Genomic DNA, 230,686 nt, shown 5'->3' on the forward strand with positions numbered 1-230,686 from the left:
GCATGAATCTCAAAAAACTAGACTCGAAAAATATCAGATCCTAGCTCGTTTTTTTTCTGCATATAACCTAACAACTCATGTAAAAGTTCCCAAACCAAAGATAGTCGACAGAAATAAAACCCAACAGTTCAAACGTTAGGTCTCATTTAGCCTATGAGTGTGAGGTGGAGGCATATAGATGAAATTAGATAACACAAAGGTGATTGCAGAATTAGAACTAGAGCTTGAGCTACTGCATGCACTGGCGATACTACGCAAAATAAACCTATGGGATGATGGCACACATCACCGTTACAACAAGCACATTGAGCTAATTGCAGCCCAAATAAAGTTGATGGATAGACCCATTAATAGCGTCATTGAACTGTGTTCTATTGAAAGAGAATCGCTCGTCGACCTGCTCATCAGTAGCGATATGAATATCGAAGAAATTCTTTTGTGCATCGAGTTGTTTAACGTCATTTCTGGTTTACTTCTTCCCAACCAATTACATGTTCTACGTTTACAACAAAATCACCTCGATAGGATGCAGTTGAAACTCTTGCCATTTTATCTGGGCTTGAATGATGACCACTGATGAAGCGTGAACACCTTAAATTTTGTTAGGTATATTGTGAGGCCTAACGCCAGCCCTCCGCACTTTTGGTGGGCTGTTTTTTATTATCTACTGATCCCCCTCGTAATCTTCTTTTCCTAGTCTTGCGACAACGTACCCCTGTTTTATACTCAATTTTGAAACGCACTTCTGTTTTATACCAATCAATTAAAAGGAGGCTCTATGAACTGGGTAAATAACAATATGGGATTGCTGACATTAGTTACTGCTATTGGTTCAGTTTGGCTTGGTTGGTATTGCGCCTCATAAATCAGTAGAAATCCCCATTGAGCTACACTTTATCAGCACTATCAATCCAAAGAGAGTCTGATTTTCTGGTATATCATGACATCAGTCGAGGTGGTGATTGAAACTATTGTTTTTAGATTTCAGATAATGTCGTTTTATTCTTCAAATTTAAAAAACATCAATTCATAATTAACTATCATGTTGTAATACAAGGATTACGTGCTGCCAACTGACTCGAACATCACTCACATTTGCACTTCAGAAGTCAGCACGTAATTGTAGGTAAATCGTCTTAGTAATAAGGTTGACAACTAATAGCTATTCACTTTTATTTTTTATAGCATTCAGCATAGAATCAACAGATTTCTGGTGCATTGGCTTTAGAGCATCTGTGTTTGATATAGTATAAACCCATGCTGTTGTATTTAAGTTGCGATGTCCCAATAATTGAGCGACAGCACGAATATCTTTAGACGCTAAGTATTGGTAAGTTGCTGCTGTCCTGCGAAGATCTCTTATCGTAACATGTATTTTTGAGTTCCCAGGATCATAGAATCCTGCTCTTTTTATGATCCTATCCCAAAAGCTACCAACTCCAGATTTGTTTGAAAGAGGCTTTCCTCTGTCCCTTGGGCTAGGAAACACAAACTTTGTGTCCGACGATTCTTCAGCTTGCCTCCTGCGCAATATTTGCATCAATTCTTCACACAATGGGACAACGTGCTCGCGATTACCCTTGTATCGATGAGCTGGGATATACCACAAGCAAGCATCCATATTCAGTTCTTTCCATTCCATCCCAAAGACAGACGACTTCCTTTGAGCGGTAAGTAATAATGCTATTATCACATCCTGGTAGGTTTTTGGTTCTGTTAATGCCGCGCCAAGCAACTTGGCAATTTCATCCTGAGATAGAAAGCGAGTCTTTCGGTATGGTGCTTCTTCCACTTTTTTAACTCTTTGAAAAGGATTAAAAGGCACTCCTGATTTATTAAACATCGACTTTAGTGTCGTTAAGCATAGGTTATGTATTGCGTATCCTTTCTCAGCCCCCTGATTACTAGAAAATCGTGTTGCATCCTCAAATGTAAAGCTACCTATCTTCTTTTTACCTAATATTCCTTTAATATGAATCCTGTAGTATCTTTCTGCTGCTTTTAAACTCTCTTCCCTTTTTGACCCCGTCAACACTTCGTTTTCAAACAGCTTTATGTGTTTATCAAACAGCTCGTCAAACGTCATATTGTCGTAATTTGTGTGTATTTCATATGCACTTGTGTTGCTGTATTCTAAGGCCATTTTCCTAGCGTTTTCGACCGACAAGCTGATGAAGTTCCCCAACTTTTTCTCAACAACTTTTCCATTTATCGATTTTCGAAAATAATAAATTTTTTCACCCGAAGGCAATACATGCAGCTTCAGTCCCGGAACGGATTTGGCCCCACCTTTATCAGAATACTTGACTCTTTTATCAGTAACAGGAAGCGATAATATCGCCGTTTTAGTCATGTTCATATAAGGCATTCATTTCTCCTACTCATCCCTTTTTCATCCCCAAACTCACGTTAAAAGACGTTAAAAATCGTTAAACTAAGTTAACAATCTACAGGAGCAACACTAAGCCCTGAAGCCGACTAAGTACATGTTAGTTAAGAAGAAATAAGAAAGGTTAAGAACCATTAAATTAGATAAACTAATCCTGTCGGGAGCGCCATATTAAAAGGGCTAACAAGTTAGTAACTGCTAGCCCTTTGTAGTTTTCGGCATTCTGCATAGCAAATATGTAGCAGATTATAGCTTGCTACCTAAGCGGCGTTGATCTTATAGGAACTGAATAGCCACCACATCACTAGATGCTAGTTAGCCTCTTTTTATATTGCTTTTCATACTCTACAGGCGACAGTTGATTATTGGAACCATGCCTGAACCGACTCAAGCTCTACCGCCTCTCTCACCCTATTTCAATGAGCTCCATACACTTGCCTTTGTTAGCTTGGCTTATGAACTAATTATTCTGCCAAGACAAATAAGTACCAAAGGAAACACTCATGAAATCTTTACTCATTTTCTACCATTCTCCTAGATTAATAGTCATTAGAAAACTAAGCTCAATCAGCTAGGTAAAGACATTAGGATGTCGACATTGGATGGATAAACTTTGGTAGGCTTATGAATTTAGAACTAACCACAAGGAAATATAAGAACTTTCTAATCGCTTTCAGAAAGGCAGATATTGACGCAAAAAACGGAGCAGAAATAACCGTCAACTTCGAGACTAATCAGTACCATTTTGCATCGCCTAACTTCAAACTTGTCGCCTACACACAAGGCAATACACGTTACAATCTCACGACTTACAATCATACTGACATGCCAAACTCTCTAAACCTTGGCGGCTTAGAAGGCTCTCTTAGAAAGGGCGGTAGTGGATTGACAAAAATGAATGGGGATCTAAGTACGATAGTTGCGGCAACTTCAGAAGCAGCTCGCTCTAAAGTCGTCGAGGCGGCGTTTACCAGAGTACTTTTAGGAAAGACCATAATGCTCCTTCAGTATGAAGTTCTATTCAAAGCTTACAATCAACCTGCGCGATTCAATGGACTTCTAAACCAAGATGGAAGCTATAACAGTACTTGGCGACCACTGAAGAAAGAAGATTACATCCACTTTTTCAGCGCACAAGAATATACAGGTAGTTCAAGTGACATGCTCACCAAATTGGTTGCTTTGTAGCATCGAAAGACAATGTTCATGAAATCAAAAAGAACACGCCAAAAGCGTACTTCGAAGCGTGACGTTCATCCTTTCAACAATCACCGCTGCGTTGAAATCAGTCACAACAAAACAAATCGTTGTTGCTATGGTTGCCTGTCACATGGGTTGAGGAGGTATATTGCCTAGCATTATCCAAGATTGTAACCGCGAGCTTAAAAAGGTGCTGCTCTTCTACCCCGAAGAACAGCAAAATAGTATCGATTGTATGCTGGCCCAACTAGTGTGCTGCGAGATTTTCCTCATTCAGTACCCTATTCTCAATCACTTTAGGGGAAAGAGCTCACCTTGGTATCACGTGCAGAATCTTCGTTACAAATTGCTATCACGGCAAGAAGGGCCGGATTTGATCGGCTATGACCTGCCTATTTTTCAAGGCTGGTCTATGGCAAAAATTGATGATGCGCGAGTCTATGAGAAGCCTATATCCACAAAAGTCTATCGAGCCTATTTAGACTACCAGTATTTTATTGAAGGTCGTCGCTAACGAGATACCCTAGTGACAACTAAAACTCAGCCTCTACCTGAAACGTCATGCGCTCATGGGTGATAGGGTGATCAAGAATCAATAATTCAGCATGCAAATGCAGGCGATTTGCTGTTGTGCCATACAAGTCATCCCCTACTATTGGCATGTGTAATCCAAGAGCGTGGGCACAATGCACTCTTAATTGATGAGTACGCCCGGTTTTGGGTGAAAGGTAAACCTTAGTTCGATTATCTTTGCGCTCAATGACCTGCCATGTGGTTTCAGCGGGTTTACCGTGTTCAAAACAAATCAGTTGGCGCGGTCTATCGTCTAGGTCACCACGCATTGGCAATGCGATGCGTCCTTCATTTTCTTCAAGTACGCCATCAATTAATGCCACATAGCGCTTTTCAACCGTGCGCTGAATAAACTGTTTTTGTAAGCTCTTATTTGCTCGCTTACTGATCGCTATAACCATCAAACCCGATGTCGACATATCCAAACGATGCACGATCAATGGGCCAGTGGCGTCTGGAAACGCCTGCTTCATTCGCAGATAAACAGAATCTTCAATGGTTTTTCCTGGTACCGACAAAAAATCAGCGGGCTTATGCACCACTGCCATGTCCTCATCTTGATAGATAATATCTACGCTCTTACCTTCCGCTGGATTCTTGAGTAGCGGGTTGTCGTCCACCTCTAAACCTTCAAGCATATGCGTAAGAATGGGATGGCACTTACCCTGACAAGCTGGGTAGTAGTTTTTATGCTGTCGGATGGATGACTTCGGTGGTAAGCCCCACCAAAACTCCGCTAAAGCCAATGGTGTCATACCCCACTTAAACGCATATTGTAATAGCTTAGGCGCAGCACACTCCCCTGCAGCAGCTGGTGGTACACCTGGGGTAGTCTTAGCAAAAAGTTCGCCTAAGTTTTTCACTTGACCATTTGCATTCAAAAACTGGTATTGATCAAACAACTGCTGTTGTAGCCCAGCAGACAGTGCTTTACGCGCCTGCTTCAGTGGATTTATCTTGTCATTGAGATCGTTCAATTCGCTCTGTGCCGCAGCGATGCGCGCCTCCCAATATAGCTTAAGATCACGAAGCTGTAGCTTTTCTATCACGCTTGCTTGGCTGAGCTGCTGCTTTAATGCTTGGCGCGCTTCATCCGGTAATTCGGCTGCCTCGGCGCGCTGGGCTTTTCTAACTTTACGTCCTTCAACCATCTGACTACGATGGGCTTTTAGTGCATCATCTGCCGCTTGTGTGACTTCTTGTAGTGTTAAGCGAACGCTAGCAAGTTCTGGTGCAGCTTCAAGCGCATTTATTTGACGACTATATTGATTAATTTCATCCTGCCCTGCGTGAAAGAAACTATCTGCAGCTAACATATCGAATACTGGTGGCACAAAGCCCGGCAGCAAATTCTGTTCAGCGACTTTCCCCGAAAATGCGGATAGATAACCCATTTCACCTTGGCTATTTTTAACCACCAGCACGCCAAACATTTTGCCAACGGCCCCATCAGTATTTCCCTCCAGGCCAAAGTTATGTTGCCATTCTGATTGGGTACTGAGATGTTGCTGTAGCTCTTGCGCAGCCAATAGACTTAACGGATGAGGCGTATAATAAAATGGATAAGTGAATCGCTCCGGCAATGAGAACTCAGCAATTGGCGTCTTAAAGGGCGTGAAACAGGATTCTGAAATGTGCATATGGCGCTCTATATCGAATATTAGCCCTATAGAGCGCAACGCTGCATGGGCATGAAAAGCTGGCAATTCTAACGGTTAAGTGCAGTAAGATCACTACTCAATCTTTTGAAGTGTCTAAGTCACTGATTTTATGCCGGGGCGCGCGCTCATCTCACACAAGCAGTGAACCAATCTCTCTTTTTTACTTTCTATTCCCTCCCTGCGAAACATTTCTACTTCAGTTTCCACAAAAATCGAGCTGTGTTACCCAAATCGCTTACGCCATGATATCGCGTAAGATCTTAAGATCATTTTACTATATAACTAAACCACTGTTTTTAAGATTAAAAAATGAAACAAATCTCACCAACAATTTATAATGCATTGTCACGGCAGTCGTGTATATAATTATAGAGAGTTAAAAAATCACGTTGTACTAGGTAACATTGAATGTTAATAAAGAAAATGGACGCTCCAAAAGATATGCAAGTCGGTGCGTTTTTTGAAACCAAAAAACATGGTTCCGTCATAATCGTTGAGTATTACAATACTCACACGGTTATCGTTGCGTTTGAAAATACAGGAAATATTCGAGCGACCACAGCGGCAAAACTTCGCAGCGGTCAAATAACCGATCGCTCTGTTCCTCCTCAATCCTCTATGGTAGGAAGAAAATATGAATCGTTAAAACACGGTTTATTAACCATTAAACAAGTAGAATCTGAAAACATCGTTGTTTTAGAAAATGAAAGCGGTGAAGAAGTGAGAATGTTACTCCCTGCTGTTCAAAAATTGAAAGAACAAATAGAAGAAGAGTTTGAAACTAACGAAGAACTGGAATTACCGACGTCTCTTAGTGCACTAACAAAACGAAATAAGAAAACAAAAGATGTTAACTCACTTCTGAAAAAAATGATTACAGAATATGGCAAGTAAAACCTATTACTCCATATAAGCAACTGCACACAAGACTTAGATCACACTTTATTTCCTCCCTAAAAAATTAGCATTAAAATCCCTAGTGACCACCAAATTTTATTTTTTACCATTTGGGGTTATTCGCCATTTAGTGTGACCCTGGTCACAAGAGCATTTTGACTTTGTGAGCCAGGTCGATATCAATCATAGAGATTTTAGGTAACATCCTCTCCATCAAGACGTGAAACACTTATTTTTAGATCAACGAACCCTACAGAGATATATTATGAAAAAGATTATGGTTGTATGCGGAAATGGCCTTGGCACTTCATTAATGATGGAAATGGCAGTTAAAGAAGTTGTAAAGAAAATAGGCTTAGAAGCTGAAGTTGATCACGAAGATCTGTCATCAGCGGCGTCAACTAAGGCTGATATTTGGGTTGCTGCAACCGATGTTGCCTCTCAACTTGAAGACGCTGGTAAAACAAACATTATTAGTCTAGCCAATATCTTTGACAAGGCATCAATTGAAGAGCAATTAAAAGCAATCATCTAAGGTAATATATAATGGCTAACTTTTTTGAATTTATGCTTGGCTTATTAAAAGAGCCAGCAATAATGGTTGGACTTATTGCTTTCATAGGCTTAGTTGCTCAGAAAGCAGATGTTTCAACCATTCTAAAAGGCACGATTAAAACCGTAATGGGTTTCCTAATTTTAGGGTTTGGTGCTGGCGCTCTAGTTGGCGCTTTAAATAACTTTTCCGTAGTATTTACAGAAGCGTTTGGCGTAAGTGGTGTTATTCCAAATAACGAAGCTATTGTTGCTTTAGCACAAGAAGCATTTGGCTACGAAATGGCTTTGATCATGTTCTTCGCTTTCGTTGTTAATATTCTCTTAGCTCGTTTTACACCGCTTAAGTATATATTCTTAACAGGTCACCACACGATGTTTATGTCGATGTTGGTTGCTGTGATTCTTTCTACAGCGGGCATTACTGGCACAGTATTAGTGGCTGTCGGTGCGGTGATCGTCGGTTCGCTAATGGTTATCATGCCGGCGCTGGCTCAGAAGTACACCGAGAAAGTAATGGGTACTGATCAGCTGGCGATGGGTCACTTCTCAACCCTGTCGTACTTGGTTTCTGGTTATATCGGCAGCAAATTTGGTGACACGTCTACCACTACTGAAGATATGAACGTACCAAAGAGCTTAATGTTCTTACGTGATACACCTGTAGCCGTAGCGGTAACCATGGCAATCTTCTTCCTGTTTGCCTCCATTTTTGCTGGCGGTGACTTTGTTGAAACCGTTTCTGACGGTCAAAACTGGGTCGTCTTCACTTTTCTACAATCTCTTATTTTTGCTGGTGGTGTTTACATCGTTCTTCAAGGTGTGAAAATGCTGATTGCAGAAATCGTCCCAGCATTTAAAGGCATTTCCGACAAACTGGTTCCAGGAGCAAAACCGGCTCTAGATTGTCCAATGGTATTCCCAGTTGCACCAAACGCTGTACTCATCGGCTTCTTGTCTTCATTCTCAGCAGGCCTTTTAGCTATGGGCATCCAAGGCATGTTTGATTGGACTATCATTGTTGCGGGTGTTGTTCCTCACTTCTTCGTAGGTGGTGCATCTGGCGTTTATGGTAACGCAACAGGTGGTCTACGCGGTGCTATTCTAGGTGCATTTGCACAAGGTCTATGTATCTCGTTCTTACCAATGCTGCTACTCCCAGTACTTGGCAATATTGGCTTAGAAGCTACTACCTTCGCTGACTTTGACTTTGGTGTGGTTGGTCTTATTCTTGGATGGATTGTGTCATGAGCATTATGAAGTTAATTGGCGATAACATTGTTATCTCTACAGAAACAAACTTAAGCGTTGATGCAGCACTAGACATCACTTGTTCAAAACTTCTTGAACATGGCAAAGTTGAAGCGACCTACTTAGCTGCAATTAAGCAAAAACATCAAGAGATTGGCGCGTATTATGTGCTTGCACCAAAGATTGCAATGCCACATGCTCGTCCAGAAGATGGTGTCAATGAAGCTGCATTGCAAATCACCGTCTTCAAACACGGTGTTGATCTAGAGTCAGAAGATAACGGCGCTGTATATTTTTCTGTCACCTTAGCGGCCAAGGATTCAGACAGCCATATTCAAACGATTATGGCGCTGTCAGAATTGTTCCAAAACGATGAAGACGTTGAAGCAATCATTTCTGCACAAACAACAGAACACATTGCCAACATTTTAGAAAAATACTGATTCAGTCCCCCCTACTGGCAGTATTCAAAGCCCTCAGTTTATTGAGGGCTTTTTTGTACCGACTCACATAATCCTACAAGAAAGCGTGGTTAAAACGCGTATTCTAGATAGATTTTTCAATGTCCATTTATTAGCAGCTTATTTTGCAAATATCGTCATTGAGCATGAAAGATGATAACGCCAAAATGTATGGCAACCTCCAAGCAACCAACAATTAGCAATCTCAGTGCACTGCTATATACTTTACCTTGATGATTGGTATCTGTTACTTGAAGTTGTGATTAGCTCACGTTTAGTTAACGGGGACACTATTGGTTAACGAGGAAACTATTAGTTAACGAGGAAACTATGAAAAAAACATCTATCTTTCTACTTTCGTCCATACTTTTTTCTGCTTCTGCTTTAGCTTCAGAAGAAACAATAAACAAAGAAGCCATGCAAACAACCGCAGGTGGATTTCAAGGCCCATCTGTAGATGACACATTAAGTACTGTCGAAGAAGTCATGAATGCGGGTTGGTTAACCGATGGAAACAAGGTGACTCTCGTTGGCCATATTGTTAAGTCAATGGGAAATGACATCTACACCTTCCAAGATAGTACAGGTCAGATGCCAATTGAAATTGAAGCAGACGAATGGGGAGGCCAAACTGTTACACCAAAAGATAAGGTAAAAATCTTTGGTGAAATTGAGAAAAATGACAGTGAAGCAGCGGTTGAAGCCGACTCTGTGCGTATTATTAAATAGTCGTGCGTAGTATTAAATAGTCGAGTGATGCGTTCTCACCCATAAACCCAGTGAATCTTTGAGGTTCAATGAGAGCCTCAAAATGATATTTTTAGGCCCTCCCATCAATCGACAACGTTGACCTAACAGGTATCACGATTGAATTCGCTCCACTCCTTCATCCCATTGCACTCGCACATTGGGCCATGGTATGTCTCCAGCACTCGCATCTCTCTGTTACTTGAGGTTATAATGCCCGCGCTTTCATCTGGGACATAACTATGATTTCTAAAAACCAATTAAAACTACTTCGTGCATTAGGCCAAAAGAAACAACGCAAGGCGCATGGCTTGTTTTTAGTCGAGGGCGAAAAGAACGTTCTTGAGCTAGTTGGCGCATCGCTTACCGTCAAACAAATCTTTGCCACCAGCGAGTTTCTTAGTGAGAATGCGCAAGCACTCAGCCGTTTTGATTGTATTGAAGCGTCTTTGGATGAGTTGACGAAAGCAAGCAGCTTAGTGAGTAACAACGCCGCTGTGGCAATTGTCGAAATACCAAGCCACGATATTCCTGAAGCAAAAGGATTGATGATTGCCTTAGATGGTGTCTCTGATCCCGGAAACCTTGGTACCATTATTCGCATTGCCGACTGGTATGGCATCAAGCACATTGTCGCGAGTACTGATTGCGCTGATCCTTATAACCCAAAAACTATCCGTGCCACAATGGGTAGCTTTGGTCGCGTTCAAGTTAGCCTGATCGATTTGCCAAGCTACTTGCAGCAGGCAAGCATCCCTGTTTATGGCGCATTTCTTGAAGGCGAAAGCGTCCACAGTACCCAATTCTCTGCGCAAGGTATCTTACTGATGGGCAGTGAATCTCATGGGGTACGGGCCGAAGCGGAAAAACACGTGACAGATAAAATTACCATTCCAGCCTTTGGTGGAGCCGAGTCGCTCAACGTAGCGATGGCGACAGGTATTATTTTAGATAACCTTCGCCGCCAGCATAGCTAGAAACTCTCTATTATATAGACGTCACTTGAATACAGATGTAAGTATCACTTGAATACAAAAAACGCAGTCACTGAGTCAGTGGCTGCGTTTTTTTGTCTGGCACTATATTTATGTTGTATCTAGTAATTGTTCCACAGCGTTATTAACGTGCCCTACGAGGCGAACAGAGCCTGACTATTTTTCTAGCATACCGAGCTTGTTGGGTACGCCATTCCACTTATCGGCTTCTTCCATCGCAGGCTTCACTTCAGTTATGTTTGGCCATACTTCCGCTAGCTCTTCATTCAATGCAATAAACACTTGCTGATCTTCTGACAGCTCGTCTTCTTGGAAAATAGCCTGAGCATCACATTCAGGAACGCAAAGGCCGCAGTCTATGCAGTCTATTGGGCTGATCACCATAAAGTTCGGGCCTTCATAAAATGCATCGGCCGGGCACACCGCTACACAGTCGGTAAATTTACATTGAATACAATTATCTGTTACGACAAATGCCATGGTCATCAGCTCTTGGTTAGTCAGTCAATCAATAGGCAATAAGTGAAAAACCGTACGCGCCTATTATGGAGGGGCGATGATACGGATTCATGGGTAAAATTCAACATCATACCAAGCATAAATTTATCACGTTTTGCATTGCTGCTCTGCCCCAGTGGTTTGAATTAAGTATGACAGACAAAGCAACTTCACGTAAAATGCGCGCCATTGTGAGCGTAGTATCAAATTTGGTACCCCGCTAAGACACCTACTAACACGAGACATCACCATGATACGTTTAACCGAAATTAAGCTTCCTCTTGATCACGAGGAAGACGCAATTCTTGCCGCCATCGCGAAAAAACTCAACATTCCGGCTGAGCAAGTCCTGTCATTCAATATGTTTAAGCGTGGCTATGATGCTCGTAAGAAAAGTAAGATTCTACTGATCTATACGCTCGATGTCGTGGTCGATAACGAAGCTCAGTTGCTCGAGCAATTTACCAATGACCCGCACGTTAAAGTGACGCCGGACATGGAATACAAGTTTGTTGCACAAGCGCCGACAAATTTAACCGAGCGCCCGGTTGTAATTGGCTTTGGCCCTTGTGGCTTGTTTGCTGGTCTTGTACTGGCTCAAATGGGCTTTAACCCAATTATTGTTGAGCGTGGCAAAGAAGTACGCGAGCGTACCAAAGACACCTTTGGCTTTTGGCGTAAGCGCACACTTAACCCTGAATCCAACGTACAGTTTGGTGAAGGCGGCGCGGGTACGTTCTCGGACGGTAAACTGTATAGCCAAGTGAAAGATCCGAAGCACTACGGTCGCAAGGTTATCGAAGAGTTTGTTGCCTCTGGCGCACCAGAAGAAATTCGTTACGTCAGCAAGCCGCACATCGGTACCTTTAAACTGGTTACCATGATTGAAAAAATGCGCGCTAAAATCATAGAGCTTGGCGGCGAAATTCGCTTTAGTACCCGCGTTGACGACATCCACATGGAAGATGGTCAAATTACGGGTCTAACGCTATCTGATGGTGAAAAAATTCAGTCTCGCCACGTTGTTCTTGCCGTTGGTCACAGTGCTCGTGATACCTTTGAAATGCTGCACGAACGTGGTGTTTACATGGAAGCGAAACCGTTTTCTGTGGGTTTCCGTATTGAGCACAAGCAGTCCGTCATTGATGAAGCTCGCTTTGGCAAAAACGCGGGTAACCCTATATTAGGTGCCGCAGACTACAAACTGGTCCACCACTGTAAAAATGGTCGTACTGTTTATAGCTTCTGTATGTGCCCGGGCGGAACCGTGGTTGCCGCGACATCAGAAGAAGGTCGCGTCGTAACAAATGGTATGAGCCAATACTCCCGTGCTGAGCGTAACGCAAACAGCGCGATTGTAGTGGGTATTTCACCAGAGGAAGATTTCCCAGGTCATCCGCTAGCTGGTATTCAATTACAGCGTGAGCTTGAAACTGGCGCATTCCAACTTGGCGGTGAGAACTACGACGCCCCAGCACAAAAAATTGGCGACTTCTTGAAAGGCCGCGATCCAAGTGCACTGGGTGATGTTGCCCCTTCTTTCACTCCGGGCATTAAGCTGACTGATATTTCAAAAGCACTGCCAGAGTTCGCCATTGAAGCGATTCGTGAAGCCATTCCTGCATTTGACAAAAAGATCAAAGGTTTTGCCGGCGAAGACGGCTTGCTCACAGGCGTGGAGACACGTACATCTTCTCCTGTATGTATCAAGCGTGGTAAAGATTATCAAAGCGTAAATCTGAAAGGGTTCTATCCTGCGGGTGAAGGCGCGGGTTATGCTGGTGGAATTTTATCGGCAGGTATCGATGGTATTAAAGCCGCTGAAGCCCTTGCGCTGTCGATGGTAGAGCAAGCGAATAACGCGTAAATTAAACGTCGCTATTCAGCGATGATTCAATAGAGTGACATACGACATGTTCACGAAAAAAGCGATGGTCATTACCATCGCTTTTTTGTATCCGCTCGTGTCATTAAAACTTCCAAGACACACCGAGATCCACCCCAACACCTAAGTCCGCACCGTTATTAAACTTCACTTCGGGAGTGGCAAATAAATCGACATCAAGGTTTTTCACAGGTTCCCAACGAATACCCACTGGCGCATGAATATCAATCGCTTCACTGTGCCAGTTATAACCAACACCACCTTCTACAAACCAACTAATATTGTGCTCTTGCGAAATGGGTTTTTGCATCAACGCCATACCGCCGTTTACGTAGTTGTCGTTAACACCGACGATGATATTGTCGAATTGAAACGTCACCCCTCGTTTGCTATCAACGCCAAGCTCAAATGCGTGAGTGGCTGTTGCCATCATCGCGAAAAAACTAGTAACAACAAACAAAATGGATTTAGTGATAGTGCTTTTCAATGTGGTTTCCTCAAATAGAAACATCCTGTCTATGTTCATCCTGTAATAGTGGTACACCAGGAAAAATAACGGTGCGTTTTACGTGTTCGTTTGATGGAGCAAAGTTTAGAGGAATGACAAAATCGCACTTACCATTTAGCGCCACATTGATATCAAGATCTTTAAGTGCTCTGATAAAAACGGACAGACTTATCGCATCAACCGTAGAAGACAGTAGAAGACAGTAGAAGACAGTAGAAGACCGTAGAATAGTGAATAGTGAATAGTGAATGGTGAATGGTGAATGGTGAATGGTGAATGGTGAATGGTAGCGATAATAAACAATAGTCATGAAAGCCGACCTTATCTCATGTAGGCAAGCTTTCATGCTAAAAACCAGCTTAAATTGATCGACGCGTACTTATGGTTCACAACGCCACTGGCATATTACGACAGGGTTGCGTATTCCTTTAACTCATCATGTGACGCAGTGGTGACGTACTCACCATCTAGATAGAAATCAACACTCTCCTCGCCACTCACACCCAGCAATACTCGTGATTGGCCATTATCATCAACAAAGTTCATTTGAGTGGTATTGCCATCCAGCATAGAGATCTTAACCGGTGCACTTGTTAGCTTCTTATCTATCTTATGGTTCACTTTAATGTAAGAGTTGGCCGGCATATCAGCCAATGCTCTTTTTTTACTAAGGGGGTTAGTTCCAGTCCAAAACTCTATCGAGTTAACAACGAACAGATCCGCCATTGACGTGATTGCGTAAACAGGTGACATCAAGGTATATAGTCCAGCACGAGCATAACGGTTATCAACACCCTTGATGTTCACTTCGTGCATAACAAAACCAGTCGTTGCCATTTGGCCGATACAGCCAGAAAGCATGGAAGCCATTACAGCGGCGGCAATCACGGTCTTAATTTGTTTCATGGTACATTTTCCTTCTTACCTTCATCCATCCAAACATGGCGGGTAAGTTGCGCTAAATATCATCACTAAAAATAATGTCGCCATTATTTATCATCAGCCCCTAAAATGAAGCGGCGCGGGATTATATTCATCGCTTAATAAATGGCAAGCGAATGGGTTGGGCAAGAGCAATCGAGCCATCTCAGTCCGCATCCATAGCGATCGCCCTTAAACAACTTTTCGAAGAGGAATAATATTTATTGTCGTTAATTCAATGAATTAACAATGTGTTTACGCTTTCTTTTATCGAGACTTTCGCACTAAAGCACCAACGGCTGATCTGCCAATTTTTACGTTAAGCAGGCCAAATCCTACAATACGAAGTTTTATGCTTATTGAATCGACCAGCGTTCAAAATTTAAGCAGCCGCTACGTTGGCTGCGGAATAAAAAGTCCTGTTTCGATGCTAACAATGTGTTAGGATGTGCGGCTTTTATGACTCAGCTCACACTTTGCTTGTCGAATAGTGAGAAAACAAACATTGCTGGCTATCACAGCAGCACATGAATAGTGAACTTTTAATGCCAAATTCTAATACTGTCGTAGACTCTTCGGCAGCTTCTCGCTCAGCGTATGACGCCATTCATCCGCCCGAACGACTGAAACAGTTAGCTGATAAACTGGAAATGAATAATCCAGTGTTTTGGATCAGCGGCTCTTTCCTAACGTTATTTGTTTTACTTGCTCTAACCCACCCTGTCGCCCTCTCTTCTGTTGTCGATTCTGGCTTTCAACTGGCCACGAAATATTTTGGTGCCTTCTGGCAAATACTCCTTCTCGCTAACTTTGTTATCGGTCTCGCACTGTGCTTTGGCAAAACAGGGGATGTTCGACTCGGTGCACTTTCTGCACCAAATGTCGAAAACTTCAAATGGATCTCAATCATCCTGTGTACCTTACTGGCCGGAGGTGGGGTATTTTGGGCCGCAGCAGAACCAATTGCACACTATGTTTCTGCACCGCCTTTATTTGGTTCAGCTGACCCTTACAGCAATGCGATTAACGCGCTGTCACAGTCTTTCGTGCACTGGGGATTTCTTGCTTGGGCAGTGCTAGGCTGTTTGTCTTCTGTTGTGCTCATGCACCTGCATTACGACAAAGGCTTACCTCTTAAGCCACGTACATTACTCTATCCGTTATTTGGCCAGCGAGTGATCACTGGCTGGCTTGGCAATACCGTTGATGCCCTTAGCATTATTGCTGTCGCGGCAGGCACCATTGGCCCTATCGGCTTCCTTGGCTTACAGATTAGTTACGCACTGCAAGAGCTCTTTGGCATTCCAGATACTTTTGCAACGCAAGCAACCGTCGTCGTATTTGCCATGGTGTTCTATACCCTATCGGCATTAAGTGGCGTGAATCGCGGTATCCAGCTCATCAGCCGCTACAATATTATTCTTGCGGCGGCACTTATCGGTTTTATTCTGATTGCCGGTCCAACAAGCTTTATTGTTGATAGTTATGTTCAAGGCTTGGGGCAGATGATTGACCAGTTTGTTCCGATGGCACTTTATCGTGGCGACCCTGAGTGGCTAGGTTGGTGGACCGTGTTCTTTTGGGGTTGGTTTATTGGCTATGGACCAATGATGGCGATCTTTATCGCTCGTATCTCGCGCGGCCGTACTATTCGCCAATTGATCTTGTCGATTAGTATTGCAGCACCTTTGGTGACATGTTTCTGGTTCACCATTGTCGGTGGTTCAGGGCTGGCTTTTGAGCTGGCGACACCTGGCATCATCAAGGCTGGTTTTGAAGGCTTTAACATGCCGGGTGCACTATTGGCGATTACACAACAATTGCCATTCCCGACTCTGATCTCGGTCTTGTTCCTCGTGCTTACTACGACATTTATTGTCACCACTGGCGACTCCATGACTTACACCATCACCATGGTGATCAGTGGTGATGAAGAACCTAATGCCTTAATTCGCGCCTTTTGGGGTGTGATTATGGGTGCGGTCGCGATTGTTCTCATATCAATGGGCAGTGGCGGCATTTCAGCACTGCAATCATTTATTGTAATCACAGCCGTCCCAGCTTCACTGATCATTGCACCAAGTCTTTGGTATGCACCAAAAATAGCCAATAAAATGGCAAAAGCACAAAACCTATAGTTCCGTTTATATAGTTGCATCTAAGAACCTCAACACTATGTGTTGGGGTTCTACTATATATTGGGGGTTCTACTATCTCTGATTTCTATTCCGTTATGTTCTGCTCTTCCTATTTCATTATTACTCGCGTTTTCATTCCCTCGATTTACTTATCATTTCACGTTCACCCCACCAAATTAATCACCCAGAAAATTAACAGACAGGTATGCATAAGCACCTGAAATACATTGCAATATAACACTGCAATGATGGTCAATAATGCTCAGATTCACTGTTAACATCGATGAATATCAATGGCATGATTACCCATAAAATATATGGAACTAAGATCACATTTTCTAGCAACTAGGAAAAAGTGACAGGATGGATACTTTCAGGATGATTTGCATGTGTGGACACAACGAATACTTAGTCAGGGTACGCCGAACAACGTGGCAGAGGCGAATAAAACGAATTAAAGAATTGTATCGTTGCAGAGTTTGTAAGCGGGACCTAATCGTTAAATCACCTTTCCATCACTCCCCTCTGTACACCCTGACAGGTGGGGAGTGATCAACTCTAGATAGCGCGCCATGGTTTGACTTTCTTGCCTAACGCTTGGCTTTGAACTGCTTAGCACTGCTTTTTTTATTTGTGCGTCGGTTTGCTTGCTTATCTCTTTTAGGGCGCTTGCTTTCCTCAGAGGCCGGTTTATCTGTCACTGGAAATCCAGCCAGTTGCTGCAAAGGTAGCGACTTCTCTGTAAGCGATCTAATCGCTTCCAAATACCCCGTTTCACCATGGCAAACAAGTGAAATAGCCAAACCCGATTGACCCGCTCGCGCCGTTCGACCAACTCGGTGCACATACACCGATGCATCAGCAGGTAGCTCATAGTTAATTACCACGGGTAACTGATCCACATGCACGCCTCGCGCGAGCAAATCGGTGGCAATAAGTACTTGCACCTTTTTCTCTTTAAAGGCGTTAAGTGTCTGCTCTCTTTGCGTCTGATCTTTGTTGCCATGCAAGGCGGCAGTAGCAAAGCCAGCCTTAACGAGTTTCTTACACAAAGCGTCGGCATTGTCGCGAGCACCGATAAACACTAAAACCTGCTGCCACTGGTTATCTTTTATCTGTTGAATCAATACATTGGCTTTACTTCCTTTGTTGACTAAATACAAAGATTCTTCAACATGCGTAACGACGCTATTTGTCACGTGACTTTGCACACGCTCTGGATCATTGAGTAACCGTGCGACTTGAGCTTCTAAAGACGGGGGTAAGGTTGCTGAGAACATCATCGTTTGGCGCTGACTAGGTAGTGCGCTCAAAATACTCTGAACATCCGCCCAAAACCCCATATCAAGTAAACGATCCACTTCATCTAACACGACATGTTTTATATTGCTTAGAGAGATAGCTTGCTGTTTAACCAAGTCAAGTAAGCGTCCAGGCGTAGCAATGATGATGGTGGGGTGTTGCTCTAACTGCTGCTTTTGCGCGTTAATATCCACACCACCACATAGCACTAATGACGATTGACATAAGGCCGTAGCCAATGGTGCCAACGCATCATTCACCTGTATCGCCAACTCGCGTGTCGGCACTAAAATGATGGCACCAATCGCATTTAGATTGTGCTGATGACCATCATCACCGGACGATACCATTGCCCGACTCAATTGCTCAATTAACGCTAAACCATAAGCCATCGTTTTACCGCTACCTGTTTGGGCAATCGCTAACACGTCTTTACCTAATAAAGCTGGAGGCCATGCCAAAGACTGAATGTTGGTCGGAGACGAAAATGCACTTGCCATAGCAGCAGAGAGCTTGGGATTAAAATTGAATGTTTTAAAGGACATAATTGAGTTCATCGTAGGAACAAAGTGAATGGATACTTAGGGCTAGACGATAATAAGTCTACAGCAACCTATGGGGAATAGAAAAATAGTTGGTGTCGCAGGCGTGAAAACTAAGCGCTTTTGATCAGCAAAAGACGTTGCACCTTTTGCTGATCAACATACTAGCGTGAAAACTTAATCTTGGTATTCGCTTTTGTCTTCAGGGCGCAGCTGACGCTGTATTGCCATCAAGAAGTTACGCAAGATTTGGTCTTTACATTCACGATAGTGCTTGTTGTCTGGCTTACGGAAAAATGCACTCAGCTCGTGCTTACTTAGGTTAAAGTCTACCGATTGTAGGGCATCTAAGATGTCTTCCGCTTTCATGTTCAATGCAATTCTAAGCTTCATGAAAATCATGTTATTGGTTAGGCGTTTTTCAGGCTCTGGTTGAGCACCTTCACGCTTACCACGTTTAATATTGATCAAGCCATTCAAGAAAATCGCTAAGTCTGTGTCGCTTGCTGACTTGTAGTTATCATCGCTGTCTTTTTTTAACCAATTCGACACTTGTTCACGTGTCACTTTGTGCTCTGCCGCTGCAAACACGTCAATCATTTCTGCGTCTTTAAAGTCAAAGGTATAGCGAATACGGCGTAAAATATCGTTATTAGTCAAAATAAATTCCAAACAAGAAAGTAATCAGCATAGTCAGTAACACAGGAGGTGTAGCAGAATGTACCACTGACCTTGAAAGTCGAGCGCGAAGCCTAACACAACCGTGTTTGACTACCTACCTATTTAAGCACTGATTCGACGATGAAGCCATGTCTCCACAGGATTTATTCATCGTCTTACCCACTCATCAGCGCTATCTATCAAGTAAGCAATACGTTGTTCATGCTAAGCCGTCCGCTTTACCATTCAATATTGTTACACCGTAAAACGAGCGACAAGCTGTTCTAACTCGTGAACTTTCTTATTGAGTTCATCCACTCGTTTAGCACTTGAGTTGGCACTCACCAACGTTTGATCCGAAATATCACTAATCGATGTAATATCAGTCGCGATCTCTTTCGTTACCGCCGTTTGTTCTTCCGCCGCAGTTGCAATTGAATTGATCATATTTTGAACGTTACCCGCACCTTCAACAATCTGCTCTAGCGCACTAATGGCACCTTCACTTTGCTTAACGCCAGATTCAACCAATTGACAGTTATCGACCGTTAGTACAACGGCTTGCTCAGTGCCCGATTGAATTGACTGGATCAATGCAGACACCTCCTCAGTTGCCCGAGTAGTGCGCTCAGCCAATGCACGAACTTCATCAGCGACGACAGCAAAACCACGCCCAAATTCACCCGCTCGCGCCGCTTCAATAGCAGCATTGAGCGCCAATAAATTAGTTTGCTCGGCGATGTCCTGGATGACTTTAATGACACTTCCAATTTGTTTTCCATGGTCGCCTAAGGTATTCATCTGACGAGACATATCTTGCATTTGAATCGAGACTTGTTGGACACTTCCGACCATTTCTGAAATGACTGTACGCCCTTGTACGGCACAAGATTCAGAGCGCTGCGCTTCACTGTACGTCTGATTACCTTGTTGCGCCACTTCGGAGATGGTCAAACTCAGCTCTTCTGAAGCAGTAGCAATTAATGTCGCCTTTTCAGATTGCGACGTTGCGCCTACAACCATCTGTTCGCTAATTGCACTTAGTTCAAATGTCGCTTCTTTCACATCTGCACTTACAGAGTGGATTGAACAAATTAGATCCGATAGGGACTGCTGCATTTGATTTATAGAGTGACCTAATGTTGACAGTTCATCTCCAGCGCTATCTTCAACCCGAGCATGGGACAAATCACCATTTGCTATTCGGCGAGCAATATCATTTAACAGCGATACACGACGGACAATAGAGTTTGATACTAAATAGGCAATGATTAATGAACCGGCTACAACCGAAAAAATAGAAATCAAGATAGTTAAATAGATAACTTTAAATGACTCAACCAGTCCACCTAATGAACCATACGTATCTTGTTTTTCTGATAATGATGCTTTATCTAGTGTTTTCTCTAACGGCACTAAATATTGATCAAAAAGCTGTCTTGTTCGTTCAAAGTTGATCGCGACTCGCTCAGGAGAGACATTATTCATTACTTGTGATTCAAAACCCGCTGTATACCCTCGGAGCAACTCACGGCCTTCATTCAACATGGCTGTGTCAGTTTGATTTTCCAATTCTAATTGTCTTAGCTGTTCAAATGCCTCATGGGCGCTATTTAAGTTACTTTGATATGAATTGACACCTTGAGAAGCGCCCAATACCACTTCCAGTGAGCTACGGTAAACACCTCCGACCTCATCAATTAAAATAAGGTACTGCTCGAATTCTGGCACATCATCATTCTTGATTTCAATAGCAACATGTTCTGATACGGTCACTTCATACCATATGATACTTAGTCCAGTACACATTACGAGAAATATGGCAAAGAACCCACCATACAATTTATTTTTAACCGACAATTTCACGTTACCCACCTAAAAATCGCACTACTGGAATAGAATTAAAATCCTAACAATTATTAAATGGAATATATTGAAAATAATTATAAATGCAAGCATTAATCAATCCAACTGCAACCGTTACTTTAAATATATATCCAGAACCATAATTAATAAAAACACCCGACAATAATGATATATCTATAAAATAAGTCTCGCTAATATTCTATAGATATATAACGATATTAGTGAACCTTTATCACCAGTATTTCTGTCTATTTTTAAAGCGTGCGATAGTTTTATTACGCAACCCTTTTTGTGCCTGCTTAAAGTTCTGTCCTAGCATAATCCTAACTTGACTGTATGTTTCATAGGCAAGTAATTTCCATGCGGGCTCAGTCCAATAGCGTGTATATATATGTTTAATCGCGGCGGTTACGTCCGGTGATTTAAGCGCTATCTCCTGACACAAAGCCTCAGCAGCTTGCATCGGGGCGTCATGAACCTCAGTGACCAATCCTAGCTCAAGTGATTTCGCCGCATCTAGCTGTGTAGCACACATTGAAATTCGCATGGCTTGGTCTTTGGACATAACCTCCCTAAGCCCTAGGGAACCAGCCATATCCGATGTCAAACCCATCTTCGATTCCATAATAGATAAATTCGCATTAGGTGCACATATTCTAAAATCAGCGCCTAATGCGATTTGCAACCCAGCCCCCCAGCAATAGCCTTCAATAACCGCAATAACCGGCACCGATAGTGATCGCCAGTTGGCACTGACTTGTTGAGCTCGATTGGCACTTCCCGGCCACACTTTAAAAAGTAACCGAGCAGCAAACCTTTTGTTCGCCATCATGGCACTAAAATCTAGGCCCGAACTAAAGTTGCCACCATTACCGCTCAGAATAACAGCTCGAAGCTGATGATCTCGCTTTAAGCGACGGCTGATATCAATCAACTCATCAAACATGGTCATATCAACCCCATTAAGCTTATCGGGTCGATTCAGTGCTATGATCATGACATCATCTCGTCGAGTGACCTCAATATGTCGATAGCGATAGTCATGACTGTAATCATGAGTAGATTCAGATTTCATATTCCACCTTCATTTACGTTGCGGTTACCGGCCCGTGAAGAAAGTGTAGACAGTCGCCAGTAATTGATTAGTGTATTTACTCAAACTGAGACATTAAGCAGAAGGTTCACTCTGATATAACGTTGTTATTTTGTGACTGCCTCACCTATTAAGGAGCCAGGTAAATCGCGATTCTGCGGACAGTATCCAATTAATGTGATTATCAACTTGTGTTATCACCGAGAATTGTTTGAATGGCAAGTAGTAATGGATAAAAGGGAACACTATCCAATGTCAAAAGACTCTAGCAATAAAGATATCACTCACTCACACCCTTTTTGGTTGTCTGCTCTATTTACCGTTTTTACGTTCGTACTGCTTTACTCTGTATTGCCAAGCTATGTTGGCTTAGGTAGCGTCGCCGGTTCGGCTTTAGTATCGGCTCTCCGTGAATGGTCTGCGCTCATCTCCGTGTTGTGGTTACTACCCCATGTCAAAGAACGCTTGCATCTCCGTCATCACCGCCAAACGGTATCCAACCTAAAAAAAGCACTGAGTATCGATTAACCATTTCACTTAACAGCTTATGCGCTTGGTTTATTATATATTTAACAACAAGTTATAAATAAGCGCCGAATATGGCTAAAAAATGTGATCAAGTTCAACTTGATCCATAAATATGCTAGTGGTAGTGTGGTCAGCGATGACGAAAACATGACCACAAGGAGCGTGCTTTGCCGAATATTCAAGTGAGTCGTTGGCTAGTAGAATCTTGCCCTAAAGTATTAGAGCAAAAGATCATCTCAGCTGTCGCCTACCGAGAAATGAAAGGATCTATTTCTGATATGGAACTGTGTCAGATATTCGGAGAAACCGTTTGGAAGAGCGGTGACAACTACCACACACATGCGGTCTCATTGCACATCAATGAAGAAGAAAAGCGTTGTCGAGTCATTCCTAGACTATCTATCGCTTAATTCAATAAAAAAGGTCTACCTCGCGGTAGACCTTTTTTATTATTCATATTTCGTACTAACAATCGATTTCCTACTTACAATCGACGGTAAGCGGTCGCTTACTTCAAACCGTTATTTTGATAAATCGATTCCAGTGTTTCGTCTTTACGCTTCCAAAGTGCATTTAACCAGTGATGGAAACGACGTTTAAACGCTTTGTCTTTAAAGTAATCCCCACTTAGATTTTCATCCATTGGGTAGACCTCTATCTTAACCACGACTTTGGTTAATCGGCCTTTAAGTAGGTCTTCAAATGGATTCTCACGGTTTTCTGGGTAGGCTAAGGTAATATCAACAACCCCATCTAACAGTTGATTCATCGCGTTCAGGGTAAAGGCAACACCACCGGTTTTAGGCTTAAGTAGGTGACGATAAGGCGTTTTACCTGTTTGAACCTTTTCAGGGCTATAACGTGTGCCTTCCACAAAACTGATCATCGTGGTAGGGACATGTTGAAACTTCTCACACGCTTTTTTGATCGCATTAAAGTCATCATTGCGGCGCTCTGGGTGCTTAACGAGGTAAGCTTGCGAGTGGCGCTTCATAAACGGCATGTCTAGTCCCCAACACGCTAAACCGACAAAAGGCACGTAGAGTAAGCTTTGCTTGAGAAGAAACTTGCACATTGGCATTTTATCTTTCATTACCGAGCTGATAATGACAATGTCTGTCCAGCTTAAGTGATTTGAAAGTAACATATACCATTGCTCAGGCGTGAGCTCCTCACCCCCTTCAATCTGCCAGTCGATATTGTTGTTTATATTTAACAGCCAAAGGTTGACCGTTGCCCATACCCACATTTGTTTATTTGCCAAACTCGTCATGGTCTTTTGCACTGGATGAAGTGGCAAAATCAATTTGATAATAGAAAGTGTTGAGACCACGACTGCGGTGACGGCCGTGTTCAAAATGACGAGAAGTGAGTTGATCAATAAACGCAGATTACTAAGCATACATCTTGTTACGAGTTCAATAAGGGAGGCTAATAATAACAATTTTTTCAGCCCAGTATAGTAAAGCTTTGTCCCTACTCGGCAATTATTGGAGAAAATGCCCTATGTGGTCATAGAGCACAAACTCTAACGCTGAGTTATTTTACGCTAGCCAACCCGAGAAGTGACCGACTAAGTACAGGCAAAAACCCGCCATTACGCCGGCAACAATGTCGTCAATCATGATGCCTAAACCGCCATGGACTCTTTTATCTAGCCATCCGATAGGCCATGGTTTCACCATGTCGAAAAATCTAAATAGCACAAAACCCGTGAGCAGCCACTTCCATTCATCCACTGGAATATTCAGTGCGGGCACGATCATCATAGTGATCCAAAAACCAGAAAACTCATCCCAGACAATAGAGCCATGATCATGAACCCCCATATCATCAGACGTCACCTGACAAATTTTTACGCCTATAAAGCAAGACGCCACAACCAACACGACATACAGGCTAAATGGTAACTGGACCAACAAAAGATACAATGGAATTGCGGCCAACGTCCCCATCGTGCCGGGAATGATTGGAGACAGTCCACTGCCAAATCCTGTCGCAAGAAGGTGCCAGGGGTTTTTTAAAGAAATCAGGCTCAATGGGTTGGTCATACGGTTACCTTAAAGTGGTCAAATCCACTTACATTCCAGTCTAAAGAAGTATTGTTGCGATGCAGCTCTAACTGGCGAGTGCCCGTTATTCTGCCGATACAACGAAATGGTGTGTTCGAAAGCGCCACCTCGAGTTGCCCGCGGTTTGCTTCCGGGACAGTAAAACACAATTCGTATTCTTCACCGCTAGTAAGGGCGTAGTACTGTCTCTCGTCCTCTTGCTGCAAAAATGCCGTCAAGGCGGGTGAGATAGGCAGCTGAGCTACGTCTATCCGAGCCCCAACGTCAGAGCGAGACAGAATATGACCGAGATCCGAAACCAGCCCATCCGAAATATCGATAGCGGAGGAGGCTATATCTCTTAGTGCCAACCCACTTAACACTCTAGGCGTGGACAAAAAATGTTGCTCTACTAGGTGCTGGTTAAGCGCCGCATCATCACTAGTACGCTGCTGTAAAATAACATCTAATCCGGCTTTAGCATCACCTAACGTCCCCGTTACGTAAATCCAGTCGCCAACTTTTGCGCCATTTCGGGTGAGTCCTTTACCTTCCGGCAACGTTCCCTGAACAGTTAGGGTAATGGATAGAGGCCCCTTGGTTGTATCGCCCCCTATTAATTGAATACCGTAATAATCAGCCAGTTCAAAAAAAGTATGGGTGAACGCTTCGAGCCAGTCTTCATCAACCTTAGGAAGTGCGATGCCCATTGACACCCATGCTGGAGATGCGCCCATGGCCGCTAGATCACTAATATTGGACGCTAACGCTTTATGAGCGATATATGCAGGGTTGGCATCTTCGAGAAAGTGGGTGCCGGACACTAACATATCGGTACTGATCGCAATATGGCTATTCTGTGCAGGGGCCACGATAGCGCAATCATCCCCTTGGGCAAGGATTACATCTTTGCGCTGTTGCTGCTTATGCGCAAAGTATTTATCAATTAAACTAAATTCACCGGACATACGGGCAATAGACTCTAGAATTAGGTGTTCAGAGTATATAAAAAAGGCCAGCATAATGCTGACCTTTTTAGGATAAGACGAACGTTAATTGTTACTTTTTACGTACACTTGGTGCCGCTTTATCAAGCACACCATTAACAAACTTATGGCTATCTTCCGCTGCAAATACTTTTGCTAGCTCAATAGCTTCGTTAATAACAACTTTGTAAGGAACGTCTTCACGACTTGTCATTTCGTACATAGCTAGACGAAGCAGCGCTAGTTCCATCATATCGAGATCTTGCATTGGGCGAGATACGAATGGACGCAGTTTGCTGTCTAATTCTGTGTGATTCAACGCGACACCCGTGAGCAAATCACGGAAATACACAACGTCAGTCTCTGGTGCGCTTAACGCTGGCTCTGCGGCATGATGTTCTTCTTCATCATACTTGCCACCTGACAAGAATTGTTCTTCTACATTGGCAACATTATCTTTAGTAATTTGCCAAGAATAAATTGCTTGCAGAGCAAATTGACGTGCATTACGACGTGCGGCTGGTTTCACACTGGCCCCCATTAGGAATCGATTTCAGAAAGAACGTTGATCATCTCTAGCGCGCTTAGTGCAGCCTCTGCACCTTTATTACCAGCCTTGGTTCCGGCGCGCTCAATAGCTTGATCGATAGTATCAACAGTCAAAACACCAAATGCGACTGGTAGGCTGTATTCCAGTGACACTTGAGCAAGACCTTTATTACACTCACTACAAACATAGTCAAAATGTGGCGTTCCGCCACGAATCACTGTACCTAGTGATACGATAGCGTCAAACTTGCCTGTTTTAGCAACGCGTTGAGCTACCAATGGCAGTTCAACCGCACCAGGACAACGAACAACAGTGATGTTGTCTTCGCTAACCTGACCATGACGTTTCAAAGTATCGATAGCACCAGACAATAGGCTTTCATTAATAAAGCTATTAAAACGAGCAATAACAATCGCAATTTTTGCGTTTGGTGCAGGGAAGCCACCCTCGATAACTTTCATATACTTTCCTTATAAACTATGTTCATCTCGCGAGAATCGCCGGATTCTAGCACAACTCAATTATCAATATCTAGCTCAAACTTCCTCACACCTAAATCATTTAAGACCTGAAGAAGTTTGAGTCTATGTGTTAAACGCGGTTTGTTCCATTTTCACTGGATAAAAACGTTAGCGCCTATTTAGTTACGTACTCAGTCACCGTTAGACCAAAGCCACCGAGTGCGTGGTATTTTTTATCGACCGAGGACAACAATCGCATTTCATGCACGCCAAGATCTGCCAAAATTTGCGAACCAACTCCTACACGACGTGAAGTGCCTTGTTTTTTCGCCATCGTTGGTGCTTGCCCGCTGTCTTGTTGTTCAAAGACTTTGATCTTGTGAACGATCGACTCGGTCGTTTCTTCATTACCGAGTAAGACTAAAACGCCACCCTCACTACCAATACGCTGCATGGCTTTATCCAACGTCCAGCTGCGTTCAGAGTTTCGATCTGAGCGAAGAATATCAGTAAAAGTATCTTGTAAGTGCACGCGAACCAGTGGCGTTTGTGCCGTTAGGTCACCACTACACATCGCATAATGAATTTGGTTATCAATCGTATCGCGGTAAGTCACCAATTCAAACTCACCAAATTCAGTAGGAAGATGGCAAGCGGCAACTCGCTCAATCGTCGTTTCGTTGTTATTACGATACTCAATGAGATCAGCAATGGTGCCCAGTTTGAGATCATGCTTTTCTGCGAAAACTTCCAAGTCAGGGCGACGAGCCATACTGCCGTCATCATTAAGAATTTCAACAATCACTGACGCCGGCTCAAAACCCGCGAGTTTTGCTAGATCACAACCCGCTTCAGTGTGCCCGGCACGTGTTAATACGCCACCATCTTGCGCCGCAAGTGGGAAGATATGCCCCGGTTGAACCAAATCAGCGGCTTTCGCCCCTTTCGCTACGGCTGCTTGCACCGTACGTGCACGATCCGCAGCTGAAATACCAGTGGTCACGCCCTCTGCTGCTTCAATTGAAACGGTAAAATTCGTCGTATATTGAGCGTTATTATCTTGCACCATTGGCGGTAAGCCCAGTAGCTCACAGCGCTCTTTGGTCATCGTCAAACAAATCAAACCGCGACCATGTGTTGCCATGAAGTTGATCGCTTCTGGCGTGACATGTTCCGCAGCCATAATAATGTCACCTTCGTTTTCACGATCTTCGTCATCCATTAAGATGACCATTTTACCTAATCGAATATCTTCTATAATGGCTTGGGGCGTACTAATTGGCATATCACATTCCTGTTATTAATTTTGTTTGCTTGCAGCGTTTGCCATATTGCTCAACGTTTGCTGTTTTACTAAGCGTGATACCGCTTTACTCAGTCGTTGTATCGCGATGCGATGCTGTCTCTCTAAACATGGCCTTTCGCTACACTAAGCAAAACCATTTTGTTGCAAAAATTCCATCGAGATGCGTGACTCAGGTTCGCTCTGCGTGTGACTTTGCAGTAAGCGCTCCATATAGCGAGCCATGACATCCACTTCTAAATTCACTTTGCGCCCTACCTGAAAACGATCAATTGTCGTTTCTTCTGTTGTATGCGGCACAATGGTGAGTTTAAAGGCATTTTTTCGTAATCCATTGACGGTCAGACTAATACCATCAACAGTAATCGACCCTTTTTCCGCGACATACTTATTGAGTTCATGAGGCATCTGAACCCAAAATTCTATGGCACGCCCCACGTGTTGACGATCAATAATCTCGCCAACCCCATCGACGTGACCCGAGACAATATGTCCACCGAAACGCGTTGTTGGCAGCATGGCTTTTTCCAAGTTGACCTTTTCACCCACTTGGTAATGCGCAAACCCTGTTTTATTTAAGGTTTCAACCGACAAGTCTGCGGTATATGTGGTGGCCGTATATGCCGTCACAGTTAAACAAACGCCGTTGGTGGCAATGCTATCACCTAACTTCACGTCAGCCATGTCGAGCTTCCCCGCATCAACATGAATGCTAATATCTTCTCCGCGAGGAGTGATGGCTTTTAGTGTGCCAATTGCTTCGATAATACCTGTAAACATCTGTCTCTATTTCTATTTTGTGGTTGGGGGCCGTGACAATTAATGTCGCTATTTATAACGTGCTTAGTAACCATTATAACGTGCTTACCAGCTATAACATTGCTTACTGGCTATATATACACACTAGCGATAGCATGCATACTAGCTATAATATGCACACTAACGATGCCGCGACTTAGGTGTGGCAACAATACGAATGTCTTCTCCGACCATTGTTACGTCTTTAATCACCAAATCGATAGTATCTTGCATGGATTGCAGGCCTAAAGCGCCAATCAAACCGCGACCATCCGCACCCATAAGTTTAGGCGCTAAATATACGATAAGCTCATCGACCAGTTGCTTTTGAATTAACGTGCCAGCTAATGTTGCGCCGGCTTCAACCCATACATGATTAATTTGCTGTTCTGATGCCAGTGTAGATAGTGTCTCTTCAAGACAAAGTTGCCCGTGCTCATCCAATGACACATTAACATCACTACCCGATTGAGCGACTCGTAGCACCGCCCCGTCACTTTGATAAAGCGCTAAGTCAGGGGTTAAATGATGCTGCCTATCTAAAATGGCTCGAACCGGTTGGCGCAGTTCCCCCGACGTTATCGTGTTTGTCACCTTAGTTGGCAACTCGTGCCAACGTACATTAAGTGACGCGTTATCCTCTATCACGGTTTGGCTTGTTGAGAGTATTGCACCAGCTTGTGCTCGATAGGCCTGAACATCTTGCCTTGCCGACGGTCCCGTTATCCATTGACTCTGACCATTTGCAAGGGCGGTTTGCCCATCAAGACTCGCCGCCATTTTTAGCTGAACGAACGGCAATCCTGTTTCCATTTTCTTCAAGAAACCGGGATTCAATGCTCGTGCATCCGCTTCTAACAGGCCGACTTGAACTTCAATTCCGGCATCACGCAACATGGTAAAGCCACGGCCTGCAACTTGAGGGTTGGGATCAGACATTGCACAAATCACTTTCGCGACACCGGCTTTAATCAACCCTTCTGCGCATGGAGGCGTTCTTCCATAATGTGAACATGGTTCAAGCGTGACATAAGCCGTAGCGCCCAAAGATTGCTGACCTGCCATTCTTAGCGCGTGCACTTCAGCATGAGGCTCACCTGCTTTTTGATGATACCCTTCGCCGACAATCTGTCCATTGAGTGTTAAAACACAGCCAACATTAGGGTTTGGAGCCGTTGTAAAGCGACCTTTGTACGCCAATGCTATCGCACGACTCATCATCTGATGATCGATAGCACTAAATCCTGCATCACTTGCGTTGGATTGCTTCATACAAGGTGCTCCTTTTTGTATCGATTAATCTTCTAGTCGAGCGATTTCTTCACCAAACTCTCGTATATCTTCAAAGCTGCGATAAACCGATGCAAACCGGATATAGGCCACTTTATCGAGTTCTTTAAGCTGAGTCATGACCAAGTTACCTATCATGTCACTTGGTACTTCGCGCTCACCCGTGGCTCGAAGTTGAGATTCAATATGGCTAATTGCTAGCTCAATCGCATCAGCACTTACCGGGCGTTTTTCTAATGCTCGCTGAATTCCACCCACCATTTTATCTTTATTAAATGGTTCACGGTTGCCGTTTGACTTAATAACTTTCGGCATCACGAGTTCAGCTGTTTCAAAGGTGGTAAACCGTTCACTACACGCCAAGCACTGTCGTCTACGACGAACCTGGTGACCATCCGCTACCAATCTTGAGTCGATGACTTTTGTATCATTTTCTGAGCAAAAGGGACAATGCATAACACCTCCTTGGGTTGAAGTGACGATTTATATAGGTTTTAAGGACAGTCTATCGAAATTCAACCCATTAAGAAATCTACTATTTCGGCTTCTCAGCTTGATTACTTCACGTAATCCTGAATCGCTTCACATTCTTGCCAAGCAAATTCATTAAACAGGTCGATCCATGTATCATCAAAACGAGCGTTGATCACAATTTCACTCTCTAAGATCGGGTGTGTAAACTTCAAAGACGACGCATGAAGCATCAAACGGCGAGCAGAGAAATGATCACGGAACAAGCGATTATGTTTACCATCACCATGCGTTGTGTCGCCAATAATAGGATGGCTAAGATGGTGCATATGCCTTCTTAGCTGATGCTTACGCCCTGTTTCTGGCTTCATTTCAACTAAGCCATAACGGCTCGTTGGAAATCGTCCGGTCGAGTAAGGCACTTCAACTTTGGCTAACGGCTCGTAAACCGTTACCGCCGGCTGCGCTTCTTTCTCTTGGGTCGCAAACTTGTCCGCAATTTTATCCAATTCAAGTTTAAGCGCGTAATCAAGACGATCGCCCTCTTCTATCCACCCTCGTACAATCGCGTGGTAGGTCTTTTCCATTTTGTGCTCAGCAAACATGGGCATCGCTTTCGAGGCAACATCGCTCGATAGTGCAAATAGCAGCACGCCAGACGTCGGCCTATCTAAGCGGTGCAATGGGAAAACGTGCTGACCAATTTGATCACGCAACGTCTGCATCACAAACCGTGTTTCCCCTTTATCTAACCACGAACGGTGAACAAGCATCCCTGCGGGCTTGTTCACGGCAATTAAATACTCATCACGAAAAACAATCTCCAGTGGCGCAACCGGTTCTAGGGTGGTGGTTGAATCTTTCTTGTTTTCTTCTGACTGTTCTAAATCACGGTCAGAAGAATGACTGGTGCTGCTTGAGGTAGTCACGACTTGGACGCTCCATCAATTTTTTTTAGAATACAAATAACATCACTATACGTTGGCATCGCTTGCCAAGACTGCTCGAAATACGGTGCGATTTCGAAATTAGCCGGTAGCGCTTGCCCGGCGGCAAGCATGGCTTCAATTCGAGAAACAAACACCCATTGCAACCACTCTTCTGGTGCTAATGTATCTATCGAAAACGGCTGCGTGCTGAGAAATTTCTCTTCTGCTGGAGGTTGTTTCTGCCATAGGCCATGTTGCTTCATCGCCTGTTTTAATTCATCAATATGTTGCTTCATGTTCAATATCTGAGTTGTCAGGCTAATTTAATCTAATGAAAAGCGGCCATGACCTTGAAAATTCGCGATAGAATACCATCTATTGCTCTATACCCAAACCGTACTAGGAACAACGCCATGGATACCCTTCATACTTTGACAGACATGCTGGTGAACAGTGGTTGCCAATACCACATCTACGATCTCTCACGACGTGTTCAAAAAATTGATAACCAGCAGTTTGCCAATGTTGAAAACGGCAGCCAACCTTATCCGTTTCCCATTCAACGTAAAGCGCAATTTGCGGTGGCATATTGGAATGAAGAGAAACAACCTTGGATCTGGTTCCTAACCTTCAACTTAGACGAGCGCGGTTTATTAAATCAAGGTGATATTGGGCAGTTTATCCAATTCGTTATAGAAGCAATGGGCTCTCGTTTAAGCCAGGACATGACGGAAGAGCAGCAAAAAAAGCTAGCAAATAACCCATTTACCTTCCGACCAAAAGACGACAAACTTGCCATTTTCCATAGCCTATTAAGCGCTCAGCTTACCTTACCCACGAGCCAATACTACACGCACGCTCAAGAATACTTCCAAGGGAAGCTAGGCTGGAACAATTGGCAAGGTGTTGGTTTACAGGGAATTACTGACCTCGCTGCACGGCTAGCGAATGACGAAAATGGTCGTATCGTTCGTGCCAGTTTGCGTCATATCGCCAGCGAGCCTAAATATGCTCTCTTGGGTGCTCTCGAACATGTTGCGTTGCCTGACAAACTGTCCGATGTGATATTCGAATTGGCGCAAGATGAATGCCAATCAAACGACGCTGACCTGTTTTTATTGTCCGCTTACGTGCGCGCATTGGCGGGTGGTAAACCACAGCAGCTTGAACGCTTAGTCGCGAATATTCTAAATAGCACACGACTTAGCCACCAAGAAATTCTCATTGCGATTGCTGGCAGAGCTTGGCTTCCTCTCACAACAACAACGATTGCAAATCAATACCTCATTCGTCTGGCACAGACCGGTAACCAAGCGCTGTTCAACCAGTTGTTTGCAGACCTAGTGATGATGCCAAGTTTAAGGATGGTACTGTTGCCGTTGTTGCATTCCACCCCTTCACAAGAACTCACGACTGCTCTAGTAGGCTTACAACAAGCCGCTGCGCAAGGGCGTACGCATTAAGGATAGGCTGTGATTGATAACCTTTTAATGATTTTGGCGCTTAGCCTGTTTTGCTTTTTCTTTTGGCAACAAAGGCGTCAATCTGAAATAGCAAAGTCGGCGGTAAGTCGCCGCTGCAAAGAGCTCGATTTACAAATGCTCAGTGTTTCGTTTGGCACTCATAAGATTAGAGATGCCAATGGTCGGTTTGGTTGGCATACCATTTATGAATTTGAGTTTTCCGCGCTTGGCGACGACTACTATCAAGGAAAGCTGGTGATGAAAGGATTTTATGTTATTAACTTCCATATTCCACCTTACCGCATGTAAAGGCAAAGGTGTCACTTTTGACTTAACGGCTTCATTTAACGGGCAGTCATGGTGAACGTCAAATAGGGTCCATGCTCATTGACAGCTTGACCACAGGATTGAAAGCCCAGTTTTTCTAGTAAGCGAATAGAAGAGTGATGGTCAACATCAACGTTGGCCGTCAATGACTGCACACCCAGTTCATGGCTCGCAGTCGGCAAAAAACACTGCAATACTTCTGTGGCGATTCCTTGGTTCCAATACTGCTTATCAAACAAAAAAACCAGTTCAGCTTGCTCTTCCACGTTATCAACAAACACATGACCTAAATAATCACGGCTGCGAATATCCAACACCGCCATTGCAAATATTTTTGGCTCTTCTAATAACGTTTGAAAGAGTTGACGAGCGGTTTGCAGTGAGTATGGGCCATTCATATGTTGACGATTTTTGGCGCAAACATTTAGCATTAAAAAATCCGATTCTAAATGCTTAGTATATGGGACCAAAAGCGTCCTAAGTGTCGCAATTGTCATGAGGCATTCCTTTACGTTCATTCTGGTGTTGAACAATATAAGGAGAGGAGAAAAGACTTCGTGGATATGAAAAAAAGAAAAGCCCCAACACTTGCGTATTGGGGCTATAGTCTTACTCGCAGCAGTCCGGCTACTATAGGTGCTCCATGCATCTTCCGTAATAGTGGCTGAATCCTTCAGCTATATCCTTGCATCGCCGTCCTAGCGGTGTCCATATCATCCAATGACGCTAACCATCCCAGTCAGCTCGCTTCACTTGTTCCTTGAGCGGTGTCCTTGAACATCATCCTGATGTTGTTCCTAGCACTCTCCTGAGTGTATCCCTGTCCTTTTAAATCATCTTCCTGATGATTTTTACGCATCCAGCGTTTGTCCTTACTTCCGTGCTAGTCACTCTAACCTTGAGTCACTAAATCTTCTTCCTGAAGATGACCTTCCTGTGTCTTTCCTGTTCCGTGTCAGCATCCTTCCGACAAGTTCTAATTTACGCGATTTCAGCTTTGAGACAATATACTGACAACAAAACTTTCTGCGCCAATAAAATGGAAAACAAAAACAACCTCATAAAATCAAAAATTTAAGACAAAACCAACAGACAAAAACCTGATACTTTTCTCTTTATCTTACAGCTCATGTGAGAGATCTCTCACGCAGTATTTCCACTTTGCCCGTTCCTCTGTTTATCGCAAAGGACACCGCAGGCTGTCTGCATCACAATTTGTTGGCTGTACCCTCACGCCATTCAAATGTAATATTCATTGATGACCTATTTAATGGATAAAAACGATGTTAACCAAAGACGTTTCTGCTGAGATTCACGCTGTCCTCACGAGTTTAAACGAAGAAGGAAAGGAACCAACCGTCGCTTTGGTCAAAGGCCGACTATCGACAAAAGTCCCAATGCCGGCTCTCATCACTGTCATTAAGTCATGGAAAGCTACTCAACATATTCCTAAGGTTGAAGTTGCCGCAGACAACCGTTCGCTTTCTCAAGAAGCTCGAATTGCAGCCTTGGAAGCTCAGGTAGAACAGTTAATAACAAGACTAGAAAAGTTGGAAAATACACATGGTTAAAATTTGGGTAGATGCCGATGCATGTCCAAAGGTGATTAGAGAAACTCTTTGTCGAGCCGCTGAAAGAACCGGACTTACCTGCACGTTTGTTGCAAACCACACCGTTCCAGTTCCAAAGCGCGATAATATTCATTCGATTACGGTACCCGCAGGTTTTGACATTGCAGACAATGAAATCGTTAGACGCGTTGAAGCGGGGGATTTAGTGATTACCTCAGATATCCCACTAGCGGATGAAGTGATCACCAAAAATGCTTTAGCACTGAGCCCTCGTGGTGAGCTTTATACAAAAGAAACCATTAAAGCACGGCTTAACATTCGTGATTTTATGGACACCATGCGTTCAAGTGGTATTCAAACTGGAGGACCCGCTCCATTGGGTCAAACGGAGAGACGCGAATTTGCCAATAATTTGGACCGATTTTTGGCTAAGGCGAAGCGTTAAGCCTACTTGTGATCAATTCAATTGTGATCAATTCAAAGCATCAAAAAAGGCGCAGAATTCTGCGCCTTTTTGTTCGTATTAATGTGATGACTCGCTACGGTCTCGCTAGGTAATCCGCTTTTCCTACCCACTTATAGCTAGTCAACTCCTCTAGGCCCATCGGGCCACGAGCATGAAGCTTTTGTGTCGACACGGCGACTTCCGCTCCTAGACCAAATTGCGCACCATCGGTAAAACGTGTCGACGCATTCACATAGACGGCCGCTGAACCCACTGAGTTAATAAATTTCTCTGCGCTTACCAAACTATTGGTCATGATGGCATCAGAGTGGCTAGCATTATGAATTCGCATATGGTCAATCGCTTCATCCACATTCGCAACAACCTTCACACCAAGAGTATAGCTGAGCCACTCAGTATCAAAGTCACCCTCTTTTGCTGCACGTAAATCATCTGCACCATCAAGTATGGCAAGTGCTTTAGGCTCGGCAACGAGTGCAACTTTCCCCTGGATACGCTGTGAGAACGCCGCTAAGAACTCTGTCGCTACTTTTTCATGCACTAACAAGGTATCGAGTGAGTTACACGCAGAAGGACGCTGAACCTTAGCGTTCTCTACAACGTCCATAGAGCGTGTTAGATCAGCCGACTCATCGACAAAGATATGGCTGATACCAAAGCCACCAATGATCACTGGAATATTACTGTTCTCTTTACACATTTTGTGTAAACCAGCACCACCACGCGGGATAATCATGTCAACATAATCATCAAGCTTTAACAGCTGTGAGACTAGTTCACGATCAGGTTTTTCAATATATTGCACTGACGCTGCTGGCAAACCAGCTTTCGACAATGCTGATTGAATCACCTTCACTAATTCCATATTGGAGTGAAAGGTTTCTTTACCGCCACGCAAAATACTCGCGTTGCCCGTTTTTAAACACAATGCGGCAATATCAATGGTCACGTTTGGACGAGCTTCATAGATAACACCCACAACGCCTAATGGTACGCGACGACGAGATAAGCTCATGCCATTCTCTAGGACCTTGCTGTCCATCTCACTACCAACAGGGTCATTGAGCGTGATAACGTTGCGAACGTCATCAGCAATGCCTTTTAATCGCTGCTCATTTAGCAATAAGCGGTCAAGTAACGCTTCGGTCAGTCCTGCTTCTCTTCCTAAATTAATATCGATGGCATTCGCAGCCAAGATAGCAGGCAAGTTCGCCTCAAGTTCATCAGCGATAATATGCAATGCCTGATTTTTCTGTGCCGTCGAGGCGGTAGCCAGCGCAAAACTAGCCTGTTTTGCATCGCGACCCATTTGGATCATATCCATAATTTATCCTTTTGAATTCTTAATCTTGAATGACAACCATGTCGTCACGGTGAATCACTTCTGAACCATAGTCGTAGCCAAGCAGCGCAGAGATTTCATTACTGTGCTTACCTGAGATCTTCGCAAGATCGCTATCAGAATAACCACAAATACCCCGAGCAATCAGTGCCCCATCGAGCGTTGTCACGCGGACTACATCGCCGCGACTAAAATGACCCGACACGCTCACTACGCCTTTCGCTAGGAGGCTGCTTCCCTTCCCAATCACCGCATTAACTGCGCCTTTATCAATAACAATATCACCCGTTGCCGCTGGACCGGCTAAAATCCAACGCTTACGGTTTTCTAGTGCTTCAGCTAAAGGCAAGAAACGCGTCCCTTGTGGCTGTTCAGACAAAGCGTCAAAAATTACGTTTTCCGCACTTCCTGCGGCAATAATAACTTCGATACCCGCGCGTCGAGCAATATCAGCCGCTTGCAATTTCGTTGCCATGCCGCCAGTACCCAGCGTGGTCCCGCTGCCACCGGCAATCTTACGCAGCGTTTCATCAATTGTTGTTACTTCACGTATCAACTCAGCGTTAGGATCTTTACGAGGATCGGCGGTAAATAAACCGCGCTGATCCGTCAATAGTAGTAATTTGTCAGCCCCACATAAAATACCTACTAACGCGGATAAGTTATCGTTATCGCCAACTTTAATTTCTGTTGTCGCCACCGCATCATTCTCATTCACAATCGGAATAATGTCGTGGTTAACAAGTGCATTAATAGTATCTCGCGCGTTGAGGAAACGTTCGCGATCATCAAGATCAGCACGAGTCAGGAGCATTTGTCCTATTTTAAGGCCGTAAATTGCAAATAAAGACTCCCAAACTTGAATCAATTGGCTTTGACCCACCGCAGCAAGCAACTGTTTGCTCGCCATTGAATTGGGAAGTGCGGGGTAATCAAGATGTTCACGGCCAGCCGCGATCGCGCCAGACGAAACAATCACGACAGAATGACCCAGTTTTTTTAACTCAGCACATTGTCTAACTAGCTCCACCATATGCGCCTTATTTAGCGCCAGTGAGCCACCCGTAAGAACACTTGTTCCCAACTTCACCACAACGGTTTGTGTATTGGTCGTTACAGAATTGATTTCAGTTGCCATTTCTTTGAGCTTGATATGAAAAATTTAATAGGAGTGATGTTTTAGCAATCAAACATCAATTGTACAAGTAAAAACTGGTTAGCAGGGAAAGAGGGGGGTAGATAAACGATTAAAATAGCCTCAGGGATCCCTAAGGCTACTTACTTGCAACATTAAGCCTACTTACACAAACTCAACCGAATCATCATGAATCTCTACAGAGAGCTTAAATTTATCATTTAAGGCTTTCGTCAGTTTTTCATGAAACACTTCTTGAGTGCGAGTAATCTCCGCCGTTGCTGCTTTCGGGGCAGATTCAAGTACCCACTCACCCACTTGGTTATAGCGGCCAATCTGGTAGATGGCTTCTAATTTTGCGTCGTCTATGGATAAATCTAACCACCAGCCCCAAAACTCACGGTCTTCGGGTGACTTACTATCATCTACACATACCGACAAGCAATCAAAATGGTAGGCTCCTTCTTTACACAATGGTTCTCTCAAGTAGGGACCAATGGCTTTTAGTGCCGTAATCAAACGGTAATGTGTGGGTTTTTTCGCCTCTTCTGACATCATGAAACTCCGTTTCAACGTAAAAATACTATTTAAACTGCATAAGCCTACAACTCATGATTTATTTATATTTTTACCATAGGTTTGATTACACAGTTATTTCATATTTAACTAAATACAAACAAATGTCACCTGAAAAGTTCATCATTTAACCACTTTATCGCCATTTCTAGCGATTGCTCGTATCCTTTGGCGATTCCTTTGGCTGGAATCTGCTTCGCTTTACCATAATCGCTAAACATCGCGACCAGGCGGTTGTCAGAAATTGGCGATACCATATCGCCTTCTAGGCTCATTGCCAATATAGGGACTCGTGTACGGCGAGACGTCAAAAAGCCTTGGACTTTAAGTGACCAAGCCATAAGCTGACCTGATAAGCTATTTATATCGACAACATCTTTTCCCAGACGTGATGCCAACATATCCAAATACATCTTTGGCATCTGCTTGATCTTTTCTGGCTTGGTTAACACATCGTGTATTGGAGCACCGAGAGAAACACAGCCCTTAATTTTATAGGGCTCTAAAAACGATAACCGTACCATTGCATTGCCACCAAAGCGGAAGCCAAGCAAACCCACTTTAAAGTGATCGACCCAAGGAATATTTGGCAATTCATTGAGCACGGCTTGATGCAAGCACGAGCTGTCTTCGCTCAAAGGCCAACGAGCGCTGTGACCAATAGAAGGCATATCAACCGTCAACATAGCAATGCCTGCGGGTGCGAGATAGTCTCGATACAAGCGCCACATATCCGTTTGCAACGAATCCAGTCCCGCACTAACAATGACCACAGGTTGAGGTTTATCAGTACTCGGTAAATGAAGGTTGGCAATAATACGCTTGTTCTTATACGGAATTTCAAGTTGCTTGATAATGTGACTCGTCCGTTTAGCCGCTTCATTATAAGCCGTGTTTGCAAGCACCTGCGCTTGAAGTGCCAAATTGTCATTTTTTAAGTGCGGGTAACCAGCAATACTAAAACACAACGATGCGGTAAAAAGCTGCTCAGCTGAAGCGTCACCAACGAGATCATTGGCCTGCTTTTGGTGCTGCATACCCAATTTAGTCCACTCATAGTTCCAGTTTCCGCTGTGATACCCCATCACAGTATCTAACCACTCATCCACCGTACGAGAATGATCAGACGAAGCAATACGAGCAAGAATGCGCTCTTGCTCTATGGGATCAACACCTTGCCAAACCCACTGTAGTCGCAGTAAGTTTCGATACCAGGCTCTTGGCATCTGCTCTCGCTTCTCTTCCAGAATTTTCTCACTACTCGGCATATACCTCATGAGACGAGAAGTTTCTTTCGCCTGCTTGTTCTTTTCAAACAAGGTTTCGGAGATATTTTTACTGACTTCTTCTGACATACAATGACCTTACTAATCTCATTCCTATCTATAGTAATCAAAAAACCGTTTTGGTTCAGTTCTTTTACATCGGCAGAGGACAAACCGTATCTAACTCACTATCGTTCAGGCATAAAAAAGCCCACATTGTTATGTGGGCTCTCACTCTACGAATATCGTCGTTATTTCTGCTTGCGATTCACAGGCTCTACATAAGATAGAACCATATCCCAAGGCTGCTCAATCCATGTATCTTGTGGAATATCAACAATATACTCATCAACAAGATCAATACCAGCAGGCTTAGCACAAACGGTAATTAACTTCGCTTTTGGGTACATTTCACGAATTTTACGAGCCGTATCGCCACTGTCGACTAAGTCGTCGACGATCAAGAAACCTTCACCATCGTGTTCAGGCGCTTTCAGTACCGTCATATCACGTTGATGATCGTGATCGTAGCTAGAAATACATACTGTATCAACAAAACGAATACCCAATTCACGAGCTAGAATCGCAGCAGGAACCAAACCACCACGGCTTACACCTATGATGCCTTTCCACTGTTCAGCTGGCATTTGAAGCTCAGCAAGTTGACGGCAATATGCATGCATATTGTCCCATGTAATGATGAATTTGTTAGACATAGTAAAAACCTAAATTATGTAAGATCGAATGAGCCAATTATGCTGCTTCAAGGACATACTTGATGATGAAGATCGCTGCCATTACCCAAACACTGACTGAAACGTCGCGGCCTTTGCCACTGAACAGTTTAATTGCCGCGTATGAAATAAAGCCCAAAGAGATACCTTCTGCAATAGAGAACGTAAATGGCATCATCAAGCAAGTCACCACAACTGGTGCGGCTTCGGTAAGATCACGCCAATCAATGCTCACTAATCCTGACATCATCAGAATTGCTACATATAACAGCGCGCCAGCCGTCGCGTAAGCAGGGATCATACCCGCTAAAGGCGAGAAGAATAATGCAAGTACAAACAAAATGCCAACAACTACGGCAGTTAATCCTGTTCGACCACCAACAGCCACGCCTGCTGTACTTTCTACAAACGATGTGGTGTTTGATGTACCAAGCAGAGCACCAACCGATGTAGCCGTTGAGTCAGCCAGTAACGCTTTATTTAGACGAGGGATTTTTCCATCTTTATCAATAAGGTCTGCTTTTTGAGCAACACCAACCAAGGTGCCAGCCGTATCAAATAGGTCAACAAATAAGAAAGCAAAGACCACTGAAATCATGCCAATTTCAAACATATGTGAGAAATCAAGCTGTAAGAACGTTGGTGCAATGCTTGGTGGCGCAGACATAATGCCGTGCCATTGAACATCACCAAAGATAATACCCAGCGCTGTCACTGAAAGAATAGCGATCATCACCGCGCCTTTTAGGCCGCGATGTACAAGGGCAATAGTTAGGAAGAAACCAAAGGCAGCCAAAACAGCAGGCAGTGATGTAATCGCACCCATTGAAACCAGCGTTGCCGGGTTATCAACCACAATACCGGAGTTCTTCAAGGCGATAAGCGCTAAGAATAAACCAATACCCGCTGAAATACCGGTACGCAAAGACATTGGAATAGAGTTGATGATCCACTCACGAATCTTAAAGACACTTAATAGAATGAATAGAACGCCCGAACAGAACACTGCTGCCAGCGCCACTTGCCACGTATGGCCCATTCCAAGAACAACCGCATAAGTAAAAAATGCATTCAAGCCCATTCCCGGCGCTTGTGCAATAGGATAGTTTGCTACAAAACCCATAATGAAACAGCCAATTGCAGCAGCTAAACACGTTGCCACAAAAACAGCATCACGATCCATTCCTGCATCCGCTAGGATAGCTGGGTTTACAAAGATAATGTAAGCCATTGTCAGGAAGGTAGTAAGTCCAGCAATGATCTCAGTGCGCACATTTGTGCCATTTTCACTGAGTTTAAATAGCCTTTCGAGCATATTCGAATCCCTAAAGAGTAAAAAGTAAACGGTTGCGTAAACGATTGGCGCGAATTATAAGGGGTTCAATTCGCAAATTCTACCTAGAATTTTCACTCTATTGCAGATAAATGCTCATCAATATGCAATCAATTAACTATATAATGGTAACAAATTGAAATAGTTAGTGACTAAATCATCATGAACAAACGAAATTATCTTCACACCAACTGCATACTATTTATACAGCAATTGACATTATAGAAGACAAGATAGGGAAGGCGCTGAGATAACAGACAAAAAAAACGCCACTCAAAGAGTGGCGGTAGAAAAATTTTGGTCATCAATTGGGGTAACCAGCGATAATTTCTAAATATAGGGGTATAAACTATGTTGTCTACCGATAGTAGACGCTGTAAGCGAAGTCTTGTGTGTATACATTTTTACTTGTCCAAAACATCGCGCTTGCTAAACCTTTCATAAATATCACCTTAAACAATACAACGTAAATTAAATGTTGAATCTCGGTTCCTTGGAGGCGATAACTCGGGTTCAATCCTTGAACGGGTTAGTTGAATTCATCAACTGACCAAAAGAATACCATACCGATGATAAATTACAATGTAAATCGTGATTTAAATCACAATTAGTTACCATGGACGCAAACAAACACATAAAACTGAAAGTTTATTACAAAATTTAGATCTAAAAGAGTCAAATATCAGTTAGATTAGCGATTAACCCTCAATACTGCACACTTTCTTTACATCAACTTCATACTACTTATCTACCACTACGCCCTGTTTACAACTACTCCCCGTTTACAACTAATGGTATCCTTTGCGCATCTTTAATCGCTAGAAAACCAGAGAATCACAATGAAATTTGTGCTTTATCAGGAATAAATATCTAGCAAAGTCGCTACAAAGGAGAGATCTGTGTCTGAATTCCACTCTGAGATCAGCAAGTTGTCACCAAGCCCTGTTTGGCAGTTTTTCGATAAAATTTGTTCTATTCCTCACCCTTCAAAGCATGAAGAGGCGCTCGCACAAACCATCATCCAATGGGCTCAAGAGCAAAATCTTGATGTTAAGCGCGATAAAACTGGTAACGTCTTCATTAAAAAGCCCGCAACAGCAGGTATGGAACACAAAAAAGGTGTCGTGCTGCAAGCTCACATCGATATGGTTCCCCAAAAGAATGAAGATACCAACCACGACTTTACTCAAGATCCCATTCAGCCATACATCGATGGTGAATGGGTCACAGCCAAAGGCACAACACTTGGTGCAGATAACGGTATGGGCATGGCGGCATGCTTAGCCGTACTTGCCTCAGACGAAATTAAGCACGGTCCACTTGAAGTCTTACTCACCATCGACGAAGAAGCGGGTATGACTGGCGCGTTTGGTCTAGAAGCAGGTTGGCTTGAAGGTGAGATTTTACTGAATACTGATTCTGAACAAGAAGGCGAAGTCTATATGGGCTGCGCAGGTGGTATCGACGGTTCCATTCAGTTTGACATCACACGTGAAGCCGCGCCTACCGGTTATGTGGCTCGCCAACTGATCTTAAAAGGTCTAAAAGGGGGTCACTCCGGTTGTGATATTCATACCGGTCGCGGCAATGCCAATAAACTACTTGCGCGTTTCCTTGCCGGTCACGCAAAAGAGTTAGATGCTCGATTGATCGAATTCCGTGGCGGTAGCCTTCGCAATGCCATCCCACGAGAAGGCTTTGTATCCCTAGCAGTACCAGAAGAGAATGTCGCGAAGCTTGAATCATTATTTGCTCAGTACACCACCCTACTGCAGCAAGAGCTTGCGGCTATTGAGACAGGCTTAGTGACGTTTAATGAAACGACTGAGTTGACCGAAGTGTTTGAAGCGCAATCACAAGCTCGCTTTATTGCCGCTCTTAACGCTTGCCCTAACGGTGTGATTCGCATGAGTGATGACATTGAAGGCGTTGTTGAGACATCTCTAAATGTTGGCGTGATTACCACAGAGCAAGATACAGTGACAGTATTGTGCCTCATTCGTTCATTAATTGATTCTGGTCGTTCTCAAGTAGAAAGCATGCTGACTTCTGTTGCCGAGCTGGCAGGCGCGAATATCGCATTTTCTGGCGCTTACCCTGGTTGGAAGCCAGATCCAGCTTCAGACATCATGGCGATATTCCGTGACATGTACGAAGGCATCTACGGACATAAACCGAACATCATGGTTATCCACGCAGGACTTGAGTGTGGTCTATTTAAAGAACCGTATCCAAATATGGATATGGTCTCGTTTGGGCCAACGATTAAGTTCCCGCACTCTCCTGATGAGAAAGTGAAAATTGACACAGTTGCTCTGTTCTGGGAACAAATGGTTGCACTGCTTAAAGCGATCCCTGAGAAGGCATAAGTCTTAAGCAGAGTACGTAAGCTGACTAGCTTTTAAGCCGACGTTTTCAAAACGTCGGCTTTTTTGTTTTAGGTCAATTGGGAATTTTGTTTTTTCTCAATAGCCTGTGTATATTGAGAGATATTATCATTTAGAAGAGAGTTGAACATGCAAGTATATGGTTGCTGTGAGAGAGTGAGAGAGCTTTACGCACAAATAGGCAGTGGCGATCAAGCTTACATACCAAAAGCCGTATCGTGCGCGGTGCGAGCATTGAACGATATTGCAGCAGATGATTCATTACCGCTAGAAGTAAGAGAAAAAGCCGCCTTTGCTGCCGCTAACTTATTAATCTCTGATTTCGACGATTAGAAGGTACCCAATGAATCTCGCTAACTTTGCTACCATGGACACCATCATGTTGATGAGCATCATCAATATGAAGCTGCGTGATGATTTTAACGGCAATCTTGAGGAGCTATGCGCGACTAATGAAATAGACAAACAAGCGTTGATAGACAAGTTATCACAAGCAGGTTTTGATTATCTCGCAGAGATTGGACAGTTTAGATAACGACTTGGACGTTCTAGCTCGCCATGTCGCTAACTTAGATGACAATAATCTTAGATGACAATAATGCCGACGATAATTGTCGGCATTATTGAATCAATCCGCCTCAAGCGCTGATCTTATCTTAAGTTTATCTAGCCGAATGAGGCCCATATTACCGTAGCGACCAATACCGGACACACAATCTTCACGTAGAGTGGCCATACTTTACCAAACCAACCAAGCTGAAAGTCAGGGCACCCTTGTTCTAGCTCTTTCACTTTACTCGCACGGCTCCACACCCAACCACCGAAAATACAGAACATTAGCGCAGCAATTGGCTGCAGGTACTGAGTCGCTATCATCGCCACCAATCCAAACAATTCACCAAAATTGAACACGATAAAAATACTGAATGCAGCGATCATCGCCCCCAACACCCAGCTGGTTTTCTTTCTACCTGTTTTTAATCGCTCATCAACCAACGCCACCGGACATTCCAGCATAGAAATGGAAGATGTTAATGCTGCAATGGTCAACAGCAAAAAGAAAACGACAGAGAATACCAAACCTAACAGCCCTAAAGATTCAAACATTAACGGTAATACCGTAAATACCAAAGTATCTGAACTGATAAGCGAGCCATCTTCAGCGTATATTTGCACCCCTTTTTGCATGGCAACAAACATTGCTGGCATCACGACTAAACCGGCGATAAACGCGACAGATGTGTCTACTAGGGTGACGTTCATCGCCATTTTCGGTAGGTCTTCTTTTTTTGAAAGGTAAGAGCCGTAAATCAGCATCGAACAACCGCCTATCGTCAAAGAGAAGAACCCCTGCCCCATTGCAGCTAGAATCAACTTTCTATCCCAGACTTTTTCAAAATTAGGAACGAGATAATGCTTTAACCCTTCCATCGCGCCTTGTTGCATCATGATGTAGACAAACAAGAGAGCAAATAAAACAAACAACGATGGCATGAGTCGCGTTGACCATTTCTCAATGCCCTGCTTTACACCGCCTTGTACAATTAAAATAGTCAGCAGGTAAAATGCGATCGTACCAAAAACGTTACGTCCGACGCTAAACCCTTTAAACCAATCAGCAAGCGCGGCGTAGCCAGCAATTTCTAAGACCGCGCCAATCAAAAAGCAGATTAACCAGCCGCCAACAATGGAGTAAAACGCCAGCACTGCACAAGGTACAGCAAGACCAATCCAGCCTACGCAAGCGCCCAACTTTTTAGCCATCGGATTGGAAGAAAGCGATCGCATGCTATCCACAGGGTTCGCTTGACCATGGCGCCCGATTGCCATTTCCACAACGAGCATTGGGAAAGCCACCACAATAATCATCACAAGATAAACGAGAAGGAACGCGCCTCCGCCATTACTGGCAACTTGTGTTGGAAAACCCCAGATATTGCCTAAACCGACAGCAGCGCCTGCGGCGGCAAGAATGAAACCGAGCTTTGAACCGAAATGCTCACGTGGTGTGGCGGCAGCCGAAGACGCTGCCGACGAAGAAGATGTATTATTCACTATTGCTTAGTCGTTGTGTACTAGTTGACTGGTACGATAATTCAATTGGTCTAGCAAATCAACATTAAGCAGTGTAATAAACTAAAGTAAGGGTGAATTATTTTGTACATACTCTATAGCATGCAATTAATCCCAAATAACGTAACTGGCACAATGAGAGCATGAGGGGGATAACGCCGCGATGAAAAGACCGTCCAAGCCGAGCGCTGTCAGCTTGGATGTATAACACAAACGCTCTTTACAGGCCGTTAAATAGTGAAGACTTGGTACTCTTTCAACTGAGGGATTTTATTCTGCAATTCTTGCTCTTCCGTCGCCATATCGTTGAGCGAATCACAGTAATCTTCCGCTTGTTCCTTGATCACCTCAGATTGGTTTGCCATGGTATCAGCAAGTCTCGTTTTGAGTTCATCCATTTGTTCCGAAAGTGCAGTCAGATTTAATCCGCCTTCTTGCTGCATTTTTTCTTGTAACGCAGTGAAGGCGCTACTAAAAAACTCTTTATTGAAGACTTCTTTTGCTTTTTCATAATCTTGCTGCCAGTTGTTAGTAAACGAACTGAACGCCTCAGACTTCAATACAAAGCTGCCATCTTTATGGTAGCGAGATTCAATATCTTTGAAAAACTCAGACAACGCCGTCTTGACGCTGTCAAACGCTTCAGAATTATCGAAGCTTGCAGAAACGTCATCAATAAGGTCATTCGTTAACGCTAAGCCGTTCTCAGCGAGTGCTTTGGCTTGAGGGACATACTTGTTCATATTTTCCCGGTAGCTTGCTAGCGCCTCTTGCTGGAGTCTGTCGAGTGCGACTTTTTCACCATTGATATACAAATCATTGTTATCATCAATTAGGACCTTTGAACCTTCTGCCCTTACGATTTCAACTTGGTTACCGTCAAGGTGCACTTCATTTTTGATATCAAGGTTACACTGTTCATAAGCCAAAGACGCTGCCGATAACAACGACAATCCAGCCCCAAATAATAGGTACTTCAATTTACTCTTCATTGCCAATTCCTTCGCTTGATCAAACAATATTCACAATAACATGGTGAGTCACACGCTCTCCAACTTGCAAGGCAATTTCATCATCTAGCCGCTTTCCTACTAACGCACGTCCTAGTGGTGACTCTGGTGTCACGACTCTTAGTCCTTCAGTATCGATAGAAACGCCACCACCGCAAGGTAGCAGAAAAAAACGACTTAGAACTTCTTGCTCGTCTTCCAGATCAACCATAGCGGATAAGCCAACTGGCGAGTCATGTTCAAATGTGCGAATCACCAAATGTCTTAATGATGCAATATCCTTCTTTATGGCTTCTAATCGCATTGCCTGCCCATGAGCAAGATATGCCGCTTCTAGTGCAAGCGTGTCATATTTATTGTCTGGTATCGTTTCCTCATTGGTGGCAGCATCCACCGTTTGCTCCATTGCAGACAGTAGCGTTGCGATTTTTTGTTCCAACTCAACAATAACCTGTTGGACAACAGCAGCTTTATTCATTTTATTCCTCAAACATGGATAATTGACGCGCGCTTTCTAAAGGTTCTAAGATAACGTTCAATCCCAACAGTCGTATTTCTCGTCCTTGCTGTCGCTCCAAAATTTCCTGTAATAGCGCCTTGAAATAAGGCAAATCGAGCTGATTGTGAACATGCTCAATGGTGGTTTGCTTAAAATCTGCAAACTTCACTTTAACACCTTGTTTGATCACGTTCCTCGCCGGTTTCGCTCGGTTTAGTCTTGCCTCAAGCTCTGGGTAAAGCTTCTCTTCAATCACCTGCCAACATTGCTCAAAGCTCGTGATATTTTGGCTAAACGTGCGCTCTACACCAATCGATTTACGCTCCCTTTCTACCACAACTTCTCGCTCATCAATACCATGACTTTTCTTCCATAAAGATGCACCCAAGCGACCAAAGCGTACTATCAACTCGCGGTAGTCACTGTTTCTCACATCTAAGCAGGTATACAGATCAGCCCGATTTAATTTCTCTAGGCTGACTTTTCCTACACCCGGAATTTTACCCAAGTCTAAGCCATCAATAACCCCCTGGACCTCGTCTGGTGAAATGACAAATTGTCCATTTGGCTTGTTTAGGTCCGATGCTATTTTCGCTAAAAATTTAAGCGGAGCCACGCCAGCTGATGCGGTTAAATTCAATTCTTGTTCAATATCACGCCTTATACTTTGAGCAATCAGGGTGGCAGAGTTTTGGTGCAACTGACAATCTGTGACATCCAAGTAGGCTTCATCTAAAGATAACGGTTCTATCAGTGACGTGTAACGAGAAAAGATCGCACGAATATGCTGCGATACTTGTTTGTAGACATCCATTCTCCCCGGAACAAGGAGTAAATGAGGGCACAGCTTAACAGCTTGAGCAGAGGGCATCGCTGAGCGAATACCAAATTTCCTCGCTTCATAATTGCACGTACTGATCACCCCTCTTTGCCGTTCATTCCCGCCGACAGCCAGTGGTTTACCTCGATAGTAAGGGTTATCCCTCATCTCTACCGCGGCAAAAAAGCAGTCCATATCAACATGAATAAACTTACGAATCGGGTCTGACACAAACGCACCACACTGGTTATATATACAGCCTTAGTATACGCAATTTCTTCTCAGCAAACACGTAAAAAAGCCAGAGCGATGCTCTGGCTTTGTAAAGTTCTCGATTCAAACCTTATTACGCGATACGATCTTTATTACGCGATACGATCTTTTTCCCAAGCCGCCAGTTTTTCTGCGCGAATTTTCGCTTTAGCTTCGCGTTTTTTACGCGCATCGCAAGGTTCTGGGCAATTACAAACTTTATCAATGCCTACCGCACCTAGTCCACCACAGCTACCTTTTACCACTTTCTTTTGAAATATGTAGCCGACAGACATCGCGGCAATAACCGCAAGAAACACACCAAATGTAACTAAAAACGTACTCATTTTGTCCACCTCTTACTGATTAAGGTAAGGCTTAAATGCCTCTGACGCAATTTCTTTAAATCCATCGTCGGTCTTCACCACAATGAACGCTGGGATCTGATTTTCTTCTGCAATTTTTAGTGCTTTTTCTTCACCTAGCACCATAAGTCCTGTCGCTAGGCCATCCGCCGTCATCGATGACTTATCTAAAACGGTAACGGACACAACCTTATTATGAATTGGCTTGCCTGTTGCAGGGTCAATAATATGAGAATAACGTACACCATCTTTTTCAAAATAATTGCGATAATCACCAGATGTCGCTATAGCCATGTCACCGGGCTCAATAATTTCTTGAATATTTCGCTCGTCAATTGAAGGCTTTTCAATCGCGATTCGCCATTTTACGCTTTCTCGATTGACGCCTTTTAAGCGCATTTCACCACCGACTTCGACCATGTAGTCATCAATGCCAACACTCTCAAGATACTCAGCAACCACATCGACACCCCAACCTTTTGCAATCGTAGACAGATCAACATACAGGCTTCTTAGATCTTTACGCAGTGTCTCGTCGGTCGCGGAGAGATGAATAATGCCCGTTTGCGCTTTGCGCTGAGCGAGTTCTTCATCTGTTGGCACAATTTCCGGTCTTGCCTCTGGTCCGAACCCCCATAAGTTAACCAGCGGGCCAACCGTAACATCTAATGCACCCAATGTTAATTCGTTGAGTCGAATGGCTTCATTAACCACGATCGCTGTCTGTTTTGAGACAGGAAAAGGCTCGGTCCCGTAATAGCGATTAAATCGGCTCAGCTCTGAATCTTGGCGGTAAGTCGACATCTGATCATTCACTTCTTCGAGCAGGTCATTGATCTCTGCCTGAATATTTTCCGGTTTCGGCGTGTTATCTTTCACTATGTACTTCACATTATAAAGTGTCCCCATCGTTGGGCCACTCAAGTGAATTTGTTCACGGCCGCCACCACAAGCGGACAAAACCAGTAAAGCCACAAGGCTTACGATAACCATTTTCAAGCGTTTAGCTAGATGATACATACTTTTATTCACCTACCGAATTTAAAAACATTCTTCTTATCAGTCTTTTATAAGAACGAATAACCAAGAATATTCTTACATTCTAAAAACAAAATGGCTGACTCACATGAGCCAGCCATGATTATACATTACCTAAACTTAACCACCGAAGTCATCAAGTAGGATGTTTTCATCTTCAACACCAAGATCTTTCAGCATGCCGATAACAGCAGCGTTCATCATTGGTGGACCACACATGTAGTACTCACAATCTTCAGGCGCTTCATGGTCCTTCAGGTAGTTTTCATACAATACGTTATGGATGAAGCCTGTGTAACCATCCCAGTTATCTTCTGGCATTGGATCAGACAGAGCACAGTGCCATACGAAGTTTTCATTATCTGCCGCTAGGCCGTCAAAATCATCGACGTAGAACATTTCACGCTTAGAACGTGCACCATACCAGTAAGACATCTTACGCTTCGATTGAAGACGTAGAAGTTGGTCAAAGATATGTGAACGCATTGGCGCCATACCTGCACCACCACCGATGAAGACCATTTCATTGTCCGTTTCTTTAGCGAAGAATTCACCAAATGGACCTGAAATTGTACACTTATCACCAGCTTTAAGTGACCAAATATAAGACGACATCACACCAGGTGCTACGTCTGGGTTATTTGGCGGCGGAGTCGCGATACGTACGTTAAGCTTGATGATGCCTTTCTCTTCTGGGTATGAAGCCATTGAGTAAGCACGAATCGAATGCTCTTTTACGATAGACTCGTAACGGAATAAGTTAAACTTGTCCCAATCTTCACGATACTCGTCAGGAATATCATAATCCGCGTACTTAATATGGTGAGGTTCAGCTTCAATCTGAATGTAACCACCAGCACGGAATGGCACTTCTTCCCCTTCAGGGATTGCCAGCGCCAATTCTTTGATGAAGGTTGCTTCGTTATCGTTCGAGATAACAGTACATTCCCACTTTTTAACACCAAAGATTTCTTCTGGAAGCTCGATGTCCATATCCGTTTTCACGGCAACTTGACATGCTAAACGCTCGCCTTCACGGGCTTCGCCTTTAGAAATGTGGTCAAGCTCAGTTGGTAGAATATCGCCACCGCCTGATTTTACTTTTACGCGACACTGACCACATGAGCCACCGCCACCACAAGCAGAGGAAACAAAGATGCCTTTACCTGCCATCGCGCCGAGTAATTTGTCACCTGGAGAAGTTGTGAAACTTTTCTCTGGATCACCATTAACGGAGATAGTTACGTCACCTGTTGGTACCAACTTCGATTTAGCAAATAAGATTACTAATACCAAAGCCAATACGATCAAGGTAAACATCACTACACCAAGGATAATAACTTGCATTGACTATTCCTTAAAATTTGTGTCGTTTACCCGACCTACAGTTGAACACCAGAGAACGACATGAAGCCAAGAGCCATCAGACCAACACTGATAAAGGTGATACCAAGACCACGTAAACCAGGAGGGACATCTGAATACTTCATTTTCTCTCGAATACCCGCTAACGCAACGATAGCTAGCATCCAGCCCACACCAGAACCAAATCCGTAAACTACGGACTCGGCAAAGTTATAATCACGCTGAACCATGAACGATACACCACCAAAAATCGCACAGTTAACTGTGATTAATGGTAGGAAAATCCCCAGAGCGTTATACAACGGTGGGAAGAATCGATCGAGAATCATCTCTAGAATCTGAACTAGAGCGGCGATTACACCAATAAACGTAATGAAGTTCAAAAAGCTGAGGTCAACACCAGCAACCAGAGCATTCTCTTTCAACACGTAGGTATAAACAAGGTTGTTCACTGGTACAGCAATGGTTAAAACCACAACAACCGCAACACCAAGACCAAACGACGTTTTCACTTTCTTAGACACCGCTAAGAAAGTACACATTCCCAAAAAGAATGATAACGCCATGTTTTCGATGAAGATCGATTTAACAAGTAGACTAATATAATGTTCCATTTCGACCTTACTCCTTCGCTTCTACTTGTTCAGGTTTAAGGATACGGATAGCCCAAATCATAAAACCAATTAAGAAGAATGCTGATGGTGCTAGAAGCATCAGACCATTTGGTTGATACCAGCCACCGTTAGATACCAGTGGAAGTACTTCAACACCAAACAGTTTGCCAGAACCTAATAGTTCACGGAAAAATGCAACTGTCATCAGTACAAAACCATAGCCAAGACCATTACCAATACCATCGATAAATGAAGGTAATGGTGCTGATTTCATTGCAAACGCTTCCGCTCGACCCATTACAATACAGTTAGTAATGATCAAACTTACAAATACTGAAAGCTGTTTAGATATATCGTAAAGATACGCTTTCAAAATTTGGTCAACAACGATTACCAAAGAGGCGATGATCGCCATTTGTACAATGATACGTACACTGTTTGGCATATGGTTACGAATAAGTGAAACGAACAAGTTCGACAATGCAGTAACGAAAATTACCGCGAGTGTCATTACAAATGCTGTTTCCAATTTCGTCGTTACGGCGAGTGCAGAACACACACCTAGAACTTGAAGTGCAATCGGGTTGTTATCCAACACCGGTGCAAACAGGCTCTTTTTCATTTCTTTAGCATCAGACATTAGTTCAGACCTCCGTCACGAACCTTCGCTAGGAAAGGACCAAAGCCCATATCACCTAACCAAAAGTCAAATGTGTTTTGAACGCCGTTACTTGTCAACGTGGCACCAGATAGGCCATCTACGCCATGTTCTGAACCCGCTGGAGCACCACCTTTCACCACTTTGATCGCTGGCTTATGGTTTTCATCAAATAGCTTCTTACCAACAAACTGATCACGCCAAGATGGGTTTTCAACTTCGCCACCCAGTCCTGGAGTCTCGCCTTGCTCATAGTAAGTAATACCGTTCACTGTGTTACCGTCAGTTTGTACTGCGACAAACGCGTACATCATTGACCATAGACCATTACCATGAACAGGTAGAATAAAGCTCGTTACCTTACCGTCTTGCTTAACAAGATAGATAGTACCCACATTGGCACGACGAATGATCTTCGCTTTATCTTGCTCTGCCGTTAGACGGATAGATTCTGATGGTACTTTTGACGCTTTACGTTGGTCGTAAGTTGCCGCATCACCGTCAACAAACTCACCCGTATCAAAATCAACCAAACGAGGTTCAATGTACTGGGCAAACAACTCAGGGATAGAACCCTCAGCTTGAATACCCGCAACATCTACAATTTTGCTTTGTTTATCTAGAACCGCATTAGCTTGTTGCTTATCACGTAGGCCAACAGCCGCTGTTGATACAACGATTGAGCACACTAAGCTCAATGCGATAACAACAAACAGCGTTTTTTTAATGCTATCGTTATTACTTGCCATAGCGCGCTAGTCTCCGTTTGATGTTTTTCTCAATTACCACGTGGTCAAACAGAGGTGCAAACAAGTTGGCGAATAGAATCGCTAACATCATACCTTCTGGATACGCTGGGTTAACCACACGAATCATGACACACATTGCGCCAATCAAAATACCGTATCCCCATTTACCTTTGTCGGTAAATGATGCAGATACTGGATCCGTGGCCATAAAGAACATACCAAATGCGAAGCCACCCAAGACTAGGTGCCAGTGCCAAGGCATTGCAAACATAGCGTTGGTGTCAGACCCTACAACATTGAATAAGGTTGCGACAGCAATCATACCAATCATCACACCAGCGATAATGCGCCATGACGCAATGCCCATGTAAACAATCATGGCTGCACCAATCATCAGCGCAAGTGTCGACACTTCACCGATTGAACCTGGAATGTTACCGATGAACGCGTCCATCCAAGTGATCGTTTGGCCAGTGATGTTGTTCAGTAGTGCGCCTTCGCCGCCTTGTGCCCATTGGCTTAGTGCTGTAGCACCAGAGAAGCCATCAGCCGCTACCCACACTACGTCACCCGAGATTTGCGCTGGGTAAGCAAAGAATAGGAATGCACGACCTGCCAAAGCTGGGTTTAGGAAGTTACGACCGGTACCACCAAAGATTTCTTTTGCAACAACAACACCAAAGGTAATACCAAGCGCTGCTTGCCAAAGAGGAAGTGTTGGCGGAACAATCAAAGCAAACAAGATGGATGTCACGAAGAAACCTTCGTTAACTTCATGTTTGCGCACCATACAGAACAACACTTCCCAGAAACCACCAACAATAAACACTGTTGCGTAGATAGGTAGGAAATATGTGGCTCCGAGTAGCATCTTACTCCCCCAACCAGCGTCGGCCCCTAACGTGCCGCCAATAGATTGAGTGAGCCAGTAATGCCAGTTACCATCGATGATGTTCGCAAGTTCTGCGCCAGCATACATATGGTTAAGTGCCATGATGGCTTGGTTGCCTGAGTTGTACATACCCCAGAATACTGCTGGGAATACCGCAAACCAAACCATGATCATGATACGCTTCAAGTCGACGCTATCACGAACGTGCGAGCTACGCTGTGTCACCAAGCCTGGTGTATAGAACAACGTCGCCGCTGCTTCATACAGAGCAAACCACTTCTCGTGTTTGCCACCTGGCTCAAAGTGATGCTCGATATCCTCAAGGAATTTCTTAAGCATGATTACCCTTCCTTCTCAATTTTGTCTAGGCACTCACGTAGGAGTTGACCATATTCGTACTTACCTGGACAAACAAAGGTACATAGCGCCAAATCTTCTTCATCTAGCTCTAGAGCACCAAGGCGTTGTGCACTGTCGATATCGCCAGCACATAAATCGCGAAGAAGCAGCGTTGGTTCCATATCTAAAGGCAACACTTTTTCGTAGTTGCCGATAGGTACCATTGCACGGTCACTACCATTCGTTGTCGTTGTCATGTTGAACAACTGACCTTTAAACACATGACTTAAGAATGAACGAGTGATAGAGAATTTGTTTTTACCCGGCACAGCCCAACCAAACAATTCCTTCTCACGGCCTTCGCGCAAAACGGAAACTTGTTGGTGATAACGCCCAAGATAAGCATGAGCACCTATAGCATGTGTACCGGACAGTACAGAACCAGAGATCACTCGAACTTCACCTGGCATCAATTCGTTGTCTGTGACATCTTCTAGGCTAGCACCTAGCTGAGTACGAATTAAACGAGGGTTATTTACCACAGGACCGGCAAGAGAGATAACACGGTCAGTGTAAATTTCACCTGTAGTGAACAACTTACCAAACGCAATCACGTCTTGATAATTAATGCTCCATGCTACCGTTTCCGCATTAACAGGGAAAAGGTGATGCATGTGAGTACCTACGAGACCTGCTGGATGCAGTCCGTCGAAAACGTGCTCTTCTACATTAGACTGAGTTGAACGAGGAAGGCTGGTGCCTTTTTTGCACACGTATACCTTGCCATCTGTCAATTTAGAGAGAAGGTCAAGGCCTGCAACGAATGCCTCTTTCTGTTCATTGATGATCAATTCAGGCTCAGCTGCTAACGGGTTGGTATCCATTGCAGTGACGAAAATCGCCTGAGTTGTTGAATCAATCGCGGGAACCTTGCTGAACGGTCGAGTACGTAAAGCTGTCCACATACCAGAAGCAACAAGCTGGTTCGTGATCGTCGCGCGATCAAGCCCTGCTAATTGGTCTGCTGTGTAACTATCGAACGTCACTTGGTCGTTGCCACTTACTTCAATCACAACAGATTGAAGTACGCGCTTTTCACCACGGTTAACTTCGATAACTTTACCGCTTGCTGGTGAAGTAAACATCACGCCAGGGTTCTTTTTGTCTTCAAAAATAACCTGACCTTTCTTTACTTCATCGCCTACGCGAGCATGCATTGTTGGACGCATACCCACGTACTCTTCGCCAAGCAAGGCGACTTTAGTGATGGACTTACCATCATTAATCACCTGGGATGGAGTTCCTGCGATAGGAAGGTCCAAACCCTTTTTTATTGTAATCATACGCACTTGCACTACTTTTATCGGGAAAAAGATTCTTTTTATTGCGTAACATTTAGACACGACATTGAGGTGTCTCGCCCCGGTGTTTTAAACACCAAGACAGCAACATCACATTAACAATCTCACCGTGAAATCACTGCGAGATTTGTCTGGTGCGATAGTTTAACATCTTTTGCAAAGTGGATGCCATGATGAATCCCTGCAATAGCCTTATTATTTCGAAAGTTTTGCTATTGCAACGCTTATCAATATTGATAATTTTGAACCATCGCACAAAGCGTTATTAAGTCTATTAAAATTAAACATTTAATATATTCACAAAATGAAACAATTACACTTAAACCAACATCATTCAAAAACATGTTGAAACACTGTTAAAAAAATACCCATTAAGGGCTAGATTTCAGAACTAAACGCTGGCTTTCATTAACAGACCTTATACTGCCTAAAAAAGATGTTATTCACCGCTGATAACGACAGGTTGTTCTGCCGCAATGAGTCACTATTTGCCACCACCAGCGCAGTCTGGGCTACTTGGCGATTGCTGGTTTTTGTCATTCCACTCTTGTGGGGTATAGGTGTGAATGGCAAGGGCATGAATGATACCGGCTAGCTCTTCGGCTAGGACTGTATTTATTTTACGATGACGAGCGATCAATCGATCTCCCAAAAATGCATCACTAACGACAACAACCTTAAAATGGCTCTCTGAACCCGGAGGGACGTTATGCATATAACTTTCATTGAGCACATCTAGAAAGGTAGGTTCAAACGCTAAATGAAGTTTCTGCTCGATGGTTTGTTGAATCATCAGGCTTCCTTAAGCAGGGTTATTATTATGACATTGTCGGTAAAGTATATACTTTACTTAATCAATAATCTTCCTCTAAACCGCATTCTCTTTGGCTATTGGCGCGAGTTTTTGTCAAAATGCAGCGATAATCACTAAATCTCATCATTATGAAAACTGAACTTTCTTTGCTCGACCGCACACTTGAACTGTATCGTTATCCAAAGCTTAGTCACGATAAGCTCCAGGCGTGGGACGCTGGCGATGAATATTTAATCACTCATATTGAAGAACAAAACTTCAATAATGACCAACATATTTTAGTGCTTAATGACAATTTCGGCGCGTTGAGCTGCTGGCTTTCAGCCCAACATGTCGTAACGACCGTTAGTGACTCTTTTATTTCCCAGCAAGGTATACATGCCAACCTCGCTCATAATCGCTGTGCTTCTGTGAATGTTATTTCCTCCGTTGATAGCTGGCCGAAGAGCGTCAGCTTGGTCATCATGCAAATACCGCGTAATAACCGTTACCTTACTTGGCAGCTCAATCAGATTCACGCTTTGTATGGTGATACCTGTCAGGTCATTGCGGTAAACAAGGCCAAGGAAATCCACAGTTCAACGCTGAAATTATTTGAAAAACACCTCGGTAGCACAACCACCTCTTTAGCATGGAAGAAGCACCGTTTAGTTTTTAGTAAAGGTGACCAAGCACACCCTCCTCATGTCGAGCCATACACTACATGGCAGGTTGAAGAAGAGGCGATTACGCTATCAAACTTGCCCAACGTTTATTCCGGGGAAAGTCTCGATCTTGGCGCTCGTTTTTTTCTATCACACCTTCCAAGCGACGCTAAATATCAGGATATTATCGATTTAGGCTGTGGTAATGGCGTCTTATCGGTCAAGCTTAAACAACTCAATCCAGAAGCCAGCATTACCTCTGTTGACGAGAGCTTCATGGCGGTTGAGTCAGCAAAAAACAATATGTCACTTAATCGCTTATCAACAGAGAAAGCACAATTCGTTGCCAACAATTGCTTAGACGGTTTCAGCGCACAAACTCAAGATCTCGTGGTCTGTAATCCTCCGTTTCACCAACAGCAAGCCATCACGGATCATATCGCATGGCAAATGTTCTGTGACGCAAAGCATGTTCTTCGGACTGGTGGCGAGTTATTAGTTATCGGAAACCGTCACCTAGGCTACGATAAAAAGCTAGAGAAATTGTTTGGTAAGCGGCAAGTAAAACTTATCGCCACTAACGCTAAATTTGTTATTTTACAGGCGACTAAGTAAAGTTATCGTCATAGTTAGTAAATACGCTAACGACACTATACGTTATCAGATAGAATTTCGTCAGCGCGTACACCCAGTATTACGCTGACAAACGCTGACTCATCACATTGATGGGTGTAAAAAGGAATTAGTAATGAAAAAGCTCGTTGTAGCCGCAACTATCGTCTTATTAGCTGGTTGTGCAAGCCCAAAACAAGAACAAATTAATTTTGCCCCACAAGCCGCCACTAGCGCTGCAAAAATTGTCGAAGGCAAAACCATGTCACTGTCCAGCCAAGATGTACGTACCGCGCAATACGTCGCTTTAATGGATAATGGCCGCGCCAATATCACGCCTATTCACACACGCCAGAATGTTCGTATTGGCATTGAGAACGCACTAGTGCAGCAATTCTCTTCTCAAGGCTATCAAGTCACGGTTAATAGCCCAAACACCGTCAAAGTCGAAATTCAGGAAGCCCTCGTCTCCGTCAAACATACCGTAATGGAAAATGACATGGCAGCCAACGTTGTTGTGGAAGTCACGGTTGAAAACAGCAAGGGTAAACTCGTCAAAACCTATACGGGCAAAGCCACACGTTCTGGGCTGATGAGCGCATCGAACGATGATATTGAAACCGTACTCAATGACACGGTTAACCTTGTACTGAAAGAGATCTCAAACGACGCTGAACTGGTTGATTACATGAAGGAACGTTTCTAATGATGAAAACTCTAATTGCGACACTGGCTTTAGTCTCTGCCACTGTTTTTGCGGGACCAACCGTGCAGGTTGAGACCAATATTGGCTCTTTTACGGTTGAGCTAAATGAAGAAAAAGCGCCGGTAAGTGTCGCTAACTTCCTACGTTATGTTGACGATGGAAGTTACGTAAATAGTCAATTCCATCGTGTTATCCCGGGATTCATGGCTCAAGGCGGTGGTTTTGACGAGAAATTTAATCGACTACCAGCCAATAACGCTATTCAGAATGAAGCAGCCAACGGGCTTGATAATGATATAGCAACCATTGCCATGGCTCGAACTCAAGATCCAGACTCCGCAACGCGTCAGTTTTTTATCAACTACGCCGATAATGACTTTCTCAATTACAGCGTGTCAAACCCTGGTTATGCGGTATTTGGTAAGGTCACCGAAGGATTCGATGTAGTGAAGAAAATGTCTGAGAAGCCAACTCGTACGGTGCGTGGCATGCGTGATGTACCGATGGACCCTATTGTCATTACCAAAATGGAACGCCTACCATAAACCAAACAACAGAGAGAGTTCGCTCTCTCTTTTTCTTTTAGGTGAGGAGCACCTCTGTGGATCAGAAAATGACATGGCAAGATACAATTAGAAGCTATTGGGATAAACGTCTACTTTGGGTGTTTATGCTCGGCTGTTCAAGTGGCTTTCCATGGGTACTCATCGGTTCCAATATGTCGGGGTGGCTGAAGGATGCCGGATTGACTCGTACGGCAATAGGTTACTTTGGCTCAGTCTTTGCTGTCTATGCCATTAACTTTTTATGGGCGCCTCTGGTTGACCGTGTTCGACTCCCTCTATTATACCGTACACTTGGACAACGACGCAGTTGGATCTTTTTGTGCCAGTCATTAATGTTGATCTGTACGTTATTGATTGCGGGTGTGAATCCAGCAGAAAACCTAATGCTCACGTCGCTATTGGCGTTAGGTATTGCCATCGCTTCGTCCACTCAAGACATTGCCGTCGACGCCTTTAGAATAGATACGTTCCCAAAATCTCAATCCAATAAACTGCCTCAAGCCTCTGCGATGGCCGTCATTGGTTGGTGGACGGGGTACTCTCTCCCAGGTTATCTGGCTTTCGTCAATGCCGATAGTATGGGCTGGAATGGCGTGTATTATGGCATGGCTATTATTGTCGGCGTCCTCATGATGTTTACCTTACTGGTAGGTGAGCCAAAAACCGATCGAGATGCATTGCAAGCTCAAGCTGAGCAACGCCATCAGAAGGTGGTCGACAACAAAATCCTTGCTTGGCTCAGCGTGACCGTCATCGAGCCCTTTCTTGATTTCTTCCGCAGCAATGGCGTGAGAGTAGCGGCAACCTTGTTACTATTTGTATTTCTATTCAAAATTGGCGAAGCCTTTTTGGGCAGAATGTCCATCCCGTTTTACAAGGAAATTGGCTTTAGTAACGAACAAATAGGTTATTACTCCAAGCTCATTGGCTGGGGAGCAACCATTGCTTTCACGCTATTAGGCAGCATGTTCAACGTACGATTTGGAATCGTCAAAGGGCTAATGATTGGCGGAATAGCCATGAGCGCCAGTAATCTTATGTTTGCTTGGATCGCTCAAGTAGGACCGAACGAGCACCTCTTCTTAGCGACGATCATCGTTGATAACTTTACGACCGCATTCTCCACCGTCGCGTTTGTCTCGTTCTTAACTATTTTGACTGGGCAAGCTTTCTCTGCGACTCAATATGCCCTTCTCGCCTCTCTAGGGAATTTTGGGCGAACGACACTGGCTTCGTTCAGTGGCGAACTGGTCGATATGCTCAATGATTGGAGCCTGTTCTTTATTATCACCTCACTTATGGTCATACCGAGCTTAATCATGCTCTATTCTTTAAGGCATTATTTCAATGACTTACTGAATAAAGCTCGAGAAAGAGACCGTGCAACGAAGTGATTTTTTACCTCTATATAATGTTAAAAAACAATATATAGAATGAGATAAAACAACCCCCCCTATGCTTAACACATCGGGGGATTGTTATTTACCTAGTCTAGTTTTCAAGCGAGTAGTTAACCATTTACTGGCGCTACACATCACGGTCTAAGGGTACATACCCTTGCCAAAGCGGTTGAATATCCTCGCCACACCCTGAGTGAATACCAACGGTTGAGTCAGAATAGATAGGCACAGGCAGTCCTGTCCTTCCATCGTTTTGGGGGCGTGTTTGGTCTCCTCGTTTTCTTCAAGATAATCGCCTTTGTTGTAGCAACCCGATTCGTCGCTAAAAGCACCGTGAAGCACTAACGTCGACTCTAGACCTTTGTGAGTGTGCTGGGGAACTTGCACGCCTTCAGTGATATACAACAAGCTCACCCGATATTCTTCGCCCAAATCAATATTTGAAGTAAACACTTTCCCACCGTAGCTACGCCACTCCCCCATTCTTTCAACGATAGGTTTTAAAGGTGCTGGCACCAAAATTTCTTTACCATTAACCGTGATTTTTGCTTCCTGTCTGGAACGAGGCGCAGAAAAGTCCATGTCCAACGACATAATATCGTCTAACATATTGTCAAATACACGCTGCATTTCTTGCTCGGAAATGTCATTAGATTCAGTCACTTCAAGTTTCATCTGTTGAAGAGAGTCTGCTTCAAGCTGTTCAAGCTCTCCGACTCTGTCGCGACAACGACTACAAGACTCAAGGTGAGAAGCGATAGCAACGCCTCTTGCCGTGTCTATCTCTCCACTGGCATAGAGTGTAAGTAAGGTGTCATCTGGATGGTAAGCCATATTAATGCTCCTCCAAGGAGAGTCGTAATTTTTCCACTGCGAGTCGTAAACGAGACTTCACTGTGCCAAGGGGGATGTCGTACATGTCTGCCACTTCTTGGTGAGGTAGATCTTGCAAGTACACAGCCCTGACCACGTCCCTTTGTGGCTTTGGCAAATTATCAAGGAATTGAATAATCTGTTCCTTCAGCCTGTCTGTCTCGGGTGAGTAATGATCGACAAAATCAGGCGGACAATAATCTGTAGGCCAGATATCATCAGCCCTAACATGCATTTCTTTGCCTTTTTGCTTGCGCAGCATGTCAAAGCACAGGTTTCGAGTTATCGTATAAATCCACGTCGATACCGCGCTTTTTTGATCGTCAAACAAGTGCGCTTTCTGCCATACCGCCGCCATCGCTTCCTGGACGATTTCGATAGCGACCTGCTCATTGCTGATATACCTGAAAGCAAACTGCTTCAACCTTGGTGAGTAATAGTGAAACAGGACGGCGTAGGCGTGTTTATCTCGCGACTTAACCTTAGCCATACATTCGTTCCATTCTTGCTTGCTAAGTGTTTCTGATTCGTCTGCAATCATACACAAAATCCTAAGTTAGCTGCATTACGTCATTAGTACAGTGTACGCACGGTTTAGAAAATGGATCAAAATTAACACGATTTTTCGATTGTCATCACTCAACGAGTCTTTTGAAGTTTTAGCCATTGGGCTTGGGTTCAAGTAATCCGTGCTTCGTTATCGCTTTTTCTATGTAGCTCAGCATTGCTTCGCAGTTGGGCTGCGCCACTAATTGTTCAAATTCGTGGCAGGATACTGGCAATACTTCTAACCACCTTTGACTAACCCAAGTCGCGTCGTCATAGAAACAATGTAAATACAGCGACTCTAGGGTAGGAAACGCGTTGTAGACTTCTTGTAATCGTTCCCCTATAAACGCTTGATGTTTACTTAAGGTTAGAGGTTGCCATGACGGTAACCAATCGACATCAGCGACTCTCAAACCATCGTGCTCGCTAACCACGTTATTGATTAAAAAACGCTTGATACCCGACACGGTTATCCCCAACAGGCCGCCTTCCAAAACTTCAAAGTCAACGATACTAACGAATGTCCCTATCTGCGTCACATTGCTTGGTGCACTACCTGCGCTCTCGTCAATTAAACACATGCCAAAACCAGCGCTCTCTTTTAAACACTGAGTCACCATTCGCTTGTAGCGAGGTTCGAAGATTCGTAATTTCATTTTCCCTTCGGGTAACACAATGGACCCCAGAGGAAATAACATTATTTGAGACATTCAAGCTCCTTATCGATATGCACAACGTTTTTACGCAGCAATCAGGAAATTCGATCATCGCATAAAAGTTTGTTAGCAAACCTAGCAAGCTTGTTAATAAAACGATGCCCAACATTGGTTGATTTGTATGCGATTCATAAAAGTTCCCTTTAACCTTTAATAAGTGTGATGGCAGTCTCAATATTTAGCAACCGTTTGCGATGTTGCACATTTACTTTGAGACACAAATCGCTATCATGCGTCCCCATCGGATGAGTTCGCACGGAAAGCGACCAATTTTCAGTACAACTTTAAAAAGAGTAGTTCTCATTATGCGTAAATCACTTTTAGCTCTTGGCGTTGTTGCAGCAGCGGCTTCAGTTCCAGCTTCAGCAGAATATCTATACGGTTTCGGTGGTGTTTATCTTGATCACCAAAGCTGGGATCACGGTTTTAGCCCAGTCAATGACAATGTTGGCGACCAACGTAACCAGTTTGTTCTAGGTCTTGAAGGTGGTGCTGGATTTACTTGGGGTGAGATTTACGGTTTCTACGATCGTGAAAGTGTTGAGAAGAACTCATCAGAGCAAAAGAACTCAATGAAAGGTTCTGCGCACGTTTACCTAGGCGACTCTGGCGTATCTTTGTACGGTCAGTTCTATCACCACGATAACCCAGGACAAAGCGAAACTAACCGCGTGCTAGGTGTTGGCTATACAGCACTTCAAGGCGATAACTGGTTTTTCAAACCATGGGTGGGTGTTCATGACATCACATCATGGGATTCGTACTCTGCTCAAGATGGGTATGAGAACGTAAATGGTAACAACGGCTACATGGCTGGTTGGACAGCACGTTACGGCTTTAACGCTTTTGGCCAAAACTTCTCGTTCGTAAACTGGAACGAAATCGAATTTGATCGCAACGATGAGTACGCTCATAACCAAGGCGGAAAAACTGGCTTGAACGGCGCACTACTATTCAACTGGCACGCAACTGAAAACGTTACCGCTGCGATCCAGTACCGTTACTTCCAAAATAAACTCGGTGTTTGGGGCTCTTCAGGCAACCAACAGCACTACGGTGATGCAATCATCTACCGTATGCAATACAACTTCTAATTCCTATTCAATAGAAGAAGTTCGAAAAAATGGCGCATTCGCGCCATTTTTTATGCCTGTTACTTTCGAGTATTAGTGATAATTTTGCTATTCTTCGCCTATTACTCGTAACTCAATGCCTGCTGTGAACATAACTATACTTGGCCCCGGTGCCATCGGCTCTTTGTATGCGTACAAATTAAAGCAAGCCGGACACGATGTGTCTATTTGGGGAAGAAGCCCCAATAGTACCGTCGACATCCAATTGGACCACTTGCCACCACTGCCTTTTGCGAATCAAAATCTCGTTGTACTCAAACGCACCGACCTGTTAATCGTGACACTGAAAGCCTGGCAAGTTGAAGCAGCGTTATCACCGTTACTTCCGCTGTTACACCCCGACACCATGATTTTGTTTTTGCACAATGGTATGGGCAGTGTCGACAAACTGGCCAACGCACTGGCGAACTTCCCGGTACTCCTCGGTACTAGTACACACGGTGCACTCAGAGTCAACGCTTTGCATGTCAACCACACTGGTCTAGGGGAAACCCACATCGGAGCTTGGAATGACAAAGGGCAACAATGCCAGTTTTTATCTGACGTACTTCACCATGCTCTCTCGCCAGTAAAATGGCACACATCCATCCAACATGCACTGTGGACTAAACTGATCATAAATTGCGCAATAAACCCGCTAACCGCACTGGAGAATTGCAGCAATGGGCAACTGTCCGAACCGCGCTACCGACATCAGATTGAACAAATAATCGATGAAGCGCAGTCTTGTGCAGAAAAGGTGGACGTGACTTTAGATAAGGCTTCTCTCAAAGAAACGGTCTTCAACGTCATCACTAAGACGGCTAAGAACTACTCGTCCATGCAACAAGATATCAGCCAGCAACGCACCAGTGAAATTGAGTTCATTACTGGTTATGTCGTTAGCATTGCGGAAAGATATCAACTTGATATTCCGGAAAATAATGCCCTTTTTAAACAAATAAAATGCATTGAAGCCAGTTGGAGCAAACATGACTAAACGAATATTGGTGCCGATTGCGCCTGGCACTGAAGAAATGGAAGCCATCACCATCATAGACACCATGATCAGAGCCGGCTTTCAAGTTACAACGGCAAGCGCCGCTTTCGATGGTAGCTTAACAATGAAAGGCTCACGAGGCATTACGTTAACCGCCGACTGCAAATTAGTCGACGTGGCTGATGATGAATTTGACGTCATCGCTCTACCGGGCGGCGTTGGCGGTGCTGAGGTATTCAGAGACAGTGTGGTATTGGTTGAAATGGTGCGCCAGCATAAATATGAAGGCAAATTACTCGGTGCGATCTGCGCCGCACCCGCCTTGGTGCTCGTTCACCACGACCTATACCCGGATGCGCTCATGACATGCCACCCTAGCTTTCAATCACATATCGCTGATGCGTGCTGGCGGCCTAAACGCGTCACGTTAGATGTCAATCACAACCTGATGACGAGTCAAGGACCCGGTACCGCACTTGAGTTTTCGATCGAACTCATTATTGCCCTATGTGGTAAAGAAAAAGCCTGGCAAGTGGCGGAGCCTATGGTCACGAATCCAACCTTGCACTATCACGAAATGGGGAAAAGAACATGACCGCTCTCCAAGCTATCCGTGAACAATTTCCGGCCTTATCTCAAGATATTGTCTACCTCGATAGCGCCGCGACCACTCAAAAGCCGCAAGTCGTCATCGATTGTCTAACTGACTACTACAAAAATCAAAATGCTAACGTGCATCGAGGTAGCCACTCACTCACCGCTCAAGCAACAAGCCGTTTTGAAGGTGCTCGCGACACCGTTGCACGCTTTATCAATGCTTCCTCAAGCAAAGAGATCATTTGGACGAGGGGCGCAACGGAAGCACTTAACCTCATTGCTCAGACCTATGCACGCAGTCGCCTTCAGCCCGGAGATGAGATTCTAATCTCTGAAATGGAACATCATGCCAACATCGTACCTTGGCAGATTGTGGCCGAACAAACAGGGGCATCAATCGTCAAAATTCCGATGACACCGGACTGTCAAATTGATGCTAAACAAGCCGCAGGTTTAATCAACGAACGCACCAAGATTGTTGCCATTGCTCAAGTCACCAATGTCACCGGCAGTCGCCTACCTATTGAGGCGATCATTGCTACAACGCGTGAAAAGAGTCGCGCTGTCGTCGTCATTGATGGCGCACAAGGCATTGTACATGAGCATACTGACGTCCAAGCACTCGATGTCGATTTCTATGTTTTTTCGGGTCATAAGCTGTATGCACCTGCAGGAATTGGTGTGCTGTATGGCAAACAAGCCCTGCTTGAATCCATGCCACCATGGCATGGCGGTGGGAAGATGGTCGAACACGTTAGTTTTACGCAAACCACCTTCTCGGCGCTACCGGGAAAATTTGAAGCGGGCACCCCGAATGTCGCTGGCGCATTAGCCCTAGCCTGCGCGATTCAATGGCGAGAGCAGTATGATTTATCTGAACTAGAGCAGCATGTCGCCGCACTTCAACAAAGAGCATTCGATGCACTTAGCGCGATGGATGATATTACGGTGATCGGTTATCAACCCGGTTCCAGCGTGATTACCTTCATCATGCAAGGCGTTCATCACCAAGACATCGCCACCTTGCTAGATCAGCAACACATTGCCGTTCGCTCAGGGCACCACTGCGCGCACCCACTGATGGACGCACTTGGTGTCAAAGGCACGGTGAGAGCTTCCTTTGCTATTTACAACACACTACAAGAGGTCGATCGTTTCATCGAGGCACTTGAGAAAAGCGTCGATATCCTTTGATGATATTGCAGTTAAATAGGCAAGAGAGATCGACAAGATAAAAAAACGCCATTCAACGAAAGTTTGAATGGCGTTTTTATTGAATACGAGATCTTACTGGAAGTCGGTGTCACACCTTACTTCCAATAATTTGCTTATTTGCTTATTTGCTTATTTACTGAATTACTGTCGCTTTAACCGTCTCTACGATGGCTTTCAAACCATTGCCGCGAGAAGGGCTAAGATGATTGACTAAGTTTAGCTGGTCAAAGTAACCATCAATATCAAAAGCCAAAATTTGCTGAGCCGTTTTATTATGGTAAGCCGCCAAAACAATGGCGATTAAACCACGAACGATTCGCGCGTCGGAATCTGCATCAATGTGCCAAACTCCCGCCTCTTCAGTCATGTGTAGCCAGACCGAACTTTCACAGCCCGAGACCAAGACCTGATCTTTCTTTGCTTCTGCATCCAACACAGGGAGTAATTTCCCCCACTTAACCACTTGGCGATAGCGCGCTTCCCAACCATGAAGACCAGTCATCGTACTCACAATATCGCTTGCGGTAATTTCCGTACCAAAAGGTTGGTTATCTGTCATGACGGCCTCTTTATCCTCTATATTTCTGAATCAATCTGTCGACAATTCTAGACACTGCCACAAAACCAAAGCTTGCTGTCACCACGGTTGCCGCACCAAATCCGCTGGCGCAGTCCATTCGCTTTGGACCTTCCGCTGTTGACTTAACCCCACAAACCGAGCCATCAGCTTGCGGGTATTTCAATTGTTCAGTCGAAAACACACAGTCTATACCGAACTTCCTAGCTGGGTTTTTGGGGAAATTATGATGACGGCGCAATGTATCTTTGAGCTTCTTCGCCAAGGGATCTTGAATCGTTTTAGTTAGATCGGCGATTTGGATTTGGGTCGGATCAACCTGACCGCCAGCGCCACCCGTCGTAATCACCTTAATCTTATTGCTGCGACAATACGCCAGCAACGCTGCTTTAGGCTTCATGCTATCAATCGCATCGAGAACATAATCAAACTCTTTGCTGATGTATTCCGCGATATTTTCTGGCTCGATAAAATCATCGATAAGATTGATCTTACACTCTGGATTTATCAGCTTTACACGCTCAGCCATCACTTCAATTTTACTCTGACCAACCGTGCCTGTCATCGCATGAATTTGACGGTTAATGTTCGTCACACACACGTCGTCCATATCGATGAGGGTTAATTCACCAACTCCAGTACGCGCCAGTGCTTCTACTGCCCACGAGCCAACACCACCAATACCCACTACACACACATGCGCGGCACGAAGTATTTCAACTTCACTTTGCCCATACAGACGTCGCGTACCACCGAATCGTTGATTATAATTGTCGGAGGCTGGTTGGTTTAGTTCTCGCATAACACTACCTAGCTAATGATGAGTAAAAAAGAAAGAGTGCGATTTATACGCACTCTTTCTATAAAGGTCAACTGCTGCTCTTTTTCAAACAATTATTTCTTTTTATCGACGCTTTTTTCCGGGGAGAGTGCCCAAGGATTTTGCGAAGGAGAGTTCTCTAGACCCAACTTCCAAACCCGACCAAAGTGCTTATAGTGCCCCGCTTGGGTACCCGCAAAATCGCCTAGCCCGTGGTACAGGTCAAAGTGATTCCCTTTCACCGCACCACCCGTATCTAATACGATCAATAGTCGCAGTTCATGTGCACCGCTCCACGTACCATCAGCGTTAAGTAATGGGACCTCGGCTAGAATAGGGGTTCCCATTGGAAAAGTGCTACGATCGCCAGCAACGGCTGCCATTGCCTGAAGTGGGATACCAGCGCTACCCGTCACGGGCGCCGCCTTTTGCGGAGCAAAAAAGACGAAGGAGGTATTTTCTTCAAGTAAAGCTTGAACCGTTTTCTCGTCTTGCGTCATTACCCAGTCTTTAATGGCTTTTAGCGACATCTTTTCTTTCGGCACTTCATCGCGATCGATTAAAACGCGACCAATGCTCACATAAGCGCGATTATTTTTTCCTGCGTAAGCAAAGTATTCTAAGGTGTCGTCATCACCAAAGTGGACAAAGCCACTGCCTTGGACTTCCATGATGAATGGATCAATTAAGTTATCCGCATAGCCAAGCTCTAGGCCCTGACCATTCAAAGCTCCCCCATAGATTTCAGCACGCGTTGGGCAGTCTTGCTGACAATCGGGAAGACCATAAACCGGGTATTTAAACTTCTCATCAGGACGATGGCGCAGTTCCATAACCGGTGAGAAATAGCCAGTAAACAAAACGTTACCTTTTTTATCCCCACCACCGAGTTGCGCAGCTTGAACACCATACTCACTGAGCTGTTTAGGGTCACCGCTCTTTATCGCCCACTCTTGTAGCTGTTCATATAGCGGTTGATACGTTTTCGCCATCGATGGCGAGTTCTTAGTGACTTCAGCCGCTTGCTTTTCAAAACTATTGAAATTTCTTGGCTGATTGGACTCAATCACTTCTGTCTTGTTCAAAAATGATGGGAACTCTTGGTCATGATACTGTTGTGCGCGATCCGTTTGTTGAGCACAACCAAAAACCAGTAAAACTGAAGCCAATGGTAAAATACGTTTTATCAAGATTGTTATCCCTTATTTATGTTGCATTCAGGATGGCAAACTCTTTAAAAAATCGCAATAAAACGTAGGGTTATCGAAGGCTTTTTTTGTGTTTTCCTGACAATTCAAACACGGGATGGTAATGCGTGGGTGATAATTGCTGCAATTGGGTTTTGTTTTTATTGAGCACTTGATACTGATAGCGAACATCACCGGAATAAAAGGTTATCAAATCCCCTTTTAAATCAAAGTTGGTCGCCACTATTCTGTGGTTTATCATCACACCATTTTCACCAAGTTCGAACCAATCTTTCACGTAAGAAGCGGCATTTTTTTCCACCCACATCCCATAAACCGACGATTTTGGGTTGCTATGGCTCTGGTAACGCTGAATCAAATCCTGATAAAGATTCATCACCGCAACCGTGCCAATAATCGCCAATAGAATCAGAACTCGTTCAAACCACCTACTGCTTTTTTTAGGTGACGTAGAGCTCACCACTTGAGACGTTTTCATCGAAATAAATCTAAGCCTCCATGAGCAATCCGATTACCTTGCATTATGCACCTCTGTTCCAATAACTGCGACGACAACTTAGTACGACCATATTTTTCACTGCGTTGATTTGGCTATCCTTTAAATTTCACTTGCACACAGATGAATAAAAAGTCATTATTTCCACATAAATAACAAAACTTCAGCTGTCAGTAGAAGGTTACCATCGTGAAAATCCGTAGCACCGCCTTAGTAAAAGGATTTAGGCAGTCCACTCCATACGTTAATGCCCATCGCAACAAGACCATGGTGATTACGCTCGGTGGCGAGGCCTTTTCTGACAAAAACTTCAACAATATCATCAGTGACATTGCCTTGCTGCATAGTCTCGGCGTCAAGCTCATTCTTGTTCACGGCGCTCGCCCACAAATCAATGATCTACTCGAGCGAAATGACTGCCACTCTCCCTATCACAAAGGCACACGCGTTACCGATGAACGCGGTCTTGGCTACGTCATGCAAGCAACAGGCCGCCTGCAGCTCGATATTACCGCACGTCTGTCCATGAGCCTAAACAATACGCCCATGGCTGGAACGCAACTCAATGTTGTGAGTGGTAATTTTGTGATCGCTCAGCCGTTAGGTGTCGATGACGGCATCGATTTTTGTCACAGTGGTAAAGTTCGCCGTATTGATGTCGATGGTATTAATCGCGTACTCAATCAAGGCTCTATTGTGCTACTTGGCCCTGTCGCGGGTTCGGTAACGGGTGAAACATTCAACTTGCTCTCAGAAGAAGTGGCGACCAAAGTCGCGATAAAATTAAATGCTGATAAGTTAATTGGCTTTTGTTCTGAGCAAGGCGTACTGGATAGCAATGGCAATGCATTGGCTGAGCTCTTTCCATCGGAAGTCAACCGCATCATCACAGATCTCGAGGTAAACGAAGCACGCAACCCAGAAAGCAGCAGTGGTACTTTACGCTTCTTACGAGCCTCGAAAGCGGCGTGTCATGCCGGTGTGCCACGTTGCCATCTCATTAGCTATAAAATCGACGGCGCCCTAATTCAGGAGCTTTTTTCGCTCGATGGTATTGGTACCCAAATCGTTAAAGCGAGTGCAGAACAAGTTCGGCAAGCTGAAATTGATGATATTGGTGGCATCTTCGATCTCATACGACCTTTAGAGGAAGAAGGGGTGTTGGTTAGACGCTCAAGAGAGCAACTTGAGCAAGAGATCCACCAATTCACCATTATCGAAAAAGATGGACTCATTATCGGCTGCGCCGCTCTGTACACTTATAATGAAGATAAAATGGCGGAGATGGCGTGCGTCGCAATTCATCCCGACTATCGTGACGGTAATCGCGGCTTGTTATTGCTAAACCACATGAGGCAGCAATCTAAGTCCAAAGGCATTGAGCAAATTTTTGTCCTCACCACACATAGTTTGCATTGGTTTCGTGAGCAAGGCTTCCATGAAATAGGCGTGGAGTCACTGCCGATGTCCAAACAAGATTTTTATAATTTTCAACGTAAATCAAAGATTTTAGCTTTACCGATCTAAATCGTTATTGCCATTTAAACGCCTAATAACGATACGCTCAAGAGCGAATATAAATCGTTAAATGATATATAAAACCGATTGCCCTTAATTAATTGCATAAATTATTTTACATCGCTCTCGTTAGTGACTAAAATTCGATCAAATTACAGGATTTATTGTGATGTAAGTCCCAATTATTGGGAATGCAGGGATAGCTACGTGTGCCACTACTGCCATTGAGAGCAATATCTATGCGTACTGTTATTTGTAATTCTATTCAAAGCTTTTGGGATATGGCTGAAAACCATCTACTCGAAGGTCTACATGTTCACTGTGTATTTCCCGCGACTGATAAGGTTCAGTCGTTAATCGGGCTTTATCAGGAGCAATATAAGATCAATAAAATCACTTTTTCGGAAGTGTTTAATTGACCTTATTCGGTTGATAAAAGAACTCACTACCACGGATGGTAGTGTCATCTACCTATTTACCCATTTACCCATTTAACCATTTAACCATTTAACCATTGTAATTCTTTCCCACTCCAATACATTCTCTACTACGATTTCAAACGACTTGCCAGACCGCTATGCCTTATTGTTTGGCAACGAATAGCTTTCAGTATCACTTGAGGCTCAGCGATTAGCGTCAACGTTTTCTTTGCTCGTGTAATACCCGTGTAGATCAACTCTTTCGTTAGTAGAGGCGAAAAGTCGGCTGGCAGAATCATAAACGTATGCGTGAACTCACTACCTTGTGATTTATGAATCGTCATGGCATAAGCGGTCTCATGCTCGGGAACACGACTCGGTAATACCGATTTTATCGACCCATCTGGAAGTTCAAAAAACACCTTTAGCTTCGCAACGTCTCCAGTGTAATCCGTCATACACAAACCGATATCACCGTTATAAAGCCCTAAGTTGTGATCGTTTCTCGTCACCATAACAGGACGCCCCGCATACCATTGTGCTTCACCATTGCTAATGATGTCGCGCTGCTTTAGTCGTTGTTCTATTCGCTGATTAAGTCCCACAACCCCAAAGTCGCCTTCGCGAACCGCGCACAGTAACCGATGACCAGAAAAGCTCTCCAACGCTGATTTTGCCGTTGATCGCTGCCAAATAGCTAACCTATCTGCGCTCTGAAGTGCTTCTCCATCGGGTCTTATGGCAACAATCTGTAAATAAGGCTGATAAGCTTTTAGCATACTTTGTAGCAGGTTCTGATAAGCATCTGCGGTTAAATGATGCCAGACAATATCAGTAAAACCTTTATCCCACACCCGCCCAAAGCCACGTGTGTCACTGGCATTAATCGTCTTTGCCAATTGCCCTATTCCTGACCGAGCATCAAAACGATAGCTTTTTTGTAGTACGCATAAGCCATCTGCCACAGCGCTTCGTTGTATGGCTGCCTGGCTAGGAGCATTGCGCTGAGCACTGCTATGGCGACAATCAAACTGCGTTAATTGCTTAATGGTGTCATTTTGTCCTTGGCTATAGCCCTGACTGGCAAACTCACAAATATCAGACAACACGGCCCCCGCTTCAACCGATGCCAATTGGTCTTTATCACCGAGCAAAATAAGCCGAGCATGTGCAGGTAGTGCGTCGAGCAAACGGTGCATCATAGGTAAATCCACCATAGAGGCTTCATCAAGTACCAATACATCCAAATGAAGTGGGTTTTCACGATGGTGGCGGAACTCAACACGGTTGGGGATTGCCCCTAACAAACGGTGAATCGTACTGGACTCTGTTGGAATTTTTGCGAGTATTTCTGGCTCGATAGCTAAGCTGCTTAACGCTTTACCTATCGATTCTGTTAATCTTGCCGCCGCTTTTCCTGTCGGCGCCACCAGCTTTATAATTGGGCTTTGTTGGGTCAGCCCTGCCTGATGAACCAACGCGGCTAGTAATTTCGTTACCGTGGTCGTTTTACCTGTACCGGGTCCACCAGAAATCACCGAAAATCGACGAGTCAACGCGACCGCTGCTGCCACCTTTTGCCAGTTAAGACAGCAAGATAACGGGATTAGGTTATCCAATATATTAAGATCGCCTGATTGCTTTGCGTGCATTAATTTCTGGTCAACGTCCCCCCAATTGATGAGCTCCGGGGTAACCACATCAAGAAAATCGCACACCAGCTGCTGGCGAAGCACTTGGGTATTTTTTTCACCAGGCAATTGCTGTAATGCGGAGAATAAGTAGTGATATTCACAAGCAAACAACTGATCAAGCAAATTAGCCAGTTGTGCTGGGCTTTCTATACTGATGGCACTTGCCATCGCATTCATCCGATCAGCGATAGTTTGTTCGTATCGATAATAGCGATGCAAATACAAGCGACCATGTTGCCAAACAAGAGGGGTCGGTGACATGTCGTTGTGAAGCGTACCCAACGACGTCGTGATACTCTTTGCGTCATTCAATACTCGCAGCCAATCAACCTGGTTAATTAAACCATCAATTTGCTGCGCAACCTCGCCATAAATGCCAAGCAAACTGGCGCTTGGCAGTGACCCGGATGTCAAAGGTAGTGTTGAACTCTCCAGTGACGCATTCCTATCAGATGTATTGATATCAGATGTATTGATATCAGATGTTATCGGAGCAAGATTTACGCAAATATGTCCTTGTCCTAAATTGGCACTTGTCAGTGCAGCAAGCCACATCACTTCAGCTCGAAGCTCAGACTCTAAAGACGAGACAAACTTAGCAAACTGTATATCGAGTGGTCGTAGTACCTTTTTCTCTGCAAGAAACGCCACGACTTCAGGTAAGGATTGAAACAGCTGTGACATTATTGAGTCTTCCCTTGTTGCTCATTAAAGCGATCATGATGAATGGTCTCGCCAGATATCAGCGCATCGAGATCTTCTATCAATGTCTGTTCAGGTTTACTGTAAAAAATTCCAGACGTCGACCCAGGTTCAATACCACGCAAAAATAGATAATACACGCCACCAAAGTGCGTCTCATAGTTGTAGTCTTTTATTCGTGTTTTGAGAAAGCGATGCAACGCCAACGCATACAGTTGGTATTGCAAATCATAACGATGATCGATCATCGCATGTTTAAGCTGTGCCTGTTGGTAATACTCAGGACTGTCACCAAGATAATTGGATTTCCAGTCAAGCACGTAGTACTTACCATTATGTTCAAACACGAGGTCAATGAAGCCCTTTAACATGCCGCTTACGGTATAAAAACCCAGGTCTTTCGCCTGTGCCGACAACTCATCGTGACGCTGAATCACCCTGTTGAGTGACATTGCATCAAGCACCTCGATGGGTAATAAGAACTCCATTTCGACCAACTTCTGTGACGTCCCTTTTTCTCGCAATCGCAACGAATCACCATCCAGCGGAGTGTCGAGCACACGATCAACAAGATTGTGAACAACGGGCAGCCACTGAGGATCGTATTGCTCCTTTTCCAAAAGCTGAGCAATCACATCCCGATTCAACTCGGACTCTGCAGGCTCAGTAAACGTCACGTCTTCAAATACGGTATGAAGAAACGTACCCGGCCGCGCCCCTTTCGGAAAATGATAAATACTTTTTTCTGGCTCCATCAGCGATAGCGTCTCCGCCTCTTGCGAGGAATCAATATCAATGCCGGCCGCTTCAATAAATACTTCTCGGTCTGAATGGTGATGGCCTTGTTTCACCAAATTGGAGTAACTGGTCATTCGCCAATGGCGGTCGATGTCTGTTACTAAGGTTTTCACACTAAGATCAGGTAACATCACTTCGCTTGGTCGATATAGCTCATCATCAACTTCCGGTGGAGACATCACTCTGATCGCCGTTTGCTGCTTGGCTAATTGCGCCAGTGCCGAACCCAGGTCATTCACTCCTAGCTCTTTAGCTTGCTGAACTAAGTAGCCAATAGCGCTGTGATGTACGCCTGTCGGCTCTTTCGTTGAACGGCCATTTCGAAGCGGAGCAATACCAATAAAACAACCATAAACCGCGCGCGTCAATGCCACATAAATAAGACGTAGGTCCTCTGCTAAGCGTTCTTTATCTGCTTGGGCTAATGCCGACTTTGACTGAGCAAGATCAATCACAGGGGATTGCAATGCCTCATCATAATACTTCGCTTCTGACGCTTCTCTATAGCTGGTTACAAAAGGCAGATAGACTAAATCATACTCCAAACCTTTTGACTTATGGATGGTGATAATTTGCACCAAATTTCTTTCTGACTCTAAACGTTGAATGTGTTCATCGCTGCCACCTAGCCCTTGCGCAGCGTCTTCAATCGATTGACCTAACCAACGCAGCAATGCACTATCACTTTCTAAATCTTGCCTTTCATTCTGCAATAACTCTCCAAGGTGAAGGTAGTCGGTCAATAAACGTTCTCCCCCCGCTTGAGTCAGCAGTCGACTGGCAATCTCACGTTTAAATAACACCGCTCGCAACATAGGAAGTACACCACGGGTTTGCCACAAATGACGATACTCTTGAAACTCTGCCGTCACTTTTTCCCACACGGTTTCTTCATTGTTCAGGTCATCTAAATAGGTAGCGGATAAAGCAAAGAGCTCACTGGCTAACGCCGCTTTTAGGGCTCGCTCATCCCCTAAAGACCACACAGCTTGCAGTAGCCGTAACATATCAATAGCAACACCACTGGCAAACACACTGTCACGGTTAGACAAGTAAACACTGGCAATGCCACGCTCCGCTAAGGCTTGCTTAATTAACTGACCTTCACTGCCCGTTCTTACTAGCACAGCAATATTGCCCGCTTCTATCGGTGTCTGCTTTTCACCGTTGACTAAAATGGACTCATGAGTTTGCGCGCCAGTGAGCACCGTTTTGATATGTTGCGCAGTCGATGCGGCCATCGCCGTCACATACTCACCTTTAGGCAACGGTTTTTCTGATTCTTGTAACCAAAACTCGACTGCGGGTTGTTTTTCACCATTGAGACACCAATGACGCAAATGCGCCTTCGGGTTAGCTTGGACAGCAAAAAACGGAATATCATCATCATAAACAAACGGAGAGATCGCCTGCTTAAATAAGCTATTAACCCCTTGAACCATACTTTCACTGGAACGCCAGTTGGTGCCCAATGTGTAATGGTCGGTCACTTGGTTTCTTGCTTTGATATAAGTAAAAATATCTGCACCACGGAAACCGTAAATGGCCTGTTTAGGATCGCCAATCATGAACCAGCCACATTGGGCATGCTGCAAATAGACTCGGCTAAAAATATGATACTGAAGCGGGTCGGTATCTTGAAATTCATCAATCATCGCCACGGGAAACTGCTGACGTATTTTTTCCGCCAACCCATCACCGGACTCAAATTCCAATGCGGCGGACAGGTGCGTCAACAAATCATCAAATGACAACCATTGTTTACTCTCTTTCGCGTCAATGAGGCGCTGTCGACAACGCTTGATAGCCAGAGCAAGCAAGGGGGTCTTTAGCTCAGGAGGCGAGGCAAGGAGTGTTTCGATGGCTTGGAAAACCTCATGAACCGGAGGCTCGCCCTTTGGGGTTTTTTCATTCAATACCGTTTGCGAGAACTTCTCTAGAGAATCCGGAAAATAATAATCTTTGGTCTCTGATTTAGACCACTCTGTAATTGCCGATACCCATGTTGGCAGTGATTTTTTGGTGTAACTACGTTTGTTGACGTCTGATGCACTAATACACGGCACAATATCCTCGGAGACCGCAAGCCATTGTGATTTAAGCGCTTGGATTGCAGCTAGGTTTTGTAGATGCAACGCATTAAGGTCGGTGGCACTCGCATGGCGAGTAAATGACACATTCGGTCCGGTCATATAGCGTGAAATATCACGAAGCAATGCACTAGGCGTCGACCATAACTTACGAACCTCATTGGCTAGCTCTAACCCTAATGGATAAAATTGACTGCGCCAGAAGTCCGCGACAACTTGTGCTTTTAGGCGACTTTCATCGGTAATGAATTCGTTATTAAAGCGCGAACCCGACTCAAAAGCATTTTGCGTCAGCATACGCTGACAAAAGCCATGAATGGTATACACCGCCGCTTCATCCATCTGTCTTTCGGCTTGCAGTAAGGTAGAGACCGCAAAACGATGATCATCAACATCCACCAACAATGGCGCAATCACAGGGTCATCACTACTGCCACGAGCAAAGGCAATTCTTGCTTGGTGAATTCGGGCGCGTATCCGGTCGCGTAATTCTGCTGTCGCCGCTTCGGTAAAGGTCACTACCAGTATTTGATCAACCGTCAACGGATGCTGATGACGAGAGCTTTCATCTCCATGCCCAAGTAACAAACGCAAATAGAGACCTGCTATCGTAAAGGTCTTTCCTGTACCCGCTGAGGCTTCGATAAGCCTAGCTCCGTACAGGGGAAAGCTCATGGTATCGAGAGCAATTGGCGTCTGAATATTCTTGTCTGGCATGGCGTATAAACTCAACTTTGTGACGTAGCACTTAAATTTTAATTAAAACAACAAACTATATAGCATAGCTATAGAATCGCGAGATCCCATTCACAGAATTACTTCACTATAATCATTACTATTCACCTAACGATTTACGGTCCCTCTGACCCTGTGGCCGACCAGCAACCCTACATACTCTAATAATGCTGGCGGTCACCACTCCTTTTGTTAACACCAATCCTTTCAGGAACGCTTAGGTTGAACTTGTGAGTAATAGTTAGCCTATGAGTAATGGTTAGCCTATGAGTAATAGTCTTCGACCGTTTGGCTTAATGTTCGGGGTGCTTGCAGCACTTGTATGGCAATTCGCTTACTCTCTTGTGCCATCGCCTCTTCCCATTGTGGCCAAACTCGAGAAATATAGGCATTGCCGCCCTCACCCGTGACCATATAGCCACCCACAAATTTAGCTTCCATTTTACTGAGCATTTTTTCATCATCTGGTTTCCAAGCACCGCGGCTATAATTGGCTTCAATGCCTGCCATCGCAGTCTCAGGGAAGTACGCTAGTGGTTGGTCAAGGCCTTGCACATAGAACGACAGCAACTCTTTTAAATAGCTCATCGCAGCATCAACATCTAATGCTGGCAACACGCGATGCACGACCCCTTCTTTTTTGTCATAAGCGAGCATATGAGTCACCTTACCTTTGCCAATAGCGGCTAAAAGCAGATGATCAATCCATGCACTTAAATAATCACTCGCTCTGAGTCTGCCGCTACGATAGCGAACCAGCCCAGACGAGAACTGCCCGGTAATCCAACCTTGCAAGCGAACCCGATGCTTGCCCAAATCAATGAGCTGATTCACTTCTGCATCGTCTACCGCTGAGGTGGTGAGCGCCGCTACAGCTTGCGCCAGCTCTTGCGTTTGTCCCATGTTTCCAGCCAGTTCCAAATCACCAAAATGACGAACCGGCAAAAAGCCCTGCGCTTTTTGCTGTTGCTGAAAAGCCTGCGTCTCGGCATCAGACAATTGACCGCCATTTTTTACCAGCGCATGTAGCAGCTCGTTACGCAAACCAAAACTCTCGAGCCCGTTGAGTGAGAAAGGTTCGTCTTCTTCCACCATAAAATGCTGCTGATCGAACGACACTTGTAAGCGGCGATTGAACAAATATTGAACCGGCAAACGCCAGAAGCGCTGTAGCTCGGCAAGGTCTAGCTCAATCACTTCATCACTAGTTCGAAGTATCGGAGGTAATACAAAATGACTCGCAACGGCACCAACCGCTTGTTCTTGGGCACTTTGTTGCGCCGTTGGTAACCATTCAGCGGCATAACTTTGTTTTGCACTACTGGCATCAAAATGTGAGGGACTAAATGGCACCATAGGGTATTCTTGCGTCAACTGCTCGATAAGTCGCAGACCTGAGTCATCAACACTCAACGCTTCATCATTAGGCAGTCGATAATTTTGCTGACAATACTCCATCAGTTCCGACACCAAGACCGAAGGCACACGCTCAGTATTGTCTTGAATCGATCGTCCTACGTAACTGATGTACAGCGATTGCTGTGCAGACAATAGCGCTTCTAGAAAGAGATAGCGGTCATCATCTCTTCTTGAGCGGTCACCGGCGCGTGTTCGTCCTGTCATTAAATCAAAACTCTCTGGCGGGACGCTTCGCGGGTATACACCATCATTCATACCAAGCAAGCACACCACTTTAAATGGGATAGAGCGCATTGGCATTAAGGTGCAAAAGTTGACTTGTCCGGCTAAAAAACGTTGGCTAACGCGTGAGCCAGATAATTTATTCGTAAAGTACTGGCGCACTATCTTGGGAGAGAGTGTTTCGTCAAAACAGGCGTCTTGTAATTGCTCCTGAAGACCAGAAATGGTATCTCGTATTGACTTAATGACCACTTCGCCTTCAAGCTCAACTTTAAAGAAGGCATCAACCAACTGATTAATGACACTACGCCACTGCTCAATGCTCACAGCCGTGTTGAGGCGTTGACGGTAGTTTGCAACGGTATCAATAAACTGTGCTAACTTGCCCGCGGTTTCAGCGCGCATGCCTTGCGTTTGCTCATAAGGTGCAATCACTGTGTCATCAATGGTCAGTAGCCCCGATTCTTCACTAATCGCATAACCGGCGAGCATTCTTGAAATACCAAACATCCAAGAGTTCTGTCCAAACTCAGGCAATTCAAATTCGCTCGCAGTGTGTTCATTCACTCCCCAGCGTACTTGTGCTTCATCCACCCAGAGTTTGATCATTGCATACTCTTGCTCGTCCAAATCAAAGCGAGCCAATATGGCAGGGACATCAAGAAGCTCAAGTAACTCACTGGACGTACAGCGTAATTCAGGCAGAGCAAGCAACTGATTAAAGGCATTAAGTAATGGGCTTTCTTTATCCGCTGTACGATCCGATATCGAAAACGGAATATAACGCTCACCCGCCGCATTACCAAACACCGCTTGAATGGCAGGGCTATAAGCATTGATGTCTGCCACCATGACAATAATGTCTCTAGGCTTTAATTGCGGATCGTTATCAAACATTGATAGGAGATTGTCGTACAGTGCTTCGACTTCCCGCATCGCACTATGGCAGACATGCAGAGTGAGAGAACGATCGTTAGCATTCACTTCAGGCTTGTGCTCTGAATGGAGAATAACCGCATCATCTTGATGCTCTTCAAGGCTCAAAATATCGGCTTGAATATGATGCAGTAACGAGTCTCGGTCGACATCGACAAATGCATCGATCTCATTGGATTCAAGTTGCGAGAGCAAATACAAATTATCTCGCCCCAGTTTTCCCATCGAGGCCAATAAACTGTTGCCAACATCAGTCACGTGTAACTCATCATCAAGATTGTCCTCAATGCTTCCTTTCAACAGCAAGGTTTGCTGACAATCTGATACATCGGCAACGTCATCAATTGCTTGTAAGTGTTTGCGCTTATTTGCGGCTAAGCGTGCAAGGTACTTACGATCCCGTACATCTCCCCAGTAAAAGCGACAAGGGTTAGTAAACATCATATGGACATCAATATGCTGCCCAAGCGCTTTAAGGGCGTCTAAATAACGAGGGGGTAACGATGAAATACCAAACACAAACAAACGCTTTGGCAAACCCGCCAATCGGGTATCTAACTTCGCATCACCATGACTCTGAGCGAGCGAATCAATGAAATGCTCATACAAGTTTGCTCGATGATAAGGCGATTGACCTAACGCTACTGTGTGATCATATAGAGACTGCCATAGCTTTTCCTGCCAAGGCTGCTCGTCTTCTAACTCAGCAACAGTGAGCCCGGCTTCCCAAGCGGCAATCCACTCTGGTCGATACACCAAATAGCCATCATAAATATCGGCGATTTTCTCTGCGAGCTGATAGCGCTTAGACGCGTCTTCATCACCTTCGAGATATTGAGCAAGAGGCGCAAAATCATCGTCGTGAAGATGGCTTGGCAGCAAATGCATAATTTTCCACGTCATCGCCTCTTTATTAAAGGCGCTTCGTGACGGGACATCATCAAGCACTTGGGTAAAACGGTCCCAAATGAACGTCGCTGGAAGAGGAAAGTCCGTGTTCGCCGCAATACCAAACTCTTGCGCCATGGCAATGTTCAGCCACTGCGACATACCTGGGCTCTGCACAAGAATTTGTTCTTTTTCGAAGGGGTTATCGAGTGGATCGATTTTAATGAGCTGTACTAATAGGGATTTAAGTACATCTATTTGATTTGAGTGATAAACGGTGAACACGTTACCGCGCCTTTAGCAAATAATCCTTTCTCAAGATTATCACATTACCACGCGATAACGCAGAACTACCCAGCGATAAAACCCGTAAGCTTATCGAGATACCGTGTTATTTGATGACGCCACCAAGTTTATTGGGCGATAAGCAAACAGGTAACGAATCGCCACATAGCTCACCACTGCTGTGGCAATGACTAACTCGATATTAGCAAGTGTGACCACCTGCTCCACCGCACTCTGTGGCACATGAACATTTGTCATCCACGCCGCTAGTTTAAACAATGCCGTTGCACTGATCACCAACGGGAAAGTAAACGCAGCATAGCCGGGGCTAAATGGGAGACGAAGCAATTTAATAAACGCGAAGTAAATCACCAATGTCATCAGTACTGCGATACCAAATAACATCGCCACCAATACGGGAGAAGGATCTGCAACCACCGTTAAATATCCCGCTAGAGAGAGGCTTGCTGGCGCCGCTAATATCGCTAGCGTTGGTTTCGCCGCATCCGGCACTTCGGCTGCAAAAATTAAGCGATACACCATGCAGGGTAACATCACCGCATAGACGGCAATCCCAAAGTACAAGACGGCATTCGCGATAGGTGCGAGTGCTGCAGTACCAGAAAACGCAACGTCCGCCACCACAATACCAATGGGTGGAACAAACCAACTTGGCACCATATGGTGCAACTCAAAATCACGGCTGCGATGATAAGTAAAGCTGGCTAGGAACACAACATGCAGCGCCACAGCGGCTAACCAAATGCTGTCACCAAGCACAGGATAAAACTGCCCGACAGAGTTCGATACCACCATGGTCGCCATGGCAAACGTTGGGACAACACTCCCCACCACTGGGTGTGCGAGATCTTGCACCAATAGGTGACTATGGAACAAAAATTTATAAGCAAGTATCACCAATAGTACACTTGCTACGGCAGCGCTTGACCACTGTGCAACGTGATTAAAATCACCCGCATTTTCCCAACACCATCCAAGGCTAGCAATCCCTAACGCCAAACCAGCCATCGGGGTTGGTGCGCTTTTCATTTTATGATGAACTCGTTTTACTGTCGCAATCATAACCATGCCTTGTCTGCTGTATTAAGTTGCGTTAATGATAATTCTAGTTTACGTTTAGGTACATCTAATTGTTTTCAACTAGCGTTCAAAAAAATAGAACATGAATACTCATATATCCTTAAAGCAACTCAAAGTATTTGTTGCTGTGACGCAGCACCAAACGCTAACCTCGGCTTCCGACACGCTGTTTCTTTCCAAGGCTGCCGTGAGTATGTCACTGAGCGAGTTAGAAAAACAAATTGGTCATGCCCTTTTTGATCGCGTGAACAATCGCTTGGTGATCAACCAAGAGGGGCAAAAACTACTGCCACTTGCCGACGAATTACTGAGCCGAGCGAAAGACATTGAGTCCCTATTTTCAGATGAACAAAGTTTTCGTGGTCAGTTACGTATCGGAGCCAGTGACACTATCGGCAATCAAGTCGCGCCATATTTACTCAGTGAGTATCGACAAAGTTGCCAGCACAAAGCGCAACAACTGTTTATCTCAAACAGTGCGCTTATTTGCCAAAAGCTGATTGACTATGAACTTGATATTGGTTTGATTGAAGGTAAAACACTGCATCCAGAGTTAGAAAGCACCCCGTTTAGCGAAGATGAAATGTGCATTGTCGCCAGTGTGGACCACCCACTAGCTGGGGATGAGGTCATCGAACTTTCATTACTAGAAAATAGCGAATGGATACTCAGAGAACCTGGCTCCGGCACCCGAGAATTTTTCTTACGTGCCGTCGCGCCCCGTATCGAGGTGTGGCACGAAGCATTTGAGCTCAATACAACGGAAGCCATTTTAAACTGCGTGTCGTCTGGATTAGGACTGGCGTGCATCTCTAGACTTGCCGCTCATACCGCTATCCGTGACGGTCGCATTCGTGAAATACCGGTGTCACTCGATATGAAGCGACGTTTTTGGTTACTCTTTCACAAAGAGAAATATCAAAGCCCGCTGCTGCGCTCTTTTATTTCATTTTGCCAACAATGGCAGCGTAACTAAATCTTATGTCTAGAACTAACTAGAACTTATATTGACACCAAGCGAGCATGCCACACTGAACGCTTGCGAGTAGGAAATAGGCAATCAGCTCTCAGTTTTGCTGCCCTGACTGGACAAGCATTTTAAACCTATGTATAAACAGCCAGTATTGTCGATAAAAAATTTAACTTGTTAGAGGATTAACCATGGCTGTAATCGTCAAGTACGTGGTGGAACGCAACGGAGAAGAAAAGATGACTTTTACCTCTAAAGCTGAAGCTGACGCTTATGACAAAATGTTAGATACTGCTGATGAACTGTTTACGCTGCTAGGTGAAAGCAAGCTCATTGAAAACGAAGAAAAGCAGGAAGAGCTTTCCTTGTTCTTAGCGCAAAATAAAGAAGAAGTGCTTTATGCGCTGGGTGCTAAGCGTAAGCCAACGCCAAAGAAACCAAAAGCGGTTGAGCCAGTTGAAGCTCAAGACGACGCGGCGTAATATCCCTGTCAATCGGCTTAGAGTCACGTGCTTTGAGCCGATTCTTTTTTCCATTTAATCACTCCAAATCCACACGCTTCCCCTGGCCATCACTCACTGACGAGCAGGTACTATTTCTGCCACTACCTCGTTTTGTAACGTCACCCTTCGTGACGAACTCACTCAGCAATGTATTCGCTCAATAACTCGGTCACTAACCACCCCAGCAAGTAACCACTCCAGTAACTAATTCGTCTGATAACTAAGTCGTCCCGTCCGGTAACTAACTCGTCCGGTAACTAAGTCGCCTAGTAACTGACTCACCCAGTGACGAATTAGCCACATAGCTAAGCCGCATAAGTAAGCCGTATAACTAAACCGTATAAATAAGTCGCATCGTTGTCGGTTAAGGATGATTTCTTTTTGGCGAAAAGTGTCTCTATAAAGACAACCAATATCTTTTTACAGACTTTTGCCCTATTTGCTCTTTCATCTGCCCTTACCACTCTTTAAGATAAAACCAACACTTAAGATAAACCCAACAACTTAAGCTAAAAACATCATCAGAATCTAAACCCTTGCTCCACTAGCACTGGTTTACGGACAATTCAAAATGGAGAACGATAGTCATGGCAGCATTTTCACTCGCCTTCGGTACCGCCACTAAAAACCGCGATGGAAAAATCATCGAAGCATTTTTCCCACATCCACGACTCAATCCAAGCGATGCGACTATCGCCGCGATTGCAGAAGTGTCTGGTTACACTCAAGGCAACCAAGCTATCGAGATCAGCCCAGAGCAAAGTGCACAGCTAGCGACGGCTTTTGCTAATAGTGACGACGCTCAAAATGCCGCTTTCGCTGAGAAAGCATCACAGTCACAACAACCACTCGTACTTGTGGTTCTCGCAAGCGATGAAAAGCCACAGTCTGTTGCGGAAGGCTTTTTGAAGCTACAACTGATTTCAAACCGCCTAGTACAGCCACACGGCACAGTGCTTGATGGCATCTTCGGTCTACTGCACAACATCGCTTGGACAAACCAAGGTCCAATCGATCTTCCTGAGTTGGCAGACCGTCAAATTGAAGCTCGTCTTGCTGGACAAGCACTGAGCGTCGACTGCGTGGATAAATTCCCTAAAATGGTAGACTACGTAGTGCCAACCGGTATTCGTATCGCTGATACTTCACGTGTTCGCTTAGGCGCACACGTGGGTGAAGGGACGACCGTTATGCATGAAGGTTTCATCAACTTCAATGCAGGTACAACGGGAGTGAGCATGGTTGAAGGTCGTATTTCTGCAGGCGTTGTGGTTGGAAACGGTTCTGATATTGGTGGTGGTGCTTCCATTATGGGCACACTATCTGGCGGCGGTACGGTTGTCGTCTCTATCGGCGAAAACTCATTACTTGGTGCAAACGCAGGTCTTGGTTTCCCACTAGGCGATCGCTGTACGGTTGAATCTGGTCTGTATGTCACTGCAGGCTCTAAGGTTCGCATGCTGGACTCTACAGGGCAAGAAGTTGAAATTGCTAAGGCGCGTGACCTAGCTGGAAAGTCTGACTTACTGTTCCGTCGTAACTCAGTAACGGGTCAAATTGAGTGTCTCACGAATAAAACTGCGGTAGAACTCAACAGCGAATTGCACAGCAATAACTAATACACTGAGTACCACTCCCCCAATTGCCTCAAACTCTGAACGAGTGAATACCTAGCACATTGCGGGATGCGCATAAAAAAACCGAGTGATGATTCACTCGGTTTCTTCTATCTAAAGCGGCAATAGCATTCGTTTAGCTCATTCTCTTTTCTAAATGTCGACCTAAAACATCCATTCTCCACCCCTGCATCACGTCAGGCAGTTGCGCAGGATCGCGGTCTTTCTTCCAAATCCACGACAAGAACTGATTCAGTTGTTTTTTCGATGCTAAAAACTCGGTTGCCAACCCAGTTTGCTGAGAGGCAACCTTGACTTCATCTTTTAACAATTTAAAGATTTGCTTATAGCCGGGGTAATCCATCAAACGTTCAATTTTATCTGGGTACTCGTCCGCAGATAGCTGTTTAGCGGATTTTACGATAGAAGCAATTTTGTCGGCATGTCGACGGATAGAACGAGGATCCAGTCCTTCTTCTTCCATTGCTTTAGGTTGAGTTAATCCAAAGCGAGCAATGGTCCAGAGATCTTGCTCTTTGACCACAAAGTTAAGCGCTAAGTCACGACGGATGGCTTCTTTTAGGCGCCATGTTGCGAGTGGCTTAAGCGCGGCTAACTGCTTAGGGCTCAGTTGCCATGCTCCTTTAATATCCAAATAGGCTCGCTCAGCATTAGGGGTTTTACCTCGCTTTTGCGTCATCAGTTCTGACTCTTGCAGCGCGGCGTCCCACCAGCCTTTCTCTTCTATTTTTTCGCTTAACTGTTGATATAACGGCCATAAATAGAATACATCGGCCGCGGCGTAATCGAGTTGCTTTTGCGTCAGTGGTCGAGCCACCCAATCGGCTCGAGATTCACTCTTATCAAGCTGGACATCGATGTACTCATCCACTAACGCGGCAAAACCTGTCGACAACCCATAGCCGAGGAAGGCGGCCATAATTTGCGTATCCACCATTGGAAAGGGCATACAACCGAAGCTATTGGCAAACACTTCCAGATCTTCACCACAAGCATGCAAGACCTTCAGGACTGACGCATCCTGTAATAGCGCAATAAATGGCGAGAAGTCGCTGATCGTCAGCGGATCAATCAGAGAAAGCTGATGACCATCATAAAGCTGAATTAATCCCAGTTTTGGGTAGTAAGTTCGGATACGAACAAACTCCGTATCCAACATCACTACGTCGGATTCACGAGCTTTTGTGCATACCGATTCTAACTCGGCAAATTCTGTAATTATCTGATATTCCACGACGACTCTCTTTAAAAAAACAATGCCAGCTTTGAGAGCTGGCATTTTAACATCGATAGTAACAAAAGGTTAACGCTAAACCGTTTTTTCTGATGTTTGTGTTAGTTTCGCGTCGTTCTCTTCACGGAGTACTCGGCGTAAAATCTTACCTACATTGGTCTTAGGTAAGTCTTCTCTAAATTCGACACGTTTTGGCACTTTATACCCAGTTAAGTGAGTGCGACAGTGCTCAATGACTTCTTCTTTGGTTAAACTGTTATCGCTTTTCACAATGTACACTTTCACCAACTCACCCGATGCTTCATTCGCCTCACCGATAGCCGCCACTTCGAGTACTTTTTCGTGTAACGCAATCACATCTTCAATTTCGTTTGGATACACATTAAAGCCCGAGACCAAAATCATGTCTTTTTTACGGTCAACAATGTGCAAGAAGCCATCTTCATCAAATTTGACGATGTCACCCGTTGATAACCAACCGTCTTGATTGATCACCTCTTTAGTCGCTTCTACTCGCTGCCAGTAACCTTGCATCACTTGCGGACCACGAACCTGCAGCTCGCCCGTTGAGTCATCGGATACCGGTTGACCTTCTTCATCAACGATGCGCACTTCTGTCCCCGGAACAGGCAATCCAATCGATCCGTTGTACTCTTCCAAGTCGTAAGGGTAAGCGGCCACTAATGGCGAGCACTCCGTCAGACCGTACCCTTCAAGTAATAAGCAGCCCGTGGTCTTTTTCCATTGCTCGGCAACCGCGCGTTGTACCGCCATGCCACCACCCACAGACAGACGTAACCCTCTAAAGTCTAATTCATGGAAGTCTTCATTATGAATAAGGGCATTAAAGAGTGTATTAACGCCTGTGATCGCCGTAAATGGATACTTTTGCAGCTCTTTAATAAAGCCAGGGATATCACGAGGGTTGGTAATAAGTAAGTTTTGTCCGCCCATCTCAACAAACAATAAGCAGTTTACCGTCAAAGCAAAGACGTGATACAGCGGTAACGCTGTTACCACAAGCTCACGCCCTTCTTGCAATACCGGTCCGTACATGCCTTTCGCCTGCAGTACGTTCGCTATCATATTACGATGCGTTAGGATTGCACCTTTCGCCACACCAGTGGTGCCACCGGTGTATTGCAAAAAGGCGATGTCGTCACCGGACATAAACGGTTTCACGTATTGCTGGCGACGCCCTTTATGTAACGCTTGTCGAAATGAAATCGCACCCGGAAGATTGTATTTTGGCACCATGCCTTTTACGTACTTCACAACAAAATCCACCACCGTGCCTTTCGCCCGTGGCAGCATTTGTCCAAGACTGGTTAAGACAACGTGTTTGATTGGCGTCTTATCAACGACCTGCTCTAACGTATTGGCAAAATTAGAAACGATGACTATCGCTTTAGCGTTTGCATCATTGAGCTGATGCTCCAATTCTCTAGGCGTATAAAGTGGATTCACATTAACCGCGATGAGACCGGCTCTTAAAATACCAAACAAGGCTACAGGGTATTGCAGCAAGTTAGGCATCATAATAGCGACGCGGTCGCCTTTCTTTAGCTTTAACTCATTTTGTAAGTACGCTGAAAAAGCACGGCTGCGCTCTTCCAACTTACGAAACGTCATGACCGAGCCCATGTTGACAAAAGCAGGCTGATCGGCAAATTTATGCACAGACTGTTCGAACATCTCTACTAAAGAAGGATACAGATCCGGATTGATCTCTTCTGGCACGTCACTTGGGTATCGAGAAAGCCAAGGTTTATCCACAATTACACTCCTAGCGTATTAAGTCTTGCGTTTAATATTCAAAATGTGAGTATTTAAAAACTAAGCTATTTAAAACTTAAACTATTTAAAAGCTGACCCATTTATAAACCCAGCTTTTAACAACTTGTTAAATCCACTCACAACTTGATAATCCGTTACTCGTTGGTATTGCTTACTATTACAGCACAGGCAACCCTTTCACGCACGAAACACTCAAACACTTGTTTAATTTTTGTTAACTAGTTCAGAAATTAGTTCAAATACTCTAGCTGGTGATTCTAAATGGCAATGGTGATCCCCATCGACCCACTCAACCTCTGCATTGTGAAGTTTGTCTAACACGAGTTGGTCTTGAAGAAAACGATAACCCGAACGACCTAATATCACCACATGAGGCACTGAAATGGCTGACATCACTGCTTCAGCGTGTGGTTGCGACATACGATAAACAGACTGACATTTGAGCTTACTATCGTGACGCCAAAACCACTGCCCATCAATGCTTTGAAGGTCTCGCTCTACAATAGGACGAACCGCGTCAGCCTCTAATTTAGTGGCTCGCATCCGCATCGTGATTGCGTCATCAAAGGACGGCACTGCTCGCCGCTTTTTGTTTCTCCAACGCTCACGATTTTCAATGCCTTTTCTCAACCGACTGACCGCTTGATCGGGCTCTTCTGCCATTGGGAAATGCGCTTCAATTTGAACTAATCCTGCGACATTTTCAGGAAAGGCCGCACTATAGCAACTTGCAATCAATGCACCAAGCGAATGTCCAACCAAGAATGCATTGACCGCTTGAAGATTAACCAGAATCTGATGTAAATCGTCAATATAGTCATGAAAGCTATAAAAGTGGTCGCTGTTTTTATGAGTAGAAAGACCATGCCCCGGTAGATCCAAGACTAATACACGCCAATTTAATTGCCGTTGCTCAATGATTGTCAGTAATTTATGAAAGCTCGCGGCATTATCCATCCAACCATGAACAAAAACGACCGTCTTGACGGTCGTTTTCTCTGTTGGTAAGGCGTCTCCTCGATACTCCAAGTAAGCGATATTTCTATCGTTGACTTGCAGTAAACGCTCTTTAAAGGATCGCAATACTATTTCACCTCTTTAATAACGCGACCTTGCGTTGGTCCGTAATAAAAGTCGTCACAGTAGTAACCCCAGCAAGAATGAAAAGAACTCGCCTGACGATCGATAATTAGGCGCTCTTCCACTCGCCACAAATACTGGCCATACGCTGTGATGACGGGGAAGTCTGCTTCAAATTCGCCCACTTTTCCCCGCTCGTCACCCGCTTTATTTCCGCCAACGGTGATAAGTCGACCTCTCGAATACGTCACCGGGTCAATAAAGCCGTCCACATACGCGATAAAGCGACCATTCGGTTCTTGGTCGAGATCTGGCTTGCCATATTTATCGATGGGAAGATTAACAATTTCAATTCGAGTCTGAGTGGCAAGATTAGTGACGGTATCAATGACCCCACCGAGGCGCACTTCACTGCCTTCTTTCGCATCCACAACAGGTTGATATTGCGCAATGACATTCTCGTTCGCTGTGACCAGTGAGTCTGGTAAGCTACCACAAGCGGAGAGCATGAAAGACAAGCCCAATGCACCCAACCATTTCAAATATTTATTCATTCTTGTTCCACACATTAATCGTTCTCATTATCACACGTACATATCGACACCAAACAGCTGTTCAAGTTCCTCACGTTTAGCACGGTTCATCACATTCATATACGCTTCTAGCGCTTGTTTGGACTTTCCTTCCGGCAAATCATAGTGAACATGAGTACGCTGCACGTCCGCATCAGAAACTGTTTTCACAGAATGTGCCACTGCCTGAGCAACTTTTGTGACCTGTGTAGATTGACCTACCTGAGAGGCGGCTTGGGACGTGGTGGCATTCGATACCGATTGCTTACGCTTTGCTTTATTCGTCCGCTGCTGAGAATGGACGGTAGGTAAACCTTGAATCGAAACCATATGCCTCACCTAGTGCGTGGTTATGTTAAATGCTTGACTGGAATAACCGTTACGTGTCGTGTACTTGTTGTTATGCGATCTCATATAAGCACAGTTCTGCAGTGATAAAGGGGCGATGAACCCACCCCTTCTATTTATCTACTTTCTATTTATGTACTTATCTACTTACAGACCGAGTCAAACATTCTTAGAATATCGAGCTAAGGGTACCGAGGTTACTTATTCTCTTCCCGGCAATTTTTTCCAAGTCACGTTATCTCGCAGATAAACAGGACTCGCCTCTTCCGCCGCAACGACATTGCCTTTTGCTAGCTCATATTGCGCTAAGAAAGCAATGTCTTCCGCTTCTGGATAGAGTACCCCTGATGGTTGAGTGTCAATCGCAAGCGCTGACAGGGAGTCGGTATACGCCTCCCAACCAGTCCCAGCGGTTGCCCATGTCTTGCCATCTTGAGGTGTATTCGCCACTACTGTGTCCGGTGCAACCACTTGTTCGGCTTCAACCTCCGTCCAGTCGCCGTTTTCAAGGCGTTCAAAACGCCCCCAATAGACTTCACTCATGCGAGCATCAATCGCCGTTGCGACATTAGTGGTTTCATTCTTACGATACGCACCTTGCGCCATGGCTTTTAAGGTTGAAATACCAATCATCGGTAAATCGGCACCAAAACCGAGTCCTTGAGCTACACCAATACAGATGCGTACGCCAGTAAAACTACCTGGACCTCGTGCAAACGCTAATGCATCAAGATCTTGTAACGTCAGTCCTGCCTCATTGAGCAGTTCATCGACCATAGGTAAGACTTTTTTCGTATGGTCACGTGGCGCAAGTTCACTACGAGCGTAGGTTTTATCCCCCACTAAAAGTGCGACAGAGCAGTTTTCAGTGGCAGTATCAATTGCTAGAATTTTGTTAGTCATCTATTTCTCAATGCGTTCTTTTTTTGATGCACTTTGCTGGGATTGTAGCAAAAATGTCTCTATTTTTCCGAGATCTCGAGTTCGCGGAATAGGCGGTAAGCTGGCTAAAAAAGTAGCGCCATAGTCACGCGTCACCAAACGGTTATCGCAAATAATCAGAGCACCACAATCTTTTTGATCGCGAATCAATCGACCAACACCTTGCTTCAACGTAATAACCGCATCCGGTAATTGCACATGATTGAAAGGGTCTCCCCCTTGCAACTTACAGTCTTCAATCCGCGCTTTAAGCAGTGGATCGTCAGGTGCGGTAAACGGTAATTTGTCGATAATAACACAGCTAAGCGCGTCACCTCTAACATCTATTCCTTCCCAAAACGCCCCTGTCGCCACAAGCAAAGCGTTCCCCAACTCCATAAACTCAGCCAAAGTTTTTTGCTTGCTGGTTTCTCCTTGAAGCAAAACGGGCAAGGTAAGCGTTTCACGAAAGCGCTCGCCTAATTCCTTCATCATGCTGTGCGACGTACACAGAAAAAAACATCGACCTTGGTTTTTCTCTATGACGGGTGCCAACATCTCAACCAGCTTCTCTGCGAGCCCTTTACTGTTCGGTTCAGGCAAATATCGGGGCACACACAACCTTGCCTGTGTTGAATAATCAAAAGGACTAGGCAGTGAAAATTGCTGTGTGGGTGTTAGGCCTAAGCGTGAAGTAAAATGTTGAAAATCTTCAGACACCGCAAGCGTTGCTGAAGTGAAAATCCACGCCCCACCTTTCGCTTCAATCTGCTCATGAAATTTATCCGCCACACTAAGCGGGGTGATGTGCAAGCTAAACTGCCTTGGCGTTGTGTCATACCAATAGGAGTAACCGGTAATAGACACATCACACACTCGTTCAATGCGTCCTTTTATTAAATTGGCGCGCTCAAAAGCGGTATCCAATAACTGGCTGCGCCCTAATGCCAATTTCAGCACATCAATGCACAACACCACAGAATCGCGAAGCCTTTCAACCTCTCGCAAAATAGACGGCGACTTAATCGCATCACGCCAGTTTCCTCGAAACCCCGTGTCCCCAAGTACAATGCGTAAATCCATCGCCGCTTGAGACAGCCTATCCCCTGCTTTTTGTAACTGCTTCATATCACGCGCTTCAGTGCGGTAACCAATCTCGATGTCTTTCGCAAGTTCCTGAATTTGGCGGCTCGATAAAGACTGGCCAAAGTACTGGCTAGCGATGTCCGGAATTTGGTGCGCTTCATCAAAGACAAACACTTCCGCCTCTGGAATCAATTCTCCGAACCCCGTTTCTTTAATAGCAAGATCAGCAAGAAAAAGGTGATGATTTACCACGACAATGTCGGAGTCTAAGGCGCGTTTTCTTGCTTTGAGAACAAAACAGTCTTGATAGCTGGGGCAGTCTTTGCCTAAACAATTATCGTTCGTTGACGTGATAGTGGGAATCACAGGGCTGTCTTCGGCAATGGCATCGCATTCACCTAGATCACCTGATTTGGTTTCCGATGCCCAGCCACGCACTTTGACTAATTGCGATAGCAATTCGGTGTTGGTCTCTGTGGTATGACTCTCCACCATTTGGCGGCTCAAGCGGTCGAGACACAAATAATTAGATCGCCCTTTAAGCAATGATACTTTGCCGTGAAACCCAAGCGCATCCACCATCAATGGTAGGTCACGATGAAACAGTTGCTCTTGCAGGTTTTTAGACCCGGTACTGATGATGGTTTTTTTTCCACTCAGCAGAGCCGGAACAAGATAGGCAAAGGTTTTGCCGGTACCCGTGCCCGCTTCGACAACCAACTGCGCTTCTTGCTCAATTGCGTTTTCTACCGCATTCGCCATATCCAGTTGCGGCTGACGAGGTTGAAAACCTGGGATAACTTGTCCTAACGCTCCGCCCGACGCGAAAGCCTTATTGATTGCTTTAGATACCATGACACCGAGTCAATTAGATACGAATCGCTCTAGTATACCTGAACAAAGTGTCATGCTTGTAATGTCTCGCAATATGTTGGATTTAAACCCGATAACGCTAGCGATTAATGGCGGTTACGATGGCACGATGATTGAGTGAGGATTGAGTTAGGTGAGAGGGTCACCCTAACGATGATTTATAAGATACCTTTCGATTTTGTTGAAACCTTAGTCAGAATAGATTAAAACTGGGTGATAGATGGCATGTTACGCCAATAAACGCACCAAATTACAACCCTCTTGATCGTAAATGACGAGTCACTTCAATCGATTATTTTTCAACGTTATTGACATCGATACTACTTCAATTGGTACAGAATTTTTACTATTTCACGGAAGCCGTAAATCATGGAAAAGAAAACCCTGTTAACGCATTGTAGTGATGCGCCGGGACTCATCTCAAAAATTACCAACATCTGCTACAAACACCAATTAAATATCATTCATAACAATGAGTTTGTAGACAATACCAGTGGGCATTTTTTTATGCGTACCGAACTGGAAGGCTATTTTAATAATCAAACCTTGCTGGCTGATTTAGACCAAGCTTTGCCTGCGGGCACTAAGCGTTCATTAGTCGATTCGTCTCGTAAGAAAGTCGTTATTTTAGTCACCAAAGAAGCGCACTGCCTCGGTGATATTTTAATGAAGAATTTTGATGGTAGCTTGAATGTCGACATTGCCGCTGTGGTTGGAAATTACGACACCCTTCAAGGCCTCACAGAAAAATTCGATATCCCTTATCACTGCGTGTCTCATGATGGGTTAAGCCGTGAAGAACACGAAGCAAAAATGCTCACTGTGATTGACCAATATGATGCGGACTACCTAGTGCTCGCCAAATACATGCGAGTACTGACTCCCGCTTTTGTGGAACAATACCATCACAAAATCATTAATATCCACCACAGTTTCCTTCCGGCTTTCATTGGTGCAAAACCTTATCAGCAAGCCTATGACCGCGGTGTAAAGATCATCGGTGCGACCGCGCACTTTGTTACCAATGATCTTGATGAAGGCCCGATCATTAAACAAGACGTCATCCCAGTGGATCATAACTTCAGCGCCGCAGATATGGCTCAGGCCGGCCGGGACGTTGAAAAAAACGTGCTATCCAAAGCGCTCAATAAAGTCATCAATGACCATGTGTTTGTGTATGGCAACAAAACCGTGATTCTCTAAACCGCTAAGGAGCCAATGAGACTCGCCGCTCAAGGCTATGTCATTCTGGCTCCTTTGTTCTATTACCTTAGTAAGTTTTTCTCTATTACCTTGTTACGTTATTCTCTTCCCGCGTTATTTTATTCTGTTACCTAGTCAGTGTATTTAGAACCGTTACTTTCTTGCGTAAAGACGTACTGCTTGCGTAAAAACGTACTGTCTGGCACAAAGCACCTATCTCTTTATTTGGAATAGCGATCACCTTGATCGTAATTGACCTGATAGCCTAGATCGTCCAACAGCCCCATCGTAACGGGTCCAATTTTGTTGCCATTGGCCATGAGTTCTTGCGTCATAGCGGGTACCGGACGACCGTTCTTATCGTAGCGTTTTTTATCGCCCCCCCAGTGCGGATCATACAAGTGTCCCCCATCATCGCTCATGGGTAGAACGCGATAATCGACATCAAACGTTTGATTGTACATCTTGACGGCTTGACTGCCCTTAACCTCAAAGACATTCCCTAACTGCCCATCAGACCGGGTGTAGTCTTCACTATACGCGCCAACCCCAAATACATGTCCCATCTCATGCAATAAATTGGCCTCAAATTCAACGGCGTCAAAATGCGTAGCGTAAGTATGACTGCCGATAAAAATAGACCCTTTAACGGGGATTAGACGCCAATCCACATCGATTTCTTCTTCAGGTCCAGCCATACCATTAGCATCTGCTAACGGAATCACATACACGTCAATATCAATTCGATGCTTGTCGATGCCATCCACCGCACTGAGTACCTCTAACCAACGTAACCCTGCGCGTTGATAAGCCTCCATATACCGCGTTGACCACTTTTCACGTTTACGGTTAGGGAGCTCTATTTTGTTGCAGAACTGAAAAGAAAGCGTGAGGTGATCATTGGAGACCGTTTTATGGGCTGCAGGATTACAGTTGGGGTTATCGATATCGAAGGACGTTGCCACCGCAGGAAACGTTACGCAACCCAATACTATCGCAGTAATAAACTTCATCATTCACCTGTTGGTTTTGATACATGGTGTTATTGGTAAGTTTAGTCGTTTTCTTTCATACGATACGTATTGGTTTGTCCGTTTTTTGTTCTTCTTTGCTGTGTTTAGCGACAACGTAAACCGCTAGTGGCTTACGTTGTATCAATAGCCTACGAGGTATTATTGCTCAGAAGCGACTATGTTTTTTAAACTATGAGGGTGTAATTTAATACACACACCGTCATATTTAAACGCAACCGTTGGGTTGGCAAGTCGCTCACCTTCTCCGTGAGGACTCGAGAGTTTCATCTCAATGCCATTCTCTTCTAAGTTAGCTAATTTAGAAGATAGATCAGGAAACTGCAGGCAAAGATCAGCAAGGAAATCCTCTGCCGTGAGCGCTTGTGATGGCACGACAAACTCGACGTGTTCCCAGTGCTCGATGGGGTGAGACTTATTTGGGGCGGGGTATGGCAACTCTAAACACTCTATTTCACCAACCTTGGTCACTATTGGTTGCTCAAACAACATAACAATAATCGGTCGACCATTAATCACCGCCTCTGAGATAACCTGACCGTATTCAAGCCATTCTTGATGGGCGGCTTTAGCCACATCAGCACCATTAATTCTCAAGGCAATATGATCCGCTTGATGACGAGAAAGATCCAATGATAATTGATTGCATAAATTGAGGATTTTATCCATAAATCCATCGATTTCATTCAACATCTGAGACGGCATTAAGCCTTTTTGCATCAGGGTTTGTCGCACGATATGACCACTCTTTTTGTACTTTCGAGGCTAAATACTACCAGTAATCCCTAAGATTGAGAAAAAATCCAATACTTCCCCCTAGGTGAAGGGCGTTAAAGTTGCTATTATGTGCGCCAAATTACTAGATGAAAACCAATTCCAAGAATTGAAGGAAACGCGAGTGAATATCCAAGCACTGATCAACGACAAAGTATCTCAGGCTCTTGAAGCCGCAGGCGCACCCGCAGGCAGTCCTGCAGCCGTTCGCCAATCTGCGAAACCACAGTTTGGTGACTACCAAGCCAATGGCGTCATGGGCGTTGCTAAGAAGTTGGGCAGTAATCCTCGAGAATTCGCTCAAAAAGTCCTAGACGTTTTAGACCTAGAAGGCATTGCTAGCAAAACTGAAATTGCAGGCCCTGGTTTTATCAACATTTTTCTTAGCGAAGAGTTTCTCGCTAAACAAGCAGAAGCCGCACTTGCTGACTCTCGATTGGGCGTTGCTTCCCAAGAGCAACAAACTATCGTTGCTGACTACTCAGCTCCAAACGTCGCAAAAGAAATGCACGTCGGCCATTTGCGCTCCACCATCATTGGTGACGCTGTTGTACGTACTCTTGAGTTCCTAGGTCACAAAGTAATCCGTGCAAACCACATTGGCGACTGGGGCACACAATTTGGCATGCTTATCGCTAACCTTGAGCGTGTGCAAAAAGAATCCGGCGAAGTTTCTATGGAACTGTCTGATCTTGAAGCCTTCTACCGCGAATCTAAAAAGCTCTACGATGAAGACGAAGAGTTTGCTGCTCGTGCTCGTGGCTACGTTGTTAAACTTCAAGGCGGCGACGAATACTGCGCTCAAATGTGGAAGAAACTTGTCGACGTCACTATGGTTCAAAACCAGCATAACTACGATCGCCTTAACGTATCACTCACTCGTGATGACGTTATGGGTGAGAGCATGTACAACGACATGCTGCCTGCAATTGTAAAAGACCTTCAAGCTCAAGGCCTTGCTGTTGAAGATGATGGCGCTCAGGTTGTATTCCTAGAGGAATACAAAAACAAAGACGGTGAAGCGATGGGTGTCATCATCCAAAAACGCGACGGTGGCTTCCTATACACCACAACCGACATTGCCTGTGCAAAATACCGCTACGAACAATTAAACGCGGACCGTGTCCTGTATTTTATCGACTCTCGTCAGCACCAGCATCTTCAGCAAGCATGGACTATCGTTCGCAAAGCGGGCTATGTTCCAGAAAGCACCACTCTTGAACACCATGCATTTGGCATGATGTTAGGTAAAGACGGTCGCCCGTTCAAAACTCGTGCTGGTGGTACAGTTCGTCTGGCGGACTTGCTTGACGAAGCCATTGAGCGTGCTGGTGCATTGATCGAATCTAAAAACCCAGACCTTGAATCAGCTGAAAAGGCGAACATTGCTAATACAGTAGCAATGGCGGCTGTTAAGTACGCTGACCTTTCTAAGCACCGTACTACCGACTACGTGTTTGATTGGGACAACATGTTGGCATTTGAAGGCAACACAGCGCCTTACATGCAGTACGCATACACACGTGTAGCGTCAGTATTTGCTAAAGCCGGTGTTTCAATGGATGACCTGCAAGGCCAAGTGATCATTACTGATGAGAAAGAGAAAGCACTCGTTGCTAAACTTATGCAGTTTGAAGAAGCCGTTCAATTGGTCGCTAAAGAAGGTCAGCCTCACATCATGTGTAGCTACCTATTTGAATTAGCTGGTCAGTTCTCTAGCTTCTACGAAGCTTGCCCTATCTTGAGCGCGTCTGATGAAGCAACGAAACAGAGCCGTTTGAAACTTGCTGCTCTAACAGCAAGAACGATCAAGCAAGGCTTAGATCTGCTTGGTATCGAAACATTAGAAAGAATGTAATGTTCAAGTCTACGTAAAATAAAAAGGCGATTTGCGAAAGCAATTCGCCTTTTTTTGAACTCAATTTTGGGAGATCTTCTATGTCGTTTTCACTGCACCCTCAATTAGCGCTCGACACCACTTACCTCGGCGATTTTCCTCTTTGTGTCGCATTACTTCACAAAGACGATTCTGTGCCATGGGTTATCCTGGTTCCAAAACACGCTAACCTTCGCGAGCTTCACCACTTACCCATGGCGCAACAACATCAATTCCTCGCCGAGTCTCAATGTGTGAACCTTGCATTAGAGTCACTGTTCACACCCGACAAGCTCAACTTAGGTGCACTCGGTAACATGGTGCCACAGCTACATATCCATCACATTGCTCGCTTTAAAAACGACATTGCCTGGCCAGGACCGCTGTGGGGAAACACCAAAGGTGAATACCGTAGCGATGAAAAACAAAGTGAACTCACCAACACCCTGCGTATAGAACTGGCAAAATCGGCTGAATTTCAATACCAATAGAGCTGGTTCACTTATCGGCTTATGGCTTATGGTTTATGGCTTATCGCTTATCGCTTATGGCTTATGGCTTATGGCTTATGGCTTATCGTTCGCTTGGTAGGTAACCAAGTACATAAGTACATAAGTACATAAGTACATAAGTACATAAGTAAATAGGTAAATAGCTAAATAGCTAAATAGCTAAATTCTGTAACCACAAAAAAAGGCCCCTAGGGGCCTTTTTTACATTGTCACTTGAATGGATAAGCTATTAGGTTGATTGACGTGATACCTCACTCGAACCAACTGCCCTGCTTTATCACAATCTTCTGTCCTTGAAAGCTTTCCTTTGCGTATCCAAACCGCAAGCATGGCAGCAACGCCATCTTCGCTTAGCGCAAATTCCGCTGCTAGCGCTTGACGAGTCACACCGGGGTGACTCTCTATATGCGCTTTCAAGTCCGCTAAAATCATGCCACTTGAACCTCTAGTGCTTTTAGCTTTTTACCCTCAGACTTCAGAAGTTTGAACACCAAAAGACCAAATAGCAATATACCCACAATCCATGCCGAGCTTGTCGCTGGATGTGCGCTAAAGTGGGTCACTTGGTAATACAAAGTCGCACTACCGTAAGCAAGGCCCATCGTCCATACACCAATAAATCGAGCATACTTCTGGCCAAATTCACGAACGTAAGCTCCCATAGCTGCAACACATGGTGTGTAGAGTAAGATAAAGATTAGGTAAGCAAACGCGGCATTTGCGGTGACAAAGTACCCTTTCAGATTACCAAAAATAGACGTGTCTACTTCCTGATCTTCCGCAACTGCCGTCGCATCGGATAAATCGCCCACATCCACACCTAATGGGTCGGAGTAACTTAAGCCAGATAGATTATCAGGAATTGACGCTACCGCTTCTTGTAGACTCGCCATCAAATTAAACTCTTCACCTTCATCATCGCCCGAGGTATATAAACTGTTTAGCGTACCCACCACAGCTTCTTTTGCAAAAATACCGGTAATGATACCCACTGTTGCCGGCCAGTTATCTTGCTGAACACCCATAGGTGCAAACACCGGAGTCACGACTTGCGCCGCTTTCGATAATACGGAGTTCTCACTGTCTTCATTACCAAATGAACCGTCCATACCAACCGAGTTAAAGAAGCTAAGAATCGTCACGACGATCACAATCGTCTTACCAGCGCCCAACACAAAACGTTTCAGTTTTTGCCACGTTTTGATCATGACGTTTTGAATCGTCGGTAGCTCATAGTCTGGCATTTCCATCACGAGACTATCACTAGAGCCAGGATAGATGGTGTGCTTGAGGACCAACCCGGTAAAGACAGCGGCAACAATACCTAATAGATACAACGCAAAAACAATATTTTGACCGCTTTCTGGGAAAAACGCCGCAGCAAAAAGTGCATACACTGGTAGTCTTGCACCACAAGACATAAAAGGTGCCATTGATGCCGCTAACTTACGCTCTCTTTCCTGATCCAGAGTTCGAGTCGCCATGATAGAAGGTACGTTACAACCAAAACCCAGGACAAGAGGGACAAATGCCTTACCTGGAAGCCCAATTTTTTGCATAACTTTATCTAGTACAAACGCTGCGCGAGCCATGTAACCAGAACTTTCCAATACAGCGAGAAACAAATAAAGCGCCGCAATCACCGGAACAAACGTGGCAACGGTTTGAATACCACCACCCACACCGTCAGCAATTAAGGTGACTAACCAGACAGGCAAGTGATCATCAAGTAGGTAGTGACCGCCATCCACAAGTAATGCACCGACACCAATATCGAAGAAGTCGATGAACGCACTACCAATATTAATTGAGAACATGAACATCAAATACATAACAACAAAGAAGAAAGGAATCCCTACCCACTTGTTCAAAATGATTTCATCAACTTTCTCAGTGAAGCTACGACTCAATTTCCCTTCGCTACGGCGAAGTTTTTTACACTGGTCATGTAAAAAGGTGTACTTCACATCCGCGACTTGTAAATCAATATCAATACCCGTTTGCACGCGCACAAGCTCAACCGTCGATTTTTGCTCACTCGTTAATGCATTAAGTACCATCACGTCATTTTCAAGTGAACGAATGGCCAGTGCTCTTGGGTCTACCGACTCTTCGGCAAACATAGGCGTTAGCTTTGCAATGGCGTGTTCCATTTCATTGCCGTAATTAAGTACTAGCTTATCAAGCGTTAGGCCTTGCACCACTATTTTGTGCAGCTGCTCTTTCAAGATTCGTACTTGGTCTTTATCGGTTGCCGACAAGGTGACGACAGGACAGCCTAATGTTTTTTCTAAGGCTTTTATGTCCAACTTAACTCTTTCTCGCTTCAAGGCGTCCATTTTATTCAGCACAACAATCATTGGACGTCCAAGTTCTCGCAGTTGAAGCGTCATATACAAACTGCGCTCAAGACTGGTCGCATCAACTACGTTAATGATGAGATCCGCAGGGTGTGTTAACACCGCTCGTGAAGCAATGGATTCATCAATACTGTTACCATCATTACCGCTGTCTAGTGCATAGATACCCGGAAGGTCGGTCAATTGAAAGTCGTCGCCAGCATGACGATACTGACCCGTTTTCTTTTCGACAGTGACACCAGCCCAGTTACCAACTTGCTGCTTAGCTCCGGTTAACCCGTTAAATAGGGTTGTTTTTCCGCTGTTAGGATTACCAACGGTTAAGATGGTGTAGTTCATTTCGCCGACTCCACTTCAATAGACTGTGCAATTGCATTACGAATCGCTAGTGAGACACCTCTAACTTCAACCTGGAGGGGGTCCCCCATAGGCGCACGACGAATCACTTTAATCTCTGTATTCGGTAAAATTCCCATTACCATTAATTTTTTACGGACGTCAGTTGAGAGCCCAGATAAAGCAGTAATCACACCACTGCTTCCTACTTGTAATTCAGCCAGCTTCATTTAATTCACCCAAATTATGATTGGTAATGAGAAATATTAACATTACCACTAATTTTAATGGTGCAACCTTAGGTTTCGCTTTGCGTTAGATCAACTTTGCGCCACTTGTAAACAAATGTAACGTCAAAAAAAACACGTCAATTTCGTCAAATTCTGCCCAAAACACCGTTAGACATTGAATAGGTAACAAGATAAAAACAACAAAATAAATATTAAAACGATTACAAATCAATGCTTTACATTAAGAGATTTAAACTTGTCGCGATAATTATGATAGGTTGCCGTTTTTTTTATAAGTGAATTAAGCAAGAGTCGCTATAGTGATTTCCAACAGAGCAAAACGCTCCTGTACATGAAATTCCAGAGGTGATGTGGTGACCCACATCACTCCGGCAGCAAGCGAAGGTGTCATTGGCACCCGCGGTATGGTCCCCCGGCTATGCCGCGATTTTTTTTGCGCTGCGTTTAGCAATAAGGCGTTTACTGTGAAATGTGAGTGTCAAACCCTTCCCTCCAATGACATCCCCATAAGCGTGACTTAGCCCTTATAAACTCAACCTCTCACTGTGTATATTTGTCAATCAATCTGAAATTAATCATAATGGAATACAAGTATTTCAGGGAATTAGATACGATGATGGGACTCAATGGCGACGTCGGCGAAAGCTATGGCAGTTGGACTTTAGGCAAAGATGAACAGCTCATACCACTATTAGATATGGCAAATATCGCCTGCGGTTTCCACGCTTCCGACCCTGAAACTATGGCTCAAACGGTACAGCTGTGTAAACATCACAATGTATCGATAGGCGCTCATCCTGGTTACGAAGATAAAGTGGGCTTTGGTCGACGAAGCATCACTATGTCCACCGATGCCGTCACGACATCGATTTTATACCAAGTCGGTGCTTTAAATGGGATTTGCCAGCTTTACGGCTGCCATGTTGACTATATAAAACCCCATGGTGCAATGTATCTCGACATGATGCACTCAGCGTCTATCATGCAGGCTATCTTTGCTGCTGCAAAAGTGCTCAATCTACCGGTTATGCTACTCGCCAATCGCCACGCAGAGGCAACTCAGCAACTTGCCAATAGCATGGGAGTCTCAATATTATTTGAAGCGTTTGCTGACCGCTTATATTTAGACAGTGGCGAACTTACACCTCGAAGCCAAGCGAACGCAGTATTTCACTCCACTGAACAAATTTTGGGGCAAGCGAACCGCTTACTGCAAACCCAAACACTCATCACTGCATCCGGAAGTGAGCGACACGTCGTCGCGGACTCGCTTTGTGTTCACGGTGACAATGAGGCTTCTATCGAAGTTGCAACCGCTATTCGAGCCATAATCAATCAAACCATGAACAACAATACAGGTCGATAACATGGAGATTGAACTAGAGATCTATTCCGCCTCAGAATCGAGTCTTATTGTGTATTTTGGCAAAAGCATCGACATTACCCTTCCTCGCTATATCGCAAATTATGCCCAACAAGTCACCGATGCCTTTCCTAATGCAATACTCAATTTCACACCATCTTATACCTCGCTCCTTATTGAATTCCATCCGCTAAAACTGGATGGGTTAACGTTGCAACGTTTTATCTTAACCATTGAACCTAGCCTTTGCCGCAAGAGTCCGACAGAGAACACGCTATCCCTACCGACATTCTATGATTTAAGTACCGGACCAGATCTTGCAACCATGTCCGAGCAACTTAGCTTGTCCAAAGAACGGATTATTGAGTATCACCATTCCGTGCTTTACACCGTGTGTGCCATTGGGTTCGCACCTGGCTTTGCTTTTCTTGCTGACGTTCCTGAAAAAATACGCACGCCTAGATTAACGGAACCGAGAAAGCGAGTCCCTCTGGGCAGTGTCGGTATTGCCGACCGACAAACAGCCGTGTATCCACAGACAACGCCTGGAGGGTGGAACATCATTGGTAATTGCCCATTGCAACTCTATGACTCAGCCTCCCCGCAGACATCGTTATTGAAAGTGGGTGATAAAGTTCAGTTTTCTCCAATCAACGAGCATGAGTTCTATGAAATGGGAGGATCAATATGCCTAGACTGGTAGTCGTCCATCCTGGTCACTTGAGCTTAGTGCAAGACTTAGGTCGTTTCGGTGTTGCCCAATATGGACTTAGCCAAGGTGGAGTAGCGGACTTAAAGGCTCATTGTTGGGCACAAAAATCACTACAAAACCCCACCACAAATTCAAGCATTGAGATATTATTTGGTCACGCTCAATTCCAAGCTCTTGAACCCATTACCATGATGCTCAGTGGCGCTGATTGCAGCGCGAGCATCACGTCGTCATCCGCATCCGTCACTCAATCTAAACAAGTGGTATCAAACTGGCAGCCTTTTACACTGCATTCTGGTGACACCTTACAACTGCACACGCCTAGGACAGGCGCGCGAACCTATTTATCGGTACAAGGGGAGATCCAGATCGATGCGAGCCTGGGTAGTGTGTCGACGGTCGTTAGAAACCGTTTAGGAGGGATTAAAAATGGCGAGCCATTACGCCAAGGCGATATCCTCACTATCAATGAACCGAAACCTCACCACAGTACCTGTAATGCGTCAGCGGCCTCGCACCTTGCTACGCCAAGGTCAGTCAGGACATGCTATCCCAAAAAACAACGTATTCGGCTCATTCCCAGCTATCAATTTGCTCGCTTAGATAGCAAATTTATTCATGAATTACTTAGCCGCTGGTTTACTGTCTCTGCACAAAGTGATCGAATGGGGATTCGCCTATCTTCTGAAACACCGATAACCACACCTGTTGTTAAGCACGCCGCCCTTAATGAGACTGGTATTATTTCAGAAGGCATCGCATGTGGGTCAGTTCAAATCACTCACGGCGGCTCGCCCATTATTTTGCTACAAGACCGACAAACCCTCGGCGGCTATTGCAAAGCTGGGGTGATAGCCTTTCGAGATTTAGCAAAACTAGGTCAATTACGCCCAGGAAATCAGATCCAATTTGAACGGACAAATATAGAGGTAGAAAAAGTAAAACAACGCGCTTTTTATCGCTACTTTTCTCTATAGTATCAACCTATTAAATGATGCGTACTCAGCAAGCTGGTTATTGTTAAGACCATACTTAAACGGTTTCACTCTCATCACTCTCCAACGAAGCAAATTTAGAAGGTGAAATCCCAAAGTAAAGTTTGAAGCGTTGTGAAAAATAGGAGGGATCATTAAATCCACATGAGAATGCGACATCAGCCACTTTCTCACCTTGTAATAGCATCTCACACGCTTTTTCCATACGGATTTCACTTAAGTAATCCGAAAAAGTAACGCCAAATAGAGACTTAAAACGCCTCTGTAGACTGCGCTCAGAGATAAACAATACCTTTGCTGCACTTGACGTACTAAATTCAGGATTATTAAACTGCTCTGAAACCAACTGGGTGACACTTGCCTTCCAGTCACCGTGCTTGGGTTTATCTGGGCTGTTTTCTGCCGCTGCTTTCAACGTCTGTGGGTTAAAATCAGCAGATCCCGAACTCAATGATGGAGCCTCTGAGTCATCTTTAACGGTATCAATTAAATTAGCACTATAGAGATTCCAGCGAATGACCATGCGATTGACCGCCCCTCGCTCTATCGGTCGTAGTTCTCCCCCAGAATTATGAATATGCAAAGGTAAACTGCTAGGGCTAAAATCGAGTGTTTTTTCAGCCTCTACGTTATCTCGATCTTGCGGCGAACGATTGACACTAGGCAAAGGTAGACCCGAATCTTCAAACGTTACACTCAACTTCGTTCTATCAGTATCCACTGTAATACTAAGAGCCTGTCCTCTAACTAAACGCTTCAAAGCATTCGATAAGACTGAGTTAAAAATAATATCCAAGTTACAGTCATCCAAGAAGACATAGCTGGTTTCTGGAAGAATCAATAGATTCATTCGAACGCCATGATAATCAAACTCTTGCTGCCAGGCTTTTACGGTAAAGTTAATAATACGACTAACAGAGCACACAGCTGGGCGCTGCCCCTCTTCATCAAAGATCGCATCTAGATTTCGTAATCGTTCATTGAGCCCAGTGTTCTCCTTCACGTTATCTAAATAGGTATGTTTTGATGCATCAACTGCATCTTGGACTAAATCGCGTACTACCTGCTGCCGAACGTGGAATACTTTTCTAAGTTGTTGGTTATTTCTAACCAGGACTCGACTTTGATGCTGTAGTTGTTCGGTTTTTAGAGAGACTTGAGTCTTCAGCATTTTGTTAATGGCCCTCACACGTCGCGATCGCCACAGCATGAACCCAATAATGACAGACAGCATGCCAAAGAGAGAGAGCGTGTAAAAACTTGCCGACTTATACCAGGGCGTTAATACCACTAACTCAAATGACTTTTGACTAAAGCCACTCTCATCACCCACAATACGAATATAGAGTTGATGTTTTCCCTCTGTGGGCTTATCAAAGTTAAGCTCTAACCCTTGAATTCCCGACCAGCTTTCATCGCCATCAAAGCGATATTCTATCGCTTTACCCGATGGGAGTGGCCATACACCAAATCGCACACCGACCGACTTACCATAAGGAATTAGAAGGTTCCTCACTGGTTCAGTACCAATGGACACTGGCTGGTTATCCACCGTAAGTTCAGTAATAAGAACAGTTTGACTAGGAAGCGCGGTTTGAAGTAACTCGTTTGATGTAAATTCAACCATCCCGTAGCGAGAACCAACCGCAATAGCATCAGCCTCCTGATTATAAGTACAGCTTCCATCAACAAATTCGTTATTAATCAAACCATAAGGTTCAGATAAGTGCCGTTTTATCTCACCAGTAGGTAAGTACGCACTTACACCCATAGAGGTGATAACCCATAATGCTTGGCGACTCTGAGTGACACATAGCGGCCGAATGTTGGCGCGCTGTAATTCAACTTGGTTTAATGCTCGGCGTTCTGGTTGATAAGTGAAAACACCATAACTGCTCACGGCCCAAAGTGTATCTTCCGTTATTGCCATTTCAATCACGCGGCCAAAAGCTTCACTCTCACTGACATAATGGCTTTTACCGCTATCAATGAGATAGAGACCATGATCAGTGCCAACAGCTAAACGTTGCTGCTCCAACGCGTTTAACGCTGTTATCTTGGCCGGCAAGTGCTTATGTAGCACCCAGTCTGTGCCGTAATCCTTGAGTTGATTATTGGCAATATCTAGAGCAAATAGCCGTAGCCCACTGCTCATCCATAATGTGCCGCTATTGTCACCATTTGCCTCAAACGCGAGATGCTCAATATCAATGGGTAACGATGGGTATTCTTCCCGCACAGGGGTAACGCGATAACGCCTTAAATCAAGTGATAACAGCCCTCGCTCCGTCGCCAGCCAAAGTGTTTTATCTCGCTGCGCCACTGAGGATACTCGCCCCCAAAACACCAAGGTTGAAGTCCCTTCGCTATTTACCGAATATAAACCATTATTTGTGACGACCCAGTACCCACCGAGTGGGTTATCAAACATATCAAGCTTAGTGTCAATACGCCTTAAATCATCTTGATAATTAACCGAAGAACGCCGAAATAACCGACTGAACTCAGAGAAGTAGCGTACCCCGCCATTCGTAGCGATCCACATTCCACTCATTCCATCACTCACCAACGAGTATATTTTTTCACCGAGCAGACCATATTCATCATTTAAACTTACCTCTACTTTTCTAGCCTCCCCTAACGTCTTATCGACCAGAAATAACCCATGCTCCGTTCCCACCCAGTAATACTCTTCGGATTCTTCCAAAGTCAAAACATGAGACAGCGCCAACGGATAGTACTTCGAGACGGACACAGATGTGGATGTAGATGGAGATGCATCAACATCATAAATCTCGACACCAGTGGTAAAGCCAACAACAAGCTGTTTGTTTTCCGGAGAGTAGTGGAGCGTCGATGCAGAGAGGTTTGTCGACAGTTTAAGCCGCGTCAACGAGCCATTATTCCAATGAAATACGCCAATTGAGGTGGCTAAATACCAACCATTATCGACGAAAATCGCATCCGACACATCGATAGACAACCCACTGTGATAGCTTTCAAACGACGAAAGAGGCAGCATAGTCACTTTCTGGCTAGTCATTGAATACATGTAGAACTGCGATTCATCAACAAACCATAGGTTGCTATTAGATTCTCCCAAATGGCGAATGGTATTCGTCAGTTGAACACCGTAAACAACCTGCTCCTCACCCTGAGGAACTTGCGAGAGTATTTGATTATCTCGGTAATACCAAAATCGACCTTGCGCAAACACTGCATTCGACGCAGTAAATGGCGGATTGTCGAGTGTGACGAAACGACGACCATCAAAAAAGCGCACTTTATCATGGACATCAAAAGACCAAAGTCCACCATCCGTACCGATATATAACTGTGTCGCCGGTAAGTATTGCCCTTGTGACTGCAATTGAAGTGGATAGAAAATTGGTGGAAACTCTTGAGCAAAACTCTTAGAACACGTAGCTAAAAAAAGCCAACACACGCACTGCACCCACCACTTCATTTTTATCCTTGATGGGGCAAATATTTGCTTCGAATAACCGCACCCAGCCTCTCTACTACGAGAGGCTGAATTTAGTCGAAAAGGATGATAAGGCGTTGGAATCACAAGAGCTCAGTTAATTTGCAGCAATAATTATCGTTAATCTAATCGATTTACGACATTTATTAAAGCTCTCACGACGGGTTAGCACGCTAATTGTTTAGACGATCACACCTCATCTATCTACTATTCAGAGCATAGCTCAACGAGTAATGACTACTGAGATAGACAATCAGATAAGCTGTTTGACAGTGTATGAAGAAACACAAAGTAGCTGCCATCCTCAATAACAATATCCGTTCCTAGAGGATCAAGACGACCGATCTTTGTACCTGTACCGCGAGTGACCGATTCAATCACAGCAGGCGTGTATTGCGGCTCAGCAAATACGCACTTCACCTGCTTTTCCTTCAGTGTTGTTTTAATATTGATCAACGTCTTAGCTCCTGGCTTTCGCTCAGGGCTAACAGTAAAGTGACCTAAATTGTTAAGAGAAAAATAGGATTCAAAATACCCATAAGCATCATGAAAAACATAGTAGCCTTCCGTTTGAATCGGCGCAAAATTCTGTTTTATTTCGCTTTCAGTCTGGCTGAGGTTAGCTGCGAATTTCGCCAGTTTGTTCTCATATTGAATTCTATTATCTGGATCCAACTCTATCAATTTAGCGCTGATAGCTTGAGCGACACTTAGTGCTTGTTTAGGCCCTAACCAAACATGGGGATCATAGCTACCATGGTGATGTCCTTCATGACCATGATCGTCATCGCCAAACTCCCGCAATGACAACCCCTCAATATCCACTACTTTAACCACGTTCGATTTTCCGTCGAGCGATTTGGCCAGAAAACTCTCCAAGTCAGGACCAAACCAAACGACGATGTCACTACTATGCAATCGCTTAACGTCTGAAGGTCGCATCGCGTAGTCATGAGGGGAGGCATTTGCGTTCAATAACGAAGAGGTAGTTTGCCCTTCTAGAATGAGCTCGTGGGCGATCATTTCAAACGGCTTGATGCTATTTAGCACCTCAATCGCCTGGGATTTTATTGGAACAAGTATTGCTAAAGCAGCAAAGGAAAGATAACGCAACATGTGGACCTCAAGTGGTAGACTGGCTTAAGAGAAGTTTAAATGTTACATTATAACACTTAGCATTTGCAAATGAGTTCTATTCATGTCCGAATTAATTCGACTCGATGGGGTGTCCGTCGAGTTCGGTAAGCGTCGTGTGCTCGATAACATCACGCTGACGATAAAGAAAGGTCAAATCCTCACCCTAATTGGCCCCAACGGCGCAGGTAAGTCTACCTTAGTCAAAGTATTGCTTGGGCTTCAAAAGCGCTACCTTGGCCGTATTGAATGTGCGAAAAAACTAAGAATCGGTTATGTCCCGCAAAAACTAAAACTCAATGAAACGCTACCCCTTGATGTCGGGCGATTCTTAGCGCTTGCTGGAAAATATAGCGCACAAGAACAACTAGACGCCCTTAAACTAGTTGGCGCTGAGCACCTTATGAAAAGTAATATGCATCAACTGTCGGGCGGGGAAAATCAACGAGTATTACTCGCCAGAGCTCTTCTCCAACGGCCTGACCTACTGGTATTGGATGAGCCAGCTCAAGGGGTGGATGTACAAGGGCAAATCGACTTATATGATTTAATAGACAATATTCGTCACCGATTTGGCTGTGCGGTGTTTATGGTCTCTCATGATCTTCACCTCGTGATGGCGAAATCCGACAACGTCATTTGTCTTCACCATCATATTTGTTGCCAAGGTAACCCACAAACTATCACCCAACATCCTTCTTATATCGCGTTATTTGGTATAGAAACGAAGGAAACCTTGGCTTTTTATCAACACCAACACACCCATCATCATCACGATTTATCCGGTGAAACAGTGACGGGGGACGCATCGCAATGCGAGCATCATACACATGGGCACACTCACCATGATTGAGTTCTTACTTCCTTCTATTTTTGCCGGACTTGGTATCGCCTTAATCGCAGGGCCACTTGGTTCTTTTGTGGTTTGGCGAAAGATGGCGTATTTCGGTGACACGCTGGCGCACGCCTCTCTAATGGGGCTTGCGCTTGGTTTTTTGTTTGACATCAACCTCTATTTGGCTCTGATCATATGTTGTATGGCACTGGCTGTCATATTAGTAACATTGCAAAAGCAGCAACTTGTCGCCACCGATACGTTGCTCGGTATTTTAGCGCACAGCGCCTTGTCTCTCGGGCTGGTAGCCGTCAGTTTTCTCGACAACATTCGCGTCGATCTTATGAGTTATCTGTTTGGCGACTTACTTGCCGTTTCTCCGACTGATCTTGCGTATATTTATGCGGGTGTTTTGGTTATTGGCGCGTTGTTATTTATTTTTTGGCGCTCTTTACTCTCGACAACCGTCAGTGAAGATCTGGCCGCAGTTGAAGGCATTAATGTGGATTTGATGCGCCTGTTGATCATGATAATGGTTGGACTTGTCATTGCGATCGGTATGAAGTTTGTCGGGGCGCTTATCATGACGTCATTACTTATCATTCCTGCTGCCACAGCTCGAAAATTCACTCGAACTCCGGAAACCATGGCCTGTACCGCCTCCATCATTGGCATGATCGCAGTACTTTGTGGCTTAAGCCTTTCTTGGTTCTACGATACGCCAGCGGGTCCCTCTGTCGTCATCAGCGCTGCCGCTTTTTTCTTATTAGCCCAGCTAATGCCTGCGCGAGATTAGACCGACTCGAGCAATAAACTGCTAAAAACACCGCTTAAACTAAATCTCCTGTAATAAAAAAGGGCTCCTATCGGAGCCCTCTTGAAAACCTATTCAAACGTGCTTCCAATACAAGTAACACGTTGAAATGTATGTTTATTTAGACAAAAATGGCGATTACCAACCTGTTACTTCGCGAAGTGCTGAACCAATGTCAGCTAAGCTTTTCACGGTTTTCACGCCCGCTTCTTCAAGCGCGGCAAATTTGTCTTCTGCTGTCCCTTTACCACCAGAGATAATTGCACCAGCATGACCCATGCGCTTACCTGGAGGCGCTGTTACGCCAGCAATGTAGGAAACAACGGGTTTTGTCACGTTTGCCTTGATAAAGGCAGCCGCTTCTTCTTCCGCTGTTCCGCCGATTTCACCGATCATCACGATCGCTTCCGTCTCTGGATCGTCTTGGAACAATTTCAAGATATCGATAAAGTTTGAACCTGGAATCGGGTCACCACCGATACCAACACATGTAGACTGACCAAAGCCTTCATCTGTTGTCTGCTTAACCGCTTCATACGTTAAGGTTCCTGAGCGAGACACGATGCCCACTTTACCCTTCTTATGAATGTGACCAGGCATGATACCAATCTTACATTCATCCGGTGTGATTACACCAGGGCAGTTAGGACCAATCATCACAACACCCGCTTCATCTAAACGTACTTTTACGTCTAAAAGATCAAGCGTTGGAATGCCTTCAGTAATAGTGACGATAAGCTTGATGCCCGCATCAATCGCTTCTAGTATCGCATCTTTACAAAATGGCGCAGGTACATAGATAACAGATGCAGTTGCACCTGTGGTTTCTACCGCTTCACGAACCGTGTTAAATACCGGCAGACCAAGGTGAGTTTGACCGCCTTTACCTGGCGATACACCACCAACCATTTGTGTTCCGTAATCAATCGCTTGTTCTGAGTGGAACGTACCTTGACCACCAGTGAAACCCTGACAAATAACTTTAGTATCTTTATTAATTAGTACAGACATTATTTGCCCTCCGCTGCAGCAACAACTTTTTCCGCAGCTTCAGTTAGAGAAGTCGCAGCTATGATATTTAGACCACTTTCCGCCAATTTTTGCGAACCTAGAGGTGCGTTGTTACCTTCAAGACGAACGACAACAGGGACCTTAACGCCCACTTCTTCCACTGCACCAATGATGCCATCAGCAATCAGGTCACAGCGAACAATACCACCGAAGATATTAACAAGAACCGCTTTTACATTAGTGTCAGACAAGATGATCTTGAACGCTTCTGTTACACGCTCTTTTGTCGCACCGCCCCCTACATCAAGGAAGTTTGCCGGTTGGCCGCCGTGTAGGTTGACGATATCCATCGTACCCATTGCCAAACCGGCACCGTTTACCATGCAACCAATGCTGCCATCAAGCGCTACGTAGTTAAGTTCCCACTGTGCAGCATGTGCTTCACGCTCATCTTCTTGTGATGGATCGTGCATCTCACGAAGCTTAGGCTGACGATACATTGCGTTCGAGTCGATGTTAATCTTGCCATCAAGACAAAGAAGGTTACCTTCCGCCGTGACAACAAGAGGATTGATTTCAAGCAGAGCTAAGTCATACTGAGCAAACATATTGCCAAGACCTAAGAAAATCTTAACGAACTGTTTAATCTGGTCGCCAACAAGACCCAGCTTAAATGCTAGCTCACGGCCTTGGTATGCTTGAGGACCGACAAGCGGGTCAATGGCTGCTTGGTGGATGAGTTCAGGTGTCTCTTCAGCAATCTTTTCAATGTCTACACCACCTTCTGTTGATGCCATGAACACGATACGACGCGTTGCACGGTCAACCACTGCACCTAGATACAGTTCATTTGCGATGTTTGAAGCTTCTTCAACCAAGATTTTGGTAACTGGCTGACCATTTGCGTCAGTTTGAAAAGTAACCAGGTTTTTTCCTAGCCATTTCTGAGCAAACTCTTTAACGCCTTCTTTCGTATCATGAAGTTCAACGCCACCCGCTTTACCGCGACCACCAGCGTGAACCTGACATTTAACGACTTTCTTCTCTGTGCTAATGCGGCCAGCCGCTTCGAACGCTTCTTGGGCCGTATCACATGCAAAGCCTTCTGGTACAGGCAAACCGAATTCTGCAAACAGCTGTTTGGCTTGGTATTCATGCAAATTCATTTCGTTATTCCATTTGTTTATCCCTAAAGGGATTTATTATTTCCATAAAGCCGATAAGTTGGCCGTACGTCTGTAGGAGGTACTTCTACGAATCACCCATTAAAGGGCTAAATAAGAGCTAGACGCTGAGCCGGCCTAGCTCCTTTTACTTGGGGTGACTACACACCCCAATGAAAAAACAACACGTTGTTATCTATTGTTTTGTTACGTATCGAGCAATTTACACATCGAACAATACGTTATACATCAAGCAATAGGCGTGCTGGGTCTTCTAATAGTTCTTTAATTGTTACCAAGAAACCAACCGACTCTCGACCATCAATAAGACGGTGATCGTAAGACAGCGCTAGGTACATCATTGGTAAAATTTCAACTTTTCCATCCACCGCCATTGGTCTGTCTTGGATTTTATGCATACCCAAAATAGCCGCTTGTGGTGGGTTGATAATTGGCGTTGACATCAATGAACCAAAAACACCACCGTTAGTGATGGTAAAGTTACCACCCGTCAGCTCTTCGACCGTTAACTTACCGTCGCGACCTTTGATGGCTAACTCTTTAATGCCTTTTTCAATATCAGCAAAACCTAAAGTATCACAGTCTTTAAGAACTGGCGTCACTAGACCACGTGGGGTCGACACTGCCATGCTGATGTCAAAGTAATTGTGATAAACAATTTCTTCACCATCAATGGATGCGTTCACTTCAGGGAAGCGTTTCAACGCTTCCGTCACAGCTTTAACATAGAAAGACATAAAGCCTAGGCGCGTACCATGACGCTCCTCAAACTGGTCTTTATACTGCTTACGCAGGTCCATAATTGGCTTCATGTTAACTTCATTGAATGTCGTTAACATTGCAGTACTATTTTTCGCTTCAAGCAGACGCTCTGCAACACGCTTACGAAGTCGAGTCATTGGAACTCGTTTTTGGCTACGTGCTGAAATAGGGGCAACCGCAGCGGCCTCTTCTGCTTTAGGCGCATTCTTAGCAGCTGCAAGGTGTGCTTCAATGTCTTCGCGAGTGATTCTGCCGCCTACGCCAGAACCCTTCACATCTTCAGCCTTCAAACTATGTTCAGCAAGCAAACGGCGAACCGCTGGGCTTAACGAGTCATTTGACTCTTCGGTTAGCGCGGCTTTGTGGCGTTTGTCAGGCGAAGCCTGAGTTGAATCGGTTGTATCTGTTGTTGGTTCGCCCGCTACCGCACCCGGCTTCAAACGTGCAATCAATTCTTTAGATAGAACCGTCGCCCCTTCTTCTTGAATGATTTCTTCCAGTACACCGGCTTCTGGCGCAGGGACTTCAAGAACAACTTTATCCGTTTCAATGTCTACAATGACTTCGTCTCGAGCCACTGCTTCGCCTGGTTTCTTATGCCAAGTCGCGACGGTTGCGTCTGCGACAGATTCAGGTAAGTCTGGAACCAGAATTTCAATTGTCATATCTGTTTCTTCCTTTTACTTCTAGTTCTTAATCAAGGTCAACGCGTCTTCGATCAACGCTTTCTGTTGTTTCAAGTGTACTGACATATAACCAACTGCTGGTGAAGCAGAAGCTGGACGGCCTGCATATTTCAGGTCAACACCGACAGGAATCGCTGCTCGGAAATTGTGTTGGCTTGAATACCAAGCGCCTTGGTTTTGTGGCTCTTCTTGACACCACACCACGTCTTGTACATTGGTATACTTCGAAATTTTCGCTCGAACGTCATCCAGTGGGAATGGATAAAGCTGTTCAATACGTACAATCGCAACGTCTTCTTGCTCATTGTTACGACGCTGCTCTAGAAGATCAAAGTACACTTTACCAGAGCAGAAAATCACACGTTTTACGTTCTCTGGATTAAGGTCATCTACCTCACCAATCGCGGGTTCAAATGTACCTGAAGCTAAGTCATCTAAGCTTGATGTACATAGAGGGTGACGAAGTAGTGATTTTGGTGACATCACAATCAACGGACGACGCATTGGTCGTACAACCTGACGGCGTATCATGTGATAAACCTGTGCTGGCGTTGATGGAATAATGACTTGCATGTTTTGCTCTGCGCAAAGTTGCAAGTAGCGTTCTAGTCTCGCAGATGAGTGCTCAGGCCCTTGTCCTTCGTAGCCGTGAGGTAGCAACATGGTCAAACCACATAAACGTCCCCACTTTTGCTCCCCAGACGAGATAAACTGATCGATCACCACTTGGGCACCGTTAGCAAAATCACCAAACTGAGCTTCCCAAATGGTTAAACCACTTGGTTCAGCCGTTGCGTAACCATACTCAAATGCTAACACCGCCTCTTCTGATAAAACGGAGTCAAACACTTGGAATGGACCCTGTTTATCGTGGATATTCGCAAGCGGTATGTATGTACTCGCATCATCTTGGTTATGAAGCACAGAGTGTCGATGGAAGAACGTACCTCGCCCTGCATCCTGACCTGAAATACGGATACGCTTACCATCATCAAGAATGGTCGCGTAAGCCAGTGTTTCTGCCATACCCCAGTCAACCATCTTCTCGCCACTCATCATGGCAGCGCGATCGTTGTAGAGTTTATTGACTCGGCTTTGTAGTTTATGACTTTCTGGAAGCTGCCCTAGGCGTTCGCCTAGTTCGACCACGCGTTGTTTGCCAACCGCGCTATCCCATTCCATATCCCACTCATGTCCAAGATAAGGAGACCAGTCAACAGAATGGAGTGCCATCGGCCGCCATTCTTTAACAACCACTTCACCGCGATCTAATGCATCACGATATTCGTTCACCATCTGAGTCGCCGTTTCGATATCGCTCTCATTACGCTCAATCAATACATCTGCGTATAGCTTACGTGGTGTTGGGTGTTTTTTGATCTTCTGATACATCAACGGTTGAGTTGCATTCGGCTCATCCGCTTCATTGTGACCATGGCGACGGTAACAAACGAGGTCAATAATCACGTCTTTGTGGAACGTGTTTCTAAAATCAAGTGCGATGCGAGTAACGAACGCGACCGCTTCTGGATCATCAGAATTAACATGGAAGATTGGCGCCTGTACCATCTTGGCAATGTCAGTACAGTACATGGTAGAGCGCATGTCGTGTGGGTTTGACGTGGTAAAGCCAACTTGGTTATTGACCACGATTCGAACCGTACCACCCACTCGGAAACCACGAGCTTGCGACATGTTGAATGTTTCGGCTACTACACCTTGCCCTGCAATAGCAGAGTCACCGTGAATAGTAATAGGGAGTACCATGCTGCCATCTTTATCACCAAGGCGATCTTGACGCGCTCGCACAGAACCAATAACCACCGGGTTAACGATCTCTAGGTGAGAAGGGTTGAATGCTAATGCTAAATGCACATCCCCACCTGGTGTCGCGAAATCGGCAGAGAAACCTTGGTGATATTTAACGTCACCGGTACCCCAAGTATCGTCGTGCTTCTTACCCGCAAATTCATCAAACAAGTCTTGTGGTTTTTTGCCCAAGACGTTGACCAGCATATTAAGTCGACCTCGGTGGGCCATCCCAATCACCACTTCGCGTAAACCGCATGCACCCGCATGACGAATGAGCTCTTTCGTCATTGGAACTAGGGCATCACCCCCTTCTAAAGAAAATCGCTTAGCACCTGGGAATTTGGCGCCTAAATAGCGCTCAAGACCTTCAGCTGCTGTCAATTCTTCTAAAAAGGTGTTTTTTTGGTCTTCATCAAAGGAGGGCTGACCGACTACAGATTCAAGTCGTTGCTGAATCCAACGCTTTTGCTCTGTGTTCGTCATGTGCATGTATTCAGCGCCAACAGAACCACAATAGGTTTTTTGTAGGGCTTTATGCAGGTCTCTCAACGTCATGCTCTCTTGGCCAATGGCAAAAGAACCTACGTTAAAGGTTTCGTCTAAATCATCATCCGTTAAGGAGTGGAATGCAGGTTCAAGTTCTGCCACGGGGGGACGCTTCCACAACCCTAATGGGTCTAGATCTGCTGCTTGATGACCGCGAAAGCGGTATGCGTTGATAAGCTGTAGTACTTTTACTTGCTTAGCATCGACTTCAGGATCACTTACTTGGGCACTTGAATGCTTTGTTTCTTTAGCGAGTCGTCGGAAGTAATCACGGACACGTGAATGCGGTTGTTCAACCACATCGTCAGGCTGCATAGGCAACCCATCAAAAACACGTCTCCACTCTTCACTTACCTGTTCGGGATCACTTAGATACAGTTCGTAGAGGTCCTCTACGTAGGTTGCATTGGCGCCAGCCAAGTGTGAAGACTCGAGCCATGCCTTCATCACGCCGTTGTGCATATTTTCCCTTACCAGTAGTTTTCATAGTTGCTGCGGTCTAAGCCGAGCTATCGAAAGTCGATTCTCACAGAGTGAGCCCTCTACTCGAATCGACAATATTTATAGACTAAAACAACGCCGGATTTGTTTAAATCGAACGGTTCACTAACATCGATTTAATGTGTCCGATCGCTTTTGTTGGATTTAATCCCTTAGGGCATACACTGACACAGTTCATGATACCGTGACAACGAAATACGCTAAATGCATCATCCAGTTCAGATAATCGTTCCTCTGTCGCCGTATCACGGCTATCAATCAGCCAACGATAAGCCGCCAGTAAACCAGCAGGTCCAATAAACTTGTCTGGGTTCCACCAGAAAGAAGGACACGACGTCGTACAACACGCACACATGATACACTCATAAAGTCCATCAAGATGTGCTCGTTCTTCAGGAGATTGTAAGTTCTCTCTTGAAGGAGGCAAATTGCCATCAGAAACGAGAAACGGCTTAACTTTCGAGTAGTTATCATAAAACTGAGTCATGTCGACAATCAAGTCTCGTACGACAGGTAACCCTGGTAAAGGACGAATAATTATCTTGTCACCCTGCAAAGCAGACAACGGTGTGATACACGCCAGACCATTTTTACCGTTCATGTTTAGACCATCAGAGCCACATACACCCTCACGGCAAGAACGTCTAAATGAAATACTAGGATCTTGCTCTTTAAGCAAAATCAAAGCATCAAGTAACATCATATCTGAGCCTTCATCCACCTCAAGGGTGTAGTCTTTCATGTAAGGCTTCTGATCGACATCGGGGTTGTAACGATACAAAGAGAAATTCAGTTGCATAATTTTGTCCTCCTCTTAGTACGTACGTGCTTTTGGTGGAAAAGCGTCACGATGTACTGGTTCCATATTTACGCCACGCTTCGACATCGCTTCTGTCTCAGGATTGTAGATAGAGTGGCATAGCCATTGCTCATCATCACGATCTGGGAAGTCGAATCGAGCATGAGCTCCACGGCTTTCTGTGCGGTAGTTCGCCGCCACAGCCGTTGCAAATGCCGTTTCCATTAGGTTTTCAAGCTCTAAACATTCAATACGCTGCGTGTTGAATTCTGTTGATTTATCAGACAGGTAAGCATTATTCAAACGTTCACGAATCACTTTTAGTTCTTCAAGCCCTTTTGCCATCGCATCACCTTCACGGAATACCGAGAAGTTGTTTTGCATACATTGCTGCAAGTCTTTGCGAATTTGTGCAGGATCTTCACCGCCAGTACTGTTTTCCCAACGGTTATAACGTTCTAGTGAGCGCTCAATATCCGCGTCAGTTGCCGGTTTCGCATCCGCTTGCTTTTTCAAGGTTTCACCAAGGTGTAGACCTGTAGCACGACCAAATACAACCAAATCAAGTAACGAGTTGCCACCTAAACGGTTTGCACCATGTACCGATACCGACGCAATTTCGCCACAAGCAAATAAACCTTGAATCTCCACATCAGACCCATTGGCATCTTGCTTAATGGCTTGTCCTGAAACTTGAGTTGGCACGCCACCCATCATGTAGTGACACGTTGGAATAACTGGAATGGGTTCCTTAACAGGATCAACGTGAGCAAAGGTACGAGACAACTCACAAACACCAGGCAGACGCGACTCAAGCGTATCCTTACCCAAATGATCAAGTTTCAGTTTGATATGCGGTCCCCAAGGGCCATCGCAACCACGGCCTTCACGAATCTCAATCATCATTGAACGCGCAACGACATCACGACCTGCTAAATCTTTTGCATTCGGTGCATAACGTTCCATGAAACGCTCACCGTCTTTATTCAGTAGATAACCACCTTCGCCACGACAACCTTCAGTTACCAACACACCCGCGCCAGCAATGCCTGTTGGGTGGAACTGCCACATCTCAATATCTTGCATTGGCACACCAGCACGAATTGCCATGCCAACACCATCCCCGGTATTGATATGCGCATTCGTTGTCGATGCATAAATACGACCTGCACCACCTGTTGCTAAAATCGTCGCCTTAGATTTGAAATAGCACACTTCGCCAGTTTCCATGCAAAGTGCTGTACAGCCCATAATGGCGCCGTCTTCATTCTTCACAAGATCAAGGGCATACCATTCTGAGAAAATAGTGGTCTTGTGTTTAATATTTTGCTGGTAAAGCGTGTGAAGCAGTGCGTGACCAGTACGGTCAGCGGCCGCTGCTGTGCGCGCAGCTTGCTCGCCACCAAAGTTTTTGGATTGGCCACCAAATGGACGCTGGTAAATAGAGCCATTATCAAAGCGAGAAAATGGCAATCCCATTTTTTCAAGTTCAATGACAGACTCAGGTCCGTTTTTACACATGTACTCAATAGCATCTTGGTCGCCGATATAATCGGAGCCTTTTACCGTGTCATACATATGCTGTTCCCAGTGATCCTCATGCGCATTACCTAGCGCAACGGTAATACCACCTTGTGCAGACACCGTATGTGAACGAGTTGGGAAGACTTTTGATAAAAGAGCACAGCTTAAGCCTTGCTCCGAAATTTGTAGAGCAGCACGCATACCCGCACCGCCAGCGCCGATTACAACAGCGTCAAACTCTCTAACTGGAATAGTCACTTACGCACCCCACAGAATAAAGAAACCAGAGAAAAAATAACCAAGAAGCACTGCAATGATTGCTAGCTGAAGCCCACCACGTAACTTGGTGCATTTGATATAGTCTGTAAGAACTTGCCATAAACCGATCCATGCATGAATCAGTACTGATGTCAGGGCGAGCATAGTGAAGACTTTAGTAAAGGTCCCACCAAAAAATTGCGTCCATGACACATAAGAGATATCGCCAGAAAAGGCACAAAAGCTTACGATGTAAATCGTATAAAGCGTCATAATGATCGCCGTTGCACGAATCAATAAGAAATCGTGGACACCATTACGACCAACTGAAGAAACACTACCTACCATACTAATACTCCCGCCAACAACGACAGGATACCTGTCAAGATGAAGGAAACCTTGGCACTTTTAGCTCCAGTATCGAGCTCTTCAAAATGACCAAGATCCATAAGCAAATGACGAATACCACCAACGATGTGGTAAGCCAATGCCGTCAATATTCCCCAAAGAATAAACGTCACGAAGAAACCGTCGACGATGTCTGCCGCTTCAGCGAATCCGATAGGGGAGGAAAGTGACTTGGATAGTAACCATAGGAGGATTCCAATCGACACAAAAGTAATCACACCCGACACTCGGTGCAGGATGGATGCAATTGCCGTGATTGGCATTTTAATTGTCTGTAAATCTAAATTAACAGGTCTGGGCTTTCTTTCTTTCATGGGCTTGCTCACTCAGCTCCATTGAGCATTTATTGTTATAGATAAACTTTGGCTTGGAAGCCTCAAAAATTAACATAAACTTAACAATTATTTCGTATTACATCCGAGATAATTGTAATGAAAATGTTAAATAACCAGAGTTGTCACCGACCTCACTTCGGTTTGCACCCTCGATTTTATAAGGACTTAGCCAAAATTTTCACCGCAACTATACGGCTGGCAACATTCTAATACAATTGCTGTAACAAAATATGCTACACAGCACAGGTTTTTAACCATTTTTCCTTAAAAAATCATAACAAGTGCACACAAAACCGTATATAAATTGACTTTGAAGTCGAAGCAAAGTAAAAAATTGGCACATAAACATCCTGGACGGATTAAATAATAAACAAAGGAGATTGTTATGGCGGATAAGAAAGCGACCCTTCACATTGAAGGTACAGCGCCGATCGAGCTGCCGATTATGGATGGTTCTATAGGACCACAAGTAGTCGATGTTCGTAAGCTTGGAGCAAATGGTTATTTTACTTTTGACCCAGGTTTTCTTGCCACTGCATCCTGTGAATCTCAAATCACTTATATCGATGGTGACAAAGGTGTGCTTCTGCACCGTGGATTCCCAATCGATCAATTGGCTAACAATGCAGATTACCTAGAAGTATGTTACATCCTTCTCATGGGGCAAGCCCCAACTCGAGAAGCATATGAAAGCTTCAAACAAACGGTCACACGTCACACCATGGTTCACGAACAAATCGCGAGTTTCTTCCACGGTTTCCGTCGTGATGCTCACCCGATGGCCGTAATGTGTGGTGTAGTTGGTGCACTCGCAGCCTTCTATCATGACTCTTTAGATGTTAATAACGATAACCACCGTGAAATCGCAGCATATCGACTTATTTCGAAGATGCCGACACTTGCAGCGATGTGTTACAAATACTCTATCGGTCAACCATTCATCTACCCACGTAACGATCTAACGTACGCGGAAAACTTCCTACACATGATGTTTGCGAACCCATGTGAAGAATATGAAGTGAATCCTATCGTTGCTCGTGCTATGGATAAGATTTTCACTTTGCACGCGGACCACGAACAAAACGCATCGACCTCAACAGTGCGTCTTGCTGGTTCATCTGGTGCTAACCCATTCGCTTGTATTGCAGCGGGTATTGCTTCGCTTTGGGGCCCTGCTCATGGCGGTGCTAACGAAGCATGTTTACGTATGTTGGAAGAAATCGGCTCAGTCGACAACATTCCAGAGTATGTTAATAGAGCGAAAGATAAAGATGACCCATTCCGCTTAATGGGCTTTGGTCATCGTGTTTACAAGAACTATGACCCACGTGCAACGGTTATGCGTGAAGCATGTCATGAAGTGCTTAAAGAGCTCAACATTCAAGATCCACTGCTTGACGTGGCGATGGAACTAGAGCGTATTGCACTGTCTGATGAGTACTTCGTTTCGAAGAAACTTTACCCGAACGTAGACTTCTATTCAGGTATTATTCTGAAGGCAATTGGTATTCCTGTTTCTATGTTTACCGTTATCTTTGCGATGTCTCGTACTGTTGGTTGGATTGCACACTGGAACGAAATGCACAGTGATCCTGCAAACCGAATTGGTCGCCCACGTCAGCTTTACACTGGTGAAGAAATGCGTGACTTCCGACCTCTACATGAACGTGAATAACTGAGTATCAAATAGCGCTTGATTGAGCACTATTTGTGAAAATGCGAACAAAAAAGAGCAGCGCCAGGGCTGCTCTTTTTTATGCCTAACCGATTTATGGAGATTCCATTTTTTAGGTCATAGGCCATAGGCCATAGGCCATAGGCGATTACATTTAAAGTGCCATTGCCTCAAAGCGAACATTTATACTGGGTTATCGATATCGACAAATTCAACATCCAAGCCATGTTCAGCCGCTAGCCACTCCCCTAACGCTTTAACACCGTATCTTTCAGTGGCGTGATGCCCTGCAGCAAAGTAGTGTATTCCCATCTCACGTGCGGTATACGTAGTTCGCTCTGATACTTCACCCGAGATAAAAGCATCAAGCCCCTGCGCGGCGGCCATTTCAATATAATCTTGACCACCACCGGTGCACCAACCGATGGTTTCTATGAGTTTGTCTTCATTTTCTGGTGCAATATGTAGTGGTTCTCGATTCAACACCTTGTTAATACGCTGCGCCAATTCCTTCCCGGACATCGATGTCTTAAAACGTCCACACATGGCGACTGACTGCGCATGCCCTTCTAACCCAGCCTCAACTTCAATATCAAGTAACCCAGCCAACTGAGCGTTGTTACCGAGCTCTGGATGGATATCTAATGGTAAGTGGTAACCATAAAGGTTGATGTCGTGTTTAATCAAGCTACGAATTCGTCTGCCCTTCATACCACGGATGGCTTCAGGTTCACCTTTCCAAAAATAACCATGATGAACAAGAATAGCATCTGCACCCACCAAAATAGCATGATCGATTAACGCTTGAGAGGCGGTCACACCGGTGACTATTTTCTTTATCTCTACCGCGCCTTCAATCTGCAACCCATTAGGGCAGTAGTCTTTAATGAGTTGCGGTGACAGCTTGTCATTCAATATTGCTTCAAGTTGTAGATGGTTCATGCAAATTCCTGCTTTGTGGCTTGATCCAAGTGTTATAGCAATTTAATCTAATGCTGTCGAAAGGAAAGTATAAAACTCATGATGAAAGACTATTTACCCGAATTTGCAACATGGATAAGTCAAGTATCGAGCTTAACTTATGGTGATCCTCGTTTAGAAACAAAGCTGCCCCCTTCGGCAGACTTCGTTCCACTGGATACCGCCCCCTATCATGGTAATCCACGTTTGGGTTTTCTTTATCAAGAGCTCTGCCGTCGTCATTTTGAGCAGCACCCAGACTACGACGTTGTTGCAGAAGAGATACAACTGCAACAGGATAAAAAGACACTAGGCGCGATCGACTTTTTAATTAGCAATAAACGACAGTCCACACTGGAGCACTGGGAAGTCGCCATTAAATTCTATCTGCTAAAAGATAATCGATGGTATGGCCCCAATGCAAAAGATCGCTTAGATATGAAGCTGTCTAGAATGTTAGATCATCAATTACTGATGAGTGACACTGATGCGTTTAAAGCTCAATTTCCTGATTTAGCTCCCAATAGCAAGCATCTACTGATGCAAGGAAGACTCTACGTCAATCCATTCAATATCGAACCAGTGCCGAAGCAATGCCTCGGGTTTGATCTAGATGAACATAATATCGCGGGTTTCTGGTGCTACCAAAAAGACATCGCTAAATTAACCGAGCCAATGTATACCCTTCCTAAGCATTTGTGGGCAACTGGGTTTACGGGACCAAAGCCGCAGGCCTTAACATGCTGGCCTGAACATTTTGTCCACTGCCAATCGGAGTCTGGGCAATTTTGGTTTATCGTGCCCAACGATTGGCCGGAAAGCTCGATGTAATGGATCGACTAAGCGAATTAGATGATTAGCTACAAGCCCACACAGTGACTCGTACGGCTATTATATTTATGACTAATACAGCTATATCTTAATGCCACGAGCAAGCGATTAATGCCACGTTAAAGCCTAAATCTCACGATCAAAAAAGGCGCATAATGCGCCTTTTAATCATATCGACTTATAAGCAAATTTATCTGCAAATAAAGACGGTGGCATCGCCTATTGCTATGGACGATAAACCTTAACGTTAGCAAAGCCTTGCTCTTGTAAGTACAACGCTTGGAGACGGCTCATTACACCACGATCACAGTACAGTAAGTACGTTTTCGTTTGATCAAGATCGCCGAACTGAGTCCCTAACTTAAAGAATGGCAAGTGCTTGACTTCTACACCTGCAATCTCAAGTGGACTCTCTTCTTCTTCGTCGGCACTACGAATATCTAATACAATCGCGTGCTCTTCTACCGCTTGAACCTGTTCGACCTCTGGTGCTTGCTGTTGGCTTTCTTTCTCTATATCACGGATGTCCATTACTCTTGCATCAGACACCACTTGATCAAGAATTGAGAAATCGAATTTCTCTTCTTCCACTTCTAGTTTCGCTTTTACCGCTTTAACCGTTGGCTTCTTAGAAATCACACCACAGTATTCAGGCATTGTTTTAGCGAAATCTTCCGTGCCAATTTCACGGGCGACATTAATAATATCTTCTTTGTCCCAGTTGATAAGAGGACGAAGAATTAACGTATCCGTCACATTATCAATGTGACGTAAGTTGGTCAGGGTTTGGCTTGATACTTGACCTAGCGCTTCACCCGTGACGAGAGCTTGAATACCAAACTTCTCGGCAACCATACCACCAGCACGCATAAACATACGCTTAAGCACGACGCCCATTTGGCCGTCATCGACTTTTTCTAAAATTTCAGCGACAACGGGTTCAAAATCCACAGAAATGAATTTCACTTTTGCCGATGAACCATACTTATTCCACAAAAAGTGCGCCACTTGCTTCACGCCAATCTCGTGAGCAGGCCCACCAAGATTAAAGAAGCAGTAATGCGTTTTCGAACCACGCTTAATATGCAGATAACTCGAGACCCCAGAATCAAAGCCACCAGAGATCAAGCTTAGCAAGTCTTCTTGAGTTCCAAGCGGAAAACCACCCAGACCTTTATGGCGAGCAATCACTTGGTTGAGTTTATCATTCGAAACTTCGACATTAACGGTAACGTCTGGCTTACTCAGTTTAACTCGTGCGCTCTCTATCGCCTGATTTAAACCGCCGCCAACATAACGCTCAAGTTCGATCGACGTAAATTCATGCTTCCCACGTCGCTTAGCACGTACGCAGAATGTTTTATCAACTAAAAGCCCGCCATTCAATTCCAGCACCTGCTCGTAGATATCGTGCAAATCCGTGAAATCTGATTGTTGAACTTCCAATACATGGTGAATACCCGATGTATGCGTCAATATTTCTAACACTTCATTGTAGTATTGCGCCGAGTTTGCACTCACTTCAATGTGATCTCGACGATTAATCACCGCGACAGATTCAGTACGACGTTGAATAATAATACGCAAATTGGACTCAAGAATTTTGGTAAAGCGCTTACGCACTGAGTCACTTTTAACAAAAATCTCTGGATGGGGCTTTACGATAAATCTCATAGTCTAATCACATCTCGTTGGAATGCTGTCTAATCCGACAGTAAGGGCAATATAACAACTGTAGTATAATTCTGGGCGACATTTCCATGCCAAATCGTCATAGTGTTAACGTCAGAATTTCTCAGGGGCGCAAGTATATACCCAACTGAGTCTTGGATTCCAGTTTCTGACTACGCTTTAAGCGACATCGATATAAAAACGCCAGCGCATAAGCACTGGCGTCATAATAACTCATAAGCAGGTATCCATACGGCAAGGCTACTCGCCGTTCGCTGACACTTCTTCAGTAAAGAGAGGTTCACCTTGCATAATACTAATTTCAACACGACGATTTCTTGCGCGCTGTCTTTCTGTATCGTTAGGCTCTCTCGGTTCCGTATCTGCAACCCCTATCACTCTAAGCCTCTGATGAGAAAACCCTTTTACTTTTTCCATTTCTTGCGCAACGGAGACAGCTCTTTGAGAAGATAAATCCCAGTTTGAACGATACAGTTCAGAATCTAATGGTGTGTTATCAGTATGACCAGAAACACGTATTAGACCGGGAATGTCTTTCGCTAAATCCGCAACCTGACGCACCAACGGCCTAAATTTAGGCTGTAGGAAAGCCGAACCTTCAGGAAAGGCGCCTTTTTCTTCAATTCTAATAACCAGTTGCTGACCCAGGTTTTCCACCTCAACCGCACCTTGTTTAATTTCTTGTTGAAGCGCCATTTTTATCGCTTCTTCCAATTTCTCTAGCTCTTTCGACGCATCTTCACTTTCGGATGATGCCGTACCAATTTGATTTTTCTGGGTACGATCGGCAGTTTGACCACCGGTAATCTTACCGTCATCACGCTGGTTGCCACCCGCTCTATCAGAATCGCCTTCTTGAAATTCCAATGTCTGCTGCGTAATGTCGATAGTTTGCTGCATGATGACGTCAATAGGGGTAGGCTCTGGTCTCCCAGGTCGGAACTCTTGCGCAATAATGCTTGTTCCCTTTGGAATGTCCTTCACTTCCAGTCTATTCTGCACACCAAAAGCAAACTTCATCGAGCCAGCAATTTGCTTAAATTTCAATACATCCATTTCTGAAAATGAAAGTAAGAGCACAAAGAAACACATTAACAGCGACATCAAATCGGCAAAGGTACCCATCCACTGAGGAAGACCAGGGGGCGGACAGTCACACTTTTTATCTTCTTCCATTAGAGCGCCTCCCTGTCTTGCTCAACGGCTAGGACTGGCATATTACTCACCGTCCAAATCAAAAGCGCGCTTGCTTTCATTAAGGTAGTTCTTCAAGTAGCCATCGATAACACGTGGGTTTTGTCCATCTTGAATAGCCAATACGCCATCCATAATAAGACGGCGATTGAGTTTCTCTTGCTCTCTTCGCAATGTCAGTTTATCGGCAATTGGGAAAAACAACATATTGGACAATATCGCTCCATAGAGCGTCGTTAACAACGCCACCGCCATCGCAGGTCCGATAGATTTAGGATCATCCATGTTAGAAAGCATCGCCACCAAACCAATTAAGGTACCAATCATCCCCATCGCGGGTGACACGTCCCCAAATGCTTTGAATACACTGGCTCCTTTGACATGACGCTCGTCGGTAAGCGCTATGTCTTTTTGCATCGCATTTCTTACCACTTCCGCATCATGACCATCCACTAATAAGTCGATACCCTTTTGCATAAAGCTATTTTGGATATCCATCTCTTCTAGTGCTAGGAAACCACCTTTACGCGCCGCATCCGCCATTTCAACGATTTTGGCAATAAGGTCTTCAGGTTCATCCGTCTTAAACATGAACGCTTTGCCGGCAATTTTTGCCGCGCTAAAGAACTGGCTCAATGTGAACTTCATTAACACAACAAACGTTGAGCCGCCGATCACAATAAATACTGACGTTGTGTCGTAATAAATCATGATGCTTCCGCCAAGCACCATGGCTACAATAATTGATGCCACCCCACCAATGAGGCCAACAAGCGTCGCTAAATCCACTCAATACTCCGTTTTCATTTGACGTCGCACATGATTTTAATTGAATCAATAATGCGCTTGAGTCTATCGCTTTATACTGAGGTTATCGACCGCGCCTCAATATCTTTAAGTTATTTATGACCATAAAATCACAGTTTTGAGCATAAGTACTGTAAAACGTACGGGGTAAGCTCAGCAGCTAGCGGTTTAAGTATCTATAAATCGAATGTTTTTTTACCTGAAACCCAGTCAGTACTCTATCTTACCTACATTTTTAGCACCATTAATTTGACCATCTGGCGAGGCTCATGTAACGTTCGATCATTTCGGATAAAACAAGTACGTTATGGCTACGAAAAAACCAGAAAATATGTCATTTGAAGCGACGGTCGATGAACTCGATCAGCTTGTCGAGCAACTTGAAAATGGCGATCTTGCACTAGACGATGCACTCAAAAAGTTTGAGCGCGGTATCGCTCTCGCACGAGCAGGTCAACATAAGCTTACCGATGCAGAACAAAAAGTCAGTATTCTTCTTAGCAAAGACGATAACGCTGAGCTGCAAGATTTCTCCCAACAGCCAGAGTAACGTCAAAAGTGAGTACCGACATGATCGAGACTTTGCAGTCTTATCAGATAAGAAACAACCAGCAATTAGATGCTTGGTTAGACGCCAACCCATTTCAAAAGCAACGTTTAACCGAAGCAATGCGCTATGCACTGCTACTCGGAGGCAAGCGTGCCAGACCCTTTTTAGTTTATGCCACAGGGCAAATGCTTGGGTGCACACTGGAAGAGCTCGATACGCCAGCAGCGGCGATTGAGTGCATTCATGCCTATTCGCTCATTCATGATGACTTACCCGCGATGGACGATGACGAATTGCGACGTGGGCAAGCGACTTGTCATATTGAGTTTGATGAAGCGACAGCGATTTTAGCTGGAGATGCGCTACAAACGCTGTCCTTTACTATCCTATCAGAAGGGCCGATTGCCCCTACCTCTGAAACACAACGTATAGAGATGATAAAGCTATTGGCGTTTGCATCTGGTGCCGCGGGAATGTGCGTGGGTCAATCATTGGACTTAGAGGCTGAGAACCGCTTCGTTGATATCAATGAACTGGAACAGATTCATCGCCATAAAACTGGCGCTCTAATAAAGTGTGCCGTTCAGTTGGGGGCATTAGCCGCAGGTGATAAAGGCGTCGCTGTTCTCCCTCAACTTGAGAAATACGCTGAATCTATTGGCCTCGCATTCCAAGTACATGACGATATCCTTGATATCATTGGAGATACTGAAACACTTGGTAAACCGCAAGGTTCCGACCAAGAGTTAAACAAAAGCACCTACCCTGCTCTGCTTGGGTTGGAAGGTGCACAACAAAAAGCTAAGGCTCTTTTCGAAGAAGCGCTTTGTGCTTTAGATGCAATCCCCTACAATACGCAATTACTAGAAGATTTCGCCCGATATGTCATCGAGCGCAACAATTAACAATACTAAGCGCTGAATTACTATGACACTTGATATTTCCAAATATCCGACACTGACATTAGCAAATACGCCAGAAGATCTGCGTTTGATGCCAAAGGAATCGCTGCCTAAGCTGTGCGAAGAGCTGCGGACGTATTTGTTAAATTCAGTTAGCCAGTCCAGCGGCCATCTTGCCTCAGGTCTAGGAACGGTTGAGCTTACTGTCGCCTTACACTACGTCTATAACACCCCATTTGATCAACTGATCTGGGATGTGGGCCATCAGGCTTACCCACACAAAATACTAACGGGTCGTCGCGACAAAATGTCGACGATTCGTCAAAAAGATGGACTGCATCCATTCCCATGGCGTGAAGAAAGTGAATACGACGTGCTGTCTGTCGGTCACTCATCCACGTCAATCAGTGCCGCGCTTGGTATTGCGATTAGTGCGCAAAAAGAGCAACAAGACCGTAAAGTCGTTAGCGTGATTGGCGATGGCGCGATCACAGCTGGTATGGCGTTCGAAGCTCTCAACCATGCTGGTGACGTCCACCCAGACATGTTGGTTATCCTTAACGATAACGAAATGTCTATTTCCGAGAACGTCGGTGCACTTAATAACCATTTAGCACAGGTGCTATCCGGTAGCCTTTATACCTCAATTCGCGAAGGCGGCAAGAAGGCACTTTCAGGCTTACCTCCGATTAAGGAGCTGGTTCGTCGTACCGAAGAACACTTGAAAGGCATGATTGTTCCGGGCACGTTGTTTGAAGAGTTTGGCTTCAATTACATCGGCCCTGTTGATGGCCATGATGTCAATGAGTTGATAAAAACACTCAAAAATATGCGCGAACTGAAAGGTCCACAATTTCTGCACATCATGACCAAAAAAGGCAAAGGTTATGAACCCGCAGAGAAAGACCCAATCGGTTATCATGGCGTTCCGAAATTCGACCCGTCGCACTCAAGCCTGCCAAAAAGCAGCTCAAGCAAGCCCACTTATTCTAAAATATTTGGTGACTTCCTTTGTGATATGGCCGCGCAAGATCCTAAACTCATGGCTATTACTCCTGCGATGAGAGAAGGCTCTGGTATGGTGCGCTTTTCTAAAGAGTACCCAGAGCAGTATTTCGATGTTGCCATTGCTGAGCAGCATGCGGTGACATTGGCAACTGGTATGGCTATCGCCGGCAACCACCCTATCGTGGCGATCTACTCTACGTTCTTACAACGTGGCTATGATCAACTTATTCATGATGTGGCAATTATGAACCTTCCTGTCATGTTTGCGATTGACCGAGCTGGATTAGTTGGTGCAGACGGTCAAACACACCAAGGGGCATTTGACCTTAGTTTCATGCGATGCATTCCGAATATGGTCATTATGGCACCGAGCGATGAAAATGAATGTCGCCAAATGCTCTACACTGGTCATACTCATAACGGTCCAAGTGCTGTTCGTTACCCTCGCGGAAGCGGCAATGGCACTACGCCTGAGCCAACGTTTACAGCGCTAGAAATGGGTAAAGGACGTATCGTACGAGAAGGCAGTAGTGTCGCTATTCTCTCTTTTGGCACCTTCCTAGACAGTGCTCTAGTAGCCGCAGAAGCGCTTGATGCGACGGTTGCAGATATGCGCTTTGTCAAACCCCTTGATGAAGCCTTAATCCGACAGCTAAGTCAGTCTCATGATGTACTGATCACGATTGAAGAAAACGCTATTGCAGGCGGTGCGGGTGCGGGTGTCATTGAATTTATGATGAGTGAGAAGATACTCAAGCCGGTACTGAACCTAGGCTTACCTGACAAGTTTGTAGCGCAAGGTTCGCAAGATGAGCTACACGCAGAACTTGGCTTGGATGCAGCAGGTATCGAACAATCTATTCGAGACTATCTTGCCAAATAGCACGTGAGTCATATCTCGTAAGTTAAGCGGCAATCACGAAAGGCGACCATTGGTCGCCTTTTCGCATTCTACAAGTATAAAAAACCGCTGTCACTACAGCGGTTTTTACTATCAATACTGCCGGTTATGCGTTAGCTTCACGCTCAGCAATAAAGGCAAGTGCCATGGTAATACGAGCAATAACACGCTCTTTACCCACTAGCTCCATTACCGCATCAACCGATGGAGATTGACCACCACCTGTTACTGCAACACGAAGTGGCATACCGATTTTACCCATGCCAATTTCAAGCTCTTCACAAACTGCCGCAATGACCTTGTCTTTGATGTTTTCTGTCGTCCACTCTTGCAACGCTTCCACTTTCGCAAGCGCGGCTTCTAACGGAGCTTTTGCTACGCCACGCAGATGTTTCTTCGCCGCGCCAGCTTCAAACTCAGAAAAGTCTTCATAGAAATAGCGAACTTGCTGTGCCAACTCAACGAGCGTGTTACAACGCTCACCCACAAGTGCAATTACGTCAGTGATCGCAGGACCGTTCTCTATATTTAGCTTCTGCTCGTCTAGGTGCCATTGCAGGTACTTTGCCACATACTCTGGCTCTGACGTTTTGATATAGTGATTGTTAAGCCACAATAACTTGTCAGTGTTAAACGCTGAAGCCGACTTTGAAATCGCATCTAATGAGAACAAGTTAATCATTTCTTCAGTAGAGAAAATTTCTTGGTCACCATGAGACCAACCTAAACGAACTAGGTAGTTATTGAGTGCATTAGGCAAGTAACCTTCATCACGGTATTGCATAACTGAAACCGCACCGTGACGCTTAGACAGTTTAGCGCCATCATCACCAAGGATCATTGCACAGTGAGCAAAGGTCGGCACTGGCGCACCAAGTGCTTCATAGATATTAATTTGACGCGGAGTGTTATTGATATGATCTTCGCCACGCACCACGTGTGTGATACCCATATCCCAGTCATCAACAACCACAACAAAGTTGTATGTAGGTGCACCATCAGTACGACGAATAATCAGGTCATCCATTTGGCTGTTCGAGATTTCAATACGACCACGGATTTGATCATCAAATACCACACTACCTTCAGTCGGGTTGCGGAAACGAATCACGCACGCATCGCCTTCTGCCGCTGCGGCATTTGCTGCAACAATTTTTGGGTGATTAGCATCATAACGAGGCATTTCTTTGTTCGCTTCTTGCTCGGCACGAATTTCTTCTAATAGCTCTTTTGGTGCGTAGCACTTGTAAGCTTTGTCTTCTGCAAGCAGACGATCAACGACCTCGTTGTAACGGTCAAAACGCTTAGATTGGAAGTAAGGACCTTCATCCCACTCTAAACCCATCCATGTCATGCCTTCAAGAATCGCATCAACCGCTTCCTGAGAATTACGCTCTAAATCCGTATCTTCAATACGTAAAACGAATTCACCGCCCTGGCTTTTAGCGAATAACCAAGAATACAGTGCAGTACGTGCACCACCGACATGAAGATAGCCTGTTGGGCTTGGAGCAAAACGTGTTTTAACCGTCATTGAAAGTACCTTGTTGTCAACTGCGCACGATGCTCGTCATCGTACGTTGCAAATTTTGGACGCCATTTTATCACCTTATGCTAAATCTACAATGAATTGCTTGACCTTACCCTTACGTCAAGGTTTATGTTGTAACCTGACACCAAGGTTTTTGAGGTTTAAGATGAAGAATTATGCATTACGTTTATCAGGTCTATCGTGTTCCCGCTGCGTGAATAAGCTTAAAGCTGCGTTGGAGAAAACGTTTGTCGATCTTAATATTCAGACGATCAACACCACACAAATCCAATTCTCATCTTCCGCCTCTTTAGAAGACATCTACCCAACGATTACAGGGCTTGGCTATAACGCAGGTTACCATTATCAATTTGATCTTAGCGGGTTAAATTGCAATAAGTGTGTTGCCAAGTTACAACAACACCTGCTATCCCACCCAGGCTTAACCATTCAACATATTGATACGCATAGTTTGGACGTGTTGGCTATTCACTCTAGTGATACCCTACAAACATGGATTGAAGAAGTCGGTTATCAATCGACATTAAAAACAACGGTGAACGAGGATACGTCAGTACTCACGTCTATCGATTCCGTACCGACAAAAGCGACGCCTCAAACGTCGACAGAGCGACTATCTAAGAAACCATCCCACACTGAAGACGAAGGAATAACGCCACAAACTACAACCATTCAGCTGCTTATCCAAGGCATGACCTGCGCCAGTTGTGTGTCTTCTGTAGAACGATCGCTTATGCAAGTTCAAGGCATCGCGCGAGCTCGTGTGAATCTCGCCGAACAAAGCGCCGTCATCGCACTTGAGAGTAGCATTGAAAAAAATGCCGATAGTCATGCCATCACGCAACGTATTCAAACGGCCTTAATCGACGCAGTAACCGCGGCCGGGTATCAGGCTGAAATCGTCAATGACCTATCAGCCAGCCAAGCGGCACAGCAGCAACGTCTTCTCGACCATCAACAGCGACAAAAGAAAAATACCATTGTCGCCTTATCCCTCGGCGCACCTCTCATGCTTTGGGGAGTACTCGGTGGCAACATGATGATAAGAAACCCTCTCGATCAAGCTATTTGGGGAGCCATCGGGTTGCTGTGCTTATGGCTATTAGCGACCGCAGGACGAGATTTTTTTGTGAATGCCATTAACGCGCTTAAACATAAGCGAGCGACAATGGATACCCTTGTTGCGCTAGGTACCGGTGCTGCCTGGCTTTACTCTACACTCGTCGTCATCAAGCCAGACTGGTTCCCCTTACCCTCTCGACACGTGTATTTTGAAGCCAGTGCAATGATCATTGGTTTAATATCTCTGGGTCACTTTATTGAAGCAAAAGCAAAGGCGAGAACGAACCAGTCACTGCAAGCGCTGATGACACTGCAGCCAAAACATGCCATTGCCCTGATTGATGGTAAAGAGATCTCGCTGCCGATCTCAGATATCAAAGTCGGCATGACACTACGTATTAAGCCCGGTGAGAAGATCCCCGTCGATGCGCAAGTTTCCCAAGGTCAAAGCTATGTTGACGAATCCATGTTAACAGGCGAGCCAATCGCCATGTCCAAGCAGCCCGGAGATTGGGTAGCGGCGGGAACATTAAATCGAGATGGGAGCTTAGTGATTATCGCATCAGGCGTAGGCAAGAACACCAAGTTATCTAGAATTATCACCATGGTAAGGGATGCGCAAAGTAGTAAGCCTGCTATTGCGAAGCTCGCTGACTCGATCTCAGCGGTCTTTGTTCCCGTTGTCGTTGTGATAGCGATCGTCTCTGCCTTAATATGGTTCTTGGTGGGCCCTGAACCACAAATAAGCTATATGCTTGTGGTTTCAACGACGGTATTAATTATCGCTTGTCCTTGTGCATTAGGGCTGGCGACTCCCCTGTCAATCACTGTCGGAATTGGTAAAGCAGCACAAGCCGGCATTTTAATTAAAGATGCCGACGCGCTACAAAAATTGAGTCATGTCACGACCGTCGTTTTTGATAAAACAGGCACACTCACTATTGGTCAACCAAGCGTGCAGCAAATCTTTCTCTTTGATATCGATGAGCCAGAACTTGCCGAGCTCGTCGTTCCTCTCGAAAAACGCTCTGAGCATCCTTTAGCGAAATCTGTGGTCCAATACTGGGAAAATAGTCGACAGAACGACACGGGAGGTGAAGTTGAACAGTTTACAAACTTACAAGGGAAAGGCGTATCTGGGGTCGTTCAAGGCCGCACGGTATTAATAGCCTCACTCAATCACATTCAACAACTAGGGTTAAACACGACAGAGCTCGATCAAACGTTACAGCAATGCCAACGTCTTGCTGCAACCCCTGTTGTTGTCGTAATCGATGGCCACATCCGAGCGATCATCGCTATCGCAGACGACGTAAAAGATGAAGCGGCACACGCCATCGCCGCATTAAAAGCAAATGGTGTTCACACCGTCATGCTTACAGGCGATAACCGCCACGTTGCTAATACGGTTTCCAAAGCAATTGGGGTAGACGAAACCATTTCGGAAGTATTACCTGAAGAAAAAGCCGACCATATAAAACGTCTTCAACGCCAATACGGCCATGTCGCAATGGTTGGCGACGGTATTAACGATGCGCCAGCGCTAGCACTTGCTGATGTCGGAGTTGCTATGGGGACGGGCAGCGATGTCGCCATTGAAAGTGCGGCAATGACACTTCTAAACAGCAATCCAAATTCGATTAACTATGCCATTGAGCTATCACGAGCAACGGTTAAGAACATCAAACAAAATTTATTTAGCGCCTTCATTTATAACACACTCGGTATTCCTATTGCCGCGGGCGTGCTCTACCCGATATTCGGTTTTTTACTCAGTCCTGTTTTTGCGGGTGCGGCGATGGCACTATCCTCCATCACTGTCGTCACAAATGCTAATCGATTAAGAAACTTTACCAGCAAGCACTAATCATGCGTTAGCTGAGACGAATGAAACATGAACCATAATGATAAATAAGGAATTAGCGATGTCGAACTCATCACGCGTAATTAAAACACTGACACTTTCCATGGCGTTGGTGACTGGTTCTGCGTTAGCAACCAACGTTCTCACTTACAAATCTCCTTACTGCGGGTGCTGCAAAGAATGGGTCACTCATATGGAAGAGGCGGGGTTTGATGTCACTGTTGAAGACCATAAGAATATGACTCCCATTAAGCAGCAGCTCGGTATAACGCCAGAGCTTGCCTCTTGCCATACCGCAGTGATTGGAGAGTACGTTTTCGAAGGTCATATACCAGCAGAAGATATTCGTTCTTTCTTAGCCAATCCACCCAAAAATGCCAAGGGACTCGCCGTTCCTGGCATGCCTTTAGGGTCACCTGGCATGGAGTATGGTGATAAAAAAGATGCGTATCAGGTGCTCGCGTATAATGAGAAAGGTCAAGTGTTTAGCTACCGTTCGTATGAGTAATAGGTAGACGATGAAATGCCACGGCAACTGTGGCATTTCATAATGGACATTAAAAATTATATGTCCCGCCAATCAAGAAAGCGCTATTCGCGACGCCTGAGCGATAATAAGGATGACGAAAGCTGCCTTGGCTTTTATATTCAAAATAAGGCTGAAAGGCATATTTGGTTAGCGTTAAACGAAACTCATGATCCATGGTGTTATCTGTGTAAGGGTACCAGGGGTAGTAGGCGCCGCCCATATGATAAATGTTGTTGTAGTGCACTTTAACAGGATGGGTTTTGAACTGGTAAGCGATTTTATTATCAAAGCGATAATCCATGTCAGGCTTATAACCCCACTTGTCATGCTTTGCGTAAACTTCCACTCGAGTTCGGTGACTCAGGGAGATCCCCTCATCAAAGTCATAGCCTATTTTAAACAACGGTCGAAACTGCATGGTTTCACCAAGCTGCATTAAGTGTTCATAACCCGCTCCTAGCCAAAATTGACGCGATAGCGCAAATTTTTGCTCGATACCTAGCGTGGTTAACGGCGCTCTTGCCGAATGCCCATAATACACATCATGATGGTTGTGGTGGTGATCACTATGTGGTGTCGCCCCTAATGGAATATCTTCAACTTTAAAGCGTAACGTTGTGTCGCTATCAAAGGTATGTCCCGCTTCCATTTTGGCGGTCACTTTGGAATCATACAAATAGGTACTATTGAATTGGACATTACCCTCAATGTAGGAGGAAGAAGCCAGAGATGAAAAAGAGAAGATGAGCGTTAGATAAATCAATAAGGTGCGCACAGCAGAAATCCTTAGGTGCTGAAATTTGGCTAGGATAATGCGCAGTTGGTGATGAATGGGCAAATGGTAACAATGTCAAAATAACGACAAATGCCAAGCAATATAAAAAACCATTATATCTATAAAATCAGCGTGTTATTGAAAATATCTATTCAGCAGGTCAGAAGAAGTTTAGCCTAATGGTGATAATCAACCCACCGCTCACATTAATGCCTACTATTTATCCAAAATAACTTAAAGGAAAGTTCCAATAAAATATTCCAAAACCTTCACAACAAAAATGAACCACCCTGATAGTAAAGCACCAGACACAAAAAAAGGTCCCCGCCGGGACCTTTGTATTATGGAAATATGAACAATATTTTTTACGCGGGCTTAGAAGCCGTAAGAAGCACCAAGTACGAACGCGTTGTTCACTCGGCTGCTGCCATTTGCATCTTCAAGACCGTGTGCTTGACTACGGAACTCAACGTAAGGTTGAACACCTGTACGTGTCCATGTTGCACGAAGCTCGTGGTCCATCGTGTTAACTTTGTCAGCACCATTTGCGTCTTTGTCACCAGCAATTAGATAGACGTTATTGTATGACAGTGCTACTGGAGTATCTGCAAACTGGTATGCAATTTTGTTGTCTAAACGGACGTCAGTGTCTGAGTTACGAGTTTGACCGTCTTGTTGATTGTTGATGTGCGCACGAGTACGGTTGCTTAGAGAAAGACCGTTATCGAAGTTATAACCAATTTTAACCAATGGGCGGTATTGAATCGTCTCGCCACCTTGAATTAGGTGATGGTAACCCGCAGCTAACCATAGGTTATCTGTCACGCTGAACATCTGCTCTACACCTAGCGTTGTCGCCGGCAGTGGGCTCGCACCATCTTCAACTTTACCTAGTGGAATCGCATCAAACTCAACTAGAAGCGTTGTGTTTGAATCAAACGTGTGACCTGCTTCTAGCGTCGACGTCGTTTTAGAGCCTTGTAGGTACGTATCATGAAACTGAACGTTACCAGTTACATAAGAAGAACCTGCGAATGCGCTTGTAGATGCTACTGCTAGTGCGGTTAGAGCGAGAACTTTTTTCATCATAAATACCTATTTAGTTGTTTGGGTGACCGCTTATGTTGCGGTCTTGATTCATTGCCTATTTGGCTTGGCAACGATTTAACGACATTTAATTCGCGCAAACAAATAAATAGCTTACTTTAGTGATCATACGCACAACAACAAGGAATAAAAAAACATAAATATTTAAAAAACAACAACTTAAACAAAACTCCTAAATAATCTCTTAGTAACAAAAACGTTGTGATTTGACTACACTCACAGAAAAATCCTAGAAATCACGCCAGTTCCAACTAAATTCACAGCCGTTCGACGCGTTACTCGCATTAACTATGCTTAAAAATGTGACAAAGATCGATGAATTTAGATTTATCTTCCGCATTAAAGAGTTCTTAATTATCACTGTTAATCAAGTTGTTCTTCTATTTTTGACCAGATGGTTAGTAGGCAAGGAAGGAAAGTAAAGGCTAAAGTGTGCAAGCAAGCCTTGCCGCCGCGCGTTGTATCAAACACAATACGGTCATCATTGATGAACCTCTAAGCACAAGGAAAGAACATTGTTAAATTTGGGTATGAATAAATGGTGGTTGTTTCTCCTACTCTGCACTGCGACTTCTCTTCAGGCAGAACCATTGGTTTGGAGAGCATCCCAGGGCACGCAAACTCTCTATATAGTAGGCACGGTTCATTTGGGTGATTCGTCCCTGTACCCTTTACCTGATGTTCTTATTCAAAACCTGTCTCAGAGCAATGGCCTTATTGTTGAAGCGGATCTATCCGAATCGGTTAGCTTGCCACATCAAACTCAGCACACAAAAATTGAATCTTTACTCAATGCAAAAGAGTACACCCAACTTAAACACATCACGGATGTCACAACATTAGAATGGTCGACAATAAAAAGGCTCGCGCCATGGCAAGTAGCCCTGACTCTTCAGAATCACCAATTTCAATCACTCGGTTTTCATTCTCGTTTTGGGGTCGATAACACCATGATAGAGCTCGCAAGTACTCATGGTGTTCCTGTTATTGGCTTAGAATCACTTCAATTTCAAGTTGATTTACTTGCCAAGCAAGATGATAACGGTGTGGCAATGTTAAAGCAGACGCTAGCTGAGTGGGACGACGGGGCGAACAATGTCCGTTGTTTAATCGCGTCCTGGAAGGCGGGTGATATCGATAACTTGAATACTCTGCTTGATTCCGCCGCGGCTGATCAGGCCTTTGAAGAGAATTTCATTATTCATCGTAACCAAAATTGGGCTCAGAAATTAACGACCGACTCTGATCTTTCGAACGGTACGTTTACCGTGGCAGTCGGCGCTTTACATCTTGTAGGCAAAGAGAGTCTAATCCAGCTATTGACGCAATCTGGCTATGTGGTCGAACAATTGTCTCAACCTAAAAAAGCCCATTGCCACATCAAAACACAGTAATTCCGTCTCAATTATGAGACAGTCTCGCTGCGATTAATTATTGCTTTTATCATTTAATCGCCCATAAAACTAAAATGATCCTCACATCTATAGAATTCGAGAGACCGGCGTTCTTACATGGCTGTAATTATTAAAGTTTTATGGGGTAAAAGTAAGATTGTGTTAGAAACTAAGTAAGTGGTAATGTTCTATTTTCTTAATTAACATTAACGTAAGTACCTCTTTTCCAATTCGTAAATATTCTAAATTTCATAGTATTAGAAACCTATTCTTAGAATTAAAGCTGACTTGTTTATAATTAAAAATTTTTTAAATCTCACTATTTTTTTTGACGTTTCCCAGTAAGCACACATAATAAAAGTGACTTAAATCACATCTTCAACAAAAAATAGGTACGTATATGTCTTTTAAAAAATGTCGTCTCATCGCGCTATCATTCATTCTTGTAGCCTTACCGGGTTATGCTAGTGCGAATAGTGGGGAGGGAAATGTAATAGGGAGTGTTGTTCAGTGTACTTTGCCAGATGGGACTCAAGTATTAACTTATCAATTATATTGTAAAGTGGATGGTGGTCAATCTAGGTATTAACCCTTCCCTTCTATGGCCTCAATTTTTAAGTTTTTTGAGGCCATCAATTATAGGGCATTCACTTTCTTGATTTCCAGGGCATTCCTCTGACCACCCTTCAAGTTTATCTATCATCGATTGAATTAATGTCAGTTGTACCTTTAATTCTTGTGTTTTATGTTCGACGATGTTTTTCACATCAACACTTAATCGCCTGGGATTTTTTTCAATCTTCAGCAGTGCTTTACATTCTTCAAGGGAGAAACCGACCTTTCTAGCATTATTAACAAAATTCAACTCATCAATTTGTTCTTGAGAATAAGTACGATAACCATTAAGTTCACGGTCGGGCACTGAAATGATTTTCTTGTCTTCATATAACCGAATAGATTTCTGAGAAAGGCCTGTGATTGTCGACACTTCACTAATTTTCATCTACAGACCTACTCATGTAATTTTTTATTCACCTATCATCCATGTTAGCAAATACTGTCGTTCAGTTACAGATGCTTCTCCGTACCAATATTGCAACATTTTCTCTGATTGTTTACTCGAAGATAGCGAACTAGAAATCGATTTTCTATTAGATAGAGCCCACGACATGAACTTTTCTTGTTCATCAATTGACGACTTTTCATACCAATACTTGACCATTGATACTGGTTTGGTTTCCTGAGTTTCGGCTATTGCAACGGCAGCAGGGATCGTTGCAACTGCATTACTTTTTACTAGTAATTCACTTTTTAATGCTGAGATATAGCCAGCAGCTAACTTGAACGTTACTTGATAGCTATTATTTGTGACTAAATTAAACACAAAGTCATTATCACCCACTTGCTCCCACGTTTTGCTATCTACTGGGAAGCTGAAGTATTGAGTCGCTGTACAATGCTCCGTACAAATACTTGTTGACGGTTTCGCCATCACTAAATCAACTTCCTTACCTAAATATGATGCTTTTTCAAATTCGGTGTAAGACTTAAAGTAGCTGACTTCCATGTTCACGTAACCAGAAAAATCTGAACTTGGGTCACTGATATTTTTAGACAAAGCAAGAACGACTTGTGACTTAACGATATCTGCACCATTGTTAGCGTCAGCAACAGGGTTGTAATTTTTCCCAATAACAGTTCTTTCATTTCCTCTCGAACCCACTGACTCAACAGATTTAGAGAAATCACTTTTAGAATCAAGAGAAGAACAGGCTCCCAATAACAACGATAATACGACAACAGCTTTTCTTAACATATTCCTCTCCTTTGGAAAAAAACGTTGGCATACACCGCCAACGTTTACCTAACTACTAACACTTAAACCTAATAGCTCGATTGTTACTAATAGGTTAGAAACCGTACTCTAAACCTACACGAGTAACGATATCTGAACGATTATCAGTGCTATCTTTTACATTCGTTGTACGTTGAGCAACTCGAATGTAAGGTACGAAACCGTTTACAACTGCCATCAATTGGCCTGAAATAGTGTTCTCGGCATCATCTTGACTAACACCACCTTTTTCAGAATCTAAGTTGGCAGCATAACCTAGCTTAAAGCCAATAGGACCATTCCAGTATTGACCAATAACAGAATACGAACCTTGGTCATGTTTTACGCTAGCTTGGTCAAGTTGCTCATGTTTATACGCCGCCGCTAAACCAAAGCCAGCAGGAAGAGCAAGATCAAAACCCACTAAATACGCTAGGGTATCTGTATCCGCTGTCGTTGAAGCTCCTGTGTAATACGAATCACCAGGGGCATAAGCATTCCCTTTATCATCTGTACCCGATTCTCCCTCTTGAGCAATCTTCCACTCTTCTGCGGTAGTGCTACCAGGACGTTTCCCCGACTCCACAGCACCCATTAATGTCAGCTTTTCAAATGCATACTTAGCATTGGCACTTGCAAAGAAGGCGTCACGAGTTGCGTTACCACCACCATTGTCATCGTCATCACGACCAACAGAAGCTGCAAATGTGAAGCCACCAAATTTAGGTGAATCATAACGAATCTGGTTTGACTGACGATCGTAGTGAGCATTAATGCCACCCCAATCAAATACAGAGCCTAAACCTGGGTTAGAGAACGGCCAATCGACAATTTCATACAGTGGCGTCAATACACGACCAATTCGGACATTACCAAAATCACCAGATAAGCCAATATATGTATCACGGAAACCTAGGACACCACCAGATGTTCCACCATGAGCCCAGTCAGTATTATCAACATATCCAGATTCGATTTGCATCGTCACTCGGATGCTGTCTGTCATGTCGCCAGAAGCACGAAACCCAATTCTTGACTCATTTTCAACAGCAAAACCAGAACTATCAGATTCGTTGTCCGCTGTGTTGTAGTTAACAGCAGAGATTGCTGCAACACCATAAACCTCTACATCAAAGTCCGAGTTGATACCAACCTGACCGCCTGCACCTTCATCAGCGAAAGATCCGAATGAAACGACTGACGCCACTGCTGCACCGATGAGAGTGCGTTTAAACATTTTTTCCATGGAATAAACTCCTAAAAATGGATATAGCTGTTGTTAATATTTCGCCTTAAGTTGGCCGCCGAAGGGAAATATTTCCTTTTTAATTTTAATAACCAGAACTACTGATTAATTTCCTGTCTACACCGTGTGTATCCATATCCTCAAGACTAACTTCGCAACAAAAAATATCAATTATCAGTTCACTTTACATAAAAAAAATAGGAGCCACCGCAAACTTTACCTTCACTTATTGATGAAGATCTTATTTTCTATATCAAAAAACAAAAAATATTTTAATACCTTTAAAATCAACAACTTAAAAATACATAGCATTGTAATTACGTGATATGACTCGCAACGGTTTTTTATTTAATCATCTTCATAAAATAAACAACGCAATGATCACATAATTATTTTCATATTTTATTACCTAATTTAAACTTGAAGTCGCTCGCAAAAAAAAGGAGCCTCATAAGAGACTCCTTTTATAACAATAAATAGTATTACGGAATTAAATCTATTAAATCTTGTTCCGTTTTTATCTCCACACCCAGCTCTTGAGCTTTAGCTAATTTAGAGCCCGCGTTATCACCCGCAAATAATATATCAGTTTTCTTAGACACGCTGCCCGTCACCTTTGCTCCTAATGCTTGCAACGCTGCTTTTGCATCCCCGCGATTAAGTTGTGACAGTGACCCCGTTAACACAACAACTTTACCCGCTAGTGGTTGTGGCGCATCATCGGCGAGTTGCTCTATATCAGGCCAGTGAACACCTACTTCTATCAGTGAGTCAATGACTTGGCGATTCAAATCTGCAGCAAAGAAGTAGCGAATGTGCTTCGCTACAATCTCACCGACATCTTGTACTTCAAGTAACGCTTCATGGGATGCCCCCATGATCGCCTCCAGTGTCTCAAAGTGCGTGGCTAGATTCGCCGCCGTTGCTTCACCAACTTCACGAATCCCTAAAGAATAAAGAAAACGCGCAAGTGTCGTTTCTTTTGACACTGTAAGCGCATTAACGACATTTTGCGCAGATTTTGGCCCCATTCGCTCTAGAACGGTTAGTACGCCAGCGGATAGTTTAAAGAGATCGGCAGGTGTCTCTACCATCTCTTTATCAACAAGCTGTTCGATAACCTTATCACCCAAACCGTCAACATCGAGTGCTTTTCTCGATACAAAGTGTTTTAACGCCTCCTTTCGCTGTGCTTGGCAAACTAATCCACCAGTACAACGAGCCACCGCTTCGCCCTCTATACGCTCAATACCCGACGCACATACCGGACAGGCTTGCGGAAAACAAATATCCTGTGCATCTTCAGGTCTTCGCTCTGGAACAAAGGCCACGATCTGTGGAATAACGTCACCAGCTCTTCTTACAATCACGCTGTCGCCTATTTTGACGCCAAGACGGGCGATTTCATCGGCATTATGTAGCGTGGCATTGCTCACCGTTACGCCACCAACAAATATAGGCTCTAGTTTTGCTACAGGCGTGATCGCACCGGTTCGCCCAACTTGGAATTCAACGCTGTTTAACGTGGTAATTTCTTCTTGAGCTGGAAATTTATAAGCAATCGCCCAACGCGGTGCACGAGCAACGAACCCTAGCTGCTCTTGTAAGGCGATGTCATCAACTTTAATCACTACCCCATCAATTTCGTACGCTAATGCATCGCGCTTATCTGAAATCGATTTATGATAATCTTTCACCGCCTCAATACCACTGACTCGCATGGTTTCCGGCCCCATAGGAAAGCCCCAGGACTTGAGTTTTGTCAGCCTATCGTAGTGGCTCGGCGGCAATTCAGCACCTTCTACCACACCAAGGCTATAAGCATAAAAACTCAAAGGCCTTGTCGCCGTCACTCTAGAATCTAGCTGACGTAAGCTACCCGCGGCTGCATTGCGTGGATTAACAAATACCTTGTCACCTTTTTTTGCGGCAAGCTCATTCATTTTGTTAAAACCGGCTTTAGGCATAAACACTTCACCACGTACTTCAAGACGCTCTGGAATATCACTGCCTTGCAGTTTTAATGGAATAGCGCTGATAGTGCGGACATTTTCAGTAATGTTTTCACCGGTTGCCCCATCCCCACGTGTTGCCGCCTGAGTGAGAACGCCATTTTCGTACATCAAGCTCACCGCTAAACCATCTAATTTAACTTCGCAGCAGTAACTTCCCACAGTGGTACGGTTGACACGTTCACTTAACCGTTTGTTAAACGCATCTAAATCTTCATCTGAGAAGGCATTATCAAGCGAAAGCATAGGTATCTCATGTTTAACTTGACTGAAACCATCTAGTGGTGCGCCACCCACTCGCTGGCTTGGAGAATCCACGGATACCCATTCAGGGTTGGTGGTTTCAAGTGCCAATAATTCTTGCATTAAACGATCATACTCGGCATCGGGGACGACGGGGGTATCCTCCACGTAATACTTCACCGCGTAATGGTGAAGTCGCTCTTTAAGTTCATTTAATCGTTGCTGAGACATGCTTTTATCCTGATCGTAATGATAAAAAAGGCTCCTATTAGTAGGAGCCCATTTTTACTAATAAATGGTTATGTTACGCACCCGCTTTTACGCGGTTAAAATCCTGAATCTGTTTTTTATAGGCATCAATGCGAGTTGGAGTGAGTAAGTTACGTTGGTCATCCAAAACATTGCCACTAACATCGTCCGCTATCTGTTGCGCGGTTCTAAGCATGAGCTTGAAGTTTTGCTCTGCTTCGCCAAAACACGGCAACGTCATAAAGAATGAAATACCTTTCGTTGTAAACGTTTCTGGATCGTCATGTTGGAGTGTGCCTGGCTGCATCATGTTCGCAACACTAAAGAGAACTTTACCTGTCCCAGAGAGATCGGCATGGCGATGAAAGATATCCATATCGCCATAGATCAAACCATTCTGGCGCATGCTATCGAATAACTTACTGCCTACAAATGGCTCGCTCCCCGCACAGTGTACATTCATCACCAAGACTTGCATCTCTGGTTCTTCTGGCTCACTAATCTCTGGTTCTTTCGGTGTGTTTGACGCCGCTAACGTGCCCTGACTATTAGTGACAGGCTTATTTTCATTAACTTCAGAAAACGTGTGTGACGACACAACCTGATCGACAGGTTCCACTTTTTGCTCGTCCACATCGAGAGCATCAAAGTCAAAGGTGGGTTCCTTTAACTCTAGAGGTTCTAGTGGTTCCAAATCATCGATAGTTTCTTTTGCACTAAATGATGGTACGTCGTCAATTTCATAAGAGACAGTGGCTGAGTTAGCCTTTTCGAGATCTTTCTCATATTTAGTCGGCTCATCCGACACTGCGACATCATCAAGAGGATCAAATGCGGGTGCTTGTTGGTTCAACCCAAAATCAGGCTCGCTTTTAACCTTACGCACGATCTCAAAATCATCTTCTGGTGCCACATAATGATCATCGTCATCCGATTGTTCATCAATATTTCCCAAAGGTCGATCACCAAATTTTTTCTGGCCTTCTTTCTTGCTTGACCATAAGCCATGAAACAACAGCGCCGCTATGGCTAAGGCACCGACAATTATGAGTACGAATCGCAATTCCTGCATTGTTTGCTCTCAATGTTATAAAAATAGTCCTTATTGAAGTGCTTAAACACTTCCAACTGACCTACTCTACCAAAACTCTACCTATTATTAGAACACCTTAGTATAAGAAGTTTGTGATTTCCTCTGACCTTTTTTGCTATAGTCGCCCTAAAGCCCTGCTAAATCACTATAAAAGGAGCCTAACTTTGAACAAAGCCACTACCGGATTTGGTTATTTCCACCAAGGTTTTCAGCTTGCTTTCACGCCTGGCATTCGTCGCTACGTGATCATGCCTTTGCTCGCTAATATTTTATTGGTTGGCTCCGCTATGTATTACCTCTTTTCGAACTTAAACATTTGGATTGAGAGCTGGATGGGCGCGTTACCAGAATTCTTGTCATGGTTAAGTTATGTCTTATGGCCACTGCTTACGTTAACCATCTTGGCTACCTTTTCATATTTTTTCAGTACGCTGGCAAATTTTATTGCCGCGCCATTTAATGGCCTACTTGCTGAAAAAGTTGAAGAATCACTAACGCAACAAAAAGTGTCTGATGATGGCATACTCAGCGTTGTAAAGGATGTGCCACGAATTATGGCAAGAGAGTGGCGTAAATTGCTTTATGTAATGCCAAAAGCAGTCGGCCTTTTCCTACTGTTATTAATACCCGCTCTGGGGCAAACTATTGCGCCGTTTCTTTGGTTTATTTTTACCGCTTGGATGTTAGCTATCCAATATTGTGATTACCCATTTGATAATCATAAAGTCCCATTCAACGACATGCGCTTGTCGTTAAAACGAAAGCAGGGCAAAAGCTACAGCTTTGGTGCGATCGTTGCTTTGTTTACTTCAATCCCAATTTTAAACTTGTTTGTCATGCCTATAGCAGTTTGCGGTGCAACAGCAATGTGGGTACAAGAGTTTAAAGAGCAACATAAATAACCCGCGACTCCAACCATTCACTAGTCAGTCCCCTCACACAAAGAAGGGACTGATGAATTAACGAGATTAAGGCTTAAGCGGCTGCCTATTAAACGTTTTGTGACCGCACTTACTGCAGTTTGAAATGGTTGTCGGGTGGTTATATTCCGCTTTATGGCCACACTCTTCACAGACCAACACCCCGAAACCTACCATTTCTCCTGCGTGATACACGCCTTGATGTTCAAGATCCTGAAATAGCTCTAACCACTCAACTTTTGTTTTATCTGTTATGTCTAACAGACCTTGCCAAATAGAGTTGGCCACCATTAAATAAAATGGCCCACTTTTACTTTCTTCGTAGTTTTCAGCAAATTCTTTTAAGTCCGAATTGATATAGGCTGAGATCAACGCCATTTCGTCTTTTGTCATGTCATTAGCAGCTTCAATCACTGAACCTGACTTCTCGAGCACATGCTGCACTTCTTCAGGGCTGTGTTTGAGGTTCTCCACCACATCTTCAAACATCTCTTCATAGCTGGCTTTACGTTTAGGCATAGATCCCCCTATTCTGGACAAAATCACTGGAGCTGCCGCAAGGCAACAAACGGAATAATCTTATAAGCATAGCTTGCTATCTCATAAGACCTAACTGGTGATCCCGTTTATACGCGCCATCATCAACACTACAACTTCCAGTACTCAAGCTACATTGACTATTGTTGACGGCGCCTGCTTTAGGTATTCTATGATGATCTAGTAGTCTCTGTTTTAACAGAACTCACAAATTCCAAGATAACCGGAAATCATCGATGCAAGAACAATACAACCCGCAAGAGATTGAACGTAACGTTCAAGAGCACTGGGACAACAATAAAACCTTTGTTGTAAGTGAAGACGCAAATAAAGAAAAATTCTACTGCCTATCTATGTTCCCGTACCCAAGTGGTCGACTGCACATGGGTCATGTTCGTAACTATACCATCGGTGATGTGGTTTCACGCTTCCAACGCCTGCAAGGTAAAAATGTAATGCAACCAATTGGTTGGGATGCATTTGGTCTACCGGCAGAAAATGCAGCAGTAAAAAACAACACAGCTCCAGCACCGTGGACTTACGAAAACATTGAGTACATGAAAAACCAGCTTAAACTTCTAGGCTTTGGTTACGATTGGAGCCGTGAATTCGCAACATGTACGCCAGAGTACTACCGTTGGGAACAAGAGTTCTTCACTAAGCTTTACGAAAAAGGCCTGGTTTACAAGAAGACTTCTTCAGTGAACTGGTGTCCAAACGACCAAACGGTTCTTGCAAACGAGCAAGTAGAAGACGGTTGCTGCTGGCGTTGTGATACCCCAGTAGAGCAAAAGAAGATTCCACAGTGGTTTATTAAAATCACTGAGTACGCTCAAGAGCTACTCGACGATCTAGACAACCTTGAAGGTTGGCCTGAAATGGTTAAAACCATGCAGCGCAACTGGATCGGTCGCTCTGAAGGTGTTGAGCTATCTTTCGCTGTTAACGGCGAAGAAGCACCACTAGAAGTGTACACAACTCGTCCAGATACACTAATGGGTGTTTCTTACGTTGGTATCGCTGCAGGTCACCCTCTTGCAGAGAAAGCATCGAAGACCAACCCGGAGCTTGCTGCATTCGTTGAAGAGTGTCGTAACACGAAAGTTGCTGAAGCTGAACTCGCTACGATGGAAAAGAAAGGTATGGATACTGGCCTAACGGCTATCCACCCTCTTAACGGTCGTGTTGTTCCTGTATACGTAGCAAACTTCGTACTTATGGATTACGGCACAGGCGCGGTAATGGCGGTTCCAGCTCACGATCAACGTGACTACGAATTCGCAACTAAGTACGGCATCGATATCATCCCAGTAATCAAACCTGAAGATGGTTCTGAACTAGACGTTTCTGAAGCGGCTTACACTGAAAAAGGTGTCCTGTTCGACTCTGGTGAATTCGATGGTCTTGCGTTCCAAGAAGCATTCGATGCAATCGCTGCGAAGCTTGAAGCTGAAGGCAAAGGTAAGAAGACAGTAAACTTCCGTCTACGTGACTGGGGTGTATCTCGTCAGCGTTACTGGGGTGCTCCAATCCCAATGGTCACCACTGAAGACGGTGAAGTTCACCCAGTACCAGCAGATCAACTGCCAGTCATTCTTCCTGAAGATGTAGTAATGGATGGCGTAACAAGCCCAATCAAGGCTGACAAGTCTTGGGCTGAAACCACATTCAATGGCGAACCAGCTCTACGTGAAACAGACACGTTCGATACGTTCATGGAATCTTCTTGGTACTACGCTCGTTACTGTTCTCCACAAGCAGACGACATTCTAGATCCAGAGAAAGCAAACTACTGGCTGCCTGTTGACCAATACGTTGGTGGTATCGAGCACGCTTGTATGCACCTGCTTTACTCTCGTTTCTTCCATAAGCTTCTTCGTGATGCGGGTTACGTGACGTCTGACGAACCATTCAAGCAACTACTATGTCAAGGTATGGTTCTGGCTGACGCGTTCTATCACGAAAACGAAAAAGGCACCAAAGAGTGGATTGCACCGACTGACGTAACAGTTGAACGTGACGGTAAAGGTCGCATCGAAAAAGCAGTCGACGATCAAGGCCGCGAAGTTGAGCACTCAGGCATGATCAAAATGTCTAAGTCTAAGAACAACGGTATCGATCCACAAGAGATGGTAGACAAGTACGGCGCTGACACAGTACGTCTATTCATGATGTTTGCATCACCGGCAGACATGACGCTTGAGTGGCAAGAGTCTGGCGTTGAAGGTGCTAACCGCTTCCTTAAACGTGTTTGGAAATTGGTTCACGCACACTCTTCTAAAGGTGCCACAGAATCTGTTGATGCTTCTGCACTATCTGGCGACCAGAAAGCACTTCGTCGTGATATCCACAAGACTATCGCGAAAGTAACGGACGATATTGGCCGCCGCCAAACGTTCAACACGGCAATCGCTGCAATCATGGAACTGATGAACAAGCTGGCGAAAGCACCTCAAGAATCTGCACAAGACCGTGCCATCCTTGACGAAGCGCTAAAAGCGGTAGTACGCATGCTTTACCCAATGACTCCACACATCTCTTACGAAATGTGGATTGCACTTGGTGAATCAAACGTAGACTCAGCAACATGGCCAACTTTCGATGAGAAAGCGCTAGTTGAAGACGAGAAAACTATCGTTGTCATGATCAACGGTAAGCTACGTGCGAAACTCACCGTTGCTGCTGATGCAACAGAGGAGCAAGTTCGTGAACTAGGACTCAACGATGAAAATGCGAAAAAGTTCTTAGATGGACTCACCATTCGCAAGGTTATCTTTGTTCCTGGTAAGCTATTGAACATCGTAGCAAACTAAGTCGCGTCCTTGGTAATAAGGTCGCAGGTGTTATGCCTGCGACTTTCATCACTGATGATGATTCCATATCCTAAAGCCATCATTGTTTTATTTAAGCTTCCTGCTAGGGCGCTTACATAAACCATTGTCTAACGAGTAAGCGGTATTATGCGCCTGTTAAAACACAATCTACTAAAATTCTTTTCCGTGTTCCTGCTCACCTCGCTCCTTAGCGCTTGTGGATTCCAACTTCGTGGTGAGTACACGGTACCGGATGATATAAAAGAAATTTCGGTCACCAGTTTTGATCAATACAGTATAATTACACGCAAAATCAAAGAGCAACTTCGTCTTAGTAATATTGAATTGGTGACGCCTCGTATGGACGTAACCAACCTGCATATCACAGGCGAAAGGACAGAAGATCGTACGCTTTCGTTGTATCAAAATACCCGAGCTGCAGAAAAAGAAATCACTTACGAGGTTGAATACCGAGTCACCATTCCTAACCTAGGCTCTAAAGACTTTATTGCCACGATGACCCGAAGCTATCTTGATAACCCGTTATCGGCACTCGCAAAATCAGCCGAACGTAAGTTATTGGAAAATGAGATGCGTGAACTTGCCGCGCAACAAATGATGCGCCAAATGGCTCGCTTGAAAGCAGAAATTGAAGAATTCGAACTAGAACAAAAAGAAGCAGAAACGACAGCAGAGCCAGCAGCAACGCCTAACTCCTAGTGTATTTTCATTTAAGAGTTTACGTTCTACTGTGCGAATTTACGTTGTATTGCGAGAAGTCTGTGCTATTCGCAATAAAATTAAGCCTTAGTACAAGGAATTAATGTGAAAGTTTTTGCCGATCGTCTCAAAGAGTCGCTCACTCAACGCTGGTTTGCCTGCTACCTCTTATTTGGTAATGAACCATTATTTATTCAAGAAAGCCGAACTCACATCGTCGCGCGGGCTAAAGCATTAGGCTTTGAAGAACATCACAGATTCGTTGTCGATGCTTCCGTTGATTGGAATGAGGTGTTTGATTGCACTCAGTCAATGAGCCTATTTTCATCAAAACAAATTATTGAATTAGAGCTTCCTGAAGCTGGTGTTAATGCGGCGATTGCGAAACAATTAACAGAAATAGCTAGCCAACTTCATGATGACATTGTGTTAGTGATATCGGGTAACAAGTTAACTCGTGCTCAAGAATCTGCCGCTTGGTTTAAAGCACTAAATGGTTGCCATGTAAGCTGCACGACTCCGGACATCAAACGTTTGCCCCAATGGGTCACGCAACGATGCCGAGCGATCAATCTCACGCCCGATCACGAAGCCGTTCAGCTGCTATGTCAATGGCATGAAGGCAACCTATTTGCGCTATCTCAAAGCCTCGAAAAACTGACACTTTTATACCCTGATGGGCAATTAACACTCATTCGAGTTCAAGAAGCACTCAGCCGCCATAACCATTTTACCGTTTTTCATTGGGTTGATGCCATGCTGGAAGGTAAAGCGAAGCGAGCTCAAAGAATCTTAACTCAGCTTGAGTCAGAAGGCATTGAAGCCATTATTTTGCTAAGAACGGTTCAAAAAGAGTTGTTTCAACTGGTTAAAATGCAACAAGCACTTACTCAGCTTTCCATGGCGCAAGTATTTGATAAATTTCGCGTATGGCAAAATAAGAAACCCCTTTATAACGCCGCGCTAACCCGTTTACCACCAGCTAGACTCAAACAGTCTATTCAACTGTTGGCACAGATAGAAGTCCAAGCAAAAACACAGTATGACGTTAGTCCTTGGCCATTAATTCATCAGTTATCCATGAACTTGAGCGTTACTGACACACCAATGTCTTTACCTCACTAAAACCTGTTATAATCCAAAGATCAATAACCGCTACATGTTATTGCCTTGTTCTATTCCACAAAAGAGGAAAACCCCTTGCAACACGAAGAATTGAAACTATTTCTAGCTGATAAAGCGGATGACATGAAAGCCGTTGATATCGTTACCATTGATGTAATCGGTAAATCAAATGTCACTGACTTCATGATCGTGTGCACCGGTACATCGAAAAGACATGTTGTTTCTATTGCAGACCACGTCGCAACGGAAGTAAAGAAAATAGGTCTAGAACCACTTGGTGTCGACGGTGAAGAAGAAGGCGAATGGGTCGTTCTGGATATGGGCTCCACTATGCTACATGTCATGCAAGAACAGCACCGAGAGCTTTATCAATTAGAAAAACTCTGGGGCTAATCGCTTGAAACTACAACTCATCGCTGTCGGGACTAAAATGCCTAAATGGGTGGAAGAAGGCTTTCAAGAGTATCGCCGACGCTTCCCTCATGATATGCCTTTGGAGCTGATTGAGATACCGGCTGGAAAACGCGGTAAAAATGCCGATATTGCACGTATCTTACAAAAAGAAGGCGACGCTATGTTGGCGGCGGTTCCGAAAGGAAACAGAGTCGTCACCTTAGATATTCCGGGCAAGAAATGGGATACTCCTCAACTTGCCGAGCAACTTGAAAGTTGGAAGCTTGATGCCCGTGATGTCTCCATTTTGATCGGTGGTCCTGAGGGCTTAGCGCCAGCATGTAAAGCGGCTGCCGACCAAAGCTGGTCATTATCGGCATTAACACTGCCGCATCCATTGGTACGAATAGTGATGGCAGAGAGCTTATATCGAGCTTGGTCAATTACCACTAATCATCCTTACCATCGAGAGTAGTTTCACCTCCTATGAGACTTAAACGCAGCCAGATAAGAGACCATCAGGCGGAAGCGCGGCTATTTAAAAGTCGCGCTTTAGTATCGTTCATCTTCATTATTGTGATGGTGTTGCTTTTGGTCGCCAATCTATACAATATTCAGATCAATCAATATCAAGATTACAAAACTCGCTCAAACGACAACCGCATAAAAGTCGTACCAATTGCACCAAACCGTGGGCTAGTTTACGACCGAAATGGCGTACTACTGGCGGAAAATCGTCCGGTGTTCAACTTAGAAATCATACCCGAGAAAGTCAAAGATATGGATCAAACCATCTTAGACTTACGCGAGTTTCTTGATATTTCCGATGACAGAATTGAAGCCTTTCAACGAGAACGTAAGCGCACGCGGCGCTTTAAGTCTATTCCACTGTTGACCCAGCTCAATGAACAACAAGTGGCCATTTTTTCTGTCCATCAGCACAAATTCCCTGGCGTTGAAATTGCGGCAACCCTGAAGCGCTACTACCCATATGGTGACGTGCTGACACATGTCATTGGTTATGTGTCTCGTATCAATGACCGCGACATTCAACGTCTGGCTCGCGAAGAAAAGGTGGCTAATTATCAAGCGACTCGTGACATAGGTAAGCTTGGTATTGAACGCTATTATGAAGATTTATTGCATGGTACTGCAGGCTACCAAGAAGTTGAAGTTAATAGCCGTGGTCGAGTGCTACGCACGCTAAAATTTGTCCCCCCTATGCCGGGTAAAGATATCGTTTTAAACCTAGATATCAACCTACAGCTAAAAGTACACAATCTGCTTGATGGACGTCGTGGTTCCGCGATCGTACTCGATCCGACCGACAATGGTGTATTAGCAATGGTTTCGAGCCCGAGCTATGATCCGAATGCGTTTGTAAATGGAATATCAAGTAAAGCCTACCGAGCATTGCTTGATGACAAAAACCGACCATTGGTAAACCGGGCGACGTTGGGCATCTACCCTCCAGCCTCTACGATTAAGCCGTTTATCGCCGTCGCCGCTTTACAAGAAGGGGTGATAACGCCCACGACTACCCGAAACGATCCCGGTTACTGGCGCATACCAAATTCCAAAACTCGCCCTTACCGCGACTGGTTACGTTGGGGCCACGGCAAAGTCACCATTGTAAAAGCGATTGAAGAGTCGGTGGATACCTTCTTCTACCAAATCGCTTATGACATGGGGATTAATCGCCTGTCATCTTGGATGATGATGTTTGGCTTTGGCGATTACACAGGTATCGATATTCACGAGGAGAGTAAGGCAAATATGCCCACTCGTGAATGGAAAATGGCGAGACACCGTACTCCTTGGTACCAGGGCGACACTATCCCTGTTGGGATTGGGCAAGGCTACTGGACTGCAACACCAATGCAAATTGCAAAAGCAACATCGGTGCTTGTTAACCGTGGTGAAGTGCTATCTCCTCACCTACTGCGCGCCACGATCGAAAATGGTGATAACTTTGACCAACAAGTCTTAGCTGAAGTCGATAGCCGACAACCCATCACGGGTGTACAACAACGTTATTGGGATCTCGCTTTGGAAGGGATGCGACGAGTAAATCACGGCGTCAAAGGCACGGCTCGTCGTTCCTTTGCCAACATGCCCTATCAATCTGGTGGCAAGTCGGGCACCGCGCAGGTATTTAGCTTAGGTCAAGATGAAGAATATAATGCCGATGAGCTTGCTGAGCACCTAAAAGATCATGCTCTATTTACCGGGTTTGCGCCATTCGAAGACCCGAAAGCCGTCGTAACAGTGGTGTTAGAAAATGCCGGTGGCGGTTCCTCTAATGGTGCGCCAGTAGTGAGGCAAGTCTTTGATCTTGCACTGCTTGAAAACAAAGAAGGTGAAGAAGAATAATGAAATTCGATCCATCAACAGGACGAAATCGCTTCCTACTTGAACGCTTTCACATCGACCTGCCCTTATTGCTCGGTATCCTCGCACTAATGGGGTTTGGGTTAGTCGTGATGTACAGCGCAAGCGGGCAAAGCCTCGCGATGATGGATCGACAAGCAATGCGGATGGTATTGTCGTTGGTTGTTATGATTGGCTTAGCCCAACTGTCGCCTCGCACCTACGAAACCCTTGCGCCACTCATGTTCTTCACTGGCATCATCCTATTATTGGGCGTATTGTTTTTCGGCGAGTCTTCTAAAGGGGCACAGCGATGGTTAAACCTCGGCTTTGTGCGTTTTCAACCCTCCGAACTCCTTAAACTTGCAGTCCCACTTATGGTGGCAAGATATATAGGTAAACGCACACTCCCCATTAGCTTTCAAACGCTCATCATTTCCCTAGTAATGGTGATGGTACCAACTATCCTTATTGCCAAGCAGCCTGATCTTGGTACTTCAATCCTTATTGCTGCATCGGGGATTTTTGTTATTTTCTTAGCGGGAATAAGCTGGAAAATCATCACTGGCGCGGCTATAGCTGTCGGGGCATTTATTCCCGTTCTTTGGTTCTTCCTAATGCGGGAGTACCAAAAAGTAAGGGTTCGAACACTCTTTGATCCAGAGTCTGACCCACTTGGCGCAGGTTACCACATCATACAAAGCAAAATCGCTATTGGCTCTGGGGGGTTAGGCGGCAAAGGCTGGCTGCACGGTACGCAATCACAACTAGAATTTTTACCAGAACGTCATACTGACTTTATCTTTGCAGTCATCGCTGAAGAATGGGGTATGATCGGCATATTACTGCTTCTGTCATTGTATTTATTCATCATCGGTCGCGGGCTCTACCTAGCAAGCTCTGCGCAAACAGCGTTTGGCCGCATGATGGCGGGCAGTATTGTTCTAAGCTTTTTTGTTTACGTTTTCGTAAATATTGGTATGGTAAGCGGTATATTACCTGTTGTTGGTGTTCCTCTACCGCTTATTAGTTATGGTGGTACTTCCATGGTGACCTTAATGGCTGGCTTTGGCATATTGATGTCCATCCATACTCACCGAAAAGCGTTTTCAAAGGCGACATAAATGACTCTTTTTTCTACCTCATCTCAATCTCGATGGTTGCTTACTTGCTTGAGTATCATCGTCATTGCGGGCTGTTCTTCATCCGACAGTCGCTACGATATTGATAATGATGTGGCTCCAACCGCCCCTATTTCGGTTGATCATATTGAAGGTGCTCAGCCAAAATATGAGCCTTATAGCATGGGCGGTAATAAAGACTATAAATTGCGCGGTCAGCGATATAGCATCGTCAAAGACGCTCAAGGCTTTACTGAAAAAGGCCAAGCATCATGGTATGGCAAAAAATTCCATGGACATTTGACTTCAAATGGTGAAGTGTATGACATGTACTCTATGTCAGCCGCGCACAAAACGCTGCCAATACCCAGCTATGTGAAAGTCACAAACACCGATAATGGCAAAGAAACGATTGTACGCGTTAACGACCGCGGTCCGTTTCATGAGGGTCGAATTATCGACCTCAGCTATGCTGCGGCTAAAAAACTCGATGTGATAAAAACGGGAACAGCCAATGTCCAAATTGAAGTGATAACCGTTGATAAACCAACCGGAAAGCATCAACTAGATAAGCACCCGAAATATGGCATTCAAGTGGTGGCATCACCACACAAAGACAGAATCACAAAATTGTCTAACGAATTAAGTAATACCTTATCGGTTGAGACGTTCTTATCTCCGGTAAAGAATAATTATCGCTTAATGCTTGGTCCTTTTAGCGACTATAAAGATACTCATGAGACGTTAGAGCAAGTACAAAAGCTTGGTTATACCTCAGCTTTTGTCAAAAAACTTTAAACATCATTGACATAAATCACCGTTGTTACTTAGTGTATAAGCTCTTTAGTGCGCAGCGACCAATCTGTTACTATACGGATAACTCACAAATACTGTGTTCAACATGAATAAAAACAAGTCTTCTATGAAATTCATTACATCTATTGCTCTTGCAGCAACATTAACGGCTAGTTATGCCGTAGCTACGCCTGTCGTGATGCCTAACGCGCCGCAAATTGCCGCGAAAGGCTTCGTTCTTATGGACTATAACTCAGGTAAAGTCCTAGCTGAAAAAGAGATGAATACCCAGCTTCATCCTGCCAGCCTAACCAAAATGATGACCAGCTACGTTATTGGTCAAGAGCTAAAAAGCGGAAAAATTGCGCCATCTGATGAAGTCACCATCAGCAAGAACGCTTGGGCAAAAAACTTCCCAGATTCGTCTAAAATGTTCATCGAAGTGGGGACAAAAGTCACCGTTGAAGAGCTAAACAAAGGCATCATTATTCAATCTGGTAACGATGCTTGTGTTGCAATGGCTGAACACATCGCGGGCTCAGAAGATGCATTCGTTGATTTGATGAATGCTTGGGCTAGCTCAATTGGTATGAACGATACGCATTTTGCTAACGTTCATGGCCTAGATAACCCTAACCTATACTCAACGCCATATGACATGGCGCTTCTAGGTCGTGCGCTAATCAAAGACGTACCCGATGAATATCGCGTTTACTCTGAGAAGAAGTTCACATACAACGGCATCACACAATACAACCGTAATGGTCTATTGTGGGATAAGAGCATGAACGTTGATGGTATTAAAACTGGTCATACGAGTAAAGCTGGTTACAGCTTAGTCAGCTCCGCAACAGAAGGTAAAATGCGCCTTGTTGCTGTGGTGATGGGGACAAAAAGTGCCAATGCCCGTAAATCTGAAAGCAAAAAGCTACTTAGCTATGGCTTCCGATTTTTCGAAACGGTGAACCCTCATACCGCGAATGAAACCTTCGTTGAAGAAAAAGTATGGATGGGCGATAAGGATACGGTTGCTCTGGGTGTAGCAGAAGACACATTCGTTACGCTCCCTCGCGGACAGGCTAAAAACCTAAAAGCAAGTTTCGTGCTTGAAAAACAACTTGAAGCACCCATATCTAAGGGCGATGTTGTTGGTAAGCTATACTATCAGCTAGATGGTGAAGATGTTGCTGAGTACCCATTGCTTGCTCTTGAAAACGTGCAAGAAGGCAGCTTATTTAGCCGCTTATGGGACTATATCGTTTTACTGGTTAAGAGCTTCTTCTAGCCACAAAGTAAAATGACGATAGAAAACAAAGCCGCTGAATGCGGCTTTGTTGCTTTTTGTTTCACGCATCATCAACTTGCTTATGTGCAACGAACTCGCCTTGAGTTTCGTCGCCTTTGACATTACTATTCGCACCGTTACAACAAATTTGATTTTTTTGGAGTCGCCATTATGTTAACCATCAATTCAGATGCAAAACTCAAAGACCTATTAGAGTTCCCTTGCTCGTTTACATATAAAGTGATGGGTTACGCTAAGCCTGAACTTCCTGAAAAAGTGTTGGAAGTGATCCAGCGTCATGCACCTGGAGACTATAGCCCAACCATTAAGCCTAGCGCTAAGGGCAACTACCACGCCGTTTCAATTAACATCACTGCGACGTCTATTGAACAGGTAGAAACACTGTATAAAGAACTTGGCGAAATCGATATCGTCCGCATGGTTCTGTAAAAATTTGAATCATTCAATTTTTTTTGAAAGCAGCTTAGGCTGCTTTCTTTTTATTTTTCAAAAAGTTAACAAAAATACGTATTAGACTGGTTAAATTTTCGCTATTTAGCTGTAGTTCAAGTCAACGAACAGGTTTATAATGCGAACACTTTATTAAGTGACGACGAGGGTACGAGTGACGAATCAGCTAGTAGTAAGGCAGCTAGGGCGCAAAGACTACGAACCAGTCTGGAAAGCAATGCATGCTTTCACCGACAATCGAAACGAAGACACTCGTGACGAAATTTGGTTGGTAGAGCACAATCCAGTCTTCACTCAAGGACAAGCCGGTAAAGAAGAACACTTGCTCAACACGGGTGACATCCCAGTGGTAAAGAGCGACCGTGGCGGACAAGTTACCTATCATGGCCCGGGCCAACTGGTTGCTTATTTTCTTATCAACCTTCGTCGAAAAAAATTAGGTGTCAGAGATCTCGTCACTCACATAGAGAATCTCGTCATCAAAACACTAAACACCTATAATATTGAAGCGGCGGCAAGACCGGATGCACCAGGTGTTTACGTTGATGGAAAGAAGATCTGCTCTTTAGGGCTTCGCATCCGTAAAGGCTGTTCGTTTCATGGATTAGCCTTAAACGTCGATATGGATCTCTCTCCTTTCTTAAGAATTAATCCTTGCGGCTATGCCGGTATGGAAATGGTCCAAATTAGCCAACTTGGCGGTCCTGATAGCGTTGCCAGCGTCGAAGAACAACTGGTCAACGAATTAATACAATTACTTGATTACGAGCAAGTAGAATTCAGCGAAGAAGCATAAGACGATGAGCAAACCTATACAAATGGAAAAAGGCGTCAAATATCGCGACGCAGACAAAATGGCACTGATTCCGGTAAAAAACATGCCGGAGGAGCAAAGAGAGGTCCTACGCAAGCCTGAATGGATGAAGATCAAGCTGCCTTCTGACAGCCAAAGAATTCAAGACATTAAAAAGGCGATGCGTAAAAACAATCTTCATTCAGTCTGTGAAGAAGCATCTTGTCCAAACCTTGCCGAATGTTTTAACCATGGCACTGCTACCTTTATGATCCTTGGTGCTATTTGTACTCGCCGCTGCCCATTTTGTGATGTTGCTCATGGTCGCCCCAATGCACCTGAATCTAACGAGCCGCAAAAGCTGGCGCAAACCATCAAAGACATGAAGCTTAAATATGTGGTCGTGACTTCCGTTGACCGTGATGATTTACGTGACGGTGGCGCAGAGCACTTTGCTAACTGTACTCGTGAAATCCGAACGCTAAACCCTGAAATTCGCATCGAGACTTTAGTGCCCGATTTCCGTGGTCGTATGGATGTTGCCTTGGAAGCATTAAAAGACAACCCACCTGATGTTTTCAACCACAACCTAGAAACCGCCCCTCGCCTTTACCGTAAAGCGCGACCTGGTGCGAACTATAAGTGGTCGCTACAGCTGTTAGAAAAGTTTAAAGCCATGCACCCAGACGTCCCAACAAAGTCTGGGGTAATGATGGGGCTAGGCGAAACAAAAGAAGAGATAGTTCAAGTACTTAAAGACTTGCGCGCCCATGGCGTCACCATGCTGACGCTCGGTCAATATCTCGCACCAAGCCGCCACCACTTACCGGTTGAGCGTTATGTACCACCATCAGAATTTGATGAGCTTAAAGAGATTGCGCTAGAGCTTGGTTTTACCCATGCGGCCTGTGGTCCTTTTGTACGTTCTTCTTACCATGCGGATCTGCAAGCGAAAGGTGTAGAAATCAAGTAACCGCTGTAAAACGTACCTCAAATAAAAAAACACGGATGTGCATTGCACTATCCGTGTTTTTTTTAAGAAAAATGACCATCATGACAATCTCGTACTCGCATTTTCCCCATTTTTAGGTACGCTTAAAGAAAAACATCAGCCATTCAAGGATGTACGCATGAAACTGCTTAAAATAGGTTTACCCATCATTGCAGCAACACTCATCGCAGGTTGTGCTCAGAATTCACAGCAAGACAATTACTTAGAAGCTTCATTCGAATTATGTAATACCGAAGTTAATCTTTATTCCGTCAGTGACGACGGTCGCGTTCGAGTCGTATGTAAAGATGGAGCGAAGTTCTCAATGAACAGTGAGAAGACACTGGAAATTATGCGTGATATCAACATCGATTACTGTAACGGAGAAGGCTTAGGGCAATTTAACGAAAGCCGAAAATACTACTCTTTCAAGTGTAAATCCGGCACGCTACTGAATATAAACAAGTAATTTCAGTCGACTCGCTAAACGTCACGCACAAAAAAACGAGCTAATAAGCTCGTTTTTTTATCAGTGCCTGTTAAAGCAGCACTATATTCGTTTACTTATGCGTAAACTGGCAGACGCTTACAAATGTCTAGAACCTTCGCTTTTGTTGCAGCAACTACGGCTTCATCACCAAGGTTATCAAGGACATCAGACATCCAGTTAGCGAGTTCTTTCGCATCAGCTTCAGAGAAACCACGACGAGTAATCGCTGGTGTACCAATACGGATGCCAGACGTTACAAACGGGCTACGTGGATCATTCGGTACTGAGTTTTTGTTAACAGTAATGTTAGCAGAACCCAAAGCTGCATCCGCTTCTTTACCTGTGATGTCTTTATCAATCAGGTCAACAAGGAACAAGTGGTTCTCTGTTGAATTAGATACAATCTTGTAACCACGCTCTTGGAATTGTGCAACCATCGCTTTAGCATTATCAACAACACGTTGTTGGTATGCTTTAAATTCTGGCTCCATCGCTTCTTTAAATGCAACCGCTTTACCCGCGATAACATGCATCAGAGGACCACCTTGACCGCCTGGGAAAACGGCTGAGTTCAGCTTTTTGTACATGTCTTCGCCAGCATTTGAAAGAATCAAACCACCACGTGGACCTGCAAGCGTTTTATGCGTCGTTGTCGTAACAACATGTGCATGCGGTACTGGTGTTGGGTAAACACCTGCTGCGATAAGACCCGCTACGTGAGCCATATCAACAAAGAAGTACGCGCCAACTTTGTCTGCGATTTCACGCATACGTGCCCAATCAACAATTTGAGAGTAAGCAGAGAAACCACCGATGATCATTTTCGGTTTGTGCTCAACAGCCAACTGCTCCATTTCGTCATAGTTGATTTGGCCAGCTTCATCAATACCGTAAGGAATAACGTTGTAGTGTTTGCCCGAAAAGTTTACTGGAGAACCGTGCGTCAAGTGACCACCGTGCGCTAGGCTCATGCCTAAAACAGTATCTCCTGGGTTCAAAAGCGCCATATAAACAGCACTGTTCGCTTGAGAGCCAGAGTGTGGCTGAACGTTTGCATACTCACAACCAAAAAGCTCACAAGCACGATTAATAGCCAGTGTTTCGGCTTTATCGACATACTCACAACCGCCATAGTAACGCTTACCTGGGTAGCCTTCTGCGTATTTATTGGTTAACTGAGTACCTTGCGCTTCCATCACGCGAGGGCTGGTGTAGTTTTCCGAAGCAATAAGCTCAATGTGCTCTTCTTGGCGAAGAGTTTCTTCTTGAATGGCTGCAAATAGTTCCGCATCGTAATCAGCGATGTTCATATCACGCTTTAGCATCTGTATCTCCTGACTCAGATTGTACTGAAAGTTTCAAAAAAACCACACAATGACCAAAAGCAAACGTTTTCGTCACCACATTTGATGAATCGCATGATACATAATTTGATCTAGGTCATAAAGGAAAAAATGGATCTTTTTCATGCAGTTTTTTCATAGTGAACGTTAGATTGCATCATGTACGGCAAGAAAATAACCCCATCGGCAACCTAAAGTGTCAATAAATCCTTTTACAGTGTGTAAAAATTGAATTACATAGGTTTACCGTAAATTTCATCTCCTAGCTATCGAAAAGATCATCTTTTTAATACTATTGCCGCGAATTACTATAGGAAGATTTTTAACTTGATGGAAAAACACTCACGCAAAGAAGACTGGATAGCCATTTTGACTGGCACTTTCATAGTGGCCCAGGGCATATTCTTCCTACAATCGGCTCAATTGCTGACTGGCGGGACCACTGGTCTTGCATTATTGCTTAGTCAATTTCTGCCGGTTTCATTTGGTATACTCTATTTTGCCGCCAATACGCCATTCTACTTACTAGCTTGGCGACGTTTTGGTAAACGCTTTGCTATAAGCAGTGCCATTTCCGGTGCGCTCGTGTCCATTTTTGCCGATAACATGCATTATGTTGTCTCTGTCGAGCATGTGAATACCATCTACTGTGCTATCGCTGGCGGATTACTCATGGGGCTGGGCATGTTGATTTTATTTCGCCATCGTTCCAGCCTTGGGGGCTTTAATGTCCTTTGCCTATTTATCCAAGAACGTTTTGGCATATCGGTTGGCAAAACTCAACTTGCCATCGACTGTACTATTTTGTTGGCTTCTTGCTTCTTCGTAGCGCCACCGATTATTTTGGTCTCTATTGTCGGCGCTGTGGTACTCAACATCGTCTTAGCGATGAATCACAAACCGACTCGGTATGTGGTTACTTACGGATAGCAACAAAAACGCCCCTCTATCTGAAGGGGCGTTTTTCACCGAATGGCGTTTAACAAACGTCGCTACCATGGCGCACTTTTCATCGCTATTTTGCCAATAAAATCGCCATTGTTTGATATGGTTTTAAGGTTATTTTACCGCCAAGCACTATCTCCGCGTCTGAGTGCGGGTAATTCCCCACGACTACCTTGCCGCTCTGAGAAATATATTGTTCCGGCAACGTGACGCTTGTCTCTTGTGCATAATAATTGTTCAAACAAAGTAAATGACTGTCTTGGTTCTCTCTCACATAACCATGAACTTGTGCATGCGTTGGATACAAATCAACATAACCACCATCAGTAATAACCTTGAGCTGTTTGCGCAGCGCAATCAAATCCTTATAGAAATAAAAGATTGACTGCTTATCTGCGATAGCAGCTGCGGCGTTAATCTGTGGGTAATTGCTAGCGACACCAATCCAAGGTTCACCCGCGGTAAAGCCAGCTTGAGCACTCTCATCCCATTGCATTGGCGTACGCGAATTATCCCGTGATTTCTGCTGCAAGATGGACATAATTTCATCGTGACTGTATTGACCCGCTTGCTCCATTACTCGATACATAGTGAGCGTTTCCACATCTCTATACTCGGACAACTCGTGAAAACCTGGGTTAGTCATGCCGATTTCTTCCCCTTGATAAACATACGGGGTCCCCTGCATCAAATGAATAGAGGCCGCAAGCATTTTTGCTGACTCATTTCGATAACGGGCATCATCACCAAGACGACTGACTACTCGCGGTTGGTCATGGTTACACCAAAATAACGCCCCCCACCCACAACCATTGAGCCCGGTTTGCCAATGATTAAAGATACGCTTTAACTCGATAAAATCGAATGGGGCAAGGCTCCATTTCTCTCCATTAGGATAATCAACCTTAAGGTGATGAAAGTTAAACACCATTGACAACTCTTTGCCATCTTGCGCACTGTACTGCTGGCAATGTTCAAGCGTCGTCGAAGACATTTCACCCACCGTCACCGAGCCATATTTTTGGAATACTGCTTCACTAATTTCTTGCAGATACTCGTGTACTCGTGGGCCATCAGTATAAAAGCGTCGTCCATCCCCCTCATCATCATCTAAAAAGGTTTGCTGCTTAGAGATAAGATTAATGACATCGAGACGAAAGCCATCCACGCCTTTTTTCGCCCAGAACTCAATAACCTGTTTTACTTCTTCTCGTACGGCTGGATTTTCCCAGTTAAGATCGGCTTGTTCTTGTGCAAACAAATGCAAAAAGTACTCATTGGTTTTTTCATCAAGCTTCCATGCAGGGCCACCGAATTTAGACTGCCAGTTATTGGGTAGCGAACCATCTTGTTTTGGCTTCCAAATATAGTAGTCCCGATACGAGCTATTTTTGTCCCCAAGGGCAGATTGAAACCATTGATGCTCGGTAGAAGTATGGTTAACCACTATATCCATAACTAAACGAATACCACGTTGATGCGCTTGCGCCAGCAGTTCATCAAAATCGGCCATGCTACCGAAATCGGGGTTGATCGCGTAATAGTCGGAAATATCATAGCCATTATCAATCATTGGTGACGCATAAATCGGCGTAAGCCAGATGGCATCGACCCCCAAATTCTGCAAATAATCGAGTTTAGAAGTGATCCCCTTAATATCACCAATACCTTGACTACCACTATCACAAAAACTCTTCGGATAAATTTGATAGATTGTGGCGGTTTTCCACCATTGTTGCTGAGCCTGTAAACCCATCACCGTCTCACTTACACTTTAAAAAGGAAAAATAGGCTCGCAGATACGAGCCTTGAAATGTTATGCATTCGCGAGTTCAAGCTCGCCTTTAGACTGGGCTCTCTTGTACATAAATAACGTGAGCATGATAGGAATCACAATAGCCACCAGCATAGCCACGAGATAAATAGTCCAATATTGAGGCTGAATGGATAAAATACCCGGTAAACCACCCACACCGATCCCGTTTGCCATCACACCAGCGCTACCACAAATTGCGGCGGCAGCTGCACTGCCAATCATGGCGCTAAGCATTGGGAATTTGTATTTCAAATTGATGCCATACATAGCGGGTTCCGTTACCCCTAGATAAGCCGATATCGCTGCCGGAACGGAGATATCTCGCTCACCTTCTCGTTTACTAATAATGATGATGCCCACAACAGCCGATGCTTGAGCGATATTTGACAACGCAATCAATGGCCAGATTGGTGTGCCACCTAACTCTTGCATCAACTGAAGGTCAACCGCATTGGTGGTATGGTGAATCCCTGTAATGACCAAAGGAGCATAGAAAAAGCCAAAGACTATCGCGCCAAGCACCGCAAAATCTCCCGTCATGGCCGCTTGAGCCGCAAAGGCTACGCCATCCCCCAGTACTCGACCAAAAGGACCGATAAGTGCGTGAGCAAGAATCACTGACAAGATAATAGAGACAAAAGGCACTACGACTAAATAGAGGTAACTCGGTACGATACGCTTTAAATGTGTCTCAATGAACGCGAGCGCCACGCCTGCTAACATCGCTGGGATTACTTGTGCTTGATACCCCACTTTCTCGATAACAAACAGCCCAAAATCCCATACTTCCGGCACTTCTTTACCAATAAGGTACGCGTTCATGAGTTGTGGTGAAACCAAGGTTACCCCTAAGGTAATCCCCAAAATCGGCGTGCCACCTAATTTTTTAACGGTAGACCAACAAACACCAACGGGTAAGAAGAAGAATATGGCTTCACCAATTAGCCATAAGAAGGAGTGTACCGTTGCCCAAAATTGGCTAATTTCCGTTAATGTTTGACCATCAAACATTCGAATGTCGCCAATGACATTACGAAAACCGAGAATTAAACCACCGGTGATAATCGCAGGTAAAAGCGGAACAAAAATCTCAGCAAGATGAGAGATACCGCGCTCTACAATGTTCATGTTGCTTCGTGCTGCAACTTTTGCTTCATCTTTTGAAGACTCACTTTTACCCGTCATAGCAATAAGGAGTTTGTACACCTCATCCACTTCTGTGCCTATGACGACCTGGAATTGACCAGCATTAGTGAAGCAACCTTTCACTAATTTAAGCGCTTCTAATGCACGCTTATCGGCTTTGTCCGTATCGTTTAATACAAAACGAAGACGAGTAAGACAGTGACTGACACTGGCAATATTCTCTTGCCCCCCTACACCGTCAATGATGGCAGCAACATCTTGTTTGGCTATATGGCTCATCGTATGCAGACCTTTTCTGATAATTGAGATGAATCTCCGCTCACCTCTAATGAATTATAGTATGTTCTTTCCTCTAATTGGGAACATTCCCAAACAAAGTAACGTCAGTGTGCCACCAGAAAGCCCCCTGCAAAATGGGAACATTCCCATTAATTGAACACGATCACAATATTTGGTTAAATTTACCGCGTTTTTTATCTCGAGGAGATCAATGCAAGAAAGAAACGGACGTCAAACGGCTTCTTGAGTGAGGTGCTGAATTGACTTTCCCTGCTCTAGCTGACTAATCAATAGGAGCGCGGCTTTACTACCGGCTTGCTGGTAACCAGGATCAATACTGTAAACTTTGGGGAAAAGAAATGAGAGGAGCTCATTGCCACCAATGCCTGTTACCACAATGTCTTCACGACCGAGTTCTTGCAAGCGCTTTACCGCACCAAGCGCTAGCGTGTCACTGGCGCAAACCACTGCCTGCAGTTGATCACTAATAATCTTATCCACTAAATGATATGCACTGTCATGATGGAGAGCACCCGTCTGAAAGCAAAGTGCAATTCCCTGCTCTTCACACCACTCCTGATAAGCGGTTAAACGAGCTAAGCCCGTGGTTTTATCTGTTGGATCGACACCAATAAAGGCTAAATTTGTTAAACCGTCTGTCGACAACTTACTTAGTACTGATCGAATAAGCCCTTGGTTGTCATAATTGATCGACGAAATTTTATCGGTGTCCATCGCGATCACAACGGCTTTCGATTGCCAACGGCTTACCTCGTCCACATCCAAAGACGTAAACCCAAAAACAATCACCCCATCCACATTACGCTTGCGTAACACTGTTAGGTGCTCATTGGTTTTTTCAGGATCGAACTGGCTTTCCATGATCACAACATCGTAACCGGCCGCATACAGGACGTTGAGCATGCCACTCACCGCTTTGTTTTCAGAAGGGGAGTCTAATCGGGAGATAATGACACCAATCACCTTTGGGTTGCCACCACTGCGCATTGACTGTGCAGATTTAGACGGCACATAGCCATGCTCAGCAATAATAGCCTCGACTTTTAGCCTTGTATCGGGCTTCACTTTAGGGTCATTAGTTAGCACCCTAGAAACCGTCGATTTTCCAACACCAGAGAGTTTAGCAATGTCCAAAATAGTGAGTTTCTTGCTCATATTACCTTCAATCTTGACGTTATTTCGCCATGCAATTTTTATACGTTTGACTTGATATAGTCAGCATTGCTTGCTTGCCTTTGGTAAACAGCGCCACTTCTGCATCACTTTCTAACTGACCCTCTAGAGTATATTTCACTCCAGACGCTGAAGGTACACGATGTAGGTGATGTTCCGTGCCATCAATAAGCACCAATACTTGTTCATCATCTAAAGGCGTTACGACAAACTCCGCTGAATCGCACTGATACAAAATAGGCTCCAGCAGGTGATTAATGTGACTCTGATGGTTTGGATGGTTACCTTGCAGAGCGTCATCAGTTTGTTGGCTACAACCCGAAACCGCAATGAGTAAGCTCCCTACTAACCAATATTGCCATTTATACACGTTCATTTCTCTGCACTCCTTTGCGTTGTCGCACCCCTACTTTGGCAAGTAACCGGTTCGGTGGTATCTAAGCATTATCGACTAAAACAGCCGCAGATAAAGCCATAATAACTAAAGCTATAAGACGTAAGACCTAAGATGTAAGACCTAAGATGTAAAATACTATCGCTCTAAACACCTATCGACCTAAACACCTATCCTCGACAATAACACTGGCACAAAGCGTACCGTCACACACTTAGTAACACCGTTATCTATTTTGCAAGATAAGCGGGAACATCGCGAATACTATCGAGGACCACTGACGCAAGGCTTTCACCACGTTCAGTCACCGGTTTACCTGTTCTAACCAAAATTTTGGTTGTCACGCCTGCCGCTTCTGCCGCCATTAAATCCTCAGCTTTATCGCCTACCATGACAGAGTTTGCCATATCGATATCAAGAAAATCGCGCGCTGAAATAAACATGCCCGGTTTAGGCTTACGACATTCACAGTCTTGCTTATATTCGCCAATACCATGCTCGGGATGATGAGGACAATAATAAATCCCATCCAACTCCACCCCATTGTCGCTAAAATTCCAGTCCATCCACTGTGTCAATGACATGAAGCGGTCTTCAGAAAACATACCGCGTGCAACGCCGGACTGGTTAGTGACTACCACCAGCATATAACCAAGCTGTTTTAATTTTTTGGCCGCTTCAAATACACCATCTATGTACTCGAAATCATGCTCATCACTGACATAACCATGATCAACGTTTATCACGCCATCACGGTCCAAAAATACGGCGGGTTTGGCCACAGGTCACTCTCTTCTTATAAAGGTGTAATAGACTGAATTATTGCACGCTTTGATCGCTTCATCACTATGAAAATGACGTTTAGACGTCTAGACGTAAAAATATCCATTGACACAAATAAGCAAAACCCATAGCATCTTCTAGTAATTGGGATGTAGTTCAAACTTTTATGCTACTTATAGAGTTCAGGTTGATTAGATGATCGAAATTAATCAGGTAAATAAAGTGTTTTATCAAGGCACTAAAGCCATTAATGCACTTGCTGATATAGACCTTCATATTCCAGAAGGTACAATCTTTGGCGTGATCGGCGCATCTGGCGCGGGGAAAAGTACCCTTATTCGCTGCGTCAATATGCTTGAAGCACCGACGTCTGGCGCGGTGATTGTTGATGGTGTTGATCTTACTCAGCTCTCTAAATCAGAGCTCAGCCAAGCTCGCCGTAATATTGGCATGATCTTCCAACACTTCAACTTGCTCTCATCTCGCACTGTTTTTGGAAATGTTGCTCTGCCTCTTGAGCTGGCTGGTAAAAGCCAAGCGGCTATTGAAGCGAAAGTATCTGAATTACTGGTATTGGTTGGCCTTGGGGATAAACGTGATACCTACCCTGCCAATTTAAGTGGCGGACAAAAGCAACGTGTTGCTATCGCCCGCGCGCTCGCATCCGACCCTAAAGTACTGTTATGCGACGAAGCCACCAGCGCATTAGATCCAGCAACAACACAGTCTATTTTAGAACTACTAAAAACCATTAATCGTAAGCTCAAAATCACCATACTATTGATTACTCATGAAATGGATGTCGTGAAAAGTATTTGTCATCAAGTGGCCATTATCGGTGATGGTCGATTAGTGGAAAAAGGCTCAGTTGGCGATATCTTTGCCCATCCCAAAACTGACCTTGCACATCAATTTATTCGCTCAACATTGGATTTGTCGATTCCCGACGACTACCAACGTAGACTGCAAACTAGCCGAGTTGACGGCAGCTACCCATTGGTTCGCCTTGAGTTCACGGGCGCAACAGTTGATGCTCCACTTATTTCGCAGATCGCCCGCAAATACAATATCGACATCAGTATTCTTAGCTCCGATCTCGATTACGCCGGTGGCGTAAAATTCGGCATGATGGTTGCTGAATTCTTTGGCACTGAACTTGATGATAACGCGGCAATAGAATACTTGCGCGACCACAATGTAAAAGTAGAGGTACTCGGTTATGTCCTTTAATTCTGTTTCAGATTGGCTGTCCCTCAATGGTGAACTGCTACTAGGCGCAACATGGGAAACCCTTTACATGGTGGCGGTTGCTGGCGTCGTTGGTTTTGCAGTGGGTATTCCTCTTGGTGTTATTTTACACACCAGTAAAAAAGGCGGATTACTTGAAAATACTCGCCTCAATAATATTCTAGGTGCGATCGTTAACATGGGCCGTTCGGTGCCTTTCCTCGTCCTTATGGTCGCGATCATCCCGCTTACCAAACTGCTTATCGGCACATTCATTGGTACTACCGCAGCGATCGTGCCACTAACAATTGGTGCGATTCCCTTTGTCGCTCGCCTTATTGAGGGGGCGCTGTTAGAAGTCCCTAGTGGCTTGGTTGAAGCCGCCCAGTCGATGGGTGCCACACCATATCAAATCATTTCAAAGGTATTGCTTCCAGAAGCGTTACCCACCATCGTGAATTCAGTTACGATCACACTGGTGACGTTAGTAAGCTACTCTGCTATGGCAGGTACCGTGGGTGGCGGTGGATTAGGTGATGTTGCTATTCGTTACGGCTTCCATCGATATGATGTCGTCATCATGGCCGTCACTGTCGTCATGCTTATTGTATTAGTTCAAATTATTCAATCGATTGGCGATCACATTGTTCGTCGTGTTGATCACAGATAAAGCAACATGTAAAAGTTTATAACAAGGAGAAAGTCATGAAATTCAATGTTAAAGGTTTGCTTGCTATCGCAGCAGCAGCGTCGGCACTTGTGCTATCAGGTTGTGGCGATAAAGAAGTCGATACTAACAGCATCAAAGTTGGCGTAATGGCTGGCGCAGAAGCGCAAGTAGCGGAAGTTGCGGCTAAAGTTGCGAAAGAGAAATACAACTTAGATGTTGAACTTGTTACGTTCACTGACTACGTAACGCCAAATGCTGCTCTGGATGACGGCTCTATCGATCTTAACGCATTTCAGCACAAGCCATACCTTGATCAACAAGTGGCTGACCGTGGCTACAAGCTGACTATTGCAGGTAACTCGTTTGTTTATCCAATCGCAGGCTACTCTAAGCAAGTCACTTCCGTTGACGAGATTGCAGAAGGCGCACGTATTGCCGTGCCAAACGATCCAACTAACCTTGGTCGTTCACTCCTACTGCTTGAGCAACAAGGTCTAATTACCTTACGTGAAGGGGCTGATCTTTCTGCAACCGTTCGTGATATCGTAGAAAACCCTAAGAACATCACGATTGTTGAACTTGACGCAGCGCAACTACCACGCTCTCTTGATGACGTTGCTCTTTCTATCATCAACACGACTTACGCAAGCTCTATCAACCTAACACCAGAAAAAGACGGCGTGTTTGTTGAAAACAGTGAATCACCTTATGTGAACCTGATTGTGGCTCGTGAAGACAATGTGAATGCTGAAAATGTTCAAAACTTTGTTAAAGCTTACCAAACAGAAGAGGTTTACAACGCAGCATCTGATATCTTCCAAGGTGGCGTCGTTAAAGGCTGGGAATAAGCTGGAGTAGATTTTCTAGTTCATAGAGAATCCCTCAATGATTTGGGTATTCATAGCTCATAAACATTAAAAAAGGTTGAAGCTAAACGCTTCAACCTTTTTTATTATCGGTCAAAAATACTGACTAGCCTGCGCCCTACTTTAGGTGATCCCAGGAAATATTTGAGACAATTCGGCAATCATCACACTTGAAGTGGAAAATGTCGTGCAATGGCTCATCAAGCAGCCAATCACCTTCACACTTAGGGCACTTACGCGCCTTCTCTTCCGCTAAACTATTCCCCCCAACCTTATAGAGGTAATAATACGTCGGGATATGAGTCATAAACTCAATACGGCCACGAAGATCCCAACCGCGTCTAAACAGATCACTGCGAACATCGCTTAACTCTCTAAGCGTGGCGTGTTCAGCTTTACACCCACCACCCATTTGTACTTCATCACACGCTTGCCATTCCGTCTGCCACTTAATTACAGACTTATGGTCACCGTTTAGCGTTGGTGGATTACGATACAGGGGGATAGGTAATAGTGTGTCGCCACTTCTTAACGGCGAGCATGTATGAACATACGTAGTGTATAGCACTTGCCAGCTTGGCGAAGATAACTCCGCCGACTCTTCTGAATTTAAGTCTTGTCCAAGTAAGCGCATTTTAGGCGCAAGTAAACACGCATCCGACAAGCGTTTAAAGCAAACTTTAACAAAGTCTGAATGATTCTTTGGGTGCAAACTGTCTTGCTCAGGACAAACAACCCGAACATAAAACTCCCCATCACCCATGACAATTGGAAACTCTCGCCCTAGTACTTGGCCATTAAAGCGTAGCGCGTCCATCAAGCCATTAATGCCTTTTTCTACCGCCGTGATCGTGGTGTTGTCAAAACACTCAAATTGAAGCTCTACAACATACATATTAGGCGTCAAGCTCCTTTAAATATGAGTTTCGGTTGCAATCAAACATTCGGTTCTAACCCATTTAAAAAGGAAGCTAAATCGTCAGCAATAACATCTCGGCGATCTGTGCCCAAGCGCTCTAGTATGACTTGCCCAGTAATGTTACAGATCGAAATAACATCCATATCTGCATCGGTTGCAGCGATAAAAATAGTCGGCTTCAGTTTCAAGCGTTTTTGAGTCACTAAGTGCCCCAATATATTTTCTTGTAAGCGAACAAAGTCTTCATCACTCCACACTTGCAATAAGGTTAGTGTATTGCCTTGCCATGTGGCATCCATATCCGCGCTATACTGATGACCGTAGTAAGCTTTGATATCATCATGAATCAATAACTCTATACCACGTTCAATACTTTCTAGCCGTTCCGGTGTGTCACGTAAGCTCGCGCGCCAGAATACTCGTTGATCATCTTTATTTTCAATACAGGGAGAAATCAGATCATACAGCTCTTCATTCGCAGGGAGCGTTTGATGCTTTTTCTGCCATGATTCTTCATAACGCTTAGCAAAAGCTTCTAACGCCTGTTGTACACTTTGATTCATATTCTCTCCACTTATCATCGTACTGAACACGGATTTCCGCTCACAAAAGATGACAGCTATTCCGGGATCTCGTAAAATTCGCATTATTCTAATCGAAATATCACACAATTATGAGCAAATATTCCAACGCCAAAGAGCTTTCTGGTCTCACCCTCGGCCAGAAAACCGATTACGCCAATCAATACGACCCGTCTTTACTACAGCCGGTGCCAAGAAGCCTCAATCGCGATGATCTCGAGCTGGGTGATGAATTGCCATTTAAAGGCTGTGATGTTTGGACGCTTTATGAAATTTCATGGCTAAATAACAAAGGCTTACCACAAGTTGCCATTGGTGAGGCTTACATTCCTGCCACGAGCACAAATCTGATTGAGTCCAAGTCTTTTAAACTTTATCTCAACAGTTATAACCAAACGCGCTTTGCCAGCTGGGACGAAGTGCAACGCTCAATTCAACGCGATTTGTCGAACTGCGCAGGGGAAGCGGTCACTCTCAAGCTGATTCCCGTGAGAGACTATGAACAGTCTACGATTGTCGGTATGGCAGGTGATTGCATTGACGAACAAGATATTGAAATTAGTAGCTATGAATTCGATGCTAATTTATTGCAACACGCAGCAGGTGACGAAATCGTAGAAGAAGCGCTGCACAGCCACTTGCTAAAATCTAACTGCCTCATCACTAACCAACCTGATTGGGGCAGTGTCGAGATTCAATATCGAGGTCCAAAACTTGATCGTGAAGCGCTGCTGCGTTATTTAGTCTCGTTTCGTGAGCACAATGAATTTCACGAACAATGTGTCGAACGTATTTATACCGATATTATGTCCTACTGTCGCCCAAACTCGCTGACTGTTTACGCGCGATATACAAGACGAGGCGGGTTAGATATCAACCCTTATCGCTCTAGCTGCCAATCAGCGCCTGAGCATAATGCTCGTATGGCTCGACAATAAATCACCATTAGGAATGGATGCACTCATGAATTCTAAATTCTGGCCTGTATTAGGATTATTCGCTTCGCTTCTTGCGGGGGTGTACTCCATGCCTCTTCACGCCGCTAACTTTACCTCTCCACTACTTGTAGAGGCCGACAAGCTTGTCGAAATTGAACCTCAAAAAGCCAGTGACATTGCCCTTGATTATCTGAACGGTCGTAAGCTTATTGAGCATAATGAAGAACGCCCTTCGAATTTATCTCGCGACGAAACGGATCAACGTGTTCGGACACCACTGAGTTCCGTTAACGCCCTCACTATTTTAGCTCAAGCTCAATTTAACCTAGGCCATTTAAACCATGCTCTGGAGCGCTTAGATGAAGCCGAAGCAATGACCAAGCAATATCGTCTCTTGTTTCTGGAATTAGATATTCGAATCTTAAAAACACGCTTAACCTGGCTAAAAGATGGGGCGGGTGCAAACGCGCTGAATGCATTAAAAAGTATAGAAAATGAGCTTGAAAGTATTAGAAAAGGTCAAAGCATCGCCAACCGGACTAGCTACCGAATAGCGAAGCTTCAAGGTGAAATTGCTTCGGCGGAAAATGAATACGAACTTGCTAACCACATGTATCAAAGAGCAGGCCTTTACGTTCCTAGTGACTCGAGCTCCAAACTAGCGATTGATTACCACACGGCCTATGGCACACACTTTTTGCGTTACCGTCGCTACAATGAAGCCCTATCAGAATTATTGCTGGCTTACTGGGCTGCGATTGAACTCAATTCAGCGGATCAACTAGCGAACATCAATCAACTGCTTGCCCAGTTATTCATGCAAAGGCAAGTATTAGATAAAGCGCTGGAGCATCTGTCCCAAGCCGCCGATTTTTATGACAGCTATCCCGACTCTCCAATACTTGTTGATGTCTTAAAGCTCATGGGGGACATTTATTTTCTACAAGGTAAATACAACTTGGCATTGGTGCATTACTTCAATGTGGTGGATCACGGTAGTTTTGACCGAAACATAGAGAAAGTCATCGATATCCGTATTAGTCTCGCTTCAACGTATCTACAGCTCTACAATTATCCATTGGCAGAACAGTATTTAACTCGAGCGCAAAGCCTACTGTCTTTGTCTGACTACCCCGCGCTTAAAGCACGCGCTGCACTGCTCTACGCCGGCCTAGCTTATCATCAGAAAGAAAATGAAAATGTCTTAAAGCACGCTAATGAAGCACTGCAACTCAGCCATTCTCTAAAGCAAACTTCGATTGAACAACAGGCATATCAATTGTTGGCTTTAGGCTATGAGCAAAAAGGCAATTATCAGCTCGCACTAGAAAATATCAAACTGGCTAATTCACTGCGCATCTATCAGCAGGAGCAATTAAATCAAATTAGTGAAGATGCTTTTCGCCAGCAAAAGCAATTCGTCGAGCAGGGACTCCACTATGAGACCCAGAAAATAGATCTCAAAAAATCAATCACGGATCAGGAAAAGTTTCAAAAAGTAGCCTTTGGGCTTTTTTGTATCGTTGCCGTAATACTTCTTGTGACTACGCGACTGTTTTTTGTCAATAGACGCATGAAGGTGGAATTATTGGAGCTCAATGAGACCTTGTTTACTCACGCTCGATCCGGGTTACCAAACCTTCGTTTACTGAATGCCAATTTACCTAATTCTCTACAACGAACCCAACGTAACTTTGAACAATGGCAAGTGGGTGAGCTTATTAATGAACCACTCAGTGACCGCTTACGGTTTGTCATGATTGATGTCCCCTTCCTACGCAATATGTATCTTCAAAATGGCTATAAAGCGGGGCTTGAGCTAGAACGAGCGTTTGGTGAATTCATACGAAGTAAAATAGACCACCCTGCTCGTATCTATCACTTCTCAGATGCAAACTTGTTGTACATAGAGCCCAGCATCAAGCCTCGCACGGCGGAAAGCCTGTTTGATGAAATACAAAGCTGGGTAAGTGAATTTGAACCGGACCGAAAAATTAACCGTATCGTTCGAGTAGGCATGGCAAATTATCCGTTCTTACCACGAGCCTATACTGCGATTAACGACAAAGAACTGCTCGATATTTTGCTGGTTTCAACGCATATGGCGAGGGATATCAGCATGCAGGAAAATAAAAGTCATTGGGTTTATCTCAAAGCCATTGATAATGCACCAGCAGCAAGCCTTGCAACTGGTGACATAAGAAATGCCTGCAAGCTAGCGATTAGGCAGGGGCTAATAAAAGTGCATTCTTCCTCTCAGAATGAGGACGGCTTCAAAAAAATACTCACTGACGGGTAAAAAAACAGCAGTTAAACAGAAGACTAGGTGACGTTGAGATGTTTTTTGTTATTATCATTTAATGCATCAATAACAATACAACTGATTAGTTTTTCTAGAATTTATGGGCCTATCTGAAAGTGATACATTAGAGCAACTCCATCTGTTAAAAGTACAGCTGGAACAGTTACGTCTTGCTCAAAGAGATGCATCTCTTAAAAGCCGACGAGAGCAAACCGTACTTAAGCGGTTTATCTCTACGCTCAGCCGTGCCCATATTGGTTCTCATCCTCGTATTGATGAAAAACTAGTCGAGCTTCGTCACGAGTTAGAACACAACGCCGACATCAGTAGCCTGATCCCTCGCTTTGCCATTTTAGAGCGCCTTATTGCTCAAAAATCTGCTGCGGTAGAGAAACAAAATACCTCTTTGGACGAACAGTTACGTCGCAGCGGTGAAACGCTGCAGCGAGTTTCTGGTCTACCCGCACAGATCAAGCGCGATTTGCGGGTTGTTCTTACCTACAGTGACAAGCACAGCTTCAAAAAAACCGACAATGCCATCAAGCTCCTAAGTATCTATGAGCGCGCGGTAAAAATAATCTCATCAAACAGCGCTCTGACCTCAAAAGAGCAAGAGATAAAACCGCACAACCAGCATCTACTTATCGGCTTAAATGAGGAGCTACAGAACCTCATTACGGAACTCGACTTTGAAGGTGAATCAGGAGAGCAACTGCTCGAAGTCCGCAGTAAATTGTTAATGGAATTGTCCGGCGATACCCTGCTAGAGCTCACCTTGAGCGTGCTACGTTTAGTTATCGATGCAACAAACTATGAAAGAAAAACATCAGAACAATTTTTAGAGCAAGTTAATGTTTCTCTTGCTAACTCGCTAAAAAATGGCAGTCAAAACTTAGACCAAAACCAAGTTTACTTTGAACAAAGACAACAAATACACCAAGAACTTGGTTCACTAGTGACCAGCAGTCAGTCGACAATGAGTAAAAGTCAGGATCTAGAAACCGTAAAACGGGCAATGGAACCTGTGTTAACGCAATTGGCATCATTGACGGAGCGTTTACAGCATGCGGAAGTAAGAGAGCAAGTCTTACTAGATCGGATGCAACACAATAATAATCAATTGGAAAGCCTATTTGATGTGACGCAAGATTATCGTCGCAGGCTAGAAGATCAATCTAAACGACTTCTTACCGACCCTCTAACCAAAGTTTACAACCGTGCCGCTTTGCTAGATAAACTCGAACTAGAGTATCGTCGATGGTTGAAAAATCAGCACTCTTTGCGTCTTGTGATTCTTGATATCGACAAATTTAAAAGTATTAACCACAATTTTGGCTATAGTGCTGGAGACAAAGCACTAAAGATTATCGCAAAAACCATTGCGAATACTGTGGCGAATACTGACACAGTGGCTCGTTTTGCTGGGGAAGAATTCATGTTAATCATGCCAGAGCAAAACGACGCGTATTGCCAGAAAATAATTCAAGAAATTCAGTCTAAAATTAGTAGCTTACCATTTAAATTCAAAGAGCAACTCATTACCATTACCTTGTCTGCAGCGAGCACTGAGTTCCATCAGAACGACACCCCAGACGAAGTTCTCGAGCGCCTAAACCAAATCTTAGTACAAACCAAAAAACTGGGGCCAAACCAGTTTGCATGGAAGGCGTAGTCCACTGTCATTGATAAATAGTGATAGAAAGTTACCTTATATTTGCTAGTCTAATAACTAACCTATGTCGTTAAGTATTAACGAGTTGTGGTTTATAACAATACTAATTATGGCTAATGCATTGCCCTCCCTTACATTCAGTACCGCACCTATCCATGTACTGTCTCTTCGCCTTGGTTGGCAATCGCTTTTGGTTCTAGACAAAGGAAATGCCTATGATCACTCATATCAGTCCTGCTGGCAGCATGGACCTTCTTTCTCAGCTTGAAGTTGAGCGCCTTAAAAAAACCGCCTCCAGTGACCTCTACCAGCTCTATCGAAATTGTACGCTTGCGGTACTTAATTCTGGGAGCCACACGGACAACTCAAAAGAGCTACTGGACAAACATCTCTCCTTTGACGTCAATGTCATGCGACGTGAGCGTGGCATCAAGCTAGAGTTGGCTAACCCCCCCGAGCACGCATTTGTTGATGGGCAAATTATTAAAGGGATTCAAGAGCACCTATTTGCGGTGTTACGCGACATTGTCTACGTTAATATGCACCTTGCTGATAGCCAACGCCTTAATCTCACCAATTCCACTCATATCACCAACCTAGTGTTTGGTATTTTACGTAACGCTCGAGCACTGACTCCCGGCATTGAGCCTAACCTCATTGTGTGTTGGGGGGGACACTCTATCAACCCAACCGAATATCAATATACCCGAGAAGTCGGCAATGAATTGGGGCTCCGAGAACTCAATATTTGTACCGGCTGTGGACCCGGTGCAATGGAAGGACCAATGAAAGGCGCGGCCATTGGTCACGCAAAGCAACGCTACACAGAAAAACGCTACTTAGGGCTAACCGAACCTTCTATCATCGCCGCAGAGCCACCGAACCCAATCGTGAACGAGCTGGTCATCATGCCAGATATAGAAAAACGTTTGGAAGCATTCGTACGCATGGCACACGGCATTATCATCTTCCCTGGAGGACCAGGAACCGCTGAAGAGCTACTCTATATTCTGGGGATCATGATGCACCCTGACAATGCCGAACAGCCGCTACCTATTGTGCTGACTGGACCAAAAGAAAGTGAAGCCTATTTTCGCTCTATTGATGAGTTTGTTCGAGATACATTGGGTGAAGAAGCACAAAAGCACTACCAAATTATTATTGATGACCCTGCACAAGCGGCCAGAGTCATGAAAAATGCCATGCCTGATGTCCGTGAGCATCGTAAGAAAAATGGCGATGCATACAGCTACAATTGGTCGTTACATATTGAGCCTGAGTTTCAACTCCCGTTTGACCCAACACATGACAATATGGCGGGATTAGACTTACACCTTAATCAACGACCCGAAAACCTCGCAGCAGCGCTTAGGCAAGCATTTTCGGGGATTGTTGCAGGCAATGTTAAGGCAGAAGGCATTCTAGAAATAGAAAAGCACGGACCATTCTTAATTGATGGCGACATAGCCCTCATGACAAAAATGGACAAACTGCTAGGTGATTTCGTTCAGCAACAACGGATGAAACTTCCTGGTTCCGAATATATCCCTTGTTACAAGATAGCTAATCGCGAATAAAAGTCTGAAACTACTCGAGAGATTCATTACAATAAGGCCACGTTATTCTGTGGTCTTTTTTTATGTCTATTCATCTTGTTATCATTGATGCACTTAATCTTCTTCGACGAGTGCATGCCGTACAACCAGACCCAGAAGATATTGATCGCACTATCCTCACGACAACCCGCACGCTAAAGCGAATCATCAAAGAATCTGAGCCGACTCATATTATTGCGGTTTTTGATCACCATGACCAAGATCGCGGTTGGCGAGCGGAAATTCTTCCTGAATATAAGCAAAACCGCAAACCCATGCCTGAACAGCTCTATTTAGGGCTAGAAAAAGTTCAAGATGCTTGGTGGCAGCTGGGGATTGATTCACTACTGTCCGAGGGCGATGAAGCGGACGACTTGGTCGCAACCCTAGCAGTTAAGGTTGCAAGTCATGGCGAAAAGGTCACTATCATCTCAACAGATAAAGGCTATTGTCAGCTGTTATCACCGACACTACAGATCCGAGACTATTTCCAACATCGTTGGCTTGATGCCCCCTTCATCGAGGCTGAATTTGGCGTTAAACCCGCGCAGCTTGCCGACTATTGGGGATTAACAGGCGTAAGTTCCTCACAAGTGTCAGGCGTTCCAGGAGTGGGCCCTAAAGCTGCCAAAGAGATCCTGACGCAATATGACAGTATTGAAGCTGCGTTTTTAGGTGAAGAGTTACCCAAAAAATATCGTAAGAAGCTGGACGAGCACATCGACATTGCACGCAAGTGTAAACAGATCTCGTCATTAAAAACCGACATAGAGCTAGGCTTTAACTTGCAAGATATTCGCTTCGAAGAGGAAAAGGAATAGAAGGGTAGGTACCGACAAACAAGACCCTTGGCTCCTATAAACATATAGTCTAAAACATATCGTCTAGGAGCCGAGAATCTTATCAGTATTAATGCGGTGAGATATTCGATAACACTTGAATATGTACCGTGATTTCTTCGCGGTCATGATACAAATGCTTCGCTTGAAGCGTAAACTTCACCTTATTTTCTATTAAAAAGATTTTCAGGTTTTCAATATCCTGAAGTACTTCGTCATAGCGGCCTTTCATTGGCAACTTAAGGTTGAAAATCGTCTCTTTAGCCCAGCCTTTGATTAACCATTCACCCATAAGTTGTGCTACACGTGAAGGCTTTTCAATCATATCGCAAACCAACCACGTCACATTCTTACGAGGAGGCTCAAATTTAAAGCCATCCGCTTGATGGTGTTTCACTTGCCCTGTATCCATTAGGCTATCTGCCATCATGCCATTATCAATCGCATGAACAAACATAGAGCGACGCACTAACTGATAAGTCCAGCCGCCAGGACAAGCACCTAAATCAACCCCCCACATGCCAGAAGCAAGACGCGTATCCCATTCTTCTTTTGGAATGAATACATGGAAGGCTTCTTCCAATTTCAGCGTTGAACGGCTCGGTGCATCCGCTGGAAACTTGAGTCTAGGGATGCCCATAAAGAACGCAGAGTTATTGACAGGTAGTGAGTAACCAATGTAACAGTGGCCAGGTTCAGTAAAGCAAATATGCAAAACCGGCTTCTTAGCGTTGTCTTTGTTGTAGAGTAATCCTTTGCCGCGCATTGCTTGACGCACTGGCACCGTGAATTTGCGGCAGAACTTTAATAGCTCTTTGGCTTCATTGGTGTCAGGTGTTTCGATGCGCAGGTCGCCACACATAGGCAAGCCATCTACCTGACTTAACGACTCGAGGATTGGCGAGATACGATCGTCAGATGGTAGTGATTCTAGCTCACTTGCAATAGCAAAAATCTGGCGGGCAAAGATCAGCGATTTAAAATCAATGTCGCGGACTAGTTTTGCTGCATCACCTTCTTGGTAGCATTCAAATAACACATATCCTGAGTTATTTTTTACTCTTGGAAAACCAAAGACCTCAAGCTGATTTGCTTTGTCTTGAATTTCACCAGCACACTCTTTTTCGAATCCAGAGCGGCAATATAGCATTAACTGTTTCACTGATTGACTCCATCTTTGGTCGTTTCGTCAGTCATCCGATACCCACCTAAGGCGAGAAAGCTCCACCCCAGCATGAACATCACACCACCTAAAGGAGTGATTGGTCCAAACCACTTCACTCCTGTCAGCGCTAGTGCATAAAGACTACCGCTGAAGAAAAGGATGCCGATGATAAAGCAAATCGCGGCACGATGAAACGCCTTTTGTGAATTAGCGTGTCCGGTATTAACGATGAGTAACGCACAAAGCAGCAATGCCAGTGTATGAAGAAATTGATACGTCACACCCGTTTGAAAAACATCCAGCAAATATGGTGCGAGTATCGCTTTTAAACCATGAGCAGCGAAGGCACCTAATGCCACACTTATTAAGCCAGACAACGCTGCTATCATAATAAATACACGGCTAGATTGACGTTGGCATTGCGTCATTGAACTAACAGACATCCGTGATTCCTTTGACAAATAATGCAAGCCGATCAACCGCCATTTGGCGGTTTTGACTTTCGGTAAAACCAGAGGATTTCCTTGGCTTTAAGCTATGGTCGCCGTCGGGGATAAATGTTACCGCGACGTCTTTTGATAACTCAAACTCGTCAAACTCTTCTCGCTTACCAAAAGTATCGCGCTCACCTTGCAAAATTAAACAAGGTTTGGCGATGGTGGCTAACTGCTCGCCTTTATAGTTCTCAGGTTTACCCGGTGGATGAAATGGGAATCCCAAACAAGCAACGGCTCTCACGCTACCATGCTCAGACAATAGCGACGCCATTCGCCCTCCCATCGACTTACCTCCAATGACAATCTGATTATCACCAGCGATATGTTCAATCACTTCCGTCATCGCGGCTAATAACTTGGGAGCACGATCAGGTGGACGCTTCTTACCATCTTCGGCTCGCTTAACCATATACGGGAAGTTAAAGCGCACGACTCTGATCTCCTTCGCTGCGAGTCGACTCGCGACATCTTGCATGAATTCATGATCCATTCCTGCGCCCGCGCCATGAGCAAACAAAAATATCGGAGCACCTTCTGGTCCATCAAAAATAAGATTATCCATCAAACAATACTTCCTGTTCTTTTTGCGCTTTCGCTAACATCCAATCTCGGAATGTTGCAATACGCCCCATATCCGCTTGTTTTTCATGACAAACAACGTAGAAAGCATTTTTGCTAACGAGAACTTCATCAAACGGTGCAATCAAACGCCCAGCATCTAACTCCGGTTGTGCCAATACGTTATTACCTAACGCGATACCTTGCCCATGAGCTGCGGCTTGCAACACCATCGTAGAATGACTAAAGATTGGACCATGGTTAACATTGACGCCATCCAATTCATTTTGCTTAGTAAATTGTTTCCAATCTTTACGCGACGTGTCATGCAACAAGGTATGTTTCGATAGATCAGCTAAGGTATCCAATGGTTTTGTTCCGAGCAGCAATGCCGGGGCACACAGAGGAACCAAAAACTCTTGGTATAATTTGTCCGCGCGTAGACCCGACCAATTACCACGACCATAGTAAATAGCCACATCCACATCATCGGTTAATGAGCCCTCATCCATATCAACCGCTTTAATGCGCACGTCAATATCTGGTTCTTGTTCATTAAAATCGGCAAGGCGTGGGACCAACCATTGAATGGCGAAACTAGGCGGTAAACTAATCGTCAATGCGCCTTTCTCACTGCGCTCAAGCACTTTGTCAGTCGCTTCCGACAAGGCGGTGAAGATATCTTTGATATCAAGAAAGTAGCTTTGCCCTTCTTCCGTTAATAGCAGTGAACGATTCCGGCGTCGGAATAACTTTAACCCTAAAAATTCTTCAAGCGCTTTGATCTGGTGACTCACCGCAGCTTGGGTAACAAAGAGCTCTTCCGCTGCTCGAGTAAAGCTTAAATGTCGTGCGGCGGCTTCAAAAACTTTCAGTGAGTTTAGTGGGGGTAAACGTCTAGACATAGAGCACTCTCAAATGCATTAGTTTTTTTTATCTGAAACATTATAATTTGTCCATTGCCGAACAGCCAGAGAAATTCTATATTTCATCCCGCAAACGCGAGTCTGAACGGCTTGGTTCTCTCTAGAATCAATTGACTTGCGCTTGCGATGTTGTGTTTGCAATCTCGATTTTCGAGTTCGGTAGATTCTACCACCATGCTTTGATTAGTTATCCCCTATTCGAAGTGTGTACTTCCTGTATTTTGACCTGTCTGTCAAATTTTATACACCGCCTTTATGGCGGTGTTTTTTTTGCCTAAAATTTGCCACTTACGAATCTGCATAAAAAAAACGGTCACAAAATGTGACCGTTTTTATAAAGAACAAGATAGCTGAGCTAATCGTTAATTAGAGTCCTGCGTTAGCAAAAACTTGGTTAACTATCTCTTGGGCTTCTGCTTCAATAAGTTTAAGGTGCGCTTCACCCTTAAAACTTTCACAGTAAATTTTATAGATATCTTCAGTCCCAGATGGACGAGCTGCAAACCAACCATTTTCAGTGGTCACTTTAAGACCACCGATAGCAGCACCATTACCCGGAGCATGCGTTAAACGTGCCGTAATCGCATCTCCCGCTAAGGTCTCAGCAGATACCATGTCTGGAGAAAGTTTCTTCAAGACATTTTTTTGCTCAGTGTTCGCCACCGCTTGAATACGGTTATATTGTGATTCACCGTGCTTAGCAGCAAGCGCTTCATAATATTCTTGCGGATTTTTACCCGTCACCGCAGTAATTTCAGCGGCAAGCAAACATAAAATAATGCCGTCTTTATCCGTTGACCATGGTGTGCCATCTTTACGTAGGAACGAAGCGCCAGCGCTTTCTTCACCACCAAAGCCAAACTCACCGTTATACAGTCCATCAACGAACCATTTAAAGCCAACAGGAACTTCACATAATGTGCGACCAAGATCGGCAACAACGCGATCAATCAACGCACTTGAAACCAAAGTTTTACCCACGGCAACATCGGCGCGCCATTGCGTACGGTGGCGGTAAAGATAATCAATACAAACCGCAAGGTAATGATTCGGATTCATTAAGCCTTTTGGTGTCACGATACCGTGGCGATCGTAATCAGGATCATTACCAAACGCGAGGTCGTAATCGTCTTTCAGTGCCAATAGACCCGCCATCGCGTACGGCGAGGAACAATCCATACGAACCACACCATCTTTGTCGAGTGACATAAATTGGAAAGAAGGATCAATCGCTTCACTAACTAAAGTAAGATCAAGGTTGAACGTCTTAGCGATCTGGCGCCAGTATTCGATACCAGATCCACCTAGTGGATCGACACCAATTTTTAGCTTAGCTTTTTGAATCGCTTCAATATCAATGACATTGACTAGATCATCGATATACGGCTGAACTAAATCACGTGACTCGACGAGTTCAGATTTCAATGCTGTTGCAATAGGAAGACGTTTGACATCTTTTAGCTCTGCAGCAATGATTTCATTGGCACGGTCTTCAATCGCCTGAGTCAGCTCAGCTTCAGCAGGACCGCCATGCGTCGGGTTGTACTTAATGCCGCCATCTTGTGGTGGATTGTGCGATGGTGTAATAACAATACCATCAGCCTTGGCGTCATTGACAAGATTATGAGTCAAAATAGCGTGAGAAACGCCCGGAGTTGGTGTGTAACCGCCGTCTTCCTGAATAACAACATGCACACCATTAGCAACCAAGACTTCTACCACATTGGCAAAAGCCGGCTCAGATAGCGCATGAGTGTCTTTACCAATAAATAGCGGCCCCGTTGTACCATGCTGTGCACGAACTTCAGCAACAGCCTGTGAAATCGCTAAAATATGATTTTCGTTAAATGTCGCTTTATCGGCACTGCCACGGTGACCAGAGGTACCAAACTGAACACGATGCGCTAAGTTCTGTGGTTCTGGCTGAACGAGAAAATAATTCGATACTAACGCGGGGATGTTGCACAAATCTTCTTGCTGAGCCTTCTGGCCCGCTCGAGGATGGATAGCCATAACAGACGTCCTTATAATATTAAGCCTAAAAAAAACAAAAAAAAACCTCATAATGTCCGCCAGTTGTCGGTCGCTATGAGGTTTAAATCGAAACTCTAAATCGAAGTCGTCACTTTCTCGACGATATCGGCAGGCAATCCCATTACGGTCATCACCTGCTCGACCATTTGCCGCTTGCGACTAGTATTGGTATTGGTTATAACCCACAGCGGCGTATTAGGAATGGCTTTTGGTTTTGTTGTTGTGCCACTCTCTAGTAACGTATTTTCATTATCGGCGAAATATACTCGCTTACGACCTTTCACTTGTGTCGCTTCAGAAAAGCCTTCTGGGTTTAAGCGATGAAGGGTTGATAACACCAACATAAATCTATCGATCGCTTTCTTTAACCCTGCAAATTCGTCAGAGATAAGCAAAGTGCGCATTTCTTTAACAAAATCAACCTGTTCTACTTTTGGCGCTTCTTTGCTGACAACGATAGTTTTAGCGGCGGCCGGTTTCTGTTCCGTTTTAGACGCATCAACATTGAGCAGTCGCCTCAAAATATCAGAAGCACTCTCACCAATGTGGTGGGTTTGACTGGCAATGTAACGGTATAGATCCTCATCAACCTCAATTGTTTTCATTCGCTTTTCACAATCTCTATGTTTAAACTCTGGATGATTATAACGAGTTCCGCCGTGAACCTCTACGATAAACGCATCACGAATAACAGAAAAATGTCATCATTATTAAACTATAAAAGAGAAGGGAGTGGCCAACCCGTCGTATTAATTCATGGCCTGTTTGGCGACCTTAACAACTTAGGGGTGCTTGCTCGCGACTTAAAACAAGACTTTGACGTCATCAGCATAGACCTGAGAAATCATGGCAAGTCCTTTCATAGCGGCGATCACAGCTACCCTATGATGGCAAAAGATGTCAGTACTCTCCTTGAGTCACTCAACATCACATCGCCCGTTATTATCGGCCATTCTATGGGTGGGAAAGTCGCCATGGCGCTTTGTGAGCACTGTCCAATAGCGAAATTGGTTGTCCTCGACATGTCTCCGGTAAAATATCATACGCGACGTCATGATAACGTTTTAGCAGGCCTTGATGCCGTGCTATCAACAAAACCGACCACCCGTAGCGAAGCCATGCAACAATTAGCGCAGCATGTGGAAATGGAGGGCGTGCGCCAATTTTTGGGTAAATCGCTCTACAAAGTTGAGGATTATTTAACGTGGCGATTTAACGTCCAATCCCTTAAAGCCAACTATCTGAATATTCTTGATTGGCAACCCATCGCGAAAACGGACGTGCCTGTTCTCTTTATTAAAGGGGGTGACTCCGATTACCTGACCGCAGAGCACCAACCTTTCATTCAACAACAGTTTTCTCACCCCAAAGCGCATGTGATCGCGAAAACAGGGCACTGGTTACATGCTGAGAAGCCCACGGAAGTACTACGTGCGATCCGTAAATTCATTTAATTTAGACATCAAACGAATGCTTGTTGACCAGCGTGGATTAACTTTACCTTTTAACAGTGGTATAGTTTCGCGCAAGCATATTGGCATAAAGGAATAGCATGCTTTACGACTACATAGACAAGTTGGAATCTATTGGATTAGATCTATTGTTTGCGTCGATTTTCTTTTTAATCGGCATGGCAATAAAAGACGTTCTCAAGCAAGGCAACGTCCCAACGTTTGGTCGCCGTATTGTATGGCTAGTGCTCTTTCTAGGTTGTGCTGGATTCATTGCCAAAGGCATAATTCAACTCAGCTGGGAAGGCTCAGGGATTAGTTAACTATCCCCCACTTCTTTAGTCAAAAACAGACAATGAAAAGGTACTGAATCTATGGCAAGTGTAGGTCTATTCTTTGGTAGTGATACTGGTAATACAGAAGCTATTGCAAAGATGATCCAAAAACAATTGGGTAAACAGCTCATTCACGTTCAAGACATCGCGAAGAGCAGTAAAGAAGATATCGACAACTTCGACTTACTTCTTCTTGGTATCCCAACTTGGTATTACGGCGAAGCTCAAGCTGATTGGGATGACTTCTTCCCTGAACTTGAAGGCATCGACTTCTCAACGAAGCTTGTGGCTATTTTTGGCTGTGGTGATCAAGAGGATTACGCTGAGTACTTCTGCGATGCTATGGGTACAGTACGCGACATCGTTGAAGCAAAAGGCGGCACCGTTATTGGTCACACTTCAACAGATGGTTATGAATTTGAAGCTTCAAAAGCGCTTGTTGAAGGCGACGATTCGCAGTTTGTTGGTCTTTGTATTGATGAAGACCGTCAGCCAGAACTGACTGACGAACGCGTATCAACGTGGACGAAACAGCTCTATGAAGAGATGTGTCTTGCAGAGCTAGAAGATTAACGTTTAAAAAGCCTCCTTTAAAGGAGGCTTTTTATTTACGTCACCGTCATCTCTTCATCAGCATTCTCCGATGAGCGATATTTAGGTTTTTTTCGGATATACAACTTTCTTTGAATCGTCGCCACCACATCGCCAGTGTCATCTTTAATGTGAGTTATAAATTCCGGAAAGCATTTTTCACCACACGCTGTCTTTTCAGCAATCTCATCTAACATACCTTGTGTCACAACAAACTCGGCTTCCAAGCATGAAAACCCAGGTTTGATAAAGTTAATGCTCGCTTCTTTATCCCATACGTAATACTGCTCACGTAAAATGCCCATTAACATCAGTGAGTAGATCGGATCCGTCATGGAAAAGATGCTCCCCCCAAACTGAGAGCGATTAGCATTTTTATTCCACCACCGCAGTTTCAAACGCACCTTTACCGTTCGAAAGTCCTCACTAATGTCTAAAATTTTAATTCCTGCGCCCCAAAAAGGCGGCCATATATTCAAAGCAAACTTAACGTTGTTAGGCTTGTATATCTTGGCCAATCGTTTATCCATATTCAGTAACCACATCCATCGGCAATTTAGTTTCACATGTAAACAAATTGTAACTGGTCAGATGTGTATGTAAAGTGACCGAGTTCGAGTTCTATGCTATTAGTAAGTAACCCCTTGAACTTCGTGGTTTATTGTTAAGCCTTAGTACCCTATAATGAACACAGATTATTGACATCTGTTTATTGCTGCAGATCATCACAGGAAAGTATATGTCAGACAATAACAAAGCACTTAAAGATGCCGGCCTTAAAGTCACACTGCCTAGACTAAAGATTCTAGAAGTATTACAAAAGCCTGAATATCAGCATATTAGCGCTGAGGATTTGTACAAAAAACTCATTGATTTGGGTGAAGAAATTGGATTGGCCACCGTTTATCGTGTCCTTAACCAATTCGACGATGCAGGTATCGTGACTCGTCACCACTTTGAAGGTGGTAAGTCCGTTTTTGAATTATCCACCCAACATCACCATGACCACCTAGTTTGTTTAGATTGTGGTGAAGTGATTGAATTCTCTGATGACATGATTGAAACTCGCCAAAAGGAAATTGCGGCAAGATACAATATTGAATTGACCAACCATAGCCTATATCTGTACGGCAAATGCATTGGTGGTGCTTGTAAAGATAACCCTAAAGCTCACAAACCAAGCTAGCACTAACTCAAGATCGTAATAAAAAAAACCAGCTCATGAGCTGGTTTTTTTATGCCTAAAGAACCTAACATTAGGATCTTTAGGCCCCGTTTAAACGGCAGTATTAGTTTGTTTCGATTTTAGCCCAAGTATCACGCAGTCCTACCGTGCGATTAAACACGAGAGCGTCTTGCTGTGAGTCTTTGCTATCAATACAGAAGTATCCTGTACGCTCAAACTGATAACCCTGTTCTGCCGTCGCTGTTGCTAAACTTGGCTCGACAAAACCGTTTAACACGACTAATGACTCTGGGTTAATTGCCGCAGCAAAATCATCTTCCGCCGCTGGATTAGCAACCGTGAATAAACGATCATAAAGACGAATCTGAGCAGGTAAGCCTTTATCAGCCGATACCCAATGAATAACGCCTTTTACTTTGCGACCATCCGCTGGGTTTTTACCCAATGTCTCATCGTCGTAGCTACAGAAAATAGTCGTAATATTACCTTCGGCATCTTTCTCAATGCGTTCAGCTTTAATCACATAAGCGCCACGTAAGCGAACTTCTTTGCCAAGCACTAAACGTTTATATTTTTTGTTTGCTTCTTCACGGAAGTCATCACGCTCAATCCATAACTCACGAGTAAATGGAACTTCACGGCTACCCATCTCTGGTTTATTTGGATGATTCGCAATATTCAGTGTTTCCGATGCGTCAGCAGCAAAGTTCTCAATGATTACTTTTACTGGCTCCAACACAGACATGGCACGAGGCGCGTTTTCATTCAGGTCATCACGGATACAAGACTCAAGTGAACCAAATTCAATCATGTTCTCTTGCTTAGTGACGCCAATACGCTTACAAAACTCACGGATAGACGCAGGAGTAAAGCCACGGCGACGAAGACCAGAGATCGTCGGCATACGTGGGTCATCCCAACCATTCACTAAGTTTTCAGACACCAGCTGGCTGAGTTTACGCTTAGACATCACCGTATACTCAAGATTCAGACGGCTAAACTCATACTGATGAGGCTGACAATCAATTGTGATGTTTTCTAAAACCCAGTCGTACAAGCGACGGTTGTCTTGGAATTCCAGTGTACACAATGAGTGGGTGATTCCCTCAAGCGCATCAGAGATACAGTGTGTAAAATCGTACATCGGATAGATGCACCACTTGTTACCTGTTTGATGATGCTCGGCAAAACGCACACGGTATAACACCGGATCACGCATCACCATAAATGATGAACCCATGTCAATTTTGGCACGTAAACACGCTTTACCTTCAGCAAAGTCACCGGCGCGCATCTTTTCAAATAGCGCAAGGTTCTCTTCAGCGCTGCGATCGCGATACGGACTTGCTTTACCCGGTGCCGTTAATGAACCACGGTATTCACGGATTTGCTCTGGACTTAGCTCATCAACATATGCCAAGCCTTTGTTAATTAGCTCAACAGCATAGTCATATAGCTTATCGAAGTAGTTCGATGAATAACAAATGTCACCAGACCAATCAAAGCCTAACCAGCTCACATCACTCTTGATCGATTCAACGTATTCAACGTCTTCTTTTTCAGGGTTCGTATCATCAAAACGTAAGTTACATTGGCCTTGATAGTCCTGAGCAATACCGAAGTTCAAACAAATAGATTTCGCGTGACCGATGTGCAGGTAACCATTCGGTTCCGGCGGAAAACGAGTATGCACGCTAGTATGTTTGCCATCGGCTAAATCTTTATCAATGATTTGGCGGATAAAGTTCGATGGACGAGCCTCAGCTTCACTCATCTATAACACCTCTATGGTTTAGTATTGTCAGATTGTATAGGCTCCAATGATCCACAATTCTTCGGAAAACCACAACAATAACTCGCACTTTATAGGGATTATTTTCACTTATCGCTTAGCTCAATGCGAATCTTATCAGCCTAAACAAAAAAAACCTCTCCGAAGAGAGGTTTTTTAACTTATGTGTTTAAGACCGATGTTCTTAATACTTAAGCTTTTTAAGACTTAAACAACTTAGTTAGGTTTTAGCCTAAGGAAGTTTAACATCCGATAGGTCTTCGCCAGCGCCGATTGCTTTCATTTCGCCAGCAACGATTTCCGCTAGAGGACCTAAGATAACTTGTAGGTTATTTTCACCTAGCTTAACTACGCCTTTCGCGCCAAGTTTCTTAAGTACAACTTCATCCGCTACTGAACGGTCTTTTAGAGTAAGACGTAAACGAGTGATACATGCATCGATAGACGTTAGGTTGTCGTGACCACCCAGCGCTTTTAGGTATTGACGAGCTAGGTCACCTTTAGGTGCATCACCAGCTACTGCAGGTGTAGCTTCATCATCATCTTCACGACCTGGCGACTTCAAGTTGAAAGCGCGGATTGCGAAGCTGAAAGTGAAGAAGTAAAGCGCACCAAAGCCTAAACCGATAAGTAGTAGTACGAATGGTTTAGTCGCTAGACCCCAGTTCAATACGAAGTCAATAAGACCTGCAGAGAAACCAAAGCCGTGTAGTGTGCCGAACATGTTAGCAACGACTAGAGACAGACCAGTGAACACGGCGTGCATTGCGTATAGAGCAGGCGCTAGGAACACGAACATAAACTCTAGAGGCTCTGTGATACCTGTTAGGAATGAACAGAATGCTACTGAGAACAGTGCGCCACCAACTTGGCTACGTTTTTCAGCAGGTGCCGCTAGGTACATTGCAAGTGCAGCACCAGGCAGACCAAACATCATGACTGGGAAGAAGCCGTTCATGAATACGCCAGCGCCTTTATCGCCGCCGAAGTAACGGTGAAGATCACCAGACTTAACAGTTTCCGTCACTTCTTTCACTGTCGCCGTGATTTCAGGTGTTACTGAGTTAGCAAATTCAAATGTATGTGTTTGACCAGCAACTAGAGTCTTAGCAAGAGCAGGGTCAACACAAAGTTGTTGAATAGCAGGAAGCGCTTGACCAGCAGCTTGTGCGCCAGATACTAGAATTTCTTGACATGTACCCATACCGAACCAGAAGTATGAGTTAAGAACATGGTGAAGACCTACAGGAATAAGAGCACGGTTAAGTGTACCGTAAACGAATTGACCAACAGCACCAGACGTTGATACTGCGTGTGCTAATGCGTCTAGGCCAGATTGAATACTAGGCCAAATCACACCAGAAAGCGCACCCGCAACTAGAGCGAATAGACCCGCCATAATTGGTACCAGACGCTTACCAGAGAAGAATGCCAACCATTCAGGCAAACGCGTTGTGCTGAATGCGTTGTAAGAGTGACCTGCGATGATACCTGCGAAGATACCGCCGAAGAAAGACATGTTAACGTCTGCGTTAATTGTCGTTGCTGTCGCCGTTAGAACAAAGTAAGCCACTGCACCAGCAAGACCTGCCGCACCGTTGCCATCTTTAGAAAGACCGATCGCAATACCCAAACCGAATAGTAAAGGTAGCTCACCAAAGATTGCGCCACCTGCTTGTGCCATAAACGGGATGTCTAAAAGGTCAGGCTGACCCAAACGAAGTAGTAGTGCTGCGATTGGAAGCGTCGCAATTGGGAGCATCAACGCCTTCCCGAGCTTCTGTGCATATCCTAGTATATTCACCGTGTGTTCCCCCTATAGGAATTTAGAATTTTGGACGACTTATTTTAGCCGTTCAATTTAGTCCTACCCAGTTTATGAAATTAATTTTGCTCCGCAAATTAAAACCTCCCTAATTGTGATCATAATCACCAGTTTTCACCAAAACAGAGGCTTTTTGCTAGCGAGATCATAAAACTTATTTTATCATACGAAAAAATGGTGAGATATCGTTAGGATTTCACTCACGGGAGTAGCCTCGTACACTGAAATTTTGCGACGGATATCAAGCTCGATTGGCTTATTCGCCACTAGAAATAACAATAAATCTCATTAATTCATTACGTTACTATAATATTTATATTAGTTAACGGCTTGCTAAGTAATTAACCAAACTCATTGCTAAGTGGTACAAAGTAAGTTCTTTCTACTATCATGTACAACAGCAGTTTAAGCATTAGTAATGGGGTAAACCGAATTAAAAACACAAGGATTCGCTAACGATGTATGCATTAACCAATTGTAAGGTCTTCACGGGTAGTGATGTTCTCAATAATCATGCTGTTGTTATCAACGGTGAACAAATTGAAGCAGTTTTACCCATTACAGAACTGTCGGCGTCGATAGAACGTATCGACCTAAACGGTGCAAATGTCAGCCCAGGATTTATCGACTTACAATTGAATGGTTGTGGTGGCGTCATGCTCAATGATGAAATTACCGCTGAAACAATCCATACGATGCATCGCGCTAACCTTAAATCAGGCTGTACTAGCTTCTTGCCAACACTGATCACGTCTTCTGATGAAGATATGCGTCAAGCATTAGAAGCCGCTCGTACGTACCAAGACCAGTACCAAAACCACTCCTTAGGACTTCATTTAGAAGGTCCATACTTAAACGTGGCAAAAAAGGGCATTCACAGCGTTGACTTTATTCGTCAATCGGATGACTCCATGATCGACTTAATTTGTGAAAATAACGATCTGGTCGCAAAAGTCACGCTAGCTCCGGAACAAAATGCACCAGAACACATCGAAAAACTACATAAGGCCGGCATCGTTGTCTCCATTGGTCACACCAATGCGACTTATGCTGAAGCGCGTCAAGGGTTTGAGTCGGGTATTACCTTTGCCACTCACTTATTTAATGCCATGACGCCGATGACTGGCCGTGAGCCTGGTGTTGTGGGTGCGATCTACGATACACCAGATGTTTACGCCGGTATCATCGCCGATGGCTTCCACGTGGATTACGCAAATATTCGTATTGCGCATAAAGTGAAGGGAGAAAAGCTCGTATTAGTGACCGATGCCACAGCTCCAGCTGGTGCTGAGATGGATTACTTTATTTTTGTCGGTAAGAAAGTATATTACAAGGACGGTAAGTGCGTAGACGAAAATGGCACCCTCGGTGGCAGCGCACTTACCATGATTGAAGCGGTTCAAAATACAGTTGAACACGCTGGTATTGCTTTGGATGAAACGCTACGAATGGCAACGCTCTACCCTGCTAAAGCGATGGGACTAGATAACAAACTTGGTCGCATCAAAAAAGGCATGGTTGCGAACTTAGCCATCTTCGATAGAGATTTCAACGTCCAAGGCACAATTGTTAACGGACAATACGAGCACAATTAAGCATGAATGGCGGACAAATAGGTAACGTAGACTTAGTAAAACAACTTAATAGCGCAGCGGTGTACCGCTTGATTGACCGTCAAGGGCCTATCTCGCGCATTCAAGTTGCCGATGTGAGCCAATTGGCTCCAGCAAGCGTTACCAAAATCACCCGCCAGCTTTTAGAGCGCGGCCTCATTAAAGAGGTCGCTCAGCAAGCTTCGACAGGTGGACGACGCGCAATTTCACTGACCACCGAAGTCGCTCCGTTTCATTCTGTCGCAGTGAGACTTGGCCGTGATTATGTGCAGCTTTCGCTGTACAACTTAGGGGGGAATGAGCTCGCTTTTGTCCAAAAAGAGCTGCATTACGCCAATCAAACTGAATTAGCAAATGGCCTAATGGCAAACCTACATGCCTTCCTTAGTGACCAAGAGCGTCGAATTGATCAGTTAATTGCCATCGGTATTACGCTTCCAGGCCTTGTCAATCCTACTACTGGCGTTGTTGAATACATGCCAAATACCGACATCGATAAACTTGAGCTGGCCGATCTAATTCGCTCTCAGTTTAACGTCGAGTGTTTCGTTGGCAATGATGTAAGAGGTATGGCGTTAGCCGAACACTATTTTGGCTCTAGCCGAGATTGTCAGGACTCTATTCTGGTCAGTGTGCATCGCGGGACCGGCGCAGGTATCATAGTAAATGGACAAGTATTCCTAGGGTTCAATCGAAATGTCGGTGAGATTGGGCATATTCAAATTGATCCACTTGGCGAGCAATGCCAGTGCGGCAACTTTGGCTGTTTAGAGACCGTTGCAGCAAACCCAGCCATTGTACAGCGAGTAAAAAAGCTGATCGACCAAGGCTATGAATCTTCACTCTCACTCAAAGAAGACATCACAATAGAAGACGTGTGTACGCATGCTCTTAATGGTGACGAGCTCTCTAAACAAAGCTTAGTCCGCGTGGGCAACCAACTAGGTAAAGCCATCGCCATGACGGTGAATCTATTCAACCCACAAAAAATCATTATTGCTGGCGATATTACCATGGCGAAAGACATCGTCTTCCCTGCGATTCAGCGTAATGTCGAGAATCAATCTCTCACCACTTTCCACACGGGTCTTCCTATCGTCGCGTCAGAAATAGACAAACAGCCGACCATGGGCGCATTTGCCATGATCAAACGCGCTATGCTTAATGGTGTTCTGTTACAAAAATTGTTAGAAGATTGAGACCTTGTATCGAACCTATCAAATAATAGTTTGATATACTTTGAATAAATGGATGACCACACTTCGGTGTGGTCTTTTTTATAGGCAAAAATTCGTCGTACTTATGGAATTAATACTCGTTACCGTCGCCTTCTTAGCAGGCTTTCTTGCGTTAAAATGTCAACTGCCTCCTATGGTAGGCTTTTTACTCGCTGGATTTGTGCTCCATAGCTTTGGCTTTCAAACTTCAGATACTATTATCACTCTGGCCGATCTTGGTGTCACGTTGTTGCTCTTTACCATCGGGCTAAAGCTTGATGTAAAAACCCTACTTTCTAAAGAAATATGGGCTGGAGCCACCATACATAACCTACTGTCGACCTTCTTATTTGCATTATTATTGGTCGGATTGAAAGTACTTGGCGTTTCTAGCCTGGCGACGCTTGAGATAGAACAATTAATACTGCTCGGTTTCGCTCTGTCTTTTTCCAGCACCGTGTTTGCCGTTAAAACCTTACAAGAAAAAGGCGAGCTCAACGCCACGTATGGCACACTTGCGATTGGTATTCTTGTCATGCAAGATGTGTTCGCCGTGATTTTCTTAACCGCATCGACCGGTAAAATACCAGAATGGTATGCCCTCGCTTTATTTGCCCTGCCATTAGCACGACCTATCATGTTCAAATTACTCAATAAAGCTGGTCACGGTGAAATGCTAGTATTGAGTGGTATCTTTTTTGCGCTAGTAATGGGAGCAGGACTGTTCGAAATTGTTGGCATGAAGCCCGATCTAGGCGCGCTGATTCTAGGCATGTTGCTCGCGGCACACCCTAAAGCATCGGAGCTTTCAAAGTCACTATTTAACCTCAAAGAACTGTTCCTAGTTTGTTTCTTTCTTAACATTGGACTCTCCGATCAGCCGACCATTGAAGGCTTTATACTCGGTGTGCTGCTATTGTTTTTACTGCCACTCAAAGGCGCGCTGTATTTTGTTGTCATCAACGCCTTCAAATTCCGTGTCCGTACTAGCTTATTAACCACACTCACACTTTTTAACTTCAGCGAATTCGGTCTTATTGTTGGGGGACTCGCCTTTAAGTTAGGTTGGATATCCGGTGATATATTGGTGGCACTCGCTATCGCTGTGTCGTTGTCGTTTGTCATTTCAGCACCACTTAACCGTATCGGGCACTTGCTCTATTTGCGCTCTGCAAAATGGTTAAAGGAGCAGGCGGCTGAAAAAATAAATACACGTGACCAATTCATCAATCCAGGTGAGGCTCAGGTACTGATCCTAGGAATGGGAAGAATTGGTACCGGAGCTTATGACGAGCTATATGAACGATACGGCAAGGTAAGTCTAGGTGTTGAAGTTCGTGAAGATGCCGCTTTACAGCATCAAAAACAAGGACGCAACGTCATTGCTGGTGACGCAACCGATCCAGATTTTTGGGAGCGAATTCTCGATACTGCGCACGTCAAACTGGTCTTATTGGCCATGCCTCACCATTTAGGTAACCAAACTGCGCTATCGCTTTTGCAACAAACTAACTTTAATGGTCAAGTTGCTGCGATCGCAGCCTACCCGGATCAATTAGAGGAATTAGAAGCAAAAGGGGTGAATGCTGCCTTTAATATTTACAGTGAGGCGGGCAGCGGTTTTGCTCGTCATGTCTGCGAACAGCTCAACCCTTCATTAAAATAACCGATAGCTTTCTCTATAAGCGGGACTTCCGTTTATAGAGAAAGACGCAAAAACGCTCACCTCTCGCACAAGATATAGATAAAATTCACCAAAACAATAAAATAATTAAATAAATTACAACAATGCCTGCTATTTGTTATCTTTTTCGTTCGCTGCGGTTGCTTTTTTTTGAGCAGATGGCAAATTGGATTCAAGAGATTTAGATTAAAACAAAAAGGAAGTGTTATGTGTTCAATATTTGGCATTTTAGACATCAAGAGTGATGCAGCCGCCCTACGCCCAGTGGCGTTAGAAATGTCTAAAAAGCTTCGCCACCGTGGTCCCGATTGGTCCGGCATTTATTCATCGGATAAAGCCATCCTTGCCCATGAGCGTCTCGCTATTGTTGGTCTAAATAGTGGGGCTCAACCACTTTACAGCCAAGATAAAAAACACATCCTTGCCGTGAACGGTGAAATCTACAATCACAAAGAAATTCGTGCACGTTATGAAGACAAATATGACTTCCAAACGGACTCTGATTGCGAAGTTATTCTGGCTCTTTACCAAGAATTCGGCGCCGATCTACTTGAAGAACTCAACGGCATCTTCGCGTTTGTTCTTTATGATGAAGAAAAAGACCAGTACCTCGTGGGACGTGACCACATTGGTATTATCCCGCTATATCAAGGGTATGACGAACATGGTAACTACTATGTAGCGTCTGAAATGAAAGCTCTCGTTCCGGTTTGTAAAACGATCAGTGAGTTCCCTCCTGGTAGCTTTTATCGCTCACAAGATGCTGAACCTCAGCGTTATTACCTGCGTGACTGGAATGAGTATGCTGCCGTGCAAGGCAACTCAACCAGCAAAGCAGACCTAACCGAAGCATTGGAAGCGGCCGTTAAGCGCCAACTTATGACCGATGTACCTTATGGGGTGCTTCTCTCTGGTGGTCTGGATTCATCAATCACTTCAGCCGTTGCAAAACGTTTTGCTGCGATGCGAATTGAAGATGATGGTCAATCAGAAGCGTGGTGGCCACAATTACACTCATTTGCTGTTGGCTTGGAAGGCGCTCCTGACCTTATTGCGGCTCGTGAAGTAGCAGACCAAATTGGTACCGTTCACCACGAAATGACGTATACCATTCAAGAAGGCTTAGATGCGATTCGTGACGTGATTTATCACATCGAAACTTACGACGTCACCACAATTCGCGCATCAACGCCAATGTACCTACTTGCTCGAAAGATCAAAGCAATGGGCATCAAAATGGTACTGTCTGGCGAAGGGGCTGACGAAATTTTCGGGGGCTACCTGTACTTCCACAAAGCACCTAACGCTAAAGAATTCCACGAAGAAACTGTGCGTAAATTGCTAGCACTCAATATGTTTGACTGTGCACGTGCGAACAAATCACTTGCTGCATGGGGCGTAGAAGGCCGCGTACCATTCTTGGACAAAGAGTTTATTGACGTCGCGATGCGCTTGAACCCTGAAGATAAGATGTGTGGCAACGGTAAAATGGAGAAGCACATCTTACGAGAGTGTTTCGAACATTACCTACCTGAAGCTATCGCTTGGCGCCAAAAAGAGCAGTTCTCTGACGGCGTAGGTTACGACTGGATTGATACTCTTAAAGCAGTAGCAGAAGAAAAGGTCACCGACACACAAATGGAAACGGCAGCCTTTAGGTTCCCATACAACACGCCAACAACAAAAGAAGGTTACGCATACCGTGAAATCTTTGAAGAGCTATTCCCTCTGGAATCTGCGGCGCAATGTGTCCCTGGCGGTCCATCAGTAGCCTGCTCTTCAGCAAAAGCGATTGAATGGGATGAGTCATTCCAAAACTGTGTCGACCCATCGGGTCGTGCGGTTCAAGCCGTTCACAATGATGCTTACTAGACGTTAAACGAGAAAATACGACTCGCTTGATAAAAAAAACCAGCCTCTTGGCTGGTTTTTTTATGGTAAATGACACTAGCCTGGATGACCATCGACACGAGGCGTAATCAGCATTTTTCCAAAATGATACACATACATTGAGAACGCATAAGCCCATAACCCAGCACTCACATCAATCATAGTGAACATATGTTGCGGCCAGGTCGCGACACCAATACTGCGTAACAATGCGGCCATCGTAACGGCCAAAAAAGGCAGCGTCATATTGGGACCTTGATAGATAGCACGCCCGGTATGCCCCATTGTCACCCGAGTTATCATTGCCAAAATCAAACCGCCTAACGCTCCAACCGCAAATAAATGCAACATAGCATGCGCTGCAAACGCATCCGTCAAAAGACCGCGATAGAGCAAGCTCAAAGGGATACAAAGATAGGCCAGCATTAACGACCACACCAAAGGCTCAGACAGTGTTAGCCAAGGTTTCCAACGTACCCACTTCACCAACTGAAACACTCCAGCAACCAGCATTAACGGTTGGCTAAGGGTTGCAAAGGATAACGGGAAAAAGCTCAGTACAAACAACCCGACTAATGGCAGTGTCGCCCCCCACTCGATCCAAACTTTAGGCTGCGGTTTATCGTATTGAAAGCGCTTAGCCGCAAAAAAAGGAATCACGCGACCGCCCATGATTGACAACAAAATCGTAAACCACCAAAGCATGGCCTGCCATACCGCGCTGCTACTAAAAGGAGGCATCCCTTTAACCGTCGCGAAGCTAGCAAAGTTAGCAAAAATAGCGAGAAGAAATAACGGAACAAAAAATAGGTTCTTCCAGCCTTTGGCAGCATATACCCGTATCCCAATTTCATAGGCTGCTAACAATATAAACAAGGATTCAATGATAGAGATCAACCACAGTGGCGTTGGCGTCCAAAACAAGATTCTTGGTGCCAGCCATAGTGCGACCAAAACCAGTAAGCGATGGTGTTTGGTACCATTCACGCCCGTCCACGTTTGCACGGCAGTCAAAACAAAGCCCACAACAATCGCCATAGAAAAGCCAAAAATCATTTCATGTGCATGCCACCATAATGCCGGGACATGCAGTATGTCAGGCTGCCCTTTTTGGAACATGATAACCCAAGCCACGACAGCAAAGATGGCATACACACTTCCCATTAAAAAGAACGGACGAAAACCAAGACGTAACCATGCTGGGATCTTTTCTTCCACTTTTTTGTCTGTAATATTTATCATCGTACTTCACTTAATAATCAATCTAATTACTGCAATGCACATTTCATTCCAATACCATTACTTCTTATATAACAGTCAATTAAACTTACACCACTTACCATAAGTGTCATTTAGACTTAATTTTAATTAAGTCTAAATGACTCAAAGAAATCCATTAGACTCAAGCTATAAACAACAAAAGCCCCCCAATTTGTGTAAAACGTTTACACCTGAGCTGAATTCCCGTTATTGTTAGTGTTGTGCATCACAAACCCTTTATTTTTGTGAAACATTGTTTGCGATATTTACACAACAAGCGTCTAATTACTTTATAGATTATAAGAGGTTTCAGATGGCAACGATAAAAGATGTCGCAAAAGAAGCAGGTGTCTCCGTAGCAACCGTTTCTCGCGTGATCAACAAATCACCTAAAGCAAGCGCCGCTTCAATCGCATCTGTGACAACGGCGATGAAAAAACTCGGTTATCGACCGAATGCCAATGCACGAGCGTTAGTCAGCCAAAGTACGAATACGGTTGGTGTCCTCGTGAGTGACGTATCCGACCCATTTTTTGGCACCTTGGTGAAAGCGGTCGATAAAGTCGCACACCAACATGGAAAACATATTCTGGTCGGCAACGGTTATCACGATGCAGAAGAGGAAAGGAAAGCGATTGAGCTATTGATCAACAGCCGCTGTGATGCGCTGGTTATCCACTCAAAATCGCTTTCTGACGAAGAATTAATCCAGTACGCTGGAGAAGTGAAAGGGCTTGTTTACATCAATCGAGATATCCCTCAGCTACCGGGTCGCTGTATCTCCTTGGATAACTACAAAGGCGCTTACATTGCCACTGAACACCTCATTCGTAATGGGCATACGAACATCGCCTGTGTCGCCTCATCGCACAACATTGAAGATGTAGACCAACGTCTTGCCGGTTACCGAGCTGCACTAGACGCTAATAATATCAACTTGTCAGCCAGCTTTATTGAATATGGTTCACCAGACAGCGATGGCGGTGAAAAAGCCATGACCAACCTGCTCACTAAGTCCCTGCCTATCACGGCAGTCGTCGCCTACAATGACAATATGGCAGCTGGTGCTCTTTCTGTTTTGGAAGAAAACCAATACGCATTGCCAAGTCAAATATCAATCATTGGTTTCGATGACGGCTTAATTGCCAAGTACCTGCACCCTAAACTCACCACCATCCGTTATCCAATTCAGATGATGGCAGAAAAAGCGGCGCAAATTGCCGTTGCACTATCTAAGAACGAATACGTCGAAACCGAGCCTATGGTTTACTCACCAACCTTAGTACAAAGAGCATCTGTCAGTCGCGCCAGCTAATCACAATGATAAATTAAAAAACTACCCACCAGTAAACCACACAGCTTGGCCCGCGTGGTTTACTGGTGGGTAACGAACAGCATCAAAAATGGAAGCGATAGGTCGTACTCTGTTGGTAGCTCTCTCCAACATTCAGTATCCCATTGTCACGTCCCCACTCAGGGTGGTTCGGTCCATCCGGGAAATATTGAGTTTCCAGTGCTATTCCATGAAGATTAGCGTAATTCTGACTAACCCCCGGCGCATTACCTAAAAAATTACCCGTATACAACTGCATAGAAGGTTTCGTCGTTAGCACATCCATCGTGACATCATGCTGCGGTGACACTAACGTCGAGACGACTGCTTGACCATTCGTTAATTCAGCATCAAATATAAAAGTATGATCGTATCCACCAGCGATCTGCTGGTCCTTATCGGCTAAAAAGTCGCGACCGACAATTTTTTCTTCTCTAAAATCAAAGCTTGTTGCATTGACCGATTTTAATTCGCCAAGTGGAATCAAATCTTCCCTTGTCGGTAAGTAAGCGTTGGCGAACATTTTCAGCTTATGATCGATGCTTTTTGCTGAGCTTGACTCTCCCGACAAGTTGAAATAGGCATGATTGGTCAAATTCATTGCCGTGGTTTGATCACAGGATGCTTGATAACGAATACTCAATTCGTTGTTGTCACCAAGATGATACGTCACTTGAATACTGGCATTGCCCGGAAAACCCTGATCGCCATCTTTAGATTCAAGAGAAAAAACAAGTGTTGATTCAGTGTGCGAGTCGATACTCCAACGGCGCTTATCAAAACCCTCCACACCCCCATGCAAAGCATTTTCGCCATTATTACAAGTGACTTGATACGACTTGCCACCTATCTCGAATTGCCCTTTATCAATTCGATTGGCGTATCTTCCCACCACTGAACCAAAATACGCCCCTTGTCTCATGTGCTCAGCCATATTCGGAGAACGTAATAGCACCTCCCGCTGTTCGCCGGACAAAGGCAACGAGCAACTTAACCATGTGGCACCGATATCCATAAATGATGCGGTCATACCTGCTGCATTACTAAGGTGAAACACTTTCGCAGGGAGACCGTCAAAGGACACATCCTGAGTCATGGAGTCTTCAATCGTGCTCAATCGCTCGTTGTTGTTCGTCATTGTTATACTACTCCCGCGCCATCTTTTGCTTGGCACACATAGATCGACTCTTTAAGACCCGTTGCCACTTCATACTGCTCAGCAATTGCCGACGTCACCGCATCAACCAATGACGGTGGAATCAAAGCAACCACACACCCACCGAAACCGCCACCGGTCATACGCACACCACCCTGCTCGCCAATGACACTCTTAACAATGTCCACAATGGTATCGACTTCTTTCACTGTGATTTCGAAGTCATCACGCATGGAAGCATGAGATTGCGCCATCAATTCTCCCATACGCTTCATATCACCTGCACTCAACGCTTTTGCCGCCTCTTCGGTGCGGTCATTCTCGGTTATGATGTGACGAGCTCGCTTTGCTACCGTTTCATCAAGCTCGGAAACTCGCTCATTGAACTGTTCTATCGTCACGTCACGCAGCGCTTTCACCGTAAAGATACGCGCTGCTTCTTCACATTGTTCGCGGCGGGTATTGTATTCACTGTCCACCAAGCCACGCTTTTTATTCGAGTTAATAATAACCACAGCCATATCCTCAGGCATTGACACCGCTTGAGTTTCAAGACTGCGGCAATCAATCAATAGCGCGTGATTTTCTTTACCTTCGGCAGAAATAAGTTGGTCCATGATGCCGCAGTTACACCCCACAAACTCATTTTCAGCTTGCTGACCATTAAGGGCGACTTCAGCTTGGGTTATCGCTAGGCTATACAATGCTTTAAAGGTTTGGCCAATCACAACTTCCAACGCTGCTGATGAACTTAAACCAGCACCTTGAGGTACATTGCCTGACACCGAAATATCCGCACCACCAATTTGGTAACCACGCGCCAGTAGGAACTTGACCACCCCACGGATGTAATTCGCCCACATTTTTTCTGGCTGGAAGGTAATGTCTTTGGTGATATCAAATTCATCCATCGCATCTTGGTAATCAACTGATACCACTCGAACAATATTGTCATCACGTTTTGCTGCAGCAACCACGGTTTGGTAGTTAATGGCACACGGTAGGACAAAACCATCGTTGTAGTCAGTATGCTCGCCAATTAGGTTCACGCGTCCCGGGGCTTGAATGAAGTGAGTAGGCTTGTAGCCCAGTATATTCTCAAAAGAATTTGCTACGCTTTGGATTAAATCTTTCATTTTCGATTCTCTCAATACCTGATGCCTCAGTGCGAACAATGTTCAGCCCCACTTCATAGCATCAAATTTCTAAACTATTGTTGTTTGTAATGAAGGTCACTTAATGCTCTTAGACGTTCTGCAGCCTGCTCCGCCGTTAAATCACGCTGTGATTCGGCCAACATTTCATAACCTACCATAAACTTGCGTATCGTCGCTGAGCGCAGTAAGGGTGGGTAGAAAAGCGCATGCAACTGCCAATGTTCAGTACTTTCACCGTCATTAAAGAATGGCGCATAATGCCACCCCATCGAATAAGGGAAAGAGCACTCAAATAAGTTGTCATACCGTGACGTTAGCTTTTTGAGGGCTAACGCTAAGTCATCTTTTTGCGCTTCACTGAGCTCGCTCATGCGACGAATATGCGCCTTAGGGAGCAACATGGTTTCGAATGGCCACGCCGCCCAGTATGGGACAACCGCAACCCAATGCTCTGTTTCAACCACGGTTCGAGCGCCATCGTTCATTTCTGCCGTGACATAGTCCACTAACAGGTTTGAACCTTGCTGCTGATAATATTCACGCATCAAACGATCTTTGCGTTCAATTTCATTAGGAAGAAAACTGTTCGCCCAAATTTGACCATGAGGGTGTGGTTGTGAGCAGCCCATGGCTTCACCCTTATTTTCAAACGCTTGCACCCAAATGTACTCTTTACCTAGCTCCTCAATTTGCGCATTCCAGGTATCAATCACACCACGAATCTCGACAGGAGTAAGCTCAGGTAATGTTTTACTGTGGTCTGGCGAGAAACACATTACGCGGCTAAGGCCACGGACGCCTTGAGTTTTAAACAACGGATGGTCTGATTCAGGAACATCAGGAGAATCAGGCATCAACGCCGCGAAATCGTTACTAAATACGTAAGAGCCTTTATAGTCTGGGTTCACATCTCCAGAAATTCGCTCATTAGTGGGACACAAAAAACACGTCTCTTCGTACGTTGGTAACTGAACGTCAGAGAGCGCCTCACTCTGTCCACTCCAAGGACGTTTTGCGCGATGTGGGGAGACCAGAATCCACTGCCCTGTTAATGGGTTATAGCGGCGGTGAGGATGATCGATTGGGTTGAACTCAATGCTCGACATATTGCTTACTCAAAAGTTAAATTCAAAATTCTCTCGGGAAAATACACCAGCATTATTCGCTGTCGTAACCGTTGGGATTACTAGACTGCCAATGCCATGAGTCCGTCGTCATATCCTGTAATGTGCGCGTCGCTTTCCAGTTTAAATCGGCTTCTGCTTTCTTAGCGTCCGCCCAACATTCTGCAATATCACCCGGTCGACGAGGGTGTAAGTCGTAAGGAATAGGTTTACCACTCGCTTTTTCGAATGCGTCCACCATCTCTAGCACACTGCTGCCCTTGCCTGTACCTAGATTGTAAATATGCAACCCAGACTTTAGACCAACGGCTTTTAGTGCGGCAACATGACCATCAGCCAAATCCATTACATGAATATAATCACGAACCCCTGTGCCATCTAGGGTTGGATAATCGTCACCGAAAACCGCAAGCTTTTCACGACGTCCAACGGCAACTTGCGCAATAAACGGCATTAAGTTGTTGGGAATACCTTGGGGATCTTCTCCCATCGTGCCGGAAGGATGAGCACCAACAGGGTTGAAATAACGCAGTAATGTAATGCTCCACTCTTCGTCAGAAGTAAACACATCGCTTAGACAACGCTCTACCATAAATTTGCTGGTGCCATAAGGGTTTGTGGTATTACCTACTGGCGAGTCTTCAGTAATCGGCACGGTTTCAGGGTCACCATAGACGGTGGCTGAAGAACTGAAAATAATACTTTTTACGCCGGCATTTCGCATGGCTCGTGCTAACACTAGCGTGCCGTTGACATTGTTATCGTAGTATTCAATTGGCTTCGCTACCGACTCACCCACGGCTTTTAAACCAGCGAAATGAATAACCGACTGAATCTCGTTCTCGGAAAAAATTCGATCTAGCAGTGCTTCATCACGAATATCCCCCAGATAGAACTTAGGCGCTTCGCCTGTGAGTTCTTTAACCCGCTCAATCACAGCTTGGTTAGCATTACACAAGTTATCAATGATGATTGGCTCGATACCACTTTCCAACATCTGAACGCAGGTATGGCTTCCGATGTAGCCCATTCCACCTGTCACTAGTACTTTCACATTGCACTCCCACAATTCATGTTGGTAAACGAGCGAAAACCACATCAACCATCACCCAAATACGCGCTTATTTTTCAAACTAAAGAAATTGTAGCAACAGTCCTTACGATCATTCTGTGATCGAACACAAATAACTGTAAACGTTTACACTAAAAGCAAAAAATAAAAATATTCGTTAGAATAACTAAAGTATAAATAAGGACTTAAAGGAAGTTACTCTAGTTAAACGCTTACAATAATTTGATATTAAACTCGTTAGGCGTCACGGCATTGCGAAAAAAAAGGCACTCTACTGAGTGCCCTTATGGCTATTTCTTGTTGGCGTACTTCATTGAATCAAGCGCCACCGCAAAGATAATAATCGAGCCTTTAATAATGTATTGCCAGTAAGGACTGACACCAATGTAGGTCATACCATAGTTGATCACGGTAAAGATCAGTACGCCGGTCACCACACCCGCAATACTACCGACACCACCAGCAAATGACACACCACCTACCACACAGGCAGCAATGGCATCGAGCTCATATAGGAAACCTAAGTTGTTTGTCGCACTACCAATTCGACCAGCTTCCAGCATACCAGCGAAGCCGTAAAACACGCCTGATAACGCATACACTTTCAACAAGGTAACTGGAACGTTCACACCCGAAACTTTTGCTGCTTCTGGGTTACCACCAACCGCAAAGATATTTTTGCCAAACACCGTTTTATTCCAAAGTATCCACATAAAGACAATAGCAATAATGGCATAGAAGGTTATGTACGAGAGCCTAAAGTCGCCCATTCGAATAAACCCTTGAGTAAACTCAGAAAAACGCTCATCAAATCCCGCAATTGGCGAGGCTCCGACTGAGTCGTAGTACAAGGAGTTCACACCATAAACGATGATCATCGTACCTAATGTGGCAATAAACGGCGTGACTTTTAGATAAGCGACGATAATACCGTTCACGAGACCAATAACAGCGCCAAGTGCACAGACCACGATAATAACGGCGAAGATCGGAATATCACCTAAATCAGGGAAGACTTTGTTCACGTTATCAACAGATTGTAACAATGTGGCAGAGACCACTGCAGCCAAACCCACCTGACGACCTGCTGACAAGTCGGTACCTTGGGTAACAATCAGACCAGCGACACCCAAAGCGATAATGACACGTACAGAAGACTGGGTCAGGATGTTACTAAAGTTTCTTAAGCTTAAAAAAGACGGCTCTTGAATAACAATTATTGCCAATAATATAAAGAGAACCGCATAGATAGCACCTTCTTTTAAGTGCTTCATTGCAAATGATTTAACAGCGTCCATAATAATTTCCCTAGAGGTAACGAGAGGCCAGCTCTAATATTTCACTTTGTGTGGTTTCCTTGGTATCAACGACACCAGCCGCTCGACCATTACTCATAACAAGAATGCGGTCAGTAATACCTAATAACTCTGGCATTTCCGAAGAAATGATAATAATGCCTTTGTTTTTCTTGGCGAGTTCAAGTATCAATTGATAGATTTCAAACTTCGCGCCAACATCAATACCTCGAGTTGGTTCATCTAGCATTAATATTTCTGGTTGAGTTAACAACCAGCGCCCAATGATCACTTTCTGTTGGTTACCACCAGATAAAGAACCAATGGAAGTTTCATGAGAGGGTGTTTTCACACTCATCGAGTCAATCACCCACTGAGTGTCACTTTTCATTTTCTTGTTACTTAACAAGCCCGACTTGGTTTTATAATTGTCGACATTGGCAACCAGTGAGTTGAACGTGATATCCAAATTGCCATATATACCAGTAGAGCGGCGCTCTTCCGTGACCAAGGCAAAACCATTACTAATCGCTTCATGCGCATCACGGTTCGCCATCTCTTTGCCATGAAGTAAGATCTGTCCTTCACTACGCTCACGGACGCCAAATATGGTTTCAACAATATCGGTTCGGCGTGACCCTACCAGACCCGCAACACCGAGGATTTCGCCCGCTTTTAAATCAAAGGAAATATCTTGAATCGAAGGTTGATTAAGTGCTGTTAAGCCCTTAATTTCTAAAACCGTTTCTTTGGGGACATTACTTTTTTCAGGAAAGCGCTGTGTCAGTTCTCGCCCTACCATCATTGCGATGATAGCGTCCATATCCAGCCCTTCCAGTGGTTGTGTTGTGACCCACTGACCGTCACGAAGAATGGTTATTTCATCACAAATGGCAAAGATCTCTTCCATTTTATGTGAGATATAAACCACACCACAGCCCTTTGCTTTGAGCTTTTTGATAATGGTAAATAGATGATTAACTTCTTTTTCTGTCAGGGAAGACGTCGGCTCATCCATGATGACTATTTTTGCATCATAGGAAAATGCCTTCGCTATTTCTAGCATCTGCATTTGAGAAACCGAGAGTGTTTTTACTTTGACTTTAGGATCGATATTAATATCAAGTTCTTCAAAGATTTCTTTGGTATCTCGATACATTTTATCGTGGTCAACAAACAATCCCTTCTTAGGGTATCTCCCTAACCAGATATTATCCATTACCGTACATTGAAGGACTTGGTTCAACTCTTGGTGAACCATTGAAACACCAGATTCCAATGCTTCTTTTGAGGATTGAAAGTTAATATTACTCCCTAGAAAGACAATATCACCTTCATTCTTTTCATAAATTCCGAATAGGCATTTTAATAATGTCGACTTACCCGCTCCATTCTCTCCCATGAGTGCATGAATGGAATTTGGTCGCACTTTTAAATTAACTTTATCTAATGCCTTAACCCCTGGAAACTCTTTACTAATCCCTGTCATTTCTAACAAAAATTCATGTTCTTGATTAACCATGGCATCACTTTCTTATTATTACAATTAACCACAAGGCGTAACGTACCCTGAACAAGTAATAACTCTTACCCGCTCATACTACCTAATATATTCACTATTAATAATTAGGGAGAACAACGTTCTCCCTAATTTGGTAAGTACTACTCTAACGTTGACTTATCAACACCAACGTAAGGAACACGTACGACTTTATTCGTCATTTCCCACTGAGTGCCTTCTGTCGCCGCTTTTCCATTAGCAAGGTTACGCGCAAGCTCGAACGTGGCTTTGGCTTGTGAGTCGGCATCATTAAGTACCGTACCCGCCATAGCGCCAGATTTAACAAGCGCAAGTGCTTCCGCTAGTGCATCGACACCAAAGACTGGTACATCAGCACCTGCGCCTTTAAGTGCTTCTACCGCACCCATCGCCATGCCGTCATTATTGGCAATAACCACTTCGATTTTGCTGCCATTAGGACCAGATAGCCATGCATCCATCTTATCTTTAGCCATCGCGGTGTCCCACATGCCCGTATCCATGTGCAGTTCATCAGTTTTGATGCCGTTATCGTTGATGGTTTTCACTGAGTAAGACGTACGAGCTTCTGCATCTGGGTGACCAGGTTCACCTTTGAGCATGACGTATTGGATGACGCCATCGCCATTTTTATCCCAAGCAGAGTTTGCTTTCCATTGCTGAGCAATCAAATCGCCTTGGATAATGCCAGACTCTTTAGAGTCAGTACCTACATAATACGCTTTGTCATAGCTATCAAGTGCTTTGCGGCTTGGTTCTTTGTTATAGAAAACAATTGGCACGTCATCCATTTTTGCTTTCTTAATGATGCTTGGTGCAGCGGCAGGGTCCACAAGGTTAATTGCTAACGCTTTTACACCACGAGCAAGCATGACATCTACTTGGTCATTCTGCATTGATTGACTGTTTTGAGAGTCGTTCATCAATACGCGAGTATCGCTGTCTTTGTCTGCTTCTTTTACGATCGCTTGACGAACAACCGACATAAAGTTGTCGTCATATTTATAGATGGTAAAACCAACAGTGGTGCTTGCAACCGCTTGAGTTCCAAAGCCCATACCGGCACAAAGTGCAGCCAAGAGTGTTAACTTTCTCATTGAACAAGTCCTATTTGTTAATATTATAATTGAGTTTTGTAGGGGTAAAACGTTCGGGTTCAGCTTACAACCTGCTCAACATGAAAACGTTTAACCCAGAGTATAGTGACAAAATGAACAATTAATGTGAGGAAGTTAAAAAAAATCACAACAGTAACAAAAGTTGTCAAAACCAAGCTAATTTGTTTGAATTAGTTAACAAACAAAGGAAAAACAACGTCTCTCAATGTTTCACAGTGTAACATCGAGACGAAGATCTCCTTTTTTAACGATTTTATATGATTTTATTTACCTCGATTTCAGCCCCAAAAGTGGTAACGATTACATTTAGGTGCAGTCGCTCTCTACCAATTATCGGTAAAGTATTGCGTTTGGTTAATTAGCGAGTACACTTGCGTCCCCCCTTTCTGGGTCACTCTAATTAGGCCTTAACCTCATGCCAAAAAACGCTTCAACGCTCAGCAAAAGAATGAATATTGTTGCTCTCACTTGGCCTATCTTTATTGAGGTGCTTTTACGCACAGCGCTCAATACCACTGACGTATTCATGCTCAGTAGCTACTCAGACTCAGCCGTATCAGCCGTTGGGGTTATCACACAAATCACCTTTTTCCTCATCGTGATCTCCATGATGGTGAGCAGCGGTACTGGCATACTCATCGCGCAATACAATGGTGCTTCACGATTTTCAGATTCTGCACAAGTCGCAGTAGCAAGCATTATTCTTGCCTGTGGGGTAGGGACGTTTTTAAGTCTTGCGTTGTTTTTCGGGGCAGAACAATTCATCACATTATTTGGCTTAGCTGATGATGTAGCAGCGTTTGGTTATGACTACCTTATTATTAGCGGCTCCATGACGTTTAACGTCACTATTGGCATTGTGCTAACCACCATACTTCGTAGTCACGGCTACTCTCGGTCACCGATGGTGATCAACCTCATTGCCGGAGTGATCAATATCGCCGGTAACTATTTAGCTCTTTATCAACCTTTTGGGCTACCCGTGTACGGTGTTAGTGGCGTTGCGACAGCAACAGTTGTCAGTCAGGTGATTGGTACCTTGTTGATGTGCCTAATCGTACGTTCAAAAAAAATCGATCTCCCTTTTTCTCAGTGGCGCGCAATCCCTCACGCCTTATTCAAGAAAATCATCAAAATCGGTGCCATGAATGCCGGTGAGATTTTGTCCTATAACCTGGCACAGATGACCATTGTCTATTTCGTGGTGCAAATGGGTACGTCATCATTAGCGGCCTACACTTATGCTCAAAATATCACGCGGGTCTCGTTTGCGTTTGCATTAGCCTTAGGTCAGGCTGGGCAGATACAAACGAGCTACTTTATCGGTAAAGGATGGACTGATGATATTCTCGGCCGAATCCAAAAATACTATCTCGTTGGGCTGGCTGTTTCGACCAGTATCATTTTGGCATTGTTTATCTTCCGCTACCCTTTAATTGATCTCTTTACTCAAGAAAGCGAGATTGTAGCACTCGTAGCACTCTTGATCGGCGGATCCATTTTTGTTGAGTCTGGGCGCGTCTCTAATCTCATTTTTATTGCTGCGCTAAAGGGATCTGGCGATATCAAGTTTCCGGTTCAAATGGGTATTTTAAGTATGTGGGGCGTTGCAGTGGTGTTTAGTTACTTGCTCGGTCTCCACTGGGGATATGGCGTGATTGGCGCTTGGATAGCGATGGGAATGGATGAATGGCTAAGAGGCATTATCATGATTCGCCGCTGGCGCTCTAAAGTCTGGGTACGTTTTCAACTGTCCTAACACGCATTAAGCGTTCTAAAAAGCAAACAAACCGTCAAGTGCCTCCGTACGTGAGAGGCACTTAAACAACACGTTTACTTCTTCAGATTGCTCTTTTTAAACCGACTTCTTTAGCATTCACCTTTCATACTCAGCTGCAACTGATACCGATATTGCCGTTGAAGCAACTTAAATTCCTCATGGACACTTGGTGTCCATGAGTCATCACCGCCCACTCCCATATGAAAGCCATCCAAACGGACAAAGATAACACCACTGTCACGCAGTTCGTGCGTATGCTTAGCAGCGCTTAATTCGGACATACTGTATCGGCTTACCGACAAGTGGTACTCGCCCGTAACCTGAAGCCCGCCTATCTGACTTTGTTTAACATCCGTTCTCAAACCACAATCAGTGGGAAAGATATAAGGGGTGTGCATGTCGTCAATGGATGCGTGATATCGCCCAATATGCGCAGCAAGCTTCCTATCAGGATAGTTTTCAAAAGGACCTCGTCCATACCAAGACACGTTTTGACAAGATGAATTTAACGCCAGCTCCATGCCAACCCTAGGCAACGACGGAAGCCCTGGTGCGGCTTCAACCTGAACATCAATATGAACCTCACCGTTTTGATAAATTTTATAGCACCACAGCGTCTCAAAAATACAATGGTGATTAAAACGATAAGCTCGACGAGATTCAACTTGGTAATGGTGCTGATGAGCAAAATGCTCAAAGCTTATACATTCGACCTCTAGTGAAGGCAGCCCTACGGCATCCCAACGAGCAACCCATGAGTTCGGATCGACATGATTGGCTTCACTGGTACCAATATCATTATCCAATGGCGCTCGATAGAAGTTATCTTTTAATGGCTGAGCCAACTGTTCCACATCATCTGTGCTCCAAGAGACTAATTCTCCGGCAACAGAATCAAACACAATGACGTGTTCATTCGCGTGTAACGTCACCATATTGTCACTCATGGTTGCCATCGGGACGCCTGAACCATTCATGCGCGTCTGCTTCAAACCAAACGCACTTGGTAATTCTATTTGTTGTGACGAAATAACATGATTCACTTCCGACCATGCCGTCGCACAGGTGTTAACGATTTCGATATTCAAGTGATAGTCTCGCCCAACTTGAGCGGTAGGCAATACGTCCATCAACGGCAACAAAACCTCGCCTTGTGGCGACACTTGTAACACGTGCGAACCTTGAGTTATCACATGACCATCTTCGGTAATGTTCCACTGCAGAACTTCATTTTCCGTGCTAGTAAATAAGTACTCACTTTGTACTTTTACGCTAACAGGGTGCGTTGAAACCAATGTAATAACATGAAATTGTTGCGCTTTTTTCGCTTCATAAAGAGTGGGATGCACGCTCCTATCAGGGAACACTAAACCATTAATACAGAACTGACGATCATTGATCTTATCCCCAAAATCCCCACCATAAGCCCAATAAGGCACACCTTTTTCATCCACTTTGCTGAGCCCTTGATCAACCCAGTCCCAAATAAAGCCACCTTGCAGTCTTGGGTACTCTCTAAACGCATCCCAATATTTATCAAAACTGCCTAAGCTGTTTCCCATCGCATGCGCGTACTCGCACAATATCAATGGGCGATCTTCACCTGGCATCGCTAGCCACTTCTTAATGCCAATTTTTGGCGTGACACTAGGATCGGCCGCAAGACGTTGGTCATGGTCAACTCGTGCATACATCGGAGCAATAATATCCGTTGCCGCCGTATCGGATCCCCCACCCTCATATTGCACGGGACGGGAAGGATCGCGCTGCTTCGTCCATTGATACATAGCGTGGTGATTATTGCCAATTCCCGATTCATTACCCAACGACCAAATAATGACAGAAGGATGATTCTTATCACGCTCAACAAGGCGAGTCATACGCCGCAGATAGGCGTTCATCCAAGTCACATCGTCTGATAAACGGCACATGGGAAACTGACCATGAGTTTCAATATTTGCTTCGTCCACCAAATACAAACCAAACTCATCGCAGAGCTCATACCATAGAGGATCATTTGGATAGTGAGCGGTGCGCACCGCATTAAAGTTATTCTGTTTGAGTAATTTAATATCTTCTATCATCGCATCTCGAGTCATGGTGTGACCCATTTCTGGATGATGCTCATGACGGTTGACTCCGCGTATGAGTAGCGCTTGGCCATTCACCTTAAGCTGACCTGACGTGATCGCCACACTACGAAAGCCCACATTGTACGCTTCGCAGTCGACAAATTTCCCTTCTTCGTCTTTTAGAACCACGACTATTCGATACAAATTCGGTGCCTCAGCACTCCACTTTTGAGGATTTTCAATTTGAATGCGATGCTCTGCTAATTCTTGCCACGCCCCTTTCTCATCAATGAGGCGTTGTGCAAATGTAGACACTTTCTTGCCAAAAACGCTCGTATCCTGGGTATCGAACAACTCAACCTCTACCGAATATGAGTCGCACATTGCTCGCTCTTCTGGCATGACACTGATGTGAGTTGACACGGTTAACAACGCGTCTCGATAACACGCGTCTAATTCGGTATTAATCGCCACATCCGCAATAGCGATACGTGGCTTGGTTCGTAATGTCACATTTCGAAAGATGCCACTCAGCCACCACATATCTTGATCTTCAAGATAAGACCCATCTGACCAGCGCAGCACCATCACAACAAGCTGATTATCCCCCGCCACTAACGCATCGGTAATATCAAATTCAGCCGCGAGACGGCTGTCTTGTGAATACCCCATCCAACGACCATTAAGCCATAAGTGAAACGCCGAATTCACTCCGTCAAATGTGAGTGTATGTCGTCGATCCGCATCGAGGCTTGTCATCTCAAATGCCACACGATATACCCCTGTTGGGTTCTCTTTTGGCACCTTAGGAGGGGTGTCTGCAAACGGATATTTCACATTGGTATAAATGGGTTTATCGAAGCCTTGAAGTTGCCAATTACTCGGCACAGGAATACTCGCCCAAGAGGCATCGTCAAACGCAGTGCCAATCACCTCTTCTTCAACCAGCTCTGGCTTTGCGAAGCACTTAAATTGCCATTCACCATTTAGGCTTCTTTCATGGATAGATGAATGGTTTTGCAACGCAGCGTGCTCACTATGAAAAGCATGCAAAGGCGCGTGAGCATTAAGTACGTTGTGGTGGGTGACGTGTTGGTTTTCCCACTCACGAGCGAACAAAACTTCAGAAAAAGATCTCATGGTACATTCTCGCCATACGGTAATTGGTAACGTTTACACTTGAACGTTACCACCGTTTGCTGACAAAAAAAGTACTAGAGGTTGGATTTAAGACAAGGCTGGCAACAAATTCATAACCTTGTGGAAGTGATCACTTTATTACTTGCGGCTCAAGCTCATTAATGCTGTGAGCTTTTACCCAAGGTTCATTACAACGCGGCAATAATCGCTTCGTACAAGGAATCCTTGAGCCACGACACTTTATGATTCATATGTGAGTGAGTTTTCCATATTAACGAGATATCAAAATCGGCCACTGGTACCGGTGGGGCGACGGCAGTTAACGCACTTTGCATCAGGCTTATCTCCGCCATTTTCTTTGGCACGATAGCAAACATTTCTCGTCCATGAACTAATCGACCTATCGTCAGAAAGTTTCGTGATACCGCGTTGACCGTGCGGGACTCACCGATTGCATCGAGATGTTTATCTACTGGGGAGTGAAAGTCGCCTGTGGGGCTCACGAGGCAATGAGGCTTGGAAACAAAGGTGGCGACATCTAATGTATTGACCTGACAAACGGAAGCATCGTAAATACAAACGTGTTTCTCGGTATACAGCTTTTGTGAAGAAAACGAGTCTTCGAGATCAGGGATACTGCCAATCATAATATCGAGACGCTCTTGCTCGCAGACCTTTGTGTAGTTATCTCGATTCACGTTAATAAAACGAAGCCTCGCTTTCGGGGCTTGAGACATCACGGCATCATAAATAATCGGAGCAAAGATAAATTCAGCGTAATCGGTTAGCCCTATTTTACACACCCCATCATACTCGGACGGTTGAAAGTCACGCTTGGGCATGACTTTGAACTCAAACAAATTCAATATCTGGTCGATAACCGGAAACAGCTCATAAGCGCGTTCGGTTGGGAGCATTTGATGCCCTTTCCTCTCGAATAACGGGTCATCACACAACACCCGTAATTTCGCTAAACTATGGCTCATCGCAGACTGGCTAACGTAACTCTGTGATGCGGCATCAGACACACTCTGTGTTTGATAAAGGTGATAAAACGCAACCAGCAAATTGAGATCAATTCGCCTCCAATCCACCACCCCCAATCCTATTTCACTCATAGTTCAAACCAAATTTATTAATTTGAGTCATTATAATACTGGCAGTACTATTTGTGCCAATGCAACTCCCATCTAAAGGTCCCGAAGTGACAGTACTATCAAAAGACGCTGCGCCCAATGAGTCGCTATTCTCCATTTTCAAACTCTTTTTTGCTCTAGGTTGGGTCAGCTTTGGCGGTCCGGCCGCTCATATTGGTTATTTCAGACAAACTTTCGTTGAAAAAATGCAATGGTTGTCTGATGAAGAATACGCGCAAATGGTCGCACTTAGTCAATTTCTTCCCGGCCCTGGCTCAAGCCAAGTTGGCTTTGCCGTTGGTTACCAACGCGCTGGGTTAGGCGGCGGAATCATGGCATTTCTCGGCTTTACCCTTCCTTCGATTATGTTGATGATTGCGCTTGCATTACTTAGTAGTCAATTAACGGAGTCGAGTTACTTTCAAAACCTAGTGCACGGTTTAAAACTGCTCGCAGTGGTTGTGGTCGCCGATGCGGCTTGGGGGATGTACAAAAACTTCTGCAAACAAAAGCTCACGGTCGCACTTTGTATTTCAACCGCCGTTGCGCTACTGCTGTTCCAAAGCGTTATCACGCAAATTGTGATTTTGCTGGCAGCGGCGTTAATTGGCGTGCGCTACTTGGCAAATCCGGAGTTACGTCCAACACAATCATCAATAAAACTGTCTTACTTCCCAATAGGGCTATTCTTCGCCTTATTGCTAGGTCTGCCACTGATTGCGTGGTTGTCACCTTCGCTACAGCTGTTTTCTGATTTCTTCCAAGCAGGTAGCTTAGTCTTTGGTGGAGGCCACGTTGTCTTGCCATTACTGCAAAATATTGTTGGTGACCAAATCAGTCAAGACGTATTTCTTACCGGCTATGCGGCAGCTCAGGCAGTTCCTGGCCCTATGTTCACCTTTGCTACCTACATCGGCTATGCGTTGTTACCAAATGCCCCTGTATGGGGAGCGATCATCGCTACTCTGGGTGTATTTATACCGGGCTTTTTACTTTTAGTTGGCGCATTAAAGCACTGGCAACAGTTAGCCAAAGTCCCTGCTATTTCAGGGGCGCTTAACGGTGTCAATTCCGCCGTTGTCGGCTTACTCATTGCCGCACTGTATCAGCCAGTATTTATCAGTGCTGTTCTAGAACCGATTGATTTTGCTTGGGTACTAGTGGGAGCCTTGCTTCTAAAGCAATATAAACTGCCTATCGTATGGATGGTGGCTTTTTTCGCTTTTGCTGGGCTTATCAGCCCTTTTGTCCAAAACTTAATATAAATCAATAATTGATGCACTTTTAATCGATTTCACTCGTCATGCTCGTCGGCAAGCCTTACACTCGTTTAAGGGGTTAGGTTTGCCGATCGTTCATCCCTTTCCACACTCTCTCCAAATCTATCCCTTCGACTTAACTGGTTCACTTTACTTCGCTCGCGTAAATACAATAGCGTGTTGTACCCAAAGTCCATCCCAGACCCTGACGCTAGCGAAACAGCCATTAACATTGCTCACGCATAGGAGGCTAGTATGAGAATGGAATATTTGAACAGTGATAGGCGCTCCAGTCAGCGTAGCTACTCTATTAGTCAAGAACTAAAAGCCACCCATCAAGCGTTACGTCAAGAGGTTCCTGAGATCGCACGAGTATCCATCGCACTTTTTGACCCCGCTCATTCGGAGTTGAGGACATTTGCGCATAGCACGTTAGAAGGCTCGCCATTAGTGCGTTATCGTGCCCCAATTTCTCCATCAACCTCATTGGGTAAGTTGGTTTGTCAGCAAAAAAGTCGTGTAGTAAATGATATTGCTTCTAACGTTTCCGCAAATTCATCCCATTCCGCATGGCTACTCGAACAAGGCTATGCCGCATCGCTCACACTGCCTATCGTCGAGCAAAATCAATTCACCGGTTTGCTTTTTTTCGACGCCAATAAACCGCATTTTTTTGATGCTTTAACAGCCGATGAACTCACCGTACGAACCCAAGAAGTCGCGGCCTTGGTAAGTGAACAAAGTACCTTAATACAAGCAGCTGAAGAAATAGCCCACTCAGTTCGCACCACCTCACTCGTCGGAGAACGTGACAATATCGAGCATGCCTATCGTGTTGGGCAATATGCGCACATCATCGCGGATCATATCGCCCCTCTATACCAACTCGACGACGAAACGATCGATCATATCGTTAGATTTTCCTGTTTGCACGACATTGGTAAGTACTCAACGTTAAGCTCCAAACAGTGCTCACTTTGGTTACAAGATTGGGACAATGCCACCTTAATCGCAGGGAGAGTGCAGCAAGGCGTCAACTTGATCAATCAACTTGCGCACCAAGTGAGTGAAAGGCAATATGCTTGTACTCACTTACTCAGCGATATTATTCGTTACCACCATGAGTACTTAAATGGTACCGGTTATCCGTTTGGTCTCAAACACGCGCAAATCCCTATTGCGGCGCGCATTGTAACCGTCGCCAATATCTTCGATGCATTAACAAGTCACCGCCATTACAGTGAATCCTGGTCATTGACCCACGCACTGCTTGAGCTGGAAAAAATGGTAGCAAAAGGGCAACTTGATGGTAATTGCGTTCACCCATTGCGCTGCCACCAGGACCAAGTAAAAAACATTATGCTAAACAATCGTCACCTTGCTAGCTGAGCGCTAATACCGTAAGTTTCAATAATTGAGCGTTAATAACGTCAGCTTTAATTACGTAAGACACAATCAGCTCGCCCTTTATCGGGTGAGCTCACATAAAATTTGAGCATTTACTCCAATTCTGTGCATGCGGACACGATTTATCACAATTCGACACTTGCAGTAGTTACTTCATGAGGCTAAGATTGTATTTGTTAACATTAACTTAACAATAAAATAACTATAAATTATCGTTCTACACGAAAACGGAGTTCAAGAATGATACTGCCTAATGAAAGCGCACACTCCAGCTGTACACTACCACCGCCCAATGAAATGATCCTAAAATGGGCACAAGAACGACCGAATGAGGTCTACCTTAAACAAATCATTAATCGTGAGTTTGTTGAATTTACCTACGCGGAAGTGGCGGATAAAGCATTACGACTTGTCTCGTCGCTTCGCGCACTCGGCATTCAGCCGGGAGACAAAGTTGCACTCATATCTAAGAACTGTGCAGAGTGGTTTATCTGCGATCTTGCACTCATGCTTGGAGATTATGTCAGCGTACCGGTTTTCCCGACTGCCGGGGCAGACACCATCGAATACTGTATTACACACAGTGAGAGTAAGGCGTTAATCGCCGGTAAGCTAGATGACGACGCCGCTACTGCTCAGGTTATCGCTCAATTACCTGATGTTATCAGTATCGCTCTACCATACGACAGTGCGCCTTCTTGCCAGCACACGTTTATCGATCTTATCGCTCAGCACGAACCAAGTACTGAGCGCCCCGTCCATCATGACGATAAGCTCATGTCTCTAGTATACACGTCGGGGACCTCTGGATTACCAAAAGGCGCAATGCTCACTTTTGGTGCCTTTAGCTGGTCAGTACAAATGCTCATTGACCATATTGGCATAGAAGCGAATGATCGCTTGTTCTCTTATCTGCCATTGGCTCACATCACTGAGCGAGTGTATATTTTTGGATCATCTATCCAAGGCGGCGTAATGACAGCATTCCCCGAATCGCTCGATACGTTCATTGAAGATGTTAAAATGCAGCGGCCTACGCTGTTTATTTCCGTTCCTCGTTTATGGACGCTATTCCAACAGCGTATCCAAGATAAACTGCCGCAGAAAAAATTAAACTTCTTACTGAAAATACCGTTTGTAAACTCGCTCATTAAGAAGAAACTAATCGATGGGCTAGGACTGGACCAAGCCAGAGTTCTAGGCTGTGGTTCTGCACCTGTCTCTCCCGCCTTGTTAGAGTGGTACCACAAAGTTGGCCTTAACATTACCGAAGCATGGGGCATGACAGAGACCTTTGCCTACAGCACGATCAATCATCCCTTTAAGGCAGATAAGATAGGTTCGGTCGGCAATGCTGGTCCGGGCATTGAGCTCAAAATCGCCGCTGATGACGAAATCATGGTGCGAAGTAAGGGGCTATTCTCCGGATATTACAAAAATGACATCGCAACGCAAGAATGTTTTGATAGTGATGGGTGGCTACATACTGGCGACGTAGGGGCAATTGATAGCGATGGCTACCTAAGCATCCAAGGTCGTAAAAAGGACAACTTTAAGACCGCGAAAGGCAAATTTGTTGCACCAGTGCCTATTGAGAAAAAGTTATTCGAATATAGCCGCGTAGAAATGATGTGCTTAATTGGTTTAGGGCTTCCTGGTCCCATATTATTAGTGGTGCCACATGACTTCCCTAACTTCGACAAGAAACGCTACGCACGCACTGCTGAGCGCGTGGTTAAACGAATGAACCAAGAGTTAGAGTCGCACGAACAGATCAAAGGCGTATTGATGATCAAAGACCCGTGGAGTATTGAGAACGGTATTTTGACACCAACCCTAAAGATAAAGCGTCACCTGCTCGAACAGAAATACCACGAGACTGGTCATAATTGGCCAAAAGACCAACTGGTGGTTTGGGAAGAGTAATCATTTTCTGCTCACCGCTCTCCCTCTGAGAAGAGGCGCTAACCGCGCCTCTTTTTTACATAATCCTTGCCTATTATTCCCAAAATGATTTTCGAGCTTCAGCTTTCGCCTCATTAGGTGTCAAACCAATATCCTTTAATAGATGATCCGACACTCCGTCGAGAGTACGTCTTGTAACGTAGTTTCTACGCCACAACATCAGCATGAGTAAGAATTTCTTAATCAGCATCATTAATTGACTATGCATACGATGGTAGTCAGCTTGAGTGCTTTCTAGAGTATTTAGGTATTTCATCACTTATCCCTCCTCGCTTTTGCTTAATATTCGTGCAAAAATCAACCAGTGACAAACGATGAAACCTTCCATTGAGTTAAGGAAAACTTAAGTGAAAGAACGACTCCCTCCCTTACAAGGGCTGTACTACTTTTATATGGCGGTAGAAAAAGGCAGCTTTAAAGAGGCTGCTAAAGCACTATTTGTCTCTGCTGCTGCAGTCAGTCAACAAATTCGCTTGCTAGAGCAAAACTTAGGGGTCGCTCTGTTTCATCGTGAACATAGGAAGGTGCGTCTAACATCAGAGGGCGAGTTGTTATTTAACCATACACAAAAAGGGATAGTGCACTTGCAGCAAGGTGTGAGACTGATTAACCAAGACCCTAATCCAAACCGCTTATCCATCTCTACATTGCCCTCTTTCGCCCAACATTGGCTGGTACCTAGATTACAAGGCTTTCGGGAAGTGCACCCCAACATGGCGATCTTGTTAGAGCCCACTAATCAACTTGTTACCTTTCAAGACTCATCTGTTGATATCAGCATTCGCTACGGGGAAGGGAGCTACCCTAACATTCGTAGTGAGCATCTTATGGACGATATTATTTATCCGGTTTGTCACCCTCTCTACCAAGAGAAACACGGTATTTATACGGTGGATGACTTATCCCAAGCTAACCTCATCGAGGATACCTGGCCGGATATGGATTGGAACTTATGGTTGAACCGTGTAGGAGGGAAATTAGGGAAACCCACTTTACAATATAATGGATCTCACTTTGTTTTGGAGGGGGCTCTGGCGGTACAAGGTGTGGCGTTGATCAAACACAGTTTAGCGTATCGCTACATTCAAGAAGGCACCTTAGTTCGCATAGGCGATCGAGCGCTCAGACCAAAATTCTCTTATTACTTATGTGCACCAGACAGCTATTTTAATCGCAAAAAAATTACGATCTTTAGTGACTGGATGAAAGAGCAAGTTCTCGAGTTCCAATCTCATGCTATTAATGATCTAGAGATAATAGAAACCGACTACACCCTAAGATGGAACAAACTATAGTAGGAGGAAGTCTCTTGGAACCAATAACAAAAAACCCGCCAGAAGGCGGGTTTTTTTAAAGATTAATCAAACAATTACTTGTTTGCTTTCTCTTCTTTAACTTTAGCAATAACTTCTTCAGCAACGTTCATTGGACACGGTGCGTACTGTGCGAATTCCATAGAGAATTGACCACGGCCAGAAGTGATTGTACGTAGGTGACCGATGTAGCCGAACATCTCAGAAAGAGGTACGTCAGCTTTAATACGAACACCCGTTACGCCAGCTTGTTGATCTTTGATCATGCCACGACGACGGTTAAGGTCACCGATAACATCACCAACGTGATCGTCTGGAGTAAATACGTCAACGTTCATGATTGGCTCAAGAAGTTGCGCACCAGCTTTAGGCATAGATTGACGGAATGCACCTTTCGCTGCGATTTCAAATGCGATTGCAGATGAATCGACTGCGTGGAAACCACCATCAAACAGCTCAACTTCAACGTCTAGCGTAGGGAAACCAGCAAGAACACCGTTCTCCATCATTCCAGCGAAGCCTTTTTCTACTGCAGGCCAGAATTCTTTAGGAACGTTACCGCCCACTACTGAAGACTTGAATGAGAAACCAGAACCAGCTTCGCCAGGCTTGATACGGTAATCGATCTTACCGAATTGACCAGAACCACCAGACTGTTTCTTGTGCGTGTAGCTATCTTCAATTGCTTGAGTAATCGTTTCACGGTAAGCAACTTGAGGAGCACCAACAGTTAGGTCAACACCGTAAGTACGCTTAAGGATGTCAACTTTAATGTCTAGGTGAAGCTCACCCATACCTTTAAGGATGGTTTCGCCAGTTTCTTCGTCAGTTTCAACTTGGAAAGATGGATCTTCTGCAACCATTTTACCGATCGCGATACCCATTTTCTCAGAACCGCCTTTATCTTTTGGAGATACAGCGATAGAGATTACTGGAGTTGGGAAAACCATTGGCTCAAGTGTTACTTGGTGCTTAGGATCACATAGAGTGTGACCAGTTTGCACGTTCTTCATACCTACAATCGCAATGATGTCACCAGCTTGTGCGCTAGTTAGTTCGTTACGGTCATCAGCTTGCATCTCAACCATACGGCCAACACGCTCTGTTTTACCAGTGAAAGAGTTTAAGATGGTGTCACCTTTGTTCAATTTACCTGAGTAAATACGAACGAAAGTTAGGGCACCGAAGCGGTCATCCATGATTTTGAATGCTAGCGCTTTAAATGTTTCGTCAGCTGAAACGATAGCGTGCTCGCCAGTTTCTTCGCCAGCTTCATCCATTAGAGGTTGAGGATCAACTTCTGTTGGTGCTGGAAGGTAGTCAACAACTGCATCTAGGATGATTTGAACACCCTTGTTCTTAAACGCAGAACCACAGTATGTTGGGAAGAACGCTAGCTCACGAGTACCTTTACGGATACAACGTTTGATGTCTTCGATAGAAGGCTCTTCACCTTCCATGTACGCTTCCATTAGGTCGTCGTCTTGCTCAACTGCCGTTTCGATTAGCTCTTCACGGTATTGCTCAACGTCATCAACCATGTCTGCAGGAACATCTAGAAGCTCGTAGTTTTCAGGAAGACCAGTGTCATCCCAAACGTACGCTTTACGGCTTAGAAGGTCTACAACGCCCACGAATTCATCTTCGCGGCCGATTGGCAGAACCATAACTAGTGGGTTTGCGCCTAGAACGTTTTTAACTTGGTCAACAACGTTGTAGAAGTCTGCACCCATACGGTCTAGTTTGTTAACGAAGATCAGACGAGATACTTCTGATTCGTTCGCGTAACGCCAGTTAGTTTCTGATTGAGGCTCAACACCACCAGAACCACAGAATACACCGATACCGCCATCAAGTACTTTAAGTGAACGATATACTTCAACTGTAAAGTCAACGTGTCCAGGAGTATCGATAACGTTCAAACGGTGATCGTTCCAAAAACAGCTAACTGCAGCTGACTGGATAGTAATTCCGCGCTCAGCTTCCTGTTCCATGAAGTCGGTAGTTGATTCACCATCATGAACTTCACCAGTCTTATGGATTTGGCCAGTCAGTTTAAGAATACGCTCAGTTGTAGTGGTTTTACCCGCATCAACGTGCGCGAAAATACCAATATTTCTGTATTTTGATAAATCAGTCATCGTTTTACTCTGTTAATAGGATATAAAATGCGCGCAGAGTATATCACAATCTGTCAAGACGGATACCATTGCGTGCACTTGCATTAAAAAAAAGTTATACCCTTAAGCATCGGATACGACGCAACTCCATCTAAATTAAGATGAAAGCCTGCCCCAGTAAGCCTTTCGCTACAGAGTACCTTGTGTAAGTTCGCAGTTAATTTTAGCTGCTCTTTGTGATTTTTCGATGTCATTTCTAAAAATCACAGATTTCGTGGACGCTATTCTACCTAAAATTTCAGAAAAGCCACTAATTAAAAGTGCATTTAACGCACCACTTGTCGTTTATTTCAGACGAAGCTACAGTTCATCAAAGGCCGATAGCGCTTCAGATAACTTTTTAACCCCATGAATCTGCATACCTTCTATGCCTCCCTTGGGCATATTAGCCGCAGGAACAATCGCACGCTTAAAACCATGTTTAAACGCTTCCATCAAGCGCTCTTGTCCACTAGGAACCGGGCGAATCTCACCTGCAAGCCCCACTTCACCAAACACCACCACATCCTTTGGCAGCGGTCTGTCTTTGAAACTCGACAATAGCGCCATAACTAGCGCTAAATCGGCGCTGGTTTCCGTGACCTTAACGCCGCCCACAACATTAACAAACACATCTTGATCTGCCATTTGTAAGCCGCCGTGTTTATGTAATACCGCCAGCAATAATGAAAGCCTATTTTGATCCAAACCAACGGAAACTCGTCTTGGGTTGGCAAGTTGGCTGTAATCCACCAAGGCTTGAATTTCGACCAATAGCGGCCTAGTGCCTTCCCATACCACCATAACGGAGCTGCCAGACGTTTCTTCTTCTCCGCGTGATAGGAAAATTGCCGATGGATTGCTGACTTCTTTCAACCCCTGCTCTGTCATGGCAAACACACCCAACTCATTCACAGCGCCAAAACGGTTTTTATGACTTCGTAACGTTCTAAAGCGACTATCCGTTCCACCATCCAGTAATACCGAGCAGTCGATAATATGCTCAAGCACCTTAGGACCGGCTAAAATACCGTCTTTGGTAACGTGACCTACCATAAAGATCGCGACATTATTTTGCTTGGCATAACGCGTTAACGCGGTGGCTGATTCACGAACCTGCGCCACACTACCCGGTGAAGACTGAACATCTGATACGTGCATGACTTGAATCGAGTCAATCACCATCAACTTAGGCTGCTCTTTTTCCGCTACTTGGCAAATTCGGTCGACATTGGTTTCCGAAAGCATCTTTAAATGATCTTTAGGCAGCCCTAGTCTGGAGGCACGCATGGCCACTTGTTGCAGCGATTCTTCACCCGTAACGTACAGCGTGGGCATCTGCGATGATAAGCGACACATGGCTTGTAATAGTAACGTCGACTTACCCGCCCCTGGGTTGCCACCAATAAGAATCGCTGCACCTGGCACAACACCACCGCCAAGCACGCGGTCGAGTTCTTTGAAACTACTCGAAAATCTTGGGACTTCTTGCAAGTCAATTTCAGACAAGGTCTGAACACTGGCTTCCGTCGTTCCGCCAGCATAACCAGCCAAACGCTCATTACGTGCTACTTGAGGCGATGCAGCAAGGCGAACTTCAGAAATGGTATTCCACGCCCCACATGCATTACATTGCCCTTGCCAACGAGGAAAGTCAGCTCCGCAATCATTACACACGTAAGCTCTTTTCGCTTTTGCCATACTTGTTCACTACCTCATTGACGTAAAAGATAAAACAATGCAATCGCTTGCATTTTATTATGATTAAAAAAGGTTATTTTTTGTTCTGAGCATAATTATTTTCGTTCTAGCAGGTAATAATTATTGCTAATACGAGATAACCAACGAAAAATACCTCAATTAAATGGTATAAAATCATCGCTAGGTACTGCTAAGGATTGCGGTGCACTAGCCGATAAAACCTTATCGCGCTGTTATATCGATGATGGCATAGCCATCAAACAGGGACACTTTAACAAAACTCATGCAGCAATCAGAAATACTTTCTCTCGCAGAACGACTAATTCCGGCTTATCACGCCGAAGATTTCGACTTTGTTCTCAAACAAATCACTGAAGGCGAAACGCCATCAGCCAAACTGCTCGTTAAAATGGAGCTCAATAGACTAATGGCACCTTGCCATAAGCGTATTGATCTTCGTGGGCGCGTGTCTTCACATTGCCATGAATATCAGTTTGATGGGCTTACCCACTGGTTCGATGACCGAGCGTTCGATATGTATCACAAACTGACTCGTAAGTTTGGTGGTTACACTGAAGGCGTCTGGGAGGCACTCGTCAACAAACAAACCATTAGTACGATTGGCAACGAACAAAAGTTAAAGCATGAAGGTGAACTTACCGATCCCAATAGCCCTTACGCTGCCGAAGCGATTAATTTGGGCTACGACCTAAAGCGAAAAGAGAATCGTCTTAGACTTGAATCTCAAGTGTCTATTGAACTCGAAAATGGTGAACTGGTATATGGTTTAAGCGTTGATCTTTCAAACTCTGGCGCCAAATTTAAAGTACCTGGTACCTTTGATTATGATCTTGGTCAAATCATTAAAGTTCGATTCGACGAATTGGCCAAAGGCAGCAATGTCAAAGACATCGAATTGCCCATTGAATACCGTGTTCTTGGCGTTGATGGTATTCACGGCGTCTCTCCCGTCAAGTATCTACGCACTTTAAGGCTCACGCGCACCAATGCCGTTGAGCAGGTAGTGGAAAGAACGTTAAACACAGAATCCAAAAAAATCCGTCATGATAACCAAGACCGAATTACCCGCGCTCGTACACGAGGCTACGAGCACACGTACCTAAAACATGCGTGCAATCTACCGCTATTTTTTAGCGGTAACGAACTAAAAGTCTCCCTGCTTACCGATAATAATAAAGATATATGGAATTATTGGCACGATGAACGCCACCAGCAAGCGCTAGGCTCGTTGTTTTCACCTGAGCGAATGGAGCTTTTGATCAAAACCGGGATCAAAGGCTGTAGCAACGTTCTTTATACCTTTACCCATGATCATAATGGCATGAAATTGTTTTATTCCATGATGATGCCTGAAGCCAGTCGGGAAGAGCGGCAACTTTTTTGGCATGTTGGCGCCAAGCGAGCAAGCTGGAAAGCGTTTCGTCTATCCGTTTTTGAATTATCGGAAACCGATGTTGTTGCCATTTCTAAACACTACAGTGCGTTGGTGGATAAACCAGAGGAGCTGACCCACTTTGGCATCTTGCAGGAGATCAGCGATCAAACATCGGCAAGTGATTATTTATTTACTGAAAAACCGCGCATTGCCGCTAGTGGTTTAAACCGCTTCCGACATCCTAGAAAGATCATCGGTCAACCACGTGGGCTCTATTTTGATGCTGAGACAAGACGTAGGGAACCACGCTATGAATTTCGAACGCCCGTTGCCATTACCAACCAAAATGGCGAAAGCATCGAAGGCATAACATTAGACCTATCAAAACGTGGGGCCAGCATCCAGTTAATCAGTCCCACACCAATCAGCACAGGCATGATGGTTACTGTTGCATTTAAAGAGCTGCAACTTTACAACAAGAACTTACCGCTCAATCAAGTTCCCTACACTGTTGTAAGAATGTCTGAAGATAAAAAAACCGCTTTTCTTGCTATTTCCGAGTCAGGAAAAACCATCAAGATCATTGCGTTTTTTAACGGCATGATTGAAAACAATCGTGACAAACTTCTTATCAAAAATGAGGTTTTACCAAGTCCTGAGTTACTTGAGTCTTTGCATAATGTGTTGTTAGGTAAGATGGTCAGTACACCGGTATACATAGACAAACGAGGCACTTCGGTTAAGAGCCGAGTCGTCGGTGTCAATTTCCCACTACCTGGTTATCTGCAATTTTTCGAGCGAATTAGTCATCAACAAAACCTTGCACTCGAACCGATATTCAAAGGGCGCAGTAATAGCATGATTGCCGAACCAATGAAACGCAGACCCGGTTCTAAAATCGTTTATCATGAGTTGTATATTGGGGTATTAAAACTCGGCGACCGAATTCAGTCGGTCCATACACGACTTCGTGAAGACTTTGACTCAACACAAAAGCGGATAAGGTTCATTAAAGACGCCTTAACAATGGGTGAATTGTACATACTGAGAGTCTCTTCTGGCCCTGTTTTCGACGCACTGACCACATTGATGAAAAAAGACATCAACGAGCTATTAACCCTTAGCCTAAGTCACGCGAGAAATTTAGAAAATGAGATGACGGCAATTTGTGGCTACTGTGAGATCATTGATATTACTGAAGAGGTGCTCATTCGCTTGGAGCTGAATTACTGAGCGGCCTAATCTAACCCTAACCTTCTCTTTACTAAAAAGGGGGATTGCCGACTAGCAATCCCCCTTTTTTCAGATATCTGCCCCGCATTGCCTAACTCAATAAATCAAGTTCACGAATGAGGTATTACCAATTCACTCTTTTTTGCTTGGCAAGTAACCCTGACAATATGCAGACCACGCCACCGAGTCCGGCAAACTTAATGGCCACTTGCGCTTTTTCTTCGACTTTAGGTTTTGCATGGTAAGCAATACCCAACCCAGCCGCATGCATCATCACTAAGTCATTCGCACCATCACCAACGGCAATCGTGTTGTGTGGTTCAATATCATACTCTTCCGCTAGCGACTGCAAAATATCGGCTTTCATTTCGGCATCTACCACTTCACCAATCACGGCGCCAGTCAGTTTGCCATCGACAATTTCCAGCGTATTAGATTGAGCATAATCAAGCGATAACTCTTGCTTTAAGTAATCTGAAAAGTAGGTAAACCCACCTGATGCAATCGCTGTTTTCCAACCACGAGACTGCAGCGTTTTAATCATTTCCCTTAGCTCTGGCATCATAGGTAACTCGGCACGAACAACGCTAAGTATTGACTCATCGGCACCTTTCAATGCCCCGACTCGCTGACGTAAGCTTTGTTCAAAGTCGAGCTCGCCTTGCATCGCGCGCTCTGTCACATGTGCCACTTGCTTACCAACACCGGCCAACTTAGCGATCTCATCAATGCACTCAATTTGAATCGCTGTTGAATCCATATCAAGTACGATTACTCCCGGCTTATTAAGATCTGGCACGTCACACAATGCCGAACAATCGATCTGCAGTTCGGCCAGTATCTTCTGATGCTCAGACGTTAACGTTCCAGCCATTAACGCCACTTCATACGAACCAACTTGCCAAACTTCAAGAATACGACTCGATCGTCCAACATAAAAGTCCATGTCGTTGAACATACTGACCGAGAGGTAAGGGGCATACACAATCCAAGAGGCTTTGCTTTTTTCTAGTTGATGTGAAAATAGGGTTTCCGGAAAGCGCTCCTTTAAGGGAATACGCTTTGAAATCACTAAAGGCTTTACCGCGTCCATGTCTTATCCTTCATAAGAAAA

Annotated in this window: 205 protein-coding genes; 87 read left to right on the plus strand and 118 right to left on the minus strand. The window is 44.5% G+C overall.

From position 1 onward, the window contains the following. The first annotated feature begins 178 nt into the window (after positions 1-178). On the plus strand, positions 179-577 hold the full coding sequence (locus M9196_RS00005) for a hypothetical protein (protein WP_250615483.1): 399 nt from the start codon (positions 179-181) through the stop codon (positions 575-577). A gap of 585 nt (positions 578-1,162) precedes the next feature. On the opposite strand, the gene M9196_RS00010 is transcribed toward M9196_RS00005, so the two are convergent. Beyond that, positions 1,163-2,368 (minus strand): tyrosine-type recombinase/integrase, encoded by a 1,206-nt coding sequence (locus tag M9196_RS00010; RefSeq protein WP_250615484.1) that lies wholly within the window; start codon positions 2,366-2,368, stop codon positions 1,163-1,165. A gap of 645 nt (positions 2,369-3,013) precedes the next feature. On the opposite strand from M9196_RS00010, the gene M9196_RS00015 reads away from it, so the two are divergent. Together M9196_RS00015 and M9196_RS00020 are read left to right on the plus strand one after the other, a co-directional pair. Continuing rightward, complete coding sequence (locus M9196_RS00015) at positions 3,014-3,577, plus strand: hypothetical protein (protein WP_250615485.1); 564 nt, start codon at positions 3,014-3,016, stop codon at positions 3,575-3,577. A 160-nt stretch (positions 3,578-3,737) separates the two neighbouring features. Next, on the plus strand, positions 3,738-4,103 hold the full coding sequence (locus tag M9196_RS00020) for a hypothetical protein (protein WP_250615486.1): 366 nt from the start codon (positions 3,738-3,740) through the stop codon (positions 4,101-4,103). 19 nt (positions 4,104-4,122) lie between these two features. Here the strand turns inward: M9196_RS00020 and M9196_RS00025 are convergent, their stop codons facing one another. Next, positions 4,123-5,802 (minus strand): RluA family pseudouridine synthase, encoded by a 1,680-nt coding sequence (locus M9196_RS00025; protein WP_250615487.1) that lies wholly within the window; start codon positions 5,800-5,802, stop codon positions 4,123-4,125. 429 nt (positions 5,803-6,231) lie between these two features. Here M9196_RS00025 and M9196_RS00030 point away from each other — a divergent pair, with 429 nt between their 5' ends. The 6 genes from M9196_RS00030 (at position 6,232) to M9196_RS00055 (ending at position 10,708) form a co-directional block, all read left to right on the plus strand. Continuing rightward, on the plus strand, positions 6,232-6,717 hold the full coding sequence (locus tag M9196_RS00030; protein ID WP_250615488.1) for a hypothetical protein: 486 nt from the start codon (positions 6,232-6,234) through the stop codon (positions 6,715-6,717). Between the two features lie 268 nt (positions 6,718-6,985). Continuing rightward, positions 6,986-7,255: a PTS sugar transporter subunit IIB gene (locus M9196_RS00035; RefSeq protein WP_250615489.1), complete on the plus strand. Its 270-nt coding sequence runs from the start codon at positions 6,986-6,988 to the stop codon at positions 7,253-7,255. An 11-nt stretch (positions 7,256-7,266) separates the two neighbouring features. Beyond that, the gene (locus M9196_RS00040) at positions 7,267-8,523 is read left to right on the plus strand and encodes a PTS ascorbate transporter subunit IIC (RefSeq protein WP_250615490.1); all 1,257 of its coding nucleotides are present in this window, start codon (positions 7,267-7,269) and stop codon (positions 8,521-8,523) included. Further along, a complete protein-coding gene (locus M9196_RS00045; protein ID WP_250615491.1) occupies positions 8,520-8,966 on the plus strand; it encodes a PTS sugar transporter subunit IIA in 447 nt (148 codons plus the stop codon). The genes M9196_RS00040 and M9196_RS00045 overlap by 4 nt, the downstream gene beginning before the upstream one ends. Positions 8,967-9,314: 348 nt before the next feature. Then, positions 9,315-9,713, plus strand: coding sequence for a YgiW/YdeI family stress tolerance OB fold protein (locus tag M9196_RS00050; protein ID WP_250615492.1), 399 nt, complete (start codon positions 9,315-9,317; stop codon positions 9,711-9,713). A 260-nt stretch (positions 9,714-9,973) separates the two neighbouring features. Then, positions 9,974-10,708: an RNA methyltransferase gene (locus M9196_RS00055; RefSeq protein WP_250615493.1), complete on the plus strand. Its 735-nt coding sequence runs from the start codon at positions 9,974-9,976 to the stop codon at positions 10,706-10,708. 174 nt (positions 10,709-10,882) lie between these two features. On the opposite strand, the gene fdxA is transcribed toward M9196_RS00055, so the two are convergent. Next, positions 10,883-11,206 (minus strand): ferredoxin FdxA, encoded by a 324-nt coding sequence (fdxA, locus tag M9196_RS00060; protein WP_250615494.1) that lies wholly within the window; start codon positions 11,204-11,206, stop codon positions 10,883-10,885. Positions 11,207-11,474: 268 nt separating this feature from the next. Here fdxA and M9196_RS00065 point away from each other — a divergent pair, with 268 nt between their 5' ends. Continuing rightward, positions 11,475-13,091 (plus strand): NAD(P)/FAD-dependent oxidoreductase, encoded by a 1,617-nt coding sequence (locus M9196_RS00065; protein WP_250615495.1) that lies wholly within the window; start codon positions 11,475-11,477, stop codon positions 13,089-13,091. 103 nt (positions 13,092-13,194) lie between these two features. Here the strand turns inward: M9196_RS00065 and M9196_RS00070 are convergent, their stop codons facing one another. The 3 genes from M9196_RS00070 to M9196_RS00080 form a co-directional block, all read right to left on the minus strand. Further along, positions 13,195-13,596 (minus strand): hypothetical protein, encoded by a 402-nt coding sequence (locus tag M9196_RS00070; RefSeq protein WP_250615496.1) that lies wholly within the window; start codon positions 13,594-13,596, stop codon positions 13,195-13,197. A 10-nt stretch (positions 13,597-13,606) separates the two neighbouring features. Next, positions 13,607-13,927: a hypothetical protein gene (locus M9196_RS00075; RefSeq protein WP_250615497.1), complete on the minus strand. Its 321-nt coding sequence runs from the start codon at positions 13,925-13,927 to the stop codon at positions 13,607-13,609. A gap of 95 nt (positions 13,928-14,022) precedes the next feature. Beyond that, on the minus strand, positions 14,023-14,523 hold the full coding sequence (locus M9196_RS00080; RefSeq protein ID WP_250615498.1) for a DUF3332 family protein: 501 nt from the start codon (positions 14,521-14,523) through the stop codon (positions 14,023-14,025). A gap of 560 nt (positions 14,524-15,083) precedes the next feature. Between M9196_RS00080 and M9196_RS00085 the strand changes: the two genes are divergently transcribed. Then, positions 15,084-16,676 carry a BCCT family transporter gene (locus tag M9196_RS00085; RefSeq protein ID WP_250615499.1) on the plus strand — a complete coding sequence of 531 codons (1,593 nt, stop codon included), beginning with the start codon at positions 15,084-15,086 and terminating at the stop codon, positions 16,674-16,676. A gap of 590 nt (positions 16,677-17,266) precedes the next feature. Here the strand turns inward: M9196_RS00085 and M9196_RS00090 are convergent. The 4 genes from M9196_RS00090 to M9196_RS00105 all read right to left on the minus strand — a co-directional run bounded on the left by M9196_RS00090 (position 17,267) and on the right by M9196_RS00105 (position 22,121). Next, positions 17,267-18,523, minus strand: coding sequence for a DEAD/DEAH box helicase (locus M9196_RS00090; RefSeq protein ID WP_250615500.1), 1,257 nt, complete (start codon positions 18,521-18,523; stop codon positions 17,267-17,269). Positions 18,524-18,697: 174 nt separating this feature from the next. Next, entirely contained in the window at positions 18,698-19,180 is a 483-nt protein-coding gene (locus M9196_RS00095; RefSeq protein ID WP_250615501.1) for a YehS family protein, read from the minus strand. Positions 19,181-19,435: 255 nt separating this feature from the next. Continuing rightward, positions 19,436-21,046, minus strand: a complete 1,611-nt coding sequence (locus M9196_RS00100; RefSeq protein ID WP_250615502.1) for a methyl-accepting chemotaxis protein — start codon at positions 21,044-21,046, stop codon at positions 19,436-19,438. A 232-nt stretch (positions 21,047-21,278) separates the two neighbouring features. Next, a complete protein-coding gene (locus M9196_RS00105; protein WP_250615503.1) occupies positions 21,279-22,121 on the minus strand; it encodes a crotonase/enoyl-CoA hydratase family protein in 843 nt (280 codons plus the stop codon). A gap of 270 nt (positions 22,122-22,391) precedes the next feature. On the opposite strand from M9196_RS00105, the gene M9196_RS00110 reads away from it, so the two are divergent. Next, on the plus strand, positions 22,392-22,667 hold the full coding sequence (locus M9196_RS00110; protein ID WP_250615504.1) for a hypothetical protein: 276 nt from the start codon (positions 22,392-22,394) through the stop codon (positions 22,665-22,667). A gap of 167 nt (positions 22,668-22,834) precedes the next feature. Further along, a complete protein-coding gene (locus M9196_RS00115) occupies positions 22,835-23,077 on the plus strand; it encodes a hypothetical protein (RefSeq protein ID WP_250615505.1) in 243 nt (80 codons plus the stop codon). Positions 23,078-23,175: 98 nt separating this feature from the next. Here M9196_RS00115 and M9196_RS00120 read toward each other — a convergent pair whose 3' ends face one another. The 11 genes from M9196_RS00120 to M9196_RS00170 all read right to left on the minus strand — a co-directional run bounded on the left by M9196_RS00120 (position 23,176) and on the right by M9196_RS00170 (position 31,802). Beyond that, positions 23,176-24,069, minus strand: a complete 894-nt coding sequence (locus M9196_RS00120; protein ID WP_250615506.1) for an acyltransferase — start codon at positions 24,067-24,069, stop codon at positions 23,176-23,178. A 142-nt stretch (positions 24,070-24,211) separates the two neighbouring features. Then, entirely contained in the window at positions 24,212-24,718 is a 507-nt protein-coding gene (gene pgpA, locus M9196_RS00125) for a phosphatidylglycerophosphatase A (RefSeq protein ID WP_250615507.1), read from the minus strand. Continuing rightward, the gene (gene thiL, locus M9196_RS00130) at positions 24,715-25,686 is read right to left on the minus strand and encodes a thiamine-phosphate kinase (RefSeq protein ID WP_250615913.1); all 972 of its coding nucleotides are present in this window, start codon (positions 25,684-25,686) and stop codon (positions 24,715-24,717) included. Before thiL ends, pgpA begins: the two co-directional genes overlap by 4 nt. Before the next feature lie 91 nt (positions 25,687-25,777). Then, on the minus strand, positions 25,778-26,245 hold the full coding sequence (gene nusB, locus M9196_RS00135) for a transcription antitermination factor NusB (RefSeq protein ID WP_250615508.1): 468 nt from the start codon (positions 26,243-26,245) through the stop codon (positions 25,778-25,780). Further along, on the minus strand, positions 26,245-26,715 hold the full coding sequence (gene ribH, locus M9196_RS00140) for a 6,7-dimethyl-8-ribityllumazine synthase (RefSeq protein WP_004741508.1): 471 nt from the start codon (positions 26,713-26,715) through the stop codon (positions 26,245-26,247). The genes nusB and ribH overlap by 1 nt, the downstream gene beginning before the upstream one ends. Positions 26,716-26,890: 175 nt before the next feature. Further along, positions 26,891-28,000, minus strand: a complete 1,110-nt coding sequence (ribBA, locus tag M9196_RS00145; protein ID WP_250615509.1) for a bifunctional 3,4-dihydroxy-2-butanone-4-phosphate synthase/GTP cyclohydrolase II — start codon at positions 27,998-28,000, stop codon at positions 26,891-26,893. Between the two features lie 144 nt (positions 28,001-28,144). After that, positions 28,145-28,798 carry a riboflavin synthase gene (locus M9196_RS00150; RefSeq protein WP_250615510.1) on the minus strand — a complete coding sequence of 218 codons (654 nt, stop codon included), beginning with the start codon at positions 28,796-28,798 and terminating at the stop codon, positions 28,145-28,147. Positions 28,799-28,957: 159 nt separating this feature from the next. Continuing rightward, on the minus strand, positions 28,958-30,088 hold the full coding sequence (gene ribD, locus M9196_RS00155) for a bifunctional diaminohydroxyphosphoribosylaminopyrimidine deaminase/5-amino-6-(5-phosphoribosylamino)uracil reductase RibD (protein WP_250615511.1): 1,131 nt from the start codon (positions 30,086-30,088) through the stop codon (positions 28,958-28,960). Between the two features lie 24 nt (positions 30,089-30,112). Then, on the minus strand, positions 30,113-30,562 hold the full coding sequence (nrdR, locus tag M9196_RS00160) for a transcriptional regulator NrdR (protein WP_250615512.1): 450 nt from the start codon (positions 30,560-30,562) through the stop codon (positions 30,113-30,115). Positions 30,563-30,663: 101 nt separating this feature from the next. Further along, entirely contained in the window at positions 30,664-31,404 is a 741-nt protein-coding gene (gene truC / locus M9196_RS00165; protein ID WP_284677049.1) for a tRNA pseudouridine(65) synthase TruC, read from the minus strand. A 98-nt stretch (positions 31,405-31,502) separates the two neighbouring features. Next, positions 31,503-31,802 (minus strand): YqcC family protein, encoded by a 300-nt coding sequence (locus M9196_RS00170; protein WP_250615513.1) that lies wholly within the window; start codon positions 31,800-31,802, stop codon positions 31,503-31,505. Between the two features lie 117 nt (positions 31,803-31,919). On the opposite strand from M9196_RS00170, the gene M9196_RS00175 reads away from it, so the two are divergent. Further along, on the plus strand, positions 31,920-32,969 hold the full coding sequence (locus M9196_RS00175) for a DUF3549 family protein (RefSeq protein ID WP_250615514.1): 1,050 nt from the start codon (positions 31,920-31,922) through the stop codon (positions 32,967-32,969). 9 nt (positions 32,970-32,978) lie between these two features. Next, positions 32,979-33,278 carry a DUF3301 domain-containing protein gene (locus M9196_RS00180; protein WP_250615515.1) on the plus strand — a complete coding sequence of 100 codons (300 nt, stop codon included), beginning with the start codon at positions 32,979-32,981 and terminating at the stop codon, positions 33,276-33,278. Between the two features lie 35 nt (positions 33,279-33,313). On the opposite strand, the gene M9196_RS00185 is transcribed toward M9196_RS00180, so the two are convergent. Further along, positions 33,314-33,793, minus strand: coding sequence for a GNAT family N-acetyltransferase (locus M9196_RS00185; protein ID WP_250615516.1), 480 nt, complete (start codon positions 33,791-33,793; stop codon positions 33,314-33,316). Between the two features lie 786 nt (positions 33,794-34,579). Between M9196_RS00185 and M9196_RS00190 the strand changes: the two genes are divergently transcribed. After that, complete coding sequence (locus tag M9196_RS00190; protein WP_250615517.1) at positions 34,580-34,867, plus strand: hypothetical protein; 288 nt, start codon at positions 34,580-34,582, stop codon at positions 34,865-34,867. Next, positions 34,860-35,312 carry a YaiI/YqxD family protein gene (locus tag M9196_RS00195; protein ID WP_250615518.1) on the plus strand — a complete coding sequence of 151 codons (453 nt, stop codon included), beginning with the start codon at positions 34,860-34,862 and terminating at the stop codon, positions 35,310-35,312. The genes M9196_RS00190 and M9196_RS00195 overlap by 8 nt, the downstream gene beginning before the upstream one ends. A gap of 94 nt (positions 35,313-35,406) precedes the next feature. Here the strand turns inward: M9196_RS00195 and M9196_RS00200 are convergent, their stop codons facing one another. The 6 genes from M9196_RS00200 to M9196_RS00225 all read right to left on the minus strand — a co-directional run bounded on the left by M9196_RS00200 (position 35,407) and on the right by M9196_RS00225 (position 41,700). Then, positions 35,407-36,657, minus strand: a complete 1,251-nt coding sequence (locus M9196_RS00200; RefSeq protein ID WP_250615519.1) for a glutamate-5-semialdehyde dehydrogenase — start codon at positions 36,655-36,657, stop codon at positions 35,407-35,409. A 19-nt stretch (positions 36,658-36,676) separates the two neighbouring features. Next, a complete protein-coding gene (gene proB / locus M9196_RS00205) occupies positions 36,677-37,813 on the minus strand; it encodes a glutamate 5-kinase (protein WP_250615520.1) in 1,137 nt (378 codons plus the stop codon). A gap of 162 nt (positions 37,814-37,975) precedes the next feature. After that, entirely contained in the window at positions 37,976-38,365 is a 390-nt protein-coding gene (gene crl, locus M9196_RS00210; protein WP_250615915.1) for a sigma factor-binding protein Crl, read from the minus strand. 128 nt (positions 38,366-38,493) lie between these two features. Further along, entirely contained in the window at positions 38,494-39,741 is a 1,248-nt protein-coding gene (gene frsA / locus M9196_RS00215) for an esterase FrsA (RefSeq protein WP_250615521.1), read from the minus strand. Positions 39,742-39,902: 161 nt separating this feature from the next. Further along, complete coding sequence (gene gpt / locus M9196_RS00220; RefSeq protein ID WP_250615522.1) at positions 39,903-40,367, minus strand: xanthine phosphoribosyltransferase; 465 nt, start codon at positions 40,365-40,367, stop codon at positions 39,903-39,905. Between the two features lie 37 nt (positions 40,368-40,404). Continuing rightward, positions 40,405-41,700: an NCS2 family permease gene (locus tag M9196_RS00225; RefSeq protein WP_250615523.1), complete on the minus strand. Its 1,296-nt coding sequence runs from the start codon at positions 41,698-41,700 to the stop codon at positions 40,405-40,407. Between the two features lie 917 nt (positions 41,701-42,617). Here M9196_RS00225 and M9196_RS00230 point away from each other — a divergent pair. From M9196_RS00230 to M9196_RS00240, 3 genes are all read left to right on the plus strand, one after another. Then, a complete protein-coding gene (locus tag M9196_RS00230) occupies positions 42,618-44,087 on the plus strand; it encodes an aminoacyl-histidine dipeptidase (RefSeq protein WP_250615524.1) in 1,470 nt (489 codons plus the stop codon). A gap of 147 nt (positions 44,088-44,234) precedes the next feature. Next, positions 44,235-44,438: a YaeP family protein gene (locus M9196_RS00235; protein WP_250615525.1), complete on the plus strand. Its 204-nt coding sequence runs from the start codon at positions 44,235-44,237 to the stop codon at positions 44,436-44,438. A 10-nt stretch (positions 44,439-44,448) separates the two neighbouring features. Then, positions 44,449-44,640: a DUF4250 domain-containing protein gene (locus tag M9196_RS00240; protein WP_250615526.1), complete on the plus strand. Its 192-nt coding sequence runs from the start codon at positions 44,449-44,451 to the stop codon at positions 44,638-44,640. Positions 44,641-44,771: 131 nt separating this feature from the next. On the opposite strand, the gene M9196_RS00245 is transcribed toward M9196_RS00240, so the two are convergent. The 13 genes from M9196_RS00245 to bolA form a co-directional block, all read right to left on the minus strand. Further along, entirely contained in the window at positions 44,772-46,163 is a 1,392-nt protein-coding gene (locus tag M9196_RS00245) for a sodium-dependent transporter (RefSeq protein ID WP_406707605.1), read from the minus strand. Positions 46,164-46,408: 245 nt separating this feature from the next. Then, on the minus strand, positions 46,409-47,170 hold the full coding sequence (locus tag M9196_RS00250; RefSeq protein WP_250615528.1) for a YggN family protein: 762 nt from the start codon (positions 47,168-47,170) through the stop codon (positions 46,409-46,411). A gap of 19 nt (positions 47,171-47,189) precedes the next feature. Beyond that, the gene (locus M9196_RS00255) at positions 47,190-47,666 is read right to left on the minus strand and encodes a transcription elongation factor (RefSeq protein ID WP_250615529.1); all 477 of its coding nucleotides are present in this window, start codon (positions 47,664-47,666) and stop codon (positions 47,190-47,192) included. 1 nt (position 47,667) lies between these two features. Beyond that, positions 47,668-48,738: a DNA polymerase IV gene (dinB, locus tag M9196_RS00260; RefSeq protein ID WP_250615530.1), complete on the minus strand. Its 1,071-nt coding sequence runs from the start codon at positions 48,736-48,738 to the stop codon at positions 47,668-47,670. Between the two features lie 134 nt (positions 48,739-48,872). Beyond that, positions 48,873-49,106, minus strand: coding sequence for a (Na+)-NQR maturation NqrM (gene nqrM, locus M9196_RS00265; RefSeq protein ID WP_250615531.1), 234 nt, complete (start codon positions 49,104-49,106; stop codon positions 48,873-48,875). Positions 49,107-49,118: 12 nt separating this feature from the next. Further along, the gene (locus tag M9196_RS00270) at positions 49,119-50,117 is read right to left on the minus strand and encodes an FAD:protein FMN transferase (protein ID WP_406707606.1); all 999 of its coding nucleotides are present in this window, start codon (positions 50,115-50,117) and stop codon (positions 49,119-49,121) included. 165 nt (positions 50,118-50,282) lie between these two features. After that, positions 50,283-51,509 carry an NADH:ubiquinone reductase (Na(+)-transporting) subunit F gene (gene nqrF / locus M9196_RS00275; protein WP_250615532.1) on the minus strand — a complete coding sequence of 409 codons (1,227 nt, stop codon included), beginning with the start codon at positions 51,507-51,509 and terminating at the stop codon, positions 50,283-50,285. 35 nt (positions 51,510-51,544) lie between these two features. After that, positions 51,545-52,141: an NADH:ubiquinone reductase (Na(+)-transporting) subunit E gene (gene nqrE, locus M9196_RS00280; RefSeq protein ID WP_250615533.1), complete on the minus strand. Its 597-nt coding sequence runs from the start codon at positions 52,139-52,141 to the stop codon at positions 51,545-51,547. A 7-nt stretch (positions 52,142-52,148) separates the two neighbouring features. Further along, entirely contained in the window at positions 52,149-52,781 is a 633-nt protein-coding gene (locus M9196_RS00285; RefSeq protein WP_244358056.1) for an NADH:ubiquinone reductase (Na(+)-transporting) subunit D, read from the minus strand. Beyond that, entirely contained in the window at positions 52,781-53,548 is a 768-nt protein-coding gene (locus M9196_RS00290; protein WP_250615534.1) for a Na(+)-translocating NADH-quinone reductase subunit C, read from the minus strand. The genes M9196_RS00285 and M9196_RS00290 overlap by 1 nt, the downstream gene beginning before the upstream one ends. After that, positions 53,538-54,779, minus strand: a complete 1,242-nt coding sequence (locus tag M9196_RS00295; protein ID WP_250615535.1) for an NADH:ubiquinone reductase (Na(+)-transporting) subunit B — start codon at positions 54,777-54,779, stop codon at positions 53,538-53,540. The genes M9196_RS00290 and M9196_RS00295 overlap by 11 nt, the downstream gene beginning before the upstream one ends. Positions 54,780-54,781: 2 nt before the next feature. Further along, a complete protein-coding gene (locus tag M9196_RS00300; RefSeq protein ID WP_250615536.1) occupies positions 54,782-56,122 on the minus strand; it encodes a Na(+)-translocating NADH-quinone reductase subunit A in 1,341 nt (446 codons plus the stop codon). Between the two features lie 502 nt (positions 56,123-56,624). Further along, positions 56,625-56,933 carry a transcriptional regulator BolA gene (bolA, locus tag M9196_RS00305; RefSeq protein ID WP_250615537.1) on the minus strand — a complete coding sequence of 103 codons (309 nt, stop codon included), beginning with the start codon at positions 56,931-56,933 and terminating at the stop codon, positions 56,625-56,627. Between the two features lie 149 nt (positions 56,934-57,082). Here bolA and M9196_RS00310 point away from each other — a divergent pair, with 149 nt between their 5' ends. From M9196_RS00310 to M9196_RS00325, 4 genes are all read left to right on the plus strand, one after another. Next, on the plus strand, positions 57,083-58,213 hold the full coding sequence (locus M9196_RS00310; RefSeq protein WP_250615538.1) for a methyltransferase: 1,131 nt from the start codon (positions 57,083-57,085) through the stop codon (positions 58,211-58,213). Positions 58,214-58,346: 133 nt separating this feature from the next. After that, the gene (locus M9196_RS00315) at positions 58,347-58,916 is read left to right on the plus strand and encodes a YajG family lipoprotein (RefSeq protein ID WP_250615539.1); all 570 of its coding nucleotides are present in this window, start codon (positions 58,347-58,349) and stop codon (positions 58,914-58,916) included. Beyond that, positions 58,916-59,461 carry a peptidylprolyl isomerase gene (locus M9196_RS00320; protein WP_250615540.1) on the plus strand — a complete coding sequence of 182 codons (546 nt, stop codon included), beginning with the start codon at positions 58,916-58,918 and terminating at the stop codon, positions 59,459-59,461. The genes M9196_RS00315 and M9196_RS00320 overlap by 1 nt, the downstream gene beginning before the upstream one ends. A gap of 68 nt (positions 59,462-59,529) precedes the next feature. Beyond that, complete coding sequence (locus M9196_RS00325) at positions 59,530-60,876, plus strand: AmpG family muropeptide MFS transporter (protein WP_250615917.1); 1,347 nt, start codon at positions 59,530-59,532, stop codon at positions 60,874-60,876. 147 nt (positions 60,877-61,023) lie between these two features. Here M9196_RS00325 and M9196_RS00330 read toward each other — a convergent pair whose 3' ends face one another. From M9196_RS00330 to M9196_RS00340, 3 genes are all read right to left on the minus strand, one after another. After that, positions 61,024-61,716: a ChrR family anti-sigma-E factor gene (locus M9196_RS00330; RefSeq protein ID WP_250615541.1), complete on the minus strand. Its 693-nt coding sequence runs from the start codon at positions 61,714-61,716 to the stop codon at positions 61,024-61,026. 1 nt (position 61,717) lies between these two features. Further along, positions 61,718-62,296, minus strand: coding sequence for a sigma-70 family RNA polymerase sigma factor (locus tag M9196_RS00335; RefSeq protein ID WP_250615542.1), 579 nt, complete (start codon positions 62,294-62,296; stop codon positions 61,718-61,720). A gap of 118 nt (positions 62,297-62,414) precedes the next feature. Beyond that, the gene (locus M9196_RS00340; RefSeq protein WP_250615543.1) at positions 62,415-63,014 is read right to left on the minus strand and encodes an LON peptidase substrate-binding domain-containing protein; all 600 of its coding nucleotides are present in this window, start codon (positions 63,012-63,014) and stop codon (positions 62,415-62,417) included. 311 nt (positions 63,015-63,325) lie between these two features. On the opposite strand from M9196_RS00340, the gene M9196_RS00345 reads away from it, so the two are divergent. From M9196_RS00345 to csdA, 4 genes are all read left to right on the plus strand, one after another. Continuing rightward, the gene (locus M9196_RS00345) at positions 63,326-64,114 is read left to right on the plus strand and encodes an outer membrane protein OmpK (protein ID WP_250615544.1); all 789 of its coding nucleotides are present in this window, start codon (positions 63,326-63,328) and stop codon (positions 64,112-64,114) included. A gap of 124 nt (positions 64,115-64,238) precedes the next feature. Then, positions 64,239-65,132 (plus strand): 2-dehydropantoate 2-reductase, encoded by an 894-nt coding sequence (gene panE, locus M9196_RS00350; protein ID WP_250615545.1) that lies wholly within the window; start codon positions 64,239-64,241, stop codon positions 65,130-65,132. Further along, positions 65,125-65,727 carry a DJ-1 family glyoxalase III gene (locus tag M9196_RS00355; RefSeq protein ID WP_250615546.1) on the plus strand — a complete coding sequence of 201 codons (603 nt, stop codon included), beginning with the start codon at positions 65,125-65,127 and terminating at the stop codon, positions 65,725-65,727. The genes panE and M9196_RS00355 overlap by 8 nt, the downstream gene beginning before the upstream one ends. After that, a complete protein-coding gene (gene csdA, locus M9196_RS00360; protein ID WP_250615547.1) occupies positions 65,724-66,923 on the plus strand; it encodes a cysteine desulfurase CsdA in 1,200 nt (399 codons plus the stop codon). The genes M9196_RS00355 and csdA overlap by 4 nt, the downstream gene beginning before the upstream one ends. A 154-nt stretch (positions 66,924-67,077) precedes the next feature. Here the strand turns inward: csdA and M9196_RS00365 are convergent, their stop codons facing one another. From M9196_RS00365 to M9196_RS00380, 4 genes are all read right to left on the minus strand, one after another. Continuing rightward, positions 67,078-67,503 (minus strand): SufE family protein, encoded by a 426-nt coding sequence (locus M9196_RS00365; RefSeq protein ID WP_250615548.1) that lies wholly within the window; start codon positions 67,501-67,503, stop codon positions 67,078-67,080. A 10-nt stretch (positions 67,504-67,513) separates the two neighbouring features. Beyond that, positions 67,514-68,323 (minus strand): tRNA cyclic N6-threonylcarbamoyladenosine(37) synthase TcdA, encoded by an 810-nt coding sequence (gene tcdA, locus M9196_RS00370; protein WP_250615549.1) that lies wholly within the window; start codon positions 68,321-68,323, stop codon positions 67,514-67,516. 92 nt (positions 68,324-68,415) lie between these two features. Beyond that, positions 68,416-69,531 carry a murein transglycosylase A gene (gene mltA, locus M9196_RS00375; RefSeq protein WP_250615550.1) on the minus strand — a complete coding sequence of 372 codons (1,116 nt, stop codon included), beginning with the start codon at positions 69,529-69,531 and terminating at the stop codon, positions 68,416-68,418. 70 nt (positions 69,532-69,601) lie between these two features. Then, positions 69,602-70,027, minus strand: a complete 426-nt coding sequence (locus M9196_RS00380) for a DUF2850 domain-containing protein (protein WP_250615551.1) — start codon at positions 70,025-70,027, stop codon at positions 69,602-69,604. Positions 70,028-70,234: 207 nt separating this feature from the next. On the opposite strand from M9196_RS00380, the gene argA reads away from it, so the two are divergent. Then, positions 70,235-71,572, plus strand: a complete 1,338-nt coding sequence (argA, locus tag M9196_RS00385) for an amino-acid N-acetyltransferase (RefSeq protein WP_250615552.1) — start codon at positions 70,235-70,237, stop codon at positions 71,570-71,572. Positions 71,573-71,802: 230 nt separating this feature from the next. Then, complete coding sequence (locus tag M9196_RS00390) at positions 71,803-71,982, plus strand: hypothetical protein (protein WP_250615553.1); 180 nt, start codon at positions 71,803-71,805, stop codon at positions 71,980-71,982. A 128-nt stretch (positions 71,983-72,110) separates the two neighbouring features. Here the strand turns inward: M9196_RS00390 and recD are convergent, their stop codons facing one another. From recD to M9196_RS00410, 4 genes are all read right to left on the minus strand, one after another. Then, positions 72,111-74,360, minus strand: a complete 2,250-nt coding sequence (recD, locus tag M9196_RS00395) for an exodeoxyribonuclease V subunit alpha (protein ID WP_250615554.1) — start codon at positions 74,358-74,360, stop codon at positions 72,111-72,113. After that, entirely contained in the window at positions 74,360-77,983 is a 3,624-nt protein-coding gene (gene recB, locus M9196_RS00400) for an exodeoxyribonuclease V subunit beta (RefSeq protein WP_250615555.1), read from the minus strand. Before recB ends, recD begins: the two co-directional genes overlap by 1 nt. 282 nt (positions 77,984-78,265) lie before the next feature. Beyond that, on the minus strand, positions 78,266-81,751 hold the full coding sequence (gene recC / locus M9196_RS00405) for an exodeoxyribonuclease V subunit gamma (protein ID WP_250615556.1): 3,486 nt from the start codon (positions 81,749-81,751) through the stop codon (positions 78,266-78,268). 90 nt (positions 81,752-81,841) lie between these two features. Then, positions 81,842-82,834 carry a TDT family transporter gene (locus M9196_RS00410; protein ID WP_250615557.1) on the minus strand — a complete coding sequence of 331 codons (993 nt, stop codon included), beginning with the start codon at positions 82,832-82,834 and terminating at the stop codon, positions 81,842-81,844. Between the two features lie 100 nt (positions 82,835-82,934). Here M9196_RS00410 and M9196_RS00415 point away from each other — a divergent pair, with 100 nt between their 5' ends. From M9196_RS00415 to dapD, 3 genes are all read left to right on the plus strand, one after another. Further along, the gene (locus M9196_RS00415) at positions 82,935-83,828 is read left to right on the plus strand and encodes a LysR substrate-binding domain-containing protein (RefSeq protein WP_250615558.1); all 894 of its coding nucleotides are present in this window, start codon (positions 82,935-82,937) and stop codon (positions 83,826-83,828) included. Between the two features lie 185 nt (positions 83,829-84,013). Continuing rightward, a complete protein-coding gene (locus tag M9196_RS00420) occupies positions 84,014-84,304 on the plus strand; it encodes a YebG family protein (RefSeq protein WP_250615559.1) in 291 nt (96 codons plus the stop codon). A gap of 608 nt (positions 84,305-84,912) precedes the next feature. Then, the gene (dapD, locus tag M9196_RS00425; protein ID WP_250615560.1) at positions 84,913-85,944 is read left to right on the plus strand and encodes a 2,3,4,5-tetrahydropyridine-2,6-dicarboxylate N-succinyltransferase; all 1,032 of its coding nucleotides are present in this window, start codon (positions 84,913-84,915) and stop codon (positions 85,942-85,944) included. Between the two features lie 133 nt (positions 85,945-86,077). On the opposite strand, the gene rnd is transcribed toward dapD, so the two are convergent. From rnd to M9196_RS00460, 7 genes are all read right to left on the minus strand, one after another. Next, the gene (gene rnd / locus M9196_RS00430; RefSeq protein WP_250615561.1) at positions 86,078-87,196 is read right to left on the minus strand and encodes a ribonuclease D; all 1,119 of its coding nucleotides are present in this window, start codon (positions 87,194-87,196) and stop codon (positions 86,078-86,080) included. Positions 87,197-87,271: 75 nt separating this feature from the next. Then, a complete protein-coding gene (fadD, locus tag M9196_RS00435) occupies positions 87,272-88,972 on the minus strand; it encodes a long-chain-fatty-acid--CoA ligase FadD (protein WP_250615562.1) in 1,701 nt (566 codons plus the stop codon). Between the two features lie 225 nt (positions 88,973-89,197). Further along, positions 89,198-90,076, minus strand: a complete 879-nt coding sequence (locus M9196_RS00440; RefSeq protein ID WP_250615563.1) for an alpha/beta fold hydrolase — start codon at positions 90,074-90,076, stop codon at positions 89,198-89,200. A 2-nt stretch (positions 90,077-90,078) separates the two neighbouring features. Continuing rightward, entirely contained in the window at positions 90,079-90,627 is a 549-nt protein-coding gene (locus M9196_RS00445; RefSeq protein ID WP_250615564.1) for a Slp family lipoprotein, read from the minus strand. A gap of 30 nt (positions 90,628-90,657) precedes the next feature. Next, positions 90,658-90,975, minus strand: coding sequence for a chromosome partitioning protein ParA (locus tag M9196_RS00450; RefSeq protein ID WP_250615565.1), 318 nt, complete (start codon positions 90,973-90,975; stop codon positions 90,658-90,660). Between the two features lie 219 nt (positions 90,976-91,194). After that, on the minus strand, positions 91,195-91,896 hold the full coding sequence (tsaB, locus tag M9196_RS00455) for a tRNA (adenosine(37)-N6)-threonylcarbamoyltransferase complex dimerization subunit type 1 TsaB (RefSeq protein ID WP_250615566.1): 702 nt from the start codon (positions 91,894-91,896) through the stop codon (positions 91,195-91,197). Beyond that, positions 91,897-93,855, minus strand: coding sequence for an ATP-dependent DNA helicase (locus M9196_RS00460; RefSeq protein ID WP_250615567.1), 1,959 nt, complete (start codon positions 93,853-93,855; stop codon positions 91,897-91,899). Positions 93,856-94,242: 387 nt separating this feature from the next. On the opposite strand from M9196_RS00460, the gene purU reads away from it, so the two are divergent. Beyond that, entirely contained in the window at positions 94,243-95,076 is an 834-nt protein-coding gene (gene purU, locus M9196_RS00465; protein WP_250615568.1) for a formyltetrahydrofolate deformylase, read from the plus strand. A 221-nt stretch (positions 95,077-95,297) separates the two neighbouring features. Here the strand turns inward: purU and M9196_RS00470 are convergent, their stop codons facing one another. Together M9196_RS00470 and M9196_RS00475 are read right to left on the minus strand one after the other, a co-directional pair. Next, on the minus strand, positions 95,298-96,092 hold the full coding sequence (locus M9196_RS00470) for a hypothetical protein (RefSeq protein ID WP_250615569.1): 795 nt from the start codon (positions 96,090-96,092) through the stop codon (positions 95,298-95,300). A gap of 156 nt (positions 96,093-96,248) precedes the next feature. Beyond that, on the minus strand, positions 96,249-96,842 hold the full coding sequence (locus M9196_RS00475) for a VOC family protein (RefSeq protein WP_250615570.1): 594 nt from the start codon (positions 96,840-96,842) through the stop codon (positions 96,249-96,251). Between the two features lie 163 nt (positions 96,843-97,005). Between M9196_RS00475 and argS the strand changes: the two genes are divergently transcribed. Beyond that, positions 97,006-98,739 carry an arginine--tRNA ligase gene (argS, locus tag M9196_RS00480; protein WP_250615918.1) on the plus strand — a complete coding sequence of 578 codons (1,734 nt, stop codon included), beginning with the start codon at positions 97,006-97,008 and terminating at the stop codon, positions 98,737-98,739. A gap of 80 nt (positions 98,740-98,819) precedes the next feature. Next, positions 98,820-99,248: an HIT domain-containing protein gene (locus M9196_RS00485; protein WP_250615571.1), complete on the plus strand. Its 429-nt coding sequence runs from the start codon at positions 98,820-98,822 to the stop codon at positions 99,246-99,248. Positions 99,249-99,470: 222 nt separating this feature from the next. Here M9196_RS00485 and M9196_RS00490 read toward each other — a convergent pair whose 3' ends face one another. The 3 genes from M9196_RS00490 to M9196_RS00500 are packed head-to-tail and all read right to left on the minus strand — an operon-like array spanning position 99,471 to position 102,195. Then, the gene (locus M9196_RS00490; RefSeq protein WP_250615572.1) at positions 99,471-99,701 is read right to left on the minus strand and encodes a FeoC-like transcriptional regulator; all 231 of its coding nucleotides are present in this window, start codon (positions 99,699-99,701) and stop codon (positions 99,471-99,473) included. After that, complete coding sequence (gene feoB, locus M9196_RS00495) at positions 99,698-101,968, minus strand: Fe(2+) transporter permease subunit FeoB (RefSeq protein WP_250615573.1); 2,271 nt, start codon at positions 101,966-101,968, stop codon at positions 99,698-99,700. Before feoB ends, M9196_RS00490 begins: the two co-directional genes overlap by 4 nt. Further along, complete coding sequence (locus M9196_RS00500) at positions 101,965-102,195, minus strand: FeoA family protein (RefSeq protein ID WP_250615574.1); 231 nt, start codon at positions 102,193-102,195, stop codon at positions 101,965-101,967. The genes feoB and M9196_RS00500 overlap by 4 nt, the downstream gene beginning before the upstream one ends. A 634-nt stretch (positions 102,196-102,829) precedes the next feature. On the opposite strand from M9196_RS00500, the gene M9196_RS00505 reads away from it, so the two are divergent. The 3 genes from M9196_RS00505 to M9196_RS00515 are packed head-to-tail and all read left to right on the plus strand — an operon-like array spanning position 102,830 to position 105,268. Further along, positions 102,830-103,582: a 5-oxoprolinase subunit PxpA gene (locus M9196_RS00505; RefSeq protein WP_250615575.1), complete on the plus strand. Its 753-nt coding sequence runs from the start codon at positions 102,830-102,832 to the stop codon at positions 103,580-103,582. A gap of 1 nt (position 103,583) precedes the next feature. Next, positions 103,584-104,282, plus strand: a complete 699-nt coding sequence (pxpB, locus tag M9196_RS00510; protein ID WP_250615576.1) for a 5-oxoprolinase subunit PxpB — start codon at positions 103,584-103,586, stop codon at positions 104,280-104,282. Beyond that, on the plus strand, positions 104,267-105,268 hold the full coding sequence (locus M9196_RS00515) for a 5-oxoprolinase subunit C family protein (protein ID WP_250615577.1): 1,002 nt from the start codon (positions 104,267-104,269) through the stop codon (positions 105,266-105,268). The genes pxpB and M9196_RS00515 overlap by 16 nt, the downstream gene beginning before the upstream one ends. Positions 105,269-105,323: 55 nt before the next feature. On the opposite strand, the gene M9196_RS00520 is transcribed toward M9196_RS00515, so the two are convergent. Both M9196_RS00520 and znuA read right to left on the minus strand, forming a co-directional pair. Next, entirely contained in the window at positions 105,324-108,752 is a 3,429-nt protein-coding gene (locus M9196_RS00520) for an AraC family transcriptional regulator (RefSeq protein ID WP_250615578.1), read from the minus strand. A gap of 255 nt (positions 108,753-109,007) precedes the next feature. Next, the gene (gene znuA / locus M9196_RS00525) at positions 109,008-109,886 is read right to left on the minus strand and encodes a zinc ABC transporter substrate-binding protein ZnuA (protein WP_284677040.1); all 879 of its coding nucleotides are present in this window, start codon (positions 109,884-109,886) and stop codon (positions 109,008-109,010) included. Between the two features lie 82 nt (positions 109,887-109,968). On the opposite strand from znuA, the gene znuC reads away from it, so the two are divergent. Both znuC and znuB read left to right on the plus strand, forming a co-directional pair. Continuing rightward, positions 109,969-110,757, plus strand: a complete 789-nt coding sequence (gene znuC, locus M9196_RS00530; RefSeq protein WP_250615580.1) for a zinc ABC transporter ATP-binding protein ZnuC — start codon at positions 109,969-109,971, stop codon at positions 110,755-110,757. Next, positions 110,750-111,535, plus strand: coding sequence for a zinc ABC transporter permease subunit ZnuB (gene znuB / locus M9196_RS00535; protein WP_250615919.1), 786 nt, complete (start codon positions 110,750-110,752; stop codon positions 111,533-111,535). Before znuC ends, znuB begins: the two co-directional genes overlap by 8 nt. Positions 111,536-111,691: 156 nt before the next feature. Here znuB and sucD read toward each other — a convergent pair whose 3' ends face one another. The 8 genes from sucD to sdhC form a co-directional block, all read right to left on the minus strand. After that, entirely contained in the window at positions 111,692-112,564 is an 873-nt protein-coding gene (sucD, locus tag M9196_RS00540; protein ID WP_250615581.1) for a succinate--CoA ligase subunit alpha, read from the minus strand. After that, positions 112,564-113,730, minus strand: a complete 1,167-nt coding sequence (sucC, locus tag M9196_RS00545) for an ADP-forming succinate--CoA ligase subunit beta (protein WP_250615582.1) — start codon at positions 113,728-113,730, stop codon at positions 112,564-112,566. Before sucC ends, sucD begins: the two co-directional genes overlap by 1 nt. Before the next feature lie 239 nt (positions 113,731-113,969). Then, positions 113,970-115,175: a 2-oxoglutarate dehydrogenase complex dihydrolipoyllysine-residue succinyltransferase gene (gene odhB / locus M9196_RS00550; RefSeq protein WP_250615583.1), complete on the minus strand. Its 1,206-nt coding sequence runs from the start codon at positions 115,173-115,175 to the stop codon at positions 113,970-113,972. 21 nt (positions 115,176-115,196) lie between these two features. Next, positions 115,197-118,016, minus strand: coding sequence for a 2-oxoglutarate dehydrogenase E1 component (gene sucA, locus M9196_RS00555; RefSeq protein ID WP_250615584.1), 2,820 nt, complete (start codon positions 118,014-118,016; stop codon positions 115,197-115,199). Positions 118,017-118,143: 127 nt separating this feature from the next. Beyond that, positions 118,144-118,854 (minus strand): succinate dehydrogenase iron-sulfur subunit, encoded by a 711-nt coding sequence (locus M9196_RS00560; protein WP_250615585.1) that lies wholly within the window; start codon positions 118,852-118,854, stop codon positions 118,144-118,146. Positions 118,855-118,869: 15 nt separating this feature from the next. Next, positions 118,870-120,636 (minus strand): succinate dehydrogenase flavoprotein subunit, encoded by a 1,767-nt coding sequence (gene sdhA / locus M9196_RS00565; RefSeq protein ID WP_250615586.1) that lies wholly within the window; start codon positions 120,634-120,636, stop codon positions 118,870-118,872. Continuing rightward, positions 120,637-120,984, minus strand: a complete 348-nt coding sequence (gene sdhD, locus M9196_RS00570; protein WP_250615587.1) for a succinate dehydrogenase, hydrophobic membrane anchor protein — start codon at positions 120,982-120,984, stop codon at positions 120,637-120,639. Beyond that, the gene (gene sdhC, locus M9196_RS00575; protein WP_250615588.1) at positions 120,978-121,370 is read right to left on the minus strand and encodes a succinate dehydrogenase cytochrome b556 subunit; all 393 of its coding nucleotides are present in this window, start codon (positions 121,368-121,370) and stop codon (positions 120,978-120,980) included. Before sdhC ends, sdhD begins: the two co-directional genes overlap by 7 nt. A 394-nt stretch (positions 121,371-121,764) precedes the next feature. On the opposite strand from sdhC, the gene M9196_RS00580 reads away from it, so the two are divergent. Continuing rightward, positions 121,765-123,054 carry a citrate synthase gene (locus M9196_RS00580; protein WP_250615589.1) on the plus strand — a complete coding sequence of 430 codons (1,290 nt, stop codon included), beginning with the start codon at positions 121,765-121,767 and terminating at the stop codon, positions 123,052-123,054. 183 nt (positions 123,055-123,237) lie between these two features. On the opposite strand, the gene M9196_RS00585 is transcribed toward M9196_RS00580, so the two are convergent. After that, positions 123,238-123,996 carry a Nif3-like dinuclear metal center hexameric protein gene (locus M9196_RS00585; protein WP_250615590.1) on the minus strand — a complete coding sequence of 253 codons (759 nt, stop codon included), beginning with the start codon at positions 123,994-123,996 and terminating at the stop codon, positions 123,238-123,240. An 81-nt stretch (positions 123,997-124,077) separates the two neighbouring features. Here M9196_RS00585 and M9196_RS00590 point away from each other — a divergent pair, with 81 nt between their 5' ends. Further along, complete coding sequence (locus M9196_RS00590; protein WP_406707607.1) at positions 124,078-124,845, plus strand: DUF1853 family protein; 768 nt, start codon at positions 124,078-124,080, stop codon at positions 124,843-124,845. Positions 124,846-125,070: 225 nt separating this feature from the next. Here the strand turns inward: M9196_RS00590 and thiI are convergent, their stop codons facing one another. The 3 genes from thiI to pomA all read right to left on the minus strand — a co-directional run bounded on the left by thiI (position 125,071) and on the right by pomA (position 128,520). Beyond that, entirely contained in the window at positions 125,071-126,519 is a 1,449-nt protein-coding gene (gene thiI, locus M9196_RS00595; protein ID WP_250615592.1) for a tRNA uracil 4-sulfurtransferase ThiI, read from the minus strand. Positions 126,520-126,777: 258 nt separating this feature from the next. Then, positions 126,778-127,713, minus strand: coding sequence for a flagellar motor protein MotB (locus M9196_RS00600; protein WP_250615593.1), 936 nt, complete (start codon positions 127,711-127,713; stop codon positions 126,778-126,780). Between the two features lie 42 nt (positions 127,714-127,755). Next, complete coding sequence (pomA, locus tag M9196_RS00605; RefSeq protein ID WP_250615594.1) at positions 127,756-128,520, minus strand: flagellar motor protein PomA; 765 nt, start codon at positions 128,518-128,520, stop codon at positions 127,756-127,758. Positions 128,521-128,845: 325 nt separating this feature from the next. On the opposite strand from pomA, the gene xseB reads away from it, so the two are divergent. The 3 genes from xseB to dxs are packed head-to-tail and all read left to right on the plus strand — an operon-like array spanning position 128,846 to position 131,881. Continuing rightward, positions 128,846-129,088 (plus strand): exodeoxyribonuclease VII small subunit, encoded by a 243-nt coding sequence (gene xseB / locus M9196_RS00610; RefSeq protein ID WP_250615595.1) that lies wholly within the window; start codon positions 128,846-128,848, stop codon positions 129,086-129,088. 20 nt (positions 129,089-129,108) lie between these two features. Next, complete coding sequence (gene ispA, locus M9196_RS00615; RefSeq protein ID WP_250615596.1) at positions 129,109-129,993, plus strand: (2E,6E)-farnesyl diphosphate synthase; 885 nt, start codon at positions 129,109-129,111, stop codon at positions 129,991-129,993. A gap of 22 nt (positions 129,994-130,015) precedes the next feature. Further along, positions 130,016-131,881 carry a 1-deoxy-D-xylulose-5-phosphate synthase gene (gene dxs / locus M9196_RS00620; protein WP_250615597.1) on the plus strand — a complete coding sequence of 622 codons (1,866 nt, stop codon included), beginning with the start codon at positions 130,016-130,018 and terminating at the stop codon, positions 131,879-131,881. A gap of 124 nt (positions 131,882-132,005) precedes the next feature. On the opposite strand, the gene gltX is transcribed toward dxs, so the two are convergent. After that, positions 132,006-133,433 carry a glutamate--tRNA ligase gene (gltX, locus tag M9196_RS00625; RefSeq protein WP_250615598.1) on the minus strand — a complete coding sequence of 476 codons (1,428 nt, stop codon included), beginning with the start codon at positions 133,431-133,433 and terminating at the stop codon, positions 132,006-132,008. 163 nt (positions 133,434-133,596) lie between these two features. On the opposite strand from gltX, the gene M9196_RS00630 reads away from it, so the two are divergent. Next, positions 133,597-136,380 (plus strand): cation transporter, encoded by a 2,784-nt coding sequence (locus M9196_RS00630; protein WP_250615599.1) that lies wholly within the window; start codon positions 133,597-133,599, stop codon positions 136,378-136,380. A gap of 58 nt (positions 136,381-136,438) precedes the next feature. Next, positions 136,439-136,885, plus strand: a complete 447-nt coding sequence (locus M9196_RS00635; protein ID WP_250615600.1) for a DUF411 domain-containing protein — start codon at positions 136,439-136,441, stop codon at positions 136,883-136,885. Positions 136,886-136,934: 49 nt separating this feature from the next. Here M9196_RS00635 and M9196_RS00640 read toward each other — a convergent pair whose 3' ends face one another. Both M9196_RS00640 and M9196_RS00645 read right to left on the minus strand, forming a co-directional pair. Then, positions 136,935-137,681 (minus strand): porin, encoded by a 747-nt coding sequence (locus M9196_RS00640; RefSeq protein ID WP_250615601.1) that lies wholly within the window; start codon positions 137,679-137,681, stop codon positions 136,935-136,937. Positions 137,682-138,056: 375 nt separating this feature from the next. Then, the gene (locus M9196_RS00645; RefSeq protein WP_250615602.1) at positions 138,057-138,767 is read right to left on the minus strand and encodes an oligogalacturonate-specific porin KdgM family protein; all 711 of its coding nucleotides are present in this window, start codon (positions 138,765-138,767) and stop codon (positions 138,057-138,059) included. 551 nt (positions 138,768-139,318) lie between these two features. Between M9196_RS00645 and M9196_RS00650 the strand changes: the two genes are divergently transcribed. Beyond that, entirely contained in the window at positions 139,319-140,182 is an 864-nt protein-coding gene (locus tag M9196_RS00650) for a TraB/GumN family protein (RefSeq protein ID WP_284677055.1), read from the plus strand. A gap of 607 nt (positions 140,183-140,789) precedes the next feature. Here the strand turns inward: M9196_RS00650 and M9196_RS00655 are convergent. The 5 genes from M9196_RS00655 to zipA form a co-directional block, all read right to left on the minus strand. Next, positions 140,790-141,185, minus strand: a complete 396-nt coding sequence (locus M9196_RS00655; RefSeq protein WP_250615604.1) for a MerR family transcriptional regulator — start codon at positions 141,183-141,185, stop codon at positions 140,790-140,792. A gap of 24 nt (positions 141,186-141,209) precedes the next feature. After that, entirely contained in the window at positions 141,210-141,998 is a 789-nt protein-coding gene (locus tag M9196_RS00660; protein ID WP_250615605.1) for a DUF2057 domain-containing protein, read from the minus strand. A 94-nt stretch (positions 141,999-142,092) separates the two neighbouring features. Further along, a complete protein-coding gene (locus M9196_RS00665; protein WP_250615606.1) occupies positions 142,093-143,262 on the minus strand; it encodes a porin in 1,170 nt (389 codons plus the stop codon). A gap of 482 nt (positions 143,263-143,744) precedes the next feature. Then, positions 143,745-145,748 (minus strand): NAD-dependent DNA ligase LigA, encoded by a 2,004-nt coding sequence (gene ligA, locus M9196_RS00670; protein ID WP_250615607.1) that lies wholly within the window; start codon positions 145,746-145,748, stop codon positions 143,745-143,747. Positions 145,749-145,821: 73 nt separating this feature from the next. After that, entirely contained in the window at positions 145,822-146,838 is a 1,017-nt protein-coding gene (gene zipA / locus M9196_RS00675) for a cell division protein ZipA (protein ID WP_250615608.1), read from the minus strand. Between the two features lie 185 nt (positions 146,839-147,023). On the opposite strand from zipA, the gene cysZ reads away from it, so the two are divergent. Continuing rightward, positions 147,024-147,761, plus strand: a complete 738-nt coding sequence (cysZ, locus tag M9196_RS00680; RefSeq protein WP_250615609.1) for a sulfate transporter CysZ — start codon at positions 147,024-147,026, stop codon at positions 147,759-147,761. Positions 147,762-147,827: 66 nt separating this feature from the next. On the opposite strand, the gene M9196_RS00685 is transcribed toward cysZ, so the two are convergent. Further along, on the minus strand, positions 147,828-148,298 hold the full coding sequence (locus tag M9196_RS00685; RefSeq protein WP_250615610.1) for a zinc ribbon-containing protein: 471 nt from the start codon (positions 148,296-148,298) through the stop codon (positions 147,828-147,830). A gap of 254 nt (positions 148,299-148,552) precedes the next feature. Here M9196_RS00685 and leuS point away from each other — a divergent pair, with 254 nt between their 5' ends. From leuS to M9196_RS00750, 13 genes are all read left to right on the plus strand, one after another. Further along, entirely contained in the window at positions 148,553-151,129 is a 2,577-nt protein-coding gene (gene leuS, locus M9196_RS00690) for a leucine--tRNA ligase (RefSeq protein ID WP_250615611.1), read from the plus strand. A 147-nt stretch (positions 151,130-151,276) separates the two neighbouring features. After that, the gene (locus M9196_RS00695) at positions 151,277-151,849 is read left to right on the plus strand and encodes an LPS-assembly lipoprotein LptE (protein WP_250615612.1); all 573 of its coding nucleotides are present in this window, start codon (positions 151,277-151,279) and stop codon (positions 151,847-151,849) included. A 105-nt stretch (positions 151,850-151,954) separates the two neighbouring features. After that, positions 151,955-152,974 (plus strand): DNA polymerase III subunit delta, encoded by a 1,020-nt coding sequence (gene holA, locus M9196_RS00700; protein ID WP_250615613.1) that lies wholly within the window; start codon positions 151,955-151,957, stop codon positions 152,972-152,974. Positions 152,975-153,049: 75 nt separating this feature from the next. Next, positions 153,050-153,367, plus strand: a complete 318-nt coding sequence (gene rsfS / locus M9196_RS00705; protein ID WP_250615614.1) for a ribosome silencing factor — start codon at positions 153,050-153,052, stop codon at positions 153,365-153,367. Between the two features lie 4 nt (positions 153,368-153,371). Further along, positions 153,372-153,842: a 23S rRNA (pseudouridine(1915)-N(3))-methyltransferase RlmH gene (gene rlmH / locus M9196_RS00710; protein WP_250615615.1), complete on the plus strand. Its 471-nt coding sequence runs from the start codon at positions 153,372-153,374 to the stop codon at positions 153,840-153,842. A gap of 11 nt (positions 153,843-153,853) precedes the next feature. Further along, the gene (gene mrdA, locus M9196_RS00715) at positions 153,854-155,740 is read left to right on the plus strand and encodes a penicillin-binding protein 2 (RefSeq protein WP_250615616.1); all 1,887 of its coding nucleotides are present in this window, start codon (positions 153,854-153,856) and stop codon (positions 155,738-155,740) included. Further along, positions 155,740-156,861: a rod shape-determining protein RodA gene (gene rodA / locus M9196_RS00720; RefSeq protein ID WP_250615617.1), complete on the plus strand. Its 1,122-nt coding sequence runs from the start codon at positions 155,740-155,742 to the stop codon at positions 156,859-156,861. The genes mrdA and rodA overlap by 1 nt, the downstream gene beginning before the upstream one ends. Next, the gene (locus tag M9196_RS00725; RefSeq protein ID WP_250615618.1) at positions 156,862-157,656 is read left to right on the plus strand and encodes a septal ring lytic transglycosylase RlpA family protein; all 795 of its coding nucleotides are present in this window, start codon (positions 156,862-156,864) and stop codon (positions 157,654-157,656) included. 103 nt (positions 157,657-157,759) lie between these two features. Further along, positions 157,760-158,938, plus strand: a complete 1,179-nt coding sequence (locus tag M9196_RS00730) for a serine hydrolase (RefSeq protein ID WP_250615619.1) — start codon at positions 157,760-157,762, stop codon at positions 158,936-158,938. A 171-nt stretch (positions 158,939-159,109) separates the two neighbouring features. Then, positions 159,110-159,388 carry a DUF493 family protein YbeD gene (gene ybeD / locus M9196_RS00735; protein ID WP_237483776.1) on the plus strand — a complete coding sequence of 93 codons (279 nt, stop codon included), beginning with the start codon at positions 159,110-159,112 and terminating at the stop codon, positions 159,386-159,388. Between the two features lie 175 nt (positions 159,389-159,563). Beyond that, complete coding sequence (gene lipB, locus M9196_RS00740; RefSeq protein ID WP_250615620.1) at positions 159,564-160,205, plus strand: lipoyl(octanoyl) transferase LipB; 642 nt, start codon at positions 159,564-159,566, stop codon at positions 160,203-160,205. A 4-nt stretch (positions 160,206-160,209) separates the two neighbouring features. Then, complete coding sequence (gene lipA / locus M9196_RS00745; protein WP_250615621.1) at positions 160,210-161,175, plus strand: lipoyl synthase; 966 nt, start codon at positions 160,210-160,212, stop codon at positions 161,173-161,175. A 157-nt stretch (positions 161,176-161,332) separates the two neighbouring features. Continuing rightward, entirely contained in the window at positions 161,333-161,662 is a 330-nt protein-coding gene (locus M9196_RS00750) for a hypothetical protein (RefSeq protein WP_102468849.1), read from the plus strand. Positions 161,663-161,757: 95 nt separating this feature from the next. On the opposite strand, the gene glyA is transcribed toward M9196_RS00750, so the two are convergent. Then, positions 161,758-163,008 (minus strand): serine hydroxymethyltransferase, encoded by a 1,251-nt coding sequence (gene glyA / locus M9196_RS00755; protein WP_250615622.1) that lies wholly within the window; start codon positions 163,006-163,008, stop codon positions 161,758-161,760. Between the two features lie 348 nt (positions 163,009-163,356). Between glyA and M9196_RS00760 the strand changes: the two genes are divergently transcribed. Beyond that, the gene (locus M9196_RS00760; RefSeq protein ID WP_250615623.1) at positions 163,357-163,956 is read left to right on the plus strand and encodes a YitT family protein; all 600 of its coding nucleotides are present in this window, start codon (positions 163,357-163,359) and stop codon (positions 163,954-163,956) included. A gap of 85 nt (positions 163,957-164,041) precedes the next feature. Here M9196_RS00760 and treC read toward each other — a convergent pair whose 3' ends face one another. The 5 genes from treC to gmhB all read right to left on the minus strand — a co-directional run bounded on the left by treC (position 164,042) and on the right by gmhB (position 169,582). Then, entirely contained in the window at positions 164,042-165,727 is a 1,686-nt protein-coding gene (gene treC, locus M9196_RS00765) for an alpha,alpha-phosphotrehalase (protein WP_250615624.1), read from the minus strand. A 60-nt stretch (positions 165,728-165,787) separates the two neighbouring features. After that, positions 165,788-167,212: a PTS trehalose transporter subunit IIBC gene (gene treB, locus M9196_RS00770; protein WP_250615625.1), complete on the minus strand. Its 1,425-nt coding sequence runs from the start codon at positions 167,210-167,212 to the stop codon at positions 165,788-165,790. A 231-nt stretch (positions 167,213-167,443) separates the two neighbouring features. After that, positions 167,444-168,388 carry a trehalose operon repressor TreR gene (gene treR, locus M9196_RS00775; RefSeq protein WP_250615626.1) on the minus strand — a complete coding sequence of 315 codons (945 nt, stop codon included), beginning with the start codon at positions 168,386-168,388 and terminating at the stop codon, positions 167,444-167,446. A gap of 19 nt (positions 168,389-168,407) precedes the next feature. Next, complete coding sequence (locus tag M9196_RS00780) at positions 168,408-168,782, minus strand: MliC family protein (protein ID WP_250615627.1); 375 nt, start codon at positions 168,780-168,782, stop codon at positions 168,408-168,410. A gap of 248 nt (positions 168,783-169,030) precedes the next feature. Beyond that, positions 169,031-169,582, minus strand: a complete 552-nt coding sequence (gene gmhB / locus M9196_RS00785; RefSeq protein WP_250615628.1) for a D-glycero-beta-D-manno-heptose 1,7-bisphosphate 7-phosphatase — start codon at positions 169,580-169,582, stop codon at positions 169,031-169,033. A gap of 196 nt (positions 169,583-169,778) precedes the next feature. On the opposite strand from gmhB, the gene metN reads away from it, so the two are divergent. Genes metN through M9196_RS00800 form a run of 3 tightly spaced genes read left to right on the plus strand, consistent with a single transcriptional unit; the run spans position 169,779 to position 172,328 of the window. Next, on the plus strand, positions 169,779-170,813 hold the full coding sequence (gene metN / locus M9196_RS00790; RefSeq protein ID WP_250615629.1) for a methionine ABC transporter ATP-binding protein MetN: 1,035 nt from the start codon (positions 169,779-169,781) through the stop codon (positions 170,811-170,813). Continuing rightward, a complete protein-coding gene (locus tag M9196_RS00795) occupies positions 170,803-171,480 on the plus strand; it encodes a methionine ABC transporter permease (protein WP_250615630.1) in 678 nt (225 codons plus the stop codon). The genes metN and M9196_RS00795 overlap by 11 nt, the downstream gene beginning before the upstream one ends. Before the next feature lie 35 nt (positions 171,481-171,515). After that, positions 171,516-172,328: a MetQ/NlpA family lipoprotein gene (locus M9196_RS00800; RefSeq protein WP_250615631.1), complete on the plus strand. Its 813-nt coding sequence runs from the start codon at positions 171,516-171,518 to the stop codon at positions 172,326-172,328. Positions 172,329-172,464: 136 nt separating this feature from the next. Here M9196_RS00800 and M9196_RS00805 read toward each other — a convergent pair whose 3' ends face one another. Both M9196_RS00805 and syd read right to left on the minus strand, forming a co-directional pair. Next, complete coding sequence (locus M9196_RS00805; protein ID WP_250615632.1) at positions 172,465-173,241, minus strand: Zn-ribbon-containing protein; 777 nt, start codon at positions 173,239-173,241, stop codon at positions 172,465-172,467. Between the two features lie 41 nt (positions 173,242-173,282). Continuing rightward, a complete protein-coding gene (gene syd, locus M9196_RS00810; RefSeq protein ID WP_250615633.1) occupies positions 173,283-173,828 on the minus strand; it encodes a SecY-interacting protein in 546 nt (181 codons plus the stop codon). 110 nt (positions 173,829-173,938) lie between these two features. Here syd and queF point away from each other — a divergent pair, with 110 nt between their 5' ends. The 5 genes from queF (at position 173,939) to xni (ending at position 181,174) form a co-directional block, all read left to right on the plus strand. Further along, positions 173,939-174,784 (plus strand): NADPH-dependent 7-cyano-7-deazaguanine reductase QueF, encoded by an 846-nt coding sequence (gene queF, locus M9196_RS00815; RefSeq protein ID WP_250615634.1) that lies wholly within the window; start codon positions 173,939-173,941, stop codon positions 174,782-174,784. A 25-nt stretch (positions 174,785-174,809) separates the two neighbouring features. Beyond that, positions 174,810-177,083 carry a tetratricopeptide repeat protein gene (locus M9196_RS00820; RefSeq protein WP_406707596.1) on the plus strand — a complete coding sequence of 758 codons (2,274 nt, stop codon included), beginning with the start codon at positions 174,810-174,812 and terminating at the stop codon, positions 177,081-177,083. A 103-nt stretch (positions 177,084-177,186) separates the two neighbouring features. Further along, complete coding sequence (locus tag M9196_RS00825) at positions 177,187-178,758, plus strand: GGDEF domain-containing protein (protein ID WP_250615635.1); 1,572 nt, start codon at positions 177,187-177,189, stop codon at positions 178,756-178,758. Positions 178,759-178,973: 215 nt separating this feature from the next. Next, the gene (ppnN, locus tag M9196_RS00830) at positions 178,974-180,335 is read left to right on the plus strand and encodes a nucleotide 5'-monophosphate nucleosidase PpnN (protein ID WP_250615636.1); all 1,362 of its coding nucleotides are present in this window, start codon (positions 178,974-178,976) and stop codon (positions 180,333-180,335) included. A gap of 62 nt (positions 180,336-180,397) precedes the next feature. After that, positions 180,398-181,174, plus strand: coding sequence for a flap endonuclease Xni (gene xni / locus M9196_RS00835; RefSeq protein ID WP_250615637.1), 777 nt, complete (start codon positions 180,398-180,400; stop codon positions 181,172-181,174). An 88-nt stretch (positions 181,175-181,262) separates the two neighbouring features. Here the strand turns inward: xni and rlmM are convergent, their stop codons facing one another. The 6 genes from rlmM to seqA all read right to left on the minus strand — a co-directional run bounded on the left by rlmM (position 181,263) and on the right by seqA (position 186,977). Then, positions 181,263-182,354 carry a 23S rRNA (cytidine(2498)-2'-O)-methyltransferase RlmM gene (rlmM, locus tag M9196_RS00840; RefSeq protein WP_250615638.1) on the minus strand — a complete coding sequence of 364 codons (1,092 nt, stop codon included), beginning with the start codon at positions 182,352-182,354 and terminating at the stop codon, positions 181,263-181,265. Next, positions 182,351-182,800 carry a DUF423 domain-containing protein gene (locus tag M9196_RS00845; protein WP_406707597.1) on the minus strand — a complete coding sequence of 150 codons (450 nt, stop codon included), beginning with the start codon at positions 182,798-182,800 and terminating at the stop codon, positions 182,351-182,353. Before M9196_RS00845 ends, rlmM begins: the two co-directional genes overlap by 4 nt. Continuing rightward, complete coding sequence (locus M9196_RS00850; RefSeq protein ID WP_250615639.1) at positions 182,790-183,416, minus strand: alpha/beta family hydrolase; 627 nt, start codon at positions 183,414-183,416, stop codon at positions 182,790-182,792. Before M9196_RS00850 ends, M9196_RS00845 begins: the two co-directional genes overlap by 11 nt. Continuing rightward, positions 183,409-184,317 (minus strand): transcriptional regulator GcvA, encoded by a 909-nt coding sequence (locus tag M9196_RS00855; RefSeq protein WP_250615640.1) that lies wholly within the window; start codon positions 184,315-184,317, stop codon positions 183,409-183,411. The genes M9196_RS00850 and M9196_RS00855 overlap by 8 nt, the downstream gene beginning before the upstream one ends. Before the next feature lie 387 nt (positions 184,318-184,704). Continuing rightward, entirely contained in the window at positions 184,705-186,351 is a 1,647-nt protein-coding gene (gene pgm / locus M9196_RS00860; RefSeq protein ID WP_250615641.1) for a phosphoglucomutase (alpha-D-glucose-1,6-bisphosphate-dependent), read from the minus strand. A 95-nt stretch (positions 186,352-186,446) separates the two neighbouring features. Further along, entirely contained in the window at positions 186,447-186,977 is a 531-nt protein-coding gene (gene seqA / locus M9196_RS00865) for a replication initiation negative regulator SeqA (RefSeq protein WP_250615642.1), read from the minus strand. 93 nt (positions 186,978-187,070) lie between these two features. On the opposite strand from seqA, the gene M9196_RS00870 reads away from it, so the two are divergent. The 3 genes from M9196_RS00870 to fldA all read left to right on the plus strand — a co-directional run bounded on the left by M9196_RS00870 (position 187,071) and on the right by fldA (position 188,731). Further along, positions 187,071-187,826: an alpha/beta fold hydrolase gene (locus tag M9196_RS00870; protein ID WP_250615643.1), complete on the plus strand. Its 756-nt coding sequence runs from the start codon at positions 187,071-187,073 to the stop codon at positions 187,824-187,826. 98 nt (positions 187,827-187,924) lie between these two features. After that, positions 187,925-188,146, plus strand: coding sequence for a DUF2788 domain-containing protein (locus tag M9196_RS00875; RefSeq protein ID WP_250615644.1), 222 nt, complete (start codon positions 187,925-187,927; stop codon positions 188,144-188,146). Positions 188,147-188,197: 51 nt separating this feature from the next. Next, positions 188,198-188,731 carry a flavodoxin FldA gene (gene fldA, locus M9196_RS00880; protein ID WP_250615645.1) on the plus strand — a complete coding sequence of 178 codons (534 nt, stop codon included), beginning with the start codon at positions 188,198-188,200 and terminating at the stop codon, positions 188,729-188,731. 35 nt (positions 188,732-188,766) lie between these two features. On the opposite strand, the gene M9196_RS00885 is transcribed toward fldA, so the two are convergent. Then, positions 188,767-189,279 (minus strand): DUF4442 domain-containing protein, encoded by a 513-nt coding sequence (locus tag M9196_RS00885; protein WP_250615646.1) that lies wholly within the window; start codon positions 189,277-189,279, stop codon positions 188,767-188,769. 209 nt (positions 189,280-189,488) lie between these two features. Here M9196_RS00885 and fcrX point away from each other — a divergent pair, with 209 nt between their 5' ends. Continuing rightward, on the plus strand, positions 189,489-189,935 hold the full coding sequence (gene fcrX, locus M9196_RS00890; RefSeq protein ID WP_250615647.1) for a ferric iron uptake transcriptional regulator FcrX: 447 nt from the start codon (positions 189,489-189,491) through the stop codon (positions 189,933-189,935). Between the two features lie 103 nt (positions 189,936-190,038). On the opposite strand, the gene glnS is transcribed toward fcrX, so the two are convergent. Beyond that, positions 190,039-191,709 carry a glutamine--tRNA ligase gene (glnS, locus tag M9196_RS00895; RefSeq protein WP_250615648.1) on the minus strand — a complete coding sequence of 557 codons (1,671 nt, stop codon included), beginning with the start codon at positions 191,707-191,709 and terminating at the stop codon, positions 190,039-190,041. Between the two features lie 250 nt (positions 191,710-191,959). Further along, entirely contained in the window at positions 191,960-193,531 is a 1,572-nt protein-coding gene (gene nagE / locus M9196_RS00900) for an N-acetylglucosamine-specific PTS transporter subunit IIBC (RefSeq protein ID WP_250615649.1), read from the minus strand. 479 nt (positions 193,532-194,010) lie between these two features. Here nagE and nagA point away from each other — a divergent pair, with 479 nt between their 5' ends. From nagA to asnB, 4 genes are all read left to right on the plus strand, one after another. Next, complete coding sequence (gene nagA, locus M9196_RS00905; protein WP_250615650.1) at positions 194,011-195,147, plus strand: N-acetylglucosamine-6-phosphate deacetylase; 1,137 nt, start codon at positions 194,011-194,013, stop codon at positions 195,145-195,147. Positions 195,148-195,149: 2 nt separating this feature from the next. Continuing rightward, a complete protein-coding gene (gene nagC, locus M9196_RS00910) occupies positions 195,150-196,364 on the plus strand; it encodes a DNA-binding transcriptional regulator NagC (RefSeq protein ID WP_250615651.1) in 1,215 nt (404 codons plus the stop codon). A gap of 103 nt (positions 196,365-196,467) precedes the next feature. Beyond that, positions 196,468-198,048, plus strand: coding sequence for a cation:proton antiporter family protein (locus M9196_RS00915; RefSeq protein WP_250615652.1), 1,581 nt, complete (start codon positions 196,468-196,470; stop codon positions 198,046-198,048). A 225-nt stretch (positions 198,049-198,273) separates the two neighbouring features. Next, positions 198,274-199,938, plus strand: a complete 1,665-nt coding sequence (gene asnB / locus M9196_RS00920; protein ID WP_250615653.1) for an asparagine synthase B — start codon at positions 198,274-198,276, stop codon at positions 199,936-199,938. Between the two features lie 75 nt (positions 199,939-200,013). Here the strand turns inward: asnB and M9196_RS00925 are convergent, their stop codons facing one another. Further along, entirely contained in the window at positions 200,014-201,198 is a 1,185-nt protein-coding gene (locus tag M9196_RS00925) for an NnrS family protein (protein WP_250615654.1), read from the minus strand. Between the two features lie 331 nt (positions 201,199-201,529). Between M9196_RS00925 and M9196_RS00930 the strand changes: the two genes are divergently transcribed. Further along, positions 201,530-202,531: a substrate-binding domain-containing protein gene (locus tag M9196_RS00930; RefSeq protein ID WP_250615655.1), complete on the plus strand. Its 1,002-nt coding sequence runs from the start codon at positions 201,530-201,532 to the stop codon at positions 202,529-202,531. 82 nt (positions 202,532-202,613) lie between these two features. Here M9196_RS00930 and galM read toward each other — a convergent pair whose 3' ends face one another. The 7 genes from galM to mglB all read right to left on the minus strand — a co-directional run bounded on the left by galM (position 202,614) and on the right by mglB (position 210,990). Further along, positions 202,614-203,687 (minus strand): galactose-1-epimerase, encoded by a 1,074-nt coding sequence (gene galM, locus M9196_RS00935; protein ID WP_250615656.1) that lies wholly within the window; start codon positions 203,685-203,687, stop codon positions 202,614-202,616. 2 nt (positions 203,688-203,689) lie between these two features. Continuing rightward, entirely contained in the window at positions 203,690-204,841 is a 1,152-nt protein-coding gene (gene galK / locus M9196_RS00940; RefSeq protein ID WP_250615657.1) for a galactokinase, read from the minus strand. A gap of 74 nt (positions 204,842-204,915) precedes the next feature. After that, positions 204,916-205,968 (minus strand): galactose-1-phosphate uridylyltransferase, encoded by a 1,053-nt coding sequence (galT, locus tag M9196_RS00945; protein WP_250615658.1) that lies wholly within the window; start codon positions 205,966-205,968, stop codon positions 204,916-204,918. A 52-nt stretch (positions 205,969-206,020) separates the two neighbouring features. Then, positions 206,021-207,040: a UDP-glucose 4-epimerase GalE gene (galE, locus tag M9196_RS00950; RefSeq protein ID WP_250615659.1), complete on the minus strand. Its 1,020-nt coding sequence runs from the start codon at positions 207,038-207,040 to the stop codon at positions 206,021-206,023. Between the two features lie 308 nt (positions 207,041-207,348). After that, positions 207,349-208,356, minus strand: a complete 1,008-nt coding sequence (gene mglC, locus M9196_RS00955; protein WP_250615660.1) for a galactose/methyl galactoside ABC transporter permease MglC — start codon at positions 208,354-208,356, stop codon at positions 207,349-207,351. 10 nt (positions 208,357-208,366) lie between these two features. Next, complete coding sequence (mglA, locus tag M9196_RS00960) at positions 208,367-209,875, minus strand: galactose/methyl galactoside ABC transporter ATP-binding protein MglA (protein WP_250615661.1); 1,509 nt, start codon at positions 209,873-209,875, stop codon at positions 208,367-208,369. 140 nt (positions 209,876-210,015) lie between these two features. Beyond that, complete coding sequence (mglB, locus tag M9196_RS00965) at positions 210,016-210,990, minus strand: galactose/glucose ABC transporter substrate-binding protein MglB (protein WP_250615662.1); 975 nt, start codon at positions 210,988-210,990, stop codon at positions 210,016-210,018. A gap of 436 nt (positions 210,991-211,426) precedes the next feature. On the opposite strand from mglB, the gene M9196_RS00970 reads away from it, so the two are divergent. Then, positions 211,427-212,770 (plus strand): MATE family efflux transporter, encoded by a 1,344-nt coding sequence (locus tag M9196_RS00970; RefSeq protein ID WP_250615663.1) that lies wholly within the window; start codon positions 211,427-211,429, stop codon positions 212,768-212,770. Positions 212,771-212,880: 110 nt separating this feature from the next. Here M9196_RS00970 and M9196_RS00975 read toward each other — a convergent pair whose 3' ends face one another. Continuing rightward, positions 212,881-216,003: a beta-galactosidase gene (locus M9196_RS00975; protein WP_250615664.1), complete on the minus strand. Its 3,123-nt coding sequence runs from the start codon at positions 216,001-216,003 to the stop codon at positions 212,881-212,883. Positions 216,004-216,191: 188 nt separating this feature from the next. Continuing rightward, positions 216,192-217,121 (minus strand): LysR family transcriptional regulator, encoded by a 930-nt coding sequence (locus tag M9196_RS00980; protein ID WP_250615665.1) that lies wholly within the window; start codon positions 217,119-217,121, stop codon positions 216,192-216,194. An 86-nt stretch (positions 217,122-217,207) separates the two neighbouring features. Here M9196_RS00980 and chrA point away from each other — a divergent pair, with 86 nt between their 5' ends. From chrA to M9196_RS00995, 3 genes are all read left to right on the plus strand, one after another. Continuing rightward, a complete protein-coding gene (gene chrA / locus M9196_RS00985; protein WP_250615666.1) occupies positions 217,208-218,404 on the plus strand; it encodes a chromate efflux transporter in 1,197 nt (398 codons plus the stop codon). Positions 218,405-218,653: 249 nt separating this feature from the next. After that, positions 218,654-219,787: an HD domain-containing phosphohydrolase gene (locus M9196_RS00990; RefSeq protein WP_250615667.1), complete on the plus strand. Its 1,134-nt coding sequence runs from the start codon at positions 218,654-218,656 to the stop codon at positions 219,785-219,787. A gap of 258 nt (positions 219,788-220,045) precedes the next feature. Then, a complete protein-coding gene (locus M9196_RS00995; RefSeq protein ID WP_250615668.1) occupies positions 220,046-221,731 on the plus strand; it encodes an AMP-binding protein in 1,686 nt (561 codons plus the stop codon). A gap of 73 nt (positions 221,732-221,804) precedes the next feature. Here M9196_RS00995 and M9196_RS01000 read toward each other — a convergent pair whose 3' ends face one another. Further along, positions 221,805-222,026 carry a DUF1127 domain-containing protein gene (locus tag M9196_RS01000; protein ID WP_250615922.1) on the minus strand — a complete coding sequence of 74 codons (222 nt, stop codon included), beginning with the start codon at positions 222,024-222,026 and terminating at the stop codon, positions 221,805-221,807. A gap of 91 nt (positions 222,027-222,117) precedes the next feature. Between M9196_RS01000 and M9196_RS01005 the strand changes: the two genes are divergently transcribed. Continuing rightward, positions 222,118-223,065 (plus strand): LysR substrate-binding domain-containing protein, encoded by a 948-nt coding sequence (locus tag M9196_RS01005; RefSeq protein WP_250615669.1) that lies wholly within the window; start codon positions 222,118-222,120, stop codon positions 223,063-223,065. A 74-nt stretch (positions 223,066-223,139) separates the two neighbouring features. Here M9196_RS01005 and fusA read toward each other — a convergent pair whose 3' ends face one another. Then, positions 223,140-225,224 (minus strand): elongation factor G, encoded by a 2,085-nt coding sequence (gene fusA / locus M9196_RS01010; protein WP_250615670.1) that lies wholly within the window; start codon positions 225,222-225,224, stop codon positions 223,140-223,142. Between the two features lie 339 nt (positions 225,225-225,563). Further along, positions 225,564-226,943, minus strand: a complete 1,380-nt coding sequence (gene radA, locus M9196_RS01015; protein WP_250615671.1) for a DNA repair protein RadA — start codon at positions 226,941-226,943, stop codon at positions 225,564-225,566. A gap of 283 nt (positions 226,944-227,226) precedes the next feature. On the opposite strand from radA, the gene M9196_RS01020 reads away from it, so the two are divergent. After that, positions 227,227-229,572: a PilZ domain-containing protein gene (locus tag M9196_RS01020; RefSeq protein ID WP_250615672.1), complete on the plus strand. Its 2,346-nt coding sequence runs from the start codon at positions 227,227-227,229 to the stop codon at positions 229,570-229,572. Positions 229,573-229,696: 124 nt separating this feature from the next. On the opposite strand, the gene serB is transcribed toward M9196_RS01020, so the two are convergent. After that, positions 229,697-230,665, minus strand: coding sequence for a phosphoserine phosphatase (serB, locus tag M9196_RS01025; RefSeq protein WP_250615673.1), 969 nt, complete (start codon positions 230,663-230,665; stop codon positions 229,697-229,699). Positions 230,666-230,686: the final 21 nt, after the last annotated feature.

This window comes from Vibrio methylphosphonaticus, from assembly GCF_023634655.1.
GTDB classification, from domain to species: domain Bacteria; phylum Pseudomonadota; class Gammaproteobacteria; order Enterobacterales; family Vibrionaceae; genus Vibrio; species Vibrio methylphosphonaticus.

What these genes read in the sequence shown, in the direction of transcription:
- M9196_RS00005 (WP_250615483.1), top strand. Translation starts at nt 179, where the DNA reads ATGAAATTAGATAACACAAAGGTGATTGCAGAATTAGAACTAGAGCTT.
- M9196_RS00010 (WP_250615484.1), bottom strand. Translation starts at nt 2,368, where the DNA reads ATGCCTTATATGAACATGACTAAAACGGCGATATTATCGCTTCCTGTT.
- M9196_RS00015 (WP_250615485.1), top strand. Translation starts at nt 3,014, where the DNA reads ATGAATTTAGAACTAACCACAAGGAAATATAAGAACTTTCTAATCGCT.
- M9196_RS00025 (WP_250615487.1), bottom strand. Translation starts at nt 5,802, where the DNA reads ATGCACATTTCAGAATCCTGTTTCACGCCCTTTAAGACGCCAATTGCT.
- M9196_RS00030 (WP_250615488.1), top strand. Translation starts at nt 6,232, where the DNA reads ATGTTAATAAAGAAAATGGACGCTCCAAAAGATATGCAAGTCGGTGCG.
- M9196_RS00035 (WP_250615489.1), top strand. Translation starts at nt 6,986, where the DNA reads ATGAAAAAGATTATGGTTGTATGCGGAAATGGCCTTGGCACTTCATTA.
- M9196_RS00040 (WP_250615490.1), top strand. Translation starts at nt 7,267, where the DNA reads ATGGCTAACTTTTTTGAATTTATGCTTGGCTTATTAAAAGAGCCAGCA.
- M9196_RS00045 (WP_250615491.1), top strand. Translation starts at nt 8,520, where the DNA reads ATGAGCATTATGAAGTTAATTGGCGATAACATTGTTATCTCTACAGAA.
- M9196_RS00050 (WP_250615492.1), top strand. Translation starts at nt 9,315, where the DNA reads ATGAAAAAAACATCTATCTTTCTACTTTCGTCCATACTTTTTTCTGCT.
- M9196_RS00055 (WP_250615493.1), top strand. Translation starts at nt 9,974, where the DNA reads ATGATTTCTAAAAACCAATTAAAACTACTTCGTGCATTAGGCCAAAAG.
- fdxA (WP_250615494.1), bottom strand. Translation starts at nt 11,206, where the DNA reads ATGGCATTTGTCGTAACAGATAATTGTATTCAATGTAAATTTACCGAC.
- M9196_RS00065 (WP_250615495.1), top strand. Translation starts at nt 11,475, where the DNA reads ATGATACGTTTAACCGAAATTAAGCTTCCTCTTGATCACGAGGAAGAC.
- M9196_RS00075 (WP_250615497.1), bottom strand. Translation starts at nt 13,927, where the DNA reads ATGACTATTGTTTATTATCGCTACCATTCACCATTCACCATTCACCAT.
- M9196_RS00080 (WP_250615498.1), bottom strand. Translation starts at nt 14,523, where the DNA reads ATGAAACAAATTAAGACCGTGATTGCCGCCGCTGTAATGGCTTCCATG.
- M9196_RS00085 (WP_250615499.1), top strand. Translation starts at nt 15,084, where the DNA reads ATGCCAAATTCTAATACTGTCGTAGACTCTTCGGCAGCTTCTCGCTCA.
- M9196_RS00090 (WP_250615500.1), bottom strand. Translation starts at nt 18,523, where the DNA reads ATGTCCTTTAAAACATTCAATTTTAATCCCAAGCTCTCTGCTGCTATG.
- M9196_RS00105 (WP_250615503.1), bottom strand. Translation starts at nt 22,121, where the DNA reads ATGAAATCTGAATCTACTCATGATTACAGTCATGACTATCGCTATCGA.
- M9196_RS00110 (WP_250615504.1), top strand. Translation starts at nt 22,392, where the DNA reads ATGTCAAAAGACTCTAGCAATAAAGATATCACTCACTCACACCCTTTT.
- M9196_RS00120 (WP_250615506.1), bottom strand. Translation starts at nt 24,069, where the DNA reads ATGCTTAGTAATCTGCGTTTATTGATCAACTCACTTCTCGTCATTTTG.
- pgpA (WP_250615507.1), bottom strand. Translation starts at nt 24,718, where the DNA reads ATGACCAACCCATTGAGCCTGATTTCTTTAAAAAACCCCTGGCACCTT.
- thiL (WP_250615913.1), bottom strand. Translation starts at nt 25,686, where the DNA reads ATGTCCGGTGAATTTAGTTTAATTGATAAATACTTTGCGCATAAGCAG.
- nusB (WP_250615508.1), bottom strand. Translation starts at nt 26,245, where the DNA reads ATGGGGGCCAGTGTGAAACCAGCCGCACGTCGTAATGCACGTCAATTT.
- ribH (WP_004741508.1), bottom strand. Translation starts at nt 26,715, where the DNA reads ATGAAAGTTATCGAGGGTGGCTTCCCTGCACCAAACGCAAAAATTGCG.
- ribBA (WP_250615509.1), bottom strand. Translation starts at nt 28,000, where the DNA reads ATGCCAATTAGTACGCCCCAAGCCATTATAGAAGATATTCGATTAGGT.
- M9196_RS00150 (WP_250615510.1), bottom strand. Translation starts at nt 28,798, where the DNA reads ATGTTTACAGGTATTATCGAAGCAATTGGCACACTAAAAGCCATCACT.
- ribD (WP_250615511.1), bottom strand. Translation starts at nt 30,088, where the DNA reads ATGAAGCAATCCAACGCAAGTGATGCAGGATTTAGTGCTATCGATCAT.
- nrdR (WP_250615512.1), bottom strand. Translation starts at nt 30,562, where the DNA reads ATGCATTGTCCCTTTTGCTCAGAAAATGATACAAAAGTCATCGACTCA.
- M9196_RS00170 (WP_250615513.1), bottom strand. Translation starts at nt 31,802, where the DNA reads ATGAAGCAACATATTGATGAATTAAAACAGGCGATGAAGCAACATGGC.
- M9196_RS00175 (WP_250615514.1), top strand. Translation starts at nt 31,920, where the DNA reads ATGGATACCCTTCATACTTTGACAGACATGCTGGTGAACAGTGGTTGC.
- M9196_RS00185 (WP_250615516.1), bottom strand. Translation starts at nt 33,793, where the DNA reads ATGACAATTGCGACACTTAGGACGCTTTTGGTCCCATATACTAAGCAT.
- M9196_RS00190 (WP_250615517.1), top strand. Translation starts at nt 34,580, where the DNA reads ATGTTAACCAAAGACGTTTCTGCTGAGATTCACGCTGTCCTCACGAGT.
- M9196_RS00195 (WP_250615518.1), top strand. Translation starts at nt 34,860, where the DNA reads ATGGTTAAAATTTGGGTAGATGCCGATGCATGTCCAAAGGTGATTAGA.
- M9196_RS00200 (WP_250615519.1), bottom strand. Translation starts at nt 36,657, where the DNA reads ATGGATATGATCCAAATGGGTCGCGATGCAAAACAGGCTAGTTTTGCG.
- proB (WP_250615520.1), bottom strand. Translation starts at nt 37,813, where the DNA reads ATGGCAACTGAAATCAATTCTGTAACGACCAATACACAAACCGTTGTG.
- crl (WP_250615915.1), bottom strand. Translation starts at nt 38,365, where the DNA reads ATGTCAGAAGAGGCGAAAAAACCCACACATTACCGTTTGATTACGGCA.
- frsA (WP_250615521.1), bottom strand. Translation starts at nt 39,741, where the DNA reads ATGTCAGAAGAAGTCAGTAAAAATATCTCCGAAACCTTGTTTGAAAAG.
- gpt (WP_250615522.1), bottom strand. Translation starts at nt 40,367, where the DNA reads ATGTCTAACAAATTCATCATTACATGGGACAATATGCATGCATATTGC.
- M9196_RS00225 (WP_250615523.1), bottom strand. Translation starts at nt 41,700, where the DNA reads ATGCTCGAAAGGCTATTTAAACTCAGTGAAAATGGCACAAATGTGCGC.
- M9196_RS00235 (WP_250615525.1), top strand. Translation starts at nt 44,235, where the DNA reads ATGCAAGTATATGGTTGCTGTGAGAGAGTGAGAGAGCTTTACGCACAA.
- M9196_RS00240 (WP_250615526.1), top strand. Translation starts at nt 44,449, where the DNA reads ATGAATCTCGCTAACTTTGCTACCATGGACACCATCATGTTGATGAGC.
- M9196_RS00250 (WP_250615528.1), bottom strand. Translation starts at nt 47,170, where the DNA reads ATGAAGAGTAAATTGAAGTACCTATTATTTGGGGCTGGATTGTCGTTG.
- M9196_RS00255 (WP_250615529.1), bottom strand. Translation starts at nt 47,666, where the DNA reads ATGAATAAAGCTGCTGTTGTCCAACAGGTTATTGTTGAGTTGGAACAA.
- nqrM (WP_250615531.1), bottom strand. Translation starts at nt 49,106, where the DNA reads ATGAGTACGTTTTTAGTTACATTTGGTGTGTTTCTTGCGGTTATTGCC.
- M9196_RS00270 (WP_406707606.1), bottom strand. Translation starts at nt 50,117, where the DNA reads ATGGTTATCGTAAGCCTTGTGGCTTTACTGGTTTTGTCCGCTTGTGGT.
- nqrF (WP_250615532.1), bottom strand. Translation starts at nt 51,509, where the DNA reads ATGCAAGTTATTATCCTTGGTGTAGTGATGTTTACCTTGATCGTATTG.
- nqrE (WP_250615533.1), bottom strand. Translation starts at nt 52,141, where the DNA reads ATGGAACATTATATTAGTCTACTTGTTAAATCGATCTTCATCGAAAAC.
- M9196_RS00285 (WP_244358056.1), bottom strand. Translation starts at nt 52,781, where the DNA reads ATGTCTGATGCTAAAGAAATGAAAAAGAGCCTGTTTGCACCGGTGTTG.
- M9196_RS00290 (WP_250615534.1), bottom strand. Translation starts at nt 53,548, where the DNA reads ATGGCAAGTAATAACGATAGCATTAAAAAAACGCTGTTTGTTGTTATC.
- M9196_RS00295 (WP_250615535.1), bottom strand. Translation starts at nt 54,779, where the DNA reads ATGCTTAAGAAATTCCTTGAGGATATCGAGCATCACTTTGAGCCAGGT.
- M9196_RS00300 (WP_250615536.1), bottom strand. Translation starts at nt 56,122, where the DNA reads ATGATTACAATAAAAAAGGGTTTGGACCTTCCTATCGCAGGAACTCCA.
- bolA (WP_250615537.1), bottom strand. Translation starts at nt 56,933, where the DNA reads ATGATTCAACAAACCATCGAGCAGAAACTTCATTTAGCGTTTGAACCT.
- M9196_RS00310 (WP_250615538.1), top strand. Translation starts at nt 57,083, where the DNA reads ATGAAAACTGAACTTTCTTTGCTCGACCGCACACTTGAACTGTATCGT.
- M9196_RS00315 (WP_250615539.1), top strand. Translation starts at nt 58,347, where the DNA reads ATGAAAAAGCTCGTTGTAGCCGCAACTATCGTCTTATTAGCTGGTTGT.
- M9196_RS00320 (WP_250615540.1), top strand. Translation starts at nt 58,916, where the DNA reads ATGATGAAAACTCTAATTGCGACACTGGCTTTAGTCTCTGCCACTGTT.
- M9196_RS00325 (WP_250615917.1), top strand. Translation starts at nt 59,530, where the DNA reads ATGACATGGCAAGATACAATTAGAAGCTATTGGGATAAACGTCTACTT.
- M9196_RS00330 (WP_250615541.1), bottom strand. Translation starts at nt 61,716, where the DNA reads ATGGCTTACCATCCAGATGACACCTTACTTACACTCTATGCCAGTGGA.
- M9196_RS00335 (WP_250615542.1), bottom strand. Translation starts at nt 62,296, where the DNA reads ATGATTGCAGACGAATCAGAAACACTTAGCAAGCAAGAATGGAACGAA.
- M9196_RS00340 (WP_250615543.1), bottom strand. Translation starts at nt 63,014, where the DNA reads ATGTCTCAAATAATGTTATTTCCTCTGGGGTCCATTGTGTTACCCGAA.
- M9196_RS00345 (WP_250615544.1), top strand. Translation starts at nt 63,326, where the DNA reads ATGCGTAAATCACTTTTAGCTCTTGGCGTTGTTGCAGCAGCGGCTTCA.
- M9196_RS00355 (WP_250615546.1), top strand. Translation starts at nt 65,125, where the DNA reads ATGACTAAACGAATATTGGTGCCGATTGCGCCTGGCACTGAAGAAATG.
- csdA (WP_250615547.1), top strand. Translation starts at nt 65,724, where the DNA reads ATGACCGCTCTCCAAGCTATCCGTGAACAATTTCCGGCCTTATCTCAA.
- M9196_RS00365 (WP_250615548.1), bottom strand. Translation starts at nt 67,503, where the DNA reads ATGACAGATAACCAACCTTTTGGTACGGAAATTACCGCAAGCGATATT.
- tcdA (WP_250615549.1), bottom strand. Translation starts at nt 68,323, where the DNA reads ATGCGAGAACTAAACCAACCAGCCTCCGACAATTATAATCAACGATTC.
- M9196_RS00380 (WP_250615551.1), bottom strand. Translation starts at nt 70,027, where the DNA reads ATGAAAACGTCTCAAGTGGTGAGCTCTACGTCACCTAAAAAAAGCAGT.
- M9196_RS00390 (WP_250615553.1), top strand. Translation starts at nt 71,803, where the DNA reads ATGCGTACTGTTATTTGTAATTCTATTCAAAGCTTTTGGGATATGGCT.
- recD (WP_250615554.1), bottom strand. Translation starts at nt 74,360, where the DNA reads ATGTCACAGCTGTTTCAATCCTTACCTGAAGTCGTGGCGTTTCTTGCA.
- recB (WP_250615555.1), bottom strand. Translation starts at nt 77,983, where the DNA reads ATGCCAGACAAGAATATTCAGACGCCAATTGCTCTCGATACCATGAGC.
- M9196_RS00410 (WP_250615557.1), bottom strand. Translation starts at nt 82,834, where the DNA reads ATGATTGCGACAGTAAAACGAGTTCATCATAAAATGAAAAGCGCACCA.
- M9196_RS00415 (WP_250615558.1), top strand. Translation starts at nt 82,935, where the DNA reads ATGAATACTCATATATCCTTAAAGCAACTCAAAGTATTTGTTGCTGTG.
- M9196_RS00420 (WP_250615559.1), top strand. Translation starts at nt 84,014, where the DNA reads ATGGCTGTAATCGTCAAGTACGTGGTGGAACGCAACGGAGAAGAAAAG.
- dapD (WP_250615560.1), top strand. Translation starts at nt 84,913, where the DNA reads ATGGCAGCATTTTCACTCGCCTTCGGTACCGCCACTAAAAACCGCGAT.
- M9196_RS00445 (WP_250615564.1), bottom strand. Translation starts at nt 90,627, where the DNA reads ATGAATAAATATTTGAAATGGTTGGGTGCATTGGGCTTGTCTTTCATG.
- M9196_RS00450 (WP_250615565.1), bottom strand. Translation starts at nt 90,975, where the DNA reads ATGGTTTCGATTCAAGGTTTACCTACCGTCCATTCTCAGCAGCGGACG.
- tsaB (WP_250615566.1), bottom strand. Translation starts at nt 91,896, where the DNA reads ATGACTAACAAAATTCTAGCAATTGATACTGCCACTGAAAACTGCTCT.
- M9196_RS00460 (WP_250615567.1), bottom strand. Translation starts at nt 93,855, where the DNA reads ATGGTATCTAAAGCAATCAATAAGGCTTTCGCGTCGGGCGGAGCGTTA.
- purU (WP_250615568.1), top strand. Translation starts at nt 94,243, where the DNA reads ATGGAAAAGAAAACCCTGTTAACGCATTGTAGTGATGCGCCGGGACTC.
- M9196_RS00470 (WP_250615569.1), bottom strand. Translation starts at nt 96,092, where the DNA reads ATGATGAAGTTTATTACTGCGATAGTATTGGGTTGCGTAACGTTTCCT.
- M9196_RS00485 (WP_250615571.1), top strand. Translation starts at nt 98,820, where the DNA reads ATGTCGTTTTCACTGCACCCTCAATTAGCGCTCGACACCACTTACCTC.
- M9196_RS00490 (WP_250615572.1), bottom strand. Translation starts at nt 99,701, where the DNA reads ATGATTTTAGCGGACTTGAAAGCGCATATAGAGAGTCACCCCGGTGTG.
- feoB (WP_250615573.1), bottom strand. Translation starts at nt 101,968, where the DNA reads ATGAACTACACCATCTTAACCGTTGGTAATCCTAACAGCGGAAAAACA.
- M9196_RS00500 (WP_250615574.1), bottom strand. Translation starts at nt 102,195, where the DNA reads ATGAAGCTGGCTGAATTACAAGTAGGAAGCAGTGGTGTGATTACTGCT.
- M9196_RS00505 (WP_250615575.1), top strand. Translation starts at nt 102,830, where the DNA reads ATGATGGGACTCAATGGCGACGTCGGCGAAAGCTATGGCAGTTGGACT.
- pxpB (WP_250615576.1), top strand. Translation starts at nt 103,584, where the DNA reads ATGGAGATTGAACTAGAGATCTATTCCGCCTCAGAATCGAGTCTTATT.
- M9196_RS00515 (WP_250615577.1), top strand. Translation starts at nt 104,267, where the DNA reads ATGCCTAGACTGGTAGTCGTCCATCCTGGTCACTTGAGCTTAGTGCAA.
- M9196_RS00520 (WP_250615578.1), bottom strand. Translation starts at nt 108,752, where the DNA reads ATGAAGTGGTGGGTGCAGTGCGTGTGTTGGCTTTTTTTAGCTACGTGT.
- znuA (WP_284677040.1), bottom strand. Translation starts at nt 109,886, where the DNA reads ATGTTGCGTTATCTTTCCTTTGCTGCTTTAGCAATACTTGTTCCAATA.
- znuC (WP_250615580.1), top strand. Translation starts at nt 109,969, where the DNA reads ATGTCCGAATTAATTCGACTCGATGGGGTGTCCGTCGAGTTCGGTAAG.
- znuB (WP_250615919.1), top strand. Translation starts at nt 110,750, where the DNA reads ATGATTGAGTTCTTACTTCCTTCTATTTTTGCCGGACTTGGTATCGCC.
- sucD (WP_250615581.1), bottom strand. Translation starts at nt 112,564, where the DNA reads ATGTCTGTACTAATTAATAAAGATACTAAAGTTATTTGTCAGGGTTTC.
- sucC (WP_250615582.1), bottom strand. Translation starts at nt 113,730, where the DNA reads ATGAATTTGCATGAATACCAAGCCAAACAGCTGTTTGCAGAATTCGGT.
- odhB (WP_250615583.1), bottom strand. Translation starts at nt 115,175, where the DNA reads ATGACAATTGAAATTCTGGTTCCAGACTTACCTGAATCTGTCGCAGAC.
- sucA (WP_250615584.1), bottom strand. Translation starts at nt 118,016, where the DNA reads ATGCACAACGGCGTGATGAAGGCATGGCTCGAGTCTTCACACTTGGCT.
- M9196_RS00560 (WP_250615585.1), bottom strand. Translation starts at nt 118,854, where the DNA reads ATGCAACTGAATTTCTCTTTGTATCGTTACAACCCCGATGTCGATCAG.
- sdhD (WP_250615587.1), bottom strand. Translation starts at nt 120,984, where the DNA reads ATGGTAGGTAGTGTTTCTTCAGTTGGTCGTAATGGTGTCCACGATTTC.
- M9196_RS00580 (WP_250615589.1), top strand. Translation starts at nt 121,765, where the DNA reads ATGGCGGATAAGAAAGCGACCCTTCACATTGAAGGTACAGCGCCGATC.
- M9196_RS00585 (WP_250615590.1), bottom strand. Translation starts at nt 123,996, where the DNA reads ATGAACCATCTACAACTTGAAGCAATATTGAATGACAAGCTGTCACCG.
- M9196_RS00590 (WP_406707607.1), top strand. Translation starts at nt 124,078, where the DNA reads ATGAAAGACTATTTACCCGAATTTGCAACATGGATAAGTCAAGTATCG.
- thiI (WP_250615592.1), bottom strand. Translation starts at nt 126,519, where the DNA reads ATGAGATTTATCGTAAAGCCCCATCCAGAGATTTTTGTTAAAAGTGAC.
- M9196_RS00600 (WP_250615593.1), bottom strand. Translation starts at nt 127,713, where the DNA reads ATGGAAGAAGATAAAAAGTGTGACTGTCCGCCCCCTGGTCTTCCTCAG.
- xseB (WP_250615595.1), top strand. Translation starts at nt 128,846, where the DNA reads ATGGCTACGAAAAAACCAGAAAATATGTCATTTGAAGCGACGGTCGAT.
- ispA (WP_250615596.1), top strand. Translation starts at nt 129,109, where the DNA reads ATGATCGAGACTTTGCAGTCTTATCAGATAAGAAACAACCAGCAATTA.
- dxs (WP_250615597.1), top strand. Translation starts at nt 130,016, where the DNA reads ATGACACTTGATATTTCCAAATATCCGACACTGACATTAGCAAATACG.
- gltX (WP_250615598.1), bottom strand. Translation starts at nt 133,433, where the DNA reads ATGACGGTTAAAACACGTTTTGCTCCAAGCCCAACAGGCTATCTTCAT.
- M9196_RS00630 (WP_250615599.1), top strand. Translation starts at nt 133,597, where the DNA reads ATGAAGAATTATGCATTACGTTTATCAGGTCTATCGTGTTCCCGCTGC.
- M9196_RS00635 (WP_250615600.1), top strand. Translation starts at nt 136,439, where the DNA reads ATGTCGAACTCATCACGCGTAATTAAAACACTGACACTTTCCATGGCG.
- M9196_RS00645 (WP_250615602.1), bottom strand. Translation starts at nt 138,767, where the DNA reads ATGAAAAAAGTTCTCGCTCTAACCGCACTAGCAGTAGCATCTACAAGC.
- M9196_RS00650 (WP_284677055.1), top strand. Translation starts at nt 139,319, where the DNA reads ATGAATAAATGGTGGTTGTTTCTCCTACTCTGCACTGCGACTTCTCTT.
- M9196_RS00655 (WP_250615604.1), bottom strand. Translation starts at nt 141,185, where the DNA reads ATGAAAATTAGTGAAGTGTCGACAATCACAGGCCTTTCTCAGAAATCT.
- M9196_RS00660 (WP_250615605.1), bottom strand. Translation starts at nt 141,998, where the DNA reads ATGTTAAGAAAAGCTGTTGTCGTATTATCGTTGTTATTGGGAGCCTGT.
- M9196_RS00665 (WP_250615606.1), bottom strand. Translation starts at nt 143,262, where the DNA reads ATGGAAAAAATGTTTAAACGCACTCTCATCGGTGCAGCAGTGGCGTCA.
- ligA (WP_250615607.1), bottom strand. Translation starts at nt 145,748, where the DNA reads ATGTCTCAGCAACGATTAAATGAACTTAAAGAGCGACTTCACCATTAC.
- zipA (WP_250615608.1), bottom strand. Translation starts at nt 146,838, where the DNA reads ATGCAGGAATTGCGATTCGTACTCATAATTGTCGGTGCCTTAGCCATA.
- M9196_RS00685 (WP_250615610.1), bottom strand. Translation starts at nt 148,298, where the DNA reads ATGCCTAAACGTAAAGCCAGCTATGAAGAGATGTTTGAAGATGTGGTG.
- leuS (WP_250615611.1), top strand. Translation starts at nt 148,553, where the DNA reads ATGCAAGAACAATACAACCCGCAAGAGATTGAACGTAACGTTCAAGAG.
- M9196_RS00695 (WP_250615612.1), top strand. Translation starts at nt 151,277, where the DNA reads ATGCGCCTGTTAAAACACAATCTACTAAAATTCTTTTCCGTGTTCCTG.
- mrdA (WP_250615616.1), top strand. Translation starts at nt 153,854, where the DNA reads ATGAGACTTAAACGCAGCCAGATAAGAGACCATCAGGCGGAAGCGCGG.
- rodA (WP_250615617.1), top strand. Translation starts at nt 155,740, where the DNA reads ATGAAATTCGATCCATCAACAGGACGAAATCGCTTCCTACTTGAACGC.
- M9196_RS00725 (WP_250615618.1), top strand. Translation starts at nt 156,862, where the DNA reads ATGACTCTTTTTTCTACCTCATCTCAATCTCGATGGTTGCTTACTTGC.
- M9196_RS00730 (WP_250615619.1), top strand. Translation starts at nt 157,760, where the DNA reads ATGAATAAAAACAAGTCTTCTATGAAATTCATTACATCTATTGCTCTT.
- ybeD (WP_237483776.1), top strand. Translation starts at nt 159,110, where the DNA reads ATGTTAACCATCAATTCAGATGCAAAACTCAAAGACCTATTAGAGTTC.
- lipA (WP_250615621.1), top strand. Translation starts at nt 160,210, where the DNA reads ATGAGCAAACCTATACAAATGGAAAAAGGCGTCAAATATCGCGACGCA.
- M9196_RS00750 (WP_102468849.1), top strand. Translation starts at nt 161,333, where the DNA reads ATGAAACTGCTTAAAATAGGTTTACCCATCATTGCAGCAACACTCATC.
- glyA (WP_250615622.1), bottom strand. Translation starts at nt 163,008, where the DNA reads ATGCTAAAGCGTGATATGAACATCGCTGATTACGATGCGGAACTATTT.
- M9196_RS00760 (WP_250615623.1), top strand. Translation starts at nt 163,357, where the DNA reads ATGGAAAAACACTCACGCAAAGAAGACTGGATAGCCATTTTGACTGGC.
- treC (WP_250615624.1), bottom strand. Translation starts at nt 165,727, where the DNA reads ATGGGTTTACAGGCTCAGCAACAATGGTGGAAAACCGCCACAATCTAT.
- treB (WP_250615625.1), bottom strand. Translation starts at nt 167,212, where the DNA reads ATGAGCCATATAGCCAAACAAGATGTTGCTGCCATCATTGACGGTGTA.
- treR (WP_250615626.1), bottom strand. Translation starts at nt 168,388, where the DNA reads ATGAGCAAGAAACTCACTATTTTGGACATTGCTAAACTCTCTGGTGTT.
- M9196_RS00780 (WP_250615627.1), bottom strand. Translation starts at nt 168,782, where the DNA reads ATGAACGTGTATAAATGGCAATATTGGTTAGTAGGGAGCTTACTCATT.
- metN (WP_250615629.1), top strand. Translation starts at nt 169,779, where the DNA reads ATGATCGAAATTAATCAGGTAAATAAAGTGTTTTATCAAGGCACTAAA.
- M9196_RS00795 (WP_250615630.1), top strand. Translation starts at nt 170,803, where the DNA reads ATGTCCTTTAATTCTGTTTCAGATTGGCTGTCCCTCAATGGTGAACTG.
- M9196_RS00800 (WP_250615631.1), top strand. Translation starts at nt 171,516, where the DNA reads ATGAAATTCAATGTTAAAGGTTTGCTTGCTATCGCAGCAGCAGCGTCG.
- M9196_RS00805 (WP_250615632.1), bottom strand. Translation starts at nt 173,241, where the DNA reads ATGTATGTTGTAGAGCTTCAATTTGAGTGTTTTGACAACACCACGATC.
- syd (WP_250615633.1), bottom strand. Translation starts at nt 173,828, where the DNA reads ATGAATCAAAGTGTACAACAGGCGTTAGAAGCTTTTGCTAAGCGTTAT.
- queF (WP_250615634.1), top strand. Translation starts at nt 173,939, where the DNA reads ATGAGCAAATATTCCAACGCCAAAGAGCTTTCTGGTCTCACCCTCGGC.
- M9196_RS00820 (WP_406707596.1), top strand. Translation starts at nt 174,810, where the DNA reads ATGAATTCTAAATTCTGGCCTGTATTAGGATTATTCGCTTCGCTTCTT.
- M9196_RS00825 (WP_250615635.1), top strand. Translation starts at nt 177,187, where the DNA reads ATGGGCCTATCTGAAAGTGATACATTAGAGCAACTCCATCTGTTAAAA.
- ppnN (WP_250615636.1), top strand. Translation starts at nt 178,974, where the DNA reads ATGATCACTCATATCAGTCCTGCTGGCAGCATGGACCTTCTTTCTCAG.
- xni (WP_250615637.1), top strand. Translation starts at nt 180,398, where the DNA reads ATGTCTATTCATCTTGTTATCATTGATGCACTTAATCTTCTTCGACGA.
- M9196_RS00845 (WP_406707597.1), bottom strand. Translation starts at nt 182,800, where the DNA reads ATGTCTGTTAGTTCAATGACGCAATGCCAACGTCAATCTAGCCGTGTA.
- M9196_RS00850 (WP_250615639.1), bottom strand. Translation starts at nt 183,416, where the DNA reads ATGGATAATCTTATTTTTGATGGACCAGAAGGTGCTCCGATATTTTTG.
- M9196_RS00855 (WP_250615640.1), bottom strand. Translation starts at nt 184,317, where the DNA reads ATGTCTAGACGTTTACCCCCACTAAACTCACTGAAAGTTTTTGAAGCC.
- pgm (WP_250615641.1), bottom strand. Translation starts at nt 186,351, where the DNA reads ATGGCTATCCATCCTCGAGCGGGCCAGAAGGCTCAGCAAGAAGATTTG.
- seqA (WP_250615642.1), bottom strand. Translation starts at nt 186,977, where the DNA reads ATGAAAACAATTGAGGTTGATGAGGATCTATACCGTTACATTGCCAGT.
- M9196_RS00870 (WP_250615643.1), top strand. Translation starts at nt 187,071, where the DNA reads ATGTCATCATTATTAAACTATAAAAGAGAAGGGAGTGGCCAACCCGTC.
- M9196_RS00875 (WP_250615644.1), top strand. Translation starts at nt 187,925, where the DNA reads ATGCTTTACGACTACATAGACAAGTTGGAATCTATTGGATTAGATCTA.
- fldA (WP_250615645.1), top strand. Translation starts at nt 188,198, where the DNA reads ATGGCAAGTGTAGGTCTATTCTTTGGTAGTGATACTGGTAATACAGAA.
- M9196_RS00885 (WP_250615646.1), bottom strand. Translation starts at nt 189,279, where the DNA reads ATGGATAAACGATTGGCCAAGATATACAAGCCTAACAACGTTAAGTTT.
- fcrX (WP_250615647.1), top strand. Translation starts at nt 189,489, where the DNA reads ATGTCAGACAATAACAAAGCACTTAAAGATGCCGGCCTTAAAGTCACA.
- glnS (WP_250615648.1), bottom strand. Translation starts at nt 191,709, where the DNA reads ATGAGTGAAGCTGAGGCTCGTCCATCGAACTTTATCCGCCAAATCATT.
- nagA (WP_250615650.1), top strand. Translation starts at nt 194,011, where the DNA reads ATGTATGCATTAACCAATTGTAAGGTCTTCACGGGTAGTGATGTTCTC.
- nagC (WP_250615651.1), top strand. Translation starts at nt 195,150, where the DNA reads ATGAATGGCGGACAAATAGGTAACGTAGACTTAGTAAAACAACTTAAT.
- M9196_RS00915 (WP_250615652.1), top strand. Translation starts at nt 196,468, where the DNA reads ATGGAATTAATACTCGTTACCGTCGCCTTCTTAGCAGGCTTTCTTGCG.
- asnB (WP_250615653.1), top strand. Translation starts at nt 198,274, where the DNA reads ATGTGTTCAATATTTGGCATTTTAGACATCAAGAGTGATGCAGCCGCC.
- M9196_RS00925 (WP_250615654.1), bottom strand. Translation starts at nt 201,198, where the DNA reads ATGATAAATATTACAGACAAAAAAGTGGAAGAAAAGATCCCAGCATGG.
- M9196_RS00930 (WP_250615655.1), top strand. Translation starts at nt 201,530, where the DNA reads ATGGCAACGATAAAAGATGTCGCAAAAGAAGCAGGTGTCTCCGTAGCA.
- galM (WP_250615656.1), bottom strand. Translation starts at nt 203,687, where the DNA reads ATGACGAACAACAACGAGCGATTGAGCACGATTGAAGACTCCATGACT.
- galK (WP_250615657.1), bottom strand. Translation starts at nt 204,841, where the DNA reads ATGAAAGATTTAATCCAAAGCGTAGCAAATTCTTTTGAGAATATACTG.
- galT (WP_250615658.1), bottom strand. Translation starts at nt 205,968, where the DNA reads ATGTCGAGCATTGAGTTCAACCCAATCGATCATCCTCACCGCCGCTAT.
- mglC (WP_250615660.1), bottom strand. Translation starts at nt 208,356, where the DNA reads ATGGACGCTGTTAAATCATTTGCAATGAAGCACTTAAAAGAAGGTGCT.
- mglA (WP_250615661.1), bottom strand. Translation starts at nt 209,875, where the DNA reads ATGGTTAATCAAGAACATGAATTTTTGTTAGAAATGACAGGGATTAGT.
- mglB (WP_250615662.1), bottom strand. Translation starts at nt 210,990, where the DNA reads ATGAGAAAGTTAACACTCTTGGCTGCACTTTGTGCCGGTATGGGCTTT.
- M9196_RS00970 (WP_250615663.1), top strand. Translation starts at nt 211,427, where the DNA reads ATGCCAAAAAACGCTTCAACGCTCAGCAAAAGAATGAATATTGTTGCT.
- M9196_RS00975 (WP_250615664.1), bottom strand. Translation starts at nt 216,003, where the DNA reads ATGAGATCTTTTTCTGAAGTTTTGTTCGCTCGTGAGTGGGAAAACCAA.
- M9196_RS00980 (WP_250615665.1), bottom strand. Translation starts at nt 217,121, where the DNA reads ATGAGTGAAATAGGATTGGGGGTGGTGGATTGGAGGCGAATTGATCTC.
- M9196_RS00990 (WP_250615667.1), top strand. Translation starts at nt 218,654, where the DNA reads ATGAGAATGGAATATTTGAACAGTGATAGGCGCTCCAGTCAGCGTAGC.
- M9196_RS00995 (WP_250615668.1), top strand. Translation starts at nt 220,046, where the DNA reads ATGATACTGCCTAATGAAAGCGCACACTCCAGCTGTACACTACCACCG.
- M9196_RS01000 (WP_250615922.1), bottom strand. Translation starts at nt 222,026, where the DNA reads ATGAAATACCTAAATACTCTAGAAAGCACTCAAGCTGACTACCATCGT.
- fusA (WP_250615670.1), bottom strand. Translation starts at nt 225,224, where the DNA reads ATGACTGATTTATCAAAATACAGAAATATTGGTATTTTCGCGCACGTT.
- radA (WP_250615671.1), bottom strand. Translation starts at nt 226,943, where the DNA reads ATGGCAAAAGCGAAAAGAGCTTACGTGTGTAATGATTGCGGAGCTGAC.
- M9196_RS01020 (WP_250615672.1), top strand. Translation starts at nt 227,227, where the DNA reads ATGCAGCAATCAGAAATACTTTCTCTCGCAGAACGACTAATTCCGGCT.
- serB (WP_250615673.1), bottom strand. Translation starts at nt 230,665, where the DNA reads ATGGACGCGGTAAAGCCTTTAGTGATTTCAAAGCGTATTCCCTTAAAG.